The following is a 230686-nucleotide window of genomic DNA, read 5'->3' on the forward strand; positions in this document are numbered from 1 at the left end:
GTTGGGTAATGAAATAATCAATCCATTGGCACAAATTGCCAATACGTTTCAGGAGTACAAACTGCGTAGGTTCTTTGGCAACATTGGCCTTGACTGGGATATTGTAGACAACCTTACCTTTACTTCAAGGTTTGGTTATAACACCCAGGATGCTGATGAAAGGATTTTCAACAAACAAATATCTTACGGCGGAAAAGTCTTTGATAATGTAAGGAGTACAGTAAACCAGAATGCATTTAACAATAACGACTTTACTTTTGATGCTTATTTCAACTACAAAAAGTCTTTTGCTGAAACACATAATTTTGCTGTAACTCTTGGTACAACTATATTCAAGACATGGGGCACCGGATTATATGCTACAGGATTTGACGTGCCTAATAACTCATGGGATTTTGCCTATGTAGAGCTTACTACAGGCACTGCACCTAATAAAAATGTGGGTTCTTATATATATGACGACAGGAGGACATCATACTTTGCAAGGCTTCAATACGACTTTAAGGGGCGCTATCTCCTTTCCGGCATGATACGCCGCGATAACTCAAACAGGTTTGGTTCAAATTACCGTTCAGCATGGTTCCCGTCAGTTACCGGCGGATGGATTATTACGGACGAATCATTCTTCCCTGAAAATAAAGTGCTTACGTTTGCTAAACTTCGTGCAAGCTACGGTTTGATGGGTAATGACCTTATCGGTTCTTATCTGTATCAATCAAGGCTAAGCGGCGAAGGAACATATGTTTTTGACGGCCAACTGGTAAATGGTGTAGCACCTGGCATATTGCCAACATATGATGTACGCTGGGAAGCAGCAAGAAAATTTGATGCCGGCCTTGATTTGAGAATGTTTAATGATAAACTGGAAATAACCGCAGACTACTTTTATGATAAAAGGGCTGACTTGCTGATTCCAGGAATTCCGGTAACAGCTTTAACCGGCATTGCTGGCCCTGGTGCAGGCTATCCTACACTTAATGCCGGAGATGTTGTAAATAAAGGGTTTGATCTGGGACTAAATTATAAGGGTAAGGCGGGTGACTTTGGTTACACGGTAAATTACAATGTGTCTTTCATTAATAATGAGGTTACTTATATTAAAGATAATAACATACTACAGGGGGGTGCATTCGGCGTAGGGCAGCCAGCTATTACACGTATGGAAGTAGGCCAGCCACTGGGCTATTTCTACGGATACCAAATGGATGGTATATTCCAGACACCAGAAGAAGTTGCTGCACATCCGTCTCAATTTGCTGTTGGCGGTGTTGAAGCACAACCGGGTGATATACGTTATAAAGACACTAATGGAGACGGTGTTATCAACGCGAATGACAAGACAAACATTGGTGACCCTATTCCTGACGCTACGATGGGTATCAATATTGCGCTGAACTATAAAGGCTTTGATTTTGTAGCCTATGGGTTTGCTTCAATAGGAAATGACATGGTACGCAATTATGAAAGGACATCGACTGACGTACAGCGCATGAACTATACACTAGACCGTTGGACAGGCCCGGGCACAAGTAATAGTGTTCCGCGTGTAACAACAGGTGCAACCGGTAACAATGTTTTCTCAAGCTATTTTGTTGAAGACGCTTCGTACTTCAGGATTCAGAATGTGCAGCTTGGCTATACAATTAATCCTGAATTTACAAAAAAGGCGTGGCTTGATAAAGTAAGGATTTATGTAGGTGCAAATAACCTGTACACTTTTACAAAATATATGGGTTATGATCCCGGCGCTTCAAGTGGCGATCCTCTTTCATCAGGTATTGATTACGGATTTTACCCTGTACCAAGAACATATCTTGTTGGCTTAAACTTAAATTTCTAAGAAAATGAAAAGAAAAATTATTACAGCCATTATGGCTTTAAGTATACTTACCACTGTAAGCATTTCATGTACAGACGAGTACCTTCCTACAACTCCTGATGGGTTTATAGGTTCAGAAAATTTTTTCAATAGTGAAGAAGATTATTATAAAGCGCTTGTAGGGGCATACGATATACTGCAATCAACGTATGCAAACGTTATTTTAGGCGAAATTGCTTCAGATAATACATATGCGGGCGGAGAAAGCGCTACAGACGTTATAGGATGGCAGCAGGTTGATAACATGACCCATACCCCTATTAACAGCAATCTTCGTGATATATGGAACTGGATGTTTGCCGGTGTGTACAGAACCAGCTACATAATGGAATTTAAAGACAAAACAGATTTTGACGGAAAAGACCAGATTATTGCTGAGACAAGATTTTTAAGGGCTTATTACCATTTTGAACTTGTAAAATGGTTTGGCGGTATTCCTTTAAAAGGTGATGCACGTTTTAAATTAGGTGATGAAAGAACTATACCACGTTCAAGCAAGGTAGAGGTATATCAGGCTATTGAGCAGGATTTGCTGCTTGCTATTGAAGACCTTAACCCTACCCCGCCGCAGGTTGGGCGTGTAAGCAAAGCTGCTGCACAGGCGTTACTGGGTAAACTTTACCTTTACTGGGGCGCAACAGATGCTGCCAAATACGAATTAGCTGCAAATATGCTTCAAACCGTTATAAACACAAGCGGTAAAACGCTGACACAAGGCGCGGCATATGCCTCAATGTTTGAAGAGTCTGGTGAAAATGGTGTTGAATCTTTATTCGAAGTACAATATACAGATGTTGAAGGAGCAGGATTCGGCTGCCTTCAGTGTTCTGAAGGTAACGTGGCTGTAGGATTTAGCGGCCCGCGTAATTATGCAGGCCCGCAGTTTACTTCCGGCTTTAGCTTTAACGTACCTACACCGGCCGCAAGGATGCTTTTTGCAAGTGATGCACCAGCCCGCCGTAACCTTACTTTACTTGATTTTGAAACTTTCGGCCCTGCAAATGGCGCAACATACAGCCCGGGCTATAATGACACCGGTATTTTTAACCGTAAATATGTGCCTCGTACAAGAAGTGGTAATGCAGCAGGCGACCTTAACCTTACAAACCCTAACAACTATCGCGCTATACGTTATGCAGATGTATTGCTTATGGCAGCCGAAGCATTAAACAGGACGGGCTCTGATGCTGCAGCACGCAGCTATTTAAACCAGGTGCGTGAAAGAGCATGGGGTAATGCAAGCCAAAATGAATTGCTGGCTACAGGCACAGATTTATTAGACATCATCCTTGAAGAGCGAAGGAAAGAACTGTTTGGTGAAGGCCACAGATTCTTTGACCTTGTACGCACAAACAGGGCGCAGGGTACTATTCCCGGTTTTGTGGCAGGCAAACATGATGTATTCCCGATACCGAATGAAGAAATACAATTCTCGGCCGGAAACTGGGGGCAAAATCCTTTATATAATTAATAAAATTGAATTATGAAGAATATAAAATTTTTAATTGCTTTTGTTCTGGCAGCCACCTTCTTTGGCTGTTCAGATGATGATAACAGCCTGAGCGATCTTGAGAATGCATCAGCGCCTTCAAATATTACAGCGCTGTTTACAATAACGCAGGATAACACTGGGCTTGTAAGGATTCTGCCTGGTGGTGAAAGCGTTACAAAGTTTGATGTGTATTTTGGTGACGGTACCGCAGAACCTGCAATGGTTTTACCGGGTAATGCTGTAACCCATACATATGCTGAAGGGGTTTATAATGTAAAAATCATCGGTACAAACGTAAATGGCAAGACGGCTGAATATAACCATGAGCTTACAGTATCTTTTGTACAGCCTGAAAATGTTCAGGTTGCAGTTACAGGCGTTACAGGTAATTCACTTGGCATTAATGTTTCTGCAACAGCAGACTATGAAGCTTATTTTACAGTTTTGTATGGTGATGACCCTGCAGCTGTGCCTGTAGAGTTTAATGAAGGGCAAACGGTAACACATAATTATGCCGCTCCCGGTACATACACTATTACCGTAACAGCATATAGCGGTGGCGCAGCATCAACAACTGTGACCGAAACCGTAACCGTGACAAACCCGCTGTTACTGCCAATTGATTTTGAAAGCACAACGCTAAACTACGCTTTCTTCGACTTTGGGGGCTCAGTAGCAAGTGTAGTTGATAATCCTGCTGTTGGTGGTATTAACACAAGCACTAAGGTTGGACGTGTAATAAAAACAGCCGGTGCAGAAACATGGGCAGGTTCAGGACTTACACTAGATGCACCGATAGATTTCGCCACACTTAAATACTTCAGGGTAAAAGTATGGGCCCCGGCAGCAGGAATACCTGTATTGCTTAAAGTTGAAAACCTCACTGACGGTAACATAAATCATGAAGTTACACAAACTACTACAACCGCCGGCTGGCAATACCTTACTTATAACTTTACAGGCGTTAACACCGGCAATAGCTACCACAAAATCATCCTGTTTTTCAACTTTGGTAACTGGGGCGGCGGCGAATCATATTACTTTGACGACATTACGCTTTTTGCTGGTGATGCAGGCGTAGGCTTTCCGCTTACTTTTGAGAACAACTCCCTAAACTATATTTTCAATAATTTTGGTGGTGCGGTTGGCAGTAAAGTAGCCAACCCACATCAGGGGACAGGCAACCCTAGTGCAACTGTAGGGCAATTGGTGAAAAATAATGGTGCAGAAATGTGGGCTGGTATTGCAATGCCTATGGCAGGACCAATAGATTTTTCTGCCCAACAGAAAGTGAAGATGAAAATCTGGTCTCCGGCAGCTGGTAAAACAATACTGCTAAAATTCGAAAATATTGGAAATTCTGCAATTAATATTGAACGCCAGACAACTACAACGGTAGCTAATGCATGGGAAGAGATAACATTTGACTTTGCCGGTATTGTAAATTCAAACAATTATGGTATGGTTGTATTGTTCTGTGATTTTGGCGCTACAGGTAATGGTGCAACTTATTATTTTGACGACATTCAATTAACAAATTAAACGCTATGAAAAACAGTTTAAAAAATTTAGCAAAATTCCTGTTGCTGCTTGTATTGGTGAGCAGCTGCCAGGATGATGACAAAACCTTCGGCAGCCTTGCCGCGCCATCAAATATGACGCTTACTGCCGAAATTGTAGGTGAAGATAGCGCAAATCCTTATGGTGATGGTTCGGGGCAGGTAAACCTGGTTGCAAAAGCCGACAATGCTATCAGCTACAAATTTACCTTTAGTGATATGTCAAGCATTGCCTCACCTACCGGTACTGCACAAAAACAGTTTACAACAAATGGTGTAAACACATATACGATTACTGCTATTGCTTACGGCCGTGGCGGGGTTTCAACAACCAAAACTATCGAAGTGACTGTGCTGAGCAACTTCTCTGATGATGAAGCCGTACAGATGCTGACCGGCGGTGGTTCAAAAGTATGGTATTGGGCTGCTGCCCTGCCGGGTCACCTTGGCGTTGGCCCGAATAATTCAGACGCAACCCAAAATTATCTTCCGGTATGGTATGCTGCAGCACCATTTGAAAAAGCAGGCTCACCAGATAGTAACTGCCTGTATGAAAATGTTTTAACGTTTACAAAAGACGGCAATACACTAAAATATACTCTTGATAATGGTGGCAGGACATTCTTTAACGCAGCATATAACAGTGTTGGCGGTAGCTCTTCATCATCAGACCAGTGTTCGCCATTTAATGTGTCTGGCCAAAAAATAGTGCAGCTTGCACCTTCAAACTCTGTGGTGGCGCCTGAGCGTACTCGTGGTACATCAATGATATTCTCTGATGGTGGATTTATGGGATATTATATCGGCCAAAACACTTATGAAATACTTGAGCTTACTAACACCAAGATGGTTGTAAGGGCTGTAATGGGTAATGATCCGGGACTTGCCTGGTACCACATCTTCACAACTACCCCTCCAAACGGCGGTGGTAATGACCCAGACTTTACCAACCTTGTATGGGAAGATAATTTTGATACAGACGGTGCTCCGGACGCTTCTAAATGGGTTTATGACCTTGGCAACGGTACAAACGGCTGGGGCAATAACGAGGTACAAACTTATACTAACTCCGCAAGCAATGTAGTGGTTCAGGGAGGTATGCTAAAAATCACAGCTAAAAAAGAAGCTAATGGTACGTATACTTCTGCCCGTATTAAAACTGAAGGTAAAAAGCAATTTACTTATGGCAAAATAGAGTTTAAGGCAAAACTGCCTTCTGGTGGCGGTACATGGCCTGCACTTTGGGCGCTGGGAGCAAATTATCAAACAAATCCGTGGCCTGCATGTGGTGAAATTGATGTAATGGAACACGTAGGCAACCAGCAGAATGTAATTCACGGTTCTCTGCATTACCCTGGTAATTCAGGAGGCAATGCCAATACAGGTTCAACAACTGTACCGGGTGTAAGCGATGGTTTCCACGTTTATACAGTTATCTGGCACCAAAACAGCATTAAGTTTTATGTTGACGGCACACAGTACCATTCATACAACAACAACCCGGCATCACCATTCAATGCGGATTTCTTCCTTATCATGAATGTGGCTATGGGCGGAAACTTTGGCGGAGCCATTGACCCTGCATTCACACAATCAACTATGGAAGTTGATTATGTAAGGGTTTACCAATAAAACGTAATAATTAATTTCAGTTAGGCAAGGGCCGGCTTCTGCCGGCCTGCTTTTTAATTTGCCATTTGTATAAAATAATGAAATTTAAATTAATAACATATATTGCCGCTATATCTGGCATGATTCTGCTTGGCTGTTCGGGTACAAAATCCCGGAGCACTTCAGGCACTGCAGCAATATCACTTTATGAGCGTAAAGCCGATTCTGTACTCAAACTCATGACCCTTGAGGAAAAAGTGGGCCAGATGAACCAGTACAATGGTTTTTGGGAAGTTACAGGGCCTGCACCAAAAGATGGTGACGCTGCAAAAAAATATGAGCACCTGCGTAAAGGCTGGGTAGGCTCTATGCTGAATGTGAAAGGTGTAAAAGACGTTCGGGCGCTGCAAAAAATAGCTGTTGAACAAACAAGGCTCGGCATACCGATAATCTTTGGGTATGACGTTATACACGGCTATAAAACGGTAAGCCCCATCCCTCTGGCAGAAGCCGCAAGCTGGGATATGGATGCCATAAAAAAATCGGCAGAGATTGCAGCCGCTGAAGCTGCAGCATCAGGACTTAACTGGACGTTTGCACCTATGGTTGATGTGTCTCGCGATGCACGCTGGGGCCGCGTAATGGAAGGCGCCGGTGAAGACCCATATCTCAACAGCGTAATTGCCGTAGCCCGCGTTAAAGGCTTTCAGGGTGAGAAATATGATGAATTTCACCTGGCTGCCTGTGCCAAGCATTTTGCAGGTTATTCGTTTGCAGAAGCAGGGCGTGATTATAACACGGTTGATATTAGTGACAATACGCTTCACAACATCATCCTCCCTCCTTTCAAGGCAGCAGCTGAGGCGGGTGTTGCTACATTCATGAATTCATTCAACGAACTGGAAGGCATCCCTGCAACCGGAAACCATTACCTACAGCGCGACATACTTAAAAACAGGTGGAATTACCAGGGTTTTGTAGTGTCTGACTGGGGATCGCTTGGTGAGATGGTAGCGCACGGTTATGCTAAAGACTTAAAACATGCGTCTGAGCTTGCGGCAAACGCAGGCAGTGATATGGATATGGAATCAAGCGGTTATGTAGAGCATCTTTGCGCCCTTGTACGTGAAGGTAAAGTAGCCGAATCAAAAATTGATGAAGCAGTTCGCCGTATACTCAAACTAAAATTTGAGCTTGGCCTGTTTGATGACCCCTACAAGTATTGCAATGAAGAGCGCGAAAAGCAAACCATTGGCAAAAAAGAGTTTTTGGATGGTGTGCTTGATGTGGCAAAAAAATCAATTGTACTGTTGAAAAACGACAAGCAATTGCTTCCGTTGAAAAAGCAGGGACAAAAGATTGCACTTATCGGGGCGCTTGCAAATGACAAAACCAGTCCGCTTGGCAACTGGCGTATTGGCGCCGATGATAACACAGCTGTAAGTGTTCTTGAGGGAATGCAGCAATACAAAGGCAATACGCTCACTTATGCAAAAGGCGCTGACGTTGCCACAGGCAAAACAGTTATGGGGTTTAAAACGCATGTAAATGTAACTGATAAAAGCGGATTTGCCGAAGCTATCAACGCTGCAAAACAGGCAGATGTTGTGGTAATGGTATTAGGTGAACACGGCCTGCATACCGGCGAAGGCCGCAGCAGGAGTGAGCTTACCATACCCGGTGTACAGCAGGAGTTATTAGAAGCTGTACATAAGGTTAACCCAAATATTGTATTAGTGCTTACCAACGGAAGGCCATTGGCAATATCATGGGCAGCAGAGAATGTACCGTCAATTGTTGAAGCGTGGCATTTGGGTACGCAAAGCGGACACGCAATTGCACAGGTTTTGTATGGTGACTATAACCCAAGTGGCAAGCTGCCTATGACTTTCCCGAGAAATGTAGGACAGGTGCCTATTTACTATAACCATAAAAACACAGGTCGCCCTGGTGACGGGCAACCAACTGAAAGCGTGTTTTGGTCGCAATATAATGATGTGGACAATAGCCCCCTCTACCCTTTTGGACATGGCTTAAGCTATACCACTTTTGAGTACAGCAACCTTAAACTAAGCGGTAACTCATTTGCTGAAGGAGGTAATATTATTGTTTCGGTTGATGTAAAAAACACCGGCAAACTTGATGGCAAAGAGGTGGTGCAGTTTTATATACGCGACCTGGTGGCATCGGTAACACGGCCTGTTAAAGAACTGAAAGGATTTGAAATGGTTTCTCTAAAACCGGGAGAAACTAAGACAGTATCATTCAGCATCAACAAGAAAACAATAGAGTTCTATTCGGCTAATAAAATATGGGAAGCCGAGCCGGGAGAGTTCAAAGTGTTTGCAGGCGGAAGCTCTGCCACAAAACTTGAAGGCAATTTTAAATATACAGTGCAACAACCGCAAAGGCCATGAGAAAAATAACAACAATACTTTTGCTTAGTGGCCTCACCATGACGGCACAGGTTAAAAAAGGCAAATTGCTGTGGGAAGAAAACTTCAACGGTAAAGCCCTTAATGAAAAAGTGTGGAACTACGAGCTGGGTGACGGCTGCCCTAACATATGCGGGTGGGGCAATAATGAGCGACAGCTTTATACAACTACCAATCATACCCTTAAAGATGGGAAGCTCATCATTACGGCAAAAAAGAAGGCGACAAGTATACTTCTACCCGTATTACCACAGCCGGTAAAAAGAGTTTAAGTATGGCTATATTGAGGCACGCGCAAAATTGCCTGTAGGTCAGGGAATATGGCCTGCATTCTGGATGCTGGGCTCCAACATTAAGCAGGTTGGATGGCCAATGGCCGGTGAAATAGACATACTGGAATATGTGGGTAAAGAGCCGCACATGGTATTCACATCACTGCATACCAAAGACAGCCATGGCGAGACCATTAATACAAAGAAAACGGCTTTCCCAACTATTGAGGAAGGGTGGCATACGTATGCCATAAACTGGACAAAAGATAAAATTGAATTTTTTGTAGATGACAAAAGCGTGTACACTTTCGCTCCGGAAAACAAGACTACAGAAGTTTGGCCTTTTAACCAGCCGTTTTACTTTATTGTAAACGTAGCTATCGGCGGAAATTTTGGCGGGCCGACAGTAGATGACAGCATATTTCCTCAGGAATTTATGGTTGACTACATACGTGTATATGCCAACTAATAATAGTTTTTATATCAAAATTTGTTTAAGTTAGTTTCCAAAAAAGGCGCCCTATTAGGCGCCTTTTTTATTGAGTAAGCTTTATCAATGCGGAAGTTTATTCTTAAATAATCCGTAGATGAAGGTTCCGAGCAATGCACCTATAAGCACTATACCTATTCCCCAAAAACCTGCACCAATAAGAATATATATCGGGCCAGGGCAGGTACCAACAAGCCCCCAGCCTAAACCGAATATCGCTCCGCCTACAAGATAAGATGTGAAAGCTTTTTCCTTATCAGGAATAACAATAGGCTGGCCTGTAATGTCTTTTACATTATTTCGTTTTATCAACTGTATACCAATCACACCGGTAATAACCGCCACACCTATTATACCATACATATGGAACGACTGGAAATGGAACATCTCGTAAATGCGATACCAAGAAACAGCCTCACTTTTTGTAAGTACAATACCGAATACAATACCTACCAGCAAAAATTTTATAAACTTCATATTAATTCAGTATTAGAGGCAATAGCAGCCATGACATTAATAATCCCCCCGCAAAAAAACCTATCACAGCAATAAGAGATGGCAGCTGAAGATTGCTCAGCCCAGTAATAGCGTGGCCTGATGTACATCCGCCGGCATAGCGTGTACCAAAACCAACTAACAGCCCGCCTATGAGCAATATCGCTAATACTTTTGGCGACTCCAATGCTTCAGCGCTTGTAAGCGCATCTGGTAAAAGCTTACCGTTGGGTTCATCAACATTCATCTGGCGAAGTTCGGCAACAGTCTGCGGGTTTATCTGTACGCCGTTCCCATCGCTTAGATATGTAACTGCAATCCATCCTCCAATGGCAGCGCCCAGTATCACCACAAGGTTCCAGCGCTGAGCTTTCCAGTCAAATTTAAAAAAGTCGGCGGCTTTGTCTGCACCAAGCATCGTACACATTGTACGAAGGTTTGAAGACATACCGAATGTCTTGCCGAAATAAATCAGCGCCAGCATCACAGCGCCTATTAAAAAGCCCGATATATACCATGGCCAAGTTCCGTAAAAGCTATACATAGAAATAAATTTCAACAAAAATAGTTATTTTGGAAGGTACGGCACATTTATTACCTTTGAAATACAAATCACTGTCATGAAAAAATTTCTTTCTCTTCTTACCATACTTGTAATTGCCACCTCATGCATCAGCACAAAATCTACCCTTAAAAATGTAGATGACAAGGCGCCTATGCCTGCACTGTCAAAAGAAAAAACATTTGTTATTACTGAGATGAGCAGCGATAAAAACTATGGCTATGACCAGGATTATCCCGTAAATCTCGGCTTTATGCCTGCTCAGGCCGCAGAGATAAACGTAAAGCGTTATTTTGGGGCGCTATCCGGCCCAAATGGCGAAAAACTCACCTACACTAAAGTTGATACCTGCTGCCCCTTCCCTTCCCCAAAAAATGAGATGGGTGCGGGCCTGCTTGATATATATGAAGTAACCTGGCCGGGCCTTAACAAGCCGCACCGCATTTACATCAACCTGTATGAGCGCGGCAAAATAATGGCTCCGAAGGGTTTCGGTATACGTGAAATCAAGTAACAACAAAGGCCTCTGTTTAAGAGGCTTTTATTTTTATCTTTGCACAACAATTATAACACACAACATGAACTTAAAAGACATTCCACAAATAAAACATACAGGCAGCGGTAATTTCTTCCTCCTTGCAGGACCATGCGCTATTGAAGGCGAAGAAATGGCACTGCGAATAGCAGAAACAACCGTAGCAGTGACTGACAGGCTGAAAATACCATATATATTTAAAGGCTCATTCAAAAAAGCAAACCGTTCGCGTATAGACAGTTTTACCGGGATTGGCGACGAAAAGGCATTGCGCATACTCGAAAAAGTAAGTAAAGAATTCGGTGTACCCACAGTTACTGACATACATACCAATGAAGATGCGGCCATGGCGGCAGAGTTTGTTGATGTATTACAGATTCCGGCTTTTCTCGTTCGACAGACCGACCTCGTTGTGGCTGCCGCAGAAACCGGGAAAACCGTAAACCTGAAAAAGGCCAGTTCATGAGCCCTGAAAGCATGAAGCACGCTGTGCAGAAAGTACTTGACTGCAATAACGATAAGGTAATGATTACTGACCGTGGTACAATGTTCGGCTATCAGGATATGATTGTTGATTTTCGTGGAATCCCGACAATGAAGCAATTTGGCTCTACTGTGCTTGATGTAACACATTCACTGCAACAGCCCAACCAAACTGCAGGCGTTACAGGCGGAAGGCCGGACATGATTGAAACCATAGCCAAAGCGGGTATTGCCGTAGGTGTTGACGGTATTTTTATTGAAACGCATTTTGACCCGGCTAATGCAAAGAGCGACGGTGCCAACATGCTCCACCTTAACTACTTTGAAGGCCTGATGGAAAAGCTTACAGCTATACGCGAGACGATAAATAAGTTTTAGTTGATTTGTTGCTTCGTTAATTTGTCAATTTGTCGACATTTATCTGAAACCGTTAATTTGGTTTTAAAACTGGCAATTGCGATATAAAATCTTTCTACCTTCATACTATAAAACTTACAAGTATGAGATGGTCAGGCAGAAGGCAGAGCGGCAACGTTGAAGACAGGCGCGGCATGAGCGGCGGTAAAATAGTAGCCGGCGGCGGTATAATTGGTGTGATTGTACTACTGATAAACATGTTTATGGGTGGGGATAATTCGGCCATCATAAACGATATCCAGAACCAGATACAGCAGCAGGCCCCGGCAGGTGAAACGCGGGAACTTACCTCTGAAGAACAAAAGATGGGTGAGTTTGTAGCGACTGTACTAGCCGACACTGAAGATGTATGGGATAAGATTTTCCGTGAAAACGGAATGACTTATGAAAAGCCAAAGCTTGTATTGTTTACTGATGGTGTACAAACAGCATGTGGCAACGCGTCTTCAGCATCAGGACCTTTCTACTGCCCTCTTGATAAAAAGGTTTATATGGATTTGGCTTTTTTTAATGAACTTCAAACCCGGTTTGGCGCCAAAGGCGGAGACTTTGCTATAGCTTATGTTATAGCCCATGAAGTAGGCCATCACGTACAAACACTTTTAGGCACATCAACCAAAGTAAGGGAAATGCAGCAACAGACCAGTGAGGCCGGAGCCAACCGCCTAAGCGTTGCGCAAGAGCTTCAGGCAGATTTTTATGCTGGCCTTTGGGCACATTACAATGAAGAAATGAACAATGTACTTGAAGAAGGTGACATTGAAGAAGCCCTGAGCGCTGCCAATGCTGTTGGTGATGATGCCATACAAAACCGGACACAGGGCCATGTAGTGCCGGATTCTTTCACACACGGAACATCTGAGCAGCGGATGTACTGGTTTAAGAAAGGATTTACCACAGGAGATATTAAACAGGGTGACACATTTGCCGAATTGAGATAAAAATTAGCCTAATATTTCAGGCTTTTTTATTGTGATAATCAGCGTGTTAAATTTTTAACTAAAAAATATTAGGAGAAAGCAAAAATAAGCAAAACGGTTAAGACCGTTCATATACAGTGGTTTATAAAACGTGAGGCAAAATTTGGAAGTAGGTGTCCGACAAGTTTTGAGCTTAAAATGCCAAGGTTAGGTTACTAAATCGTTACTGAATACAACCAACCGAATGAAGATATAAAAACCTATATTTCAGTCATTTGCATCGCTTTTCATATTCCCTTGTAACTCAATGAAAGTTAATTTTAAACATTAAACAATTGAGTTATGGAACAAGAAAAAAGATCCACGTTCAAGCTGCTTTTCTACCTGAAAAAGAATGAACCTAAGAAGAATGGGAACGTCCCTGTTATGGGGCGTATCACTATTGACGGACACCAAAATCCTTTAGTACCAAACTGGACATAAACCCCAATAATTGGGATTTAAAGCACGGAAGGGTTTTGGGCAAAAGTGCCCAGGCGCTGAGCACCAATCTTAAATTGGATAATATACGGGTGCGTATCAATAATATTTACGATGATATGCTCAAAGATGAAGGCTTTGCAACTGCACAAAAAGTAAAGCTATCATTTTTGGGAGTTGGTGTTATGGATGATGCCATCCTTAAAGTATTCAAGGACCAGAATGAGAATTTTGAAAGAATGGTCAGCAAGGGCAAGCGTTCTCAAAACACCTTTAATAAATATAAGACTGTCTATAATCACCTTTCCGAATTTATCAAAGAACGCTATCACAGGGAGGATATGGCGTTTCGGGAACTTACCTCAGACTTTATCCGGAGTTCGATTTCTTTCTGCGCATAGATAAGGAATGTACGCATAACACAGTTTGGGTTTATACCATGCCGGTTATTGCATTGGCGGAACTGGCGATAAAAAAGGCTTGATTCGACAAAACCCTTTTGAGGATTATGAAATCAGCATGGAAGAAACTGATCGCAGCTATCTTTTAAAAGAGGATGTAGAAAAGTTAATGCTTCTAAAACCGTCCAAGTCCAAATACGAACTTTTAAAAGACCTCTTTATTTTCAGTTGCTTTACAGGGCTTTCTTATATTGATATTCAAAAGCTGAAATGGAGCAACATACAGTCTTTCTTTGACGGACACCAATGGATCATTAGCAGAAGGAAAAAATCAGACGTTGCTTCAAACGTTCGCTTATTGGAAATTCCGAAACGTCTTATTGACAAATACAGGGGTGTTACCCGTAATGAGTATGTTTTTCCCGTTCCTTCCAATGCTACCTGCAATAGCCACGTAAAGAAACCTAATAGAGGAAGCGGAAATTATTACAGAACAGAAAGTAACTTTCCATACTGCACGTCACACATTTGCTACCATGTTCCTGACCGAAGGTGTGCCACTTGAAAGCCTTAGCAAAATGATGGGCCATAAAAATATTTCTACCACACAGATCTATGCCAAGATCACAAGTCAGAAAATCAGTAAGGATATGGATTTAGTATCACATAAATTCGCGGGTATGGAAGCCGCATTTATTGACATGGAAGGAGATGTTCTTGTTTAAAAGCCATTATTTCGTGGTATAAATTTGAAGCAGGACTTATCCTGCTTTTTTATTGGCGATATCAAGACCTAAGCCACATTAAATTCGACCGTTATTTTTTAAATTTACGTAGAGAAAGTAAATATAAGCCACCTTCTAAAAGAATTTAAAAAATAACGAGATAATGGAAGAAATTGACCTTACAAAAATTAAATATTACCCAGACAGGTTTTACATCTGCTTGGATGGATTTGATGTTAACAACCTGACTACGTTCATAACGGATCTGCAAATTGGTCAGCAGCAGTCTATATTCATTCATGAATATTACCATTACCTTACCAACATTGCCACGCTACCTGGTATCCGCCAGTTTAACCTCAACTTTTGCGACAGGTTTCGTGCATCAACCATCTTAACAGCCAGAGAAGGGATCAATGCCTATCCAATCAATGCCAATACTTTTGAAAGCTGTGAGGATATGATAAAATACTGGAATGATGTTACAGCCATACTTGATGAAGACGATATTGACTATAAGGTTGTTGAGGACACAAACAATACCACGACTAAAAAATTCGGGATTGCATCCATAGAAAGAACAAATAGACCAATGGAAGTAGTTGTGGATGGGGTAATACATAATGGGGAAAGACATTTTATTACCATCCATACTACTGGTCTTGTCAACGTGCATAGCTTTAACCTGACATTTGGAGCAATGGACGAATTTTTGAGTTCCGCAATTGATGAATACCTTTTTGAAAATGACCTTTCGGACATTAACCCCAGTATGCTTAGTCAAAGGCCCTTTTATCCTTACTGTTTTTTTGAAGAACTGCTTTCATACTATGGCATAAGAAGACCCTCAGCATTTGAAAAAATCCTTATTGCTTACTTTGCCCTGAACTCATCGAATCCTCCGGTAATACTGATTGACATACTGGAAAAACTAAAGGACGGTGGCTATGAGCAATTTCAGACAGATCCGGAAGCATATTTACTTTCCAACTTTTTGGAAGCCCCCCAGTACAATGCAGTCCTTGACAATATAAAATCCTTTGCAGATGAAACGTCCCGCCAAGGTCGTATTCATATCTCCCAGGCATTGAAATATTACTACGACAAATTCTATCTTGCACAGAAACTAAAGGAAAAAGACTTTTTTTATTTTGTCAGACCATTTTTTGCTACCGGTGAGGATACCATCAGGTACAAACAGAAATTTCTCCTGGAGCTTTCCAGATTAATAAACCTTTTTACACCTCCTGTCATACTTAAAGACAAACAGTTTAGGTACGTTGATAAATTAACCACATTCGGTGAAGCTACGGTTTTGATATTGGCTACCTACGAAATTTTTGAAAGCATCAGGACAAATAGGATTGCATCAAGGCCAGCACACCAAAAAGCGAAGTACGCATTCCCTGATGGCGATCCCGATTGCGACAATTTTGAAAAATTCACCCCGCCACCCATCTACGGTATAGTATTCAGGCTTGCCCTCAACGAGCTGAACCTGTATGGCCCATATCTAAGGGAATTGGAACGCCTAAAACAGAATATCAGCTAAATATGGGTATTTCAAAACGACACCATTATATCCCACAGTTCCTTATCAAGAGATTTGCCGATGAGGACAATATGCTGTACCTGTATGATAAGGAAAAGGGAACCTTTGTAAAGGAGAAGAGAAGCCCAAAATCGGTTTTCTTTGAAATGAACAGGAATACCCTTGATTTTGGAGATACATTAAATGATAATCTTGAAAAGTTGTACGCTGAGCTTGATGAAAAATTTTCGCGTGATCTTAATGAAATTATTAAGTCCGAAAACATAAGCGAGGAAGGGCTGATGTCTTTACTGATAATGGTATCTTCATTAAAATGGCGGTTGCCCGTCAATGATAAATTGTTTGATGAAAAGGATAATCATTATACATACGATAAGCTGCCAATCTCGATAAAGGTCATAAATGACGATGGTTCTCAAAACAAAGAGGCAATTGAACATCTGCTCAATTCCGAAATTTTCAGCCGGACAAAACGCCTTATTTTCCCGTTCCTGCCATTCTATGAGAACGCTGAAATAACACCTGATAAATTATTGAAGCTGCATCAGAATAGTTATATTAATACAAATGACAAAATCACATCTATCCTGGGTGATTCGCCACTGATTGAAAGTAATAGTTCTGATATAGAGGATTTCGGAAATTTCATTTTACCTCTTGGGAATAAGGAAACTTTTATTTGCAACGATTCGGGCGATAAAAAAGTTAACAGTATCGCTTTCTATCTCAATAAGGATCTGGCGATATATCACCAGGCAAAAAAGTACGTGGTCTGTCGTGATAAGAATCACCTAGTTTCTATAATTAACACCTACCATACTGTACAGGGTGCCGGACAGGTAAATCTTATTCACGAACACATTTTTAAGTTCACTTAAATTCTTCTCAACATAACTGAGCCGGGGCTAAAAGCCCCGGCTTTTTTTATTACTGCACATTTTTCTTCATGGCTTTCACAGCCACTATTTCTGAAGCAATATTTCAAATATTCAATCTAGAAAATTTCTGTATTCCGATTACACGGGACCGTTTCCTAATGCCTTTTCCACCTGCTTCCACATAGTTTTTATTCAAGAGCCAGTATGCCGCTTTTGTTCCATTTTAAGAGCAAAGGTATGATCGTGTTCTTAACCCAGAAACAAGGTCATGCCCCTTGGGTTTGCCAAAAAATCTCCACCCATGCGGGTCGTATTTGTTTGGCAAAACCTTGTTCCTGCTAAACACTAACCTTTTATGCTCGTGAAACGAAACAAAGCATACTCCGGCTCTTTAGACGAATAAAAAAATGTCAGCAATGGAAAAATATAGCATTGAAAACGGTAACAGAGTGAAACGAAACTTCAGCACCTCCTCTCATTACCGAATAAATATAAAAAAATCAAATAAGAACAAATTTCATAACGCAAAAAAGTAGAAAACATGAACATCACAGGAAGACTGACAAGAGATGCGGAAGTACGCACAACGTCACAGGACAAACAAGTAGTAAACTTTTCGATAGCGACCAACGACAGCTACCGTAACAAACAGGGCGAACGCATAGAGCAAACAACCTACTTCGACTGCTCATACTGGATAAGCCCCAACGTAGCGAAGATACTCACCAAAGGCACATTGGTAGAGCTGACAGGCAGGGTAAGTGCTAGGGCGTGGACAGGTAATGACTGAGAAGCACACGCAGGATTAAATTTCCATACCTCAAACATCAGACTGCACGGAGGGGGCAAGAAATCAGAAACCGCACAAACTACCACAGGAACAAGCAACAACAAGTCAGAGGGCGACCTCCCATTTTAACAACGAATATTTCAAACATTTAAAATCATTTTATCATGGCACATAATATCAATTTCAACGAGAGAACAGGGCGTTATTCATTCTTTAGCGTACAACAAAAAGCGTGGCACGGTTTAGGACAAATCGTGGAGCAATACCCTACAAGCGAGGAAGCTATCAAATATGCAGGGTTAGATTATGAAGTCGTAAAATCTCCATTGTTTACAAAAGGTTCGGACATTATGGAAACCACCAATGGCATAGAGATAGGCAGTACTGAATTAGAAGTGCCTAATTATTACGCTAACATTCGCACCGATAACAATAAAGTATTGGGAGTAGTCGGCAAGGATTACCACATTGTATAAAACCGTGAAGCCTTTAATTTCTTTGATGCTATTGTAGGCGGTGACGAGGGCATTCTGTACGAAACCGCAGGAGCATTAGGCAACGGAGAACGCATTTTCATCACAGCCAAACTGCCCGACTATATTCGTGTGGGTAATGGCGATGATGTTACGGAAAAGTACATTTTCTTAACCACTTCGCACGATGGTAGCGGAAGTATCACAGCCGCATTTACACCAATCCGTATTGTTTGCCAAAACACTTTAAACGCTTCATTACGCAATATGACCAATGTAGTCCGTATCAAGCACACTTCGGGAGCAAAACAACGTATCGAGAACGCTCACAAGATTATGGGACTTGCCAACACATTGAGCGACCAATTAGAGGGGATTTTCAACAAATGGGCAAAAGTAAAGGTAACAGACCGTGAAGTTCAAAAGCTAATCCAATTGGCACTTTGCCCGAATAAGGAAACGCTTGACCTACTCAAAAAAGGTGCAGAAGATGAAATTTCCACCGTGTTCAAAAACACCGTAGAGGATGCCTTTGCATACGCAATGATAAGCGACACCCAACAAATGGACACTACCAAAGGCACATTGTTCGGAGCGTATAATGCGGTTACTGGTTACTATCAGAACGTAAGAAAGTACAAAGACGATGAAGCCAAGTTACAGAGTATTGTACTGGGTGGAACTGCTCAACTCAAGTCACAGAAAGCATTTGAATTGTGTAATGGCTTTGCATTAGACGGAGCAGAAATCTTTAATCTCAATTAACTAACAACAGGCTACCGCCTTAATGGTGGTAGCCTTACAAATTTCAGAACTATGAACGCAAATTTTTTCAATCAGATAGCACAGTTGGACTTTACAGGAGTTTTACAACTAAACATAGCCAAAGGAGCAGAAAGCAACCTAATTGTATCAGTAATACTCAACAACGAGCAATGCGGAGATAACGCCAAAAACCTCATTCCCCCATTAACATTTAACGCCACACCACAGGAGTTTGACGAGGGATTTTTTCAGCAGATAACCACACCTATACAAAAGGCTTCGGGCTTAATGGTGGATATGGAAGTATTTATGAAGCAATTGGAAGAAGCTAAAAAACAATCAGCAATGGAGAAAGAAAAAGCAGAGAAAGAGAAAAAGGAAAAGGAAACTAAAGACAAGAAGTATAAAGAAGGTCTTGCAAAGGCTGACGAACTGGAGAAAGAAGGCAAATTCCGTGATGCGTGGATGAAAGTACCCGATATAACGGAGTTCCCCGAAAAAGCGGACGAAATCCGTAAACGCAAAACGGAATTATCGGAGAAGTTTTCAACACCGAGCCTTTTCGGAGCAGAGTAAACCAATTGTTTAACACTTAAAACGAACATTATGTTATTAGCAACGCAATTAGAAAGGGTATTTATACTCAACGATAAAGGACAGCAAATTAAACTGACCGACCCAGAACCCAAATGGAGCGTGGAAGCCGTGATGAATTTCTATGCAAATTCTTATCCGATACTGACCACTGCCAAAGTATCCGCCCCTGTTATCCGTGACGATACAGTACAGTACCGATTTGAGAGCGTAATGGGAACGAAAGGTTAAACCAAAAATCAAAAAAATAAATTATGCAACGCAATATCATATCGGGCATCATCAAAACCCCACAGCAACCCAAACAGCGGACTTTGCACAAACAATTGGGCGAGTTCGCAGACTGGATGCAAAGACCAAAGGACGCAAACGAGATACGGAAAGACAAATTGAAAGCCGTACCGATAGCCATGTTATCAATGGTTTTCTAAGATGTTCATTCCTTCCGAAACTGCAAGAAGCGGAAACGGCACAAGCTTGTAAGAAATCTGAAAAAACGGAGAGGGATTTTTACCAGTCCCTTTCCAAACTTGCAGGACATTACGGCATACAACCCATGCAGTCCAGGCAATACGGCTATCCCTACAATATCGCTTTGGCATTAGATGATACAGAAGAACAGTTAAGGAAAAAGTTTCGTGATTGGGAAGAAATACGTTTGATACAGGATAGTAAGAAAACTTATTTCGTTAGCGAGGAACGGTACAATACAGGTGCAACCCTGTATTATATTCCTGTAGTGCCGTTGTACCGGCTATCCAAGAACCCTAACCGTAAGCAAGCCGTACAGCTATTGCAGTCCGTGTGCGCCTACCTGTACCACATTGCAGATGTTCCTTATTATCGGCAGAAAAGCAGTTACCTGTATTGGATGTATGAAATGGTAACGGAGTGGATTGTATGCGATGATGAGAACGAGGACACGCCAACCTATTTAAACGAGATTAGGCAAGCAGAACAAATAGGCCAACGTATGGAGCAGAAGATTTACAACGGGCAGAATTTGAGCCGATTTAAAGAGCGTTTAAGTGCCTTTGAAATCAAAGACAGCTTTGACCAAGATTGTTACAAACTGGCAAGCCAAGCCTTTGCCCTGTATGGACAATTCCCGACTGCCACCATAAACCGCAATGCCCTACCAAACGGAGAAGCTAACGAAGAAGATATGGAAAATAGTATAGGGATGGAAAAGTATGTTTCCTTTTGTGCCGATGCGAAAGGTATTTTGTTTCAAACACTTTTCGACAGCGTGAACACCGAGTTGCAGGAATACGGACAGATGGAAGAACCCACCATTGTAAAACAGTTTGATGGTAGTGACATTACGACCAATACCCTTGAATTTGAAAACCGTGTTTTTGCCTTAATTGAGGAATTGATATACATACTGAATAACTTTTAGATACACAAACATGAAAGATATAACACAAGACTTCGGAACGCTTTACCACCCTTTATCGGCTTTGGTTTTTTACCAAACCAAAGGGAATAATAAATACACCTATGTAGAACATTTTGATATGGACAAGAACGGTAATCCTGTCAACGCCCATCCTTTGACCGAAAGAGAAGCCAAAGTATTGGCAAAAGCACTCAATACCAAAAAGGAAAAGAGCAAGGCATTTTTAAAATCTAATACTGTGCGACGAGCGAAGCCGGTGCGTATTGGGAAATAAAACCAAAAAATGGTGACGTAATTACACTATCACATTATGAGTTAAAACCAAACGCAAAAGTGAATAGCCTTATTATAATGAAGGATAAGACTGTCAATCCAAAAATTCAGCATCAACTGCAAGAAGTTTATTATTTACTCGAGGATTTCTTTGTTGACGCATACAGCTTAGAAGTAGATAGAAGCAGACCCAGAGATTATTTTCAGTGCATTATTGTCTTCTGAGCAATTATTTTATCCTGTAGTATCAGACCAAAACTTTGAAGCTATAATTTATCCAAGTGTTCAGAAAAAGAAATTCGGTGAAAACTTTGCAATCAGAAATGAACTGCTACTTGATCGGTATAATCTAATTGGCGTTGAAACTCGTTTTATTCTTGATGAATATGAAAATCTGGATCCGTCTTCAGAAGAAGTTACGACGGATCAAGTTATTGGTTCATTCGGAACAACTGAATTTGTTTTAAATCAGGAAAGATACTTTATAATGAGAAGGCAAATGAAATATTTAACCTTTTCAGAATGATACAAACAGGGCCTAATAAACAGGTTCGGTATGAACACGAAGGTATTCCAAAAAATATTGCATTCAACTTATCACCTAAGAAAGAGGAAAAACCCAAAATGGGTTCCATGAGCTTAAAAATTGGAAGAAACGAACGGATAAGTGTTGTATATCAAAATGGGACACGGAAAGATGATGTTAAATACAAGACTGTAAAAGATGATATTGAAAATGGAAATTGTAAGATCACAAAATATTAGACTGACAGTTAATTTTACACTTAAAAGGTAAGGTAATGAGATTGTAAGAAGCTGTTTGTTGAAGCATTGAAAGTATTGTAGCTAAAATAAGAATAATCATGTTTGAAGTTAGTCATAGAACAGAAGTGGTAAAATGCCCGAATCCTTTGTGTAAAGAAAATATCCAATTGTCAATTGGGAAAGTACCGGGCGGTGTTAACGATAGTGGAGGGTGGATATTGCAGTGTGATAATTGCAGTACAAAGTTTCCTTATAAGGTAAAGGAATCCGGACGATTATTCTTCTGTGAAATCAGGAGCAACGATTTTAGATTCATGGGACAATGATGTTCCGGAGTCAAAAATGATGGCGTTAAAAAAACATGACTTAGATAGTTTCCCTGAAGATTTTAGTTTCGACAACTTACTATTTGTTCAAACGGGAGAACCTGAAAAATCTACTTTTAGCGATATTGAAGAAAATATCTTTTTCTGTCCAGGATGCAAAACACATCTTGAACCAATCTTGTATGCTCAACTTTCTGATAAGCTACCCTCGATAAACAAGTCTATAAATTCATACTTAAACTATTACCTCAAAGGAAGAGCTGGAAACCCGGACAGTATCATTGTTGTAGTAGATTATAAATGCGCTTGCGGATTTAACACGAAAGGAGTTTTATATAAGGACTTTAAAGAAAGGGAATTGCCTATAGAGGAAGAGCATGAACTAATACTGATAGATGTGATAGGTGCAGATTTGGAGTTCACAATAGATGGCGTTTACGATAGGGATGATTGCCTGTCAATTCTTCAGAAGCTATTAATAAGATGGCAGGTTTACTACAATAAAGTTTTCTTAGCAGTTCCATTTATTGGTTTTGACTTTAAGAATAGCGAAGCACAACGTGTTGAGCTTTGGAATTGGATACTAAAAAACACAATTCCGCATAAAACAACTTTGCTAACGAGAAAAGCGACCCTTACATCTTTCCTTGAAGGTTCGGCTAATACAGGTGTGAACATTAATGTTCTTAAAGATTACGGGCTTTTAAATCCAACTGTAGATGAACTCACTGATAAGAAGGCTTTGTTCAAACGTGATTTTCATGCAAAATTCTATGCGGGTTTTGATAGAAAAAACGCTGAGGTCTTAGTAGGTTCCTTTAATATACATGAGGGCACTTATGTGGAGAACATTCACTTTAAGTCGTATGATTTTGGCGACTTTTTCAGAAAGTATATTCTCAAAATGAATATTATTTTCGATCCGAGAGTTATTGATGACAAAGGTGAATTTCTATTGATTAGTGAACATGGGGAGGACGGAAAAGAATTTATTGCGAAAGTCGAACACTATACAACTTCGAGGCGTGAAAAGATTTATGAATTGATTACTCCAAAGTGAATTAAGAAAACAATACGAAGAACTAACAAATAAATTGAGAAAATATGTACGGAATAAACCATAAAATAAATGATCCCGGACTTTATCTACTTAGTGATATTGTCGAGGAACAGTTGAATGTTTATGTAAAGGCATTGGCCGATACACCGGCTGAGGATAAAGAAAGAATTGCTCAACTGGAACATGCCATTTCGATATACCAGGCCGAACTGGACAAATTCAAACAGGAAATTGAGGATCAGAGAAAGAAACGGTTTCAATTCTCTGTTGAAGAGATTTATGCTATGTATGGTCAATATGAACGGAAGTTCATCAGTATTGAGTTCCATAAATACAGTGAATCTGCTCAAAAATATGGCCGTAACATTTCGGGTATTATATTGTATGGAAAGGCAGAACGTGAAGCATTGGAGCAAGTCATTAAATCCGGAAATGTACCCCGAACAAATAGCCTTGTAAAATTTGACTCTACAGATGAGCATTTATCAAAGGATCAGCAAGAACTACTAAAAAACGAGGGATTTATTAGCGGTGATATTTATGAAGTTTTAGCCACGAATCTTCCTGCCCCAAAAGCCTTTGGACAAGTCGGCAAGAAAGAAATACCAAACACAATTGAAATAAAAATGGACCCCACAGGATTTGATGTTAACCGATCAAATCATTGGCTGTTGGGACAAAAGATTAAAAGTGGATATCCGCTAACTGATGATGAATGGGCTAAGTTTTGCGGCCTATCATTTTACTTAGAACCTGAATCAGCGAACTTGGATATTATAAAGAGCAAAGGATTTTCAGAAGACGGAAAGAAAACCTATTTATCTCGTTTTTTTGAATTGGAGGCTAAACTATACGCCAAAGATATTTCCGCTGAAGAAATACTGGAGTTTAATGAGTTTTTGAAGGAGCGTAAAGCAGTACGAATTGAAGCTATCGTTAAAGAAATCAAGCGTTCTACCAATAAGACTTTAGAAAAGTTCAAGGAAGAATACCCGGAAATTTACAAGGCTCTTGAAATTTCCAGGATTGAATTTGACAATGAAACTTTAGCCTATCATAATGTTGCAAAACCTATTTATTGGGATTACGAAGGTTTTCTTCATATCTATCTACGCCATTGTGATGAATTATCAATAGAAGGACACTTTGAAAACAAAACCAAGTTTCAGTATTCCTATAAGGACATAAGGCGTATTCTGAAAATCGCCATTGAAAACCTTCTACCGCAAATAAATGATAAGTTATCGCAAGGAAAGGATTTCAGAATTTACGGCGACAAATCGCTGTACTTTAACGGCAATCACTATTCCTTGCATGTTTTGGAAAATGGCAGGATTGCAGCTTTTCATCCATTGGAGAATCCCCACGAGGAGGCTAAGTAAACTAATTTATAAACCATTCAAAAATTGTAACATCTTAGCGACCTCAATATCCATTCTTGAAAAGGCAAACCACTTTTTACCCAAATCTTTGAGTGATGCCCCGATATGGTACAGCTCGGTTCCATCAATGATAAGAAAGCGGTCGTGTGCCTGGGCGAATGTGTGTATATCAATAGATGGGTACTGGCTATTGTAGCGTTGCAGATCAAGTTGTAATTGGTTACTGATATTTTTGGTATAAATCGTGGCAGTCACCGACTGCCCACGTTTCCCAAGCAATGTGAGTACCGTATCATCAACGTAATTGTCAATGAGTATAATTGAACGTCCGGCATTTCTTATGATGTCGGCAACGAACGTATAAGCATCAAAAATCTGCCCATCGTAAAAAACACCTTTTTCGCTGTGAATTTTGTCGCTTTCCAGCGCCTTAAATATTTCTTCAAATTTCTGGTCGGCTTCCAGTTGTTTAAGCTCTATTTTGTCCAGAAGGTTAAACAGGGAGGCATTGCTGGTAAGGATTCTTCGCATCTCTACAAAGGCTTCCATATTTCTACGCTAACCTTAATGGCAATTTCAGACCGGAGAACGGCTGAGGCCATTGCCACCCCTGATTCTGAAAAAACCATTGGCAAATAACGCCTACCGCCGTGGTTTAAACTTGAGGTGCCAAATTGGAACCTCAAGTTTTCTACCTCCTCTTCGGTCAATTGAAAGCAGAATGATTCAGGAAACCTTTCAATATTCCTTTTTACAGCACGGTTAAGGTTCTTTGTTTCCACCTGATACAAAGAGGCCAGGTCGCTATCCAACATCACCTGTTTGCTACGTATGCTGTATATAAGTTTCCTAATTTCATCGTGGCTAATGATAGATTTATTATCCATTATTTTTTGTAGCTTTTATTTTTCTCAAATTCAAATGAGCTTTCTGCTTTTTCATTCAGTACGATATAGGCATCGAATTTTTTACCGGCTTTGCTCTTCATCCCTTTAATCAGGGTAGTTTTCCGCTTGGTAACAAGACTTTCTATATCAGTTATGCTGAGTTGCACCTCACAAACATTGCGGAACTGTACCCAATTGCAAGCCTCATCAGGGCATTTTACAATCTTATCCCTGATAATTAGTTGATGGCTTTTACATTTCGGGCAACTGAGCTTGGGCAGGTTAGTTTGGGCAATGGATGTTTGTAGCAGTTCCTGGGTAATGGTCGCAGCATAAGTTTCCATGTTCATCTGAAAAGTCCCGGCATTGCTTTCACCCGTTTCAATCTTTTGCAACGCAAGTTCCCACTCGGCAGTCATTGCAACATCTGCGATTTTCTTCTCCTTTACCAGCTTATATACCCGTAATCCTTTTTCCGTAGGAACCAAAGATTTCTTTTCTCTTTGGATATAGTTACGGGTAAACAAAGTTTCAATTGTTGCAGCTCTTGTAGCAGGAGTGCCTATACCAATGTTTTGTAATGCCTTTCGTTCATCTTCATTCTCGATTTCCTTTCCGGCGGTTTCCATAGCCGATAAAAGACCGGCTTCAGTATAGAGTACAGGCGGCTTTGTCTTTTTTCCAGAACAGCCGCTTCTTTTATTTTGAGTTCATCGCCTTTTTTAAGTTCGGGAAGATCCTGCACGGGTTCTGTATCATCATCGGAGAAGCTGCCTTTAATAGAACGCCAGCCTGGTTCCAATATCTTAACCCCTTTCGCAGTAAAATCGTAATGAAGTGCCAGTAAATTTATATCCGTTACTTCTTTAATGCAGGATTGGGATAGCGCTTCCAGTAACCTAAAGACAATCATGTCATAAATGGAATTTTCCTTTGCGGATAATGCGGATGGTATTTTATCTGTAATGAGCAAGCCATGATGATCGGTAACCCGCAGGTCATTGACAATACGTTTATTGAACCGTCCCCATTTCATTTTGGTTACGGCTTGCTTGCAGCTTTCCCTATCTTGTAAGGCTCTCACAAGATTGGGGATCTCTGCCCACATATCTTCGGGTATGTACTTGCTCCCGGTTCGGGGATACGTGATAAACTTTTTCTCATACAGGCTTTGAGCAATATTCAGGGTTTCTTCGGCTGAAAGGTTTAGCTTCTTGTTCGCTTCTTTCTGCAATCCTGTGAGGTCAAACAATAAAGGGGGCTGCTCCGTAATGCTTTTACTTTCCACGGAAGTAACGCTAACGCTTGTCGCTCTTTCGATAGATTTCAAGGTATCTTCTGCCAGCTTTTGGTCGTCCCATTTGTTTTTAGACAGGCTGTTAAAATCAATAAACTCTTTGTTGTGCAGCAATTGTATCTGCCAATACTTCTTTACTTTGAAGTCTTTATTTTCAAAATAACGCCTGCATATCAAAGCCAGCGTAGGTGTTTGTACTCTTCCGAGTGAATATATCCCGTTACTGGCGGCTATGCTTAGTGCCTGGGTAGCATTGATGCCCACAATCCAGTCGGCACGGCTTCTTCCTTGCGCCGCCTGATACAACCCGTTAAACTCATTTCCGGGTTTAAGATTATCAAAGCCCTGCTTGATTGCTTTTTCTGTAAGAGAGCTGATCCAAAGCCGTTCAAAAGGCTTATTGCATTTCAGGTATTCGTAAATGTAGCGGAATATTAATTCGCCCTCACGTCCCGCATCGGTAGCCACAATAATGCTATCAGAACGGTTAAATAACTGTTCAATTACTTTCAGTTGTTTTATTGCTCCCGGATCTGCGGTGTAGCCCTTGTCCTTTTTTACTTTACGAACAGTAAGCAAAAAGGGATTTGGAAGTATCGGTAGAGATGCTTTGTCAAATCCCGTAATACCATAGTCTTCAGGCATACCTAATCCTATTAGGTGTCCGAATGCCCAGGTGACAAAATAGCGATTGCCTGTCAGGTAGCCATCCTTTTTTCGGAAGCACCTAACAAGCTGGCTATTTCCCTTGCCACGCTTGGCTTTTCTGCAATCACTACTTTCATATCATGCTGTTTTTGGTGATTACCTTTTTACGCCTTTTGACTTAGCAGGGGCTTTTGGTTTTTCCTGTTGTTCCTGCTGCTTTTTACTGTCGGGACTTTTCTGTCCTGATTTCAAAGGCTCCTTAATATTTTTTGTCGCTTCATTGGTTTTACCTTCCGAATTAACCGCAGTTTGCGTTTTGTGGGCTTCGGTAGGTTTTACCTGCTGTTTTAGCTTATTCGGGTTTTGGAAAGAGAAATCCGTTTTGCCTGTTTCCTTATTGAGCGTGATATAACCGTTGTATTCCTTTCCTTTCTTGTCAACCAATCCGGTTAAATAAACAGTATGACCATCTTTGAACTTATTGTATTGCTCATTATCCAGATCTTTGCCCCTGAATGTTCTCGGTGCTTCCTGCGATTGGCTTTGCTGATTACTCTGGTCGTTGCTTTGAGCTTGTTGATTGGTGTTGCTTCTGTCGAAAAGAAACTCGACATAACGCTTATCGGCATTGAACTGTACAGTGGCGTTGAACTCGGCACCTTTTTTAGAAATCATGCCTTCAATGTAAAGAGGTTTGCCTTCCGCTAAAGTTTGTTTTTGTACATCATCAAGTTTCACGCCCTTAATTTCATCAGGGACTTTAATTCTATCCGTTCGCAATGCTACCAATTCATTAGTAAGCCTGTCCACACTAATTATAGACGGGATTGTTTCACCCGTTTTAGGATTAGTCAGATTAACCACACGTCCATATTTCCGGTTTGAAGCAGGTTGTTTTTATCTTCTTCGCTGAACTTGTGTCCAAAAAACTCAAAGTTCAGGTTCGGCTCTTTTCGGATACCATGAATGGCAACCACTACCTGCCCGTCCTCATTGGCTTGCAAGGATAACCGGGCATCCATCGGGTAACAGCAGTTCCAAGATTGAGGCTTACGGGTACAAGCTCATTGGTTTTGTAGCCTTTCAATAAAGGATCAAGGAGGTTCATTTTTTCGAGCTTCTCTTTGTTTAATCCGAGATTGTTCATTGTTTCCCAATCAATCTGTTCCGGCTTATAGCGGTATTCGGCGGTTTCCGGTGTTGTTTGTGTTGTTTCCATATTATTTTGATTTACTTGTTTTTGATCCTGCTGTGGTTCGGCTTTGACTTCGTGTTTTTTCATCAGTTGCTCACCTTCAGGAGTTGGATTGTTTACCTGTTTCTGCATTTCATTTGCAGTGTCAACAGCCAACGGTGCAGGCACTCTGAAAGAAAAATTTGTAGGGTTCTTTAGCTGGCTAAAAAAATTGGAGAAAAAATTTGGAAAAGAAATCACCGCTTTTATCCACACGCATAAACTGGTTCTGGTTTTTCCTCGTAGGATCAACCGTTTCCATTTTCCCGTTTTCGTTAATACTTTTTACTGCCTGAATTTTCTTTTTGTCTTTATCAAGCACCAATAATATTTCCGATAATTGGTCGGGAGTTTCCTGTTTATTTGTAGTTTCTTCACTCATTATATGAAAAATTTAAAGTTTTAGCGCCGAAAGTAAACGAAGCCTTTACTACATAACCCAAAGTGGCATTCAAAGGCAGTGTTTGTCTTTTATTGGCGGTCTATTTTGGGTGGCGGTGGATTAAAACTTTCCCGTATAAACTGATGCACATCAGACAACTTGTAATACAGTTTTCCGCTTATGGTATAATAAGGCAGCTTTCCGATGGAACGATACCGCTGCAAGGACCGATTGCTTATTTTTAGCATTTGGAGTAGGTCCTGATTATCCAATAATTCTTCCCCATCAATACTGTTACGCTTCTTTTGCAAATCATTTATATCGTCACTAAGGATATTGAAACGCTCCATGATACGTTCCATCCACGCCACAAATTCCATTTTGTCGATATTCATACTGGTACGCTTTTAATTATTGTCTGATTTCAGCTTTCTACCTTTCTTGATATAGCTTTTGCCTTTTTCCATCAGCTCCTGTACAAATTCGTCACAGCTTTGAATAGCATTGGCGTTCAACATATTTTTGATTGTTCCTATGGTGTAGAAGTACTGTCCGTAGATTTTCGAATATGCTATCTCACCTTTGGTACGCATACGTCATAAGGTTTTCTGGCTAATGTGCAGGTATTGACATACCTCGTGGTTATTAAGCCATAGATCGTCATAGTTTTTGTCTTCTTGTTTTTTGAGATAGTCGGCAATGGCATTTATACGGCTGTTGAGCTGTTGCCAGGCCTCTTCTTCGATAGTTATTATTTTCATTGCACAGCTTTTAAATGTTCACTATGCAAAATTGTAAAAGTTGGTAGAGTTTGTCTGCCAAGCCTTGCCAATTGGTTTGGCAGTTTTTTGAAATTTTTAATATACACATAAAACGGTTAGTTAATAAAGTTTTGCAGAGATTAGGGACGTTTGGATTGGAATTTTGCCAATTGGCAGATATGGGCAAAAAAAATAGCAGTACCGTTCAGGTACTGCTTTTAATTATTCTTTAGAGATAATCTAAAGGTCTTTGTCCATATATTCTTCGAGCGATACTTTAAGCTGATCTAAAAATACAGTACGGGAACCTGCCCTTGTTTTCATACGATGAAATGAATGGTGGAGGTCGTTTAATGATAAATTAAAAACTACCTGAGCAATCATGCTTAGTTTCCTTATTCCTATTTTTCCATGCGAAACTGCCCTTGATGCATACACCGCATATATAAGTTCTATAAGTGCATTTTTACTACTTGTCCAAAAGATGTCTTTCGTTGTTTTTTCATCTTTAAAAATAGCATCCTCAATCGATTCGATTTTAAGATGCAAATAATTTAGGAGTAGATCGTTGGCTATTATACGTGCAACTTTATAATCGTAATAAGTTGAAAAGTGGAGGTCAATTTCAAAAACAAAACTGTTCAGCCCATTGCCCAATCTAAAAAAGTTTGATCACGGTCGTCTCTTCCAGATCTGTAGTACCGGTAGAAGTCGGAATTAAAAATATGTTCTGTAAATTCCTGCTTGAGTTCTTTTATTTGGCTGGAAAAATAGTTTCTGTATATTTTTCCGTTACCGGGAGGACTGGCACATTCAATTCGGTAAACCTTATTGTAATAGATTAGCTTGCCGAGAATACTCGGTTTGACGTTCCTGAAAAAATTGATTTCTTCCCATTCGCTTTGAAAACCATCTTTGATAACAGATACTTTTAATGAAGCAAGGACTTCTTGCAGATAGCTAATCATTTTGAATGCTTCGTCCACAATCCCAGACGCTTCATTCATAATTTTGTTTTCGTACCGACTTACTTCGTCAGTAATTTTATGTAAAGAGTGCTTCATGGCAATATAGTTTTTGTTAGAATACTAATTGCAATTGATGAATTGCTCTTTACAAAGGTTAGGATTATCAATGGCTCTTTTTCCCAAGTTACCCCTAAGTTGGGAAAGATTTTTTTTGCTTATCAGAGTTACTTTTCTTTAGGTAATACTCAATGTTATTTGTTTTATGGCGTTTTTAAAATCAAGAAACTTCCGTATTAGCACATAAGATGTTATTCGTATTTCGTAAATTTGCTTTGAGTTACAAGGAGAAAACCATTGAAAGTGAGTGAAGTTAGCACCATTACCAAATCGTTACCTACAGTGATGCGCTCTAACTTAATCTACTCTATATGAACTTGCTTAGAGTTTTCTGATGTTTTTCTTAAAAAAAGTTCAGTTTTCTTTGCAACCTTTTGATGTTTTTGCGTCTATAGTACAATTGGGTGCTTCATCAACACCTGTAGTATTAATTTAAAATTTTATCAATCATTCAATGAAAAAACTTTTACTATCAGCAGCTGCCCTGCTGACGCTTTTCTGTGGGCAGGCACAATCGTATCAACAAAATTTCGAAGGCAGCCATAATGACATTTTCAACCAGGGCTGGAGATTTGTAAATCTCGAAGGTTCGCCGCAAAATAATGGCATTTACAGCCCAACTGCATCAATTCAGGCTATTGGTATACAAGGAAGTGCAGCAGGTATGGCAACATTTAATCTAGTGAACCAGATACCTACCCATATCACTAACCTTGACTGTGTTATAATATCTCCTGCTATACAAATTAATAATGCAGATGGTTTTGTAAATTATACAACCGGCAGCGTAAGTATCGGCAGCAATGCAAGTTCGCATTATTCGGTATATATCATAACCAAAGCTCAAATGGATGCTGCAAACACGCCCGCTGCGTTAAAAACATTGCTGACAGCACGGCCTGCAGATGATGAGGCCATAATTAACAATGAAACTGTAGGCACAGGGTTTGACCTTGCTGATTACGCAGGTGAAGCCATCCATTTCATTTTCAGGCTTCACAATTCTCCTACCAACAGTATTTTCCTGGTAGATGATTTTAAGGTTACCGGAGCAGTATTAGGGACTGATGATGTTAAGCAACCGAAAGTTTCTATTTACCCTAATCCTGCTGCCGACTTTATAACAATAAATTCGCAAGATATTGAAGAGGTTAGCTTTACAGACATGAACGGACGTACAGTTCTTTCTAAAAAAAATATATATACCGATAATTACAATATTGAAATTTCGGGGCTATCGCAGGGTATCTACCTGATGACGGTTACTACAGTAAATGGCATTACCACACAAAAAGTTGTAAAGTCATAATTTGTTGATTTAGATTTGGAAAAAGCCCTGAGAAATCAGGGCTTTTTAATTAAATATGGGTTTGTCTCCATTTGTATAACATAGCCCTTTTGCGATTGTCCATATCATTAGGCTGGAAACTAGTAACGTCTTCGATCTTAAGAATAGTATAGCCATCATCTTCGCCCATTTTACCAATTTTCTGAAACTTCTAAAACATAGCCTGTATAATATGTGGATCCATTTATTTCAATACTGCATATTTCATTCTTGCTACCCTCTAGTTGTTTTAGAATAGTGAAATCCCAATGGTCATCATCAGACAAGTCCAACTCAGAGTTATTCTCTTTTTCCAATTCCAATGAATAATCAATAACAACTTGCATCGCTTTAGTATAATCATCATTAAAATCAACTCTTTCAATATCGGATAATTTCGCCACTATTATTCCGTCCTTCTTGCCATATTTTGTAAAGTGTTGTAACTTTATAATAAGATCATTATAATCTAAAATATAACCACACCAAAATGTATTATCATCACGATATCTGACAATTGATATTAACTCTTGATTATTTTTTGACCGCTCAAATATTTGTTGAAATATCATATTTTTAATTATTCTTCTTAGCATTCATTATCTGCCACTGCTCATTGATATATTTAATTTTACGTACTTCTTTAAGTATATCTTCGCGCTCAACAGCATAATCTTCAGCATTCTTATCGGGATGACTATCAAGGTCATCTGCCCTTTCCAATAAGTTATCCATTACCGGCTGCAGCTTATCCTTTACAATTCTTGGCATCTCATTAAAAAGTTCTTCCAGTTCTTTCTTTAGCATATTTTTTATTTAAAGTTACGAAATCCGAAATTTATACTCGTAATTTTTATCCAAGCCATCCTTCCCTGTCAAGGCTCCGGTATTGTATAGCTTCACTAATATGCTGTGGGCCAATATTCTCGGCGCCTTCAAGGTCGGCAATAGTGCGAGATACTTTTAAAATCCTGTCATAAGCACGGGCTGAGAGATTAAGCCTTTCCATAGCAGTCTTAAGTAATTGCAATGAAGATTCGTCTAATGAACAGTATTCTCGTATTTGCCTTGTACCCATTTGGGCATTGTAATGCACACCCGGCAGATGTTCAAACCGCTGTGTCTGCACCTCACGGGCTTTAATTACACGTTCGCGTATCTCTACACTGCTCTCGGCTTTCCTGTTATCAGAAAGTTTATCAAACGGTACGGGTGTTACCTCAATATGGATATCAATCCTGTCAAGCAGCGGGCCTGAAATCTTGCTCATATACCGCTGCATTTCGTGCGGGGAAGAACTTACAGGGGCATCTGGGTCATTAAAATAGCCGCCGGGACTGGGGTTCATACTCGCCACCAGCATAAAAGATGATGGGTATGTTATGGTAAATTTAGCACGTGATATAGTGACCTCACGATCTTCAAGCGGCTGGCGCATCACTTCAAGCACTTCACGCTTAAATTCAGGGAGTTCATCAAGAAACAAAACGCCGTTATGTGCCATTGAAATTTCGCCCGGTTGGGGGTAGCTCCCACCGCCAACAAGTGCCACATTTGAAATTGTATGGTGCGGGCTCCGGAAAGGGCGCTGGTTCATCAATCCCGCCTCTTTCAGCTTGCCTGCTACGCTATGTATCTTAGTAGTTTCAAGGGCTTCACGCAGCGTCATGGGCGGCAGGATGCTCGGCAAACGCTTTGCAAGCATGGTTTTACCAGCACCCGGCGGACCGATAAGTATTATGTTATGCCCACCCGCTGCAGCAATCTCCATACATCGCTTGATTGACTCCTGCCCTTTTACATCGCTAAAATCAAATTCGGGGAAGTCGAGCGTCTTATAAAATTCTTCCCGCGTGTTAAAGACAGTTGGCTCGAGTGTGCCGCGACCTTCAAGAAAGTCAATTACTTCCATTACATTTTCAACACCATATACCTCAAGGCCGTCAACAATGGCAGCCTCCTTTACATTCTGTTTTGGTAGGAAAAAGCCCTTAAAGCCTTCTTCACGGGCTTTAATCGCAATGGGCAAAGCACCTTTTATAGGCTGCAGGCCACCGTCAAGCGAAAGTTCACCCATTATAATGTATTTGTCAACTTCTTCACTATTTATTTGTCCTGATGCAGCAAGGATACCTATGGCAAGTGTAAGGTCATAAGCTGAACCTTCCTTTCGCAAATCAGCCGGAGCCATGTTTATGGTTATTTTCTTCCCCGGAAGGCTGTAGCCATTGTTTTTGAGCGCAGCGGCTATACGGTAACTGCTTTCCTTTATAGCATTATCAGGCAGCCCTACCAAATGATAGCCTACCCCTTTATCAATATTTACTTCAACGGTAATTGTTGTTGCTTCAACCCCGAAAACAGCACTCCCGAAAACTTTTATCAGCATATAGAAAAATTATAGGCCGAAAATAAGAATTTTTTCTTACAAAGAAACTGTTAAGTATTAAATTTATATTAGCTTTGAACTTCAATCATATCACAATGAAATATCTGTTTTTCTTGCTAATTTTTGGCTCGGTTGAAATGATAAGTCAGACATCTACACCTGAAACCCCAGGAGTAAATCTTACCAATTGGAATTTAGTTTTTCAAGAAAACTTTAATTACCAAAATACAGCCGATATTGACACCAAATGGAAAAGGCAGCATGGTGAAAAGCGCTATCTTACTGAGCAAGTTTTTCAAAAAGATAGAGTTATATTAGGAATTGAGGATACAATAAGGGTTATAAAACTTCAGGCGAAATATCATAATGAAGGAATACAAAATCCTGATTATTGGAATAACCTGTATAAAAATGCTAATGGCAAGATTGCTAAATATTCAACAGGGGAAATTATTACTAATAAAAAGTTTTTGTACGGATGTATTGAAGCCAGGATAAAATTACCTGTTGGGAGAGGACTATTTCCGGGATTTTGGTTAATGCCTACATACCGCGAGAGACAATTTAAAGATTCAGTACCTACTAATTGGAATTTTGACGGCTATATGCTTGTTGGCAAAAGATATCCAGAGGAAATTGATATAATTGAACAGCGTTCATATTTTGATCCAGGTACAAATACGTTTAATAATCATATCTATGATTTTTGCATGTTTTTCAATGACAGTACTAGCGGCTATAAACAAGCAGTTGATAAGGTACATTACTTTGAAGACACCTCACTAGCAGGAGAGTGGCATACATATTCAGTTAAATGGGATATGTTCGGGCAGCACTATTATATTGATGGTGTCCACAAGTTCTCAAATGACTTATGGAGTCGAAGTCTTCCGTCTCATGCTGAGTCAATGAATGTCATTATTGGTGCAACTATCATAACGAATACCTCCGATTCTTCACAAAATCCTACCTCTAATTCAGGATCGGCATTTATAGATAATACAGTAATTGGTTCACCAACACGTCTAGTATCTTTTGCTGATGATTTTGGAATCGATGATGAAGAAATACTTATAGATTGGGTAAGAGTTTATCAGGAAAAAAAGTTTAATAATCCCGTCGTGTGGACATCAGGACAATCAGATAAATTAGGCGAGTTTGATTTTAAAAATGTTGATAAATTACCTATACAGATAACGGGTAATTTTATAACCGATGACCTTACAGTAGCCGATGGTGATGAAATATTTATCTTTTCAAGAGATGGATTAAGGTCTTCACTACAGAGACTAACAAACAAAACTACTACACAAACTCTTGACCTGAACACAGGTCAAAATATATCTAAAACACACCACGATGTATGGGAAGTGAAAACTATAGGAAGCGAAATTAGAGAAAGTATAGGTAATGAATATATGCTTAATAATTGGTTTATCCCTTCAGTAGTAGCACGTACAAATTATGCAGTTGGTGATTTTGACGGTGTGGTAGGTGACGAGCTTTTTATTACAAATGATTTAAATCAATATGCCGTCTTGATGAAATTTGCAAATACTCAGAATACTACCACCCTTAATTATTATCTCTATAATGAATTGTATAATAATCAAACAGGTTTTGGAACAAATAAAACTATAAGGTCCAGCAATGGAACTACTAACATTACAAGAGATTTTAATATTGCTGATAAGTTCATAGCAGGGAATTTTGACATAAATGACACTAAAGATGAACTGTTATGGATAAATCCACTTCAAAAAAAATTATCTATTTTAAAGTATAATGGTACAGGCTGGCAAAATTTACTTGAGACCTATGCTGCGAACGGTGTCGTTATAGGAACATGGACAGTATCTGTTGACGATTATTATCTTGCAGGAAATTTTGATAATATACCTGGCTCTAATGATGAATTATTATGTTTCAATAAAGCTACAGGGCTTATACACTTATACCGATTAAACATCAGTAGCGGCACATGGACAAAAATTTGGGATAACGCAAACACAGGAACATCAACTACACCATTAAAAATTAATGATTGGTGGACAAATCCGTCAGATGAATACCTTGCCGGAGATTATTTAGGGAACGGCAATACACAGTTATTATGTATAAGTAGAAATGGCGGATACGGATTTATTTATGAATTTTCATTTAACCAGGTTTCGCAAAATTGTGTTTTAAATACAAAAATGCAAAATATCAATAATGAAAGACCAGAATTATCAAAATACATTTCTGGAAATTATAGCTATGTTAATAAAGATGAACAAATTACCAACACGCTGTTTACAATGGATCTTTATAAAAAATGTCATGAGTTGGGTTGTTATGATTACAGGTATAGCACAACTTTAACCTCTTTTGCTGACGCACTTAGCCCAACACCTTGGACGTCAACTAATCGTAAAAATAATGTGGGTAAACTTGAGAATTCTGATATTGAAGAACAGATTTATGTATTTCCAAATCCAAGCAATGGCAAGACCTCAATTTTATTTAATAAGAAATTGTCTGGACAACTTTTAATTTGCAGCAATGACGGAAAGATAATACAAGATAAAAAAATTAGTGAGCAGAAGAGTCTGGAACTTAATTTAGGAATATGTTGTAGATGGAATATATTTTGTAAGAGTAATTACTGAGGATAGAATATTCAATTCTAAAATTATACTAAAGCGATAATCATAAATTCCACTTAAAAATTAGTAGTAATTTCGCTACTCACCTAAAACATTTTTACTTTTAATAACTTAAAACAAATAAGCATGGGATTATTTAATGCAATAATGGGGCACGCCAGTGAAGTGTCAATTGAAAAAATTACTGAAGAATATAAAGACATACTTGTTAGCGGCGAGCATATCGAGAAAGCCTTTAAGCTGATACGCGATATGTTTGTGTTTACCAACAAACGCCTGATACTTGTTGATAAGCAAGGGTTAACGGGCAGTAAAGTTGATTACGTAACAATACCATACGCCAGTATCATTAAATTCTCTAAAGAGAGCGCCGGCCTTCTTGACCTTGATGCGGAATTAAAAATATGGGTGCGCGGTGAAGCAATGCCGATTAAGAAACATTTCGGTAAAGACAATAACATCAATGAAGTATATCAAATATTGGGTCAGCACATACTGAAGTAAAACCTGTAACAGTATTTGCAAACACCCGCAGCCTAACATAAAATAATATGCAGGACTATTTTGTAGCAGAAAGCTATATGTTGATGTTGCTGGCTGCGGGTATTGTAGCCCTGCTGGCAGCAACTGTGCCGGTTCTGATGCAGAGACAGCATGTATCTGCGCCTATAATTTATGTTGCTATAGGGATAATTGTTTACTTTTTTGCAAGACAGTATGAATTTGAACCGTTAGATCATCTTGAACTGATAGAACGTGTAACAGAATTTGTTGTACTGGTGGCCCTTACCAATGCCGGTTTAAAGATTAGTGAGCCATTTAAATGGAAAACCTGGCGGCACTCTTTCAGGCTGCTGGCATTTGCAATGCTTATTACTATTATTGCTGCTGCTTTTTTAGGGTGGTGGATTATAGGCCTTACCCCTGCTACTGCATGGCTCTTTGGCGCTGTGATTTCACCTACAGACCCTGTACTTGCATCAGAACTGCAAACCTCTGAACCAAGCAAAAAAGATGTTTCTGATATAAAGCTGGGACTTACCAGTGAAGCAGGGATTAATGATGGCCTTGCCTTCCCGTTTGTTTATTTTGCTATCTATGCAGCTACAAAAGGCCTGGATTATGAAAACTGGATAGGCGAATGGTTTCTGCACAAATTCCTCATTAAAATAGCTATTGCCGTAGTAATTGGCTTATGTTGCGGCGAAGTGCTTTACCGTATCATATTTTCTATAAAAGACAAGGGCCAGCTTACCAAAATAAGCCGGGGCATCATATCATTGGGGCTGGTATTGCTGCCCTATGCAATATCTGAAATTGTGGGCGGCTATGGTTTCCTTGCAGTTTTCGCGGCAGCATGCACGTTCAGCAACAGGGAAGTGTATAATGAGCATATGGATGCACTGCATGATTTTAATGAAGAGCTTGAAGGGATTGTCGTGGCAATTATTTTTTTAATGACAGGGGTTTTTATTGCCTACCATTACCACATACTATATGATTTAGAGGTGATTACCGTAGCATTACTTATGGTATTTGTTGTAAGGCCGGCGGCAGGCTATATTTCCTTTATCAGGTCTGACCTTACAGCATTCCAGAAATTTGTCTTATCTTTTTACGGAATTCGTGGTGTGGGTTCATTGTATTACATGGCATATGCCCTTACAAGTGCGTCATTTGCCGGTGCTGAGAAACTTTTAGAAGTTACCATAGTAACCATTTTTATATCAATGTTGGTTCACGGACTTTCTGCACGCACCATCCAGTTAAAAATTAAAAAATTGCATGAAGCAGAACAGTGAAGGTAAAGTAGTGATCATTGGTGGCGATGCTGCGGGTATGTCGGCTGCATCAAAAATTAGGCGTGAACAGCCTAATCGTGAAATTATCGTCTTTGAAAAATCGCAGTACACCTCCTACTCTGCCTGCGGCGTACCTTATTATATTTCGGGGACTGTTGAAACTTTTGATGAACTTATAGTGCGAAGCCCTGCAACATTCAGGCAGAAATACAATATTGATGTCCGTACTGAACATTTGGTCCTAAGCGTTGACCCTGAAAACAACAGGATTAATATACTTGATAAGAAAGCAGATAAAACATTTTGGGAAAACTATGACCAGCTATTGATTGCTACCGGGGCCAAAGCGTTTTGCCCCGACCTGCCAGGTACAAATGCCGAAGGTGTTTTTGGTATATCTACATTAAAGAGTGGAATCAACCTTGAGCGCTACCTTGAGGAAAAGAAGCCGCGTAAGGCTGTAATTGTTGGTGGCGGGTATATTGGGCTGGAAATGGCAGAAGCATTGCTTATACGCGGCCTGAATGTCTCGCTTGTGAACCGGCAGCCACAGGTTATGAATACACTGGACCCTGATATGGGCGCTATGGTATCTGATGCAATGCGCAATCTTGGCGTTAGCCTCTATCTTGGTGAAGAACTAAAAGCTTTTTCGGTCATTGACGGGAAAGTGAGCGGTGTTATAACTGACAAACGTACTATAGAAACAGATATAGTGGTGCTGGGCATGGGAAGTTCGCCCAATACTGATTTCCTGAAAGGTTCAGGTATAGCTTTAGGAATGAGAGGCGCAATCAAGGTAAATGGACAAATGCAAACCAATTTACCAAATATTTGGGCAGCAGGCGATTGTGCCGAAACACTTCACCTTGTAAGTAAAATGCATGTGCATATAGCTTTGGGCACTATAGCCAATAAAACAGGTGTGGTTGCGGGAAGCAGCATCGCAGGAGAAAAGGCTATATTCCCCGGGGTTGTTGGCACGGCTGTTTGTAAAGTGTGCAAGTATGAAGTGGCGCGTACCGGCTTGCTTGAAAGAGACCTGCAAAAACTTGGTATTGACTATGCCACCGCAACAATAACAGCGCTTACAAGGGCACATTACTATCCGGGAGCAAAAAATATTACGGTAAAGCTTTTAGCTGAAAAAAATAGCGGAAGGCTGCTTGGCGGACAGATTATTGGTGAGGAAGATGCTGCAAAGCGTATTGACGTTCTGGCTACTGCGCTTACACACAACCTTACTTTGCAGAATATTATGGATCTCGATTTATCTTATGCGCCCCCCTTCTCGCCGGTTTGGGATCCGGTGCAGACTGCCGCACGAAAACTTATAAACGATATTTAGTTGAGAATGATGCGAAAAGTTTTTGATTTACCGGCATCATCTGTAAGCGTTACAAAATAAAGACCTTTCGCATTATTGGCCATATCTATCACACTGCCGGATTTTTGAACCTGCACCTGCTGCCCCAGATTATTATAGGCAGAATATGTAAAATTCCTACCGCCGGTATTTTCAACATTAATTATACCTGTTGTTATGGTAGGATAAAGCACTACATTATCTTCAGCAATTTCAGCGTCTGTCGCCAGTACTCCCCAACTGTCCGGCGCCTGCGGGCCGCCCCATATCATGGTAGCCAGGTAGGGATTGTCAATAAAAGGGTTACGGTTGCCCTGCATGCTTTGCAATACGACATTGCGGTTAAGCTCATACTGGCTTACGGGATCCTGTTGATTCCATTCCAGAAAAATATTAGGCATATCACCCAGAGGGCTGTATGATGTGCTGCCCAGGCCAATATTTGTTGGCGGGCATTGAGACTGGTAGCGCAAGTACATATACATCATCATGCGTGCTACGTCACCCTTCCATTCATCTCCAGGATACCATGAAGCTGTACTTACAGAAAATGCATTACCGCTTCCGGCAGTAAATTTTTTATTGCTTCGGGTATTATTCATCTGTGCATCAATAGCCCTTAAGTGGTGTGCATCACTTCCCGGCCCTTCCTGCCCCAAGGGAGGTGTGCCAACAGACTGCGCAAATACATGCTCACGCACCCACAGCCCTGCACAGCTTGAAGTATGGCAACTGGCATCTTTACTGCGTGTACGGTCATTGCTAGTAATTGCATCAGCATCATTATAGCCGTAAATAAGTAATACTTTTGTATTGTCATTAGGGTCAAGATCACTCTGTTTCAAAGCATTCCAAACATCAGGTGTATATATAAGCTGGTAAGTGTGTGTTGTTGTAACAAGAGCTGAAAGCTGAGATTTAATATCTTCTGCATTTTGCGTAAAGTCAACTGAGCTGTAATAAGCAGGAATTTGCGCTAAACAATAAAATGGCAGTAAAAGTAATAATGTAATCTTCTCCATGAATCGTTCATTTTTTTTCAAAAGTATGATAATTAATAGGATGCAAAAAAATTGTGTTGTTAAAATCACATGTGGTATCGATTTGAATAGCTAATCATGTTAATCTGTAGTGGCTTAATTTCATTTTAATAAAGATTAGTTTAAAAATCTTAAAATTAATTTATGACTATTGTATTTAACTGTTAAATAATTGATTAGCTTTGAGGCCTGTTTAAATTTAAGATTTTTTTAACAAAAAACCATATTAAGTCATATGAGCAAAACTACCTTACAAAAAATTTTATTTTCACTATTGTTTATTTTTTCGCTTCAGGATATTTATGCTCAAGTCGCGGTAAATGAAATTATGTCGTCAAATACTTCAACTTTGGCTGATGAAGATGGAAGTTATGAGGACTGGGTTGAGCTATACAACTACGGAACTACTCCCATAGATTTAACAGGATATGGTTTAACAGATACTCCGGCAGCACCTTTTAAATGGGTTTTCCCGGCGGTAACAATGCAGCCAGGAAGTTACTTAGTTGTATGGGCATCAGACAAAAACAAGGTTGTACCGGGACAGCCGCTACACACTAACTGGAAGATAAGTACCGGCGGTGAAACAATTGTTCTAACACAGCCTGATGGCACAGTTGCAGACCAGGCACCTGCAACAGCCCTTGAAGAAAATGTTTCTATAGGCCGCCAGCCGAACGGTACAGGGTCATGGCTTTTCTTTTATACCTCGACACCCGGAACGCCAAATACCGGCTCAGGACTTACCGAATTGCTTACACCGCCTGTATTTAGTCATAATTCAGGCTACTACAATACAGGCTTTAATCTTGTCCTTACGCATTCAAACCCTAGTGCAATAATTGTTTATACAACTGATGGTTCTCAACCTGTGCTTAACAATACAATGGGCACATTATATACTTATAAAAACGCCTATAAGCTAGAGCCAACAGATTCGGAAGGGCCGCTTTTGTCTGACAGCTATAATTCAAATACATATTTTCAGCCTATCGGCATTGCAGATAGGAGTGCCGAGCCTGACCAGCTTGCAAATAAAAATACGAGACAGCACCCATTGTACACACCGCCAACACCTGTAAGAAAAGCTACTGTTGTAAGGGCACGGGTTTATGTTGATGGAGTACCTTCGAAAATAATATCTAAAACGTATTTCGTCTGGCCGACAAATCCTTACCAGCTTCCTGTAATATCATTACAAATACAGGAAAACTACATGTTTGATTACAATGATGGTATTTATACTTCGGGTATAGATTTTGATAATTGGAGAGCCGCTAACCCTAACAATAACCAATGGTACCGTCCTGACTGGAATAATTACTGGCGCAGTGGCGACACATGGGAATACCCTGTACATTTTGAATATTTTGAACCAAACTCCGGTAGTCTCAATTCTGCAATAAACATGAATGCAGGATGGCGCATACATGGCAATAACTCGCGTGCACTTGGTATAAAAAGCCTGAGACTATATGCTCGCGGAGAGTACGACTCACAAGACCAGTTTGAACATGATTTTTTTGACGAACAAATTCCTGATGCACCTGTGCCGGACAACGATGAGTTTAAGCGCCTCATGCTTCGTGGCGACGGTACGGGCGGCCCAGTGGCTTATGATGTGGTATTTACGCGCGCTATGCAGCCAGTATTTAATGGCGTAACACGTATAAAACCTGCAATCCATTTTATAAATGGCGAGTTTTGGGGCTTAACTGCTGTACGCGATAGGCTTGACAAACACCATTATGTAAAGAATTTTAATCTTCAGGAAGATAATATCGTTCAGATAGATTGCGGCGGTACTAATTGCGACCTTAGCGAAGGCACAAATGCTGACTATACAGATTATATTGCCATGCGCGACTTTATAAGAAACAACAGCATGGCCACAGATGCTAATTTTGACCAGGCTGCCGCTAAGCTCGACATGATATCGTTTACTGACCACATGGTGATGGAAATATATGCCGCCAACGATAGCTACGAAAGAACATTCTGGAAAGTGCGCACACCTGAAAATGCAGGCTACGGTGATGGAAAATATCGTCTTACGGTTCAGGATTTTGAAGCATCGCTAAAGGATAACATAAACTGGCTTGAGCGTTGGGCTAACCTTACAAATCCTGCAAATGAATCTTATCTTGGGCACCTGCTTGCCAATAATGGTTATAAAACCTACTTCATTAACCGTTTTGCCGATATTCTTAATACGGCATTTACTACGGCACGTTTCAACAGTATTGTAAACCAAACATTTGACGAAGTTGCACCGTACCTGCCTGAGGATATACATCGCTTCCCGAGGCTTACTTTCTACCAAAACTCGCAAAAAACAAACTTGCTTAATTGGGGTACAAACAGGCCGGCAATACAGCGTGACCAAATCCGCAACCAGTTTGGCATCAGCAGCAATGTTAACCTCACGATAAATGTATCAGACACCGAAACAGGTATCGTAAAAATAAACACGATAAAAATTGAAGACACTACACCCGGCGTACCTGCAAACCCTTACCCCTGGACAGGTATCTACTTTAACGGAATACCTGTTACGCTTGAAGCTATTGCAAAACCCGGCTTTGTATTCAGCCACTGGAGCGGTGATGTTAGCGGAAACAATCCTGAACTTACGGTAACCCCTGTTGGCAACATGCAGATAACCGCCAACTTCGCACCACTTGGCAATGAACCCGGTGTGGTATATTTTTGGTGGATGAGCAATGCCATTACTAATGACATTCCGCTTACAAGCGTTGATGCTACTTTTGAAGACAACGGACTTAACGCTGTATTGCACTATACATCTTGCATAGCAGGATATCCACTATCAAGTAATGACCCTCTGTATCATAAAGGCTCTATGGAGCGTAGAAATGCACCAACAGCAGTTAACTACCGTCCTGAAGCTAATAATGATGCTCCATATGTAGCCAGCCAGATGAAAGGTATACAAATACGCCAGCCGTTTAAGGTTGGTACACTTGAAAATACAGTTGTATTGCAGGCGCCTACCACCGATCTTCAGGACATCAAGCTAACATTGGCTGTTGAAAGCGATGGCGCAGCGCAAACACTTATTGCCGACTACTGGAATGGCACAGAGTGGGTTAATACAGGCCTTGCAAATGCATCGCAAAGTATACCCACTACCTATGAGGTTAAGACATTTGACTTTACGGGTATTGCTGCTGCAAATAATAATCCTGATTTTAAAATAAGGCTGCGTTTTGACGGAACCGATATGTTTGCTGATGCAGGAAAGCGGGTACACTTCAATAATATAGCTATCGAAGCCAAAGCAGTACTTTCGGCACCACGGTTTGAAAGGGAAATTTCTGTAAAAGTTTATCCTAATCCTACAGATAGCAATGTTACTATTGATGCAAGCGTACCTATGGATAAAATTGTAATTTACAACATATTTGGCCAGTTGGTTCAGCAGTACACGCCTGTTACCGCACAGCAAAAGATAAATCTTGAGCAGTTGCCGGCAGGTATTTATTTTGCTAAAGTAACATCAGGCAAAAGTGAAATTACAAGCAAGATAATAAAGAAGTAATTTCACTTAACTAAATTAGACACGTCTCATTTGGGACGTGTTTTTTAGTTTATATTTGACCTCAATTGTTTACAACAATGACATATGAAAAAAGCAAATAAACTATCAGCCATGAGCATGGATCAGCTCATTCTGTATAAAAAGAAAATGAAGGGCGTACTTGTAGGCCTTGGCATTGTGATGCTTATTGCAGAAGCGGCATTGCTCTATGTAATATTTACTACAGACGGAATGGGATCTCTTGCAATAGTTGCATTAAGCACATTTATTTGCTTTATGCCTGCAGTTATAAGCTACTCACAGATAGACAAAGAAATAAAGTCGCGCGAAAACAACACAAAAATTAATTAATAGTACAGTCTGAAGTCAAGAATTTTGCACAGCGCATAGTGTTTGCGGTGCAACTCTTCCACAACTTCAGTAACATCATCCTCGTCCTGACAAAGCGTAAAAAATGCCTTATCAAGTGCGGCACTGGCTATACTATTTAACTCGCCGTATCCCGAAATTGCCTTGGCTCCTGTAATATCAAGAAAATATTGCGATTCATCCGGTGTTAAGTCAAGTATTTTAGCATTGGCAAAATGCAGTATTTTGCCTTTAAGCTTTCCCTCAAAAACTTCGGCAATTTCTTCAAGGCTATAATAGTAGTCATTAATGCAAATGCTATTTTCTTCGCCGGGCATCACAAGGTAAATAATTTCGTAGCCTTTAAAATTATCGTCCGCATAAATCAAGGCATTAAGACTGTCCTCAAGGCCTTCAATTGTATCACAAGTTTGGTAAATACTGTCAATACCCGTATCCCAGGCCAGCTGCTCAAGGTTGTTTATCGTGTTTTCATTGCCCTGTATTTCAACATCATCAACAGCCTCAAGGCAAAAAATAAATTTATTATTCATATAATTTTCAAAAGCAAAAGGTGTGCCTTAAAGATAACACCCTTTTGCCTGTTTTAATTTCACTTTTATCAACAAACAAATTCGCTTATTTTCGCATCCTGAAAATTTTACTTTTGTCTCCAGCTATCACACATATAACATACTTTACAAAAACCGAAATTTCGGGCATTCCCCTGCCTGAACGTTTTACCTACCCTTTTTATTACGAGCCACATCCTCTTGCAAAGATGGCCGCAGAAAAACTTCAGGCATATCTTGAGGCTAACAATAATCTGGGGCATAACTTTAATGCCATTGGTAAAATGTTTGGTGTGCTTGTAGTTCAGGATAGTGAGGGCAAATTAGGCTATTTGTGGGCGTTTTCGGGTAAGCTGGCCGATAGCAACCACCACAAGCGCTTTGTTCCGCCGGTGTTTGACATGCTGGACGATGACAGCTTTTTCCTCAAAGAGCAGCTGGTGCTGAACGATATCAACCAGGCTATTGAAGAACTGGAGGTAAATGCTGATTATCTCAACCTAAAACAGCAATCTGATATTTTGACATCACAGTCTGAAGCCGAGATTAATGCTTTCAGGCAATGGACTAAGCGTAATAAAAACATCCGTAAACTGTTGCGGGAAAAGCGAAAAAAGGATTTAAGCGAAGCAGACTACCAGGCCTACGAGGCGCACATGATTAAACACAGCCTTTATGAAAAACATAAGTTTAGGCTGCTTGCAGAAAAGTGGCAGAAAGCAATAGATGAGAATGGTGCCGCCCTAATGGATTTTGATGCAAAAATTGAAGCATTAAAAACAGAACGCAAAGAAAAATCGGCAACACTGCAGCAACAGCTTTTTGAACAGTATGTTTTCCTTAACAAGGATAAAAAACCGAAGAGCCTTCACGATATTTTTAGTGCTACTGTATTTGGTAAGCCACCTGCCGCAGCGGGTGAATGTGCCACACCAAAATTGCTGCAGTATGCTTTCTTAAATGACTTAAAGCCTCTTGCCATGGCGGAATTTTGGTGGGGAGCAGGGCCAAAGTCTGAGGTGCGCAAACATGGACACTTTTATCCTGCTTGCAGCGGAAAGTGCAAGCCCATACTTGGCCATATGCTGGCCGACATAGCTTTGGAAGATAATCCGCTGCTTGTAAATAACGGTGAAGATAAAAAAATTGACATCATTTTTGAAGATGACAGCTTTGTTGTGGTAAACAAGCCTGAAGGGCTGCTTTCTGTACCGGGCATTGCAATACAAGATTCTGTTTATACAAGGCTGCAGGCATTGTGGACAGATGCCGAACCGCTCATTATCCATAGGCTTGACATGGCAACATCTGGCCTGTTGGTTGTAGCGAAAACCAAAGAAGCGCACAAGCATATTCAAAAGCAGTTCCTTAATCGAACCGTAACTAAGCGTTACACAGCGATGCTGTCAAAAGTTATATCAGAAAATGGCGGTGAAATAAACCTTCCATTGCGCGGCGACCTTGACAACAGGCCCATGCAGCTGGTATGCTTTGAGTTCGGCAAAAAAGCCATTACAAAATGGCAGGCAGTTGAACGTACTGAAACCACTACTAAAGTACATTTCTGGCCACTTACAGGCCGAACTCATCAATTGCGTATGCACGCTGCGCATGAACTGGGCTTAAATGCACCTATTGTTGGTGATGACCTATATGGGACTTCAGCAGATAGACTTTACCTGCACGCTGCAGTTCTCGAGTTCACCCACCCAACCAATGGAGAACGTATGAGGTTTGAGGTGACAGAGGGTTTTTAGATATGAAATTGCATTCTATAGTCAGCAATTTATAATTTCTCAACTCGGCCATTTCATTCACAATCGTATCGACAAAGTTTAAAATTTGTTTAATATCCTGTACTTTATTTCTTTTGATTTAAGAATGCTTGGGCGCCCTTCAATCCTAAGGTCCAAAACCTGGCTTTTAGTGGTTCACGCTAGGCAAACAAATAATCCTCAATCAGCCTTTCAGTTTATTAACTGAGAGGTTTCCTGTTCTATCAGTGTTTTTAATGCTCTGTCCTGCTCTTCATTCCAGAGTTTCTCGAATTCTTCAAATAAAAAACCCTGTAATCTTTTTGATTACAGGGTTATCAGCGGAGAAAGAGGGATTCGAACCCCCGACCTGTTACAGTCAACGGTTTTCAAGACCGCCGCATTCGACCGCTCTGCCATTTCTCCAGTATGTGCGCCATCATGTGCCTGATTGCGGATGCAAATATAGCAACCTTTTCCGTTTCTGCAAATACAATCAAGGCTTATTTAATATTTTTTTTCGCATTAATTTATAACAGTTTCAAAACGTTTGCTTTAGCAAATATTAATATTCAACATATTCGGTAATTTCAAGGCCGTAGCCAATCATCCCTACCCTTTTTGTCTGCCATGAATTAGTAAGCAGCCTTATCTTTGAGATGTCGATATCATGTAAAATCTGTGCGCCAATACCAAAATCTTTTACGTCCATTTTTATTTGAGGCGCCTTCATCACTCCTTCAGCCTGTAATGATTTTAGCTCTTTAATGCGTGCCATCAATTGTGTAGGCGGTATTTCCTGGTTTATAAACAACACCGCGCCCTTGCCCTCAGTATTTATCCTGCGGAAGATATCATCAAGCTTTTTATCTGCATCAGTAGTAAGTGTTCCTAAAATATCATTGTTTACCTGCGATGAGTTAATACGTGTCAGTACAGGCTGCCCATTATTCCAGCTGCCTTTAGTCAGCGCTATGTGCACCTGTTTGTTGGTGGTCTGCACGTATGCCCTCAGCCTGAAAACGCCAAACCTTGTCTCTATCTCAAAATCTTCTTTCTTCTGGATAAGGCTGTCATGCTGCATGCGGTAAGCCACTAAATCTTCAATAGAAACAAGTTTCAGGTCAAACTTCCTGGCTACTTCATACAATTCAGGAAGCCTTGCCATAGTGCCGTTCTCGTTCATTATCTCACAAATCACTCCCGCAGGTTGGAAACCCGCAAGCCTTGCAAAATCAATGGCTGCTTCTGTATGGCCGGTACGCCTCAATACACCGCCTTCCTTTGCAATTAGCGGAAAAATATGCCCCGGCCTCCCCAGATCATACGGCTTTGTATCAGGGTTAATTAGCGCCTGTACTGTTTTTGCCCTGTCTTGAGCCGATATGCCTGTAGTTACGCCGTTGCCTCTAAGGTCGACCGATACTGTAAAGGCTGTTTCCATGCTGTCGGTATTATTGGTAACCATTACATGCAGGTTCAGCTCTTTACAGCGTTTCTCTGTAAGCGGTGTACATATAAGCCCCTTACCATGTGTTGCCATAAAATTGATCATCTCCGGTGTAACCTTATCGGCAGCAGCCAGAAAATCGCCTTCATTTTCACGGTCTTCGTCATCCACCACAATTATTATTTTGCCCTGGCGGATGTCTTCAATGGCTTCTTCTATTGTGTTGAGTTGTATGCGTTGTTCGGTAAGCATTGTTATTTGAATTGCGGGATGGCCTTTTTCAGCGCTGCCCTGTCAGTAAAAAATAATATAAGATAAAACGGAAAACCTAAAACCAATGTCGGTATCAATCCTAATCCAATATTACGGTTTAGTATCCGGCCAACATCACGAAGGATTTCTTTAGATTTAAATAAAAACAGATAGAATAATATCGTATTCAAAATGCCTAATATCATAAGCCACAGATTGGTCTTTTCAGCTTGTGCAGCCGTTAAAGCAAAAACAATCGATACAATTAAGGTTACCAATGCACCTCCTGAAAGATATTTGTAGTCATTTGCCAGCTGCTCCATTTTAAGGAACTGTGTATTATGCAGTTCTCCACGCTCCAACAATGCAGCCTGTGTAATACCTCTCAATTCCAATACCTTAAGTGCCCTGTTGCGGTAATCGCGCGAATAACCAAACCGCCGTGCATTCTTTACTATATCAACAAGTTGTTCTTCATCCCGGGCCATCATTTCATCCCAGTCTTCACCCTGGCCAACGGCTACCGTTTCCATCTTAACCATTTCTGGAGCATCAATGCCCCGCTTGCCAAAAAGCTTTTTAAAAGGCAGTATTAGCCAGTCAAAGTTAACAGTTACGTTCATGTCGTTTGTGGCTCTATACGTAAGGAAAACGGCCAATGGCGAAAGTATGAATGACGACATCCAGGCTCCCATAAATGGCGGAATCCCGTTTTCTGATGCAGCCTTACGCCCAAAGGTGTTTACAAAGTGGAATACAATAAATATTACCACAGCAAAACTATCGGTAGGCCTATACCACCTTTACGGATGATTGCACCCAGCGGCGCGCCTATAAAAAACATTAGTATACAGGCAAATGCTATTACAAACTTATCGTAAAGCGCGAGCCAGTGCCCGTTGATGTTCTTTACTTTTGCGAGCAATGTATTCTTACCTGCCTCGACAGAAAAATCTGCACTGCTCAGGTTGCTTGAAGCTATTTCCAAAACACGCTTCTTATCTGCATCCATTGAAAAATATTTCAAAACATCTTTAGGAAATTTTATAACTTCCTTTTTAGGAATTGGCGCTCCTTTCGGCGCTGTCGGCTTAATTAAGATATTATTCAGCCTGCCTGATGTATTATCGGCAATTGTTTGTGCATCCTTTACATAATTGGTTTCAAGAGAGTCAATTGTATAGTTAAGCTCACTAACATTAAGCATTGTATTTGTATTTACAATCCTCGTATCTCCTTCGCTTTCAGGATTGTTTAGCACTGAAAGGTCAATATTCATAATCTGTTTTGAGAATGTGCTTTTTGCAAATGGCTGGCGTTCGCGCTGGGCAGGGTCGCTTTTAACATCTTCGTAATAGTAGCCATCAAAAAGCTCCAGCTGCAAAAGGTTAGATGATTCATTGCTTGTAAGCAAACCTGACTTTGAGCGTATCACAGTGCTGTTTTGTTGGCCAGGCGCTCTCTTATGAATGGTAATGCCTTCCAGCTTTTCGCCATTTTCACCGGATTTCTTATCAACTTTAATATTGAAATTATCGCCTATTGCATTAAACTGGCCTTCAGCTATTGCCATAGCCGGTTTGCGCTGAAGAATGCTTTTGCGGAGATTCAGGAATTTATATTCTGCTTTGGGGATAACATTATTGGCGAAAAGGAATGCCACAATACTCAATCCAAATATGAACACAATAAGGCTTCGCATGGCCCTGCTGAGCGATATGCCTGACGATTTCATTGCAGCAAACTCATAGTTTTCCGCGAAGCTGCCAAACGTCATGATAGATGCCAACAATATTGACAGCGGCAATACAAGCGGAATCATCTTTGGCGAATAAAAGAGCAAGAACTTGGTTATCAGCCAGATGTCAAGGTCTTTACCTGCAAGCTCGGCGATAAAAAGCCATATGCCCTGAAGTATAAAGATGAAAAACAGTATGATAAATACTGTAGCAAATGTCTGTATGAACGATTTGAGGATGTAGCGATCGAGTATTTTCACCGGAAAATCAATCTAATCTATTGATGTAATAATTAGGATATTTACTTTCGGTAAAGGTAAAGTGATTTTTTGACAAAGGCTGGTTTGTTTTAAAAGAATTTATAGTGTACGTTGTCTTAGTACCATCCTTATCGGTTTGTATAAGGTTATAGATATGCCTGGTTTGCACATCTATACCAATTAACACTTCTTTAACATCGTCTTTTGGGCTGAGCGGATGTAGCTTAACGTACTGAATTTTTCTTCCCCGAACGTTCTGTAATATATCCCAGGAATATTTGTAGCCTGAATTGAAAAATGAAAACATTTTTGAAGGCGTTAATCCATCTTTTTGGCTATCATAGGTTGAGATTGAGATTTCTTCGTCTTCGGGTACAATGTTATATACCTTCTTACCGTCAAATATGCGGGTAAAGCCCATGAAGTTAAGCACATATTTGTTTCCGCTGAGTGAAACATTGCCTTTGCTCTCTCTGTTCAAATTCTCTGATGGATTGCTCATAGAGTATCTAAAGTCCATAACAATATTGTTATAGCTTTTTATGCGGGATGATACATCATCAAGCAGCGCTTTGGCCTTTTGCGAATTTTGTGCGTGAAGGGAAATGCTCACGAATAAAATCGCTAAAACCCTGATAATCCTTTGCATGCTAAAAATTGTTTTCTTCGTTCCTGAAAAATTGCTCAAGAGAAGTCAGGTCCTGAATCAGCACGTTACGGGCTTTGCTGCCTTCAAACGGGCCAACAATACCGGCGGCTTCCAACTGGTCGATAAGGCGGCCTGCGCGGTTATAGCCAAGCTTAAGCTTACGCTGCAGCAATGATGCCGAGCCCTGTTGGGCGCTTACGATAACTTCGGCTGCTTCGCGGAACATTGAATCTCTTTCGGAGATATCCATATCAAGATTAATGCCACTTTCCTCTCCGAAGAATTCCGGAAGCAGATAGGCATCAGGGTAGCCTTTCTGCGAACCGATGAATTCAGTTATCTTTTCAACTTCAGGTGTATCAACAAAAGCGCATTGCACACGGGTAAGGTCATTGCCCTGGGTGTATAACATATCCCCGCGGCCTATAAGCTGGTCGGCACCCTGGCTGTCTAAGATAGTGCGGGAGTCAATTTTTGATGTTACGCGGAACGCAATCCTTGCCGGGAAGTTAGCTTTGATAATACCGGTAATCACGTTTACCGATGGCCTTTGGGTTGCAATAATCAAATGGATGCCAATAGCCCGCGCAAGCTGTGCAAGCCTTGCAATTGGTGTTTCAACTTCTTTACCTGCGGTCATGATTAAGTCAGCAAACTCATCGACAACAAGCACAATATACGGCAGGAAACGGTGCCCGTTTTCCGGGTTTAGCCTGCGCTGTTTGAATTTTTCGTTATACTCCTTAATATTACGCACCATGGCATCTTTAAGGAGGTTGTAACGGTTATCCATCTCTACGCAAAGCGAGTTAAGCGTATTGATAACCTTGGTATTATCGGTAATAATAGCATCTCCCCCATCAGGAAGTTTTGCAAGGTAATGGCGCTCAATCTTATTGAAAAGCGTAAGTTCCACCTTCTTCGGGTCAACCAACACAAACTTAACCTCAGCGGGGTGCTTTTTATACAATAATGATGTAAGTACAGCATTAAGCCCTACCGATTTACCCTGGCCTGTGGCGCCTGCCATAAGCATGTGCGGCATTTTGGCAAGGTCGACAACGAAAGTTTCGTTTGATATGGTCTTGCCTAAAGCAATAGGCAGTTCCATCTCGGCGGTCTGGAATTTCGGTGAGGCAATTACAGTCTTCATCGAAACCATCGTAGGGTTCTTATTCGGCACCTCAATACCTATTGTACCTTTGCCGGGGATTGGCGCTATAATACGTATACCCAGCGCCGAAAGTGACAGCGCAATATCATCTTCAAGGCTCTTTATTTTCGAAATTCGGATGCCGGCTTCCGGAACGATTTCGTACAAAGTAACCGTTGGCCCAACCGTTGCCTTTATCTGCGCAATGTCTATTTTGTAGTTACGAAGCGTCTCAACAATACGGTTCTTGTTCTCTTCAAGCTCTTCCTGGTTGATGGTGATGCCGCCGCTTGAGTAGTCTTTAAGCAGGTCGATAGTTGGCATTTGGTAATTAGAAAGTTCAAGCGTTGGGTCAAACTCCCCGAAGTCTTTTACAAGCTTTGCTGCAAGGTTCTCTTCAACCACATCTTCTTCCGGAGATTTTTCAATTACAAAACTTTCATCATCAGTGGTAATTATTTCCGGTTCATGGTGTACCGCAACCGGCTGCTGCACAACAGGTTTCGGTTGTGTGTCAAGCTGTATTTCAGAATGGTTACTTATCGTAGGCTTCAGCGCTTCACGGTTTATTTCAAATTGTGAAGGTGTGTGTATCGGTTCAGGTTGTGGCATTGGCTTCAGTACAGGCTCGTCAAATTCCTCGTCGTCCTCTTCAGTAAGCGCCGGATCTTCAGCAAAATATTCAGGGTCGGCAGCCATTGCCTGTGCCACCGGTGAAGGAACTGCATCAGCCATCGCCTCGCGTTCTTCCCTTTCTCTTTCACGTTCTTCCTGCCTGCGCTCAAAAAATGCTTTAAGGGCATCAGGTGAAATCTTTACTTTAAATATGAGGTAAATGAACAACGCGAATACAAGCACAAGCGCCGTACCTGTCTTGCCCAGGTAATCCTGCATAAAGAGGTTCATCTCATAACCTATAACACCGCCCAATTCAGGCAGGTACTGGTTGAAGAAGCCGAAGGCTATTGATACGATGATGATAAGGAATAAATCCCAGAAAAGTACACGTTTCATTTTCCTGAGCGGAAGGTCGAGCACCAAATGGGCGCCTGTCAAAAAGAAAAAGCGGATAAGTATGAACGATGCCACCCCAAAGCCCTTATAGAGAAATACATCGGCAAGCGATGCCCCGAACTTACCCAGCCAGTTGCCTACTTTTTCATCGCGGGAGCTGAAAGAATCCAGCCCGCTCTGGTCAAAATCACCGTGAAGGAAATACGATATGAAAGACAGCAGCATAGCCACTGCAAATAAGAAAAACAATACGCCAAGCAACACCTTATGCTGGCGTGTAAACGCAAATTTCTTTTTAGGCTTTTGGCCCTCAGCAGGTTTCGCCTCTTTTTTGGTTTTAGCCATTTATAAAAGATTATCTCTCTGTAAAAATATCAATTTCTCAGGGAAACATTGCTAAAATTTTTGGGGAATATATGATGATGCCCGTAATAAGGGCAGCCAGGGCGGCAAATGTAACCGCCCCCGCCGATATGTCTTTTATAAAGCCGATGCGCTCATGATATTCCGGGTGGATGAAATCGCAAATTTTCTCAAGAGCGGTATTAACGCCCTCGACACCCAGCACGAGGCCAATGGCAAGCGTTTGCAGCATCCATTCAGTAGCGGTGATATCAAAGTAAAAGCCGGCAAGTGTAACAGCTATCGCAAGGCAAAACTGTACCATAACGCTGTGCTCTGTAGTTACAAGCTTATACGCCCCGCGAAAAGCATATACCACGCTTTTCATGCGCCCGGCAACAAACCTCTGGTCTTTCATATTATGAATTCAGTGCCGCAAGGGCAGCTTCATAATCAGGTTCATCGGCAATTTCTGCCACCTGTTGTGTATATTTTACTTTACCATCTGCATCAATAACCACTACAGCACGAGAGTGTAACCCGGCTAATGGGCCATTTTCAATAGTTAAACCGTATTGTTGGCCGAAAGAGCCATCTTTAAAGTCTGATAGTGATATAACATTATCAAGGCCTTCTGCGCCGCAAAAACGCTTTTGTGCAAAAGGAAGGTCGCGTGAAATGCACAGTACCTTTGTATTTTCCAGACCTGATGCCTTTTCGTTAAACTTACGTACAGAAGCCGCGCACGTACCGGTATCTACACTCGGGAAAATATTAAGCACCAGGTTTGACCCTTTAAAATCTGACAAAGATGCCGTTGAAAGGTCGGTAGCTGTAAGTTTAAAATCAGGTGCAGCAGCACCATTTGCAGGCAATGTGCCGGATGTTTTTATTGCGTTTCCGCCAAGCGTTATATCAGCCATTTCTTCAGTGTTTGTATTTCTTACAAAACTATAAAAGAAATCATGCCAAACAATAGCCGATACCTAATTTTACAGGTACATGGCAATCATGGCCAGGCTCATTACAATCATAAGCGCATCTTCTATAATAGTTACAGTGCTCATAGGCAGGTTGAAGACTGCACCAAGGCAGGCACATTGTATCTTCTTTTTGTTGAGTACGCTCTGCAAAACACCAATAAGGCTTACCGACATTACTACTGCCGTTACAATATTGGTTGACAATATTTCAAAATCTGCTGCATAGGCAAGCCCCAGGCCTAGCTCAATAAAAGCATAGATATAGCCCCAGGCAGGCAGTTTTTTCGCTACAACATCATACATGGCATAACTGTTGGCGAAGGCCTTCAGGTCCAGCATTTTGAATAATGAAAACGTAAGGAAGAAACCACTCATAAATATACGCATCGCAGCCATAGCATCTATTATTCCATTTGTATATGACCCAATAAGTGATACCACTGTGATGTAACCGAATATTAGCAGGATAGGCTTATAAGTCTGCATCCAGCTACGCTCAGGCTCCGGCGCTTCGGCAAATACATTTCTTTTCTCTTGATGGTCGTTTGCTTCTGTAAGTTGATATTTAGGATAATCTTTAAGGGCAGCGTGCAGTGTGGACGTGCTGATATGCTTCTCCATGGTGATATCAGCCTCTCCTTTGTCAAGATGTACATCAACAGCGGTTACGCCCGGCACCTGGTTAAGAAGGTGCGAAACTTTAGCCACGCAACCGTCACATGTCATCCCTGAAATTTTATAGGTATGTGTCATGATTATAAAGTTTAAATGGCAAAGTTACTGTACAAAACCACAGCAGGGCTTACACAATTTTTGTGCAAAGCAGTAACATTTACAGGTTGGCGCGTTTTGCCGTTAGCGAAGTTTTGTATTCGCCGGGAGTGATCCCTGTAAGCTTTTTGAACTGTGCCGAAAGATAAGCGCCGCTGCTGTAACCAAGCCTGGCGGCAACATTAGATACGGAAGAATCTCTATGCCTAAGCAACTCTTTAGCTTTCTCTATGCGTTGGGCTATGTAGTATTTCTCGATGGTAGCGCCTGTCTCTGCGCTGAATAGGTTGCTTAGATATGTATAGTCATAGCCAAGTTTTTCTGATAGAAATAGCGACAGATTTACTTTCTTCTCATTCTCATCGTCAACATATTCGCGCACCAGTATCCTAACCTGTTCCAGTAATTGAGCTTTAGGGTCAGTAATGACTTCAAAACCTATTTTATGAAGTTCAGATTCAAACAGAGGCATAATGTCCGGGGAAATTTCCTCATGCAGAACTACCTCTCCCATTTTTACGTCTTTAAAAGGCATTGCAAGCTTCTGCATTATGTTTTCAACAGCCATAATACATCGCGGGCAAACCATATGTTTTATATGAAGTACCATAATGCAAAGGTACAGCAAACTTTAAAACCTATAATCAAATGCTCCTTTGCGCAAATTGATTTTATACTCCAGCCAGGCTTTAAGACATGCCAGGAAGTTGGCCCATCCTTCGGTATTGCCTGCCAGCCATTTTATACCTTCTTCATCATTAGGCATAGTGCCTTCTGTCACAATAACTACGGTGCTGTTTCCTTTGGCCTCAAGATTCATTTCTACATGCATTTCCCGGCCGGCAATATCCCAATAATAAGACACAAGTTCATCTTTTATAACTTTTCCGACACGTACAGGTGCATCGCCGTCAAACTCAGGAAAGTGCCATATCAGGTTTGCCCCTTCTTCCATCCTGCCGCTGCCGTGCGATATGAAATAGTTAGACATCTGCTCAGGGTTTACTATAGCTTCAAAAACCTCGCTTGCAGGTTTAGCTATCTGTATGCTTGTTTTGATTTTAAGTGAATCCATGTTTGGTGTTTTCGTAAATATATGACATTTGGCTTACATTTGGCTTATGCACCACCACTACAAAATATATAAGCCTTATGGCTACCTGAGCCAGTTTACCTATAACCTGAAACGCAACAAAAAGCTGCTGGGTGAACTCTATAACTTTCCTGAAGGCACCATGGCTATAGGCCGGCTTGATGAAGACAGCGAAGGGCTGTTGCTCCTGACAACCGACGGGATGATGAGTGAGATTGTACGCAGCAAAAAGGTTGAAAAAGAATATTACGTACTGGTTGACGGCATTATCACCCATGAAGAGGCAGTACAGCTTGAACGCGGCGTGGAAATCGGTTTTAAAGGCACACGCTATGTTACAAAGCCATGCACGGCAAAATTGATTGACAATCCTGAACTGCCTTACCGAAAGGTGCGTGATGAGCGGCATGGCCCTACTTCATGGATTAGTATTACCGTCACCGAAGGCAAATTCAGGCAGGTGCGAAAAATGACTGCAGCGGTCGGCTTCCCTACGCTTAGGCTGGTAAGGGTAAGAATCGGGAACATTCATCTGGGAGGAATGCAGCCAGGTAATGTTATTGAACTTGAAACTGTTTCGGTTTGACAAAATTTGTAATTTAGCACAAACACGATACAATGCACAAATACTTTACTATCATTCTATGCTTGGTTACCGCGGCTGTAATGGCACAGGGCAAAGTTGTTGCCGGCGATTTTAAAAACCTTGCGTCGGTTAAAGAATATAATGTTGTATTTGATTATACTAATATAAAAGTAGCCCATTTCGAAACCGAAGAAGATTTCCTTAAAGACAAGATGAGTAAGCGTGAGGGCGAAAAGGCTGAAAACTTTCGGACAAAGTGGTTTGCCGACCGTGAAGCGAACTACGAGCCGAAATTTATAGCCTACTTTAACAAACGTATGGAAGGCAAAGGCGTGACTGTAGCGAAAAATCCGGCCGCACCCTACACCATGGCTATAAAAACGCTATGGCTTTATCCGGGCTACAATGTGGGCGTAGGCCTTGAAGAAGCGAAGATTACAGCTGTAGTGACCGTGTTTGAATCAGCAAATCCTTCAAATGTTTTACTCAAAGTTGAATATGATAAATCTCCCGGAATTGAGCCGGAAGAGTATGCCTTTGACCCCGGAAACCGCATTGCCGGCGCTTATGAAAAGCTGGCAAAAAACTTTACCATGCAGCTAAGGAGATTTGTAAAGTAATTTTAGCAAAAATTTAAAATTATCTCTGCATTCATTATAGTAGCTTTAAATGATTTTTAAAGCATGAAAAACTATTTCCTTTATACCATCTTCTTTTTTTATACAGCAGTTTCTGCGCAGGAAGATGTAATTACAACTGACAGGCCTGACCAGACAGAAACTGCTGATATTGTTCCTAAAGGACATTTTCAGGCTGAAATCGGTTTTGTACATCAACGCGAATCAGAGGATAGCGAAGAATTTAGCCTGCCTTCTACCTTATGGAAATATGGTGTGAACAATATATTTGAAATAAGGGTCATAACTGAGTATGCATATAATAAGGAGACCGACAGCATTGCCCGTGGTTTTAAGCCTGTCATTGCGGGAGTAAAAATGAACTTATGGCATGAAAACGGGATTCTGCCTGAGACTTCAATAATCATGCAGGTAGAAATCCCTAAACTGGCCTCAAAAGATTTCAAAGCACAATACCTCGCTCCTGATATACGGTTGCTGTTTCAAAACACTGTAAACGACAAAATTGACATTGGTTATAACGCAGGCGCAATCTGGGATAGTGAAACAGGCAGGCCAACCTATGAATATACCATATCACCAAATATAAAGGTCAGTGACAAAATGAAAGTGTTCTTTGAGAGTTTCGCCTACCTCTTGCCGCATGAACGGCCAGATCACTGGATTGATGCAGGATTAATGTTTCTACTGACTAAGAATATCCAGCTTGATGTAGCTGGCGGCTATGAGCTGTCGGCACACAATCATTATCACGGATACTACGAGACAATAGGCTTATCATTGCGTATATAAATTTATTCTCAATTAAACCTAAAGAAATCTTGGCACTATCTGTCTTTTAGGAAAACTTTAAAACTTAAATGTTCTATTTATCCTACTTTTAGCGGATAGAATGAACGCAAAAATCAAAAAATACTTACGTAAAACAGGCAAGGTGCTGTTATGGATAATCGGGTCGGTCATAGGGCTGTTCCTGTTAATAGTGTTGCTTCTCCAGATACCCTATTTCCAGAACATTGCAAAAAATAAAGCTGTAACCTACCTTGAAGGTAAAATTGGCACAGAAGTTAAGATAGATAAGATTGAGATTGGCCTGCCAAAAAAAGTAATACTTGAAGGCGTTTATTTTGAAGGCCAGGCAGGAGACACATTGCTTGCAGGCGAAAAGCTGGCAGTTGACATCAGCCTTTTTAAACTACTGGACAATGAAGTTGAAATAAACTCTATTGACCTTAAAGGTATTGTAGCAAACGTAAGGCGCAACAAAGATTCTGTTTTTAATTTCGACTATATTATTGATGCCTTTGCCAGCGACAAGCCGAAAGATACCACTTCGGCGCCGATGAAATTTTCCATCAACAAAGTTAACCTTGATAATATCAGGGTAAAGTTTGATGATGCTATTTCAAAAAACAACCTGAGTGCAACTATCACGCATTTTGATACCAAAATCACGAAATTCGACCTTGACAACCTTAATTTTGAAGTCCCCAAAGTAAATCTTGACGGCCTGAAGCTTACTTTAAAACAGGGTATGATTGCAGAGATTGCCCAAAACACGCAGGAAGTTGCCGAAGAAGCCAGTAAAAAACCTGACTTTAAAATTAAACTCGATGACATAAACCTGGCAAATATTGATATTGGTTATGATAACGAGGGTTCTCGCCTTGATACCGGACTAAAACTAAAGAAACTGGCAGTAAAGGTTAATGAAGTTGACCTTAAGTCGCAATTGATAGACCTTAAAAACATTGAACTAAACGGGCTCAAGGGCCAGCTGGCTTTAGGGAAATTTGAAAAGCAGGTACAACAGGCATTGCCGGAAGAAACGGCAGCGGTACAGCAGGCACAATGGAAAATAAGGCTTGATAATGCGGATATTACAGACGTAGCCTTTAAGTTTGATGATGAGAACTCTCCTCCTGCAAAAAAAGGAATTGATTACAAACACCTTGACATCAGCAATCTTACTCTAAAGGCAAAAGATTTCTCGTACTCTCCGGATACTATTTCAGGTGATATAACACAGTTCACGGTTCGTGATAAAAGCGGGCTAGATGTTAAGGCATTAAGGACTGATTTTGCTTACGGGCCTAGAGGTGCACAATTGAAAGATCTGTATCTTGAAACGCCTTCTACCCTGCTGCGAGATGAGATTGTGGTTAGCTACCCATCGCTAGAATCGCTTAGTGAAGATATTGGAGAAATGGCTGTAGATGCCAACCTTGATGGCAGCCGTGTCGGGTTTAGAGATGTACTTATTTTTGTGCCTGCATTGGCAAACACAAATCCGTTCAAAAGCAATCCTAATGCAGTGATGAATATCAACAGCCGCGTAGAAGGTAAAGTTAAAGACCTGCGCATAGCCAATCTTGAAATAAGCGGCATTGGCAACACAATTATTGCAGCGAGCGGTCGCATAAAAGGCCTCCCTGACGCGCAGACAGCTTATTTTGATATGGATGTTCGGCAGTTTAAGACTACATCAAAAGATATTAAAACATTTGTTCCGAAAGGGACTATTCCTGCAAACATCAACCTGCCTGCTAATATTGCCGCGACAGCTAAGTTTAAAGGTACACTCAATAACTTTAATGCTGATGTAAACCTCGCCAGTAGCCATGGCAGCGCCAAAGTGAAGGCCTTGTTTGACCAGCGCCGAAAAGGCCGTGAGCGTTACGATGCTGATATAACCGTAAATAACTTTGACGTTGGCAGGCTAATCAGCAATGATTCAATTGGCCGTGTTAGCCTTCGGGCGAAAGTAAAAGGCACAGGGCTTGACCCACAATCAGCCAATGCACAAATTGCAGGTAAAGTGATTGCTGCCGAATTTAATGGGTATAATTACAAAGACCTTAACCTTAAAGGCAAGATAAATAATGGCAGCTTTGAAGCCGTTGCCGACATGAACGACCCGAACCTTGACTTTGACCTTGTGGCAAGCGGTGGTTTCAGGGGCAAATACCCTAACGGGAAAATCAGGCTAAACGTTGATATTGCTGACCTTGATAAACTGAATTTGCATGCAGGGCCTATGAAACTGCGTGGCAATGTAGATGCCGATATAGCCGATGGCAATCCGGATAACCTGAATGGTAAAGTAGCCCTGCACACTTTCTATTTTAATAATGGTGAGGAAGAGTTTGCGCTTGATACTATAAATATTACTGCTGTTACAAAGCCCGACACCACAGCTATAGAAATCAAGTCACAGATTGTAGATGCCTCTGTTATTGGTAAATATAAGCTTACGCAGGTGGGCGATGCACTGATGAACACTATCTCGAAGTACTACAATACAAACCCTAACAAGCCTAAAAAACAGATTCCTCCCCAGCATTTTGTTTTTGCGATACGTGTTGATAATGACCCTGTGTTGTTCAAACTGCTTCCGCAGATTGAAAGGCTGGAGCCTATTGACATTAATGGCCGATACAACAGCGAAGGTGATTCTATAGTCCTGAATGGCAGTATTCCGCGGGTGGTATATGGCGCATATACAATTTCAGGAGGAAATATTACTGTGGACACAAAAGATGAAGCCCTTACCTACAACATCACAATAGACGAAGTCCAGAGTGAACAATTCCTCTTGCCGCACACAATAATTACCGGTGCGCTTAAAGAAGACATTTTGAGCTACCGCCTGCAGATACTGGATAAAAAAGATGAAGAGCAATACCTGGTTGCGGGTGAAATGCGCGCGGCTGACGGGAATACTGAAATTTCTCTTGACCCTGAAGGGCTAAAATTAAATTACGAGCAATGGAATGTAGCAGCTGAAAACCTGTTGCGCTTCGGTAAAAACGGCATCTATGCCAATAACTTTGACCTGACTAATGAAGGCGGTTCCATCAGGATGCAATCACAGAGTGAAGCTCCTAACGCACCTCTTGATGTCACGCTTGAAAACTTTAAAATCGAGACGCTGACCAACATGATTCAGAAGGATGAGATGAAGTTTGCAGGTACAATTAACGGTACTGCCGAACTTCGTAACCTCTCGCAAAATCCTGTATTTGTATCACAGCTTGACATTACTGATTTTAAAGTGGCAAACGATACTGTTGGCAACATCAAAATAAATGTAGATAACCAGACGGCTAACACTTATACTGCCGATGTTGCAATAACCGGAAATGGTAACGAGGTAAACCTTGACGGTACGTACCAGGCAGCATCGCAAACCTTTGACCTGAACCTGGATATCCGGAAGATGAACATGACCAGTGTGCAGGCCTTTACTTTCGGGGAACTGAAAGACAGCGACGGCTACCTTTCAGGAAGATTTAAAATTACAGGCACGCCCGCAGCGCCAAATGTTCGCGGTAACCTTGATTTTAATGATGTAGCATTCCGTGTCACGCAGTTAAACTCTTACTTTAAAAACATCAATGAAACCATAACAGTAAATGAGCGCGGCATTGTGCTGGACAAGTTTACGGTTACTGACGAAAACAGTAATGTGCTGCAGATTGACGGCACAGTGGCAACTACAGATTTTAAAGACTATAGCTTTAACCTTACGGTAGATGCAGAAAATTTCAGGGCGATAAATAGTACGGCTAAAGATAACGATCTTTATTACGGCAACCTCTTTCTTGATGCCAACCTTCGTATAAAAGGAAATGTAAACAACCCTGTTATCGATGGCAAGCTTAAGATTAATGAAGACACCAAGTTTACGGTAGTGTTGCCACAGCAAGACCCAAGGATTGCCGACCGTGAAGGTATTGTGGAGTTTATTGACCAGGACAATATGGAGATAAAACAGCGCCTGGCCATGGAAAAAGAATTTAATAATTCTGCATTTAAAGGCATGGATGTGTCTGTTGCCATAGAGATTGATAAAGAGGCCGAAATGAACCTCATTATTGACAAAGGTAACGGCGACTTCCTGCAGCTTAAAGGAGAGGCACAGCTTACGGGCGGCATAGACCCATCAGGTAAAACAAGCCTCACCGGACGATATGAATTTACTGAAGGCGCCTACCAAATGACCTTTAACCTGATAAAACGTAAATTTGAAATTGAAAAAGGCAGCTACATTTTATGGACCGGCGAACCTACCGATGCTTCGCTAAATATAACTGCTGTATATAAAACCGAAACAGCCCCGATTGACCTGCTTGACCAGCAGCTGGCGGGAGTATCGGCATCTGAAAGAAATACATACAAGCAGCGTATACCTATCCACACATTGCTTAAAATAAACGGCGAACTGCTGAAACCGGAACTGACTTTTGATATTATTGTGCCGGAAGGAAACTATGCTGTATCATCAAAAATTATTGATGCTACCAACAGCAAGCTTGCTGAATTGCGCCAACAGCCCAACGAACTGAATAAGCAGGTGTTTGCACTACTATTGCTCAACAGGTTCATCGGTGAAAACCCATTTGCCAGTGAAGCCGGCGGTGACAGTGCCGAGTCTATCGCACGCCAGAGTGTAAGTAAAATATTATCTCAGCAGCTAAATAACCTGGCAGGTGACCTTGTAAAAGGATTTGAGCTAAACTTTGACCTGGAGTCAACCGACGATTATACCACGGGTGAGCAACAAAACAGGACTGACCTTAACGTAGGCGTATCAAAACAATTACTGAATGACAGGCTTAAGGTCACGGTAGGCAGCAGTTTTGGGCTTGAAGGTCCGCAGCAGGCCAATGAAGAAAGCACCAATATTGCAGGCGATGTATCGCTTGACTACCAATTGACAAGAGATGGGCGTTATATGGTTAGGGCTTACCGTAAAAATGATTATCAGGTAGCGCTTCAGGGTCAGGTGGTTGAGACGGGCGTAGCGTTCATCATCACTATGGACTATAATAAGTTCCGTGAGCTTTTCCATCGCTCGGAAGAAGAAAAAGAAATGATACGCCGCGAAAAAGAAAACAAAAAACGCAGAAGCGAAGAGGAAAAAGCAAAAGAGAATAAAGAGCATAATCCGGGCGATAATGATGACCTGCCGCCAAACACAACACCGGGAGAAAAGAGCACAACAGATGAGAAGTAGATACCTGTACATATTATTTGCAATAGTAACTATTTACGGCTGCAGCAACACCAAATACCTGCCCGAAGGTGATATGCTGTATGTTGGCGGTGAAGTAAAAGTAGAAGATACAGCTATATCGCGCAGTGACAGGAAAGAGCTTGAAAAGCAGATGGAAGACCTGTTGCGCCCGCGCCCGAACAAAGGCTTTTTAGGATTGAGGCCCAAGCTGTATATCTACAACCTTGCCGGCGAGCCCAAAAAAGAAAAAGGTTTAAGGTACTGGCTGCGTAACAAAGTTGGCGAGCCGCCCGTACTATTCAGCCAAGTAGATTTAGATTATAATGCCGATATATTACAGAACTATGCCGAGAATAAAGGTTATTTTAAAGCGCGTACATCTGCGGATTCAACTTCACGAAACAGGCGTGCAAAAGCGCAATATACGGTAAGGCCGGGCAGGCAATATACCATCCGTAATGTGATTTTCCCGTCAGACTCTACCTCAACCCCTCTCGACAGTATGATAAGCGCATTAAAGCGCCGCAGCAGGCTAAGGCCCGGAAGGCCGTATGACCTTGAGGTTATAAAACAGGAACGCGAGCGTATAGATGAACGCCTGAAAAACCGGGGGTACTATTACTTCAAACCTGACTATTTACTGATTCAGGTTGACAGTACCGTAGGCGACAGGCAGGTTGACCTTATCGTAAAGGTAAAAGATGAAACCCCAGAACGCGCAAAGCAAATCTGGCGTATAAATGATATTGTTATTTATCCTAACTATTCGCTTACCACAAAAGATACGCTGCAGTACATGCGTGATTCGGCTGAAGTGTACAAAGATTACACAATTTACGACCCTCAGCATACCTTCCGCCCTATTATTTATGACCGTACAATGTTCTTTCACAAAGGTGACATTTACAGCCGCAGGGACCATAACCTTTCACTGAACAGGCTGGTTAATTTAGGCACATTTAAATTTGTGAAGAATGAGTTTCGCCCTTCAGACACATTAGGCAATTTCCTTGATGCGTATTACTATATGACACCGTTGCCTAAGAAATCTATAAGGGTTGAAGTATTGGGTAAAACAAATTCGGCCAACTATAATGGCTCTGAACTAAACGTAAACTGGAGCAACCGTAATGCCTTTCGTGCGGCAGAGCTGCTTACACTTACCGGCTTTGGAGGTGTAGAAGTACAGGTATCAGGCCAGAACAAAGGCTATAATGTGTACCGCTTTGGTGGCGAGGCAAGCCTTGTATGGCCGCGTTTCATTACACCATTCAGGATTATCGACTCCAGCGCATTTGTGCCGAGAACGCGCGCCATGGTAAGCTATGAGTACCAGAACAGGGCAAAACTGTACTCGCTCAACTCATTTAGGGCACAATTTGGCTATCTGTGGAAGCCCAATATACGTGTTGAGCACCAGTTAAATGTAACTGATATAAACTACGTAAGCCCTGCCACCGTTACCGACGAATACCGTGCAGAAATAGAGGCTAACCCACCGTTGCAAAGAGTCATAGAGAAGCAGTTCATTTTTGGGCCTACCTATTCTTACACCTTTACCAACACCATGCGTAAGTTTAAGAAGCATACTTTCTTTTATAAAGGCGCTTTTGATGCAGCCGGAACACTTGCCGGGCTTGCTTCAGGCGCTGATGCTAAGGGTGGTGACCCTAAGGAAGTTCTCGGTGTACAGTTCAGCCAGTTCCTGAAAATGGAGCATGATTTCAGGTATTATTTAAGGCTGGGGCGCAATTCGCAGCTGGCAAACCGTATCATTGCAGGTGTCGGGCTGCCATATGGCAATTCAACCGAACTGCCTTTTATGCGCCAGTTCTTTATAGGCGGCACAAACAGTATCAGGGCTTTCCGGGCTAGGTCAATCGGGCCGGGCAGCTATTACCCTACTGATGTTAATCCTAATTCTTTCCTGCCTGACCAAAGCGGTGACATTAAGTTGGAATTAAATTCGGAGTACCGTGCACAGCTCTTTAGTGTTGTACATGGTGCACTGTTTGTAGATGCCGGAAATATATGGCTATGGAATGCCGATGAAGAACACCGCCCCGGTGCGCAGTTCAGCAGTAAATTTTTAGATGAGCTTGCTGTGGGTACAGGCGCAGGCCTCCGTATAGATGTAACTTTCCTGGTGCTGCGGCTTGACCTGGCTTTTCCACTGCGTAAACCATGGCTGCCTGAATCGGAACGATGGGTGTTCGACCAGATTGACTTCGGCAGCAAATCATGGCGCAGGGAAAACCTAGTGTTTAATATAGCTATAGGGTATCCGTTCTAAGCCAATAAATTCCATCAATAATACTAAGCAACCCCGCTACCATGCCCGCCATCATGTGCCTTTCTTTTCTCAGGCCTGATGATCATGCGCAAAGACTGGTCTGAGCTGAAGTAAGCGGTTGTCCAGTTATATAATGTCGTGATACGGTTACGATAGCTTATAAGCGACATAACGTGTACAAACAGCCACATAAGCCATGCTATAAACCCTTTAAAATGCAGCTTAGGTTTTGGGAGGTCTACCACTGCCTTATTCTTGCCTATGATTGCCATTGAGCCTTTATCATGGTATTTAAACGGCTTCAGGGCTGTTTTCTCTGCCATCCTTTTGAAGTTTTTCGCCAGCATTTCGCCCTGCTGTATCGCCACCTGTGCCACCTGTGGATGCCCTTGCGGGAAAGCTTCATCAGTAAGCTGTAAACAAGTATCTCCAATGGCGTATACATTGTTGCTGCCAATTATTTTATTGTGCTCATCAACAGCCATACGCTTGCCGCGGCCATAAAACTCGGCGGGGATACCCTCAAATGTTTTGGCGCTAACACCGGCAGCCCATATCAGGTTTTTTGATTGTATCGTCTCACCCGTATGAAAATGCACGGTATCATCTATATAATCTACCACACGGGTATTAAGCTTCACTATCACACCCATTTTGGTAAGGGCATCAAGCGTATCCTGCTGAGATTTTTTACTCATTGGCCCCAGCAGCTCACCGCCACCGTCAACAAGGTAAATGTTACTTACGGTTGTAGACAGTTCGGGATATTCTTTTTTCAGGATACCATTCTTCATTTCAGCAAACATACCTGATATCTCTACGCCTGTAGGCCCACCGCCGGCTACCACAATGTTAAGGTATTTTCGGCGCTCGCGGCTGTTTTTGCAAATGGCAGCCTTCTCCATGCGCTGCAGTAGCTTATTCCTCATTTCAATTGCGTCATTCAGCGTTTTCATCGGGATAGCGTTCTTCCGTACATTTTCCATACCGAAGTAGCTGGTTTCGGCTCCTGTAGCAAATACAAGCGCATCATATTCAAGCTCACCGTTGTTAAGTATGGCTTTATTTTCTGCAAGGTTAACCGACTGCAGTTCACCCAGGCGGAACTGTATATTGTCTTTACCCCTGAAAAGCTTACGGAAAGGATAGCTGATACTCGACGGCTCAAGGTAGGCTGTAGCTACCTGGTAAATTAGCGGCGGAAAGAAATTGTAGTTGTTCTTATCTACCAGCGTTACCTGAAAACGCTTATCGCCACCCAGTTCTTCGGCCAGGTTTATACCTGCAAAGCCGCCACCAATTATTACTATCCTCATAATATCTGCTATTTATTCCGCAATGGATTTTTCATAATAAAATTACTGCTTTTAAGCGTGCATTGCAATTGCTGTAAGGGTTTTCAGCAAGATTTATGAAAAATTTGGGTTTTTAATTTGTAAGGTAAAATTTACGTTGGCTGGTAGTCTAAACTATTCAAAAACATTTATAGTAATGTTAATATTATAGCATTGTACACGCATGGTTTCTAACTTTATGCAACAACAAAACCATTATGAGGAATTACTTCACCAAAAAATATTTTAAGCGCTCTGTAAATATCCTGAAAGATACTGTTACGGGCTTTATGGAAGATAAAGGACTTAAACTAAGCGCATCGCTTTCATATTATACCGTATTTTCTATGGCTCCCCTGTTATTACTTCTCATTTCTTTGGCAGGGGCATTTTTTGGGAGAGAGGCTATTGAAGGCAAAGTTTTTGACGAAATAAATGGTCTTATAGGAGATAAGGCAGCCGCTCAGGTACAGGAGATAATTACCAATCTTGAGCTTTCAGGCAAAACCACAATGTCTTTAGTAATTGGTGCAATAACACTTGTTATAGGTGCAACAACTGTATTCGGGGAAATACAGGATTCTATCAACATGATATGGCGGGTGAAAGCGAAACCGAAGCGTGGCTGGGTAAAGCTGCTTAAAGACAGGCTGCTTTCAGGCTCAATTATTGTCGGCCTGGGTTTCCTGCTTGTTGTCTCACTGCTTGTAAATGGCGCTGTACTGGCATTGAGTGATATACTGCACCGCTATTTTCCTGATATGACTATTATAATATTAAGCATTATAAATGTTGCTATCAGCTTTATTGTGATAACAATATTGTTCGGTGTAATTTTCAAAGTACTGCCTGATGCCAAAATTGCATGGAAAGATGTACGCGCGGGAGCATTTTTTACTGCTATCCTGTTTATGCTGGGGCGTTACCTTATAGGCCTATACATTGAAACCACTGCGGCAGGCAGCCCTTATGGCGCGGCTGGGTCAATCATCATAATATTGCTATGGGTATATTATACTGCAGCCATACTTTACATTGGCGCTGAATTTACCCGCGTATATGCAGACTACACAGGGGTATTGATTGAGCCTGCAGAATATGCCGTTTATGTAGAGCAAAAGGAAATTGAAAAAAATGTAAAGGCTATACCAACAGACGATAAGACAAGCAATAAGAAAGAAAATCCGTAATCAAAAAATAACATTGCCCTGAATATTGCGTTTGCCTTAGTTTATTACCTTTGGCGAAACGCATATCTACATGAACAGGAGGAAATTCTTCAGGAACGGGTCATTATTTACCCTTGGCACCGCTTTATTTAATCCGTTTGAAAGCACTGCAAAAGTGCTTAGCCCGGATATCATTAATACAAACAAAAAAGCAAAAAACATTATATTCCTTGTAAGCGACGGTATGAGCTCCGGAACGCTTAACATGGCTGACCTGTATCTTAACCGAAAAATGGGCCGCAGCAGCAACTGGATGCAGCTTTACAAAGACCAGAAGGTGAGCCGTGCGCTTATGGATACAGCTTCGGCCAGCAGCATCGTGACCGACTCATCTGCCGGGAGCTCTTCGTGGGGAGGCGGTGTGCGCGTGAAGAACGGCGTACTGAACATTGGCCCGAACGGCGAAAAACACATGCCCATCTGGCAGAAGTTCAAGAAGGCAGGAAAACTGGCAGGATGCGTAACTACAGTGCCTATAACCCACGCTACGCCTGCAGGCTTTTGTGTAAATAATGACAGCCGCAACGCTATGGAAGACATCGCCAAAGATTACCTGCAACTCGGGTTTGATGTGATGATGGGCGGCGGGCACAAGTATTTTAACGCTGATACACGCAAAGACAAAAGCGATATGTATGCCGCATATCGCAAAAAAGGCTATCAGGTGGCTCGTACACGCGGCGAAATGATGGCAGCCGTAAATGATAAACCTTTACTGGGCGTATTTGCTGATGATGCGTTGCCATACAGCATAGACAGGGCAAATGATAAGGCGCTTACCAACACAACCCCTACCCTGGCCGAAATGGCGCAGAAAGCCATAAACCATATGAAAGGCCACAAGAACGGCTTTGTGCTCCAGATTGAAGCCGGAAAGGTAGACTGGGGTGCGCACGCCAATGACATCGCGGCTGTGCTATATGATCAGGTAGCTTTTGACGATGCTGTAAAAGTGGCTATTGATTTTGCAGAACAGGATAAGGAAACGCTGGTGATAATTACTACCGACCACGGCAATGCCAACCCGGGTGTGATTTATGGAAAGGATGCTGACAAAAATTTTGACAGCATACAGAAGTACACGCATACCAACGAATGGATACTTAATGAGATAAAGCCGACATCAACTGTGGCGCAGGTTCGCGAAATCGTTGAGGCAGGCAACGGGGCAGCAATTTCTGAAGTGAATGCAAAGTCGATACTCGGGTTTTATACCGGGCTGCAAAAAGATGAAGGGCTATATAACTACAAGAAGCTGCCGTTTAAATTGTTTGCCGATATGCAGAAGAATACAAACTCCGTAGGGTGGATAAGCATGGACCATTCGGCAGATTATGTAGAGCTGGCCATGTATGGCCCCGGCAGTGAATTATTAAAGCCTTTCGTAAAGAATACTGACCTGCACTACCTGATGCTGCAGGCGGCAGAGGTTGAAAATAAGTTTTAATATGCGATATATTTTCTTGTTTTTAGCTCTAACTGTACTTTCATGCAAAAAGAAAGTTTAACAGATGTTGCTGTTTTAAAAGATGGTGACATCATTTTTCAGACTTCAAAGTCAGCCCAAAGCAAAGCAATACAGCTTGCGACTAAATCAAAATATTCACACTGCGGCATCATATACCGTCAGGGCGATGACTATTATGTTTTTGAAGCAGTACAACCTGTAACCCGAACACCATTGCAAAAATGGATTAACAGAGGTGAAGGAAGCCATTATGTAGTAAAACGCCTTAAAGACAGTACGGCACTTACTCCGGAAAAGCTCGTGTACATGAAACAGACAGGTAAGAAAATGACCGGTAAAGATTATGACTTGTATTTTGAGTGGAGCAATGACCGCATTTATTGTTCAGAACTTGTTTGGAAAATATATAAAGAAGGTGCAGGTGTAGAAGTCGGCAAGCTTCAACAGTTGAAAGATTTTGACCTCTCACATCCTGAAGTGCAGAAAATAATGAAAAAGCGGTATGGTAATGAAATCCCTTTGAATGAACGGGTGATTTCGCCGGCATCAATTTTTCGAAGTGATAAACTCTATACTGTTACCCAAAATTAACCACATAGAAAGATAGAATAAGCTATGTTCCTATGTGGTTAATTTATGAGGCTTGAACAAGTTTAGCCTGACTGGGCGTAATTTAAAAATGTAAACCAGACACTTCCCTCTTCGCCTCTTCAAACTCGGCTATCATTTCTTCAACAATAGCTGCGGCTGGAATAATGTCATTGATTAGGCCCGCTATCTGCCCAATTTCAAGCTCACCTTCTTCAAGGTCGCCTTCAAACATTCCTTTTTTGGCACGCGCACGGCCTAAAAGTGTTTTAAGGTCGTCTATAGAGGGCGACTTCGTATAAAGCTCCATCACATCGTGGAAGAACTTATTCTTGATTAGCCTTACCGGTGCAAGTTCTTTCAACGTAACAAGTGTATCACCATCCTGAGCATTTACAATGGCCTGCTTGAAGTTTTCATGTGATGATGACTCAACCGAGGCTGCAAACCGCGAGCCTACCTGTACACCGTCAGCTCCCAGTACCATTGCCGCCAGCATTCCGCGGCCTGTGGCTATACCTCCTGCAGCAATAAGCGGGATGTTCAGCTTTTGCCTTACCATAGGTATTAATGTAAAAGTGGTAGTCTCGTCACGGCCATTATGCCCGCCTGCCTCAAAACCTTCGGCTACAACGGCATCAACTCCGGCTTCCTGTGCTTTAAGGGCAAATTTTACACCTGCAACCACATGTACTACGGTAATACCCTTTTCCTTCAGGAAAGATGTCCAGGTTTTGGGATTACCTGCGGAAGTGAAGACGATCTTTACGCCCTCCTCAACAATAATATCCATTATTTCCTGGATGTTCGGGTACAGCATCGGCACATTCACTCCAAAAGGCTTATTGGTCGCCGCTTTACACTTTTGTATATGTTCGCGAAGCACTTCAGGGTACATTGAGCCTGCACCTAAAAGCCCGAGTCCGCCTGCGTTGCTCACAGCACTTGCAAGGCGCCATCCGCTGGCCCATATCATGCCGGCTTGTATTATTGGGTATTTGATGTTGAAAAGTTGGGTGATGGAGTTGTTGGTCATGATTATATTATAAGCTATTCTTTTACTGGTGGCGGCAAAAGTTTAAAATTATCTGATGCTACCCGAGTAGTATCTTTATACATCTTTAATTGTGATATCAGGTGTTCAACTTTTATATATGCCCATTGAAATTCATCCGGAGAAGAGGATGCATAATCTGAAACCGATTTGATGATTTTATTATTTTGATAGAAAGTGACAATAATTCTCCTCATGTCAGATACAGATTCAAAATAATCATCATAAAGAACATTATATTTTGCCTCTTTAAATCTTCTAGCAATATTACTGAACTGCTGTCTTTTAACTGTTGATTTAAAGCTTCCAATATTATCTACATATTCAAATCCATCATACAATACATTTCCACTCTTAAATATCACAATTTGCTGTACAGGGCATGTGCCATAACATCCTCCAAAGTAAACCTTTATAGCGTCGAAATCAGGAATGCTATCGATATCATATCTTTTTTTGATAAATGTGGTCCATAATGTATCTTGCCCAATAACTAAGGTGTCAGCAGTAATTTTTTTAATCTTTAAGCCTTGCCATTTTTTTTTCAAAAAGATTATATATTTTTAAGCTGTCATCTTTGATTGCAAATTTTGTTTCAGTCCCAAGATAGTATTTATTGCTTTTTCTTGATATATCATTATGAAATCCTTCGTAATCAAAATATCCCGGTTTATAATCAACAATACCACCTTCAAGGAATTCAAAGGCTCTATTATCAACTATCGTGATATCTCCATCCTGTTTTAGCTTATCTTCTTCAATAACAGACCAATGACCTAAAAGTAGCTCTTCAGTAGATGATCCATTATTCTTACATGAAGAGATACAAATGATCAATATTATAATAACAATATTTTTCATCTATTTCTTTACAATCCTCCCCGTTCGGGTTACACTTCCTGATTCTGCCCTGTAACTATAAATGCCGTTAGCAAGATTTTGCACGGAAATAGAGTTGCCTTGTGTTGCAGTTTGCTGAAGAACCAGCTGCCCAAGGTTATTGAAGATTGAAATATTTACGCTGTTTGCTGTTGCCGGCAGTATAAAATTTAGCCTGTCGGTTACAGGGTTAGGATATAATAGCAATTGCTGCGTGTTGCCCGTTTCGGTAAGCCCGAGGCCGTTCTGCAGGGCAAGTGAAAAATCAGGCACACCATAGCCGTACTTTGGATCGGGAATCGTGAACCTGTCGGCCGAAGCGCGTACAAGGCTGATCATCTCTAAATTGGTCATATCAGGCAGTGCCTGCCATAAGCATGCTATGAGTCCTGCTGTTATTGGTGATGAAAATGAAGTTCCGCCAACAGTGACGATTTCACCTGCCGGATTGGCGACTACTGCATTGACGCCCTGTGCCACAACATCAGGCTTTACACGGCCGTCAAAAGTTGGCCCATATGAACTAAAGGGCGATATTACTTCCTGGCTGTCAACAGCTCCGACAGTAACGGTATGAGGTGCATCGCCGGGCACATTAATATACGGATTGGCTGTACTGCCACTATTTCCGGCAGAAGTTACCAGTATTATTCCCCGTGAAAAGGCTGCTTCGCTGCCACGGGTTATAAATGCCGTGTTGCCGTTAAGGTCATCATATGTATAGCTGTACGCAGGATTATCATATGTGAAATAGCCAAGCGAAGTATTGATAATATCAACCCCAAGGCTGTCGGACATCTCAGCCGCTTCTACCCAAAGCGATTCTTCAACAGGATTTTCGCTTGCGGCATTTTCAGTTATGAAAAGGTAATAAGAGGCATCCGGCGCCGTACCTACAAGCTGCCCTTCCGTATAGCCGCCCATAGTTGAAAGTACCATGGTACCATGAAAATGGCCCGTAAAAAAGTTGGGATTGCGGTTTACAAAATCATAGCCGCCCAAAATCTGGTTGTTATTAATAAGCCTCTGGAAAGGCTGTGTAGTGTTCACTCCCGGAAACCCCGAATCAAGCACGGCGATAATCTTGCCCGTTCCCGTAAAATCCTGCTGGTGCAGTAAATGCCCGTTTAGCATGGTTACCTGGCTTGATGAATTACCATAGCTATATGTAGCCTGTGCCTGAAGAAATTTGTTTACGGAAGCCATTTGCTGTACCTCTGCCGGGCGGTTTGTGTTGCCGATGCCGTTGCTGGCGAAGTCTATATACGATATAAAAGGCAGCGTAGCCAGAGCATTAATATCAGCAACACTACCGCGTATGTGGAGGGCGTTAAGCCATTTTGATTTGGCCATAACAGTGATGCCCGGTGCTGCTGTTACCTGGGTAATGTAGGTGTTGGAAACCGGCACGTCTTTATTGTCAAGGGTAATTCCCTGTGCCATTCGCCTGTCAAGCGCGCGTTGTGATAGCATTTCCAGCGGGTTGGCAAGGTAGTAAGCCGCATCGGGCTTATCTGTAAAATACACCCACGCATCTTCCTGCGCGTAAAGCGAGGTAATCACAAAAAATAAAAGATACATCAGGCGGAGTTTCATACTCCCAAATGTACGGAATTTAGATTTATGATTTCAGATTTATGGAATTGAGGTGTTAGGTTTTAGGTGTTGGGTCTTGAGTTACGAGTGACTGAAAACTGTGACTGCGACTGAACACCCACTCTTTTAACCCAGCCATTCGCGAAAATCGTTCACCCGCTCGCGGCTTACAATGACCTCATCATCTTTATAAGTAGGCAAAATTACTTTAAGCCGCGAATTGGTATATACCACAATATCTTTTATCGCTTTCATAGGGATGATGAATTTGCGGCTTACACGGTAAAATTCTGACGGGTCGAGCTCGTTTTCCAATTGTTCCAGCGTACAATCAAGCAGGTAATCGCGATTATCATAAGTATGCAGGTAGGTACCTTTATTCTCGCTGAAGAAGCACTCCACATCTTCAATATTTATCATTTTGAGGTGCTGCCCCATCTTAATCGTGAAGCGCTTTTTGTATGCCTTTTCTGCCGGGTTAACCAGCATACGCTTTATCTGTTCAAAATCAAGTGAAAGGTTTTGCGGTTGGGGCGCACGTTCCCGATATTTCCTGACAGCTGCCTCAAGCTCGTCTTCATCTATGGGCTTAAGCAAATAGTCAATACTATTGAGCTTAAAAGCGCGAAGGGCATACTCGTCATACGCTGTAGTAAAAATTACCGCACTGTTTATAGGCACAGCATCAAATATTTCAAATGAAAGCCCGTCGCTTAGCTGTATGTCGAGGAATATCAGGTCAGGATGTGCATTGCTGCTAAACCACTGTATTGCCTCTTCAACCGAGTGGAGCATAGTAGCGGTTGCTATCCCCAGCTTATCAAGCTTACGCTGAAGCAGCCTTGCGGCCGGTTTTTCGTCTTCTACGATAATTACGTTCACGGAAAACAGTTTAATGTTTAAAGTTTAATGTTGCGGGTTATGGGTGTGTGAGTTTAAGTGTCAATAACTTGTGGCTTGTGGCTTTTGCCTTGTGGGTTAATCTACTCCCACTTACTCTTACGCTCCTCTTGTTCCATGTACTGCTGTATCTTGCGCTCTTCCCAGTTTCTGCCAAGAAAAATATTGGTGCCGAACACACCCACGCCATGAAACACCAGGCCAATTCCCCAGAAAAATGCAGTGCTAAAGGTGCCAAATGTAAAGAATTCCTCTCCCGGGTCAAGGTTAAACCATTTCATTGCTATTAAAAAGAGGTTAACTATAACATATGCAGCCAGGTGCTTGTAAAAACCCATAATCGCCTGTACTTTTTTACGGGCCCTCTCAAGCCTTTGGGCTTCTTCAAATGATCTTTCCATCTTTGTATTTGTTTTGGTTGGTTTTATCTTTTGTAATCAATTGTTTTAGCTTTTCTTCTTCCCAGTTTTTCTTCATCAGCAGTTTTGGCCCGAACACCCATGCGGCATGGCCAAGCACTATCAAACCACAAACTCCGGTAAGTATAGTGAAGCATCTTGGCCAGAAAACCGGAGCTATGAAATCATCAAACAGATAATATGTAAATGTTGCCAGGTTAACACCAACGTAGCACATGGCATGTACATAAACACTCTTAATTGCTTCGGCATGTTTTTGTGCCTTCTTAAGCTTTTCATGCATTTCAGATGAATTTCCCATTGCTATTCATATTTAGTGACATTGGTTTTACGCTGCCTTTCCTGTTCAATATATTCCCGTATCTTCTTGTCTTCCCAATCTTTGCTAAGGAAAGGTATGTACCCGAAAGCCCCAAGGCCGTGACAGATAAGACCTATACCCCAGCCGCCTGCTGAAAACCAGAACCAATGAAAGTGTGACGAATAGGTAAGGTTTACATAGATGAGTATTGGAATCACTATGCAGTAACACATAAGATTGTAATAGAATGACCGTATTTCGCCCACACGTTTCTTGGCGCGTTCATACTGTGTCTGCCTGAAAAATTCATCTGCTGGTTCCATAACTTTCATTTTAAGCGGTTAACGCCATTTATCACTATTCTCTTTTTCAATTATCTCACGAATCTTTTTCTCTTCCCAGTCGGCACCGAAGAACGGCATCCAGCTAAAAGTGTACATTGCATGAATAATTACCCCTATTCCCCATCCGGCAACCGGGTACAAAAACCAAAGGTACTGCGGGTACGTTACCAGGTTGAGTATCATTAATCCGAGGTTTATCAGTATAAAAGAGAACAAGTTGCCGTAAAAGCCTTTTATCTCTTCAACCCTTTTCTGGGCTTTGTAATAACTGTTCTCTGTTTGATAGCCTGTTGTTTCCATAATTGAAAGCTGTTTTGTAAGCACCGGGATTTTCACTATGAAATGATCTTTTGTCTCTTCGGCCAATACTTTGCGGTCGGTTATAATCGCATACCGGCTCACAATGTTCTGCAAACCCACTCCCCGCCTGTCCTGCAGCACTTCCTTTTTTTGCAAGATGTTCTGCACCACGAGGTAACCGTCTTCAAGATAAATCTTTATATGCAATGGCCGTTGCTGGCTCACCACATTGTGCTTAATGGTATTTTCAAGCAGCAGCTGCAAACTCAGCGGTACTACCTTGGCATCATCACCCGGGATTTTCTCAGGCAGCTCAAACGTAATGCTGTTTTCAAACCGCATCCGCAGCAGGTTCATATAGGTTTTGGCAAAGGCAAGCTCTTCTTCCACACTTACCAGTTCTTTGTCTTTCTGCTCCAGTACGTAGCGGTATACTTTTGAAAGTGATGTGGTAAACCTTTGTGCCGCATCAGGGTTTTCTTCAATAAGCGAACTAAGAACGTTAAGGCTGTTGAACAGGAAATGCGGGTCTATCTGGTTTTTGAGCGTTTCAAACTTTGCCGAGGCTGTGCCTGCTATTATCTTTTGCTGCTTAACCCTGTTTTCCTGATATTTCTTGTAGAAATAAAACGCATGTATGAGCAGCGTCACTACCATCGTAATTACAATGGCAACATAGTAATTGCTGATATCTTCTTCCGCAAAAAAGCGTTGCAACGATTCGCCTTCAATTAGTACATCTTCAACTATGCGAAGCAGGAAAATCACAAATACAGATACAAAGAACGAAGCCATAAACCCGACAGCAAGCCGTTTTGGCGACATCCTGTCATTATTAAAAAGCTTATCCATCGCAACAAAAACCAGTGTGTTGGCCAGATGCAAAGCTGTAGTGTACATAAGTATATAACCAATGTTTACAGCCAGGTCACCATCAAACGACAAGCGTTTACCTTTTGCCAGCGTAATAAGAATAAGCACTATTGCAATGGCGCTGCCAATCCAGATGCTGCGTGCCAGCTCTTTTAAGAGTCTCCTGAACATGAATTACTTTTTATTGCATTCAGCCTGCGCTTCCTTAGCCCTGTCCAATCCCCATTTCGGGTGGAACTGTGACGGCGCCTGGTAGCTTGCAAAAAGTTCGACAGCACGGCTTATCTCAGCGCAAATCGGCTTAGTATCTGTACCGAAGAAACGTGCACTCCCCATATTGAATTCAGCCTGGCCGAAAACCACACGCGGGTTGTTTGGCGCTATAGCCCTTGCTTTTGCATACAGCTCATTTACTTTACCTGACAGCTTCATGCCGTTGGTCATAGGGTCGCTGGCTATATAGGCCGTATAAATCATGGCCTGCATCACCATAAGCTCCGGTTCGTTTGGCGCTATGGCTATGGCAGCATCCTGCGCGGTTTGTGCTTTTGTAAGCATGGCATTTATCTTTTCTTTATCCTGCAGCATTGAGAAAGCCTGGGTAGTATTTACAAGCGCTACATAATAGTTGGGCAGCCAGTTGTTTTTCTCGGCAGATGCTATCCTTTCAAACATAGCCGCGGCCTGGTCGTTCTGGCCTTGGCCCCAAAGCTCAAAAGCTTTTTTCATCCCGGCCTCATACTTATCCTGCGCAAAGATTGAACTGCACACTAAAAGAAAAACTGCTGTAATAACTCGTATCATAATTTAAATTTGTTTTGGTTGTTGTTATTTGATGGAACAAATATCTAAAGATAACTAAAGCCATGAAAAAGCAACTGACCGAACTGTGGATTTTTAAGGATGAACTGTTTTTTTGAGTAAATTTGTTAGAAAATACTATGCCATGGAAAGGATAATTTTAAGGAGCGAATCAAAAGAAAATATAAAGCTGCTTGCTGATCTTGCACGTAAAATAGGCGTTGAAGTGGAATATACCGATGGCAATGATGATTTACAGAGTGTTGCTGAACCTGAAGAACTAGCGGAATGGAATAGGCTGACACCTGCACAACAGCAGGGTTTAATTGATGCTTATGAAGATGGAAAAGTAAGCGATGGTGAAGATGTTGAAAATGTAATTAGAGAATTGCGAAAAAGATATGAGTAAGAAAGTTGTATTACTTTCTGAAGCGGAGTAAGACCTTAAATCTGTTATGCTCTACTTAAACTTTAGATGGAGTCAAGAAGTTGCCAACAATTTTCTAAGTATTTTTCATAAAGCAACACACTCAATTTCAAATGATCCTAAAAGGTTTCCAATATTTATAAGAAAAATGAATATTAGGAAATGTGTTGTCACAAAGCATAATATTATTTATTTTGTTGAATACGAAAACGTAATACAGATTCTTCGTATCTACGATACACGCCAAAACCCGCACAAACTTAAATTCTAAAATAACCAATGACACCACAACCATCAAAAACTAAAAACCTTTTCGGCCTGGGAATATCCATTCTTTTCATACTGCTGGGCTACTACCTTATTAATAAAAGCAGTGAAACCATATACCAGCTTTCCGGCTGGGCGTGTATCATTTTCTTTACCATCATTGCGTTGTTCTCAATAGTTTCACTGGTAAAAAAATCCAGATAAAAACAAACTCCCGAATCGACTTTACAATCCGGGAGTTTATCACAAAACAAAACTTATGCTTTCACCAGGCTTTTGTGCAGGTAAGCACGCCTGTTGTCTGATGTTTTTATATGCAGCCAGTCTTTATGCTGGCCTAAAATCTTAATTGTTTCATTTGCTGTAACCGAACCTATAACATTTGTTGTAGTAGCCGGCCCCTGTCTTAAATTGGCGTTGCCTTTAACTTTCAGCTCGGGTGATTTAAATGATACAGGATAATTCTTCGCCGATATCTTCTCGGTTGTAAACACATATGGCAGTGGGTCAACCGCACCGCCAAAACGGTATATGCCAAAGTGCAGGTGAGCCGGGGTAAACCGTGCGTTGCCGGTGTTCCCGACAAACCCAAGCGTGTCGCCAACCTTCACGCTCTGGCCCTGCTCAACCGCAATGGCATCAAGGTGGGCATAGTACAGTGATTTGCCAAACAGCCCGTCACGCAGCCATACCTGTTTGCCACCAAGCCCCCGCTCACCTGTAAAACTTACCGAACCATTGGTTATGGCAACTACGGGTGTACCTTTCTTCGCGAATATATCTATCCCTTCGTGCTTTCGGGCGCCGCCGTCACGTTCCATTCCCCAAAAACTGCCCACGGCCGCATTGCCTTTACCAGCAACAGGAAATTTATACAACGGCTTTTTATTAAGGCTGATAAAGAACGGACCGCTTGCCGCAATCTCCGGCTGTATCACAATTTTATATGTCCCTGATGCATTTGGTACAAACTCTGCCGAGGCTTCGTCCATACCAGTACTCTCGAGGTGCCGGTAGTCGCTCCCATCCTGCTCAAATACATCCATAAACACCCGGGCGGTACTGTCTTTAGTCACCTCTGCAGTAAGCACTTCGCCTTCTTTCAGGTCAAAAACGTAGCTGTACACTCCATTCGCATTCAGCAAAAAACTTCCCTTTTCACCATACGGAAGGCTCACCTGCAGGCTGTCTTTTACCGCAGCATCATAGTCGGCTTCCCAAGCTGTAAATATTTCTTTGTTGTCTTTAAACTCACGGGCATACTGCTGCCGCGCTGTTGGCTGGGTTATTACATCGGCTACTTTGTTAAAGCCATTTGTAATCCCCGTTGCAATGCTGGTACACGCCGGGCATGATATCGCCAGGATAAGCAATGCCGTTGCTCCCAGCAGGTAAGTCAGGTTTCTCCTCTTCATAATCTCTTTCACAACAATATGTTATGCAGAGATTGTGCCAAAAGATGTTAATTTTTGTTTATGGTTGAGAGTTGCGGGTTTGGGGTTATTTTGTATGTTAGTGGCAAAAATCTAAATATGATTAAAAGGAAATATTACTCTGTAAGAACTGGTAAGGTTACTGATGAAAAGGTAGATCTGGATACATTCAAACGGATTTTTTTGATGGTATATAGACAATTATCGCATGATGGCTATTTCCAGAATTATTTTGGGATTGATTGTACCGACGGCTATTTGCCAGGCAGATTAGGTGAAGATATAGAATCTATTATGTTTATTAATCTAAAGAAAGAAAGATTGTATCCAATAGAAAGGTATATTAACAATTACTCTGAAGATGATCTTTTTGATGTGATTGAATTTTTACATGATCATTGTTCTGCTGGATTAGATGGAGGTCATCACAGCTGGAATAATTGTGGTTACCATTATTATACTTTTAATGATGAAATGGGAAAAGACCATTTTAGAGAAGTTGTAAATCCAATTTTAAAAGAATATAAAGATGGTTATGAAATATCAGTTGATGGTGAAATTCTAATCAATTCTGAGAATGGTTTGTCAAATTTGTTCAATGCTGAGATTCCCACTCAAGATTTTGAAAACATTCAAAATAAGATGGATAATGCCATTTTGAAATTTCGACGTCATAGGTCAACATTAGATGATCGTAAGGAGGCGATTAGAGAACTTGCTGATGTTATGGAATTTTTACGGCCGGAAATAAAAGAACATTTAGATAGAAAAGATGAAAGTGACTTATTTAATATTGTAAATAATTTTGGAATCAGACATCACAATAAAGCACAAAAAGTCGATTATAATAAAGCCGTTTGGTATAGCTGGATGTTCTATTACTATTTAGCTACAATTCATACAATCCTTAGAATAACTAAAAAGAATTAAATGCTATTGTATATTGGCTTACAATTTTAGTTATACAAAAATAATAAGCCCCTGCCAAAGCAGGAGCCCAATTATTAGGTTCTATTTTACAACTTTTAAACCTTAAATAATTTTTATGCCACAATCCTTGGATAGTACACCGTACACATCATACCTTCGCTGGCTTTGTTTGGGTGCGGACAGTGCTCTGTCTGGAATTTAGTGCATTTTAAACAATCGGTTTCTCTGCTAAGCGCCGCACGGAACTCATAAGCCTGGCAGGCCTGGGTATCAGCCGTGATAATTTCGTGTACGTTGCACAACTGGCCTTTTATATGATGGTCGCAGTTACCGCAACACTTTGCTAATTGAATGTCCATAACAATTTATTTTTTGGGTTACTATGATATAAAGTTACGCACAAACAATGTTAGAGAAATTCTAAATAACTGTTTCTAAGGAATTTGTAAATAGATTGGTTAAAAATAAGGTAGCTAAGTTGCTGTATACTTGATGGGTAAAACATTATGTGGAGCCGTTCTAAGCAAAAGCATTGCAACTCCAAAGGAAAATCCGCGGTCATCCGTCAAATCCGCGTCGTCCGCGTTACAAAAATATAATTATGGAATGAAAAAATCAGTTTCAGTATTTCAAAGAACAGCTTCTTCAAAACTTAGCCCCAAAACTTGAATTTAGATTTTTGCAAAGTTACGGCGACACTTTCGGATCGTTATTACAAAACCCGTTCAAAAACGTGCAGTTCATCGATTATTATTTTAGGCCATCTAATACAGTTTTAAGAAGTCCGCAAAATCTGGCGCAAAGCACAAAAATTAAATCGAATAAACCGCAAGGATTAACCTATTAATTAAACGTTAAAATACTCACTCTTACTTTCCAGGAGTGCAAGTCGATTTTTGGAGAAATTTCTTTAACACAACCTTACCCCCTCTACCCTAACTGAAAATCTTTCGAAAAACAGTACCTTTGCGTTTTTGCAAAAATGCTATGCTAAATCACGAAGAATCGATTGAAGTACTTGGGGCCCGCGCCCACAATCTTAAAAATATAGACGTCACCATTCCTCGCGAAAAACTGGTGGTTATCACGGGTTTATCAGGCTCAGGTAAGTCGTCACTCGCCTTTGATACCATCTACGCCGAGGGTCAGCGCCGTTACATTGAAACGTTCTCAGCTTATGCCCGCCAGTTTTTGGGCGGATTGGAACGCCCCGATGTTGATAAAATAGACGGACTTTCACCAGTTATCGCTATCGAGCAGAAGACGACAAGTAAGTCGCCACGCTCTACAGTTGGCACAATTACAGAGATTTACGACTTCCTGCGTCTGCTTTACGCCCGTGGCGCTGATGCTTATAGTTATGAAACCGGCGAGAAGATGGTAAGCTACACCGACAGCCAGATCCAAGACTTGATCATTGAAAAGTTTACCGGCAAGCGCATTACCATACTTGCGCCTATAATCCGTTCACGCAAAGGCCATTACCGGGAATTATTTGAACAAATATCGAAGCAGGGATTCCTGAAAGTACGTGTTGACGGCGAAATCCGCGACATTGAAAGCGGCATGAAGCTGGACCGCTACAAAGTTCACGACATTGAAACCGTGATAGACCGAATGGCTGTTGACGCCTCTGCAGATGTTGAGAAACGCCTGAGCGACAGCATTAAAATTGCAATGCACCACGGCGATGACGTCATGATGGTTATTGAGCAGGAAAGCGGCGAGGTCCGTTATTACAGCCGTAACCTCATGTGCCCGTCTAGCGGTATCTCTTACCCGAATCCGGAGCCTAACAACTTCTCTTTCAACTCTCCAAAAGGCGCGTGTGACAATTGCAACGGCCTTGGCGTGGTGAACGAGATCAACATGAAAAAGATTGTCCCGAACCCTAAGCTTAGCATTAAAAAGGGCGGTTTTGCACCGCTGGGTGAATACAAGAGTTCTTGGATTTTCAAGCAGTTAGAGGTTATTGGCGAGAAATTCGACTTTAAGCTGACTGACCCTGTTGAAAAAATTTCCGCGGAAGCGATGGAGATGATTATGAACGGCGGTAAAGAAAAATTCACGGTAAACAGCAAAACACTGGGCGTAAACCGTGAGTACAAAATTGATTTTGAAGGAATTTCGAGTTTCATCAAAAACCAGTATGACGAGAGCGGGTCGGCTTCCATTAAGCGTTGGGCAAAAGATTTCATGGATGAAGTGAAATGTCCTGTTTGCCACGGCACCCGCCTTAAAAAAGAGTCGCTATACTTTAAAGTCAATGGCAAAAACATCGCCGAACTTGCCAATATGGACATATCAGACCTCGCGCAATGGTTTGAAGACCTGACAGATAACCTTACCGAAAAGCAAAAAGCAATTGCCGCTGAAGTTATAAAAGAAATCAAAGCCCGTCTTGGATTTTTGGTTGATGTAGGCCTGAATTACCTGGCGCTTGACCGCAGTTCGCGCACACTTTCAGGTGGTGAGGCACAGCGGATACGGCTTGCCACACAGATAGGTTCTCAACTCGTCGGGGTGCTCTATATACTCGATGAGCCAAGCATAGGCCTGCACCAGCGTGATAATGAGAAACTCATAAAATCGCTGGAACAATTGCGTGACATAGGCAACTCAGTTTTGGTTGTTGAACATGACAAAGACATGATTGAGCGAGCCGACTATGTTATTGATATAGGCCCCGCTGCTGGGCGTTTTGGCGGACAAATTGTGAGCAAAGGCACGCCGCAGGAACTGCTTCAGGAGCACACGCTTACAGCCGCTTACCTCAATGGCGAAAAAGAAATTGCCGTGCCTAAAAAACGCCGCGAAGGCAATGGTAAGTTGCTGAAGCTGACAGGCGCGACAGGCAATAACCTGAAGAACGTGAGCATTGAGCTACCACTCGGTAAGATGATTTGCGTTACAGGGGTATCGGGCAGCGGTAAATCAACGCTGATAAACGAGACGCTCTACCCTATCCTTAACGAACATTTCTTCAACGCTGTTAAAAAACCGGCGCCATATAAAAAGATTGAAGGCCTTGAGCATATTGATAAAGTTATAGATATTGACCAGTCGCCGATTGGGCGTACACCGCGTAGTAACCCTGCCACGTACACTGATGTTTTCAGCGAAATACGCACATTGTTTACGCAGACACCGGAAGCCATGATACGCGGTTACAAGCCGGGGCGTTTCAGCTTTAACGTGAGTGGCGGCCGTTGCGAAACCTGCGAGGGCTCAGGATTGCGAGTTATTGAAATGAGTTTCCTCCCTGATGTTTATGTAGAATGCGAGACCTGCCAGGGCAAGCGCTTCAACCGTGAAACGCTGGAAATCCGTTACAAAGGAAAATCTATCAGTGATGTGCTTGACATGACGGTTGACGAGGCTGTACCGTTCTTTGAGAACATCCCGAAAATTTACCGCAAGATCAAGACGATACAGGATGTTGGGCTGGGCTATATCACGCTCGGGCAGCAAAGTACAACGCTTTCCGGTGGTGAGGCACAAAGGATAAAACTGGCATCAGAGCTTTCAAAGAAAGATACCGGCAACACCTTCTACATTCTTGATGAGCCAACCACAGGCCTTCATTTTGAAGACATACGTGTACTCATGGAAGTCATCAACAAACTGGTAGATAAAGGTAATACCGTGCTTATCATTGAACATAACCTGGATGTGATAAAGCTGGCCGACTATATTATTGATATTGGTTACGAAGGGGGTAAAGGCGGCGGACAGCTTGTAGCCAAGGGTACTCCGGAAGAGGTAGCAAAAAACAAGAAAAGTTATACAGCGCACTTCCTGAAAAAAGAACTATCTTAGCGCGTTTGTTTAAAAATTTAGAAAAAGATGTCAAAAGAGATATACAATGACGATGATGAGCGCATCCACGACCGCTTAAAACAAAAGACGTGGCAGGAGATACGCAGTAATGATTCGTGGGCTATCTTCAAGGTAATGAGCGAGTTTGTGAACGGATTTGAAACTATGGCGCGTATCGGGCCGAGTGTTTCCATATTCGGTTCTGCACGTACTAAGCCGGGGGACAAATACTACCTGCTTGCAGAAAAGATTGCAGAAAAGATTGCAAAAGCGGGCTACGGTGTTATTACAGGCGGCGGCCCCGGAATTATGGAAGCCGGTAATAAAGGCGCACATGCAGGCGGCGGATCTAGCTGCGGGCTTAATATAGAATTACCTTTCGAACAGCACTTTAATCCATATATAGACCGTGACAAGAACCTTAATTTTGATTATTTCTTCGTTCGTAAAGTAATGTTCGTGAAGTATTCGCAGGGGTTTGTGGTAATGCCCGGTGGTTTCGGTACGCTTGATGAAATGTTTGAGGCGATAACCCTTATCCAGACTAAGAAGATTGCGAAGTTTCCTATCATACTTGTAGGCCGTGAATTTTGGAGCGGGCTGATGGACTGGATTGAATCTGTAATGATACAGCGTTATGCCAATGCCAGCCCTGATGATCTGAAGCTAATAAGGCTTGTAGATACAGAGGATGAAGTGGTTGAAGTAATTGACAACTTCTACAAAAAATACCAGCTTAGCCCTAACTTTTAATAAAAATGCCACCTTCGGGTGGCTTTTAACATTTAAAGAAGCAACCGCATCCCAATTTTTGTATCTTGCGTATATAGTTGCATGAAGATGATGTTGGCAACAACGCTATGAAATTGACGAATAATATTTACGCGAATTGAAATTAAAGGGGCTTCTCTCAATTATTATATTTTTTACATGCGCCTGCCTTTACTCCCAAAACCTTAACAGGATTGTTGCGGATGTAGATACTAATGCACATACTATAAGCATTCAGCAGGAAATCACATTTACCAACAGTTCTAATGTGGCGCTGAATACCATTGTGCTTAACGACTGGATAAATGCGTACTCTAACAAAGAAACGCCCCTGGCCCGCAGGTTTGCCGACGAATTTGTGCGGGCTTTCCATATGGCGCCCGATGCTGACCGTGGATTTACAGCTATAAAATCCGTAACTTCCGAAAACACGGAACTGGAATACGCCCGCCCAGAAAAGCATCCCGATATTGTTGAAGTGAAGCTTGTGCAACCATTACAACCCGGAGAAAGTATTACATTAAAACTCGACTATGGTGTAAAAATCCCTAACGACCGATTTACCCGATACGGCTTCGATAACAAAGGTACTATGGTACTGAAAAACTGGTACCTCACCCCTGCCCGGCTCGAAAATGGAGCGTTTGTTTACCACAGCAATGAAAATCTTGATGACATAGCAAATTCGGTTACCGATTTTGAACTGCAGCTTACAGCGCCTGAAGGTTATACCATAACATCTGATCTCAATAGTTTTAATGTCATAAAGCCTTCAGGAAAAAACACAGTTGGCTTTTCAGGTAAAGGCCGGACAGATTTCAGCCTATATCTTGAAAATGGTGCAACAGCTTTTGAACGCTATAATTTTGATGGCTTTGAAGTTGTAACCAGCCTTAAGACAACTAAGACCACTGACATGCAGCGGACGCTCGTAATTGAGAATGTGGTAAGCTTTGTAAAAGAGAATCTTGGTGACTATCCTTTTGAAAAAATTACAGTCTCGCAGACCGATTATGACCGCAACCCAGTATATGGCCTTAATCAGCTTCCGGCATTTCTTAGTCCGTTTCCTGACTCATTTCTGTACGAAGTGCGTTTCCTTAAAACGTACCTGAATAATTATCTTAAGAATACTCTGAAGCTTGATCCACGCAAAGATAACTGGCTGTATGACGGTATACAGATGCACCTGATGATGAAATATATTGATGAGTACCACCCTGATAAGCACATGACCGGGACACTTGCTAACTGGGGAATACTTCGCGGGCATAACCTTTTCCGGGTGCCGTTCAACGGGCAATACAATTACCTTTACCTGCTCATGGCGCGCAAAAACCTTGACCAGCCTATTGGTGACCCAAAGAATACTTTCATTAAGTTCAACGAGCAGATTTCGGGCAAGTACCGCGCAGGGCTTAGCATTAATTACCTTGATGATTATTTGGGGAATGATGCTGTACAAAAAAGCTTTTCCGAATTCTGTGCGCTGAACAAAACACAACAAACAACCCGTGAAGACTTCAGGGCGATACTCAATAAAAACACCGCTAAGAACACCGACTGGTTTTTTGATACGGTTGTTGAAACACGTGAGCTGATTGACTTCAGGTTTGAAGATGTAAAGGAAAATAAAGATTCAGTAGCTGTTACAGTAAAGAATCGTACAGGGGCTGATGTACCTGTGTCATTATTCGGTATTAATAAAGGCGAAGTGGTTTTTAAGCAGTGGATTAATAATGTGAAGGCTGACAGTACGCTTGTAATTCCGCGAAATGGTGCCGAAAAGCTAGTGCTGAACTACAATAACGCCATGCCCGAATATAATACCCGCAACAACTGGCATCGCCTTGGTAAGTTTTTCCCTAACAACAGGCCTTTTAAGTTTACCTTTTTCCAGGATTTGGAAGACCCTCGTTATAACCAGGTATTTTATGTACCGAGCTTTGTTTATAATCTCTATGATGGTGTTTCCGTGGGTATGCGCTTCCACAACAAATCGCTTTTGGAAAAGCCGTTTATATTTGATATAGAGCCGACATATTCATCCAAAACACAAAGCCTTATTGGTTCGGTTGGATTCCTTTATAACCACTACATCCGCGAAGGCAGCCTGTATAACATTCGCTACGGATTGTCAGGCTCAACCTATCATTATGCACCTGATGCTGCCTATGTAAAGTTCACGCCGAGCATCCAATTCCGTATAAGGGATAATGACTATCGCGAGAATAAAAAACAATTCATATTAGTACGCCATGTTATGGTTGACCGTGAAGCATCGGTATTCGCGAACACAACTGAACAAAATGAAAACTATTCGGTTTTCAACCTGCGCTACAGCAAGTTTGAAAACACCATTACAAGGCTTTACAGCTATTTTACTGATGCACAATTCTCTGACAACTTCGGTAAGCTATCAGGTGAAATCCAGTTCCGCCGACTGTTTAATAATAACCGGCAGATAAACCTGCGCTTGTATGCCGGTATGTTCCTGTACCGCAATACAACCAGCGAGTTCTTTAGCTTTGGATTGGACAGGCCGACCGATTATCTTTTTGACTACAACTTCTACGGAAGATCTGAGGAAACGGGGCTATTTAGCCAACAATTCATTTTAGCCGAGGGCGGTTTCAAATCAAAGCTTGACACGCGATATGCCAACCAATGGATGACTACTGTAAACGGCAGCTTCAATATCTGGAACTGGGTAGAAGTATATGGCGATGCAGGCTTTTTCCGTAACAAGTACAGAGATGCAGAATTTGTTTGGGACAGTGGCATCCGCCTGAATTTGGTGCCTGATTATTTTGAGCTTTATTTCCCTGTATATTCAAGCAATGGCTTTGAAATTGACAATAATTATGGTGAAAAGATTCGTTTTACGGTAACTATTAGCCCAAGTACGTTGATAAATCTCTTTACAAGGAAATGGCTGTAAACAACAACATTCTTCCATAAAAATACATTTCCTTTAAATTTATTCCTGATTTGATGAATATCTTTTATCAAAAAATCATTTAGCAATAGTTTTGTTATAAATACCCTAATCAAAATTTTTAGCGGTTTCTATGATATGTCATTCTTTTATTTAAATTTGTAAATCCACAACTACGGTTTTTATGACAGAAACAGAGACAAAAAAGGAGCTTTCCTTTGAAGACTTCCGCGCAGAAGTAATAAATGACTATAAAATAGCGGTTGTAAGCCGTGAATGCAGCCTTCTGGGCCGCCGGGAAGTGCTTACAGGCAAAGCGAAGTTCGGCATCTTCGGCGATGGTAAAGAAGTGCCGCAGCTGGCAATGGCCAAGGCCTTCAGGAATGGAGATTTCCGTTCAGGCTACTATAGGGACCAGACCTTTATGATGGCGATAGGTGCACTTAATATACAGCAGTTTTTTGCAGGGCTTTACGGCCACAGCGACCTGGAGCACGACCCTATGTCGGCCGGGCGCCAGATGGGCGGGCATTTTGCCACACACAGCCTTGACGAGAACGGCAACTGGAAAAACCTGACACAACAAAAGAACTCAAGTTCAGACATATCGCCTACTGCAGGGCAAATGCCGAGGCTTTTAGGGCTTGCACAGGCATCAAAGATATACCGTAATGTAACAGGTATTGAAAATAAGACCAATTTCTCAATTAATGGAAATGAGGTTGCATGGGGTACTATTGGCAACGCCAGTACCAGTGAGGGCCTGTTTTTTGAAACTATAAATGCGGCAGGTGTACTCCAGGTACCAATGGTGATAAGCGTGTGGGATGACGACTACGGAATTTCGGTACATGCCCGCCACCAGACAACGAAAGAGAATATCTCAGAAATATTAAAAGGCTTCCAGCGTGATGATAATGCCAAAGGCTATGAAATCATCACCGTAAAAGGCTGGGATTACCCTGAGCTTGTGGCGGCTTATGAAAAAGCATCGGCCGTGGCACGTGAAGAGCATGTGCCCGTTCTGGTACACGTTTACCAGCTTACACAGCCACAGGGCCACTCTACTTCAGGATCGCACGAGCGTTACAAAAATGCGGAACGCCTTGCATGGGAGGGCGAGTTTGACTGCATACTGCAAATGCGCAACTGGATGATTGAGAACAGCATTGCCACAGCAGAAGAACTTGAGACAATTGACAACCAGGCTAAGAAAGATGTGCTTGAAGGCAAGAAGGCGGCATGGTCGGCTTTCGTTGAGCCTATGAAGCAGGAACAGAAAGAGCTTGTTTCTATTCTGAATAAAGTAGCTGCACAAAGCGATAATAAAGTATTTATTGAGAAGAATGCAAATGATGTTGCCGCAATAAAAGAACCTATCCGTAAAGACCTGCTTGTAGCTGCACGCAAATCGCTGCGCATGATTGGCGACAATGCCGGCCGTGCAGAACTTGCAGCCTGGATAACTTCTTATACGGAGAAAATTCAGCCGAAGTTCAGTTCACACCTCTTCTCGCAATCTGATAAAAATGTATTTGCAGTAAAAGAGGTATTGCCCGAATATAACGCTTCGACCGAAGAAGTTGACGGCAGGGTAATAATGCGTGATAATTTTGCAGCCATTTTTGACAAGCATAAAAATGCTCTTGTTTTTGGTGAAGACTGCGGCGGCATCGGCGATGTAAACCAGGGGCTTGAAGGCCTTCAGGAAAGGTTTGGAGATTTCCGTGTGTGTGATGCCGGTATACGCGAAGCTACAATCCTGGGGCAGGGTATTGGTATGGCAATGCGCGGCCTGCGCCCTATTGCTGAAATACAATACCTTGACTACTTATTGTATGCTATCCAGATAATGAGCGACGACCTTGCCACATTACAATACCGTACATCAGGCAGGCAGAAAGCTCCGCTTATTATAAGGACACGCGGGCACAGGCTTGAAGGTATCTGGCATTCAGGTTCACCAATGGGCATGATCATCAATGCTATACGTGGTATTCATGTGCTTGTACCACGAAATATGACCAAAGCGGCAGGTTTCTATAACACATTACTTGAAACAGATGAACCTGCACTGGTTGTGGAATGCCTTAACGGCTATAGGCTTAAGGAAAAGATGCCGGCGAACCTGGGCGAGTTCCGTACGCCTATAGGTGTTACAGAAACCATTAAAGAAGGTAAAGACATAACGCTTGTATCATACGGCTCTACCCTGCGCCTTGTGGAGCAGGCCGCAAAAGAACTGCTTGAGGCAGGTATTGATGCTGAAATTATAGATGTGCAGTCTTTGCTTCCGTTTGACGTTAACCACGATATTGCAAAAAGCGTTTCAAAAACCAACAGGCTTTTAGTGATTGATGAGGATGTACCCGGGGGTGCATCGGCTTATATATTGCAGCAGGTAGTTGACGTACAAAATGCTTATAATTACCTTGACAGTAAACCTGAAGCGCTGGCTGCAAAAGCCCACAGGCCATCATACGGAACAGACGGGGATTATTTCTCTAAGCCATCGGTTGAAGATATTTACGAAAAAGTATATGCAATTATGCATGAGGCAAATCCGGAGAAATATCCGGCGCTTTACTAAAAATAAAAACCCCGGGACTTCCGGGGTTTTTATTTTAATTCGATATCATCAATTTCATGGCCATGAAATTTAAAAATTAAACTATGTCCATTTTGAAAATCGATCAAAACATTATCCGGTACTAACTTTGCGCACTTTATTTTGCCGCTGATTATTTGAGCCAATAACTCTTCAGGTTCCTGGGAATGGAGTATTAAGTCACTTTCTAAACCATCCACCGTCCCATCGTTTTGGGGGTAGGCCTTTAAGTGCTTATCTATTGCTACAAAGGCTGAAATTAAATTTCTAATATAACGGTCTGTAAAATATCGGGGCAACTTCGCGTTTTCAATATAATTATCTACAACTTTGAAATCCAGACTGTAAGGGGCTCCATAAGTTACAAATTCCTCCTCATAAATCCTTTCATAGTTTGTTGCGTAGTGCTTTAAAAAATCTGTTGCTATTTTACAGTGATCTGAATTTGCTGTATCCTCGGCTTTGTCCGTGTCTGGGTTTTGCACTGCCGTAATAGAGTCCCCAGCTTTTGCTTCTGAATTGTCTAAGGTGCTATCGCGCTTACACGCAAATAGCAGCATTGTTGCCATACTAATAATTAGGATTTTTTTCATAGTTTAACTTTGCTGGATAAAAACAGTCTTTACATTCACAAATTCTTTTAGTCCGTTTTCAGCAAGTTCACGGCCGTAGCCTGATTTCTTTACTCCGCCGAAAGGCAGCGCAGGGTCTGATTTTACCATAGCATTTATGAAAACTGCACCTTCTTCAAAAAGATAAAGTTTATCTTGTATGCCAGAAACATCGTTAGTAAAAATGGTGACGCCCAGGCCAAATTCGGTTCCATTGCTCAATTCAACAGCTTCATCAAAAGTCTTGAAAGGCATAACCGTAGCTACGGGCCCGAAAACTTCTTCTTTAAAGACAGGCATATCAGTCGTGATTTCAGTGATGACAGTAGGCTCATAAAAAGCATCATTACGGTTACCTCCCACTATAACCCTTGCTCCCATTGCAACAGAGTCGTTTACCTGCTTTTCAATATCCTCTGCAAGGTCAATCCGCGCTAACGGGCCAATATCCGTTTCTTTATCTAATGGATTGCCCGATTTTAGCTGCTTAACTTTAGCTGTAAACTTTTCGAGGAATGCGTCATAAACACTTTCATGCACCAGAAAACGCTTTGCCGCTATGCAGCTTTGCCCCGTATTCTGGAAACGCGCTTTAACAGCGGTAGCCACAGCCTTATTGATATCGGCATCTTCCAAAACAAGAAAAGCGTTGCTGCCGCCAAGTTCCAGTACAGACTTTTTGATGAGCGCTGCTGCAGTTGCTGCTACATCAGCCCCAGCCTTTTCACTGCCGGTGAGTGATACAGCTGCAATGTCAGGATTTTCAATTACTTTTTTAACCTGCTTGCCTGAAATTAGCAAGTTAGTATAAATACCATCATCAAAACCTGCTTCGCGGAACATATCCTCAATAAGGATGGCACAACCGGCTACATTGCTGGCATGCTTTACAACAACCGTATTTCCTGCTATGATTGCCGGTATTGCAAACCTGAAAACCTGCCAATACGGGAAATTCCACGGCATTACACCAAGTATTACACCCAACGGATCATACCTAATATAGGCCTGTGCCCCATCAACAGCTTTATATTCATTTTTTAAATAACTTTCAGCATGCTCCATGTAATATTCACACAGCAAAATGCATTTTTTAACCTCGGCAAGGGCTTCTTTTATTGGCTTCCCCATTTCAAGAGCGCACTTTTTAGCAAGTAAATCCTGATTTTTACCAAACGCAAATATTAAATTTTTGATAAGTTTTAAACGCTCATCTATGCTTTTTAACCGCCATTTTAGAAAAGATTTCTTACTTTCGTTTACTATATGTGAAGCAGCAGCATCACTAATATATTGATGTTCAGATAAAAAAGTCTGATTATACGGATTGTTAATTGAAAACATTGATTACTTTTGCTGAAAATTTATACGTAAAATTAGTACATAATATGTTAAATGTAATTATTACATTTACAAAATAAAAAGCATCTAAATAAACCCCTAACCAAACATGAAGAAATTAGTACTTCCATTTCTATTGCTCCTCCTGAGCTCCACCACAGCATTCGCACAGGAAGATGATCAGGATGACAAAATGACTCTTTCAACAGATTTCAATAAGTGGTCAATCGATGTTAATGGCGGCCTGAACAAGACGGGAAACCCGATGGCAAAAGGCTACTATATTAAAGCCACTAATTTTTTCCATGCAAACTTAGGTTTCCGTTACATGTTTAATCCCAAATTCGGTTTGAAATTCCAGGGAGGGTATGATGTTTTTAACAGTGCTGACGGTTCACTGCCTTTTGAAACGAAACTTATAACCATCAATATTCAAGGTTATGCCAACCTTGGCAGGATAATGGAATTTGAAACCTGGACGCAACGCATCAACCTTTTAGGACATACAGGTTTTGGAGTTGGCGAAATGACGGGGACAAACTTCATTGGGAAAGACCACATAGGTAATTTCCTGATGGGCCTTACTGCACAGTACAGAATATCTGACAGGATTTCACTTAATGGTGATATTACAATGATAAACAGCTTCCACCACCATAAAACGTGGGACGGCAGCATGTATGATAAAGATGCCAGTTCAGGCTTTGACAGCTCTTACTATACTGCCACACTGGGGCTTTCAATTTACCTGGGTAAACATCAGCAGCATGCAGACTGGTTTGTTGACGAAGAAAATGATGAGCTGGAAGACCTGCAGTCAAGGCTTGAAGAGCTTGAGACTATGATGAATGACTCTGATAAAGACGGTGTGCCGGATTATCTTGACGCTGAGCCAAACACAATTACCGGCGTTGCAGTTGACAGTAAGGGACGTACTATTGACAAGAATGAAAATGGCGTGCCGGATGAGCTTGAATCTTATATAGAGAACAAGAATAATGAGGTGAAACAAAGCGTAAACGCTGATATTGCTGAACTTATTAACAGTGGCTATGTAAATGTTTACTTTGACTTTAATAAAGACCAGCCGAATGCACAATCTGTAAACGGTATTAACTTCCTTGTTAAGCACCTGAAAGAAAATCCGTCTGTTAAGGCTGATGTAATTGGATATGCTGACGAAATTGGCGACAGTAATTACAACAAAGACCTGTCACGCAGGAGGTCTGAAAACGTAAGGAAGATACTTATGGATGCCGGAATTGACGGTTCTAGATTGAACATTGTAGGTAACGGTGAAGATACATCGGTTAACAAATCATCGCCTTATGCAAGGCAGATTGTAAGAAGGGTAACTTTCATACTGAAATAAGATTGTCAATAACTATATGAAAAGCCCCTGCGTTTTGCAGGGGCTTTTTTATTATCTTTAAAGAAAAAGCCCACAAAATGAATAACAGAGACGAAGCCCTGCTGCAGCTGCGCGGCGAGGCAATTGGCGAGATATTTCCGCAATCATCTAAAGACGAAATATTCCAGAACAGAACATTAAGGCCTATTTTAAAACTACAGAATGACCTTTTCATTGAGTCATTTATAAACTATGTCAACAAGTCTAAAAGTGACTTTTATAACATGGGTACAGAAAAGAAAATGGCTTTTATAGATAACGCCGTTCACAAGGATATTAAGTTCAGGAATGCGTTGAAAGGAATGGTTATGGCTATGTTTACCGTTGAAGAATTCAGGGAATACATCTTAAACTCTTCTGACCTGAACAAACGAATGATGAATATGCTTATTGAGAGGCTTAAAGACCAGGTACAGCTTCTTGTAAATCCCAAATAGCAAACTTTAAAATAACAAATTGAAATAAAAAGAAAAGCATTCGCTGGTAGCGAATGCTTTTTCTTTTTAATAGCTTATGAATGTTTATTCGGCTTTTGGTACAAATACCAGTATTTCTTCTACACCATCCATAAGTATAAGTTTGTCAGGGTCAATTTTCACCATATTCGCTTTATTTAGCGCATCAAAATAAGCAGTTTCAGTCGCCATGGCATCACACGCCATTTTAGTTGATATCACCTGGCTTACATTCAGCCCCATTTCATCATTAAGGTTGTATGAACCGCTGTAGGTGTTGCAGCCGCCATTTCCCATAATCTTATTGTCTGCAGAAAATGTGGCGTTGGGCAGCCCTTTACCGAATTGCGATGATTCCACAGCAGTTCCGTTGATAGATTGCAGCTGCCAGTTCTTTGAGGTAAGTAGTGCCATGGGGTCAGCTTCTTTGGTGCTTCCGCATGATGCAAGTACTACTGCAAATAATGTTATTCCGAGTAAATTTCTTAGATGTTTCATTGTGCTTAATTTAGTTGTTCACCCAAATTTAAGCACGGCAAGCGTAAGAATTTTAGTAATTATAATAACTTTAATATTTGCTAAAGCAAGCCATTATACTTTCGTGTAAACCATTCTGCAGCAAGTGACACGGCAAGAATTACCAACAGCCATATCCAGTCGATTAGCGGAGAACGTCGCACAATTTCCTTCTGCACAGGTTTATACACTTCATTATCTGCAAGCGCTTTTACCAATTCATCTGCCTGTGACGGAAAATACAGCTTACCGGTTGTATTATCAGCCGTTTGCTGCAGCCTGCCAAGATCAGGGTTTACAAACTGCTTCTCAATATCAAAATCAAGAATTTCGAAGCTGCCACTGTAGGTTGTGTTAGAGGTATTCTCTTTTACAGTAATGCCATATTGGCCCGCTGCAAGCCCGGTAAGGTTAACCCGGTATTCATTACCTCCCTTAAGGAAATCATAGCTCTTAACGGCTTTGGTGGCTTTATTGCGAACCTGAATAGTAAGGCGGGCATTCTCATCAAACTCATAGTTTTTGTTGAAATATTGTGCCGTAACAGTGATTGCATCGCCTGAATTATAAAAACTCTCATGTGCCACTACCAGTGATTTCTTCCTGCTGTTTGATGCCAAGTATTGAATGGTCTTGTCGATAAAAATGTCAAACTGATCAAATGATTTGGTGTTCAGGTGTGATTCCACCCGCCATTTCCAGATATTTTCGCCAAGCAGGAATGCGTTGCGCGACTGCCCCTCTTCCGTAAAAGCCATAAGCGGCCCGTCAAGCGATACGTTGCGTATGCGCGGTTTCAGCAGGGTATTAACCCCCGCCTTCACTGTAATATTACCAAACGGATGCTGGAGCGGCGGCATTCCGGAGAAGCCGATATCATCTAACGAGAACAGGTTGAACTGCGAATTGAAATCAGCCAGGTAATCTTCACGCTGTGATGTCATCCTGAAGCTTAATGCATCCTGGTACTGGTTGAGCAAATTAAAATCTGTATTGTTACCGGTTATCGTAAAAATGTTGACCTTAGCATTCTTGTTCAGTTCAAACAATTGCCTGAAAGTAACATCCGGCTGGTACAAAATCAGTACGTTATAATCCTGCAGCGATTTTACTTCTGAAGGTTTCAGGATGGTAACCTTCCGCTGCTGGTTAGTTTCTATAGAACGCTTAAGGGCACCAAGGTCAGGATGATTGATTGCAGATATAATAGCAACCTCTGTACGCTGGTCTATCACTTCAACTGCAAAATTCTTTACGTTGTTGTATTTATTCTTTTCCGCCTCTGCAGAAGATATAACCGCACGGTACGACTGTACACCTACCCTGTCAGCAGAAAGCAGCACAGAGACAGCCTGTGCACGTTTTGAAGGTGAAAATGTAATGTTTTGCTTATGCAACACAGTAGCGCCCTGCATAATGCTGTATACGGCATTAACTGTCTTTTTACCGCTGTACTGCAGAAAGGCTTCAACAGGAAACTTATTCTTCAGGAAAGCGTATTTATTTACATTGAGCTGGTCAACCTTCAGGTCAAGGAATGTTGTTGTGTCGCCTAAAACAACAGGGTAAACAGAAGTATTCTGCGGAAAGCTGTAAATGTAATCGTTGCCCATTGTCTGGTTTCCATCGGTCAGCAAAACTACAGGATAAGCCGTATTGCGGTACAGCTGCTTGAGGTTTTGCACAGCATTGTCAATCTGCGTCTGCCTGCCTTTAAAGTCAGCTCCATTGCCGCCTTTAAAATCTTCTGCGAAGAGAAACGGCTGTACATCATAATTTTCTTTCAATGAAGAATTACCTAGGATAGCCCCTGCTACATCATTAGAAGCCTTCTCCTGCCCAAGCAATGCTATTGATGAGGAATTGTCAATTAATACCGGTAGCGGTGTTTTAACGGTCTCAAATGTCTTGCGGGATATCACCGGGTTGATGAGCAGCACAAAAATGGCAAACAGTGTGATGAAACGCAAAGAAGCCAGGAAGAAAAGCAGCCTGCTCTTTTTCCCGGCCCTGAAAAGATATTGGTAAAACGATAAACCGAAAGCTGCGAGCGCAGAAGCTATAAGCAATAATACTGTGGTTGCAGTCATTTAAGTTTAACGTATATATAATCTATAAATTATGTCAGCATACCGCCGTCAACATTAAGCGTCTGGCCGGTAACATAGGCCGACATATCGCTTGCAAGGAAAACACATGCATTGGCAACATCTTCAGGCGTACCCCCCCTCTTCAACGGAATACCTTCTCTCCAGCCCTTTACAACATCTTCACCAAGCTTGGCTGTCATTTCTGTTTCAATAAAACCGGGAGCAATAGCATTGCAGCGTATGTTACGTGAACCCAGCTCAAGCGCTACCGATTTGGTAAAGCCAATAACCCCGGCCTTAGATGCCGCGTAGTTGGTTTGCCCTGCATTACCTTTAACGCCAACAACAGAGCTCATGTTGATGATAGAGCCGTGGCGCTGTTTAAGCATTGTTTTCTGAACGGCTTTTGTCATGTTGAAAACCGACTTCAGGTTTACTTCAATCACCTTGTCGAAGTCCTCTTCAGATATGCGCATAAGCAGGTTGTCTTTGGTTATGCCTGCATTGTTTATAAGGATGTCAACACCGCCAAATTCTTCAATAACATCATCAACAAGCTTTTGTGCCTGCTCAAAATTTGCAGCGTCACTCTGGTAGCCTTTAGCTTTTATGCCTGATGCTGAAAGCTCATCTTCAAGCGCTTTTGCAGCCTCGGCTGATGCGCTGTAAGTAAAAGCTACGTTAGCGCCGTGTTGGGCAAACACCTGTGCTATGCCACGGCCTATGCCACGGCTTGCACCGGTTATAATAGCTGTTTTTCCTTCTAATAATTTCATAGGTCAGTTTAGTTTGTTTTATAGTCGAAAGGCAAATATATAAAATGTTCGGGTTATCAATACCATATAAATTCTTTGTTTTACCTGATTTTACCAGTCAAAATTTCAATAAATTTGTTACTTAATCTTTTACACATGGCAACAACAATCTTAGGGCTGCGTACGGTAATTTACAGAGTAGGCGACATTAATAAAGCAAAGCAGTGGTATGCCGAAGCTTTTAAAACAGAGCCTTATTTTGATGAACCATTTTATGTAGGCTATAATATTGCAGGCTATGAGCTTGGACTACAGCCGGATGAAGCAGTAAAAGGCGACAACGTGGTAACATATTGGGGAGTTGAAAATATTGAGGCAGAATTTGAACGATTTATTTCACTTGGGGCAACTGAACATGAAGCGCCGCAAAATGTGGGAGGCGAAATAATGGTGACTTCTGTAAAAGATGAGTGGGGCAACGTGATCGGCCTGATTTATAACCCGTATTTTAAGCTGCCTTAAAATGCTAAAATCAATATTATTTATTGCAATTGGCGGTGCTGCAGGTAGTGTAATGCGTTACTTTACATCACTAGTGGTAAAGCACTATTTTTCAGGAAGTTTTCCTTTAGCAACATTTATCGCAAATATAGCAGGCTGTTTTCTTATAGGGATGTTTACAGGTCTTGCGCTAAAATATAACTGGACAGTAAATTCTAATATATCATTGCTCTTAATCACAGGATTTTGTGGAGGCTATACCACATTTTCAGCATTCGCAATTGAAAACGTGAGGCTGCTGGAAAACGGCAACTTTATCACATTTATAACCTATACAGCGCTAAGCATTTTTTTAGGAATTGTATGTGTATGGCTGGGGATTTTACTTACAAAGTAACCCGCCTCCGGATTTCATTACAAGGAATTTCGGCTTTACTACAAATCTCATTATCAAGTATTAAAGTTTTACTAAAGCATGACATTGGTTTGTGCATAATCTGTAATTTTGGTACAGATTCTTACAGGAAAAATAAAAATCCTTCAAGACAAATACAAACTGATTAAAGCTGATATTATGAAACTGGTTAAATTTTTTCTCGCACTCATCGCCGGACTCGGACTTGTTAAATTTCTAAGCTTTGTAGCTGATATTGACGGCTATGAAGAAGAGGAATATGAAGTTTATGACGAGGAGCATGACCATCCGCTATTTGTGTAGTCCGTCTTACTAATCCATATACAAGTGTAGTTTATTACTGCACTAAAATTTTATTGCCGTGTTTAACACGGCTTTTTTTATAAACATAATTTATCTGAAAGCCAATACTTAAGGCTTTGTTAATTCACGTATTGTTTTAAAACATTTAAGACAACGTTAGTATCGCCCCGTTTATCATATATGTAATTTAGTGATATCAAAAATTTAAAGATAATTGCCATGATAAACGAAGATCAAAATACCAATCCGGTTGAAGATAATAATGAAAGCCTCATTGATAAAAATTCAGCCAAAAATGATACCCAAAACTGGGATGAAAGAGAAATCATGAACCGGAACCCTCAAGGTACACGACCCGAGCATGAAAGGAGCAATCTTCTTGCAGATACTGAAAAAAGACAAGGTATGCCGGGCGGTCAAAATGATCCCGGAAAGCGTGACAATAAAGGAGATACCATTTAACATTTTCTTAACTAATATAATCCACATTAAAAATCGACAACGATGAGTAACAAAAAATTGATCTTAGGGATAGCGGCAGGAGTTGCAGCCCTGGCAGTAGTAGGTGTAGTATGCAAGCGTAAAGGTTATTTTGACGGCTTTTCAGGTAAGGCTGATGAGTTCGGTACCAACCTTAAAGACAAATTTGCCGGAATAAAAGAATCTGCAAAACAAAAATTTGATGAAGTTGTGCAAAAAGGCGGCGAGATTGCTGATAAAATCACGCATCATAGTGATTCACAAACAAGCAACACACAAACTGCCGGCAAAAGCACAGCCGGAAGAAATACTTCAACAGGAAATATAAACCCTGCAACTGCATAACAGCATAAACAGGTTTTTGTGAATGAAACAGGTCAACATTATGTTGGCCTGTTTTTTTATTTTAAAAAAATATCAGGGTCGCCCTTACCCTCGCGCACTACTTCAGGTTCAGGGCCCGAAAGGTCAATTATTGTTGAAGGCGTGTTATCACCATACCCTCCGTCAATCACGGCATCTACCAAGTTCTGCCACTTTTCAAAAATTAGTTCCGGGTCAGTTGAGTATTCCAAAACCTCATCTTCATCGTGAATAGATGTTGAAATGATTGGGTTGCCCAGCTGGCGCACAATCTCCAATGCGATGTTATTGTCCGGCACACGGATACCCACGGTAGTTTTCTTTTTAAACTCTTTCGGGAGGTTATTATTACCCGGCAAAATAAACGTATATGGCCCCGGCAGCGAACGCTTCAGTATTTTGAAGGTAGAAGTGTCGATTTGCTTCACATAATCGCTCAGGTTGCTCAAATCGCTGCACACAAATGAGAAGTTGGCCTTCTCCAGTTTAATGCCTTTTATGCGCGCCACGCGCTCCAAAGCTTTTGTGTTAGTAATATCACACCCAAGCCCGTAAACGGTATCTGTCGGGTAAATGATAATACCGCCATCGCGAAGTATCTTCACCACCTTGGCAATTTCTTTCTCATTCGGGTTTTCGGGATATATTTTGATAAACTGAGCCATTTTACTTTTGTTGCAGGTTTAAAATTTTAAAGTTACAAAGTTGTGGGGAGAGGATTGTTAAAGTGAAGTCAAAAATTTCAAGTAAGCAACGAATAAGAAGTAAGATAAAAAATTTGAATCAAAATGTTGACTGTAAGATATTTATATTTAACTTTAACAAACACTTAACAATCTAATCCTTACCGTTATGAAAACACTTACTTATTGCTTTCTGATTTTGATCACTTCAATTTGTTATGGACAGGAATTTGGTGTAACAAAAGATACTCTCATTTGCTCGAATGATTTTTTGATTGTGGAAATAGAACTGAAAACAGACAATTTGCAAACACGGGAAAATAAAATAACGGCAGAAATTGTATATGCTGAGTCTACCCTTGTTGCAGGTTCCGCAAGTATATTTATCGATCCTGTCGATTTAGCAGAAAAAAAGGGAAAGCAGCCATTAATTATTAAAATGAACAATGATGAATACAAAAATAAGGTTAGTAAAATTGTAATTCTTTTGAAAGTTAAAACCATAGCAGGTGATACAATTGTTTCAGGGACTATTGAAAGGAAAATTGTTATAAATGTAAAACATTCACAAGTTCAACAATATAGATACCTTGCATATGTAGGTACAAATTTTGATTTAGTTGATGGAATAAAGGCAAAAAATTTATTCTTTGCAACAAATGTTTATCTGCCACCATCTGAAAAATGGGATCTTGGCATTTACACAAGTGTTTATGGAAACAGGACAATGACTTTTAAGGACTCTGTTGCTGATCAAAGAAGGATATATCAAATTGGAACCGATCCTGCAACAGGAGAAAGATTTAAAATTGAAGAATCCTCAACAAGGGTCTCTAATGTAATTTCTGATAATATTGGTGCATACTTTTCACCACTTTTCAGTATTGGGCTTCCAAAATTCTTTGATAAGCAACTAAAAGTTTTCTTTTCACCATCTCTTGAATTTTTATGGAGAAGAAGAACTTTCACTATAACCCACTCGAATAGCCAGCGACTGGCTCCTCAACCATTAGGAGAAACACCCGATCGTGGCGACATTATCTATTCATTACCACAGTCACAAACCATTTCTTCTAATATATATGATTTCAATATGAGTTATTTTGGCCTTTTTTTTGCTCATGAAAATGAATCTATCAGCATCAGACTTCATTTTAGCCTTGGTCGCGTCAGGCGATTTATGTCTCCTAATAAAAACTATAGCCCTGCAGAAAATCAAGAGGCCTGGGAAAATTACGATGCGGAAAATGATGACTTTTTTGGAGGCAAATTATGGATTACAGAGCGTAATTCGGGCATAACACTTCAGGCTGAAATAATAAATTATTCCGATAAACCTAATCCGTTTTTTGGCGTCACATTATCCAAAGCACTTGATTTCGGTAAAATAGGGACTATTTTTAGTCCTTTGTCAAGAACGAAGAGCTAAAGGCTCCTACCCCACCACATCCAGCTTCGCGAACCGCAGCAATAACTTCTTAATCCCGCCCACATCAAAGCGAATTTCGGCTTTTTTGTCGGCGCCCACGCCTTCAAGGTTAAGGACCTCGCCTTTGCCGAAACGCTCGTGCATTACAATATTGCCAATGGCAAGCTTGCTGTCAGTTATTGGTGCAGTCCCCACGCGTCCGGGCGTAGCAACAGGCTTTAGGCGTCGTATGTTGGTATCCGGCTTTGGCTCGTTATCGGTAATCCATTTTGGCGGTGTGCCGCTAACCGGTTTGTTCAGGCGCAGTTTCGACTTATCTACATCGCCGAAAATATCGGTATTGATCATCGGCTTATATCGATAGCCGCTGTCTTCCGGCGTCAGGTATTCAAGAAAGGTATCTGTAATCTCTTCAATAAAGCGCGATGGTTCACTGTCAACCAGCTTGCCCCAACGGTAACGCGACTGCGCATAGGTAAGATATGCCTGGTGCTCGGCACGTGTAAGGGCTACGTAAAACAGCCTCCGCTCCTCTTCCAGTTCGCTGCGGGTGTTCATGCTCATCGCACTCGGGAAAAGGTCTTCCTCCATCCCTACTATGAAAACATACGGGAACTCAAGGCCTTTCGCCAGGTGAATAGTCATCAGCGCTACGCGGTCATCATCACCTGTATCTTTATCAAGGTCGGTTGCAAGCGCCACATCTTCCAGAAATTCTGATAATGCGCCACGGGCACCGTCAATTTCCTTTTGTCCTTCTATAAAATCACGGATACCGTTCAGCAATTCCTCAATATTCTCAATACGGGCAATACCTTCAGGCGTTGCGTCTTTCTTTAGTTCCTGTATAAGCCCGGTCTTTTTGGTAACATGTTCGGCAAGGTAAAAAGCATCATAGGTTTCATTAAGCACCTGGAAACTCTTTATCATCGTCACAAAATCCTGAAGCTTGTTCTTGGTACCGCTATTCAGGCGGAGATCAATCTTATCGATGTTCTCCATCACCTCAAAAATCGAGCGTTTGTAGTGATTGGCAGCAACAGTGAGCTTCTCAATGGTGCTGTCGCCAATACCACGTGCAGGGTAATTTATTACCCGAATAAGCGCCTCCTCGTCTTTCGGGTTGATGACAAGCCTTAAATATGAAAGGACGTCTTTAATCTCTTTACGCTGGTAGAAAGACAAGCCTCCGTAAATGCGGTACGGAATGTCGCGTTTACGCAACGCATCTTCCATAGCGCGCGACTGGGCATTGGTACGGTATAGTATGGCAAACTGGCCGTTGTTCAGCTGGTTGCGCATCTTCTGCTCAAAAATCTCTCCGGCTACAAAACGCCCTTCTTCAGCATCGGTAAGGCTGCGGTGCACTTTTATCTTATGGCCTTCATCATTGGCCGTCCAAACCACTTTATCAAGCTTGGTTTTGTTCTTGTCGATGATAGAGTTGGCAGCCTCCACAATATTTTTGGTAGACCGGTAATTCTGCTCCAGGCGGTACATCTGCACATCCATATAATCCTGCTGGAAGTTCAGGATGTTGCTGATATTGGCTCCCCTGAAAGCATAGATGCTCTGCGCATCATCACCCACCACGCAAATGTTCTGGTAACGGTCGCTCAGCGCACGCACTATAAGGTACTGCGAGTGATTGGTATCCTGGTACTCATCAACCAGTATGTACTTAAAACGTTCCTGGTACTTGGCAAGCACTTCCGGGAAACGGTTAAGCAATTCGTTGGTGCGCAGCAACAGGTCGTCAAAATCCATTGCTCCGGCTTTAAAGCAACGATCTACATAGTTCTGGTATATTTCCCCCAGCCGCGGCTTTTTAGCCATAGCATCGGCTTCCTGCAGCTCAGGGTTGTTGAAGTAAGCTTTTACGGTAATAAGGCTGTTTTTGTATGATGATATCCTGCCCAGTACCTGTTTCGGCTTATAGATGTCCTTATCTAGCTGCATCTCTTTAATTATGGCAGATATAAGGCGAACGCTGTCCTGCGTATCATAAATGGTAAAGTTAGAGGGAAAGCCCAGCTTATCAGCCTCAAAGCGTAGTATTTTCGCGAAAATAGAGTGGAATGTCCCCATCCACAGGTTTTTTGCCTCGCTGTTGCCTACAATATCGGCAATACGCTTTTTCATTTCGCGTGCAGCCTTGTTGGTAAAGGTAAGCGCAAGGATGTTAAAGGCATCAACACCCTGGCTCATAAGGTAGGCAATACGCATGGTAAGCACCCTTGTTTTACCTGAGCCTGCTCCTGCTATCACTATCATCGGGCCGTCTTTTTGCAGCACGGGCGCCTGCTGCGCATCATTAAGCTGGCTTATATATTTGTGGATATCCATAACTGTAATTGTACCCGCAAAATTAGCGATTTAAACTGAATTTTTATGTCAGTAACATCCGCTCAAAATATCATTTGCACGTATTTTCAGGAACTGATTTTGCCGTAACGGTTAATTGCTTATTTTCGCTATACTTTTTGCAGCTGTGGCTGCGTTATTAAACCAACTAAACTTTTTTATATGAACGCCGACAAAATCCTTGAACTTATATTTTACGTACTCCCTGCCCTGATTACAGGTGCGGTGGCTTATTATTTCTTTAAAATGCATACTGATAATGAGGAAGGCCGCCGCCGATACCTCATCCATAAAGAAGCGCAGAAGAATGCCCTGCCGCTAAGGCTACAGGCTTATGAAAGGCTTACGCTTTTCCTGGAAAGGATTAACCCGGCCAAGCTGCTGATTCGCATTACGCCGCAGTCAACCAATAAGTTTGACTATGAAGAATACCTGGTATCGCAGATTGAGGTGGAATACGAGCACAACCTGTCACAGCAGATTTATATCTCGTCAGAATCGTGGGATATCATCACTACTGCCAAGAATGCTACGATACAGATGATCCGCAAGACCAATATGAGTGAGCGTATAGATTCTGCACAAAAACTGCGCGAAACGATATTGCAAGACCTATTCGACAAGCAAAGCCCGAGCAGCGTTGCCATTGCTCACCTTAAGAATGAAGTTTCAGGATTGTGGGTTGAATAGATTTTTCGATTGCTCGACTAGTCGATTCTTCGATTGAGTGTAGCGGTTCCCCTTTTGATAGTGGTTGGGTATATTAATATCAAGAGTCAGACTTCACAGACAGCTTATGGCTTTTGCCTTGTGGCTATTGGCTTAATAACCTCTCGTTTATCCTCTTCACCAATCCCGGCCCTTCATAAATAAACCCGGTATAAAGCTGAATTAAGCTTGCACCTGCTTCGAGTTTCTCAAAGGCATCTTCGGGTGAATGTATGCCCCCTACTCCAATTATCGGAAAAGCTTTACCGCTTTTCTCCGAAAGGAAACGTATCACTTCCGTCGATCGTTTTGCCAGCGGCTTACCGCTGAGCCCGCCGTTCTGGTGGCGGTTCTCCGACTGCAGGCCATCACGGCTTATTGTGGTATTAGTCGCAATAACTCCTGCGATAGCTGTTTCTTTTACAATATCAATGATATCCAGCAACTGCCCGTCTGTTAAATCCGGTGCTATTTTCAGCAGTATCGGTTTGGCTTTCGGTTTGCCATTATTTTTTTCCTGAAGTGTTGACAGCAGCTTCGTCAGCGGCTCTTTATCCTGAAGCTCGCGAAGGTTGGGTGTGTTAGGCGAACTCACATTCACAACAAAATAATCTACATAATCATAGAGCGCATCAAAGCATATTTCATAGTCTGAAATCGCATCTTCATTTGGGGTGTCCTTATTCTTGCCGATATTCCCGCCGATTAAAACATGTCCTTTGCCTTTAGGATTAGCTTTGAGCCTTTCAACAGCAGCTTGTACACCCCCGTTATTAAAACCCATACGGTTGATAATGGCGCTGTCTTCCCTCAGGCGGAAAAGCCTTGTCTTTGGGTTGCCTTCCTGCGGTTTTGGCGTAAGCGTACCAATCTCGATAAACCCGAATCCGCAGTTGGCCAGTTCTTTATACAGCTTCGCATCTTTATCAAGCCCTGCCGCCAGCCCCACCGGGTTTTTAAATTTCAGCCCGAAAACCTCACGCTCCAGCTGTTTGTCCTCAACATTATAAGCTGACCTGAACATCGCCGGAACTCCGGGAACAGACTGTAAAAAACGTATGGACGAAAAGGTAAAGTGGTGCACTTTTTCAGGGTCAAACCTGAAAAGCAGCGGGCGGATTAGTGATTTGTACATGGTTGTTGTGTTGTTCACCGCAAAAATAAGAACTTTAGACTATAATATCAGTTTTAGCATTTTCAAATACAGTTCAAATTATTACCTTTGAAGAACATCCCCTATTTGATTACTATTTATGTCCGACCAAAAGGTTAATGATACCACATTGCCTGATTTCCTGTCATCTGAAGGTGAACTGGGGCAGCTTATACGCGAATTTAACTGGGCGGAAACACCCTTAGGCCCAATCAGCAGCTGGTCGCAAAGTCTCCGGACAACCATAAACCTCATGCTGAATTCCACCAACCCTATCTGGATTGGCTGGGGACCTGAAAATACTTTTCTGTATAATGATGCTTATATCGATGTATTGGGCATAAACAAGCACCCCTGGGCATTGGGCAGGCCTGCATCTGTGGTTTGGGAAGAGATATGGGACGTGTGCGGCCCAATGTCAGACAAGGTTTATAATGAAGCAAAATCAACCGTTGGTGAAGATGTGCAGCTTTTCATGAACCGCGGCGACTTTATGGAAGAGGTTTACTACTCGTTTAATTACAGCCCTGTATTTGATGAAAACGGCAAAGTAAGCGGCCTTTTCTGTCCCAATTTTGAAACCACACCCAAGATACTAAGCGTACGCCGTACAAGGACGTTATCAGAGCTTGCAGGCAAAGCCCTGGCTGAAAAAACTATTAATGCGGCATGTTCTACGGCTGCTGCAACTCTTGCAAAAAATAAGGAAGATATACCGTTTGCGGTTATCTATCTGCTTGATAGTTCCGGAAAGTGCGCCATAAGGAAACAAATTACAGGTCTTGAGCAGGATCACTTATATTTTCCTGAAAAGATAGATTTCTCTAAACCTGAAAAATGTGCCACACAAACAGCAATTGAGCGGGTTTGTGAAGGTTCAGCCTTTACCGTGGCCGACTATGGCAACACTGATATGTTACCGCTTGGCATGGCCGGCGAAAGGATTACCTCTGCTGCAGCCTACCCACTGGTAGTTTCAGGCAGGCCCATAGGCGCTGTGATATTTGGTATGAGCCCGAATTTACGGTTTGACAATGAATATTCCACCTTTTTTGAAATGGCATCGGCACAGGTGTCAAAAGCGCTGCAGAATGCCACTGCAATAGAAGATGAGCGCCGCAGACTTGAAGAAATGGCCGAACTTGATAAAGCGAAAACAGCATTCTTCAGCAATATAAGCCATGAATTCCGTACGCCGCTTACGCTTATGCTTGGCACGTTGGAAGACCTCATGCAGAACTATTCGCTAGACGTTAAAGAACAGCAAATTGTTGAAACTACGCACCGCAATGCTCTCCGATTGCTGAAGCTTGTAAACACGCTGCTTGACTTCAGCCTTGTAGAAAGCGGCAGGCTAAAAGCAAGGTTTGCCCCCGTTAAACTTTCAAAGCTTACAGAAAACCTTGCAGGCAATTTCCGCTCTGTAATTGAAAAAGCCGGGATGAACTTTAGCGTTGAGGTTTCAGATTTAGGCGAACCCGTATTTGTTGACCGCCAAATGTGGGAGAAAATTGTTTTCAACCTTTTGTCCAACGCTTTTAAATATACCCTGAAGGGCAGTGTTACCCTGAGCCTGCAGAAAGATAGCGGCAATGTAGTGCTGAAGGTAACAGATACCGGGCTTGGCATCCCTAAAAAAGAACTGCCGAATATGTTCAGCCGCTTCCACAGGATACACAGCGTTACAGGTCGCAGTTATGAGGGTTCGGGCATAGGGCTTTCCATGATAAGAGAGCTTGTATTGCAGCACGGCGGGGATATAAGAGTAGAAAGTATTGAAGGCAAAGGCAGTACCTTTACGGTTACAATTCCGCTGGGCAGCGGCCACCTGCCGCAGGAACAGGTTTACGATGCGGAAAATATTGCAGAAGAAACAGTCTCAGGCCACTATGTAACTGAAGCAGGCACTTTGCTTGATATTGACAATGAAACGAAACAAAATAAAAACAGATTATTTAAAGATACTATCCTTATAGCTGATGATAATGCCGACATGCGCAGGCACCTTTCTTCCATCCTTGAAGACGAGTACAACATCATCACTGTCGCAAACGGCAAAGAGGCGCTTGATACGGCTGGTCACATGAACCCGGCGCTTATACTCAGCGATATCATGATGCCTGTAATGGATGGCATTGAAATGCTGAAGGAGATAAAAAAGAACCCGATTACAGCGATGATACCTGTTGTGCTGCTTACTGCGCGTGCAGGAGAAGAGTCGCGCATTGAAGGTTATGAAACAGGCGCTGATGATTACCTTGTTAAGCCGTTTTCTGCCAAAGAGCTTACGGCGCGCATACGTTCACAAATAAAAATTACCAAGACCAGAGACCATATACGTAAACAGCTGCACAACGTCTTTATGCAGTCGCCAATGGCGGTAAGCATTTTACGCGGAAGCGATTTTGTTATAGAAATGGCAAACCCATACATGCTTGAACTGTGGGGTAAAGACTTAAATAAAGTTTTAAATAAGCCAATAGCTGAAGCCTTGCCGGAAGCCGTTGACCAGGGTTTTGACAAACTTCTGACACAGGTGTTTGAAACCGGTGAAAGCTACATTGACGAAGAATGCCCTTTTTATCACCAGAAAGACGGCAGTAGAAAGGAGTTGTATGTAAAGTTCATCTATAAGGCCATGTATGATGAAGATAATAACCCGGCAGGTATAATAGTTGTGGCACATGATGTTACGCAACAGGTAATCTCGCGAAAAGCCGTAGAAGAAAGCGAGGCTAAATTCAGGCATCTCATAAGGAAGGCGCCTATGGGCATCATTATCGTGAAAGGCCCTGACCTTGTTTTTGAAGAAGCTAATGACCGCTACCTGCAATACCGCGGCAAAACAGCCAAACAGATTATTGGCAAACCTATGACTATAGCCATACCGCAATTAAAGGGCACTGCTATAGAGAAAAACGCTCTAACATTGTTAAATACCGGTAAAGAGCAAATTCACAAAGAAGTAGCGGCTGAAGTTGAGAAAGACGGAAAGATTGAAACGAGATATTTTAATTCCATTTTCCAACCGCTTATAGAAGGTGATAAAGTTACCGGCGTAATAATGATAATTGACGATGTTACTGAAGAGGTGATTGCACGCAAACTGAAAGAGCAGAATGAAAAAGACCTGCAGCTTGTGCTTGAAACCATGCCGCATATGGCTTTCAGGGGTGATGCTAACGGTAAAATCAATTATTACAACCAAAAATACTATGAGTATACCGGGCTTACCTTTGAGGAGGCGAAGAATGACGGCTGGCGTAAAGCTATTCACCCCGATATGCTAGATAAAATGGCTCGTGACTGGCAACAGGCAATAAAAGATGGGGTTGAGTATGGTGAAACGTTCCTGATAAGGCGAAAGGATGGCATGTACCGCTGGCACTTATCGCGCGTGGTGGCACTGCATGACGAGCAGGGAAATGTTACCCAATGGGTGGGTACAATGACAGATATACATGACCAGAAAATATTCAGTGAAAAGCTTGAAGCGATGGTAAACCACCGTACTGAAGAGCTGCACAGGTCTAACACGCTGCTGGCCAGAAAAAATACTGAGCTGGAGCAGTCTAACCGCGAACTGGAGTCTTTCAACTACATTGCAAGCCATGACTTGCAGGAGCCTTTGCGAAAAATACGTACATTTATAAACATGCTTGGCGATGGCGCCCGAAATGAAAACTTTGAAACCTATCTTTCAAAAATTGACTCTTCAGCCGAGCGTATGTCGCAGCTTATAAATGCCGTACTGTCTTACAGCCGCCTTTCAGGATCCAGCGACAATTTTGTACAGACAAACCTCAACGAGATACTGCGCCATGTAATTACAGACTTTGAACTTGTAATTGAAGAGAAAGGGGCTATCATAGAAAGTACAGACCTGCCAGCAATTGATGCAGTGCCATTTCAGGTGAATCAATTGTTTTGCAACCTGATAAGCAATTCTTTAAAGTATAGTACCAGGAAACCTGTTATCAAAATCTCCTCAACGGTTGTCCATGGGTATGATATACCTGAATTTATAGGTAAAGAGATTGGGCAAAAATTTGCCGAAATACGGTTTACCGATAACGGAATTGGGTTTGAAGAGCAGTACAGCCGCCAGATATTCAAGCTTTTCCAGCGCCTGCATGGCCGTACAGAGTATAGCGGCACAGGAATAGGCCTAAGCATCTGCAAAAGGATTGTTGATAAGCACAACGGCTACATTCGTGCAGAATCGGTATTGGGAGAAGGATCAACTTTCATAATTTTGCTTCCGCTGAAACAAAATAACCGCTAATACTACATATACATAAATTTAAAAATTAATGCAGCATATTATAGACCGCTTTATAAGCTACGTAACTGTTGATACAGAAAGTGACCCTAACTCAAACACAACACCAAGCACTGCCAAGCAATGGGACCTGGCCAACCAACTGGTTGAAGAGCTTAAAGCCATTGGCATGCAGGATGTAACCATTGACGAGCATGCTTATATTATGGCGACACTGCCATCAAATGTAGAGCATGACGTGCCTGTGATAGGTTTTATTTCACATTTTGATACCACGCCTGATTTTACTGGAGCCAATGTAAAGCCACAGATTATAAAAGATTATGACGGTGGCGATATCATCCTCAATAAAGAGCAGGATATTGTACTATCTCCTTCATATTTCAGTGATTTGCTTCAATACAAAGGGCAGACCATTATCACTACTGACGGCACTACCCTGCTTGGCGCTGATGATAAAGCCGGCATTACAGAGATTGTTACCGCAATGGAATATCTTATTCAGCACCCTGAAATAAAGCATGGAAAGATACGTGTTGGCTTTACACCTGATGAAGAAATCGGCCGCGGAGCACACAAGTTCGACGTGGCAAAATTCGGCGCTGAATGGGCATATACAATGGATGGCAGCCAGATTGGCGAACTCGAATATGAGAACTTCAACGCTGCCGGAGCAAAAATTACTTTTAAGGGAAAAAGCGTCCACCCGGGTTATGCCAAAGGGAAAATGATCAACTCTATGCTTTTGGCAAACAAGTTTATCTCAAAACTGCCGAAAGAAGAAGTGCCCGAGCGTACCAGTGGTTATGAAGGTTTCTTTCACGTTACAGGAATCAGCGGAAGCATTGAAGAAACTACGGTGCAGCTTATCATCCGCGACCATGACAAACGCCGGTTTGAAAAGCGCAAGGCATTAGTAAAACAAATTTCAGATAAGATTAACCGTAAATACAAAAAGCAGTTTGGCGGTGACATTGCAGTTTGTGAAATTAACGACCAGTATTTCAACATGAAGGAAAAGGTCGAGCCTGTAATGCATATTGTTGAAATTGCCGAGCGTGCCATGAATGAGCTGGGCATAAAGCCAATCATCAAGCCAATACGCGGTGGGACGGATGGTTCTCAGCTTTCATACATGGGCCTGCCCTGCCCGAATATTTTTGCCGGAGGGCATAATTTTCACGGAAAGTATGAGTATGTGCCGGTTGAGAGTATGCAGCGTGCTGTAGAGGTAATAGTAAAGATTGCCGAAATCACCGCTGAAAAGAAATAGCATGGAAAAGGAAGTAAAAGTCTGGGATAAGCAGCATGAATGGGCTGTAGAGATTGAAAGCCTTAAAACCATACTCGCGAAAACCCAGCTGGTTGAAACCGTGAAATGGGGTGCGCCGGTTTACACTTACAATGGTAAAAATGTGGTAGGCATCGCAGGCTTTAAAAACTATTTTACGCTTTGGTTTTACAAAGGTGTTCTCCTGAAAGATGAAGCAGGGAAATTGGTGAGCGCCGATGATAAAACCAAATCGCTGCGGCAATGGAGGTTTGCATCAGTAAATGAGCTTGATGAAAAACTAATTCTTCACTATGTGAATGAAGCCATTGAAATTGAGAAAGCCGGGCTGGCCATTAAACCGGAGAAGAAAAGTAATGCAGTACCTGAACTGTTGCAGCAGGCATTAGGCGAAAATGATGAACTAAAGGCTGCCTTCTCAAAACTCACTCCAGGAAAGCAGCGTGAATATTCAGAGTATATCGCTGAAGCCAAACAGGAGAAAACTAAATTATCCCGACTTGAGAAGATAAAACCTATGATATTGGAAGGCAAAGGCCTTAACGATAAATACAAATAAAAAAATCCCGGTATCGACCGGGATTTTTTTATTTTTTCTCTTCTTTCGGAGCGTTAAGCTTTTGGCTTAGCTCAGGTGATATAGCCGAGCGTTCCATCTTCAGCTTACCGGCCATGGTTTCAATCACCACTGTAGCGTTACCTTCAGTAATTTCGGCAATCTTACCGTGAATACCGCTTTTCGTGATTATTTTGTCGCCAACTTTCAGTTCGCTTTCAAATTGCTTTTCAAGCTTCATTTTTTTCTGCTGCGGCCTTATCATTAAAAAGTAAACCACTGCAAACATTAATATGATTGGCAGAAATTGTTGTAATTGTTCCATTATAAAATTATTAGTGTGCAGGTGCAGCAATTGCAGTTGCACCACCGGTTATGTTAGCTTTAAAAGTTAGGGTCTCAGTACCTTTAACTGTATTCATGGTAACGGTAATGGTTTTATTCTGGCTGCCGCTTTTTCCTGTAGAGTCAAACACAGCCTTGATTTCACCCGATTCTCCCGGTTTTACAGGAGTTTGGGTATAGCTTGGTACGGTACAGCCACAGCTTGGCTTTGCGCTGCTTATAACAAGGTCCGCCGTACCCGTATTTGTAAACTTGTAAACATGCTCAACCTTCTCGCCCGATTTGATATCACCAAAATCGTGCTCAAGGCTTTCAAATTTAGCTTCAGCCAGCTTACCTGAATTTGCATGAGCCATTTCGGCCTGGCGGGCTGCAGTGTCATCAATGCGCAGTGCAGCATTTTCTTTATTGCAGGCTGTCAGCGCAAGCGATGCAACAGCAGCCACAGTAAAAAGTTTTTTAATCATATCTCTATTCATTTTATGGTTCTGAATTATAGTAGTCCCCTGCCTGTTTTTATCATCTTGTTGCCACCCTGGTATTCTTTTACCAGGTTATCAAGTATACCATTGATAAATATGCTGCTCTTGGGGGTTGAATATTCCTTAGCAATCTCCAGGTACTCATTTATGGTAACTTTCACAGGGATTGACGGGAATTTCAAAAATTCGCATATCGCCATCTTCAGGATAATTGCATCTACCTCGGCAATACGCTCTGTATCCCAATTAGGGGTTTTATCAATAAACTCCTTTGTAAGCTCAACCTCATTTAATACCGTCTTACGGAAAAGGTCTTTTACAAAATCCTTATCATCAGCGTCTTTGTACAGCCTCGGCACTGAGAATGCATCTTTACCTTCGGTCGACAAAACTTTCAATTGCTTGCTTATCATCGTATTTACTACAGGAATATCATCAACCCAGGTAAGCTTGTAATCTTCAAGGTATTCATACAGCTTTTCATTAGGCGCAATGACTTCAGTAAAAAGGTCAAATACAAATTTGCGGTCTTCCTCAAAGTCATTGTCACGGTTGTGCATGTACTTTCGGTAAACATCGCTCTCCTTAACTGCATCAAGCAAAATCAGGATGTAGTCATCATTATTTTTCCAGTTGTTTATCTTGCGGTCTTCCAGTGCAATGCTCAGTGAATTATTCTCATCAAGAAGCAGTAGTACCTTATTGTTGACAAACTTTCGGTTAGGGTTACGGTCGGCTGCGGTAGCAAGGTGCTTTTTTGCAGATTTATCAATGAAATCTTCCTCGCTTTTCCTAAGTTCTGTCAGGGCTGAAACCATAATAAGGTAAAGGTCACGGATGTTTTCAATGCTTTGGAAAAGAAATTTTTCCTCTTTTTCAAGATTGTCTGAATTATTCTGATGCATTGCGTAGATTGACTGCATCACCTTAACACGTATATGTCTCCTGTTTACCATCCTGCCCGTAAGAACTTTTTAAAATTAACGAAGCGAAAGATTGCTCTTTCGCTCCGCAAAAATACTAATTATATTGTAAGCCGAAATTATTTCGCCATATCTTTTTACGCTCGTCAATGCGGTTTTGGGCAATAGCCATAGCCGCCTGCTGCGTAGTGATGTTGTTAGCCTCGGCAAAGTTGAATATCTCAAGCGTAGTGTTGTAGATGTTCTCTGTCCTTCTTAGCGCTTCTTCTTTACCGTAACCTACAATCTCACCATACACGTTGATGATACCACCGGCGTTGATAAGGAAGTCAGGTGCATAAAGAATACCTCTCTCCTGAAGTTTTTTACCGTGTATCTGCTCATTGGCAAGCTGGTTGTTTGCAGCGCCTGCGATTACCTTAGCTTTAAGCCTCTCGATGGTGTCATCATTTACTGTAGCGCCAAGAGCACATGGAGCGTAAATGTCAACGTCAGCGCCATATAGGTCATCGCCACGGTATATCTGTGCACCATATTTAGAACCAACTTCCTGAAGGCGTGCTTCATTAATATCGCTGATGATTACCACAGCGCCTTCTTTTGTAAGATAGTCAATAAGTGTTTCACCAACGTGGCCTGTACCCTGAACTAGAACTTTTTTCCTGCCAGGCTGTCTGAGCCAAACTGGTGCCTTGCAGCAGCTTTCATACCCATGTAAACGCCATAAGCTGTTACTGGAGAAGGGTTGCCTGAACCTCCCCTGGCCTCGCTGATACCTGTAACGTGAGGTGTTACGTCACGGATAAGGTCCATATCCGGTGTAGTTGTACCTACATCTTCAGCTGTAATATATTTTCCGCTAAGCGAGTGGATGAACTGCCCGAACTTCACCATCATTTCCGGTGTCTTTTCTGTTTTGGCATCGCCTATGATCACCGCTTTACCGCCACCAAGGTTTAGCCCTGAAATGGCCGACTTATAGGTCATACCGCGCGAAAGCCTTAATACATCGTTAAGCGCTTCCCATTCATTAGCATATTTCCACATCCTTGTGCCGCCAAGCGCAGGGCCTAAAACAGTATTATGTATACCGATAATTGCTTTTAATCCGGTATCTTTGTCATGGCAAAAAACAATTTGTTCATGCTCGTTGAAAGATGCCTGGCCAAAAACAGGATCAGCCTTAGTTATTTCATTTGCGTTGATCACTTCTGTTATCATGCTAATACTTTTTAAATTGAAATTTATTCAAAAACAGGATACAAAAATACACTTATAATTAAGATACGACAAAATTGTTCATTATTTTTAAATTTTCAACAATGTTTTAAGATGGTAATTTCAATTTAAATTTTTAAATCAAGATTATTTTTTTAACATATACACTGACTTTTATAAGCCTTATAATAAAATACAATGAAAGAACTTCAGTACTTAAATAAATACTTTGCCAAATATAAATTTCAATTTCTTTTAGGTATATTCATTACCATTATTGCACAGATTTTTTCACTTTTCACACCTGAATTTATAGGTGACTCTATTAAAGCGATTGAGGATTTTTATAAAAATGGCAATATTCCTGCTGAAACGGTAAAAAGTGAATTGCTCACAAATATTTTACTTATAGTTGCCACTACGCTGGTTGCAGGGGTATTGACATTTGCCATGCGCCAAACACTTATAGTAATGTCGCGCCATATTGAGTTTGACCTGAAGAACGAGATATTCAGGCATTATGAGGCCTTATCACAAAATTTCTACAAAAAGAACCGCACCGGTGACCTTATGAACCGCATAAGCGAAGATGTGAACAAAGTACGCCAATACGTAGGCCCGGCTATCATGTATGCACTCAACACTATTGTGCGTTTTGGTGTTGTGATAGCTCACATGATAGTTATTTCACCAAAACTTACACTATATACATTATTGCCATTGCCGGTACTCGCCTATAGTATATTTAAGATAAGTAACGAGATAAACAAACGCAGTACATTGTACCAGCAAAACCTCTCTAAGCTTTCAACATTTACGCAGGAAATGTTTTCGGGCATACGTGTCATTAAAGCCTATGCACTTGAAAACAAAAGAAATGAAGAATTTACAGGGCTTTCGCGTGACAGCGTAGACAAAAACCTTAGCCTTGCCAAAGTAAATGCATTATTCGGGCCACTGATGATATTGCTTATCGGCATAAGCAACCTCGTGGTGGTTTGGGTTGGCGGTAATATGTATATTGACGGTAACATTCCTGATATTGGTGTTATTGCACAGTTTATAATTTATATAAACATGCTTACCTGGCCTGTGGCATCGCTTGGCTGGATTACCAGCATGGTACAAGAGGCCGAGGCATCGCAAAAGCGTATTAATGAATTCCTGAAAACGGAGCCCGATATCAAAAATGAAAATCCTGCGCACACGGAGGTTACCGGAGAGATTGCGTTCGATAAAGTATGGTTTACCTATGAAGACACCAACATCACTGCACTCAAGAACATCAGCTTTACGGTGAAAAAAGGAGAAACGTTGGCGATACTCGGGCGCACCGGCAGCGGTAAGTCGACCATACTGTCACTTATCAGCAGGCTGTATGATGCCGACCAGGGAACGGTTTGCATTGACAATAAAGATGTAAAAGGCCTAAACCTTTTTGACCTGCGCGACAACATTGGCTTTGTACCGCAAGATGCTTTTCTTTTCAGTGATACGATTGCGACAAACATCAGGTTTGGTAAGGAAGATGCTAGTGAAGATGAACTGGTAAGTGTAGCTAAGAAAGCCGCGGTTCATGATAACATTGTAAACTTCACTAAACAATATGAAACAATACTCGGAGAACGAGGCATTACGCTTTCGGGCGGGCAAAAACAGCGTGTATCTATTGCACGTGCGTTGATAAAAGATGCACCTATATTATTATTAGATGATTGCCTTTCAGCAGTTGATACTGAAACGGAAGAGGAAATCCTGGGCAACCTGATGGATTATTGCAGAGATAAAACCACAATAATTGTAAGCCACAGGGTATCATCTGCCAAGAATGCCGACAGGATAATTATTCTTGAAGACGGCGAAGTTATACAGCAGGGCACGCACAACCAATTGTTGGCAGAAACAGGATATTACAAGGAATTATACCTGAAACAGCTATCTGAAAAAGAAATAGAGTAAATTTGTTGTGTAGTTTAGATTTTTTTTAGATTTTTGGTTGCGACATAAAACCAATTAAAAGAACCTACTGAACCATGAGAGAAAATGACATGCTGGAAAAGGAAGAAATCTTTTCTAAAGTTTTAAGGGCAGGAAGAAGAACGTACTTCTTTGATGTGAGGGCTACTAAAGCTGATGATTACTATATCACGATAACTGAAAGCAAAAAGTTTACCGAAGAAGACGGTTCATTCCACTTCAAAAAGCATAAAATTTATCTTTATAAGGAAGATTTCGTAGCTTTTAAAGATATACTTGATGAGATGACAAGCTATGTACTGAACAACAAAGGCGAAGAAGTTATTTCTGAAAGGCACCAGAAAGATTTCAAGAAGCTTTTTGCAGACAAGCCTGAAGAAACTGAAACAGTAATGGCATCTGAAAGTTTCACAGATATCAATTTTGACGATATCTAATTGTCAATCATAATAAAACGAATCCCGCTGCAATGCGGGATTTTTTCTTTTAGCCAATTCTCAAACCATTCTCCACTTTAAAATCGGGCGATAACAAAACTACATCTCCCTCCTCGCCTACTGCGCCCAGCACAAGGCATTCGCTCATAAATTTACCAATTTGCTTTTTTTGGAAGTTTACCACTGCAACAATCTGCCTGTGCTTAAGGTCATCTTTGGTATAGCGCTTTGTAATTTGAGCTGACGATTTGCGAATGCCAATGGCGTCGCCAAAATCAATAGTAAGCTGATAGGCAGCTTTGCGCGCTTCAGGGAAATCATTTACCTCAATGATGGTTCCAACGCGCATTTCAACTTTTTCAAAATCTTCCCAGGAGAGTTCTTGTTTCAAGTTTCAATTATAAGGTTTAAAATCAGTACGACTAGTGGCTTGTGGCTGATGCCTTGTGGCTACTCTTTCTCCAACACAATATCAATCGGTTTGTTCATTTTCCGCCCAAATTTCACTGCTGCCTGCTGGCTTTCATTTGAGCAAAGTACATACATATTATAGCTATGCAGCGGTACAATCAGGGTTTTAAACTTGCCGCCATTCTCTTTACCGTCAACATCTTCAATCTTTATACTGAAGCTATCTGCCGGGAAAGTGTTTGATACGCTCAGCAAATAACTCTGTTTCGCGAATGGAAAAAACCAACGCTCTTTTGCAGCGGTTGCACCTTCAGCCAGCTTTCTGTTATCGTCGCCAATACGGTAGTTTTCCATAAATCGCATAGGCTTGTTGCCATCCCGGAAACTATATAGATTATTGAAGTTGATAAGCTCGGTACCGGTACTGTCAACCACAGTAATCTTAAGGCCTTTTATCATTTCTTTACTACCCGCTTCATGCACATCAAGTACAAAGTATGATGTAAAGTCATACCCGCAATGCATAACCTGGGCTTTCATTGAAGCCGCAACCAAAAATAAGAATATCAGTATATATCTCATACCACAAATATAGCTAATCGCTGAGTTCAAAAAGCATTCCAAATAAAAAGAGCCACCCATAGGCAGCTCTCATATCTCAATTCTCAATACTACTATCTGAATACTATTTAACGTCCATCAGCTCAACGTCAAATACCAGCGTAGCATCCGGCGGGATAACACCACCTGCACCGCGCGAGCCGTAACCAAGGTGTGACGGAATCACAAAACGGGCCTTGTCACCTACCTGAAGCAGGGCAATACCTTCGTCCCAGCCTTCAATAACCTGGCCACGGCCCAGCATAAACTCAATTGGCTGCTTGCGCTTGTATGACGAGTCGAATACCTGCCCATTGTCAAGTGCTCCCTGGTAGTGTACCGATACCATTTTGCCTTTCTCAGCTTTTTTGCCGCTGCCTTTTTGTATCATTTTATAACGAAGTCCGCTTTCGGTCTTATCAAAACCTGCAGCAATCTTTTCCATAGCCTCTTCCGCCTGGCGCTTTTGCTCCGCAATCCTTTTCTCGCGTGATCCTTCAAAAGTACGGAACGCCTCAATGGCATTCCACTTTTTAGCCTCATCACCTTCGCGCACTATCTCAAGGCTTTCAATCTTATCGCCCTGAGCAATAGCGTCTACAACATCCTGCCCTTTCACCACGTGCCCGAAAACAGTGTGCTTATTGTCAAGCCATGGAGTTTCAACATGGGTAATGAAGAACTGCGATCCGTTGCTGCCTGGCCCTGCATTGGCCATTGAAAGTACACCGGGGCCATCGTGCTTAAGCTCCGGATGGAACTCATCGTCAAACTGGTAACCCGGCCCGCCTGTGCCTGTGCCCTGGGGGCAGCCACCCTGTATCATAAAGTCAGGTATAACACGGTGAAACTTAAGTCCGTCATAATACGGCTTGCCCTGCGGCTTCTCATTATTTTCAAGATTCCCTTCGGCAAGGCCAACAAAGTTGCCAACTGTACCGGGAGTTTTATCATGCGTAAGCTTCACGAGGATTTCACCTTTTGAAGTATTGAATTTTGCGTAAATTCCGTTTTCCATTTGATGTTTTGTTTGAATGAGCCGCTAATTTACGAATAAAAATAAAGCCTGAATGAACGCCTGATACAACAAAAAGCTAAATTTGCTGAAAACCAGTGCCATGAGCAAAGACAAAAATTATCTTGAGATTAATAAAGCAGCGTGGAATAAGCAGACGCCATACAATGTGAATTCTGAGTTTTACAACAATGGTTCATTTAAAATCGGGAAAAATTCACTTAATGATATTGAGCTTAATTTGCTTGGCAATATTGCAGGCAAAACCATACTTCACCTGCAATGTCATTTCGGGCAGGATACACTATCAATGGTAAAACTTGGCGCAACAGCTACAGGTATCGACTTTAGTGATCTGGCCATTGCAGAAGCACAGAAACTAAGTGCCGAAACAGGATTGCCGGCAAAGTTTATATGCAGTGATGTTTACAAACTACCTGAAGTGCTTGATGAAAAGTTTGACATTGTATTTACCAGCTACGGCACCATAGGCTGGCTGCCCGACCTTGACAAATGGGCGGCGGTAATAGCAAAATTCCTGAAGCCGGGCGGCAGGTTTGTGTTTGCTGAATTTCACCCTGTGGTGTGGATGTTTGACACTAATTTTGAGAAAGTAGAATACCGGTATTTTAAAGATGAGGCAATTGTTGAAACCAGTAGCGGAACTTATGCTGATAATGACGCGCCTATTGAGTTTGAAACTGTAAGCTGGAATCATAGCATTGGTGAAGTAATAACCAGCCTTGTAACTGCGGGGCTTACGATTGAAAGCTTTAATGAGTATGATTACTCACCCTACAATTGCTTTAAAGACATGTATGAATATGAAACCGGAAAGTTCAGGACGAAGGTTCACGGAAATAAATTACCAATGGTTTATTCATTGAGTGCTCATCTCTAAGGTTCAAATATTTCTTACATTTGCACATCAGTCAAAAATTAAAAATCAATCAAAACCATGCAAAGCTTATTTCACCCCGAAGGCAACAGGCAAATTATAGAACGAATTGAAAAACTTACCCCTATCACACTCTCTGAGTGGGGCGTGATGACCGTAAGCCAGATGCTTGAGCACTGCCAGCAGCCGATAAAGGTATCTTTCGGAACCCTTCAGCTGAAACCAAACCTGCTGAGTGTACTTTTCGGCAAAATGGCTAAAAAGAGAATGGCGCAGCAAAAGCAGTTTGGCCGCAGCCTGCCTACAGTAAAAGAATTCAGGATAAAACATGAGCCTGACTTCAACCAGGCGAAAAGTACGCTGATAGGTATGATACAGCGCTTTTCAAATGAAGGGCATGGCGCAATAGCTGTAACTAAACACCCTTTCTTTGGTGAAATGACCATGGAAGAATGGGATATCCTGCAATGGAAACACCTTGACCACCACTTAAGGCAGTTTGGCGTATAAAAAAAATCCTCCCGAAGTTTCGGGAGGATTTTTTTAGTGAATAACCAAATACTATTTTTTCAGTTTGGCTTTCATGGCTTTAGCTTCCGCTTCCATGTCAAGACCCTGGTACATGCTTACCATTGATGAAATCACGTATTGATTGTCAGGTTCTGCCTTATGTGCTTTATCAAAGTATGACAGCGCCTTTTTGTACAAGTCATCACGCTGCTTTTTAAGCTCGTTGTAACGCTTATCGCTTGTTTTAGGGTTGTTCATTTCATCAACAATCTTCTGCTCACCGTCAAGCATCATAATACCAAGATTGATATTGGCATTAGTGTAATTCGGGTTTATTGACAATGCCTTTTCATACAAAGCTTTCGCTTCAGCTTTATCAGTCTCAGAAGTAACAACACCAAGGTTGTAATACAAATCAGCATTGTTAGGGTTTTTCTGTGTAGCCTCAGTTATCAGCTTTTTGTATGTAGCCATATCCTTTGTTTTCAGGTATAGGTCGGCCTCAGCGATAAGGAGGCTTACGTCATCAGGATTATTTTTCCTGGCAGAAGTCATGGCTTGTTTCGCTTTTTCAGTATCGCCTTTCTGCACATAGATAAGCGCGATGTTCTTAACGATGTCACCTTTAAGTGAAGGCAGTTTTTCATCTTTAGGCAGCACATATATTTTTTGTGCAAGCCCTAAATCCCTGGTTTTTTTATCAGGGAAAGTTTCATACTTGCCACTGGCTACATTCTTAGCAGTATATGAAATACCCTCGCCCGTGTAGCCTGATTTGTCAAGCTCCTCATAATGTTTAAGCGCGGTGTCATAATCTTGTGCGTTTACAGACATTACTGCCGCATTATAGAGATAGTTAGGGTCTTTAGTTATCTTATAAACTGTAAGGAAAAGGTCTGATGCCGGCTTATACATCTTTTGCCCGTTCAGCTGGTTTGCCGCCGTTATAAGCTGGTTTTTAAGAACCGGGTAAATTTCAGTCTGTATTTCTTTGGTGTATTTAGACTTACCTGCCGCCTTTTCAAGCTCCATAACCTTGTCCAGACTTTCAATAGCTTTTGGCAGAATAGCCTGTGCACCCATAGGGTTTGCCATCATCTCAAGCATACCTGCTTCTGCCTTGAAATAGTGAAATTCAATTTGCTGCTCGGCAGTTGCTGCTCCCATTTTGGGTTCAACTGCAGCTACAAGCCTTTTAAATTCAGTTATTTCTGCAGCAGTAGGTGGTGTTTCTTTATCAGAAATTCTTTTTAAAGCCCTAAGCTCTTCTTTCTGCGCAAACGCGCTTATCGAAAGAAGCAGTGACGCCGCAATTGCATATTTAATTTTCATTGTATGTCAATTTAAAATTATTCTTCTGTATTATCTTCAGGCTCATCATGTGAAACCTGGTCAAGCATGTCACCCGGCAGGTTTTCTGCGCCTACGTCCTCAATAGCTTCCTCGATCGCCTCTTCAATAGCTTCTTCTTCACGAAGTACTTTTGTTACCGCGGCGATAGAATCATTGCCTTTAATGTTGATTAGCCTTACACCTTGTGTAGCGCGGCCCATAACTCGTAAATCGCTCACCTCCATACGGATAGTTAAACCCGACTTATTAATGATCATAAGGTCATCAGCATCCGTTACGTTGTTGATTGATACAAGACTTCCGGTTTTTTCAGTAATATTAAGGGTTTTCACACCTTTACCGCCACGGTTGGTAATCCTGTAATCTTCAAGCGCCGAACGTTTGCCATATCCGTTTTCTGAGACTACCAGTATCTCGCTGTTCATATCATTTACAGATACCATGCCAATTACCTCATCATTATCATCAGCCAGCGTAATACCACGCACACCCGATGCGCTACGCCCCATCGGCCTGGTCTTGCCTTCTTCAAAGCGCACCAGCTTGCCCGATTTTACAGCTATAAGCACCTGGCTTTCGCCTGTGGTAAGTTTCGCCTCTAATAGCTCATCGTCTTCACGTATGGTGATAGCCGCAATACCGTTAAGCCTTGGGCGGGAGTATTGCTCAAGCAGGGTTTTCTTTACGACACCCTTTTTGGTTGCCATGATAACGTAGTGACTGTTGATGTATTCAGTATTCTTAAGGTCCTGCGTGCAAATGAATGCTTTCACCTTATCATCATTCTCAATGTTGATAAGGTTTTGTATAGCACGGCCTTTGCTTGTTTTGCTTCCTTCCGGAATTTCGTATACGCGCATCCAGAAACATTTACCTTTCTGTGTGAAGAACAACATGTACTGGTGGTTTGTAGCTACATACAGGTGCTCAAGGAAATCCTGGTCGCGGGTGGCAACACCTTTTTGGCCTACGCCTCCCCTGTTCTGCGTTTTGTATTCGCTTAGCGGCGTACGCTTGATATAGCCTGCGTGAGAAATTGTCACTACAACACTTTCGTCTGCAATTAGGTCTTCAATGCTTACATCGCCGCCTGCATATTCAATCTGGCTGCGGCGTGCATCGCCATATTTGTCGCGTATCTCAACAAGCTCTTCTTTGATAAGCTGCATCCTAAGCTCTTTGCTTGCCAATAGCGCTTTCAATTCAGCAATCAATTTCATGATTTCTTCATATTCAGCACGCAGTTTGTCCTGCTCAAGGCCGGTAAGCTGGCGAAGCCTCATCTCTACAATAGCCCTGGCCTGTATTTCAGAAAGGTTGAAACGCTCAATCAATTTGGCCCTTGCCTCTTCACCGTCTTTTGATGAACGGATAAGCGCAATAACCTCATCAATATTATCTGATGCGATAATCAAACCTTCTAAAATGTGTGCACGCTCCTCAGCTTTGCGAAGTTCAAACTGCGCACGCCTTACCACAACATCATGCCTGTGCTCTACAAAGTAGTGAATCAGGTCTTTCAGGTTGAGCATTTGCGGCCTGCCGTTTACAAGCGCAATATTATTTACGCTGAATGATGACTGTAGCTGTGTAAACTTAAATAAGGTATTAAGCACCACATTCGGTACGGCCTCACGCTTCAGTATGTAGACAATGCGCATACCGTTACGGTCAGACTCGTCACGTATGTTGGCAATGCCCTCAATTTTCTTTTCGTTTACAAGGTCGGCAGTTTTCTTGATCATCTCCGCCTTATTTACCTGGTAAGGTATTTCGGTAACGATTATGGCTTCACGCCCGTCAACTTCTTCAAATGAAGTTTTGGCCCGCATTACTATCCTGCCACGGCCGGTCTTGAACGCTTCACGAACACCTTCATATCCGTATATTGTACCTCCTGTAGGGAAATCGGGAGCCTTAACATGAGTCATCAGCTCGTCAATCTCAATCTCGTTATTATCAATATATGCCAAAGTTCCGTTCACTACCTCGGTAAGGTTGTGCGGCGGCATATTTGTAGCCATACCTACTGCGATACCTGAAGCTCCGTTTATAAGCAGGTTTGGTACGCGCGTTGGCATAACGGTAGGCTCATGCAGCGTATCGTCAAAGTTAAGCTGGAAGTCAACCGTTTCCTTATCAAGGTCGGCCATGATTTCTTCCGATATCTTCTGCATCCTGGCTTCTGTGTATCGCATTGCAGCAGGGCTGTCGCCATCAATAGACCCGAAGTTACCCTGCCCGTCTACAAGCAGGTAGCGCAGGCTCCAGTCTTGCGCCATACGTACCATGGCATCATATACTGATGTATCTCCGTGCGGGTGGTATTTACCCAGCACTTCTCCTACAATCCTTGCTGATTTTTTGTGGGCGCGGTTGCTCAGTACGCCCAGTTCATACATTCCGTATAGTACTCTTCTATGCACGGGTTTAAGGCCATCCCTCACATCGGGCAGCGCCCTCGACACGATAACCGACATCGAATAGTCGATGTAGGCAGATTTCATCTGGTCTTCGATGTTAATAGGAATTAACTTTTCTCCTTCAGCCATAAGCAGTTATATTAAGTCTTTATAATTATTACAAAACGTGCCAATATACGCAATTTTATCAGGTTTGAAAACGGCTGAAGCCTAAAAAATTCACGTTTTATTAACAGGTTTTACAGGCTCATCTTGATAAACTATTCCTAAAACTTTTCATGATGTCAGTATTTTTTTGTCACTTAGCTGTCAGTACTCCTGTAAGGTATGGTTTTTGTAAAAATCTACTTAGGAAATACTTAAATTTACAGTACCAATTATAGAGTTATGGATGATAATTTTTCACCAAGGGTAAAAGACGTGATAACCTACAGCAAGGAAGAAGCCTTGCGCCTGGGCCACGACTTCATTGGGACGGAGCATTTGATGTTGGGGATACTACGGGACGGTAACGGTAAGGCGATTTCTATTTTGAACAATATACATATTGACCTTGACCATTTAAGGAAAAAAGTAGAAATACTGAGCCCCGCCAACCCAAACGCAGAGCGCAATAACGAGAAGAAGAACCTGCACCTGACCCGCCAGGCAGAGCGTGCCCTGCGCACAACCTTCCTGGAAGCTAAGGTGTTTCAAAGCACTTCAATCAGTACCGCACACCTTTTGCTGTGCATTTTGCGCAACGAGAATGACCCAACGACTAAGCTGCTGAACAAGCTAAAAATAGATTACGAAACAGTTAAAGAACAATTTATCAGTATGACATCAAACGAAGAAGAATACTTAGAAAACCTGCCACGGGCGGAGTCATATAATGATGATGCAGGACAAGATGACAGCCTGCGCGAAAGCAGCTTCAACAACCCTGCACCGGGCAAAGCAAACAAAAAATCGAAAACGCCTGTGCTTGACAACTTCGGGCGCGACCTTACCGAACTTGCCGAAGAAGGCAAGCTTGATGCGGTTGTAGGCCGTGAGAAAGAAATTGAGCGCGTATCGCAGATATTGAGCCGCCGCAAAAAGAACAACCCGCTGCTTATTGGTGAGCCGGGTGTGGGTAAATCGGCTATTGCTGAAGGGCTTGCACTACGCATCATCCAAAAGAAAGTATCGCGCATACTTTTCAATAAACGCGTGGTAACGCTTGACCTTGCCAGCCTTGTTGCCGGTACAAAGTACCGCGGCCAGTTTGAAGAGCGTATGAAAGCCGTGATGAACGAGCTGGAGAAGAACACCGACATCATCCTTTTCATTGACGAGATACACACAATTGTAGGCGCGGGCGGCGCGACAGGCTCGCTTGACGCAAGCAATATGTTCAAGCCGGCACTTGCGCGTGGCGAGATACAATGCATTGGCGCAACCACGCTTGATGAGTACCGCCAGTATATTGAGAAAGATGGAGCGCTTGAAAGGCGTTTCCAGAAAGTTATTGTAGAGCCGACTTCGGTTGAGGAAACAATTACCATCCTTAACAATATCAAAGGCAAGTATGAAGACCACCACAATGTGAACTATACTGATGAAGCGATTGAGGCCTGCGTAAAGCTCACCAACCGCTATATGAGCGAGCGTTTTCTTCCGGACAAGGCTATTGATGCATTGGACGAGGCAGGTTCACGCGTACACATAACAAATATTGATGTTCCGAAACAGATTTTGGATTTGGAGCGCCAGCTTGAGGAAGTGCGTGAACTGAAGAACACTGTGGTTAAAAAGCAGAAGTATGAAGAGGCGGCTAAGCTTCGCGATGACGAGAAACGCATTGAGAAAGACCTTGCCATTGCCCAGGAGCAGTGGGAAGAGGATTCTAAAAACAACCGCGTTACCGTTACCGAAGATAACGTTGCTGATGTAGTGAGTATGATGACCGGCATCCCTGTAAACCGTATTGCACAAACAGAGAGCAACAAGCTGGCTAAACTGCCGGAGCTTATCAAGAATAAAGTTATTGGGCAAGATGATGCCGTTGCCAAGATTGCAAAATCTATACAGCGTAACCGTGCGGGGCTTAAAGACCCGAACAAACCAATTGGTTCGTTCATTTTCCTTGGGCAGACAGGCGTTGGTAAAACACAGCTTGCTAAGGTAATTGCCCGTGAGCTCTTTGACAGCGAAGATGCCCTTGTGCGTATTGATATGAGCGAGTATATGGAGAAATTCGCTATATCACGCCTTGTGGGTGCGCCTCCGGGATACGTTGGTTATGAAGAAGGTGGCCAGCTTACTGAAAAGGTAAGGCGCAAACCTTATTGCGTGGTACTTCTTGACGAGATTGAGAAAGCCCACCCTGACGTATTCAACATGATGCTGCAGGTGCTTGATGACGGCTATTTAACAGACAGCCTTGGCCGTAAGATCGACTTTAGGAACACGATTATCATAATGACATCAAACGTTGGTGCACGCCAGCTGAAAGATTTCGGTCAGGGTGTTGGTTTCGGTACTACCGCCAAAAAAGCACAGGCTGATGAATATTCTAAAGGTGTAATTGAAAACGCCCTGAAGAAAACTTTCGCGCCGGAATTCATTAACAGGATTGACGACATCATCGTATTCAACCCGCTGGAGAAAGAGCATATTGACTCTATCATCACTATTGAACTTGAGAAGCTGTATGCAAGGATAAAAGACCTTGGCTACAACATTCAGCTTAGTGATAAGGCAAAAGACTTTATTGCCGAAAAAGGCTTCGACAAGCAGTATGGTGCGCGTCCGCTTAAGAGGGCTATCCAGAAATACGTTGAAGATGCACTGGCTGAAGAGATTATCACCTCAAAAATTGCAAGCGGTGATGAAATTTTCATGGACCTTGAAGACGGTGCCAGCGAATTGCAGGTAACTATCCGTAAAGCCGATACCGCAAGCAGCGACAACTAAAATTTTAAATTGTAAATTTTGAATTATAAATTAATCCCCGGGCAGAAATGTCTCGGGGATTTTTGTATTATTTTTTCTTTAAAAATAACCGGCCCTTTAATTCATCATTTAAAAAAAGTAGTACTTTAGAATCTTAAATCATCAATTACAAAATGCAGGAGAAAGTTATAGTAGGGAGCGAAGAATGGTGCGCCTTCCCCGACTTAGGAATACCAACCATCAAGGCACGTGTAGATTCGGGCGCAAAAACATCGGCGCTGCATGCCGTTAATATTCAGTCGTTTGATAAAGACGGCGAAAGCTGGGTGAAATTTGACATCAACCCAATACAGAAAAATACTAAAGCGGTAATACATTGCCAGGCTCCTCTTATAGATAAGCGTGTGGTTAAGAGCTCAAGCGGTTTCAGGGAACAGCGGTACGTGATTAAGACCGAAATTCAGTTTGGCGGCGCCAGCTGGGAGGTTGAGCTTACACTTACCAATCGCGACTCTATGGGTTTCCGTATGCTGTTGGGGCGCGAGGCTATGAGCGGACGCGTACTGGTTGACCCGGAACAGAAATACCTATTGGGACAGCCTACCAAAGAAAAATTAAGGGAGTATTACGACCGAAGTGAAGAATCAGGACGCGGGCTGCGGATAGGGCTTTTGGCAAGCAACCCATCGCTGTACAGCAACAAACGCATCATGGAAGCCGGCGAAATGCGCGGGCATGAAATGCATTTCCTGAACCTGAAGGACTGTTACATGAAACTGGATGCCGATACTCCGGAAATTCACTACCGCGGCGGAAGGATATTGAATGATTTTGATGCGGTGATTCCGCGGATACGCCCCAGCATGACCTTTTACGGATGCGCGCTCACAAGGCATTTTGAAGCATTAAAGGTATTCTGCCTCAATTCAGCTATGGCCATCAGCCAGTCGAGGGACAAGCTGTATTCACTTCAGTTACTGCTGAACAACGGCGTGGATATCCCGACTACCGGCTTTGCCAACTCACCTCTGGATACAAACGAACTTATAAAAATGGTAGGCGGTTCGCCGCTTATTGTAAAACTGCTTGAAGGTACACAGGGCAAAGGCGTAGTACTGGCTGAAACCAAGAAGGCAGCAGAGAGTGTTATCAATGCATTTAAGAGCCTTAACGCCAATATACTGGTACAGGAATTCATAAAAGAAGCAAATGGTAAAGACCTGCGCCTGTTTGTGATAGATGGCAAAGTTGTGGCTGCCATTCAGCGTGAGGCACTGCCGGGCGAGTTCAGGGCCAATATACATTTGGGTGGCACGGCATCGGTAATAAAAGCTACGGCCGAAGAGAAACGTATCGCGATAAAAGCTGCAAAAGCCATGAACCTGAAAGTAGCGGGTGTAGATATCATCCGTTCCACAAAAGGGCCGCTATTGTTGGAAGTTAACTCATCACCGGGTCTTGAAGGAATTGAAGGCGCTACCAACAAAGATATTGCAGGAGAGATGATTAAGGCCATTGAGAAAAACTTTAAATGGAAAATATAACATGGGCATAGCAGCCAAAGCGCTTATCGGTGTCGTCATACTCATCCACCTGTACATAATGTGGCTGGAGATGTTTGGCTGGATGACACGTGCGCGCAAAGTTTTCAGGAAGTTCCCGCCCGAGCTTTTTGAAAAAACAAAACCCATGGCTGCCAACCAGGGACTGTACAACGGCTTCCTGGCCGCAGGGCTTATATGGTCGCTGTTTATTCCGGATATAGGCTGGAGCATAAACGTGGCGACCTTCTTTTTAGGCTGTGTGCTGGTAGCAGGATTGTTCGGTGCTTATTCCGTACAGAAAACTATTCTGTATGTACAGGCCCTACCGGCAACATTGGCATTGCTGGCTATTTATTTTAATTTGTAATTATGAAGATAAGACTACTTATAGCATTACTATTTATTACCATAACTTCGGCGTTTGCTCAGGAAGGCTGCGCCAAATTCAGAACCGGTACTTTTAAGGTTACCGACCCTAAGAGCAAGCAGGTCTGCATCATAACCCGTTCAGGCGACACGCAAACCGAGAAGATGGAGGAAAGCGATGAAACCTATGACTTCGACGTGAAATGGCTTGACGATTGTACATACACCGTAACGCCGACTCCGGGATCTGTTGCTAAAAATAAAGACCTTTCCAAGGCCGGTACTATGACGGTAACCATGAGCAAAGTGAAAGACAGCAGCTATGTACAGACAGTGAAAGTTGCCAACTACCCTACTTTTAAACGGACGGATACGGTGTATTTCGTGAAAGAAAAAGAGGAGTAGTGACATGGAAACAGTATTAACAGGTGCTGCGGTAATACTGGCGGCACTAATTATTGTAGCATTCTCAACTACTAAATCAAAAAGCGAAAAAGTCGAAGAAAAGCGTTTACAAGAAAGCCTTGAAGACGTATTGATTTATGATCCTGAAACAGGTGCGAAGATAACATTAGAGCAAGCAGAATCAGGAAATTGGTTGTTACCTGACCAAGAGTTGAAAGACAAATACGACAATGACTTTAGAAAATTTCTTGATGAAGATAATTTAAAAGTACATGATATAGAGATTAAGTTGCGAGCCAATGGCTTCAGGCGGCAAAAACTTTCGGAACATCAAATATCACAACTTGAAAATACATCTGTTTTAAAGAAGTACGACAGTTGGTCTTATCAAATATCATATATAAATCAAAGTAATACAGTTGTATTTTTTCCTTTTGTTGAACTGGGAGCAAAAGTACGCGGAGAAGATGATTACCGAGAAACACAATTGATGTTTTGGACTAGTATCGAGGATTGTGGAGGGCATTTTTATTTTAGAGAAAAAACATCAATAGAACGGATTACCGAAATCTTCCGTAATGATGATGAAATTAAACTTAATAATTATGAATCATTCGTATTAAAGAAAGGCTATTCAGTAATTCCGCTAATTAGACTAATGCAAAAAATAGACAAAGAAAAATCTCTTGAAATTGAAGTTAATAATAACAACCTGTTTATTAAAACTGTTATGAAGCCGACTATTGTTGATTATGATCGAATAAATAAAGCGGTGAATAATTAGCTATGGATTTTAACCACATAGAAACCCCGCGCTTCCTCCTCCGCATTGTAACTCCGGAAGTACATAGTCACGCTATGGAAACCTTGAGCGACAGCGAGCTGATGGAGTTTTTCGGGCTGGATGAAGCGGGCCTTGAAAAAACAGAAATCGCGGCAGGCATGCGGGCTCATCACTTTCAATAAAAGTTTTGTAAACTTCTACCCTGTTGACAAATCAAGCGGCAAAGTCATTGGCTGGTGCGGCTACCATACCTGGTATACCGAGCATAACCGTGCTGAGATTGGTTATTACCTAAATGCTGAAGAACACAAACGCAAGGGTTATATGAGCGAAATTTTACAGGCTGTGCTCACATACGGGTTTAACCAAATGAACCTGCACCGTGTGGAAGCGCTTACTGCCACATACAACACTGCATCTATAAAAACGCTTGAGAAGTTTGGGTTCAAGTACGAAGGGCTGCTTCGTGAACATTACCTTGTTGATGGCATACATGAAGATTCGCCGATATACTCGCTGTTACGGCATGAGTTCCCGCGTACGATACAAGTACGTGAAGCTACATTGCAGGATATTGATGCTATGTCGGTTATACGTCTGTCAGTTAAAGAAAATCCTCTTAATAACCCTGACCTTGTTACCCGCCGGGATTATGAAGATTACCTTACCAGCTACGGCAAAGGATGGGTTGCTGAAGTAGATGGTAAGATTGCAGGCTTTGCCATAGTGGGCCTTCAGCAGAAAAACATCTGGGCGCTGTTTGTTGACCCTTCCCATGAAAAAGCAGGCGTTGGCAGGAAGCTACACGATACCTTGATGGACTGGTATTTTACCCAAACGGATGAAGATGTATGGCTTAGTACCGACCCGCAAACGCGCGCAGCAAAATTTTACAGGCGGAAAGGCTGGAGAGAGTCCGGCATGCATGGTAACGAACTCAAATTCATTATGTCGGCTTTAGATTGGAGAACCAGATAATACTGTTATACATGACTATAGAACAACTACAACAAATATGTGAAACCTTTCCTGGTGTCACTACCGATATAAAGTGGGAAAATCACCTGTGCTTTAATGTGGGCGGCAAGATGTTTATGATCACTGCGCCTGATGAAGTGCCGGTAAATGCATCATTCAAAGCATCAGATGAAGATTTTGAACAGCTTACTGAGCGTGAGGGCTTTATACCCGCCCCTTACCTTGCCCGATACAAATGGGTTAAGGTTGATAATATTAGCCGTTTCACCACTGCCGAATGGAATCAATATGCACGGCAGGCATACCAAATGGTGTATGACAAGCTACCGGCGAAGGTAAGGAAGGATATTGAAAATTTATGATTTAGCTTTAGGCGGGTAACACTTCGACAAGCTCAGTGTGACAGCGACTGAAAATACAGTATGTCAAAGAACGATGCAAGATTTACTTAATGAAGATGATTTTAAACTAAGGCCCCAATATAATCCGTGGCCGAGGTTCTTATTATTTTATGCTATTGAAGTTGCGGCTATTATTGTAAATATTTTATTGATGCTGCTGGCAGATGCTGATGTTGGTATAATTGCAATGTTGACGATTGTACTCCTGCCGCTTATACTTGCCCCGATAATGATACTGGCTAAAAACCGAAATAAAATAGTTACTGACAGGCAGGCTGTTAGAGGTATGCTAATACTATTCCTGATTTACCTGGCACCGGTACTGCTGGCGATGCTGGGCGATGCACTCACTACAGGAATTGATAGTGGCGGTGTTATTATTACGGTAGTACTTATAACGCTTTACACAATATGCTTTATAACTATATTTACAATATTGAGAAAAAGAAGACGAAGAGTTTAAGTTTTAGATTATGTACAACTTTGCACTTAAAATATATATTCAATCGTAGAGTGTAATTTTATTTCTTTTGTCTTGAAACAAAAGAAACAAAAGTTCAAGCCTGACTGGTTTTTTACTTAAAATCAACGTCAGGCTTTTGCCAACGCGACCCGAGCCGTTCGCTTGCTGCGCCGCTCACTCGCGGATCGCTTTCCTCCTTCCACTCTGAAGCCTTCCTTGATTTTTTACGTAAAACCCAGTAGGGCAGCAAAGCTTCACTCAAACAGATAACGGTGCTTGCAAAAATAATTTAAAAGCTATCCGTATTATAATACTTCGATGTTTAGGTTTTAAAAACTAATCTTTAAACCAGCGGTAGTACCAGGTACTGCAATATTCGTAGATAGCAATCTCTGTATACATTGCTTTTATTGAGGACGGATACCAATTGTATGGGTTTACGCCGGGTTCATTGCGGTTAATGAAGTTAGCCGGGGCAGCGATAGGCTGTAGCCCCGTTTTCTGAAAAATCTCCATGGCACGCGGCATATGTACGGCGCTTGTAACCAATATGAATTTCTTGTTGGCGCCAAAACGTGCTTTAAAAGCCGCGGCTTCCTGCCAAGTGTTTGAAGGCTTGTCAAGCATGAGCGTGTCAGACGGATTGACACCAAGGCTTACGGCAGCCTGGCTCATTGCCATCGCATGGGGTGATTTATTAAATCTTGAGAATCCTGAGAAAATAATTTTGCCTTTTGTGACCTGATGAAGACGGACACCCTCGGCAACACGGTCAAGCAGCGGTATTGACAGGCGCTGCAACGGCGGCAGCTGCGGGTCGTTAACATGGCCTGCACCTAAAACAAGAACCGGCACAGAATCCTGCGTTGGGTTATAGACCTGATATTGCTGCTCAAGGCTACGCACCATAACAACCGGCAATGGCGTAACTGTAAAAAGAAATAACTGGAAAAATCCGGCAAGCAGAAATACCTTTGCTGTTTTCCTGCGTTTTAGTTTATAAAAAACAAGGGCAAAGATTAAAAAAATCCAAAGGTAAGTGATGGGGCTTATGAGGCTGCTCATGAAAGTTGAATCACGCTGCAAAGATACGCCGACGGATTTTAAATGATGTTACAAAACCCTTTCAAAAACGTGCAGTTCATCGATTATTTTTTGAATCAATATTTAAATTTATGAAAATCAAATAATTGCAAAAGCTTAAAATTCGAAAAATATTCAAATTTTACTCCCCTTACATTTACGGATAAATCTGACTACTAAAAAATTGTTAAATACTTCCTCCCTCCTGCATCAGAAGTGGAGTTAAAATTTACTGTGCTTCGTAACGCTCCATTTCGCGGTCGTAAAAATTATTAGCCGCTTCAATCAAACCTTCCATTTCCGCATTGAGCTCATTTTCGTCAAGGTCTTCCGGCTCCTCAAGAAACTCTACCTCATCGTCTTTAAGATTAATGATAAACCTCGGATAATCAAGGTGTATAATGAAGATATCGTCAGGATAATCAGTATTATCGGCAAGTACAAATTTTGGTAATTCCATTTAATTTGAAAGTTAAAAAGTTGAAAGTCTTAAAGTTAGCTTCTCTTAGCTCTTAGCGAGTCTATTTGTCATATAATTAAAGCGAAGATACAAAAATAACGCGGCGGCTGAAAGCCCTGCCAGCAGTCCAATCCAAATGCCAATTGCTTTTAAATCAGTATATAAGCCTAAGTAAAACGAAATCGGGAAGCCTATAAGCCAGTACGAAACAAATGTTATGACCGTTGGAATCTTCACATCCTGGATGCCCCTTAGCGCACCGAGCACCACTACCTGTACGCCATCACTAATCTGGAATACGGCAGCCACGAGCAAAAGCGATGATGCAATAGCAATAACCTGCTGGTTATCAGCCAGTATAGTTGCAGGATCATTGTTTAAGAATAAGTGCGGAAGTACCTGGTGCAGCGCTACAAAAAGTATGGCAAAGACAATTTCAACAAGCACCACCAGCAAAAATATCGACCTTGCCACGATTCGGAGCTTGTTGTAATCCTGAAGCCCTTTCTGGTTGCCAACCCGCACCATTGCTGCAACGCTCAGTCCCATGGCAAACATAAACGTTAGTGATGCAAGGCTCAGTGCTATCTGGTTTGCGGCCTGGCTTTCTTTACCCAAAGAGCCTGACAGCCAGATTGCTGTAGTAAAGAGCGCCACCTCAAAAAGCATCTGCATGCTTGATGGTATACCCATTGCCACAATCTTCTTCAGCATTGCTTTTTTAATGGAAGCCCAGCTGAAGCCATGGAAGTATTGCCTAAGTTTCTCATTATGAGATAGTAGGTAGTGCATGTAAGCTACCATAAGCACCCGTGAAATAACAGTGCCGAGGGCAGCCCCAACTATTCCCATTTTAGGAAAAATCCAGACACCGTAAATCAATAAATAATTGATAATCACATGAACTATATTGCTCATTACAGCGGCATACATGTCATATTTCGTTAATGACATACCATCGGCAAATTGCTTATATCCCTGAAATACAACTACCGGAATCAATGAAAATGCCACCAGATTTACATATGGCCCTGCAAGCTTTACAACCTCTTCCGGCTGGCCCATGTGGTACATTATTGGCTTTGCAAGCATAACCACCCCAAACAACGCAATGCCCAAAATTGTGCATAAAAGCAACCCGTGATGAAAAACGCTGCGTACCATACCATCATCTTTTGAGCTGTCTCCCTGCGCTACCATTGGCGTTATAGCAGTTGAGAAGCCTATACCTACCGACATAGCTATAAATACCATGCTGTTGCCGAGTGATACCGCTGCGAGTTCTGTGGCGCCTATACGCCCCACCATGATATGGTCTACCAGGCCGATGAGCGTATGCCCCACCATGCCGAGTATTACAGGCCACGCGAGTGTGAGGTTTTGGCGAAATTCTTTTGTATAAACTGATAGTACCACAGTATTTTTTTTGCGCAAAGGTAAAATTTACACCGGCGAAATTCACATTTCGAGCCAATCTTTTAATAATCACCATTTTATAGGATTACTCATCTTAATTTTGTGAATTATTATCAAATGATTAACAAATTCTTAAAATTATTAGTAAAAGTATTACAGTAATTTTGACTCAATAAATCAATCTAACAAAAGAGAAAATCATGAAAAAGCTGAATTTAAAAAAGATAATGCTGGGTGCATTACTATTTGTGGGAGCGGGTAGCTTTGCACAAGACATTACAGGTTCACCGAGCCAGGAAGTGAACGAGTTTCAACAAGCATTCCGTTTAGGGTTTGGTATTAATGCCGGACTGCCGGTAAATGATGATTTTGACGCTTATACCTTTGCACTGGGCGGGGACATCAGGCTGCAATATGACCTTACACGAAAAGGATCTATCACGCTTACAACAGGTTACCAGCATTTCTTCGGTGATGACTATACAGTTGCAACTCCGGGCGGTACGGTAACTTATGAGGCTGATGACCTTGGATTTATTCCGATTAAGGCAGGTTTTAAATATTTCGTTTGGGAAGACCGTTTCTATATTTTAGGTGAGGCAGGTATCGGTATTGCCGTAACACATGATGAAACATCATTCCTTTGGTCTCCGGGATTTGGCTATGCTAATGATAAAATCGACATAAGCCTGCGTTATGAAGGCGCCGATGATTTCCATACAGATCAAATAGCGCTTCGTTTCGCTTACGGATTTAAACTGTAAAAAGTCAAAATACCTAAGTACAAAAACTAACTTGACTGAAAAGCCTGTGGGTTACTCCCGCAGGTTTTTTTATATTTGTATAAACCATCATCACCATGCAACTATTTATCATCGACTGGAGCAAAGAGCCTACCACACCCCTGCTTGATTACTGTAAAAAGTCAGGGCACAAAGTTGTTGGCAGTGAGCTTGTTGATGGTGGTGAAGCTTACCGGAAAACCGGTAAGTGCAAAGCCGATGCCATTGTGGTGAACTATGCTGTAAAACCTTCGCATGGACGTATTACAGCACAGGAGATACGCAGGCGGAAGGCTACAGCCGAAACGCCCATATACTTCATCGGCGGCAGTGAAGATGATAACGAGATGGTAAGCCACCTGGGCATATGCTTGTCTGAAGAAGAATTCAGGGATATGTTTGAGGAATAGCTTTATTTCTCACTACGCAACTGCTGCCTGTATTTATTTATATTTTCAAGCACTTCATCAGCTACTTCGGGGGCTGCAATATCATACTTCTGCAATACATCAAATATTGTGTTTGCTACAAGAAACCGTGCTGTTGGCTTATCATCAGCAGGGATTATATACCAAGGTGCGTGTGGTTTTGATGTATTTTTTATCGCTTCTTCATAATATTTTATATAGGCGTCCCAATGCTCGCGCTCTTCCAGGTCGCTCGGTGCAAATTTCCAGTTGTGTTTTTCATTATCAAGCCTTCGCAGGAGCCGGCGCTTTTGTTCGCTTTTACTGATGTAGAGGAAAAACTTAAATACGATAACACCATTTTGAGCTATGTGTTTCTCAAAATTATTTATCTGTTCAAAACGCTGCTGCCAAAGGCCATCTTTAATGTCTTCCACTTCATGTATGCCCGGCAGGTTTTCACTCAAAACATATTCCGGATGTACCCGGCTTACCAGCACATTTTCGTAATGCGACCGGTTATAAACGCTGAATTTACCGCGCTCGGGCAACGCAATGTAATGCCGCCAAAGGTAGTCGTGTTCCAACTCTGTGCTTGTAGGCGTCTTATAGCTGTAAACGTGCAGGCCGCGGGCATTGAACCGCTTAAATACTTCGCGGATAAGGCTGTCTTTACCTGATGTATCCATCCCTTGAAGGCAAATGAGTACGCTGTAACGGTTGTTGGCAAACATCTTTTCCTGTAGTCGGCTAAGCTTTTTGCTGGTCTTCTTTAAAGCTTCGCAAATTTCATCTTTAGTTTTGCCCAAATCTATCGATGTTTGCATTGCTGCTAAAGTAGTCTCCGGCTTTGCTATAAAGTTAGTTGTGTTTAGGTTTTCCATCAGGGAAATAGTATCTTTATCTATAAATGTAAGAATTTATTTTACGGCACGTTTTTAACAAAAACATAAATTATGCGCAAATTCAGCTTAGAGCTTTTCTGCAGGATTATTGGCATTGGCTCGGCTTCAGGCCTTTTCTTCCAGAACAATTCACTTTATCTTATTTCTGATAACAGCAATGTGTTGTACAACTATGATATTCCCTCAAAAAACCTCACTAAAACAGAACTCTCACAAGCAAGGCCATTAGAGAACATCCCAAAAGCTTATAAGCCCGATTTTGAAGCGATGACATTATATGGAAACGATCTATACCTGTTTGGGTCGGGCTCTACAGATAAAAGAAATACAGCGCAGAAAGTTAACACTGCAACAACAAGCACATCAAAGATTGACATGGCCGAATTGTATGATGCAATGCAGAGTTTCGGCCAGATTGATAAAGCCAACTTTAATATCGAAGCTGTTGTTAATGATGGTGCCGACTGGTATTTCTTTAACCGTGGCAATGGCCCCAAAGGCCAGAATGCCATCTTTACATTGAGTGGGGATATTTTCGGGCAGGAATTCCAGATGCTTCACAACGAATTTAAATTACCAAAAATAAACGGTGCATCCGCAAGCTTTACTGATGCCGTGAAGGTTAAAGGTAAGCTCTATTTCCTCGCAGCCGCAGAAAAGTCAAATTCTACCTATCATGACGGCGAGGTTGCAGGCACGCTAATAGGCTGTATTGATATTGACAGTATGGAAATTGACTGGACGCAGGTTATCTCATCCAAAAATAAATTTGAAGGTATTACCCTTTATGCCGAAGATGCAAAAAACCTGACCTTCCTGCTTTGCGAAGATACTGATAGCCAGGTGGAAGCGTCTGATATTTATAAGCTGACGATAGATAAATAGGCCTCTCCCCCAGCCCCTCTCCAAAAGAGAGGGGAACCTGACTTAGACGTTAATTCAAAATTTATCATTCAAAATTTAAAATAATTTTGAACTCGTCCCAACCTTTCCCTTCGTTTTGTGCTCTATATAAGCAAAGAGACTAATTGTGATAGACGAAAAACTACTTTTAGCGTGCAGGAAAGCCCAACGCGATGCGCAGCGGAAGGTGTATGAGCTTATGGCGCCAAAGCTGTACCACACCTGCAAACGCTACCTGAAGCATGAGGAAGATATTGACGAGGCCATGGCCGATGCTTTCTATACCATCTTCACTAAGCTGGAGCAGCTAATTGAAAGCAAGGCTTTTGAAGCCTGGGCACGAAAAATTACGGTGAACCAGTGCCTGCTCACCCTGAAGAAAAAGGTAAACTTCAATATTTATATTGAAGACCTGGGAGCCGGTGCAGAACCATCTCAAACACCGCCGGCTGCGCTTGATGAGGAAGACCTGCTGCACCTGCTTACGTACCTGCCTGAAGGATGCCGCACAGTATTCAACTTATTTGCCATTGAAGGTTATAGACACAAAGAGATAGCCGCCATGCTGAATATAAGCGAAGGAACCTCTAAATCACAATTAAATGTCTCGCGTACCAAGCTGAAAGAACTGGTTAACAATGTTTATTACCAAAACGAAAAGAGTCATGGAAAATCAAGATAAATTATACCAGCAGTTTAAAGATGCCGCCGACAAAGCCGAAAGCAAAGGCTTTGACTGTATGGAAGCGATATGGAACCGCGTTGAAGAAAAGCTGGACGAAAAGAAGCGCAGGGTGATCCCGATATGGCAGTATGTGAGTATTGTGGCAATATTGCTGATATGCCTTACCGTTGGCGGGTATATCATCACTAATAACACTAGCGTAACTGCGCCAAAAGCATTGCCTGAAAATGAGGTAAGCACGGTTATTGACACGCAAAAAGTGAATGATGTGCTTGACCCTGAGAAGGTGAAGGACGAAGAAGAAGTTGTGGTGAATGAGCCGGCAAGGACATTGTATAGTTCGAAATCAGCTGAAAGAAATGATTCAAAAACATCGCCCGATACTAAATTGCAAGAAGGTCACACAGAATTGGATGAAGTTGTAGTTGATGTACAAATGCCACCTGTGAAAGAACGATATGTTGGTTCTGCAATTGCACCTGAAAAAAGCAATGATTCTTTAAACGCTGGTACAGGTATGGCAATGCTGCACAACAAGAACATGAAAGCCATAGGCCAGGGCACTATTGAGCAGAGTCCACGTGCAACGTTTGTACAAAACATGGAAGGCCAATTCCCGGGAGTAAAAGTTGAAACCGGCAAACCATTCGGGACAACTATACGGATTGGAAGTAACGCAAAGGGCTTTCCTGAACCTATGTACGTGATTGACGGCATGATAGCTAATTACTCGATTTTTAAACAGCTCGACCCAAAGAAAATAGAATCGGTTTCTATACTAAAAGATGAAGGCGCGAGAGCGATTTACAGCGACAGAGGAAAGGATGGCGTAATAATAATAACTACTAAAGACCTTTCACGCAAAGAAAAACGCCAGCTGAAAAAACTCATAAAAGAGCATGCTGAGAAATCAGTAACATTATCTCCTGAATCAAATAACGAAAAACCTAAATAGCTATTCCTAAGCCATGAAATATATTATATTGATAATAATGCTGTTTAGTTTAAGCATCAATGCTCAGGAGCCTTGCACTAAAGGAAGAACTTTACCCGCAGTCCCTACCGTTGCCCAGAAGTTTGCAGCCGATGCTGCTAATAACAACGTTAGGCTGTATATCCTTGGCGGTTTTGTGCCGGCTGTGACGGAGGCCGACAGAAAATTTGAGGAGAAATACAAAGTGCGCTTTCACGACTTTGGCTGTACGCCCCCGCCGTTAGACTACTATAAAGAATACAATATACTGGCCTTCGCTTACCTCAACGAAACGTATGGTGATGCCTGGCAAAAAGAAATCAGGACAAATATTTTAGGCTGGGATTTATGGAAGGGTATTAGCCAAAAGTAAAAAGCCACAAGCCACAAGCCCTGTTCGCCACCAGAATAAAGCCAAAAGCCACTAGCTTGCTACACGCGAACTAGTGGCTTTTTTATATGTAAGAGTGCTTTTGCCTTGTGGCTATTTGCTAATCACTAAGCCTTCTTCTCTATTTCGCGAAGGTTCTCCATCTTCTTATGTTCAAGGAAGCCTTTAATGTCTTCAAAGTGTTCTTTCACGCGCTTATGCCCGAATTCAAACACCTTCTCTACGAGTCCGTCAAGGAAATCCCTGTCGTGTGATACCAGTATCAATGTACCGTCAAAAGCCTTTAGCGCATCTTTAATGATGTCTTTGGTTTTCATGTCAAGGTGGTTGGTAGGTTCATCCAGTATCAGCAGGTTTACAGGCTCCAGCAGCAGTTTTATCATGGCAAGGCGCGTACGCTCACCACCTGAAAGTACTTTTACTTTCTTTGTTGTGTCATCTCCGCTAAACATGAAAGCCCCTAATAGGTTCTTTATCTGAGTACGGATGTCACCCACCGCAATCTGGTCAATCGTTTCAAAAACGGTAAGGTTTTCATCAAGCATAGCTGCCTGGTTCTGTGCGAAATAACCAATTTGCACATTGTGGCCTATTTCCATCTTTCCTTCAAAATCAATCTCGCCCATAATGGCTTTCACCATTGTAGATTTACCCTCACCGTTACGGCCTACGAAAGCAACTTTTTGTCCGCGCTCGATAACCATCGACGCATCTTTGAACACAACGTGGTCGCCGTAACTCTTTGAAAGTTCATTTACCACGACAGGATATTGACCGGAGCGTGGCGCCGGAGGGAATTTCAGGCGAAGTGCCGATGTATCAACCTCATCAACCTCAACAAGCTCCAGCTTCTCTAACATTCGCACACGGGATTGCACTTGTTCGGTTTTTGAAAAAGTCCCCCTGAAACGCTCAATAAACGCCTGGTTTTCAGCAATGAATTTCTGTTGCTCGTCATAGGCCTTCTGCTGGTGCGCGCGGCGATCTTTACGCAGCTCGAGGTAGTGTGAATATTTGGCTTTGTAGTCATAGATGCGACCCATAGTAACCTCGATAGTACGGGTTGTAATGTTGTCTACAAAGGCCCTGTCGTGTGATATTACCATTACGGCTTTCGCGCTGTTGATAAGGAAGTCTTCAAGCCACTGGATACTGTCGATATCCATGTGGTTGGTAGGCTCATCCAGAAGTATCAGGTCTGGCTTCTGCAAAAGTATCTTTGCAAGCTCTATGCGCATACGCCACCCACCGCTAAACTCTGATGTTGGCCTTGTGAAGTCGGTACGCTCAAAGCCCATACCTGTAAGTACTTTTTCAACTTCAGCTTCATAGTTTACTTCCTCGATAGAATAGAACTTCTCGCTCAGCTCGCTTACCTTTTCAATGATCTTATAATAATCTTCGCTTTCATAATCGGTACGCACGGTAAGCTCTTCATTCAGCGCATCAATTTCGGCCTTCATTTTAAAGATTTTCTCAAACGCTTTTGATGTCTCTTCAAAAACAGTGGCGTTATCTTCAGTAAGCAAGTGCTGCGGAAGATAGGCAATCACAGTACCCTTTGGTGCAGAGATACCGCCTGAAGACGGCTTGTTAACTCCGGCAATAATCTTCAGCAGGGTTGATTTTCCCGCCCCATTTTTACCCATCAGGGCTATCTTGTCATTCTCATTGATTGAAAAAGAAACATCGCTGAAAAGCGTGGTACCGCCAAACTGTACCGAAAGCGCATCTATAGAAATCATCGTGATAATTTTGAAGGCGCAAAGATAGGATAATTAGGCAGGTACGCAATTGGCAGAAACACGTTAAACTTCTACATTTGCGAAAAAAAATTACATGAAAAGCTGGATGAAATTCGGGTTGATATGGGGTGTCGTGATGTTCATAATCCTCAACATCATTTTCCCGTTAGTAGATGGAGAAAAAATAATCGTGAAGAAGCTATTACTTTTTCTTCCTTTGTGGCTGGTGTTCGGACTGATTTTCGGATACATTTCCCAAAGCAGGAAAAAGAAGATGGATAAGATGTAACTAAAGCCCGGGGTTCACAATCTCATACCAAACCGCACGTTCGTCATTTTCTTTTTTAAATAATCAGAGTCAAAAGTATTGATGTATTTCAGGCCTGCTTTTTCCAATGCGCGGCGTGATGCTTTATTAGATTCATCAGCATAGGCACAAATTTTATCGGCTTTTAATATGTTGAAACCATAGTCTACAAATGCCCTCGCCGACTCAGTTGCATACCCTTTACCCCAAAACTCAGGGCGCAGCCTGTAGCCAATATCATAAAAAGTTTCGTGTCCGTTTACATTTCGCTCCAGCTTAAGGCCTACCCAGCCTATCCATTCGCCGGTTTCCTTTAAAATGGCTGCAAAACGCCCGATACCGTTGTCGATATATTGTTTACGGATCATCTCGATTATTCTGCGCGTCTCCTCAATGGTTTGTGTAGGATTGCCACCAAGATAGCGGTGTACTTCCGGATTGCTGTCCATTTCAAACATGGCTTCAGCATCACTTGGAAGCAATTCGCGGTACAAAAGTCGTTCAGATTCAAAGGGTTTGAGCATGGAACTTAGTTTAGCTATTCATTTTAAAATCCTCAATTACTTTACTTACTTTCAGATAGTCGCGGTCATTGATGAAAACCTCGACGGCCTGGCCAAGCGTGCCAAAACCGGCAATATTGCCTGCCTGCACGTTATTCTTAACCATTGTTTTTACATCGTTTGCCTCAATCTTGTCTTTTAAAGCCAAAGCCATGATTTCACTACCAGAGAATATTTTTATTAGTGCCATATTTTATTGGTTAAGTTCATTTTTGAGTTCGGTCAGAAGATGGTCATAGTCTATTGCCAACAGTTTTACCAAATCGTCAAATTCAAGTTTACCTGCGCGGCAATAACTAATTAATTGCGGACGTAAATGTAATCTGTCATACTGCCCGAATTGTCTTACATACGTTGTGACGATATTACCATCAGGATAATAAAATATAGCCGCATTATTTACCCCGTTTGACAACAAACCGTTACATGTTTTTTCATATCGTCGGTAATCCTGCCCCTGATAGTCGTACATGAACAGTTCCAATTTGGACATTTCTTCAATCACATATACTTTTTCATTTACTACAATTGAATCATTTTTGAACTGGATCTTGCCATCAATTACTCCCTTTAAAGGCTTATATCGAATAAGATTATTAAACCTCAAAATTAAAAATGGTATCCACAGGATACACATGCAAACTAGAAAGAACTTACTTATAATCGATAATTCCTCAGTAGGAGATAATTTAATAAATAACGATTCTACCACTCCGGGCAATAGAAAAATTACAAATAAACTGTTTATAACAAGATCAGGTGTAAAATATAATTTTTTAACCGGAGTATATATATCGAAACTATCAGTATGAAAATAATCAGGTCTCCTCATCGTCAAAATCTTCTTCCTCTCCCCCTTCATCAAACTCAAAGAACAACGGCTCAATCATAATCCTGTCAGCCAGTATCTCAACCCTGTCGGTTATCACATCGGTAAAGAACAGGCGCTGAGTTTTAGTGATGCTGTCGCTGATGCGGACAATTTTTGTCTCCATACGGTTTTTGAGGAGGGTTTCAGCCTCGTCAACAATGAACATCTTCAACCTGTTCACGTCAAAACCGGCCGTTGAGAACATCTCGTTAAGCCTGCCGGGAGTACCTATAAGCACATCTATGCCCAACGATATCTGGTTTTTGTCATAATCTATATCGCCCTGCTCATACACACCGTAAACCCGTAGTCCATTATGGTTATTATATTGCCTGAACATATCCACTACAGCCAGCACTTCAGCCTTATTTTCCACTATTATAAGTGCACGTGGAGACTCCTCAAATGGCTTCTCAAGGCGCTGAATAACGGTAATAACTAAAGTCGTCGTCTTGCCTTCGCCTTTCGGGGCGCAAATAACTGCATCGGCACCGCTTTTTATGGTGCTCCAGGTTTCAAGCTGAATTTCATTAGCTTCGGTAAGGCCTGCCTCTTCGATGGCTTTGGCAAGGTTGGGGTTTATTTTTTTTAAAAACACAGTATTCAATTATGAATTACGAATTATGAATTACGAAGCTCCCAAACAGAGCTCATAAGGTTTATTTACTTGCAAAAAGCCTCACGTCGTTTTCTGAAATCTCGCTGCCACCGAGGATTATAAGCCTCTCCACTACATTGCGAAGTTCCCTGATATTACCAGTCCAGTCATACTCCTGCAATAGTTTTACTGCATCTGCTGAGAATTTTTTGGTGGCTGAGCCTTGCTCCCCTGCAATCTTTTCGGCGAAATGGTTAATCAGTGTAGGGATGTCATCGCGCCTGTCATTCAGCGCCGGAACTTTTATAAGGATTACCGCCAGGCGGTGATACAAGTCCTCACGAAAGCGCCCTTCGGCTATTTCTTTTTAAGGTCTTTGTTAGTTGCGGCAATCACGCGCACATCAACACGGATATCCTTCTCTGCCCCTACCCTTGTTATCATGTTTTCCTGAAGCGCACGCAGCACTTTAGCCTGCGCCGGCATGCTCATATCGCCAATCTCATCAAGGAAGATGGTCCCCTTATCTGCAGTCTCAAACTTACCGGCACGGTCTTTCACGGCGCTTGTAAACGCCCCTTTCACATGCCCGAAGAGTTCGCTCTCTATAAGCTCTGAAGGTATTGCCGCACAGTTAACCTCAACAAACGGGGCATTGGCACGTTCGCTTTTCTCATGCAGCCAGTGTGCCACAAGCTCTTTACCGGTACCATTAGGGCCTGTAATAAGCACCCGCGCATCAGTAGGGGCTACTTTTTCTATAATGTCTTTGATAAGGTTAATAGGCTCACTGTCGCCTACCATTTCGTAGTTTTTGCTGACTTTCTTTTTCAGCATCTTATTCTCAACCACAAGCGTCTTACGGTCGAGGGCATTGCGAACGGTGTTCAATAGCCTGTTTAAATCCGGTGGTTTTGAAATATAATCGAAAGCCCCAAGACGCATGGTGTTAATTGCTGTTTCAAGGTCACCGTGGCCTGAAATCATCACCATTGGTATTTCGGGCTTTATTTTTTTCACGGCCTCAAGCACCTCTACGCCATCCATTTTAGGCATTTTGATGTCGCACAGCACTAAGTCATAATCGTCATTCTTTATCTTTTCCAGGCCTGCTGCGCCATCTTCGGCTTCCTCAACTTTATAAGTATCGTTCTCTTCGGAAAGTATCTTCCCGAGCACCCGGCGTATAGCAGCTTCGTCTTCTATTATCAATATCTTAGGCATTCTTTGATTGTTAGATTATTCGACTATTCGATTTTTCGATTAGTAATTTAATATCAAATAACTAGTGCACCAAAACCATTGTGCATCTTTTAACTTGTGTCTCACTTTTAACTGTGACTGTGACTGAAAGCTAGTAGCGAAGCCACCTGAAAATCTCTTTGTATGTTGGTTTTTTACCGTACATCAGGATTCCGATGCGATAGATTTTTGAAGCAAACCATACCACGCCAAGGAATGTCCCGAACAATATTGCTATTGATAATAGTAACTGCCACAGCGGCACGCCAAACGGTATACGCATAAGCATCACAATTGGCGATGTAAGCGGAATCATCGAGAAAACTGTCGCTACAGTGCCGTGCGGGTCATCTATCACCGTGAAGAAACCTACATATACTCCAAGCATCAGCGGCATTATTATCGGGAAAAGGAACTGCTGTGAGTCGGTCTCGCTGTCAACAGCCGCGCCAATTGAAGCATAGAATGAGCTGTAAAGAAAGTACCCACCAATAAAATAAATGATGAAGCCAATGAACATGGTAAACAAAGGCAGTTTCAGGAACTCATTTACATATAGCTGCACCCCGCTCATTGCCGCCTGTGAAACCTCCTGCTGTGGCGGAGTGCCCATCTGTACATTGAATACTGATGTCAAGACTGTAAAGAGCGTTAATCCCAAAACAGCCCAGATAATAAACTGTAGTATCCCCGCAAGTGATGTACCGATAATCTTGCCCATCATTAGCTGGAAAGGCTTTACCGATGATATGATAATTTCAATGATACGGCTGGTTTTTTCTTCTATCACGCTGCGCATCACCATGTTCCCATAAATAATGATGAACATCATGATAAAATAGCCACAGCCACCGCCGATGATTATCTTGATAAGGTTGGCTTCTTTAAACGTTTCTTCACCGGAGAACTTGCTTAGGTGGATGTCTGACTTTGTTTTTGCCTGTTCAATTTTGTCATAATCAAATCCAAGTTCTTTAAAATTGCTTTTGGTGAGCTTGTCGTCTATGACTTCTTCAACGCCGTTTACAATGTCAAGGTCAGGGCTATCGTTAGTGATGAACTGAACTTTTGTTGCAAGGTCTTTAGCACTGATATTTTCGGGCACGTACAGCATACCTTCATAACCTTCAGATGCATGTTTCTTGGCTACTTCATAAGGCATGGCCGATACATCTTCATATTTTATCTTTTCTGTTGATTTAAGGTCGCTCTTCAGCAGTCCGTTTTTATCATGTATCGCAACTTTTGAAACCTCATCGGCATTTACATTGGCAAGATACCCAATAAGCACTGCCATGGCTACCATTAATAGCGGACTAAGGAATGTCATTACTATGAACGATTTATTACGCACCTTGGCGTTGAATTCCCTTTTTATGATTAAAGACAGGCTCATTATTTCTTGCTTACAGTTTGGATGAATATATCGTTCACACTCGGTATCTTCTCAACGAAATAGGTCACGTCGCCTTGTGCCATTAGATATTGCAGCAGCTCGCGCGATGTTTTTCCTTCCGGTAAAGCTATTTCAAGTTTCACCTCATCATCAAGTGTCTTAAAATTAGCCTGCTGAGATGTGTATTGTGTAGTGGCCATGTGTGCAAAGAAACGTTCTATGCCATCGGGCACAATGCCAACCTCATATGTGCGGCTGCGGTACTGGCGCTTCACTTCGCCCAACGCACCTTCAATCAATTTGTTGGAACGATGAATCAAAGCAATATGGTCACACATATCCTCTACACTTTCCATTCGGTGGGTTGAAAAGATTACGGATGTGCCTTTGTCGCGCAATTCCATAATTTCATCTTTAATGATGTTGGCGTTAACAGGATCAAACCCGCTGAAAGGTTCGTCAAGTATTAGTAATTTAGGCTTGTGCAGTACAGTAACCACAAACTGGATCTTCTGTGCCATACCTTTAGACAATTCCTGTATCTTTTTGTTCCACCAGCCTTGTATCTCCAGCTTTTCAAACCAGTATTCCAGCTGTTCCTTCGCTTCCTTTTTGGTGAGGCCTTTCAGCTGGGCCAGGTAAAGCGCCTGCTCGCCCACCTTCATGGTCTTGTAAAGTCCGCGCTCTTCGGGCATATAGCCAATGTGGCTTATATGCTTTGGCTCAAGCTTTTCCCCGTCAAGGAAAACCTCGCCTGAGTCGGGCATTGTAATCTGGTTGATGATGCGTATAAGTGATGTCTTTCCGGCACCGTTTGGCCCAAGCAGGCCATATATACTGCCGCGCGGCACCTGTAAAGAAACGTTGTTGAGCGCGGTGTAATCGCCGTACTGCTTCACAACATTCTTTACCTCGAGTATTGGTGTTGTCATTTTGTTTTATTGTGATTGTAAAAATAAGATAATATGGCGTAATAACAGCCGTGATGTTACATTCTCTTGAGCAGAATCGCGCGGAATAGCTGACATAATAAAAAAACCCACCCTTAACTTGCGAAAAGGATGGGAAAAATTGCTATGAAAAAGAAAAATTCACTAGTATGCTAGTGAATTTCAAATGTATAATTTTTTTCTTAAACTATGAAAACATATCCTTAACTTTTTCAAAAAAGATTTATCACTTTTTTCAGGGTTTGGGATAAAGTTTTCGTCTGTAAGAGATTTCTCAAAAAACTGACGCTGTTCTTTAGTCAGTGTCTTTGGTGTCCAGACATTTACATGTACCAGCAAATCACCATTGCCATAGCCATTGAGGCTAGGTATGCCCTTGCCTTTCAGCCTTAATATTTTACCTGACTGGATGCCTTCTTCAAGCTTGATGCGGACTTTGCCGTTTACAGCCTCAATATCTTTAGAAACACCAAGTGCAGCTTCAGCGAAGCTTATGTACAGGTCAAGGTGAAGGTTCTCGCCTTCGCGTTTAAGGGTTGCGTGTTCGATTTCCTGAATCACTACAATAAGGTCACCCGGTATACTGTTGCTGCCCGGTGCATCATTGCCCTTGCCTGAAACTTTTAGCTGCATGCCATCGGCTACGCCGCCAGGTATCTTGATTGATACTGTTTCATCTTCCATCACCATACCCTGTGCGTCGGCATGGTTGGGTTTGCTCTCAATTATCTGGCCTGTACCGCCACAAACATGGCAGGTTGAGGCGCTCTGCATACGGCCCAGAATAGTATTGGTTACCTTCATCACCTGGCCCGTACCGTTACAGGTAGAGCATGTTTTGAATGAAACCCCTTTAGCCTGAACTTTGCGCTTTACCTTCACTTTCTTTTCAACGCCGTTGGCAATTTCATCAAGCGTCATTTTTACCTTAATGCGAAGGTTGCTGCCTTTCATGCGGCGCTGGCCTGCACCGCCGCCAAAACCGCCAAAGCCGCCGCTGAAACCGCCACCGCCAAACGCACTGCCGAAAATGTCACCAAACTGGCTGAAAATATCATCCATGTTCATGTGGTGGCCGCCGCCAAAACCGCCCGCACCGTCAAATGCTGCATGGCCATACTGGTCATAACGTGCTTTTTTGTCAGGGTCGCTAAGTACCTCATAGGCTTCTGCCGCAAGCTTAAAGTTTTCTTCAGCCGCTTTGTCGCCCGGGTTTTTGTCAGGGTGGTACTCAATAGCCTTTTTACGGTAAGCCTTTTTAATCTGCTCAGCCGTAGCGCTCTTATCTATACCCAGTATTTCGTAAAAATCTTTTTTCATTTTGCAATGGATTATACCAATATTAGTTACCGATAACCACTTTCGGGAAACGGATTATCTTATCGCCAAGCTTGTAGCCTTTTTCTACAACATCTACCACCTTGCCTTTCAGGTCATCACCGGCAGGAATCTGGGTAATGGCTTCGGCAAAATCAGCATCAAAAGCATCGCCCGCTTTTATATCAACAAGCTCAAGCCCTTTTGAAGCCAGCGTGTCACGAAGCTTGTTGTGAATAAGTTCAACACCCTTAAGCAACGCTTCATCTTCCGATTTTGCAATTTGCGCCAGTGCCCTGTCAAAATCATCCATTACAGGCAGCAGCGCCTGAAGCACTTCCTGGTTTGCTGTTTTAAAAAGCTCAAGCCTTTCTTTTGATGTACGTTTTTTGTAATTCTCAAACTCGGCAAACAAACGAAGGAATTTGTCTTTTTCTTTTGCCAGATCTTCCTCAAGCTTAGCCTCCCTGCTTAGTTCTTCAGCAGCAGGCATTTCCGGCGCAGCAGCATCGGCTGATTCAGTTTGTGTATCTTCAGTTGTGTTAATTACCTCATCCTGTGTCAGGTCTTTGTCTTTTGTTTCAGCATTTTCCTGGCTCATATTCTTAAATATTTTCTTGAACATTATTTGTTTCGCGTGTATTCGCAAACGTGGGTGCAAAAGTATTGCCAAAACATGGAAAATGCCACTTTGTCACCGTGTTTTTTATAACAGGTGAAAATTTTACAGACTATAAGTTTATGCAATTAAACTTTAAGCGCGCTTTTTACGGCTTTTTCAAGTGAAAGATAACGGAACTGGAAACCGCTGTCGAGTATTTTTCGTGCGCTAACATTCTGGCTTGACAGTAAAAGGATATGCATTTCGCCAAGTGCCAGCTGTAAAACAAATGAGGGAATATTCGGCATGAAATAAGGCTTATCCAGCACATCCGCAATAGTTTTCATTAAAGTATTTTGTGATACGGGGTATGGCGCCACGGCGTTATATACACCTTCCAGCTCTTCTGTAAGTATATAGTAATAAATATGTACCAGGTCGCGAATGTGAATCCATGACTGGTATTGCTCGCCATCTCCAAATGCGGCGCCAAGTCCGAATTTTACCGGCTTAGCCATTTCAGGAAGCGCACCGCCCTTGCCTGATAGCACAAGGCCTGTACGTACTTTAGCTACTGAAATACCAAGACGTTCAATTTGCGACACAGCCTCTTCCCATTTTTGGGTTACTTTTCCTAAAAATGATGTATCAACAGCTGTGTTATCTTCAGAATATACTTCTGTGCGGCTGTCAGGGTAGATGCCAATAGCCGATGCACTGATAAATTGTTTAACCTCGTGCTTTGTGTTTTTTAGCACATTATAAAGCATGTTGGTTGAAATAATGCGGCTTTCCAATATCTCCTGCTTGTATTTTTCAGTCCAGCGTTTAGAGATTGTAGCTCCGGCAAGGTGTATTACAGCGTCAACACCCTCAAGTGCAGATTCGTCTATTTCACCTTTGTCAGGATTCCAGAGATAGCCGTTGTATCGTTCTTCGTTTTGTATCTTATCTTCTGCAGTAGTGAGATAATTTATATGTATGCCTTTTTTCAGCAGGAGCGAAACCAATTCTGTCCCGATCAAACCTGTAGCCCCCGTGATAAGAACTTTCATAACTTTTTTTCCCAAATTTAGCGAGGCAAACGGCAAACAAAAGTTAATATTCAGGCGTTTAACAGCATTTTATGAACAATGCTACTGTTTTACCTTCAATGTCCATTCAAAACTGAACTGAGATACAATATCGCCCTGTTCATCTATTCCCTGGCTTTCCAGCCAGACTGTCTGCCCATCACCTGTAGCTACAGCCTTTTCAATTACGTCGCTAATCACATTTCCTTGCGTACATGTAAAGGTAATCCTGCCACGTGCCTTCTTGCTAAAAGAGCTTTTATTGGTAGCTACCAGCATTGAGATGTTTTTACGGCTCAACTTTATGTGATACATCACCAGTGCACCTGTAGTGAGCTCTGCCGCCATAGCCTGCACTGCAAAATACATTGAATTAAAAGGGTTTTGGTTAAACCAGCTGTGCTTTACAGCGGCAATACACTTTTCGGTTGTAATATTTTTAACCCTGACCCCGCTCCAAAAAGCAGACGGAAGTTTGAAGAACAAAAACACATTAAGTTTGGCAGAAGTAAATTGCATAATACACTGTATTTATACGAAGATACGTAAAATATAATAGTATGCACGCATATTTTATATTGTTAAAATTATGTTAAATATAGGTACTTTGTATTGCATAGTATCTGACAAAAGAAATATATTTGCATAGAATATTAATAGCTAATAGCATCTACTATGGAAACTACAGCAAACAAAAACACAGCAACACTAATACATCTAAGCGCCTTAAGCCAGTATTTTATTCCGCTAGGCAGTATAATCTTTCCTGTGCTGATATGGAGCATGCGCAAAAACGATTCAGCTTTTGTTGACCACAACGGCAAACAAGCCATCAACTTTCACCTGAGCCTGTTTGTATATACAGTGATATTCCTAATGCTCGCAGTTCCCTTTGCTGTGATAGGCATCATCAATAATATTAATTTTTCTGTGAGTCAGGGCTTTGAAGAAACCATTGAACATTTTGCCATTGGCAATATTGGCACCATCACATTTATAGGTGTTATTGCTACTGCATTATTTGCAGTGTTTAAAATAGCTGAGTTTATACTCATTATATATGCCGCTGTAAAAAACAGTAACGGCCAGGACTACACCTACCCTTTTGCAATCAAATTTTTAAAATAAGAGTTTCAATCATCAATCAAATCATCATCAATCATCAATCATCAATCATCAATCATCAATCATCAATCATCAATCATCAATCATCAATCATCAATCATCAATCATCAATCATCAATCATCAATCATCAATCAAAAAACGGACATTATGAACAGACAGACATCACACCCTCCCCCAAAGCGGGGCACAGCACAAGGGACTAAGGAACAAGTGTTTAATGCATTAAGAAAAAGAAGACCATGAATATCGAAAATACAAAAGCCCAAATGCGCAAAGGTATTTTGGAGTTCTGCATACTATCGGTGCTGAAAGAAAAAGACGCCTATACATCAGAAATCCTGGATACGCTTAAAAACGCAAAGATGCTTGTGGTAGAGGGCACAGTTTACCCACTGCTCACAAGGCTAAAGAACGACGGACTGCTAAACTACCGTTGGGAAGAATCAACATCGGGGCCGCCCCGCAAATATTACGGGCTCACCGAGCAAGGACAAGAATTTTTAAATGAATTAAATGTTACCTGGACAGAACTATCTGATGCGGTACATACCATAACCAGCCAAAACGCATAAGCCATGAACAAGACAGTAAGTATAAATTTAGGAGGCCTTTTCTTCCATATAGATGAAGATGCCTACCAGAAACTGAACCGCTACTTTGACGCGATCAGGAAATCGCTTTCGCCCGACGGCAAAGACGAGATAATGAACGACATTGAGGGCAGGATTGCAGAACTTCTTTCTGAAATGCTTAAAAATGACAAGCAGGTAGCCGGCATAAAAGAGGTTGACGAGGTGATTGCCGTAATGGGCGAGCCCGAAGACTACTGTATAGACGATGAGCCTGCACAGGAAAAAAGCTATAACTATACATACCCGACCCCTCCGGTTAAGAAATTTTACCTTGACGGAGACCGCGCCATAGTTGCAGGTGTGTGTGCCGGTATAGGCCACTACTTTAGGATAGATCCGCTGTGGGTGCGCATAATTTTCATTGCATCACTTATTTTTACAGGAGGAATGTCTGCAATTGTATATGTGCTTCTGTGGATATTAATACCAAAGGCCGTTACAACTACCGAAAAACTGGAAATGGTGGGTGAACCCATCAATATCTCAAACATTGAGAAAAAGGTAAAGGAAGATATTGACCAGCTTGCTTCAAGAATAAACAACTATGACTATGACAAGTTTGGCAATACGGTAGGCAAAGGCGCTGAGCGTGTTGGTAATGCCATAGGCGACGTATTTTCTGCTATCTTCAGGGTTATTGCTAAAGTAATAGGCGCCATACTGGTAGTAGTTACTGCCGTTTGGCTGGGTACCATGCTGGCGATGCTGATATTTGTATGTTTCTCTAATACTATGCCCGACCAGGCCTGGTATCCGTTCATGAACGTGCTGAATTATACCGATACCCCGCTGTGGATAATTGCAACGCTCGGTTTCTTCGCCATAGGCATACCTGTATTCTTCTTGTTCCTGCTTGGCCTTAAGATATTGGTGAGCAACCTTAAACCGATTGGGCAAGTTACACGATATACCTTCCTTGCCGTATGGATTCTCTCTTTAGCCGGACTGGTTTATTTTGGGCTTAAGCAGGCAACCGAAGTGAGCACCGAAAGCAGGACATCAAAACGTGAAGGCTTATACGTAGAACAAAATGATACCCTTTATGTAAAATTCCGCAATAATGATGATTATTCCGAATATGGTGACTTCAGTTTCACACAGGACTCAACCGGCCGCGGCATAATCTATTCACGCGACGTAAACTTTTATGTGGAGCGTACCAATGAAGACATGCCATACGTTAAAATTGAAAAATCGGCCTGGGGCAACTCATTAAAAGATGCGCGCAAAAGGGCCGAAAGCATAAAATATGGCTATGAAGCAATTGGTAATGAGTTGATACTTGACGATTATCTGCTGCTTGGGAATGAAAATAAATTCCGCGACCAAAAGGTAAATGTGTATCTTTACTTACCTGAAGGAACCAAGTTTAAGCCGGACAACAAAATGCAGTACCATGACATGACTGACAACTCATTCTTCGACCTGTGGTTTGATAATGACCAGTATATTTATGAGATGGGCAAGCAAAATGTAAAATGCCTCAATTGCCCCGAAGAGCGGAATGATGATGAAGATAATGAGCATGACAGCTATGAGCATATACATTCACAAGGCGGGAATATAAATTATGAAGATGAAAATGTAAACCTGAAGGTTGACATAAAGAACGACAGCATCAACATAAAAACGAGTTCTAAAACCAGGAGGAGATAAAATTTAAACCAATAAAAACAACCAATATGATACGTGTAATTTTACATCTTGCGAAAGCTGTTGCAGTGATTATCACAGCTATGATGTTCTTTTCCTGCGGACTTGACATGAAAAGGGTTGACGGCAGCGGGAATATTATAACCCAGCAGCGCAATGCCGGTTCAGAGTTCAATTCCATTTCAGCCTCAGGAGATATAGATGTGATAATTGTGCAGGGTGCACAGAGAGCCATAACTGTTGAAGCTGATGATAATATACAGCAGCATATTAAAACTGAAGTAAAAGGCGGCCAGCTTGTAATTGACGCTGATGCAAACTTTGACTCAGCATCTAAGAAAACAATTACTGTAGTTGTGCCTGCGGTTAAAGAAATTGAATCATCTGCCAGCGCCAGGGTAAAAAATAAGGGCACACTTAAAGCGGAAGGCCTGGTGATCCATTCTTCCAGCGGAAGTAATATTGAGCTATCAATTGATGCTGAAGAAGCTACTTATGAGGCCAGCAGCGGAAGCAGCATAAAAATAACCGGGAAGGCCGGGAAGGCCGAAGCCAAAACTTCAAGCGGCGCTACCGTTGACGCAGGAAGGGCGATATCACCAAAAGTAAAAGCTGAAGCATCAAGCGGCGGAACTACTATTGTAAATGCCGTTGATAACCTTGATGCTAACGCTTCAAGCGGTGGCAGCATACTATATGTAAATACGCCGGCAAACCTTAGTAAAGATGTTTCATCAGGCGGAAGCGTGTCGCAACAATAAACTTAAAGCCCGCAGCAACAGCGGGCTTTTTTAATCTTTAATTTTTATGAAAAAGATAATAGCGTTGCTGCTCATTTTAGCGGCAGGGGAATCTTATGCCCAGGAACCGGTAACAAGCCAGTTGTATAAGGATGTTGTAGCGCTTGATAAAGCCATATTTGATGCTTATAATAAATGCGACACAGAATCGGTTAAGATATATTTTTCTGAAGATGTGGAGTTTTACCATGACAAAGGCGGTGTAACTTTAGGTGCGAAAGCCCTTGCCGAAGCAACAAAAAATAACCTATGCAGCAGGCCGGGCTGGAAAATAAGGCGGGAATTATTACCATCATCTGTAAAAGTGTACCTGATGGATAACTATGGCGCGATAATGACAGGTGAGCATCTTTTCTACATCACAGAAAATGGTAAAGAAACACTCAATGGCCACGCTTTGTTTACACATCTTTGCCGCTTTAAAGACGGTAAATGGCAGGTGACGCGGGTGCTGAGCTACAGCCACGGCCCGGCGAAATAGCGCACTAAAAAATTATGCTGTACGTTTGTGTTTTATATATTTGCGCTAACCAATGTTTTACAAGCACAAAATGAAGAATTTTTATATTGCCTGCCTTTGCCTGTTTGTGGCTGCGGGCGCGTTTGCACAAAAAAAGGAAAAAATAAAAGGCTCTAAAGTTGTTACCGTAACTCAAAAAGAATCACAGCCGTTTGATGCCCTTGAAGTAGAAGACAACATTGAAGTCTTTTTGGTAAAAGGCGCTACACAGGCTATAGAGATTGAGGCCGATGACAACCTTCACGAGAGCATTACAACTGAAATGTATGGCACCACGCTGCGCCTGGCGACATCTAAACAGGTTACCGGTTACAAAAAACTAAGCGTACGTATAACATACACTGACAACTTAAAAACCATAACAGGTAAGCATGAAAGCGTAATCAATGCCCTGGCAGATCTTGACATGCCGGCGGTAACTGTAAAAAATGTTGACTACTCGAAGTCTTTCCTTAATGTGAAGGCACCAAATTTTACACTCTCGCTAAATGATAAGGCCAAGGCCGAAATCAACGTAAAGAGCGATACCACAAGCATTGACATCAGCAAAAATGCAGAGCTTAAGGCGCTAATAGCCTCAACCGAAGTGAAAATAGATCTTTACCAGAAAACTACAGCCGCTGTTGAGGGTGATGCAGCCAATGCTAAAATACGTGTTGACAATAACGCGACATTTACCGGCAAGCGCTTTACGGTAAAAAATATGGAACTGGTTGCCGAAAGTTATTCAACGGCAAGCGTTATGGCTACTGAAAATATAGCAATATCTGCCACTGGTAAAGCTGAAGTACAGCTTCTCGGAAAGCCGAAAGTTACTATCCCTAATTTTGCTGACAGTGCGGTGATTTATAAGAAAGAACAATAGTTTAGAGTCGCAGTCACAGTAGTCAGTTGGTATAACCAAAAAAGCAGTATTAAATCTAATATGAATACTGCTTTTTTGGTTATGTCATTGTATCAATCACAATAAACTGCGACTGAAAACCGGGACTGCGACTGAAAACTACTATTACTGCCACTGTATACTGTGACTGCTACTGTAAACTTCTTAGTGGTTCTCTAAAGTTGCCAGGTAGCGCTCGGCATCAAGGGCGGCCATACAGCCGGAGCCTGCTGCGGTAATAGCCTGGCGGTACTCTTTATCCTGAACATCACCGGAAGCAAACACACCCGGTAGGTTGGTTTTAGTTGTCTTGCCTTGTGTTATTAGGTAACCAGTCTCGTCCATATCAAGCTGGCCTTTAAAGATATCTGTATTAGGCTTATGGCCTATTGCTATAAATAAGCCTGTAATGGCAATCTCACTCTTCTCACCTGTCTGGTTATTTACCATACGCAGGCCTTCAACCACCTGCCCGCCAAGCACCTCATCAACTTCAGTATTATAAAGTACTTTCAGGTTAGGGGTATTTTCAACCCTGTGCTGCATAGCTTTTGAGGCACGCATAAAATCTTTACGTACCAGCATTGTCACACTTTTACAGATGTTGGCCAGATAAGTAGCTTCTTCGGCAGCGGTATCACCGGCTCCGACTATCGCTACGTCCTGCCCGCGGTAAAAGAAACCGTCACACACAGCACAGGCAGATACTCCCCCACCGCGCAGCCTTTGCTCGCTTGGCAGGCCAAGGTATTTTGCCGTAGCTCCGGTAGAAATAATAACTGTTTGTGCGTGAACTTCCTTATTGCCATCAATAATCACTTTGTGCCAGCCGCCTGCTTCAGTAGCAAATTCTACTGCCGTAGCCATGCCTATGCGCACCTGCGTACCAAAACGCTCAGCTTGTTGCTGTAACTGTATCATCATGGTAGGCCCGTCAATACCCTGCGGATATCCGGGGAAGTTGTCAACCTCTGTAGTAGTGGTAAGCTGTCCGCCCGGTTCCATACCCGTGTAAACAACAGGTTTCATATCGGCGCGTGCGGCATATATTGCGGCTGTATAGCCGGCAGGGCCTGACCCAATGATCAGGCATTTTATTTTTTCGATTGTATCAGACATAGTATTTTAAAACTTGTTTTGTAAAGCGATACAAAGGTAAGTTTTATTGAAAGATTTTCAGAAGGTTGTTGATTAGTTTTACTTATATGGTGATAAGTAACTTTGCATGGGTATAATTCACTGAAATAATTTGCTGCATATTTTCAAAAGTCAAAATAAGTTGTATATTTGCACCCTCTTTACAGAGAATCGGGGTGTAGCGTAGCCCGGTCATCGCGCCTGGTTTGGGACCAGGAGGTCGCAGGTTCGAATCCTGCCACCCCGACAAAAATCCTTCCTGTTTCAGGAAGGATTTTTTTATAAATCTTTGCTAAATAATTTTTTTAGATATATTTACTGCCATTCAAACTGTTATGGCAAGAATCATTACCTTTTTATTACTTAGCTTAATCTCTGTGTATGCTCAGCCTACAAAACGCATACAAGTAGATACTGCAGATATTGCATACCGTACCAGCTTAAAAAACCTGTATAGAGAGCGCACAGCAGCAACACTTTCATCTTTCAAAAACATGCCTGATAAAAAACTAGGCAAAGCAATGGCAGGCCAGTATGAGAAGGTTAATTCTGAATTTATTGCGAAAATTGATGAGGGTACATTTGTAAAGGCCGCATATTATGAAGAAAAAATAAACAGCCTTTTTAGTAAGATTGTTGAAACAAACCCGCAGTTTACAGCCCTGGCATCAACCAAAATCCTGCTTTCATTTGATGAAGCTCCAAATGCATATGCCATTGGTGATGGCTTTGTAATTATACACCTCCCCCTTTTTTCACACCTTACCAAAGAACACGAGATAGCCTTTGTATTGTGCCATGAACTAGCGCACAACCTGCTTAACCATCCGCAAAATGGCCTTAAAGAATATTCGCAAATGATGGGCAGTAGTGAAATTGCTAAGCAAACACGTGAAATTGAAAAAAGAAAATACAATAAAGGAGAAGGCGCATCGGGGTTGTACAAACAAATTATATATGGTAACAGAAAGAAGAGGCGCGAAGTAGAATTTCAGGCCGATTCGCTGGGGTTTGTATTGTACCGAAACGCCTTTGCCGGGAAAGAAGCTATTGCCGTTAAAAGTTTCGGCACGCTTGAGCATATTGATAAGGAAAAAGATTCACTGCAGCCTAAAGATTTTGAAAGGCTGTTTTCATCAGCAAGTCAACCTTTTAAACCTGAATGGCTTGCTAATGACGAAATAAATGGATATAAATATGACAAAAACCCAAAGTTCTGGCAGGTAGATTCGCTTAAAACACACCCAGACTGCAACCACAGGTCACAACGCCTTGCAGCCCTCTTCGGCATTAAGACTGACGGAAGCCAATTGACCGACAATGCTTACAAAGAGGTAGCGCTGCAGGCAAAATATGACCAATTACTGGGGCTGTATGTGCTTAAAGAATATGGTAAATCACTATATGAGACTTTACTGCTGCTAAAAGATAATGAGGGCGATGTATACCTGAAGCAAATGGTGCAAAAAAATTTACTGCGCATACAGGAAGCGCAGAAAAATTACACAATGAACAAGTATGTTGATACTGTAAATCCGCGTTACTCTAACAGCTACAACACATTTCTCTCATTTTTAAGGCAGCTGCGCAAAAGTGAGATGACACAAATCATAAACCAATATTCAAACTAATAAAAATGAAACAATTTATTATTGCAATTTTACTTACCTGCATGAGCGCGGGTGCACAGGTACAAAAACTCAGCCAGTTATCTTCAGGTAAATTCATTGACTCGGCAGTGATAATGGAAGAAGAGGGCGATGATGTTTTTGGCTATTGCCTTTTGTATGAAAAAGACCGCCAGAGCCGCGAAGTGTTCCAGCTTGAATATGTGGTGCTAGACAAAAACCTAAATAAGCTTACATCTATAAGCCTGGTGCAGGCTGCTTTTAAAACCTGGATGGCCAGGACATATACCGAGCTGAGTTTTGTAAAGAAAATTGGCAATCGCCTTATTATTTCGGTAAATGACCAACTGCAGAACGTAAATGCGTATGATCTGATTTCAGATTTCAACTATAGATATATTAACCTTAACCTTGACGATTTTACCTTCTCAAAAGAATACAAATTTGAAAGCTTTACCAAAAAAGAATTTGAATATAAGGCAGGCTACAAAATGAATTTTGAAGATTTCTGGGACCTGCAAAAGCTTACCAAAACAAACAGCCAGTACCTGCTAGCATTTGCAACGCCGGAATATAACCCAAAAGCGGCTGCAATAAGCAACCCGTTGAATTTTGACTTTAGGAGGCAGAAGTCGGTAAAGCGTTTTGCGATACTGAACCGTGACCTGAAAGAAGTTTGGGCAAAAGATATAAATACTGACGGAAAAACAGCGTGCAAATATGAATATCTAGACTCTGACCCCAATATATTGTTGCTGAAAAAAGTTACGATGATTAAAAAAGAGGGGCTTGAAACAAAAAGTGTTGTTGCTTATGACATTAAAACAGGCGAACTGCTTGGCGAAGCAAAATTTAATGACAAGATATATGATATAAACCTGAGCAGGGCTACAGTAACAAAAGATAAAATATATTTTTTTATGAATGCCTATGACCAAAAGGAAAAGAGTAAAGGTTATATGCAGCTAACATACAGCAGGCAGCCTTTTACTGAGGTTAACCGCGTACAGATGCTTTGGAAAAACCTTACACCTGCAATACCAGGAACCACAGAATTTGGAAAGCTGGATGACGGCACTACACTTCTGGCGCAGGATTTTATTGTTACTCCAAAGGGCAATGTACTTTTGGTGCTTGAGGCTTATTCCATAAAAACGCCGGTTACCTTTGGGAACAATCCTAAAGTTTTTGCCGAGCTTAAAAATATGTACCTTGTTGAGTTTGACCAGCAGGGCAATATTGCCTATAATAAAACTATTGAAAAAGATAATACAGTACAGGTGCCCAATGGACTGTCAATAATAGGTATGAGGAATTACGGCTATTTTGATTATAAATATGACCAAAAGCTAAATAAAAATGGCGACTTTGCATTGTATTACCGTATAAATGACCGCGAGGGCAGCCGCAGGGCTGTAACTAAGAAGCCGCTTTGGACACTGGGTATAATTTCAAATGTTGACGGGCAGTATGGCGAAGAAAAGTTGCCATTATATGGAGAAAATTTAAAGATATACCCAAGCCTGGCAAAAAATGGCTATGTAAGATTGCTCGAGGTTAATGAGAAAACTGACGAGGCAGAAATGAGGCTTGAAAAAATAAATTACTAATCACCCAACGATATTTATGAAAGGGCCGGGCACTTGCCCGGCCTTTTTTATTTTATTTGTACTATACTTTTTACGTTAACAAAATCCTTATTTTTCAGGGTTTTACAACACTTTCTTAACCAACATTTAAGCCTATGTATTAAACTAATGGTAAATACCTAAAATTTCTTCTTCAGGTAGCAAAGCGGTCGTAATTTTATAATACGGAAACGAATAAAACACTACAGCCATGAAAAAGTTACTCTTTACCCTGCTATTTGCCGGCGCTGCTTTTGCGCAGGACGGCTTTAAATCAAACAACGGAAATTTGGTATGGGAGCGCACGTTCCCTGCTAATAATGCGAATATTGTTGCCCTGCTTGAAAAAGAGCCAAACCTGAAAGTGGGCACCTTTATGGATAACGTTTTTAAAGGGAGTGGCAATGAAATTAAAAACTCATGCGACGGCGGAAGCGGACTGATGAAAAACAATACTAAGTTTGATTTTCTTATTATTGTTAACCCCGACTCGTACACCGTAAAAGTAAGTAACCTGAAATTTATTGAGAAATATGGCCCAATGCAAACCCGCATTGTAGCCAACCCCTGCGAAAAATATTACGTATATAATGGGGCGGTAAAAAGTGACGACAAAACCAAAGGTGATTTTGACTGCCTGAACAATTACCTGAGCAGCGTATTTTCTGCAGACCCTATAACTTCAACAGGCAATGCACTGACATCAAATTAAGATTTTCATTGTAAATACCCCTGGGCTTCCGGAACAATCCGGAGGCCTTTTTATTAGCCCTTACTACCATTGAAGCGACTTAGCTCACTACAACAGATTAGGCAATAGTTAGCCTGATAATTCTTGATGATATAAAAAAACTACCCCAATTGAGGTAGCTTTCAGTTTAGTCAGATGTGTGGAAAGCTTTTTAAGATGCGGCTAGCGGCATCACAAAAATACTATGTCTCTTTACTTCTCCGCTGGTATCTTCGAGTATCCTGGTACCCAGAATTTCTACCGGGCGATACATCATCAGGTTATTTTCGATTATAAATTCTGTTGCAACAGTGTCATAATCCTGCGGATGAAGCATTATCGCATCATTTTCGGTAAGGCTGTTTTCAAGCACAAACTCGTGCATAGCTTCATAGTTAATCACCGTTTTCATAGCCTTAGTTGAATTTGATTTCAAGCACATCAATCTCACCCTCGCTAACTTCACCATTATTATCGGCAATAATATTGATACCGTTTACACAAAGTGATTTTATAGTTTTTGTACCTGTTTTAGCAAGCTTGGCGAAATTTGACGGGTGAAGCATCAGCATCACATTTTCGTTAAGGGCATTGGTAAGGATAAAATTTTTGATAGTAGCTAGGTCAATGTTTTTTTTCATGGCAGTAATTTTAATTGGTTGGTTAGTGTTACAAATTTGAACATTAAACCCTTAAAATTTTTGTAAGGAAATGCCAATAAATCGTTAGATTATTCAACCGCTTTGATTCTCCGACCGTTTCGATTCTTCGACTTTCAGACTATCCGGTCATTGACTAACCGATTACTCGATTATTCGACTATTCGACTTTATGACTTATAACTTTACAACTTTGCCAGCCACCGGTACAGCCTTTCCACATCTTCCTTTTTAAACAATCCGGTACCTGTGCTCATCGTTGCCGCAGTACCGCAGGCTACACCCATACGCGCCATTGCAAGTTCGCCTTCACCTTTAGCCATCATCGCGACAATACCCGCCACCATACTATCACCCGCCCCTACCGTGGTGCGTTTTTTAACTGATGGCGCCGGTATATGTATAGTTTTATCTTTAGTTACCAGATAGGCACCCTGCGGCCCCATAGAAACCACAATCATTTCAGCCATACCTTTATTGATTAGTTCTTTTGCTGCGTCATCGGCATCATCGTTATGCAGTTCGTCAACACCCACCAGCTTTGCCAGCTCACCCAGATTCGGCTTAGCCAGGTATACGCCCTCACTCAGCGATTCTTGCAGAGCCTCGCCCGAAGTGTCGATTATGACTTTTGCGCCCTTGCTTTTAAGGTTTTTAATGATTGTGCGCATTTGTTTCGGTTCAAAGCCGGGCGGCAGGCTACCGCTTATCACTGCTATTTCCGGGTTGCAGCTGTCAATAGCTTTAATTATACCCTCAGCTTCATCAGCATTCAATTCGCTGCCGGGCATGCCAAAGCGGTATTGGTCATTACCGTTTGTTGCCACTACCATAAAGTTTTCGCGTGTTTCGCTTTTTACCGGGAAAGGCATCGCTTTTACACCTTCCTCATCAAGAAGTTGTTGAAGCCTGTTGCCTGCCGGCCCTCCGCTTGTAAAAAACGCTGTAGAAGATATCCCAAGTCTTACCAACCCGCGCGACACATTTATACCGCCGCCGCCCGCCTCATAAACAGGTTTTTCACACCTGAGCTTTTTATCGGGCTTGAGGCTGTCTATGGTTGTGCTTTTATCTACTGCAGGATTTAATGTGAGGGTAAGAATTGTTTGACTCATATCGATATTTTAGATTGATAGCTAATTTACCGATATGAAACCGCGAAGCGAAAAAATAAATGTTAACGATTTCTTAAATCCTGCACTTATGCCTACCTGTAAGAGAAGCGTTCGAGTATGCTATATTCATTGTTAAGTTCAATGTAATAACATCCCTTCGGAATTTCCACATCAAAATGAGATATTTCCCTATCGGAAAATCCACGCTGTTTAAGTTCTTTTTTCGTATGAAGCATTACAGGGTCGTCGCCTACAAAGTATAGATTCTCATCACTGCGCCTAATTTCGCCAACATTCCCCGTCAGTCCGTAATCAAGTGCGTTATACATAAGGTCTTTTTCAAGCTCTTCCGCAGGTAAACTGTTCAGCCATTCTTTAAGATCTGATAACTTCATAAACATCAGTAAATTAAATTCAACAATATATTTGGAGGGCACCAAATTTGGAGGGTTAAAAATATGTATATTCTGTTGCAGTAACCAAATATTTGTAACAAAAATTTCATAAAATGTTTATATTCAATTAATAAATAAAAAGTTTATAGAGTGTTTTACAGTTCCAAAGTAATTTTTGCATGCTTTTTGACGTTCTGAATTACATGAATAAAATTGATACGAAACATATAGCCTTTCATGTGCTTGCAGCGCTTTACTTTATCTGGCTGCCATTGTTTACCATACTGCTTTCATTATTGTTTTACTACATTTATGAAGATTACAATACCATAATTATTACCACTGTTTTACCTACATTATTCATCAATTTAATAATGGGTGCATTGCTTATGTTTGTACTCAGGCTCTTTAAAAGTCACCTTAAGCTTATATTTTTTGTAAGAATTTCCTACTACATAGCTTTATGTTTTTCAATAATTTCTGTTGTTGTGTGGTATTTTATTTAAATTTTTAAAGATTTATCTACGGCCATTTATCTGCATTCACTCTGCAACGCATAAAACCGTATATTTGCGTTTATTTTTAATGATAGATGGATAAGAAAACAGAGGAATTTTACGCACGGCTTAAAGAAGAGCTTACCAACTCAACCCTTTGGCCGGCAGAATATTTATTTAAATTTATAGTGCCCTCAGACAATCAGAAGGTTTTACAGATAGAAGATTCATTTGACCGCATGGGTGCCGTAATTGAGACAACGCAGTCAAAAACAGGCAAGTACACCAGCGTTTCAATAAATGTGAAAATGGAAAGCGCACAAAGCGTTATTGATAAATATCTGGAGCTTTCGGAGATTGAAGGCATAATATCATTATAACAACAACTATGCAATTTACCCCGGAAGAAGCGGTTACACACCTGGAATACAATGCCGAAAGGCCGCACCTTATCATTCCTGAATATGGCCGCCACCTGCAAAAACTAATTGAGCAGGCGGTAGCGCTTGAAGACCGTGAAGAACGCAACAAGGCGGCAAAATATATAATTACAGTAATGGGCAGCCTAAACCCGCACCTGCGTGATGTCCCTGATTTTCAGCATAAACTATGGGATCAGCTGTTTATTATGAGTGATTTTAAGCTTGAAGTCGATTCACCCTACCCTATCCCCTCACGTGAATTGCTGGCACAAAAGCCTGAAAGGCTGGCTTATCCGCAAAATTTCCCGAAATACAGGTTTTACGGCAATAATATTAAATATATGATTGATGTTGCCCTGAAATGGGAGGACGGTGACATGAAAAACGCCCTTATCATGGTGATTGCCAACCATATGAAGAAATCATATCTCAGCTGGAATAAGGACACTGTGAAAGACGAAGTTATATTTGAACACCTGTATGAGCTTTCGGGCGGGAAGATAAACCTGCAGCTAACCGATGAAGAGCTTTCAAACTCAACCGACCTGATGAAGGTGAACAAGAAAGTTTCTAACAAAATGCAGTTCAATAATCCTGGGAACAACAACCCGCGCCAAAAAATGCAACGCCAGAATACCGGCATGAGAAACCAGAACCAGAACAATAAAAATAACCGAAAAAACCCTAACCAGTAACGTTTTCATGGGAACATTCAGAATTGAAGGAGGAACACAATTAAAAGGAGAGATAACCCCGCAGGGCGCTAAAAATGAAGCATTGCAGGTACTTTGTACACCACTGCTTACAGCTGAAAAAGTAACGATTACCAATATACCTGACATTATTGATGTCAATAAGCTTATCACCCTGCTTAAAAACCTGGGTGTGAAGGTTGAAAAACTGGGCCATGGCGCTTACAGTTTCCAGGCGGACGAAGTGAATATGGATTACCTGCAGAGCGATGCCTTTAAAGAAGAGGGTAAAGCGCTGCGTGGCTCTATAATGATTGTAGGGCCCCTGCTGGCACGTTTTGGCAAGGGTTATATACCTAAGCCGGGCGGTGATAAAATAGGCCGCAGAAGGCTAGATACACACTTTGAAGGTTTTATAAACCTGGGTGCAAAGTTCCGCTATAATAAAGAAGAATATTTTTACGGTGTTGAAGCCGACAAACTGAAGGGCGCATACATGCTGCTTGATGAGGCATCTGTCACCGGTACTGCCAACATTGTAATGGCTGCCGTGCTCGCCGAAGGTAAAACTACCATATATAACGCAGCGTGTGAACCTTACCTGCAGCAGCTGTGCAACATGCTGAACAGCATGGGCGCAAAAATTACAGGCGTTGGCTCAAACATGCTTCATATTGAAGGTGTTGAAAAGCTTGGCGGTTGCGAACACAGGATATTGCCCGACATGATTGAGATAGGAAGCTGGATTGGCCTTGCAGCCATGACACGCAGCGAAATCACCATCAAGAATGTTAGCTGGGACAACCTGGGCATTATACCTAATACCTTCCGCAAGCTGGGTATAACCCTAGAGCGGAAAGGCGATGATATTTACATTCCTGCACATACAGATGGTTACGAGATACAAAATTACATTGACGGTTCTGTACTTACCATTGCAGATGCACCATGGCCGGGCTTCACCCCTGACCTGCTAAGCATTGTACTGGTAGTAGCTACACAGGCACGCGGTAGTGTACTCATCCACCAGAAGATGTTTGAGAGCCGACTATTCTTTGTTGACAGGCTTATAGATATGGGCGCTAAAATAATGCTATGTGACCCGCACAGGGCTGTGGTAATAGGCCACGACTTTAAGTCGCAGCTCAAAGGCATTACAATGTCGTCTCCTGATATAAGGGCGGGTGTGTCAATGCTTATTGCTGCACTTTCAGCTAAGGGTACAAGCACCATCCAAAACGGCGACCAGATAGACCGCGGTTATGAAAGGATTGACGAGAGGCTTAGGGTACTTGGAGCTAAAATAGAAAGGCTGGATTAAGAGAATGAAAAATCCATATAATTTTCCACAAGAAATTCTTGAAGCAAACCGCAAAATTCGTAAAAGAAATTATAAGCTCATTGCATTAGTAATTATTGGTCTGGCAATTGCTGTTACTGCCTTCGTATTTTTGGTTTCATTCGGGCTTAAATCTACCGATGCATTCAAGACTGCTGAACAAGAAATTCATAAAAGCCATGAAATTCAAACAATTACAGGTGGAATTGAAGCAATTTCTCTATCAACCGGATCAGTATCCACGCACAATAATGATGGTGAGGCAAATTTTGACATCAGCGTTGACGGCACACGAAAAGATATTGACGTTTCAGTATATCTCACAAAACATAATGGTCAATGGAGAGTTGACGAATTGGTTTGGGAGTAATATTATATCTTTAATAAAAAAGCGCTTCAGTCCGGAGCGCTTTTTTTATAACATTATTAAGAATAGTTTATCATATAATTAGTAGTACTACAGGGGTTTATAAAGTAATTTTAAACATATTAAACTTCAAAACCTAACTTATATGGAACCGATTAAACAACAGGCTTTAGGCAGGGAGGCCTATAGTACAGACAAATTAAGTTTCTCAAAATATGACCCGTCAGGTACCGACCCTAACCGTTATGCAACGGTGTCAAATTCTACCGAAGCTGATCAATACCTTCACAAAGGCAAAAAAAGCGTCATCCCGGGGCTTAGGGTAAACGTAGGCACTACCGAAAGGATTTTGATGGTGGCAGCCGGCTCTTACCTTTTGTACCGCGCATTCAAGAAAAACCATGGCAATGGCAAAAAAGCCCTTGAAGGCCTTACAGCCGGCACAATGCTTTTCCGCGGGATAAGCGGCTACTGCCCTGCATACGATGCGCTGTCACACAGCAAAAAGCTTTCAGGAGGTAATGTAGCTATTACTCAAAACCAGACAATTGACAGGCCTGTAAACGAAGTGTATAACGCCTGGCGCAAGCTTGAAAACCTTCCACTCTTTATGGAGCACCTGCACAGTGTTTCGGTAATTGACAATTATAAATCGGAATGGAAAGCAAGGATACCGGGTGGCCTTGGTACAATTGGCTGGACGGCTGAAATACTGATGGATGAACCCAACAAGCTTCTTAGCTGGCACTCAATGCCGGGTTCTACAATAAACAATTCAGGTAAAGTACGATTTACAGACAACGGTACTTCTACAGATATTGAAGTGACAATTTCTTACCACGCACCACTGGGAGCTGCCGGTGAAGTTGCAGCCAAAATGTTAACCCCTGTGTTTGAAAGCATGCTGCAGAAAGATATTGACGGATTTAAAGCCTATATTGAGGGAGGCAGCAGTGCAGGGAACTAAGCGTTCCTAAAAACAATAAAAGCCGCATTATAGCGGCTTTTATTGTTTTATATGGCAGATAAATTACAGAACCTGGTAGATGCCCATACCGGCCATAAACGCAATTACGCAGGCAACAATTATTTCAATGTTCCTTACGGCTGCATCTTTCTTCTTGAATGCTGAATAGTGTGCATATTTATTTTCACTTCCTGTTACGGCCTCAAGCCTCATGTTTCTGTATTTCTTCATGGCAAATAATTTTTGTTTCCTTTCAAAAATACCATGACTTTACCTTGAAATGAAGAGGTTTAACAAAGGATTATCATTTAACACCGTACATATGGGAAAATGCTTTTAAAATAAGTGACTATTGCCTAAATTTGCCGCTTATTTTACAAAAGTGGGTAAAGAAATAGTTGTGATAATTGGTGGCCCCGGCTCAGGGAAAACTACAATAATTGACGGGCTTACCGAAAAGGGATACACATGCTATCCTGAAATTTCGCGTGAAGTGACACTGGAAGCGCGTAAGCAGGGTATTGAGCAGCTGTTTCTTGAAAAACCGCTTTTATTTAGTGAGCTGCTTCTTGAAGGCCGGAAAAAGCAGTACAAAAATGCCCTTGCAGAAGAGTGTGACATAGTATTTCTTGACCGTGGCATACCCGATGTGCTTGCCTATATGCACTACATAGGCGACAGTTACCCGCCTTTTTTGACGAAGCTTGCCACGAACACAAATACACCAAGATATTCTTTTTGCCGCCATGGGAAGAGATATATACTGCCGATGAGGCACGCTACGAAAATTACGAGCAGGCAAAACTTATCAGCGAACATTTGCTTGAAACCTACCGCAGCTACGGCTACGAAATGATTGAAGTGCCAAAAGACACCCTTGATAACCGAATTCTTTTTATATTAGGGCATCTTTCGTAAAATCCGTTAATGCAGGCAAAAGACATCCTGGAAAAATATTGGGGTTATGATACCTTCCGTGAACCGCAGGAAGCGATAATCAATGCTGTATTACAAAGGCGCGACACTTTTGCATTGATGCCGACCGGAGGCGGTAAGTCTGTCTGCTTCCAGGTGCCTACGATCATGCGCGATGGGTTGTGTGTGGTAATTTCACCATTGATTGCCCTGATGAAAGACCAGGTAGAAAACCTGAAGCAGCGTGGTATAAAAGCCGTATCATTGGCCGGGAGCCTCTCTTCAGATGAAATAAGCAACCTTCTTGACAACTGTAAGTTCGGTGATTATAAATTCCTGTACATTTCTCCGGAACGTTTAAAATCTGACTGGATTGCAGAGCGTATCGGCCAGCTGCCGGTAAACCTTATTGCTGTAGACGAAGCGCATTGTGTATCGCAATGGGGGCATGATTTCCGGCCCGCTTATCTCCAAATATACAAAATACGCGATTACCTGCCTAAAGTACCATTAATTGCACTTACAGCTTCAGCAACTGAAAGGGTTCAGCAGGATATTGTCGCGCAGCTGAAGATGCACGATGTGGCATTTTTTAAAAAATCGTTTCTTCGGGAAAATATCGCCTATATGGTTCTGGAAGCAGAAGATAAGCTTGGCCAGATGCAGCGTATTTTTACAAAGTATAGCGGTTCATCGATAGTTTATGTACGCAACCGTAAAGCGTGCCATGAAGTATCGCGCCAGCTCATTTCATTAGGCATCAGCGCGACATTTTATCACGGCGGACTTACTTCTCGTGAGAAAGAAGCAAATATGTCGGCATGGCTGGCAAATAAGGCGAAGGTAATGGTTGCAACAAATGCATTTGGGATGGGCATAGACAAACCCGATGTACAATGCGTTGCACACATTCAGCTGCCTGAAAACCTTGAAAGCTATTACCAGGAAGCAGGACGTGCCGGGCGCAACGGTGAAAAATCATTTGCTGTAGCGCTGGTAAATGCTTCCGACATAAGGACGGCCAGGAGCCAGTTTATTGATGTGCTGCCTGATAAATCTATTGTCCACACAGTATATGCCAAACTCAACAGCCATCTTCAAATTGCATATGGCGAAGGGCTTGGTGAAACTTTTCCGTTCAATTTCAATGATTTTTGCAGGCATTATAACCTTAACCCCATTAAAGCTTTTAACGCAATACAATTTCTCGACAGGCAGGGCATACTTACTTTGTCACAACAATTTAATGAAAGTGTGAGCCTGCAATTTTTGATTGAGGGTAAAGAAGTGCTGCGGTACATAAGCCTTAACCCGGCTGATGAAGAAATGGTGCTGGCGCTGGTACGGAATTATCCCGGTATTTTTGACATGCAGACAGCTATTAATACAGAATTTATCTGCAAGAAAGCGAAATGTACAGAAAATGAATTCAGAGTATTGCTTGAGAAGCTTTCGCAGAAAGAAATAATTGCTTATAAAAGCTCAGGTAATGACAGTACCATCACATTTAATGAGGTACGCGAAGATGAGTTTACGATAAACAAAACCATAAAATTCCTGGAACAGCAGAACGCATTAAAGACCGTTCAGTTTGATGCCGTGGTGGAATATATTACCAATACTGCGCGATGCAAAAGCAGGCTGATACTGGACTATTTTGGGGAAACCGACAGCACAGATTGCGGAAACTGTTCAAATTGTATAGCTTCCGCTAAAGAGACCGTTAAACCGGCAGCTATAAGATCATCCGTAGTAGAAGTACTTAAAACAGGGCCTCACAGTTCAGCTGAACTTGAGCGCACCCTCGGGCTAACAACACAAGAAACAGTGACTGCACTGCGCACATTACTTGAAGAACGAAAAATAAAAATTGATAACCGAAACTTTTACAGCATAGCATAATGGAAAAACTACGCATAGTATTTATGGGGACGCCCGAATTTGCAACCGGCATACTTGACACGATATATAAAGAGGGATATAAAATTGCCGGAGTAATTACAGCACCTGATAAACCTGCAGGCCGCGGACAGAAACTAAAATATTCGGCTGTGAAAGAATATGCCCAGGAGAAAGACCTGAAGCTATTGCAGCCTACCAATCTTAAAGACCCTGCTTTTTTGGAAGAATTAAAAAGCCTGAATGCAAATTTACAGGTGGTGGTAGCCTTCCGTATGCTGCCAGAAGCTGTTTGGCGAATGCCTAAGCTGGGTACGTTTAACCTGCATGCCTCCCTCCTGCCCGATTATCGCGGTGCAGCGCCTATCAACTGGGCTGTAATAAACGGAGAGACAAAAACGGGTGTCACCACTTTTTTTATAGATGACAAAATAGATACCGGGGCCATGATACTGAAAGCTGAAACTGAAATAGGTGAAAATGAGACTGCAGGTGCGTTGCATGACAGGCTGATGGTATTGGGGCAGGAAACGATAATAAAAACATTGCAGCTAATTGAAAGCGGCAATGTAACCACAACTATACAGCCACAGGAAGGCGATTTAAAAACTGCTTACAAACTAAACAGGGATAATTGTAAAATTGACTGGAATGCTCCCGGAAAAGCCATACACAACCTTATACGGGGGCTGAGCCCTTATCCTGCTGCCTGGAGTTTAATTAAAGATAACGAACAGGAATGGAATGTGAAATTTTATGAAGCAAGGTTTATTCCTGATGCCCACAATTATAGCAACGGAGCAATATTAACAGGAAAAAAAGAAATAAAGGTTGCAGTAAATGGCGGTTATCTGGAAGTGCTGTCATTACAATTTCCCGGCAAGAAAAAAATGACAGCTGCGGAATTGCTGAACGGTTTACAGCTAAGTGATAATGCTATGGCCTATTAAACCGCATAAACACTAAGGTTAACAGATTTTTGAATAATACAACAGTCCTTATCAACATTCGGGCTAAAGTTATCAACAATGAATACGAAAAAATACGAAAACACTTGTGTACGTTGATTTTCCTATTAAATTTGTAGGACAGGAGTGAAAAATAAAAATTTTTAACCAAACAATTAATACCAATCATTATGAACAAATCAGAATTAATCGACGCAATGGCTGCTGATGCAGGAATTTCTAAAGGTGCTGCAAAAAAAGCGCTTGAATCTTTCATCTCAAACGTAGGCGGCGCGCTTAACGCAGGAAACAGGGTATCTCTTGTAGGTTTTGGTTCTTGGTCAGTTTCAAACAGGGCTGCAAGAGAAGGCAGAAATCCTCAGACAGGAAAAAGCATAAGCATTGCTGCTAAAAATGTAGTTAAATTCAAGCCGGGAGCTGAGCTGGACGGTTCAGTTAACGCTAAAAAATAATCCTGTTTATAGAATTAAAATTAAGCCTTCTGTTAAAGAAGGCTTTTTTTTTAAAAGTTTCTAAATTTTTTTGAACGTATATATTTTTTAGTTAAATTTATTTCAAATTGCACCAAAGATGATTTCAATAAAACCTAAGAAAGGCCACCTGCTGATAGCAGAACCTTCAACAATTGGGGATATATCATTCAACAGGTCTGTAGTGCTCCTTGCCGACCATACCAGTGAAGGATCTATCGGCTTCATCCTAAACAAACCGCTCGGCTACACTATTCATGACCTTATACCCGAGATACATGGGAGCTTTAAAATATACAATGGTGGGCCCGTTGAGCAGGATAACCTGTACTTTATTCATAACGTGCCAGACCTGATACCTGACAGTATAGAGATATCTAACGGCATTTACTGGGGTGGCGATTTTGAATCAACTAAAGAACTGATAAACCAGGGACTGATAAAGAAAAATAACATCCGCTTTTTCCTGGGCTACACAGGGTGGGATGCGCACCAACTTGAAGATGAGCTTGAAGATAACTCATGGATAGTAAGTGAAAACAGCTACCAAAACCGTATCATTGGCAAGTCAAGCACTTCATTCTGGAAAGAAAAAATTATGGAACTGGGCGGCGACTACCTGATATGGAGCAATGCGCCTGAAAACCCTACATTTAACTAACCCAGCCTAACTGCAGCATTCAATCTCTGCAATAGTTTTATCGAGAAAGTATTACTATATTCTTTTTTGCGGTATTTTGTTACCGGCTGTATACCCTGTATCACATTAGTAATAAAGATTTCATCAGCTTTCTGAAGGTCAAATGGTGATATAGAGCTTTCAACAACTTCAACCTCATCAATCTTTTTCGCTAAAGCGATTATCTGCTTTCTCATTACACCATTCAGGCATCCGTCACTTACAGGAGGAGTAATCAGTTTACTGCCCATCAGCATAAAAACATTACCCTGCAGGGCTTCTACAACATTTTTCTCATCATTTACCAACAGGCAGTTTTGCAGCCCGTTTTCATGGGCATATATGCTGCCTGTAATGTGAACCATTTTATTTGTGGTCTTCAGCGTTGAAATAAGCTGTTTTGAGACATAAAAATCTTTGTAAAGGTCAACTTCATAATCTGCATCAGTAAATGAATATAAAGCGCTATTCAGCGCCTCTGCGGTGATAATAAATTCAGTATTATTATCCGTTGGCAGATACTTACCTCCCGGCTTTCTGAAAATCGATAATCTTATCCTGTACGAAGAGGTGCTTTCGAATGATGAGAGCAACAGCTTTACCTGCTCTTCCATATACTCCATAGTGAAATGCATAGGTATTTCCATACGTACAATGCGCATGGAAGCCATAAGCCTGAAATAATGGTCTTCAAGAAACAGCACCTTGCCATCAACCACTTTCATGGTTTCAAAAATGCTGTCACCGTAAAGAAATGCGCGGTTTGTGTGTAATGGTATGGCAGCTTCAGCCATTAATGTGCCGTTGTAATTTATCATAAAAAATGCCCTGAAATATCAGGGCAAATATAGCGTAAAGCTGTAGCTTTTCCTAAACTGAGCCAAGCACATGTTTCAGGTCGCTCACCTGGTTTTCCCAAAGCTGCTTAGATTCCTGTATATCATTTTCTTCAGCGAAGTCAACTACCATTAGTGATACATCTTTTGTTATCTCATCAACTAAAATACGCAGTTCAAAATAATAATCGCTATCCTTATCATTTTCGTCAACCCACCTGAATTTTACCTTCTCACCTGTTTTTTTTGACGACATACGGGCCTTCTCTTCACTGTCATCCCATATAAATGTGAAGTATTCACCCCTGCTGTTTACATTATCGGCAAACCATTCAGATAGTCCTGAAGGCGTGGAAATATACTGGTAAAGAAGTTGTGGTGAAGAAGTTATGGGAAACTCAAGCTCGTATTTTATTTTTTCGTCCATTTCAGTATTAAATTTCGGGAAATATAGAATATTTAACATTCATAAAAAAGCATTTTTACAAATTATTTTTTTCAGCAAAATATATTTGCATCGTTTAAATTTAGTGCTATATTTGCACCCGCATTCAAGGATGTACAAACCGAATAAAATGGCGAGGTAGCTCAGTCGGTTAGAGCGCAGGATTCATAACCCTGAGGTCACGGGTTCAACTCCCGTCTTCGCTACAAAAAATGGAAGCTTAATGCTTCCATTTTTTTTATTTTCAGTGCATTATAACTTTAAGTTATCGTTACATATTCAAAAATTATGTTATTTTTTTTTGTATGTTAAAAATATGCTCTATTTTTGACCTCGTAATAAACCCCCTAATGTTATGAAAAACAGTTTCTTGAAATTATATATGCTTGCTTTCTTTTTGGTTAGCAACATTGCTCTTTATGCTCAGCCGGGCCAGGATAACCCTGATGGTGACCTTGAGGGAGGAGACCCGCCGCCGGCACCAATCAATTCAAAGCTTATTTATCTTGCATTGGTGGGAATTGCATTTGGGTTTTATTATTTCATGAAAAAACGTGAAGAAAAGCTGAACTAACACATACACAGATAAATAAAAAGCCTCACAATCGTGAGGCTTTTTATTTATTAGAATTAAGCTAATATATTCTCTGCCAGGATCTCATCACTTTCGTTCCTGTACGACACCGATTTATATATAGATTTTATAATTAGAAATGAAAATACAGAGCAGCTTATAAATACCGTTGCATGTAAAACCTTATACGTTAAGTAATCGGGGTTTTGGGTATTAAATTCACTCCAGAGATTGTATCCGGATATGATTATAAATATAATGTTCGGCAGTAAAAGAAGGAGTCTCATAGCATATTGTTTTGAGTGCAAGGTCGGTATTGAAATGTAAAATGATAGCTAACCTTATGCTAATAAAAAGATAAATTAAAGCCTGAATAAGCAACTCTATAATTTTATCATTAATCTTAGCGTTAACATACTATATAGGCTGTAATAGCAGGGAAATCATTAAATTTACTTTATGAAGCTTTCAGAATACAAACAACTTGATGATACCGAACAATACCGGCTATTATGGTCCGACGGTGTATTGATTGATGCCTGTATTGAGGGAGAGGTGCGGAAGCTTTTATATTCTCTGCATGATTTTTATATTGAGCTATGGTGCCACTGCCATACCAATAAAATTATTTGGAAGCTTAGTTTTAAGCAGGGTAAACTTCTGGAGAAATACCTTAATAAATACAACACCAATATAGATATTGGCGCTGACGAATAGCTTATACAAGTTTCTGAACTTCAATTAAAAATGATTGCTGCCTCTCATTTATTAGTATTAAAGCTTCTTCTACTGTAAACCAGCCCGCTTTATCTATCTCAGGAAATGACTGCTTCTTGCCCGAACGTGGCGGCCATTCTATTTCAAATTCATTACATTGTACGTTGCCGGCGTCTACATCTCCCTCACATGCCCAGCCCATAACAGTTTTACCACCTTTTTGTACCACAGGCTGCAATTCAGTATAAAGACCTTCAGGCTTATGTCCTGTTTCTTCCTCAAATTCGCGTATGGCACAGTCAAGGGGTTCTTCGCCCGGCATTATCTCGCCCTTGGGAATTGTCCACCACCCGGCATCTTTATTTTTAAAATAGGGCCCGCCGGGATGTACCAGGAAAAAGAGCAACCGCCCTCCTTCAAATTTGTAAAGCAGTATTCCGGCGCTTTTCTTCATTATGAAAAGCCTTCTAAGATTTTGTATAGGTATATGTTACAGTACCTGTAGCGTATACCGGGTTGTCTTCTGCGTCACGTGTAGGGTAAGTACCATTATTGCGTACAATAATAATTTCTGTTCCATTAAAATCATGCTCAGTAGTCAGAGGCACATCAACACTGGTGGCGGTCATCAGGATGTCGCTTCCTTCAATTTCCCATGTGCCTTCAATTGTTTCAAAAGAGCAGCCCGTTTCAGACTCAAAGAATACATTATTGTTCGAATATTCGTAAGTACCGTCTTCATTCAATACTATTCTTGAGCCGCCATAACATGGCGATTCAAGCATTAAATCATTATTTGCTACTTCATCCAAATTAAAATCAACAGGATCAAACACCATTACTTTTGTTAGGTTGTATACTCCTGCATTTTCAGGCCCTACACCATTGTCGCGTGTTATATCAAGGTCATCATCATTACATGCTGCAGCCATACAAAGCATTGCTGTAAGCGCTAAAAGTTTAATTGTTTTCATAGTGTTTTGGTTTTTGTTATAAAGATACTATTGGTATTTGAGCATGCCTGTTTGATTAACAGTAAATTAACCCATAAAAAAACCCGCATGTGCGGGCTCAGTCAATTTAGTATCAGTAATTATAGTGTTCCCTCAGGTTCTGCATAGCGGCTTATAGGGCTGCTTTCTGCATCATTACCCTCTACTTTTACGATTTTGTTATAGATACCAAGCAGCAGGAACGGGGCGGCCCATTGGCCCACAAACAGAGCCGTGTGGTTTTTACCGAAAGCTTTTAAGGTTGCCGACACAGCCATAGACCCAAGTGCAGCCCAAAGAAATGTATCAGATGGAAGTTTTGCTGTTTGGTTTTCAATGGCTTTTGCTACTTTACCTTCAGAATGATCGTTTTTCATGATAGACATAATGTTGAAATTTTAGTTAGTAATATTTTTGTTGTGAACGATGTAATGTAAAGGTAGAACCCTTAATTGTAAACAAGTTACATCATAATGTTAATTACTTGTAAGGTAACGTTAAAGCTTACCTTCAACTAAAATTTCTGCTAACTTTACATAAATTTCAAAGTCATGAAACATCTGCTAACCCTTATATCATTAATTATTATTGCCAGTTGCAGCACTGCAAAAAATGATGTTCCGCCCCAGTCTTTTTCATCAGCTTCAGGTACAGGGCTTGTTATAGGTACAATAACTTTTACAGGAAATGAAAAGCCTGCCAATGACATTTACCGCTTTTTTTTATGAGCCTGTAACAACTGATAAGAAAATCCGGAAGAAAAATTCAGGAAGGATTATTATAAAGGCACGGGAAGGCAATACACGCAGTTATACGGGAGACTTTAATGAAAAGAAAACATACCTGTTTATGATTGAGGCCCAGCCGGGTAACTACGCTTTTACCCAATACAATTACCTTGACCATATAGGCTACTCGGGAATGGTAACATCAAGCCAGAAATTTTCAATTCCGTTTACCGTTTCGGCAGGAACAATAAATTATATAGGAGAACTTTCTTACAATGATATGGCCCAACCCGGCTCTCCAAGGATTATTGTGGGCACAAATGTGGAACGCGATCTTCCCGAGTTCAGGAAAAAATATACCAACATAAATTTTGATGCAGTAACAAACAATCCAGTAAAATCAGGCAATACAGGTAACGGAATAATATTATTTACCGAGTGATATCTATATTGTAAATAGCGTAGAATGTTAAAATTCAAACATTTAACACTTGTAAAGTTACACGGTTAAACCTTATTATTACATTTAACCCAACTTTAAATAACAGCAATATGGAGAAAATTACTTATGACGGAATGAGAAATTTCATTATTGAAAATGAGCTGACTGACAGTGTTGCCATCACCTTGCACCCTGACAGTTTTGATGAGCTTGTAATGGACTACCTTGACATTAACGACTGCCAGATTGAGCGCCCGTTCGAGATTCTTGGCATTGAAATTATGCAGGACAACACCGGAAACGTGCCTAAGAGCAAAATTCATTTTATGGAAACTGCTTAAACAGTTCATAAACTCAAACCATCTTACACAAAAAACAGAATCCCATCTTTAAAAGATGGGATTTTTTTATAACAACCTGTTTGACAGGGTTTCAATTTCAATCTTTTCCTGATTTCCTGTCTCCAAATTTTTGAGAGTATAAACATTAGCAGCCATTTCTTCACCGCCTGCTATAACCGCATACGTAATTCCGCGTTTATCTGCATGCTGAAACTGTTTACCCATCTTCGCGGCATCAGGATAAAGTTCGGCTTTAATCCCTGCCTCACGAAGAGATTTAATAGCCCTAAGTGCATACAGAGCTTCTGCATTGCCTAGGTTAAGGAAAAGTACTTTAGTACTTTCTGTAACAGTTTCAGGGAACAGCCCAAGCTCATCAACCACGAGGTAAATACGGTCAAGTCCGAAAGATATGCCTACCCCGCTCATATTTTTCAATCCGAAAATGCCAGTAAGGTCATCATACCTGCCGCCACCGCCAATAGAGCCCATGGCAACACCTTCAGGCGCAGTCACTTCAAATATAGCGCCGGTGTAATAGTTGAGCCCTCGTGCAAGGGTAACATCAAGGTCCAGCTTAGATTGGCCAAGGCCGAGCGCGGCAACATTATCACAAATGAAACGCAGCTCTTCAACACCTTTCATACCTTCTTCAGATGATGCCAGCAATTGTGACAGCTTCTCCAGTTTTTCATTGATATCTCCCGTAAAATTGAAGAGGGGCTGTACCTTCTCAATCGCTTCAGCAGCAATACCTTTCTCAAGCATTTCCTTTTTTACGCCTTCCTCACCTATTTTGTCGAGCTTATCAAGCGCAACGGTAAAATCTATCAATTTATCTTTAGCGCCAATAACTTCGGCTATACCGCTAAGCACCTTTCTGTTATTTATTTTAATAGTGGCACCAACAAAACCTAGTTCAGTAAAAACAGCATCATACAACTGCACAAGTTCAACCTCCTGCCATAGCGAGTTAGACCCTACAACATCGGCATCACACTGGTAAAACTCGCGGAAACGGCCTTTCTGTGGGCGGTCAGCCCTCCAAACCGGCTGTATCTGGTAACGCTTAAACGGGAATTCTATATCATTCTGATATTGCACAACATAACGAGCAAAGGGCACCGTTAAGTCATAGCGCAGGGCTTTTTCAGAAATCTGAGATGTAAGTTTCAGGCTGTTTCTTTCTGATAAATACTCTTCATTTGCTTTGGCCAGGTAATCACCACTATTTAAAATCTTAAAAATCAGCCTGTCGCCTTCCTCGCCATATTTGCCCATCAGGGTTTCGCTGTTTTCAAAAGAAGGTGTTTCAATCGGCATAAACCCAAACAACTCAAAATGCTTTTTTATAATGCCGGTAATGTATTGTCTTTTAGCTACTTCGGTAGGTGAAAAATCCCTCGTCCCTTTTGGTATCCCCGGTTTTTGTGCCATGTTTTAAAATTTTACACAAATATAGCGCATACCCGACCGAAAAGCAAAGGCCTGAACAGTCGTCGGCATTTTATATCTTTACAATAAATCTACCTGAAATGACTTTAAACATCGAAACCCCTGCCCTGCTTTTTTCGGCAACATCACTTATACTCCTGGCTTATACCAACCGCTTTCTCACCGTTGCAACCATCGTCAGGAGCCTGAAAACCAGCTATAAACAAAACAAAAACAAGAACATTTTGGTTGAGATCAAGAACCTGAGCCTGCGCCTCACACTCATCCGGCACATGCAGATGTACGGTGTGCTAAGCCTTTTCTTTTCAGTATTTTCAATGACATTACTTTTCAGCGGGATACAGCTTGCAGGGACTTATCTGTTCGGGCTCAGCCTTTTACTACTATTGATTTCACTCGGAGTCTCATTTTGGGAAATCAGCATTTCGGTGAAAGCGCTCCGGGTTCATCTCAGCGATCTTGAGGAAGACGTTTCAGCAGAGTAATTTGCCTGCACCCTTCGGTCAACAGCAGTGCAACCATTAACGTTTCTTTAACAATAGCAGTTTTTGGAAATCAAACTTCAATCGCCATTTCAAAAAACAATGGTATCTTTGCCCGCTTTTTAAATTCAGGAAATGTCACAAAACAACGTATTGAAAGGTGTGGTACTCGTAGGGCTCGGCGCAACCAGCTACGGTATGCTCGCCACCTTCGTAAAACTCGCCTATAAAGAAGGCTTCACCACTGCCGAAGTCACATCATCACAATTTATCCTGGGCATCCTCGGGATACTCATAATAAACGCCATAACCCGCGGACGCAAAAAGGCGCCGTACTCAAAGCCACCCCAAAAAACATCGCGGGGCTTATGACGGCCGGAACATCAATGGGTATGACCAGCGTGTTCTATTATCTCGCGGTACACTACGGCGTGCCCGTGTCAATCTGCATCGTGCTTTTGATGCAAACCGTGTGGATGGGCGTACTCCTTGAGGCCATCCTTAACAAAACTATGCCTTCCGGTAGAAAAATCTTTGCTGTGATCATTGTTTTGGTCGGGACAGCGCTTGCCGCAAAAGTCTTCGCAAACGAGGCGCCCCTCAACATCATCGGTGTAGGCTGTGGGCTCCTCGCTGCGGCATCGTTCACCACAACCATGTTCACGGCCAACCGGGTAGCGCCACACCTGTCGTCGGCACAGCGAAGCCTGTATATGCTTTTGGGCGGCGCGGTAATCGTGGCTATTTTCGTAGCGGTAACCTGGACGGGTACCTATAATGCAGAAATCTTCCTGAAATGGGGAATCGTACTGTCACTTTTCGGAACCATCATACCGCCAATGCTGCTGAATGCCGGCTTTCCGCACACAGGCATCGGGCTGGGAAGCATCGTCTCATCGCTTGAGCTTCCGGTATCGGTTATGATGGCGCTGGTATTGCTCCACGAACCTGTAAACGCCCTGCAATGGTTGGGCATCGCGCTTATAATTGCGGCTATTGTAGTGATGAACGTCAAGACAAAAGGCGGCGGCGCGGCGCATTAATTCCGTATATTAGCTGTAAAATCAACCCATGCAGCTACCGTGGCACCTTTACCTCATGGCATCGCTATACATCCTGGCGGGGCTCAACCATTTCCGTGTGCCGCGCATTTACACCCGGATGATTCCGCATTACCTCCCTGCACCAAAAGCCCTCAACATAATCAGTGGCCTGGCCGAAATCGTACTGGGAATACTCCTCTGCATTCCCGAAACCTCGGCTTATGCAGCATGGGGAATCATAGCATTGCTCATCGCCATCTTCCCGGCAAACGTGTATATGCTCCAAGATAAAAAAGCCGGCATGGGCGTCCCGAAATGGATACTCCTCCTCCGCCTTCCGCTGCAACTCGTCCTCATCTGGTGGGCGTGGCTTTATACTTGATTTATGATTGGATTTATGATTTTAGATTGAGCATCACTCAAGTTTTAAAAATCCGTGGTCATCCGCCTAATCCGCGTCATCCCCGCCTGTACCATTCGGGCAGGCGCGTTCCATAAAACCTTCATACAGCAATTTTCACATACCTATTGCCAAAAAACATTTTTTTTAGTAATATTGGTTCATTAATCTTAAACATCAAAAACAATTACCTGATTTAATTTTTTCACCAGATGAAAAAAAGCCGTATAGAATTAGACCGGGAAACCATTGGGAGGATAGTGACCCTGGCGCAGGAAGAGCGAAAACCTTTTGAAGAGATAAAAAAGGCGTATGCCCTCGGGGAAAAGGAAGTGACGGACATCATGAAGAAGGAACTATCTGCCGATAATTTTGAGCTGTGGAAGAAAAAGGTGGCCGGCAAAAAACCCAAACCGAAACCTATTGTACAGGATGACTTTGACGAGCTGGACAGTAAATATTACTTCAGGCATAAATTTGACTAATCCCCCGCCGCGGGGATTTTTTATTGCGCTTGAGTGAAGCTGTCACACTGAGAGCAGTTGAAGTGCCGGCATGAGTGAAGCAATTCCCCTCTTTCAGAGGGGTGCCCATAGGGTGGGGTGTCAAATGAAGCGGCTAAAAACACCCCGGCTTTCAGCCACCCCTCTGAAAGAGGGGAATACTGTGCCCAATAAAAATAATCGATGAACTGCACGTTTTTGAACGGGTTTTGTAACAATGCTCCTAAAAAGCCGCCGTACCTTTGCAGAAAGTTTTTACATCATGTCAAGTTTTGCTTTACGGGCTCTTTGACATATTGAAAATTTTTAACCACATAGGCACATTAGCTAACTCATCTGCCGAGTGAAGCTAGTTCCCTGTCATTGACTATGTCGAACCACTGCGTTAGGTTTGCGAGGAGGCACGACGTGGCAATCTCGGGTTAGGGGGCTTCTATCTGCTTCGTGCCTCAGCAGGATACCGGCTCTATCGGGGCTATTGTTCTACTTTCGATTTTTCAATCAATATATGTAGATATTTAACATAATTATTATATTTTTGAAAAAAATCACCTTACATGAAATGGATTGAAAATTCAATTGATAAGTTAGTAATCAAATCAAATGGCGAAATTAAATCTCGTATCCATGAACTATGCTTTGATTTAGAAATTTCCGATTCGAAAGCAAAAGGTCATTGTTACTGTGTAAAATTAGACGGGCAAGGAAATCCTCGGACTAACGACCTGATTGAATTTGTTACAAATAAAATAGTTGACTACGCCTTACCTAAACAGGAAATTGATCAAGCACGAGAACTTTTCATTAATACAGGTTCAACCTCAAAAATTATTGAGTTGAAAAAGAAAGCCGTTGAATTATTTACTGACTTAGAGAAAACTGGTGAAGGTGGTGAAATATTATTATATGCACTAACACAAGAGTTTTTAGGCTATCCACAGATTATAAGTAAAATGTCTTTGAAAACATCTGGTAAATTACATTATCAGGGCGCTGATGGAATCCATGTCGGATATGATAAACATAATGATAGTTTATCACTTTACTGGGGGAATCAAAAATGTACAAGGATTTGAAAGATGGCCTTTCAGCTTGTCTAAAAAGTATAAATGGTTTTTTAATAGATTCCTATGGCCATAGTTCGACCCAAGAAAGAGATTTACAGTTAATCACATCAAATATTAAAAATAATATTAATGATGATGATTTGGAAAGGATGTTGGTTCGATATTTTGACAAAGATGACGATTTATCAAATAAATTAATCTATAAAGGAATTTGCTTTATCGGCTTTGATAGTGAAAATTATCCTCTTGGTCCAAAGCAAAAAACGCTAGAAGATTTAATTTCTGCATTTAATACTGAACATACTGATTGGCTCGCCGAAGTTAGTAAAACAATTAAAAAGCATACTAGTCTGGATCTTTTTGAAATACATTTCTTCTTAATACCTTTTCCCTCTGTTGAAAAATTTAGAGAACATTTTCTCGCGACTTTAAAAAAATGATAGAAGATAAAATTTACAGCCTCCAGAGTTTTCAGAGACAGTTTGAAGCTCTCGTAACTTTGTCTGTTTGTGATACTATTCAAAATCTTACTTGGCATATAGAAAAGAATGAACTTTTAAGTAAAATAGATTGGAATAACATGCTTTCTATTGCTAGTATCCTCAGCTACTCGAAAAAAAGTGAACATCTTGATGCAGCGTTGAGAATTGCACAGACATGTCTTACTCAGAAAACTAACGAAATTCAAAAAACGGCATCAGTCGTTATATTAGAGAATTTAACTAATAAACAGGCCTTAGGAACTAGCAGTTAGCAGGAATTTGATTAATGCAGATTATACTAAAAATCTACCTTTAAGTCTCAAGTTACAATCTACTAAAAATAGAATTGAAAATTCTGTATATATCAATGCTAAAGTACACCCATTAAATAGGTTTCAAAAAGAAGTATATCTTGCTTCTGAAAATAATGATACATTAAGCATTTCTGCTCCTACATCGGCTGGTAAATCTTTCATTCTATCATATATTCTATTAGAGCAATTATTAAATCATAAAGGTTCGACAATAGTCTATATAGTCCCCACCCGAGCACTTATAAGTCAGGTTGAATATGATTTGCGAAAATTATTAAAAGAAGAAAATCTTCCGAATGTAAATATCTCTACCGTACCACAGCACGAAGAAGGTTTCAACCAATCTAATATATTCGTTTTTACCCAAGAAAGGCTTCACTGGTTCCTTACAGAAAATCCTCTACGGATTGACTTGTTACTAGTCGATGAAGCGCAAAAAATTGATGATAGTAACCGCGGTATTCTCCTTCAGCAAAAAATTGAAGAGGTAGTTAAGCTTAACTCAAGTGTTAGAGTTTTCTTTTCTAGCCCTTTTACATCAAACCCGGAACTATTATTTGAAAATGTTAAAAATGACTCCTCTAAAGATGTTATTAATACTCAATTTGTCGCTGTAAATCAAAATCTAATTTACACAAGTCAAATACCCAGAAAACCTCAAAAGTGGAATCTCACTCTAGCTTTACTCGGACGAACAATTCAATTAGGCACTTTGGATTTAAAACATCGGCCTTCTTCTGAAGCTAAAAAAATAGCTCTGATTGCTGAATCTCATAACAGCAAAATGAACTTAATCTATTCAAATGGCGCGGCAGATGCAGAAAAGTATTCGTTGGTGCTATTTGATCTTTTACCAAAAATCGAAATTAGTCAACGGGTTAAAGACTTAATTAATTTGGTTAGAAAAACTGTACATCCCGATTATGCATTGGTAAAAGTTTTATCTAAAGGTATTGCTTTTCATTACGGTAATATGCCATTGTTAATACGACAAGAAATAGAAGCATTATTTAAAGAGGGTGATTTGAATTACCTAATTTGTACTTCTACATTGCTTGAAGGAGTCAACCTTCCTGCAAAGTCGATTTTCATAAGGAAACCAAAAAGAGGAAAAAATACTGATTTAAACGAGAACGACTTTTGGAATCTTGCAGGGAGAGCAGGTAGATGGGGTAAAGAGTTTAGTGGCAATATCATTTGTATTGAACCTACAAGCTGGAAGATAAAACCTAACCCAAATAAATCAAAACAAAAAATCAGTAGAGCAATTGACCTAATTGAGACAGACAAAGCCGATGAATTAGTGCAGTTTATCATTGATGGTAGTCCAAGAGAAATGGCAGAAACTCGACAAGATTTGGAATTTGCCTTTGGCTATTACTATAATAAATTTATAAATAATGAACTTGATTCAAATAATGACTTTCATAAAAAACTGGATAAGCTATTTAAAGTATTAAAAAATGAAATAACTATTCCAAATTATATACTTGTCAAAAATCCTGGAATATCACCGATAGCTCAACAACAGCTATTAAATTACTTTATAAAAAGGAAAGTTCAAATTGAGAATATGATTCCTGTTTATCCAGAAGATAGCAATAATTTAGATGAATATACAAAATTAGTAGAAAGAATTGGTGAAACGATATCCTTCTATCACCCTCAGCTTAGCAAATCCCGTGCAATCCTATTAATAAATTGGATGTCAGGTAAACCTTTATCTTATTTAATTAGGAAAAGCTTTGAATCCTATCAAAGAAATGAAAAATATAAAAATATAAAAAAAATTACCTGTAGTAATTCGTGAAACTATGGAGGATGTTGAAAACTTTGTGCGATTTAAGTTCGCCAAAGATTCAACCTGTTATATTGATATTCTAAGATTTTTTCTACAGTCTGAAGGAAAGTTTGATTTAGTGGAACAAATTCCACAACTAAATTTATGGCTTGAATTTGGTGTTTCACAAAAAACACAAGTATCACTCTTATCTTTAGGCTTAACAAGAAACACTGTTATTGAGTTGTCTGAATTCATAACAAATCCTGACATGACTAAGGATGAGGCTTTACAATGGATAAAAGAGAGCGATCTGAATAAACTAGGGCTATCATCAATTATCCTTAACGACATTTTTAAAATACTAATAACAACGTAACACAAAAAAAGCTCCCAGTTTCCGGAGAGCTTTTCTAATTATATAACTAAGGGGCTGCTTATGCAAGAGCCGCTACGTGCCTTGTAAGTTTTGACTTAAGGTTAGAAGCCTTGTTAGCGTGGATGATGTTTTTCTTCGCTAGCTTGTCGATCATAGAGATAACAGCAGAAAGTTTTTCAGTAGCTTCACCTTTCTCAGTAGCCATACGTATAGCCTTGATAGCATTACGTGTAGTCTTGTGCTGATACCTGTTCAATACCCTCTTCTTCTCGCTTGTCCTAATCCTTTTTAAAGCTGACTTATGATTTGCCATTTTCTTTTACTTAATCTTTTAATTTCTTTGTTGTAGTCCGTAGGGGAATCGAACCCCTGTTGCCAGAATGAAAATCTGAAGTCCTAACCCCTAGACGAACGGACCCGATTTCTTTTTTGAGTTCCCCCAGTTACCTGAAGTTTTGTTTTGTAGCCCGTAGGGGAATCGAACCCCTCTTGCCAGAATGAAAATCTGAAGTCCTAACCGATAGACGAACGGGCCATTTTGTTTCTCTAATGCGGATGCAAAAATACAACTATTTTTTATTCGCGCAATAGTTGAAACAAAAATTTTCAAATATTTTTAATACGCCTTTGCAAACAGCACGCGGCCTTTGCTCGGTGCGCCGGTAAGCACACAGTTTCCGGCCTCCTCTGCCCTGTCAAGCGCTATACAGCGGATGGTAGCCTTGGTAAGGCCCTTGATCTTTTCTTCGGTCTCAGTGGTGCCATCCCAATGTGCTGACACAAAGCCGGTTTTGTTCTCAAGCACATCCTTAAACTCATCCCAGCTGTTTACCTCGGTAATATGGCTGTCACGGAAGTTAAGCGCCTTCGTAAACATATTCTCCTGTATCTCCTCAAGCAATGCCTGCACATACTTCACTATTTCGCCCTTAAGCACCGTTTCTTTGGTAAGGGTATCGCGGCGGGCCACTTCAAAGGTACCGTTGGCAAGATCATTCGGCCCGATGGCAATACGCACCGGTACGCCCTTAAGCTCATATTCGTTGAATTTCCAGCCCGGTTTGTGGGTGGTACGGTCGTCATACTTCACAGAGATGCGGAGCTTACGCAGCTGCGTTACCAGCGTGTGCACCTCGGCGCTTATCTCGGCCAGCTGGTCATCACCCTTGTGTATCGGCACGATAACCACCTGTATCGGCGCCAGGTTCGGCGGAAGCACCAGGCCGTTGTCATCACTGTGTGTCATCACCAGCGCGCCCATAAGCCTTGTAGAAACACCCCACGAGGTAGCCCATACATAATCCTGCTTGCCTTCTTGGTTGGCAAATTTCACGTCGAATGCCTTCGCGAAGTTCTGCCCAAGGAAATGCGACGTACCCGCCTGCAGTGCCTTGCCATCCTGCATAAGAGCTTCGATGCAATACGTTTCCTCTGCCCCTGCAAAACGCTCGTTGGCCGTTTTCACGCCTTTCACAACAGGTATTGCCATAAAGTTCTCGGCGAAGTCGGCATATACGTTCATCATTTGTTCAGCCTCGGCAATCGCTTCCTGTTTGGTAGCGTGGGCGGTATGCCCCTCCTGCCACAGGAATTCTGCCGTACGAAGGAAAAGGCGCGTACGCATCTCCCAACGCACCACGTTTGCCCATTGGTTCACCAAAATAGGCAGGTCGCGGTACGACTGTATCCATTTACGGTAGGTATCCCATATAATAGTTTCAGACGTTGGCCTTACGATAAGTTCTTCCTCAAGCTTGGCATCAGGGTCAACCTCGATAGATTTTCCGTCTTCTGAAGTCTTTAAGCGATAGTGTGTAACAACGGCGCACTCTTTAGCAAAGCCATCAACATGGCTCGCCTCTTTACTGAAGTAGCTCTTGGGTATGAACAGCGGGAAGTAAGCATTCTGGTGTCCGGTCTCCTTAAACATACGGTCAAGCTCGGCCTGCATCTTTTCCCATATCGCATACCCGTAGGGCTTGATAACCATGCAACCGCGCACGCCGCTGTTTTCGGCAAGGTCGGCTTTTACCACCAGCTCATTATACCATTTTGAATAATCTTCACTCCGCTTGGTCAAATTCTTGCTCATACTTATATTTTTGGCACAAATATTGTTTTATCTTTATTGTATAAATCGTCAGGCAAAACTAACTATTTTATACGCTACATCAATAAAAAAATTTGCACTTTAGCCATGAAAACTTACTACTCCATCTTTAAACGGATATCCCTTTACAGCTTGTTGGGGCTTTTCGGCGTTGCTGCCACATCGTGCGGCTCGTACCAGAATACATCAGGTTATGATAATGACAGCATATACAACGGTACACAGCGCGATGCCAATGGCCAGCCTGTATACCAGTATAATGACGGAAACGTAGGCCGATACCGTGACGGCAATGTCGACGGCCAGAACATGAACTACCAGGCCTACTTTAAATCGCTGCAGACGCAATATCCTGCTACGGTTGATGTGCAGAATACCCCGAACGATACAGTGGTAGTAGTTGAAAACTATAACGCCAATGCCGGTTGGGGCGATGACCCTGATAATGTTACCATAAATGTTTACGACAACAACTGGGGCTGGGGCGGCGGCTGGTACGGTTGGGGCGGATATCCCGGATGGGGATGGAACTCCTGGTACGGCGGCGGCTGGGGCTGGGGCCTTGGCTATGGCTGGGGCGGCTGGTACGGCGGCTGGGGCTGGAACAACTGGGGTTGGGGCGGATGGAATAACTGGGGCTGGGGCCACGGCTACTACCCATACTACTATAACGGTGGCTACTATAACGGAGGATATCGCTATAACGGACGTAACGTAGCAGCCTACAACGGCACACGTTCCCAATACTACAATAATGCAGGTAGGCGTGCAAACTCTTACAGCACAGGTAGGGGGACAACTGTTAGCAACAACCGCAGGTTTAACAACAACGGGAATGCAGTGCGTACCCGTGGCGATGTGCAGTACAATAACTCACGCAATAATACTAATGGTGTGAGAGGTTACCAAAATTCGACTCGCAGCAATAGCAATATTAATTCACCTTCAAGGAGCAATAACACCTACTCTCCTACCAGGAGCACACCAATACGCAGCACGCCTACTATGAGCTCACCATCGCGTAGTTCAGGTGGCTTTGGCGGAGGCCGTTCCGGCGGCGGAGGCGGTGGTTCCCGCGGCGGCGGTGGCGGCGGCCGCAGAGGTTAAAACAGCTTTTCCATTTCGACGATAGGAGAAATCTCGCTAACAAATTATTAAATCTTGAAGTCGGGAAATCTCAGGTTATCACAAATAATTTGAGATTTTTCGACTTCACTTCGTTTCGCTCAAAATGGAAGCTTCTTTCTTTTACACAAATCACAATAAAACAACTATGAAAAGATATTTATTTTTTGCTTCGGCTTTGTTAGGAACTGCCGTTATGCAGGCGCAGGAAATGGTAACCCCGCTTGATGCTGTGCGCTATGGTGTTGACAATGTTACAGGCACGGCCCGCTTCAGGGCTATGAGCGGTGCATTTGGCGCTCTGGGCGGAGACATATCTGCAATGGGCGTGAATCCTGCCGGTATGGCAATCTTCAACTACAATACCGGTACAGCTTCGGTTACAAGCTATAATATGAGCAATAGTGCATCATATCTTGGTAACACCCGTAAAAAGAACGATAATGCTTTTGAAATCAACCAAATTGGTGGCGTATTTGTTTTCAACAGCATGAATCCTGAAGCCGTAATGAAGAAATTCACGCTTGGCTTCAACTATGAGAATACCGGTAATCTTGACAATAGCTTTTATGTACAGGGCACAAGCCCTAATAATAGCATAAGTGATTACTTTTTAAGCTATGCCAACGGAATAAGGCTCAGTACACTTCAAAACGCCTGGTTTGAAGACCTTAACTTTGCAGGGCAGCAGGCCTACCTGGGCTATAATGCTTACTTATTTGACCCTGCCGTTAATGCCCCTAACAATACAAGCTATATTGCTGCCGAAAATATCACTAACAGCAACAGGTATTACCAGGAGGCTGGCGTTTCATCAACAGGGTTTAACGGCAAGGTGAATTTAAACTTTGCAGCACAGCTTCAAAACTGGCTGTATCTTGGGCTTAACCTCAACGTGCACTTTACCGATTTCATAAAAAACACCAGTGTTTATGAGCGCTATAACGCCCCAACAAACTTAGGCCTGCAATCGGTTCGCTTTGATACCCAGCGGTATACTTACGGTGGCGGCTTTTCTATGAATGTTGGCGCCATTGCCAAAGTTACTGAAGAGTTCCGTGTAGGTTTGGCATACGAGTCGCCAACATGGTACAGCCTTCAGGATGAAGTAAGGCAGAGCATATCATCATTCTGCCCTGAATGTGACGGAACATCAACGAGCTATTTTACAACAGACCCGGCGTTTACTTTTATATTGCCGGATTATAGCCTGCGCACTCCCGGCAGATGGACGGGCAGTTTAGCGTATATCTTTGGAAAAAGCGGACTCATAAGCATTGACGGCTCAATAAGAGATTATGGCAATACCCGATACTCAACCGATAATTTCAGCGCTATAAATGCTGCGCTAAGTGATAACCTGGGTTATGCCGCAGAGATACGCATAGGCGGAGAATACCGCATTAAAGCATTCAGCCTGCGTGGCGGTTTCCGTTATGAACAGAGTCCGTATGAGGAGAATGTAGCTATGGGCGACCTTCGCGGTTATTCAGGAGGTTTGGGTTATACATTCGGAAATTCAAGAATTGATCTCGCCTACTCTTACTATAGCCGCTGGGTTACCAACAGCCTGCTTGACGGTAATGGTTTTGCCAACACCGCCCGCGTAAACACCGATAATAACAACGTAACGTTATCATACACTATAGACCTGTAATTTTCATCTTACTAGTACAGGTCATAAAAGCCATCTCACTTTTGAGGTGGCTTTTTTGGTATATTTGGTGGAAACAATCCTTACAATGAAAATACCCTATCTTCTAATAGTTACCGTAGTTCTCCTCACCGGATGCAAATCTGAAAAAAAAGATGCTTTTGAACTAGAAATTATTACAAAGGAACTTAATTCAGCAGATGTAAAGCGGGATAAGTATTTTGACTATGTGACATCAGACGAGCCCGCAGTTGAAGAATCACAATCTATCATACAATATAAGCTTACCAATAACACTGATAAAACATACTATTTTAATGTCGATAATTTTCGGCGCCTCAACTATGAACTTATCAGTATCAAACATGGATATTTAAAAATATATTCTGAAAACAATATTTATCAGGAACCTAAGCTAAGTATTCCTTCAATGGGTTTGACTAATAAAGATAGGGAAATGGAATATTTAAAATATAATACATATTATAATATGACGGACAGAAATTTTACAATTCATGCGGGTGAAACATTATATTTTGAGTGGTACCTTATCTTACCATTTGGTACACTCGACCATGGAATAGTTTATTCTGTCGATCTAGAGCCAAATAAAAAATATGAGGCTGAGATTTTGGTTAACAGCGATTCTGTTGGATATAAAAATTCCATTTCACGCAGCGATATAAAAACTATCAAACAAAATGGGTATGAAGTTTTCCACGGAACGATAAAGTCAAAAAATAAAATTCCACTAAGATTTAATAAGGTTAAAAATCCTCCTCTGAAAATAAATACATATACAGCGGGCTGAGCAGTATATCAAAGCCTTTCAATATTCTCCAGACAATAAGCAGCACGTTTAAGGATAGCTTCTTTTTGTCCTGCCTCCATCTTGTTCCATAGATTATATACCATTCGCAAACGTGGATGGTCCTGCAGCTTTTTGGCATTACGGTCGTGGAAATCCCAATACAGGCTGTTGAAAGGGCAGGCATTATCAGTTGTGCGTTCGGTGCGGTCGTAATAGCATCCCTCGCAGTAATTGCTCATTTTATGGATGTAGTTTGCGCTTGCCGTGTAGGGCTTAGAGCCTGTAATACCGCCATCAGCATATTGGCTCATGCCTCGTGTGTTGGTGATTTCGACCCATTCGATAGCGTCAATGTAAATTCCGAGATACCAAAAATCCACCTCTTCAGGCGCTATTCCCGCCAGCAGGGCAAAATTCCCGGTAACCATAAGGCGTTGTATATGGTGCGCATAAGCTGCTTCCAGTGACTGGCCAATGGCGTGCTTCAGGCAATTCATTTTTGTCTCGCCCGTCCAGTACCAATCCGGCAGCTTACGCTTGTGCCCAAAGAAATTCATTGATGCAAACGCCGGCATCTTCATCCAGTAGATACCACGCATATACTCGCGCCAGCCTAAAATCTGCCTCACGAAACCTTCCACCTGGTTAAGTTCGATGACCTTTTGTTTTTCTCCCAGGTTTCGGTAGCAGCTTCTATCACCTCTTTTGGAGAAATCATTTTACTATTCATAGCGAAGGATAGCCGTGAGTGATACAAATACCATTTATCGGTATGCATGGCATCCTGAAACGTACCGAAAAGCGGAAGGCAATTGTTTACAAAATAATCAAGTAACTCAAGTGACTGCTCCCTGCTTACCGGCCACGGAAAATCTTTTGGACTTATGCTTCCAATTGTCTTTACATTCGCTTTAGTGATTCTGTTGTATTGAGGAGTTACATCATTACTAAGCAATAGCGGTGGCAACGGCTTGTGGCTCTTTGGCAGCTTTTTACGATTCTCCTCGTCAAAATTCCATCGCCCTCCTTCCGGCTCTGCGCCTTTCATCAAAATACCGTGCTCTTTCCGCATGTGCCTGTAAAAGTTCTCCATAAGGATGAGTTTCTTGCCTTCGAAGAAATCTTTCACATCATCACGCTTGGTAAAAAAATGTTCGGTATCAAAAACTTTTGTGGCTATTGAAAGACTCTTTACATATTTTGCCAACGCTTCGTCAAGTCGATACTCATCCGGCAGCTGATATTCAAACTTTTCGATTCCGTACTCTTCAATCAGTGTGTTGCAGTTCTTTTCAAAACTTTGCAGGTTATCTTTATCATCAAGTTTAATGTATTTCACCTGATGCCCCACTGACTTCAAATGTTCAGCAAAGTCTTCCATAGCTGCAAAAAACGCACACGCCTTTTGTATATGGTGCCACACATAATCGGTCTCGCTACGAACTTCCATTAGCACATAGAGTACTGATTCGTCTTTCGACTGATACCATGAGTGGCTGCTGTTTAGCTGGTCGCCCAAAATAAGCCGTAACGTCTTGTATTTCTTTTTCATTCGTGCAATGCTGCTACTATATTGCAAGATAGGGCATATTACTTTTTGAGTATAGCTGCCTAACAAAGATTTAAACTTTGTGGAACGTGCGCGACTTTAACATGCTTCTACCTTACAATTTCGAGCGCTTATGTTTTTGATCCCGATAAAAACCGTAATTTTGCACTCCAATTTTAAGTGAATGAGAACCAAGTCTTTAAAGAAAAATAAGATCAATGTGGTTACCCTCGGGTGCAGCAAGAACGTGTATGACAGTGAAGTGCTTATGGGCCAGCTGCGTGCCAGCGGCAAAGATGTGACACACGAAGCCCCGGCACACGAAGAAGGTAACATCATCGTGATAAACACATGCGGTTTTATTGACAATGCAAAGGAAGAATCTGTGAACATGATACTGAATTATGTTGACAAGAAAGAACAGGGACTGGTTGACAAGGTTTTTGTAACAGGATGCCTGAGTGAGCGTTACAAACCGGACCTGATTAAAGAGATTCCGGATGTGGACCAGTATTTCGGCACTACTGAGTTGCCCCTTTTGCTTAAGGCTTTGGGCGCTGATTATCGCCACGAGCTGCTTGGCGAGCGCCTGACCACTACTCCTAAAAATTACGCATATTTAAAGATATCTGAAGGGTGTGACCGCCCGTGCAGCTTCTGTGCCATACCGCTTATGCGCGGGAATCACGTTTCTCAGCCTATTGAAAAACTGGTGAAAGAAGCTGAAGGCCTTGCTAAAAATGGCGTAAAAGAACTGATACTTATTGCGCAGGACCTTACCTATTACGGACTCGACCTATATAAAAAACGTAATCTTGCCGAACTGCTTGAAAACCTTGTAAAGGTGGAGGGCATTGAGTGGATACGACTTCACTATGCTTTTCCTTCAGGTTTTCCGATGGATGTGCTGGATCTTATGAACCGCGAACCTAAGATTTGCAATTACCTTGACATTCCGCTACAACACATAAGCGACAGCGTACTGAAGTCAATGCGCCGTGGTACTACCCAGGAGAAGACAACCCGACTGCTGAAAGAATTCAGGCAGGCGGTGCCGAACATGGCGATACGTACCACGCTTATCGTAGGCTATCCGGGTGAAACGGAAGAAGACTTCCAAATACTGAAAAACTGGGTGGAGGAAATGCGTTTTGAGCGTTTGGGATGTTTTGCCTATTCACACGAAGAAAACACACACGCTTACAGCCTTGTTGACGATGTGCCTGCCGAAGTGAAGCAACAACGCGCTAATGAAATCATGGAAATACAGTCGCAAATTTCATGGGAACAAAACCAGGAGAAAATTGGTAAGACATTTAAGTGTATTATCGACAGGAAAGAAGGTTCGCACTTTGTGGGCCGTACTGAGTTTGACAGTCCGGATGTTGATAATGAAGTACTGATTGACGCGACGAACATCTATCTGAAGACAGGCGAATTTGTAAACATAACAATCACCGATGCTACTGAGTTCGATTTATACGGACTCCCGGAAACAGTAGCAGCATTGCAGGAACAATATTTAGAAGGCCAGGAATAACCTGGCTTTTTTATTACAACACCAATAAACCGTAATCGCGTAATGTGTTTATTGGCTTACTATACCAGAATGGCTCAAAATCTTCACCGGTAGCATCTTCGAAGCTTTGCTTAGCTGTGGCGAAAGTCATAACTGTGGCTGATGCTTCCTGTAAAAATTGCACAAGCCATTCACCTTCCGGCTGGCTTACCTGAATCGAGAAGCTTTCTTTTTTGTCGTGGAAGGTGAGCACTGTATTTTCAAAGGTGCGCCCTTTTTTAGTTTTGGTGATGTGTGAAATTGACGGCTTCCCTCCCAGCCATACTATTTTTGCTGTAGGTTTTATGCTGAAGTTATTCTCATCCTGAAGGACATTGTAGATATAGTCTTCAGGAATTTTAGTGCGTGGCACTTTAAAATCAAACCACTCCTGTAAAGGATAGTCAAAACACAGCCCGTGCATAAAATTGAATAGTGACTTTTTCAGTCCGTAGCTAAACTTATCGTGATTTGCTCCGATGCTGTCAATATGCACGATATCGTTATTGGCAAAACTGCCTATGATATCACTTTCTTTAACAACGCTGAACTTTTCCGGCTCTAAACCAACAGGGCTGTGTGCCGTCATGGCAAACTGGTGCCAGAAACCGCTCTGCAATATACCGGCCTCAAACATCTGGCGAACCATCTCGAGTGAGTCAATAGTTTCCTGCGCGGTTTGTGTCGGAAACCCATACATCAGGTAGGCATGTACCATGATACCCGCTTCGGTAAAGTTGCGGGTCACACGGGCCACCTGTGCCACAGTAACGCCTTTTTGAATCAGGTCAAGCAAACGGTCACTTGCCACTTCAAGCCCTCCGCTCACAGCGATGCAGCCTGAAGCCTTCAGCAGTTTACATAAGTCGGCCGTAAAGCTTTTTTCAAAGCGGATGTTTGTCCACCAGGTTACGGCAATCTTCCGTCGGATAATTTCCAACGCCAATTCCCGCATCAATGCAGGCGGTGCGGCTTCATCCACAAAATGAAAACCATTCTGGCCTGTTTGCGCTATGAGCTCTTCCATTCTGTCGACCAGCAATTTTGCGGCAACGGGTTCGTACACCTTTATATAATCAAGCGAAATGTCGCAAAACGTGCATTTACCCCAATAGCAGCCGTGTGCCATTGTAAGCTTGTTCCAGCGGCCATCGCTCCACATGCGGTGCATCGGGTTTACAACTTCAATTACTGAAATATAGGTATCAAGGGGCAGGTCACTATAGTCAGGCGTGCCTACCTCTGCCTGCTTATAATCCCTGCAACCGGAATTATCAATATATGCTACTTTCTCATCAATGAGTGTGAAAGTCCGCTTCAGTTGTGAAATGTCACGCTTGCCGTCAAGGTGCTCAATCAGACATTCAATCGGGGCCTCACCATCGTCAAGCGTGATAAAATCAAAGAATTCCATTACCCGTGCATCGGTAAGCGAGCGCAGTTCCGTATTCGGAAAACCGCCGCCCATTGCGATTTTTATATTCGGGAAATGCTGTTTGATAAACTGCGCGCTTCGGAAAGCTGCATACAGATTCCCGGGGAATGGAACCGAAAAACAAACCAGTTGTGGTTCGACATCGAGCAGTCGCTCGTGCAATATCCCGACAAGCAGTCTGTCAATATAAGTGAACTGCTGTTGCAGGCTGTCATACAATTCATCAAACGAGTTAGCCGAACGCCCCAACCTCTCAGCATATCGTGAGAAGCCAAAATGCGGGTCGACACACTCTACAATCAGGTCGCTAATATCCTCAAGGTACAGCGTAGCCAAATGCTTGGCCTTATCCTGGTTACCCATGGTACCGAAAGCCCAATCGAGTTCTTCCAACTGTGCAAACCGAGATGCCTCGGGCAGAAAATCTTCACTGCAAATGAGGTGCGCCAGCGTAGGGTTCTTCCCTTGCAGGAACAGCATTACCTGATCAATGGTTTTGAGGTACTCTTCGCGGAGGGCTATGATGCGTTGGGCATTTTCTGAGAGTTGGGCAGCCTCTCCCCCGGCCCCTCTCCCAAGGAGAGGGGAGCCTGACTCAACTTCATTAAAAAGATCCGTCAGTCCTTTCTTTGAAAACAGCTTTGCTATCACCTCAATACCAAGATCGGCCTGGTAAGACGGTATGCTCTTGGTGTTGAGGAAGCCCTTCAGGTAGGCCGTGGCCGGGTATGGCGTATTGAGTTGTGTGAAGGGCGGCGTTATTAAGAAAGCTTTGGTTTTCAAACGGCAATGATTGTGGTGCAAATTTAGGGGATAATTTCGAATTTATGCTTAACGAATCTAGGGTGTGCAGTATTGTAATTTTCGCTAATTTTGTACAAAACAAACTACAATGCCATCAGACTAAAGCACATTAAAATTGAACTTACCAAAATATCAGCTTAAAGCAGAAAATTCATTAATTTTATTTGAGTTTACGAGTGAAGGAAACAAAGGTAGTATCCCTAAGATTATAAAGTTTAGCGAGACACATTTAAAAGATTTCTATAATCTGGGCTTTGGGGATAAAGATATTGAGACAGGTGACGTTGATGATTTGGCGATTTCAAATAATGGAGACAGCGAGAAAGTTTTAGCAACAGTTGTTTCGGCAGTTTATGCTTTTACAGACAGATATCGTGATGCATGGATATATGCGACAGGAAGTACAGCGTCAAGAACAAGGCTATATCGCATCGGAATTTCAAAGCATTACGATGAAGCTGCAAAACATTTTGAAATTTATGGATTATTGAATGATGAATGGGTTAAGTTTGAAAAAGGAATAGAATTTGATGCTTTTCTAATTAAAAGAAAATAACCATGAAAACAATTGACGACCTAAATAACAGAAAGACACCTATTGTTACTATCGACAATGGCTTAGAAGTTCTGAAAGACAAACCACTCTTTCAGAATAAGGTTGACAAAGCGAATGAAACTCTTAAGAAAGCCGGTTTACCAAAATTAAAAAAAGCAATATAATACAAGGCTTTTCCCTAATTTTGTACAAAACAAACTACAATGCCATCAGACTGTATCACGTACCAGAGTTCAGGATATTTTACCCCGCTAATTGTTGACTACCTGAACCAAAAAGATACGCTGAAGCCGCTGTACAACCGCATTCCTACCCTTGAGAATTTCAAGGCACAGCTTGAGGAAAAGCAGAAGAACTACGACCATACTTTCCGCAGCAAGCTGGCCGATGAACTGGAACTGCAATACAAAAGCCTGGATACATCTGCAAAAACAAAGCAAAACATTGCAGCGCTTTGGGAAGATAATACCTACACAATAACCACCGGCCACCAATTAAACCTTTTTACTGGTCCGCTATATTTTCTTTATAAGATTGTCTCAACCATAAACCTGACGAAACAACTGAAGGTTGCCTACCCTGCCTACAATTTTGTACCTGTATATTGGATGGCGACCGAGGACCATGACTTCGAAGAAATTAATTACTTCAACTTCAGGGATAAAAAGATAAAATGGACGCGCGAAAGTGCAGGCCCGGTTGGGCGATTATCAACTAGCGGACTCAATGCGGTACTTGAAGTCTTAAAAAAGAGCTCGGCGCAGGCGATAATGCCGCCTGGCTGGTACAGCTGTTTACAGACGCTTATCTGAAGCACGATAACCTCGCTGATGCAACGCGCTATATCGCGAATCACCTTTTTGCTGAGGAAGGGCTTGTGATCGTTGATGCTGATACTCCAGCGCTGAAGAAGCTGTTCATTCCACACATAAAGGAAGAGCTGTTACACCAGACATCGCACCACAAAGTTGCAGAAACGGCAGAGCACCTTAAAGGTTACAACATACAGGTCAACCCGCGTGACATCAACCTGTTTTATATAGAAGATAACCTTCGAGAACGTATTATATTACAGGATGGCAGGTATTATGTAAACAATACGGAGATGTCATTCAGCGAAAGTGAAATACTGGAATTGGTGGAATCAAATCCCGAGCGCTTCAGCCCGAATGTAATTATGCGCCCGCTGTACCAGGAAGTGATATTGCCCAACTTATGCTATATTGGCGGCGGTGGCGAGATTGCCTACTGGCTGGAACTAAAAAGCTACTTTGATTCGGCACGCATAACATTCCCTATGTTGCTGATACGTAACTCCGTACTGTTGGCAACCGAAAAGCAGGCATCCAAAGCTGATAAGCTTAACCTTACATGGACCGACATGTTCTCAAAACAACATGAGCTAATCAATAAAAAAATTGCGGTTTATTCTGAATTAAATCTTGATTTTTCAGAGCAAAAACAACACTTAACTGAGCAATTCGACAAACTGGAAAAGATTGCTGAACAGACAGATAAATCTTTTAAAGGCGCTGTACAGGCACAAAAAGAAAAGCAGTTGAAAGGACTTGAGAATCTGGAAAAACGTCTGCTTAAAGCTGAAAAACGCCGCCATGCTGACGAACTGGAGCGAATAACTACACTACAGAACGAACTCTTCCCAAACCAAAGCCTGCAGGAGCGCAAAGCTAATTTCTCTGAATTCTATTTAGATTATGATGGTAAGCTTTTACACGAATTGTTTGCTAAGTTAAAACCTCTTGAGCAGGAATTTAGCGTGATTGTGCTTTAGCTTAAAAATCCTTATTGATTTATTAATATTCATTAAGATAAAAGCCTTACTTTTGCGCAAAATTTAAAAAAGACAATGGCAACAAACAGGACTTTTACAATGATCAAGCCGGACGCTGTTGAGGCGGGTAACATCGGCGGTATTCTATCAATGATAACTGAAGCTGGTTTCAGGATTGTTTCACTTAAGCTTACACAGCTTACAAAAGCTGATGCTGAGAAATTTTATGCAGTGCACAGCGCAAGGCCTTTCTACGGTGAACTTGTTGAGTTTATGTCTCGTGGCCCTATCGTAGCTGCTATCCTTGAAAAAGAAAATGCAGTTGAGGAGTTCCGTACACTTATCGGCGCGACAAACCCTGCTGATGCTGCTGAAGGTACCATCCGTAAGAAATATGCAAAATCTGTTGGTGAGAACGCCGTACACGGTTCAGACAGCGATGAGAACGCTGCAATCGAAAGCGCTTTCCACTTCGCAGGAAGAGAGCAGTTCTAATTACTGCCTTATATAAAAACAAGAAGCCGCTCTGATGAGTGGCTTTTTTGTTACCATCGACATTTCGACGGCTCGATCTTTCGACTTTAAGACTTTTGACTTTACAACTTTCAACTTTTTGCTATCTCAGCACCACATCCCTTACCACTTCCCTGCCGAGTTCCTCATTTATCATTGTCACGATTTTTGCCCTGCCATAACTCAGTTCTTCACGTAAAACTGCCGATGTAAGCTGCACATAAAGCGTCCCGTTCTTCAGCATGATTTCGTTCGTGTAATTGTTCACGCCGGGACCCATAAGGTTTTTCCACGCATCGCGTACGTTTACAGCATCCATGCCTTTTTGGAGGTTGTTTGCCTCAATAAAGCCCTTCAGCACGTCGCTTATTGGTTCGCTGTCATTGGTACGTTTAGCCATTATTCTTTTATGCTAAAAGGTTTAAAACGCTTATAGTGGTACACCATGCCGTGGTCATTCTTCAATACAAGTTCATCTTCATCAAGTTCAACTATCCGTTCTTTCCATGTGGCATAGTCGGTTTTGTAATTGATATATGTCCCGGTATCTTCATCAGAAACGTTTATCTTCTCGTCAGAACTCCCCGTACGGTAAGACCCATCAAGCTGTGGCATCACTTTTTTCCGGAAGCCTTTATTATCTTTTATTTCAAAATAATCAACTGTGGAATTGACCGCATATTCTTTAGTTTCACCATCAGGCATTTCAGCTTTCTCAATTTCCCAGTAGCCGTTAAGGTGAGTCAATTCAGCTTCATCAATTTTGCCGGAACATGCGCTTACAACTATAGCAATTGCCAGAAATAAAAATCGTTTCATGTCACAAATTTAATGAATATTGACAAACGAATATTTTAGGAGCAGGATTAAACTTTTTGATACATTTACAGTCATAGGTTAAACCGCTAAAACCATGAAATCTACACTTTTGCTTTTATTGACAATATCTCTTTTCTCATGTTCATCTGACAGCGATACGGCAAATGATAACACAAATCTTCCTGCTGAGGCCATGTACTTTCCTCCCAATGGGTCTGATTCCTGGGAAACCAAGACTGCAGCTTCATTAGGTTGGGATGAATCACAAATTCAGCCGCTGTTAACCTACCTTGAACAAAAACACACAAAATCGTTTATCATACTTGTAAACGGACGTATTGTAATGGAAAATTACTTTAACGGTCACTCTGCCACAACACCGTGGTACTGGGCAAGTGCGGGCAAAACGCTTACGGCAACTGTCACCGGAATCGCTGAGCAGGAAGGGATACTTGATATAAATGATAAAGTTTCGGATTACTTGGGTACAGGCTGGACAAGCGCTCCGTTAGCAAAAGAAAATCTCATTACAAACCGGCACCTGCTTACCATGACTTCAGGCCTGAATGATGCTTTGGGTGATGATGTATCGCCTGCAAACCTACAGTATGTAGCTGATGCCGGCACGCGCTGGGCTTACCATAATGTATATGTAAAGCTACAGGATATTGTTGCAGAAGCGTCAAACCAGACATGGACAAATTATTTCAACTCCCGCCTGCGCGATAAGCTGGGGATGACAGGAACCTGGTTTAACAGCGGTGAAGATTTGAGCGTGTATGCCAGCAACACCCGAAGCATGGCACGTTTCGGACTGATGATACTTAATAAGGGAAAGTGGCACAATGACCAGATTATTAATGAGGCGTATGTTAACCAAATGACAAACACAAGCCAGGATACGAACAAAGCCTACGGCTATTTGTGGTGGCTTAATGGCAAGGCCAGCTTCCGTCTGCCGCAAAGCCAGCTGCAATTTAATGGCAGTATTATCCCGACGGGGCCAAATGATATGTTTATGGCTTTAGGCAAGAATGACCAGAAGATTTATGTAATCCCTTCTAAAAAGATGGTTGTAATCAGGATGGGTGATGCTGCTGACGGCAGTAATGTTGCATTGTCTGATTTTGATGAAGTGCTTTGGGAAAAGATAAGTGCAGTGATTGACTTATAAAGGCAGGTAATACCTGCCTTTATATACTATTTAAAGAACGAGTCCACAAACTCAAACTTGTTGAAAACCTGAAGGTCTTCTATGCCTTCGCCTACTCCGATGTATTTCACAGGAATCTGGAACTGGTCTGATATCCCAATCACAACGCCACCTTTTGCTGTACCGTCAAGTTTGGTAACAGCCAGGCAAGAAACTTCTGTCGCGGCTGTAAACTGCTTAGCCTGCTCAAAAGCATTTTGCCCGGTAGAACCATCAAGCACCAGCAATACATCATGAGGAGCATCATCAATAACCTTTTGCATCACACGCTTTACTTTGGTAAGCTCGTTCATAAGGTTCACTTTATTGTGAAGGCGTCCTGCTGTGTCAATGATAACAACATCTGCATTTTGGCTTACAGCGCTTTGCAAGGTATCAAAAGCTACTGAAGCAGGGTCACTACCCATCTGTTGGCGAACTATCGGCACATCTACCCTATCAGCCCAGATCTGCAACTGGTCAATAGCAGCAGCCCGAAACGTATCTGCAGCGCCCAGGACAACTTTAAGGCCTTTCTTTTTAAACTGATAAGCCAGCTTTCCTATAGTAGTAGTCTTGCCCACACCATTAACACCAACCACCATTATTACATACGGCTTTTTGTTTGCCGGAATTTCAAAGTCGGTTGCCTCACCTGTATTGGTTTCAGAAAGAAGGCCTGCAATTTCATCACGCAGAATCTGGTTCAGCTCATCTGTGCCGAGGTATTTGTCACGCGAAACACGCTCTTCAATACGCTCTATAACTTTAAGGGTAGTGTTTACACCAACATCACTTGAGACAAGTATTTCCTCAAGGTTGTCAAGCACCTCATCATCTACTTTTGATTTGCCTGCAACAGCTTTGGATAGTTTTGAGAAAAACGAAGTCTTAGATTTTTCAAGGCCTTTATCAAGCGTTTCTTTCTTTTCAGAAGAGAATATTTTTTTAAAGAAATTCATGGTGGTGTATCGGTCTGTTTTGCGCGGTAAATATAAAATAAAAAAGCCGCTTCCGAAAGAAAGCAGCTTTTATATATAATGTACGGATAAATTATTTCTTCTTAAGAAAGTTATCCACTTCTTCAGGAGTCATTACGCTTTCAACAAAAGTGTAAGCGCCTGTTTTTGGCGACTTAACCATTTTGATAGCCTTTGTTAACCTCTTTGAAGCTGTCTGTAACGATGCTACGGTTTTCTTTGCCATGACTAATAATTATTTAATTTCTTTGTGAACAGTTACACGCTTCAAAACAGGGTTGAATTTTTTTATCTCTAACCTGTCAGGAGTATTCTTTTTATTTTTTGTAGTGATGTACCTTGAAGTACCCGGAACACCTGATGCTTTATGCTCAGTACATTCTAAAATTACCTGGATTCTGTTGCCTTTCTTTGCCATCTCTCTGTATATTATTTATGCGGTAAGAGGATTATTTTATAAACCCGTTTGCCTTTGCCTCTTTAAGAACAGCAGCAATACCATTTTTGTTAATAGTCTTGATGGTAGACGCTGCTACCCTAAGCGTAATCCACCTGTCTTCTTCAGGAAGGTAAAAACGCTTCTTCACTAAGTTTACACTAAATTTTCTTTTAGTCTTGTTCATAGCGTGGGAAACATTATTTCCAACCATCGCTTTCTTACCTGTAAGGGCACAAACTCTTGACATTATCTTATCGCTTTATTTCGTTATTCAAAATCAGGGTGCAAAGAAAGTAAAAAAAAACGTATCACACAAATACTATCAATCACTTTTTTAAAATTTCTTTATAAATCATTTCCAGCGCTTTATTTATTGCCCTGTCAATTACTTTTTCGCGGGGCTGACCAAAGTCAAAATGCTCAATATTAACTCCCGCAGGGGTAGCTATAGCAATGTACACCGTACCTGCTTCGGCATTGCTGCCAATATCTTTAGAAGGCCCTGCATTACCGGTTGTTGCTATTGCATAGTCTGTGCCGAATATACGCTTGGCATTCACTGCCATACTTTCAGCAACTTCCGCACTAACCACAGTGTGTTTATCAATCAAATCCTGAGGGACACCCAACAGGTTTGTTTTTGATTCTGCTTTATAAGTAACCACCCCGCCTTTAAAATATGCTGATGCGCCAGGGACTGAAGTAATCGCTTTGGCAACACCACCCCCCGTACAGCTTTCGGCAGCTGAAACCGTCAGCCCTTTTTCCGCTAAAAAACGCCCCACAACTACTTCCAGCATCTCGCCTTCGTCATAACCAACAATAATATCACCTATAATTTCTGCAAGCTTTACAGTCTCTTCCTGCAGCGCATTTTTCAATATTTCTTCATCAGTGCCGCGTGCACTCATACGCAGCCTTACCCTTCCCGGAGCCGGAAGATAGGCAAGCTTAATAAAGCCTGGCAGGTTATTTTCCCAGTCTTCAATCAGTTCAGCTATATGGCTTTCACCCTGCCCATAGGTTAAAATAGTTTTGTGAAGGATGAACGGACGCTTAAATTTCTCAGCAAGCCTCGGGATAACTTCATCCTGCATGATGCCTTTCATTTCGTAAGGTACTCCCGGAAGTGAAATGTAAACTGTATTACCTTTCTCCACCCACATGCCCGGTGCAGTGCCGGCATTATTAAACAGCACTGTACATTTTGAAGGTACAAGCGCCTGGTCCTTATTCATTTGGGAAGCAGGGCGTTTCATAACCTTTTCAATCAAGTGTACAACGTGCTCCAGCACATGCTCATTCACAACAAGGCTGTCATCAAAATATTCGCAGAAGGTCTTTTTAGTGATATCATCTTTTGTTGGGCCAAGGCCACCTGTTACAATCACAACGTCAACCTTATTCTGCAATGAAGCAAACGTTGAAAGGATATGCTGCTTATCATCGCTTATTGAAAGCATCTCGTGTACGCCGATTCCAATTTTATCTAATGCTGATGCTATATATGCCGAATTGGTATCTACAATCTGCCCTATTAATATTTCATCGCCAATAGTTACAACTGCTGCTTTCATTACATATTATAGTCTTTCTTAAGCTCTTTCAGCGTATCTTCCACGCGCTGCTTCAGGGTTTTTACCACTTCTTTAATTTCTTTTTTCTTGCCCACCGCACGTGTCCACGCTTCTATGGTAAGTATATCTTCATAAGCAAGGTCCATACCCAGCAGGTCAAACGTGGGTTTCATTTTATGTGCCGCCTGGTATACTTCTTTGTGATCTTTCTCTTTCATGGCGCGTTTCAGGCGCTTCACTTCCACAGGCACTTCTTCAAGAAAAAGCGCAACAATCTGCTCTGCAAATTCAGGGTCATTGTCTGACATCGCATAGACTTTGCTTAAGTTATAGGTAAGTGCCATTATTTAACCTGTATCCTGAATAGTTTTTTTCCTTCAATGCTTCCTTCCAGCACATCGCCCTCTTTCACTGCGGCCACACCTTTAGGAGTACCTGTAAAGATGATGTCGCCCGTGCGCAATGTAAAATATTGCGAGGCATACGCCACTAGTTCATCAATCTTCCACAACATAAGCGATGTGTTGCCTTGCTGCACTACTTCACCATTGTTAGTTAGCTCAAAGTTAATATTTTGCAAATCAGCAAACTCAGTTTTCGGAAGAAAATCCCCTACCACAGCCGAACCGTCAAAAGCCTTCGCTTTTTCCCACGGCAGGCCTTTATCCTTAAGCTTTGCCTGAACGTCGCGTGCTGTAAAATCTATACCCAGCCCTATCTCATCATAGTATTTGTGTGCGAATTTAGCGTCGATATACTTGCCGACTTTATTTATCTTCACCAGTACTTCCACTTCATGATGAACGTCATTGCTGAATTCAGGTATAACAAATGGAAATTGCTTTTGTACCACCGCAGTATCAGGCTTCATAAAGATAACCGGCTCATCAGGGCGCTCGTTCTCGAGTTCTTTTATATGGTCTGCATAGTTGCGTCCAATGCAAATTATTTTCATAATGTGCTTAATTCAGTTTTGTATTCAGCTTACGTAATTTAATGGCTGTCAGCACTTTCTTAGTGTAAAGCGGGAAGTCGGCATTCTGGAACCAACCGTAATAGCCCGGCTCTTTTTCAAGCACCTCTTCTACTTTCACACCTTTAAACTTGCCGAAGGTAAAAATTTCATTTCCTTTATCATCTTTCACGATAAACCCTGCAAAATCAACTGCCACCTTGCGGGTTGTAAATTCTGAAAGCGATTTCATGTCATTTTCGAGGTCAGTATAGCGGTCCAGCTGTGCCTTTAAAATCTCATAGGTAGCATTGGTATCTGCTGCAGCGGTATGGGCATTTTCAAGCACCTGGCCACAATAAAATTTATAGGCAGCGCTAAGTGTACGCTCCTCCTTTTTGTGGAAAATAGTCTGCACATCAACCGAAACGCGGTTCTTCATATCAAAGTCAACACCTGCCCTCAGCATCTCTTCAGCCAGTAACGGTATATCAAACCTGTCGCTGTTGTAACCGGCCAGGTCACTATCTTTAATCATGTTATGTATAGTGTGCGCCAGCTCTTTAAATGTGGGCTCATTGGCAACTTTCTCATCAGTTATTCCGTGGAAAGCAATAGTTTGCGGCGGTATGCGCCTTTCAGGGTTTACCAGCCATGTACGGCTTTCTTTATTGCCGTTGGGGTAAACCTTGAGTATAGATATTTCAACAATGCGGTCTTTGCAAATGTCGGTTCCTGTGGTTTCAAGATCGAAAAAGCAAATAGGCCTGTGCAGTTTTAGTTCCATAATTATAAAATAGGGCTGTAAAGATACGGCAATCCCCGTTCAATTTATATTGAACCTATAGAAGTTTTCAAGAACTGAAAGACGTTAATTTTCGGTGCAATCCCATTTAAAACCAGACACAGGAAAACGTTTAGAGCGGTAGTCAAAATGCCACCACTCGCTCGAAAGCGGAGTAAAACCGGCCTTAACCATAATCTTTCTGAGAAGTTTGCGGTTTTTTCGCCCCGTTTCAGAAACTTTCTCATTATCATAATGCGATATGTCAGAGAAATCGTCAAAGGCGCCACCCATATCAAGAAGTTCACCGTTTTCATTGGCAAGAGCGATGTCGACAGCAGCACCGCGATTGTGGTAAGAACCTTTGCCGGGCGGTGCAACATAACGCGGGTCATTTACAATATCATACATCACTTTCTGGTATGAGTAAGGCCTGTAACAATCATAAATTACCAAACGCAGGCCTTTATCTTTTGCGGCCTCATTGGCCCTGTCAAGCGCTGCCGCTACTTCAGGGCGCAGAAAACACCGTGCACAAGGGTATATCTGCTGCTTCATGAAATTCTCTGCAGTAGCATAAGCCATTTTGTTGATTATCCCCGACGACTCAAAGTTAACTTCAGCCCATGTGGAGTCCTGAATTATATTATAATTGTTACGATATGGAAGGGCAGAACAAAGAAGCAATATTAGCGCTATAAAGCTAACGCCCCGGAATATTTTCATAAGTAATGGCTTTACACAAATATAGGATTTTACAAAAACAAAAAGCCTTCCGCTGAAGGGAAGGCTTTTATTAATATTATATTTAAACAGGTTAAAAATCCCGGTTCACATCAAATGCTTCAAGGTAATCGGCAACTCGCTTTACGAATGAGCCACCCAACGCACCATCTACAACCCTATGGTCATAACTATGCGAAAGGAACATCTTCTGGCGTATGCCGATGAAGTCACCTTCAGGTGTTTCAATAACTGCCGGCACTTTGCGTATCGCGCCAAGAGCCAGGATACCTACCTGCGGCTGGTTGATTATCGGCGTACCAAATACACTGCCAAAAGTACCCACGTTCGTTACTGTGTATGTACCGCCCTGAGTATCGTCCGGTTTAAGTTTGCCCGCTTTTGCGCGGTTGCCCAGGTCATTTACGGCCTTAGCCATGCCTACAAGGTTCAGCTGGTCAGCGTTCTTGATTACCGGAACTATAAGGTTACCGTTTGGCAGTGCCGCAGCCATACCAAGGTTTATATTTTTCTTTTTGATAATATACTCGCCATCAACTGATATATTCATCATCGGGAAGTCTTTCAACGCTTTGGCAACGGCTTCCATGAATATAGGGGTAAATGTAAGTTTCTCACCTTCACGCTTTTCAAAGGCATTTTTAACCTTATCCCTCCATTTCACGATGTTGGTTACGTCAACTTCAATAAACGACTGTACGTGTGCCGACGTTTGTACCGACTGCACCATGTACTGCGAAATAAGCTTGCGCATACGGGTCCATCTCAACAATCTCGTCACCACCGTTTACTGAAACCGGAGCGGCCTTGGAAGTTTCAGGTTTCAGGTTTAAAGTTTCAGGCTTAGAAACCGGTGCATCCTGGCTTGTGGCTTGTGGCTGAGCAGCTTGTGGCTTTTCGCCACGTACCTTTACAAACTCCAATATATCATTCTTTGTCACCCTGCCTTCTTTGCCTGTGCCCGTAATCGACTCAAGTTCAGCCAGTGACACGCCTTCTTCTTTGGCAATGTTCTTTACAAGTGGTGAATAGAATTTATCTGAATCTGAGAAATCAACAGCTGCAGGTGCTGCAGTTTCCTTTGCGGCCTCGACAGTTTTCTCAATAGCTTGTATGTTTGCAGAGGTTGTCTCCTCTTTCGGGGCATCTACAACAACTCCGCCTTCTGTCTCAATATAAGCAATGGTCTGGCCTACCTGAACCACATCATTCACCTGGAACAATATCTCGGTAAGCGTTCCTGAAACTTCTGAAGGCACTTCAGAATCCACCTTGTCGGTAGCGATCTCAAGCACTGCCTCGTCAGCACTTATATGGTCACCCACGTTTTTTAGCCAGTTGGTAATAGTTGCCTCTGCAACGCTTTCGCCCATTTTGGGCAACTTCAGTTCAAACTTTGCCATATTGATAACTTAAAGCTGGTATTACTATTTGCGTTTGCGAAATTACTAAAAAATATATCGCAACACTTGTTTTTCTCTTTTTAATCGAAGTGAATCACCTCACCCCTGCTGTCGCTGCTGTCGCTGCCAAGAATAAAATTGGCTGCCTCCGGCCTGATCCTGAAGATAAAACCTTTGCGGCTGTGGCTTTGCATCACCGCAATTATCTCGGCATAAGCCATGCTTTCAGCGTCAAAAATTACACATGTATGGAAACTTTCCGAAATAGTTTGTGAAAGTAGTATATTTTCATTGTACGCCTGAAAACGCTGAACCTTTTTTTCAAGTTTTATCTCAAGTTTCGACTTAAGAGTTTCATTGTCAGAGAATAATATGTAGCTGCTGATATTTATCAGAACCGGCTTAACCGATAGCTTTTTCTTCGTAAACAGCACAGCGCCAATCTTTAAGAACCAGCCAAATAAAGCCGACCCGTTGAAATGCTTTTGGTAAAAAAGCTGCATCGCATTGCTAAAACGGTCAAGGTAAGCCTTGTCTTTCACGGTGCTTTCACCTTTAAAATGTATTATGGATGTTTCAGGGAAATAATAATTTTGAAAGCCTTGCTTCAAAACACTGTAAGACAAGTCGATATCTTCACCATACATAAAATAACGTTCATCGAATCCGCCGGCTTCCAGATAGGCCTGCCTTTCCATAAACATAAATGAGCCCGGAAGTATTTCAACCTTACCAGTTTCATTTTCAGGCAGATGCTCCGCATAATACTTTGTAGCTGAAAGACCCAGCATCTTTCCGGCAGCAATTGCAGGAGTAGGCAATCCACGTTTACTTTCGGGAAGGAAACGGCCTGCGCCGTCAACCATTTTTACTCCCGTAATCCCCAGATCATCTTTTTTTTGAACGAAATCGATCAATTTTGAAAAAGTATCTTCAGCAACAACTGTGTCGGGGTTAAGGATACAGATGTATTTTCCGGAAGCGGCTGCAAACCCTATATTATTTCCTTTTGGGAAGCCGGAATTTTCAGCATTGGCAATTAGTTTCACTTCCGGAAACTTTGAACGTACCATCTCGCAGCTATTATCAGCCGAATTATTATCAACTACAATAACCTCAGCATCAATATCTTGAACAGCCCTGAAAACACTGCTAAGGCACAGCTCAAGGAAATAGCTTACATTATAGTTGAGGATGATTACCGATAAATGCATAAAACAAAGATAAAGCTTACAAAGATTACTGAATAAAAAAAGCGCCCAAATGAGCGCTTCTTTCTAACTAATTAAACCAAATCTATATGTAAACCAAAGTGTTACGCTATTTCAATAAAACGTTTTTCTTTTTGCTGCTCTTCTTTTTTAGGAAGTGTAATGCTTAATATTCCGGCTTCATAACCTGCGCGGATGCCTTCTTCATTTACTGTTTCAGGGAGCGTGAATGACCTTTTGAAGGATACAGACCTGAATTCCCTTCTGGTAAATTTACCCGTAATCTCTTCTTGTTCAGCAACATTAGCCGAAATAGTCAATACATCTTTTTCAATTTCAAGCTTAAAATCTTCTTTTTTAAACCCCGGAACCTGAAGCTGAATAGTATACTCTGCTTCGGTCTCATTAACGTTTACAGGCGGAATCATTTTACTAACATATTGTGTACCACCTAAAAAGTCCCTGAAAAGCTCATCCATCACAGGGAATGCATTTCTGTTTTGTTTTACTAAGTTCATATCGTTTTAATTTTTTAAGTTCAACATTTGACTGGGAAAAGACAAGTTTTATACCAACTGCGCAATCAAGACAAAATGTCATTATAATCAGACATTTTGTCTTGTATTTTATCTTGAACTTGAAAGCAAATAAAGTGTTGCGCTTAACATTTCATTAACAACTTATAGTAAGGCAAAAATGTATATCGCAATTCCTAATTCGTAATTCGTAATTTTGCACTAAATAAAATTACGCGTGAATTATCTTTCAGTAGAAAACATTTCAAAATCATACGGCGAACGGACTCTTTTTGAAAACCTTTCGTTCGGCATCAATAAAGACCAAAAAATTGCCTTCGTCGCCAAAAACGGAACCGGCAAAACCAGCATCCTTAAAATCATAACAGGAGAGGACACCCCTGACGCAGGACAGGTCACCATCCGTAAGGAAATCAAAATGGCATTTTTGTCTCAGGAACCTAACTTAAACCCTGAACTTACCATTGAGGAAAGCATTTTTGCCAGCGATAATGATGTGCTGAAAGTTATTGAGCAATATGAGAAAGCGCTTGAAAATCCGGAAGATGAAGAGGCTTACCAAAAGGCTTTTGAACGAATGGATGCAAACAACGCCTGGGATTTTGAAACGCAATACAAGCAGATACTCTTTAAGCTGAAGCTGGAAGACCTGAAGCTGAAAGTGGGTTCGCTGAGCGGCGGGCAAAAAAAACGCCTGGCGCTGGCCATTATCCTTATCAATAAGCCTGACCTGCTGATACTTGACGAACCCACCAACCACCTTGACCTTGAAATGATTGAGTGGCTGGAGAACTATTTTGCGAAGGAGAACATTACGTTGTTCATGGTAACACACGACCGTTTTTTCCTTGAGCGCGTGTGTAACGAAATCATTGAGCTTGAGAACGGAAAACTGTACCAGTACAAAGGAAACTATAGCTACTACCTCACCAAAAAGGAGGAGCGTATTGCCGCCGAAAACGCAAGCATAGACAAAGCCCAAAACCTCTACGTGAAAGAATTGGCATGGATGCGCCGCCAGCCAAAAGCGCGCACAACAAAGTCAAAATCACGGCAGGATGATTTTTACGTAATTGAAGAAAAAGCCCGCAGCCGCCGCAAAGACCACGCTGTAGAACTTGAGATAAACATGGAGCGTATGGGCAGCAAGGTGGTGGAGCTGCACAACCTGTCAAAAGAATTTAAGGATAAGGCCATCCTCAAGAATTTCAGTTACAACTTTAAGCGCGGGGAGCGCATAGGCATCATCGGGAAGAACGGTACGGGAAAATCTACATTCCTGAACATCCTCACGCAGACTATGGCACCCGACGGCGGAAAAGTAGTAATTGGCGATACCATAAAGCTGGGCTACTACACCCAAAGTGGCATCAACCCGAAAGAGGGCCAGAAGGTGATAGATGTTATTAAGGAGTATGGCGAGTATATTCCGCTCGCAAAAGGCAGGATGATATCAGCAGCGCAATTGCTGGAACGATTTCTTTTTGACAGGAAAAAGCAGTATGATTATGTAGAGAAACTGAGCGGCGGTGAGTTAAAACGTTTGTATCTCTGTACGGTTTTGATCCAGAACCCCAACTTCCTTATACTTGATGAGCCGACAAATGACCTCGACATTGTAACCCTCAACGTGCTCGAGGCATTCCTGCTTGACTATCCGGGATGCCTTGTAGTAGTAAGCCACGACAGGTATTTTATGGATAAGATTGTTGACCACCTTTTCGTTTTCCGTGGTGAAGGCGTTATTGAAGATTTCCCCGGCAACTACAGCGACTTCCGAATTTACGAAGACAGTGCCGAACCTGTAAAAGAGGATAAAGTACCCGCTGCCGACAAAAAAGCATGGAAGAAAGATAATGTAAAAGCAGGCCTGACGTTTAACGAGCAGAAGGAATTTCAAAAGATTGAAAAAGAGATAAAAGACCTGGAAGCTGAAAAAGTTGCCATTGAGAAACTTTTTAGCGAAGGTGGCATTGCCGATGCCGACATTGCCAAAAAAGCGAATGAGCTGCAAGTGGTTTTAAATAAAATAGATGAAAAAACAGAGCGCTGGTTTGAGCTGAGCGCGAAGATGGAAGAGTAACAGTTTGCAGTCGCAGTCTCAGACAGTTTTCAGTTTTGGCTATCGACTTAATGCAGAGTATAAGTGAAGCTGTCAGTAATATGAGTGAAGCTGTCAGTTCGAGCGCAGTCGAGAACCTCGAAATAAGAAATGCATCTCGACTGCGCTCGATGTGACGAACCTGCACTGTCACGCTGAGCCTGTCGAAGCGCAATCCCGTACAGTCACGCTGAGCTTGTCGAAGCGCAATCCCGTACAGTCATGCTGAGCTTGTCGAAGCGCATTTTGGTATTAATTTCGACAAACTCAGTCTGATAATTGATACACAAGAGTAAGCTTCGCTGAGCCCGTCGAAGCGCAACATTTTACTATATTTGAGCATGAAACTATTCTACGTTTACATTCTAAAATGTTCCGACGGCAGCTACTACACGGGATTTACGAAGGATATTGAACAAAGGGTGCTACAACACAATACGGGCTTATCATTATCAGCCTATACTTACGCGCGACGACCTGTTGAATTAGTTTGGGTCGAAACTTTTACTGACCCAAATATTGCGATTGATTTTGAAAAGAAACTGAAAGGCTGGAGCAGGCGTAAAAAAGAGGCTTTGATTAAAGAAGACTGGGATAAGCTGGTAGCCTTTTCAAAGAATTACACACAATTTGGAAAACCTAAAGAAGATAATGAGTAAGTCATGCTGAGCCTGTCGAAGCGCAATCCTGAACAGTCACACTAGTCCTGTTGAAGCGCATTACTAAATAGCGAACCTGTAAATAATATATATGTGAACAATACGGCGCTTCGACAAGCTCAGCGTGACAGCTTCACTCAGCCCCTTCAACTAAAACCTGAAACAAAGAATGCTATCAAAAACAGAATTTCTCCTAAAATCATCCAACGCCCACGGGGTGCACTCGCCGTTTGTGTTCAATATTGTTCAAAATGCGTTGTATGCAAAGCATTTCCGGCTAAGTAAAGGCGAATATAAGGCCCTACCACAGGGATGGAGCTACCAAAAAACAGACATTCTCTACAGGCTAATCCGTCATTTTAAGGCAACAAAGCTTTTAGCATTAGGAGAAAATGCAACTGCAGTAACGGATACTCTCCGCCAGCTTGGCGAAAACAGCAGGCTTCAATTGTGGTTTTTCTCTACCCTCGCCCCTATTCAGGGAGGCATCGAGATCGGGATTGTGAGCGATACAACAAAAACCGGCGCCTTGAAAGCTTTTGAAGAGATCATTAAAAACAGCAATAACAACACCATGTGTGTTATTGACAACATTCACACTTCACAACAAATGGAATGGGCCTGGGAAGCCATAAAAAAGACCCGCGTGTTACTGTCACGATCGACACGTACCACTTGGGCCTTGTTTTCTTCAGGCGAGAATCTGTAAAGCAGCATTTCACTATCCGGGCCAACACTAATTTTTTAATGGACGCGATTCTTGGCATCCGCAACCTGTGGGGACTGATTTAAGCCGTAGCAAAAATTTATACCTGCAAGGCCTTGAAGACCTTGCAGGAAATATCAAGTGTCCATCACATGTTTCGTTTACCTGAAAGGTTTTTGAAACCTTGTAGGTTTTTATACACCGGAATTAATTGTTGCGTAATGCTTTGGCAAGTTCAGCCTTCGTCATTTTAGAGCGGCCTTCAATACCCACTTTTTAGCTTCTGCATATAAGTCGGCTTTTGTGCGGTCTTCATATTTACCGGCTTTGCCACCGCGTTTTTCAGCGCCTTTACTGTTGGCTATGCGTGCAGATTTCTCTTTGCTGTAACCTTTGTCTCTAAGGGCTTCATACTGGTCTTTATCTTTAACCTGCGGGCCCGGGCTTTTTCCTCCTGGCATAATGTTACGTTTTAAGGATTAATAATATTAAAGTTACCAAACCATTTAAAGCCAACACGTTAACCATCGGTTAAAAAACAAGGAAGGCTGCCATAAACCGGCAGCCTTCCATTTGAGCAAACTTATAAAAAACCTTATTCTTTTGCAGCAGCGTTCTCGTTGCTTTTAGCAGTCATACGCTCCCATTTAAACATTGGGGCAAACTCAACTTTAAGCGCTGCGATTTTCCTGTTGTCTTCAGGCGAAAGGCCTTCTTTCTCTACAGTGTTTTTACGAGTGTCAAGCGCTTCATACCAAGCCTTGATTTTGTCGAAATCCTGGCGCGAGTAAGAATCTTTGTTAGCCTTGAAAGTGTCAACAAACTTCTGGTAAACGCTAAGGATGTTGTCTTTGTTAACCCACATGAACTTCATGTCGTTACCAACTACATTACCTGCACCAAAGTAAGAATCAGCAAGTGTATTGCCGCCTGTTGCAGGCGCAGCAGCAGCTTCAGCATCAGCTTTTGCTTTTGCATCAGCTTCAGCAGCAGTTTTCACACCGTCATACTTAGAGCGGGTCTCTTCAATTTTTTTCTGCCTGTCGGCATCATCTTTTAGCTCGGCAATTGCTGCTTCAGCTTCAGCCAGCCTCATCTGGTAGCCTTCTTCAATGGCAGCCCAGTTGGCAGACCTTTCAGCGGCATCAAGGTTGTTGATTGAGTCCACATACGTTACATAGCGGTCTACATTTTTCTCTGCTGTTTTTTCAGTTTCGCTTTTGCAAGATGTAAATCCGAATGCGATTACCGCAGCTCCTAAAACAATTTGTACTTTTTTCATGATTGGTTTTTTTGTTGTTACTTTTTGTTGGTGTAAAATTAATACTACAATATTTATATCTCAAAATTTTATCTATAATCTTAAGAATAATTTAGTATTTTGATTTATTCACGTAAAATTCATTAATAAAATTTTAACATTTAGATTTTATCAATTGTTCAGTTTGCTGAATGAAATAATTGTTATAAAATTGCGGCACAAAATTTGAATTTGTTAAACTATCACGAAAAACTTTAAACTTTAGTTATAACAAACATCATTTTTAACCAAATTAACACATATGAAAAAACTTGTACTTTCTATTGTTGCTGTATTATTTGCCACAATTGGCAATGCACAGCTGAATCCTGTAGGTAACCTTACTATCTTTTCTGAAGATGGGCAGAAGTTTTACCTTGAACTGAATGGGGAGCGCTATAATACCGAGCCGCAAACCAACGTGCGTATTGAAGAGCTGCCTAACCCGTATTACAGCTGTAAGGTGGTATTTGCGGACAGCAGCATACCTACCCTGAGCAAGAACACACTTGATATTGCTGATATGGATGGCATAATGCAGGATGTAACCTACCGCATTAAAAACAGTAACGGCAAGAGATCGCTTAAATATTACTCTTCGGTTCCTGTTGAAGGCAATATGCCACGCCCGAGGAATGTTGCCGTGTATCGTTACGGCACGCCGAATGACATGATTATGCGAGCTGATGGTGTGGTGGTTACTGAGACTACAACAGTACAGCAGTCTATGGGTATGGGTAACAGCGTAGGCGTAGGCATGAATGTAGGCGGTGTAAATATGGGTGTGAGCATCAATGTTCCCGGAGAAACCGTGATGACAACTTCTACCACAACTACTACAACCTCTTCCGGCACACGTTACAATGATAATGTGAGGCCTAACGATAACGCGCCGCGCGGATGCAGGTATGCCATGAGCGCACGTGATTATGATGATGCCAAAGCGACTATAAAATCAATAAGCTTTGATGATACAAGGGCCTCAACAGCAATGCAGATTATTTCGGCCAACTGCCTAAATACATCACAGATCATAGGCCTGCTTGACTTGTTCTCATTTGAAGATACCAAACTAAACCTGGCTAAAACCGCTTACGGCTACTGTGTGGACCAGAATAACTATTATAAGGTTGTAACCGCCTTTAAATTTGACAGCAGCAAAGAAGAACTGAACAGGTACATGCAGCAAAACAGGAGATAAACCTAATCACAACAATAATAATGTAAAAGAGTCCCTCGGGGCTCTTTTTTTCGTTATTACGGCATTAAACAAACAGTAATCAATATAAAATAAATCCTTACTTTTAAGCCTCAAAATATAAAGTATGTCGCAACCGATAATAGACATAAAAGGTATAACACGTGATTTCCCTTTGGGGAATGAAATTATACATGTGCTTAAAGGCATAGACCTGAAAATAAACAAAGGCGAATACGTAGCGCTCATGGGGCCTTCAGGCTCGGGCAAGAGTACGCTGATGAACCTGCTGGGCTGCCTTGACACCCCTACCGGCGGAAGTTACGTTCTTAACGGCAAAGACGTTAGCAAAATGCACGATGATGAGCTGGCCGAAATACGCAACAAAGAAATAGGCTTCGTGTTCCAGACATTCAACCTCCTGCCCCGCACCACCGCGCTAGACAATGTAGCGTTGCCAATGGTATATGCCGGCTATAAAAAGCCTGAGCGCAATGCCCGCGCCACTGAAGTGCTTACCCAGGTAGGCCTTCAGGACAGGATGGACCACAAACCCAACCAGCTATCCGGCGGGCAACGGCAAAGGGTAGCCGTAGCAAGGGCGCTGGTAAACCGGCCGTCAATAATCCTTGCTGATGAACCCACAGGTAACCTCGACAGTAAAACATCGGTAGAGATAATGAACCTGTTTAACGAGATACACGCCAATGGCAACACCGTAATACTTGTAACCCACGAAGAGGATATTGCAGCTTACGCGCATCGGGTAATCAGGCTAAGGGATGGGGTGATAGAGTCAGACAATAAGAATAAATAGGCTACTGAGCCGCTTAGTTACTGGGCCGCTTAGCAAACTCAGGAGCTCAGAAGCTCAGAAGCTCAGAAGCTTCAAAATGAAAGTATACACTAAAACAGGAGATAAAGGCACTACTGCCCTATTCGGCGGTGACCGGGTGCCGAAACACCATATCAGGATTGAGAGCTACGGCACGGTTGACGAGCTTAACTCGCACATAGGGCTGATACGCGACCAAGATATAAATCCTTTTTATAAAAGAACTTTAGAGCGCGTGCAGGACAGGCTTTTTACTTTGGGTGCCATATTGGCAACACCGCCCGAAAAAGAAATCCTGAAGAACGGCAAACAACGCCTCAACATACCAAAAATATCTGAAGCAGATATCGAACTTCTTGAAAATGAGATTGACGGCATGGAAGCAGCGCTTCCGCCGATGACGCATTTTATACTTCCCGGCGGGCACACAACGGTGTCATACTGTCATATTGCGCGGTGCGTTTGCCGTCGTGCAGAGCGGCTTTCGGTACATTTAGATGAGATTGAGCCGGTAGATCCGCTTGTTTTGGCATACCTCAACCGACTTTCTGACTACCTTTTTGTACTGGCACGGAAGTTGTCACATGACCTGAAGGCCGACGAAGTGAAGTGGATACCGGAGAAGTTGTGAGAAAGTTGGCAGTTTCCAGTCGCAGTCGCAGTTTGAGATGCCTTAATTCAGGCAGGAAACTGAAAACTGTGACTGCGACTAGAAACTAAAAACAAACGTTCTTAAATTTCGAGAATAAAATAAAAGTAATTTTACTTGACAATTTCAGTAGAAAATTTATTTTTGCATAAATCTTAAATCGTTACAAGATGTATTGGACATTAGAATTAGCATCCTATTTAAGTGATGCCCCGTGGCCGGCAACAAAAGATGAGCTTATAGACTATGCCATCCGTACGGGTGCCCCGCTTGAGGTGGTAGAGAACCTTCAGTCAATTGAAGATGAAGGCGAAATCTACGAATCAATGGAAGAAATATGGCCTGATTATCCTACCGACGAAGATTATCTTTGGAACGAGGATGAATACTAGGAAAAAATAAAATTTCAATTGAAAAGTCTCTTTCACGAGGCTTTTTTTTTGGTTAAATTTGTACCCTTAAAAGAAACATAAGTAATTATATAATAATGAGTTTAATAAACAGTATCCTTAAGGTTTTTGTGGGTGATAAATCCCAGAAAGACATAAAGGCAATCCAGCCGCTGATAACGAAGATAAAGTCGTTTGAAGGGCCTTTGTCGCAGCTGAGCAATGACCAGCTGAGGGCAAAAACCATTGAGTTTAAAGAAAAGATACAGCAGGCACGCGCAGATAAAGACGCTAAGATAGCATCATACAAGCTTGAGGTTGAGAAAATTGAAGACATTGATGCACGCGAAGACATCTACGCAAGTATCGATGCCCTCGAGAAAGAAGCTTATGATATTTCAGAGAAAGTATTGCTTGACATCCTTCCGGAAGCATTTGCCGTAGTGAAAGAAACTGCGCGCCGCTTTAAGGAGAATACACAGGTTGTAGTGACAGCCTCGGCTAAAGACAGGGAATTCTCTGCCACCAAGCCATATGTTACTATTGATGGTGACAATGCCATCTGGGCCAACTCATGGAATGCTGCGGGTAAAGAGATTACCTGGGACATGATTCATTACGATGTGCAGCTTATAGGCGGTATCGTACTGCACCAGGGTAAAATATCTGAAATGCAGACGGGTGAAGGTAAAACCCTTGTGGCTACCCTCCCGCTCTACCTTAACGCCCTTACCGGCAATGGTGTACACCTTGTAACGGTGAACGACTACCTTGCACGACGCGACAGCAGCTGGAAAGCACCGCTGTTTGAGTTCCACGGGCTTACGGTAGATTGTATTGATAACCACCAGCCGAACAGTGAAGGCCGCCGCAAAGCGTATGCTGCCGACATTACGTATGGTACAAACAATGAATTTGGCTTTGACTACCTTCGTGATAACATGGCTCACAGCCCGGAAGACCTTGTACAGCGCAAGCATAACTATGCGATTGTGGATGAGGTTGACTCGGTGCTTATTGACGATGCCCGTACCCCGCTTATCATATCGGGCCCGGTGCCGCAGGGCGACCGCCACGAGTTCAACGAACTGAAGCCAAAGGTAGACCACCTGGTGAACCTGCAGCGTACACTCATCAATGGTGTGCTTGCCGAGGCGAAAAAGCTTATCCGCGAAGGGAATACAAAAGAAGGCGGTGTACTGTTGCTACGTGCACACCGCGGGCTTCCGAAGAACAAGGCGCTTATCAAATTCCTTAGTGAGGAAGGCGTAAAGCAGCTGCTCCAGAAAACGGAAAACCAGTACATGGCCGACAATAACCGTGAAATGCACAAAATTGACGAGGCCCTGTATTTTGTAATTGAAGAAAAAAATAACCAGGTGGAACTTACTGATAACGGTATTAAATATCTGTCTCAGGATACTGACGAAGATTTCTTCGTACTGCCGGATATCGGTACTGAAATTGCTGCTATTGAAAAGCAAAAGCTTGACAAAGAGGCTGAAATGGAAGCGCGTACCAAACTGTACCAGGATTTCTCTGTGAAGAGCGAGCGTATCCATACACTTACACAGCTATTGAAAGCGTATACGCTTTTTGAAAAGGATGTGGAATATGTGATCATGGACAACAAAATTATGATTGTTGATGAGCAGACAGGCCGTATTATGGATGGGCGCCGTTACAGCGACGGGCTTCACCAGGCTATTGAAGCGAAAGAAAATGTGAAGATTGAGGCTGCCACCCAAACGTTTGCAACCATCACGCTTCAGAATTACTTCCGTATGTACAGCAAGCTTGCCGGTATGACGGGTACTGCGGTTACAGAAGCAGGCGAATTCTGGGAAATATACAAGCTTGACGTTGTTGAGATACCTACCAACCGGGGTATGGCACGTAAAGACAAAGAAGACCTTATTTACCGAAGCACACGCGAGAAATTCAACGCCGTGATTGAAGACGTTACCGAACTTTCTAAGTCAGGCCGTCCGGTGCTTATAGGTACTACTTCGGTAGAGATATCAGAGCTATTGAGCCGTATGCTTAAAATGCGCGGTGTTGAGCACAACGTATTGAACGCGAAGCTTCACAAAAAAGAAGCCGACATTGTGGCCGAAGCCGGTAAGCCGGGGGTTGTAACCATTGCTACCAACATGGCGGGCCGTGGTACCGACATTAAGCTTACACCTGAAGTGAAGGCTGCGGGCGGACTTGCTATTATTGGTACAGAGCGACACGATTCACGCCGTGTTGACCGCCAGCTGCGAGGCCGTGCAGGGCGCCAGGGTGACCCGGGAAGCTCACAGTTCTACGTATCGCTTGAAGACAACCTGATGCGCCTTTTTGGCTCTGAAAGGGTTGCAAAAGTGATGGACCGCATGGGCCTTAAAGAGGGTGAGGTTATCCAGCACTCTATGATGACAAAATCTATCGAGCGTGCGCAGAAGAAGGTGGAAGAGAATAACTTCGGCCAGCGTAAGCGTTTGCTTGAGTATGATGATGTTATGAACAAGCAGCGTGAAAATGTATACAAGAAACGTAAGCATGCACTTTTCGGAGACAGGCTGAAGGTGGATATTGCCGACATGATGTATGAGATTGCCGAGACCACGGTTGAAAGCTACAAGGCCAGCAATGACTTCAAGAGCTTTGAATTTGAACTGATACGCATTTTCTCAATAAGCTCTCCGGTAAGCGAAAGCGAGTTTGCAAAACTTAGCGACAGGGAACTTACAGGCAAAGTGTACAAAGTAGCGCTTGAAACCTACAACAGCAAGAACGCACACAACGCCGCGGAAGCCTTCCAGGTGATAAAGAATGTGTACGAGAACAACAACGGCCAGTATGAGCGCATCGTGGTTCCGTTTACTGACGGTGTCAAGACTATGAATGTGGTAACCGACCTTGAAAAGGCATACCAGACTGAAGGTACTTCGCTGATCAATGATTTTGAGAAGAACATCACGCTTGCCATTGTTGATGAAGCCTGGAAAAAGCACCTTCGCAAGATGGATGAACTGAAGCAGTCGGTACAGCTTGCAGTGCATGAGCAGAAAGACCCGCTACTTATCTATAAAGAAGAAGCATTCAAGCTGTTCACAAAAACGCTTAACGGCATTAACCGCGAGGTGATATCATTCTTGTTCAAGGCCAACCTGCCAACGCAAAACCCAAATAATATTCAGGAAGCACGTGAGCAGCAGGCGCCTAAAGAGCAATACCAGGAAAGCAAAGCTGAAGTACTGAATACTGATGAAATGGCTGCAGTAGCACGTGAGGTGGCTCAACAGTCGCAATCGCGCCCGCAGACAGTTGAGACCATCGTAAGGGATGCGCCGAAAATTAACCGTAATGATACAGTGACCATAAAGCACGTAATGAGCGGCAAAACCGAAACAATGAAATTTAAAAAAGCCGAAGCCCTGCTGGGTACAGGTGAATGGGTAATAGTTTAATCATTACTCAATATTACTGAAAGCCTCCGCATCAACGGAGGCTTTTCTTTTATGCCCTATTTGTAATTGTTATATTTGTAAAAATCACCTTTATACGCCTATGGAATTATACTATTCGCTTTCAGTACTCATCGTACTGGCCTCTTTTTTCGCTTACTGGAATGTGCGCTTTCTCAAACTGCCTTCAACCATCGGCATCATGGTCATTGCCATGTTCGTTTCCATCATATTGGTAATATTCGGTAATTATTTCCCAAACACCCCAACACGTATATCTGGCATCATTGCAAAATTCGATTTTACAGAACTGCTGATGGGCGCCATACTGAACTTCCTGCTATTTGCGGGTGCGGTGCATATCAATCTTAAAGACCTGCGCGAGCAGCGAACGCCCATCATGGTATTTTCATCGATTAGCGTTGTAATATCAACATTTGTGGTGGGTACGCTGGTATACCTCATCCCGATGCCCAGCCTTGAAATTCCGTACATCTATTGCCTGCTGTTCGGGGCGCTCATCTCCCCTACCGATCCTGTTGCCGTACTCAGCATCCTGAAGGGCGCTAACGTACGCAAATCGCTTGAAACAAAAATTGCGGGCGAGTCATTGTTTAATGATGGTGTGGCTGTTGTGGTATTTGCCGTTTTGCTCCAGCTGGCGCAGGGAACATCAAAGGATATTAATGTATTAAATATTGCGTGGTTATTCATAAAAGAAGCAGGCGGCGGATTTATAGTTGGCGTGGCACTGGGTATAGGCGCATCAAAAGCCATGAGTAAAATTGATGATTATAAAGTTTCGGTGCTTATAACGCTTTCGGTTGTTATGGGCGGATATCTCATCGCGCGGGAACTGCATATTTCAGGCCCGCTCACCATGGTTTTTGCGGGACTTATTATTGGCAACTTCAAGAGAAGGTGGAAAATGTCGGTTGAAACAAAAGACTATCTCGACAAATTCTGGGAGCTGAATGACGAGATACTTAATGCCATACTGTTCCTCTTTATTGGATTTAACCTATTGATGATAGATGACCTCAACGATTACTGGTTGGCGGGTTCTGCGAGCATTTTAATAGTGCTGTTTTCAAGATTCACATCAATATGGCTTCCTACAAAAGTTATCAGGTTCCGAGAGAAATTCACGCGCGGCACCATTAAGATATTAGTTTGGGGAGGCCTTCGTGGCGGGGTTTCTATTGCGCTGGCGCTCTCAATTGCCGATGGGCCTTATAAAAAAGTTATACTCGCGATAACTTATTTTGTAGTGGTGTTCTCTATTATTGTACAGGGACTAACGGTTGGGAAAGTGGCCAGTAAAATATTGGCCAAAGAACAGCGCCAACTACAATAAAAAAGGGCTGCACCGTAATTGATGCAGCCCTTTCCGGTTAAAGAAATAATTGTTATTTTTTATCTACAACAAGCTTTTTTGTAACTGATTTGCTTCCTGAATAAATCTTTACAAGGTACATTCCTTCTGCAAGATTTTCAACATTCAGTCGTGTTGATTTTGTTTCAAGCACTTTTGTACCCAATAGTGAGAACACTTCAACTTTGGTGATGTCAATACCTTCTGCATCAATGATTACAAAATCATTAGCCGGGTTAGGATACATTGCCACGGCATTCTTCAAATCATGCTCAGCAACACCCGCCGCGCAGCTTGTACCCACTTCATAAGTAATCCAGTCGGTTACTGCCAGTCCGCCTGCAAAAGCAAATTTCACTGCGTATGTAATGACAGTACCCGGAGTCTGTCCTGTAATTGTTGTTGAGAATGAAAGACCGGTTGTGTTTGCCATCGGCGTTTCCGCGAAAGGCGTTTGCCTCCACAGGTAAGCCACAACCCCAACTTTATCCGTGTCAAGCATAGTAAAGGTGACTTTTACATCTGTACCAATAGTTTCAAAAGTATAGTCATACCCTGTTGAGAATGCTCCCTGCTGTGCAACCGTACCATTACCTGAACATATTGCCGCCGCAGGAACAGCAAGCGTTGTAGCCGGAACTACAATGGCATTATTTGCTGCGTTATTACCTGCTGCATCACTGGCTGAAACACTGAAGCTATATGCCGTTTCAGGTGAAAGTCCGCTAATTACATAAGCCGTTTGCGTACCTGATGTGCCCTGCACTGTTACTGTTGTAGAACCGTAAGTTATGGTATAGGTAACATTGCCCGAATTGTCTTCTGCATTTAGCAATAGTTGTACTGAACCTGACGTTACCGTGCCCAGCGTGGCCGTAAAGTTTGTTGGTGCCTGTGTATCTGCCGGTGGTGCAGAGCAGCTGGTACCTACTTCATATGTAATCCAGTCCGTTACTGCCAAACCGCCTGCGTAAGCAAATTTAACTGCATAAGTGATGACAGCACCCGGAGTCTGCCCTGTAAGTGTAGTAGAGAATGAAAGGCCGCCAGCGTTAGCCATTGGCGTTTCCGCGAAAGGTGTCTGCCTCCACAGGTAAGCCACTACCCCAACTTTGTCGGTATCAAGCATAGTGAAAGTGACTTTCACATCAGTACCGATAGTTTCAAAAGTATAGCTGTAGCCTGTTGAGAATGCTCCCTGCTGTGCAACTGTTCCTGTGCCTGAGCATATCATTGCCTGTGGCACTGCCAGCGTTGTAGCCGGAATTACAGTGGCATTGTTAGCGGCGTTGTTGCCTGAAGCGTCACTTGCCGACACACTAAAGCTATAGGCAGTTTCCGGTGATAGCCCGCTTATTATGTAAGCCGTCTGTGTGCCTGATGCGCCCTGTACCGTTATAGTTGTTGTACCGTAAGTAATAGTATAGGTAACATTGCCTGAGTTATCGTCAGCATTGAGTAACAGCTGTACTGAGCCTGATGTCACCGTACCCAATGTAGCTGTAAAGTTTGTCGGCGCCTGGGTATCTGCCGGTGGTGCGGCGCAATCTGTACCTACCACATAATCAATATATTCAGTAACCGACATGCCGCCTGCATAAGCGAACTTAACTGCATAGTTGAGTGTTGTACCTGCTACCTGTCCTGACAGTGTTTTTGAGAATTTAAGCCCGCCTACATTATCCATCTGGCTTTCGGCAAACGGAGTTTGCTGCCACAGGAATGCCACAACCCCTACTTTATCGGTGTCAAGCAGTTCAAAAGTTACCGTTACGTTACTGCCAACTGTTGTATATGTAGCTTTATACCCTGTAGAGAATGAACCCTGTTGTGCTGCAGTAGATGTTTCAGAACAGCTCATCATTTGTGAAACGGTAACCGATATGGCTGATGATGTAGTCGTAGCACTATTATTATCGGTAGCTATGGCTGTAATGCTATGTGTGCCCACCGCAGCATTTGTCCATTCATAAGTAAATGGCGCTTCGTTATCTGTGCCTAATAGTGTTGCACCTGCGTAAAAAGCAACTGATACAATATTACCGTCAAGATCGCTTGCTGTAGCTGCAATGTTTATAGTATCGCCCTGAAGGTAAGACGCATTGTTTGACGGAGCAGTAATTGATACAGATGGCGCCGCATTGCCTGAAGCCGATACTATGATGAGTACCTCATCAGTTGCTGAATATGTACCATCGCTAACAGTAAGCTTCACTTTGTAAACCCCTGCAACAAGGTTACCGATGCCAGGTGATGCTACAGTAGTACTGCTAAAGTTAATGATTGACGGGCCGTAAACCTGCTCCCAAAGGTATGTGATAGGCAATGTTGGGTGGCTGCTTAATGAACCGTCAAGAGACGCTGTTGTAACCGGAAGTGACACTGTTACGTTTGCACCTGCGTTAGCTATTGGCGGCACAAATGTAAGCGGCCCTGCGAGTGCAAATGTCATCCTGCCAAGGTTAAATTCTCCATTAGCAACAGCTACTCTCAATACGTGTTGGCCCTGTGTAAGCTGAACATTATTGATAACCTTATCCTGCCAGTTACCCCAGTCGCCTGTATAGCCCATAGTGATATCCCCGCTTACCGGAGTGCCATCCAGTTCAAATTTGAAAGGGCCTCCGCCTGCTGTGTTGCCACAGGCGTAACGTGCAGTTACCGTGTAGTTACCTGCTGTTACTACATTTATAGTGTATTCAAGCCACTCGCCTGCTGTAATCCATCCCACTGTTGGGCCTTCGGCTACGTCTGTGGCAGCATCTACATATTCCGTCGGCCTGTAGTTGCCTTCATTATTTGGCGATGAGTCAAAGTATGATATCCCCTGGCCCATGCCGCCTTCAAATTTATCATAATTACCTGCTTCAATAACACCCGGTATCTGGAAAGGCGTTCCGCTATAAGGCACCTGCTCCCCTACAGTTACGGTAATGATATTTGTTGTATTGAAATTAGCGCCCACATATACTTTCGCATACATGCTGTGAATGCCTAGCGACAGTGCACCTGAAGGTATGTAATAAGGCGCTTCTGTATCTTCACCGATTAGCGCTGAACCATTGTAAAACTCAACTTTAGTAATCCCTGTACCAGTTACTGTTGCAGTAAGGTTCACGCTGCCGTTAGGGAAAGCCTGGTAAAAGTCAGCCGACAATACGCCTGTTGCACTAATATCCCTGCTTGTAGCCATTTGCCCCGCTGGTACATTTAGTATATATCCGTCAGAGAACGTTACCGAAATTGGTGCATCTCCATAATTGTGGGCTACATAAGTAGTTGAAGTACCTGCTGTAAATGCAGCAGCTATAGGGTAATTGGCCGTAATATTAGCATTAACCCTGCCCAAGGCATTCATGGCATGCAGCCAATGGTATGTCTGCGCATCTGATATTCCGAATTTCAGTGCCCTGCCCGGATATGAGTCATACAGGTTTATAGCCGCCTGTGCATCGGTAAATGCAAGATACTGCCAATACACATCGTGCCATAAGTTAGGATTAGCCTGGTTGCTTAAGATACCTGTTTTGGTAGTGATTTCGTTCCAAAGCGATTGCGCATAGGCAATATTGTGACCTAAGTATAGCGAGCCGCCATGTATAGGGTACATCTCGATACCGTAAGCTGCAGCGATATCGCCAGTCCAGAAGGTTTGGTTGTCATAACCGTTGCCCCAAATACGCGAAGCCAACTTAAAGCCATAACCAGGTTTAAACGTGCGCTGGTTCATATCAAACCAGTATTCTTCAGTAGCTGTCTGTTCTGTAGTGTAAATGTAGATGCCCAGATCACGTATGGCATTGTTTTCTGTAATCTGGCCCCAATGGATAAGTGACGATGCAAACTGCATACTTTCAGATGTCGACTCCTGGTCATTACCGAATGGGAAAGTCGCAAAGCCATTAGCCCAGCTGTGGCCTGCATACGGACTGAAATTCCGAAGGTACGGGAAAAAAGGGTCGTTCCTGTCCCAAGATGCCGCGTCACGTATAAGCATGTTAATCATTGGCCCCCACTGTGTTGCCCAGCCGGGTTCAAACTGCTCCATAAAGGCTGCAGCATGTATAAAGTAGCCCCAATGGAAATGGTGGTCATTAATATTATTATCCTGGCCATGCCCTGCAGGGTAACCCAGCAGCGTTGTCCAGGTATTGTTGTAATAGAAAAGGAAAGCCTTCTCGCCCGCTTCTGCCTTAAGCCAGTTCTCAAGCCTGTTTTTTATGGTAGCTACCATTTTATTGCGTGATACAGTATCACCCATTTCATCGGCTATACGCGCTGCTTGTATAAGGCGGTTCATCATCTGGCCTTCGTTGTAAGAGTCTGTCCAAGTGGCAAGGCCGTCATTTTCTATCGATGCTATTTTGCTATCGAGCAAGGCGGGGTTGAAGCCGTTGCTGTAATTGTCGAGATATGGCAGTGTGGGCAAAATGCCTTTGAAAGTATTCTCAACAATAAAAGTATTGCTTGCCAGCGTTTTTATCTCTCCGCGGATGGAGCTGTAATTATAAAGGTTTGGCTGCGCCGAGGCAGATGACAGGTGTGCCCACTGATGAGGAAGCAATCCCAGCAAAACCGATGTGCCGCTACCCTCTTTCACATCTGTGGCAACAGTAAAGGTTGTAGTAAGTTTTGAGTTGCTGTTGTTGTAGCTCCAAGATGTAGTGGTGTTTGTCGGGAATACATAGGCATAGGCCTTATATTCATTAGCGGCTGCGGCAACGCTTGATGCACTTGGCGGCAGGTAGGCCGTAGACCAGTAGTTTTTACCATTAAGCGTAGATGTATACACATTGCCCGTCTGTGTCCATGTACTGCCCAAAGGCGCATACACAGCATAATCAGCACCCTGATGCGAATCTGTTATCACGAGCATTTCGTTTGAAATAACAACAGTACCTGAAGATACCC

General features: G+C 42.0%; 210 protein-coding genes, 5 tRNA genes and 22 pseudogenes (2 of these 237 only partly in view). 131 read left to right on the plus strand and 106 right to left on the minus strand.

Translation table 11 applies throughout. The features are described 5' to 3' along the window. From LRS05_RS12040 to LRS05_RS12065, 6 genes and pseudogenes are all read left to right on the plus strand, one after another. Positions 1–1840: the 3' portion of a TonB-dependent receptor gene (locus tag LRS05_RS12040; RefSeq protein ID WP_257868550.1), read on the plus strand. Its footprint begins 1229 nt before the window's first position; the window shows 1840 of its 3069 coding nt (coding positions 1230–3069); its start codon lies off the left edge, out of view; its stop codon occupies positions 1838–1840. Between the two features lie 4 nt (positions 1841–1844). Continuing rightward, positions 1845–3350 (plus strand): RagB/SusD family nutrient uptake outer membrane protein, encoded by a 1506-nt coding sequence (locus LRS05_RS12045; protein WP_257868551.1) that lies wholly within the window; start codon positions 1845–1847, stop codon positions 3348–3350. A 12-nt stretch (positions 3351–3362) separates the two neighbouring features. After that, positions 3363–4913: a PKD domain-containing protein gene (locus LRS05_RS12050; protein WP_257868552.1), complete on the plus strand. Its 1551-nt coding sequence runs from the start codon at positions 3363–3365 to the stop codon at positions 4911–4913. Between the two features lie 5 nt (positions 4914–4918). After that, positions 4919–6562: a glycoside hydrolase family 16 protein gene (locus LRS05_RS12055; protein ID WP_257868553.1), complete on the plus strand. Its 1644-nt coding sequence runs from the start codon at positions 4919–4921 to the stop codon at positions 6560–6562. Positions 6563–6639: 77 nt separating this feature from the next. After that, positions 6640–8958 carry a beta-glucosidase BglX gene (bglX, locus tag LRS05_RS12060; protein ID WP_257868554.1) on the plus strand — a complete coding sequence of 773 codons (2319 nt, stop codon included), beginning with the start codon at positions 6640–6642 and terminating at the stop codon, positions 8956–8958. Between the two features lie 38 nt (positions 8959–8996). Then, positions 8997–9717, plus strand: a pseudogene (locus tag LRS05_RS12065) (family 16 glycosylhydrolase). A gap of 84 nt (positions 9718–9801) precedes the next feature. On the opposite strand, the gene LRS05_RS12070 reads toward LRS05_RS12065, so the two are convergent. Together LRS05_RS12070 and LRS05_RS12075 are read right to left on the minus strand one after the other, a co-directional pair. Beyond that, positions 9802–10215, minus strand: a complete 414-nt coding sequence (locus LRS05_RS12070) for a DUF6691 family protein (RefSeq protein ID WP_257868555.1) — start codon at positions 10213–10215, stop codon at positions 9802–9804. Position 10216: 1 nt separating this feature from the next. Then, positions 10217–10777, minus strand: a complete 561-nt coding sequence (locus LRS05_RS12075) for a YeeE/YedE family protein (protein WP_257868556.1) — start codon at positions 10775–10777, stop codon at positions 10217–10219. 76 nt (positions 10778–10853) lie between these two features. Between LRS05_RS12075 and LRS05_RS12080 the strand changes: the two genes are divergently transcribed. From LRS05_RS12080 to LRS05_RS12160, 17 genes and pseudogenes are all read left to right on the plus strand, one after another. Continuing rightward, positions 10854–11309, plus strand: a complete 456-nt coding sequence (locus LRS05_RS12080) for a 2-dehydro-3-deoxyphosphooctonate aldolase (protein WP_257868557.1) — start codon at positions 10854–10856, stop codon at positions 11307–11309. Positions 11310–11373: 64 nt separating this feature from the next. Then, positions 11374–12191: pseudogene (kdsA, locus tag LRS05_RS12085) on the plus strand (3-deoxy-8-phosphooctulonate synthase). A gap of 122 nt (positions 12192–12313) precedes the next feature. After that, complete coding sequence (locus tag LRS05_RS12090; protein ID WP_257868558.1) at positions 12314–13171, plus strand: neutral zinc metallopeptidase; 858 nt, start codon at positions 12314–12316, stop codon at positions 13169–13171. Between the two features lie 321 nt (positions 13172–13492). Further along, positions 13493–14756 (plus strand): annotated as a pseudogene (locus LRS05_RS12095) (site-specific integrase). Positions 14757–14919: 163 nt separating this feature from the next. After that, a complete protein-coding gene (locus LRS05_RS12100) occupies positions 14920–16308 on the plus strand; it encodes a hypothetical protein (protein WP_257868559.1) in 1389 nt (462 codons plus the stop codon). 2 nt (positions 16309–16310) lie between these two features. Beyond that, positions 16311–17186, plus strand: coding sequence for a DUF4238 domain-containing protein (locus LRS05_RS12105; protein ID WP_257868560.1), 876 nt, complete (start codon positions 16311–16313; stop codon positions 17184–17186). Between the two features lie 541 nt (positions 17187–17727). Continuing rightward, positions 17728–18105: pseudogene (locus tag LRS05_RS12110) on the plus strand (single-stranded DNA-binding protein). 35 nt (positions 18106–18140) lie between these two features. Continuing rightward, positions 18141–19214 (plus strand): annotated as a pseudogene (locus LRS05_RS12115) (DUF932 domain-containing protein). Between the two features lie 51 nt (positions 19215–19265). Continuing rightward, complete coding sequence (locus LRS05_RS12120; RefSeq protein WP_257868561.1) at positions 19266–19790, plus strand: PRTRC system protein E; 525 nt, start codon at positions 19266–19268, stop codon at positions 19788–19790. Positions 19791–19820: 30 nt separating this feature from the next. After that, a complete protein-coding gene (locus LRS05_RS12125) occupies positions 19821–20039 on the plus strand; it encodes a PRTRC system protein C (protein ID WP_013406998.1) in 219 nt (72 codons plus the stop codon). 23 nt (positions 20040–20062) lie between these two features. Then, on the plus strand, positions 20063–20239 hold the full coding sequence (locus LRS05_RS12130; protein WP_257868562.1) for a hypothetical protein: 177 nt from the start codon (positions 20063–20065) through the stop codon (positions 20237–20239). Between the two features lie 125 nt (positions 20240–20364). Continuing rightward, on the plus strand, positions 20365–21210 hold the full coding sequence (locus tag LRS05_RS12135; protein WP_257868563.1) for a hypothetical protein: 846 nt from the start codon (positions 20365–20367) through the stop codon (positions 21208–21210). 10 nt (positions 21211–21220) lie between these two features. Then, positions 21221–21439 (plus strand): annotated as a pseudogene (locus tag LRS05_RS12140) (PRTRC system protein B); the annotation flags it as partial. 258 nt (positions 21440–21697) lie between these two features. Next, entirely contained in the window at positions 21698–22009 is a 312-nt protein-coding gene (locus tag LRS05_RS12145) for a hypothetical protein (protein WP_257868564.1), read from the plus strand. Next, positions 22006–22248, plus strand: a complete 243-nt coding sequence (locus tag LRS05_RS12150) for a hypothetical protein (RefSeq protein ID WP_257868565.1) — start codon at positions 22006–22008, stop codon at positions 22246–22248. Before LRS05_RS12145 ends, LRS05_RS12150 begins: the two co-directional genes overlap by 4 nt. A gap of 285 nt (positions 22249–22533) precedes the next feature. Then, positions 22534–23634, plus strand: a complete 1101-nt coding sequence (locus LRS05_RS12155) for a hypothetical protein (protein WP_257868566.1) — start codon at positions 22534–22536, stop codon at positions 23632–23634. 44 nt (positions 23635–23678) lie between these two features. Beyond that, positions 23679–25016, plus strand: a complete 1338-nt coding sequence (locus tag LRS05_RS12160; protein ID WP_257868567.1) for a hypothetical protein — start codon at positions 23679–23681, stop codon at positions 25014–25016. A 6-nt stretch (positions 25017–25022) separates the two neighbouring features. Here LRS05_RS12160 and LRS05_RS12165 read toward each other — a convergent pair. The 6 genes and pseudogenes from LRS05_RS12165 to LRS05_RS12190 all read right to left on the minus strand — a co-directional run bounded on the left by LRS05_RS12165 (position 25023) and on the right by LRS05_RS12190 (position 31289). Continuing rightward, positions 25023–25903, minus strand: a pseudogene (locus tag LRS05_RS12165) (ORF6N domain-containing protein). Then, positions 25903–27985: pseudogene (locus LRS05_RS12170) on the minus strand (DNA topoisomerase 3). The pseudogenes LRS05_RS12165 and LRS05_RS12170 overlap by 1 nt, the downstream one beginning before the upstream one ends. Positions 27986–28004: 19 nt before the next feature. Beyond that, a pseudogene (locus LRS05_RS12175) lies at positions 28005–29464 on the minus strand (DUF4099 domain-containing protein). 89 nt (positions 29465–29553) lie between these two features. Further along, positions 29554–29859, minus strand: coding sequence for a helix-turn-helix domain-containing protein (locus LRS05_RS12180; protein ID WP_257868568.1), 306 nt, complete (start codon positions 29857–29859; stop codon positions 29554–29556). A gap of 12 nt (positions 29860–29871) precedes the next feature. Then, positions 29872–30225: pseudogene (locus LRS05_RS12185) on the minus strand (helix-turn-helix domain-containing protein). A 240-nt stretch (positions 30226–30465) separates the two neighbouring features. Further along, positions 30466–31289: pseudogene (locus LRS05_RS12190) on the minus strand (RteC domain-containing protein). 475 nt (positions 31290–31764) lie between these two features. On the opposite strand from LRS05_RS12190, the gene LRS05_RS12195 reads away from it, so the two are divergent. Next, complete coding sequence (locus LRS05_RS12195; protein ID WP_257868569.1) at positions 31765–32619, plus strand: T9SS type A sorting domain-containing protein; 855 nt, start codon at positions 31765–31767, stop codon at positions 32617–32619. Positions 32620–32789: 170 nt separating this feature from the next. On the opposite strand, the gene LRS05_RS12200 is transcribed toward LRS05_RS12195, so the two are convergent. The 3 genes from LRS05_RS12200 to LRS05_RS12210 are packed head-to-tail and all read right to left on the minus strand — an operon-like array spanning position 32790 to position 35026. Beyond that, on the minus strand, positions 32790–33209 hold the full coding sequence (locus LRS05_RS12200; protein ID WP_257868570.1) for a hypothetical protein: 420 nt from the start codon (positions 33207–33209) through the stop codon (positions 32790–32792). A 4-nt stretch (positions 33210–33213) separates the two neighbouring features. Continuing rightward, complete coding sequence (locus tag LRS05_RS12205; RefSeq protein WP_257868571.1) at positions 33214–33444, minus strand: hypothetical protein; 231 nt, start codon at positions 33442–33444, stop codon at positions 33214–33216. 46 nt (positions 33445–33490) lie between these two features. Beyond that, entirely contained in the window at positions 33491–35026 is a 1536-nt protein-coding gene (locus LRS05_RS12210; protein ID WP_257868572.1) for a YifB family Mg chelatase-like AAA ATPase, read from the minus strand. A gap of 95 nt (positions 35027–35121) precedes the next feature. Between LRS05_RS12210 and LRS05_RS12215 the strand changes: the two genes are divergently transcribed. The 4 genes from LRS05_RS12215 (at position 35122) to LRS05_RS12230 (ending at position 40824) form a co-directional block, all read left to right on the plus strand. Further along, complete coding sequence (locus LRS05_RS12215) at positions 35122–37677, plus strand: family 16 glycosylhydrolase (protein ID WP_257868573.1); 2556 nt, start codon at positions 35122–35124, stop codon at positions 37675–37677. Between the two features lie 123 nt (positions 37678–37800). Further along, positions 37801–38178, plus strand: coding sequence for a PH domain-containing protein (locus LRS05_RS12220; RefSeq protein WP_257868574.1), 378 nt, complete (start codon positions 37801–37803; stop codon positions 38176–38178). Positions 38179–38225: 47 nt separating this feature from the next. Then, positions 38226–39476 carry a sodium:proton antiporter gene (locus LRS05_RS12225; RefSeq protein WP_257868575.1) on the plus strand — a complete coding sequence of 417 codons (1251 nt, stop codon included), beginning with the start codon at positions 38226–38228 and terminating at the stop codon, positions 39474–39476. After that, positions 39460–40824, plus strand: coding sequence for an FAD-dependent oxidoreductase (locus LRS05_RS12230; RefSeq protein WP_257868576.1), 1365 nt, complete (start codon positions 39460–39462; stop codon positions 40822–40824). The genes LRS05_RS12225 and LRS05_RS12230 overlap by 17 nt, the downstream gene beginning before the upstream one ends. Here the strand turns inward: LRS05_RS12230 and LRS05_RS12235 are convergent. Continuing rightward, complete coding sequence (locus LRS05_RS12235; protein WP_257868577.1) at positions 40821–41864, minus strand: endonuclease; 1044 nt, start codon at positions 41862–41864, stop codon at positions 40821–40823. The two genes, LRS05_RS12230 and LRS05_RS12235, sit on opposite strands and share 4 nt — an antisense overlap. 253 nt (positions 41865–42117) lie before the next feature. Between LRS05_RS12235 and LRS05_RS12240 the strand changes: the two genes are divergently transcribed. Next, entirely contained in the window at positions 42118–45444 is a 3327-nt protein-coding gene (locus tag LRS05_RS12240) for a CotH kinase family protein (protein ID WP_257868578.1), read from the plus strand. Positions 45445–45528: 84 nt separating this feature from the next. After that, positions 45529–45795 (plus strand): hypothetical protein, encoded by a 267-nt coding sequence (locus LRS05_RS12245; RefSeq protein ID WP_257868579.1) that lies wholly within the window; start codon positions 45529–45531, stop codon positions 45793–45795. Here the strand turns inward: LRS05_RS12245 and LRS05_RS12250 are convergent. Next, on the minus strand, positions 45792–46346 hold the full coding sequence (locus tag LRS05_RS12250; RefSeq protein WP_257868580.1) for a DUF6642 family protein: 555 nt from the start codon (positions 46344–46346) through the stop codon (positions 45792–45794). The two genes, LRS05_RS12245 and LRS05_RS12250, sit on opposite strands and share 4 nt — an antisense overlap. Before the next feature lie 113 nt (positions 46347–46459). Here LRS05_RS12250 and LRS05_RS12255 point away from each other — a divergent pair, with 113 nt between their 5' ends. Next, a complete protein-coding gene (locus LRS05_RS12255) occupies positions 46460–48121 on the plus strand; it encodes an RluA family pseudouridine synthase (RefSeq protein WP_257868581.1) in 1662 nt (553 codons plus the stop codon). A gap of 339 nt (positions 48122–48460) precedes the next feature. Here LRS05_RS12255 and LRS05_RS12260 read toward each other — a convergent pair. The 10 genes and pseudogenes from LRS05_RS12260 to LRS05_RS12305 all read right to left on the minus strand — a co-directional run bounded on the left by LRS05_RS12260 (position 48461) and on the right by LRS05_RS12305 (position 57806). Beyond that, a tRNA-Ser gene (locus LRS05_RS12260) sits at positions 48461–48544 on the minus strand. A gap of 139 nt (positions 48545–48683) precedes the next feature. After that, positions 48684–49820 carry a 3,4-dihydroxy-2-butanone-4-phosphate synthase gene (gene ribB / locus LRS05_RS12265; RefSeq protein ID WP_257868582.1) on the minus strand — a complete coding sequence of 379 codons (1137 nt, stop codon included), beginning with the start codon at positions 49818–49820 and terminating at the stop codon, positions 48684–48686. Between the two features lie 563 nt (positions 49821–50383). Beyond that, positions 50384–51819: pseudogene (locus LRS05_RS12270) on the minus strand (LptF/LptG family permease); the annotation flags it as partial. A gap of 7 nt (positions 51820–51826) precedes the next feature. Next, complete coding sequence (locus tag LRS05_RS12275; protein WP_257868583.1) at positions 51827–52468, minus strand: outer membrane lipoprotein carrier protein LolA; 642 nt, start codon at positions 52466–52468, stop codon at positions 51827–51829. 1 nt (position 52469) lies between these two features. Further along, the gene (locus tag LRS05_RS12280; RefSeq protein WP_257868584.1) at positions 52470–54980 is read right to left on the minus strand and encodes a DNA translocase FtsK; all 2511 of its coding nucleotides are present in this window, start codon (positions 54978–54980) and stop codon (positions 52470–52472) included. Positions 54981–55017: 37 nt separating this feature from the next. Then, a complete protein-coding gene (locus LRS05_RS12285; RefSeq protein WP_374707775.1) occupies positions 55018–55395 on the minus strand; it encodes a diacylglycerol kinase family protein in 378 nt (125 codons plus the stop codon). A gap of 1 nt (position 55396) precedes the next feature. Continuing rightward, positions 55397–55900, minus strand: coding sequence for a thiol peroxidase (gene tpx / locus LRS05_RS12290; RefSeq protein ID WP_257868585.1), 504 nt, complete (start codon positions 55898–55900; stop codon positions 55397–55399). A 69-nt stretch (positions 55901–55969) separates the two neighbouring features. Beyond that, entirely contained in the window at positions 55970–56713 is a 744-nt protein-coding gene (locus tag LRS05_RS12295) for a heavy-metal-associated domain-containing protein (protein WP_257868586.1), read from the minus strand. 79 nt (positions 56714–56792) lie between these two features. Continuing rightward, a complete protein-coding gene (locus LRS05_RS12300; RefSeq protein ID WP_257868587.1) occupies positions 56793–57281 on the minus strand; it encodes an AraC family transcriptional regulator in 489 nt (162 codons plus the stop codon). A gap of 81 nt (positions 57282–57362) precedes the next feature. Beyond that, positions 57363–57806, minus strand: coding sequence for an SRPBCC domain-containing protein (locus LRS05_RS12305; RefSeq protein WP_257868588.1), 444 nt, complete (start codon positions 57804–57806; stop codon positions 57363–57365). A gap of 46 nt (positions 57807–57852) precedes the next feature. Between LRS05_RS12305 and LRS05_RS12310 the strand changes: the two genes are divergently transcribed. The 5 genes from LRS05_RS12310 to LRS05_RS12330 all read left to right on the plus strand — a co-directional run bounded on the left by LRS05_RS12310 (position 57853) and on the right by LRS05_RS12330 (position 67360). Further along, positions 57853–58410, plus strand: coding sequence for a pseudouridine synthase (locus LRS05_RS12310; protein WP_257869272.1), 558 nt, complete (start codon positions 57853–57855; stop codon positions 58408–58410). Positions 58411–58442: 32 nt separating this feature from the next. After that, the gene (locus tag LRS05_RS12315; RefSeq protein WP_257868589.1) at positions 58443–59030 is read left to right on the plus strand and encodes a hypothetical protein; all 588 of its coding nucleotides are present in this window, start codon (positions 58443–58445) and stop codon (positions 59028–59030) included. Positions 59031–59093: 63 nt separating this feature from the next. Then, complete coding sequence (locus LRS05_RS12320) at positions 59094–59840, plus strand: transporter (protein WP_257868590.1); 747 nt, start codon at positions 59094–59096, stop codon at positions 59838–59840. A 142-nt stretch (positions 59841–59982) separates the two neighbouring features. Continuing rightward, positions 59983–65067: a translocation/assembly module TamB domain-containing protein gene (locus tag LRS05_RS12325; protein WP_308224924.1), complete on the plus strand. Its 5085-nt coding sequence runs from the start codon at positions 59983–59985 to the stop codon at positions 65065–65067. Then, a complete protein-coding gene (locus LRS05_RS12330; RefSeq protein WP_257868592.1) occupies positions 65057–67360 on the plus strand; it encodes a BamA/TamA family outer membrane protein in 2304 nt (767 codons plus the stop codon). Before LRS05_RS12325 ends, LRS05_RS12330 begins: the two co-directional genes overlap by 11 nt. Before the next feature lie 23 nt (positions 67361–67383). Here the strand turns inward: LRS05_RS12330 and LRS05_RS12335 are convergent, their stop codons facing one another. Beyond that, a complete protein-coding gene (locus LRS05_RS12335) occupies positions 67384–68676 on the minus strand; it encodes an NAD(P)/FAD-dependent oxidoreductase (RefSeq protein WP_257868593.1) in 1293 nt (430 codons plus the stop codon). Positions 68677–68912: 236 nt separating this feature from the next. On the opposite strand from LRS05_RS12335, the gene LRS05_RS12340 reads away from it, so the two are divergent. From LRS05_RS12340 to LRS05_RS12350, 3 genes are all read left to right on the plus strand, one after another. Next, positions 68913–69884 carry a YihY/virulence factor BrkB family protein gene (locus LRS05_RS12340; RefSeq protein WP_257868594.1) on the plus strand — a complete coding sequence of 324 codons (972 nt, stop codon included), beginning with the start codon at positions 68913–68915 and terminating at the stop codon, positions 69882–69884. 70 nt (positions 69885–69954) lie between these two features. Continuing rightward, positions 69955–71370, plus strand: a complete 1416-nt coding sequence (locus LRS05_RS12345) for an alkaline phosphatase (protein WP_257868595.1) — start codon at positions 69955–69957, stop codon at positions 71368–71370. A gap of 42 nt (positions 71371–71412) precedes the next feature. Next, entirely contained in the window at positions 71413–71982 is a 570-nt protein-coding gene (locus LRS05_RS12350; protein ID WP_257868596.1) for a YiiX family permuted papain-like enzyme, read from the plus strand. An 82-nt stretch (positions 71983–72064) separates the two neighbouring features. Here LRS05_RS12350 and LRS05_RS12355 read toward each other — a convergent pair whose 3' ends face one another. The 10 genes from LRS05_RS12355 to LRS05_RS12400 all read right to left on the minus strand — a co-directional run bounded on the left by LRS05_RS12355 (position 72065) and on the right by LRS05_RS12400 (position 79449). After that, entirely contained in the window at positions 72065–73015 is a 951-nt protein-coding gene (locus LRS05_RS12355; protein ID WP_257868597.1) for a nitronate monooxygenase family protein, read from the minus strand. 14 nt (positions 73016–73029) lie between these two features. Next, positions 73030–73581 carry a DUF6438 domain-containing protein gene (locus tag LRS05_RS12360; protein ID WP_257868598.1) on the minus strand — a complete coding sequence of 184 codons (552 nt, stop codon included), beginning with the start codon at positions 73579–73581 and terminating at the stop codon, positions 73030–73032. After that, complete coding sequence (locus LRS05_RS12365; RefSeq protein ID WP_257868599.1) at positions 73550–73894, minus strand: hypothetical protein; 345 nt, start codon at positions 73892–73894, stop codon at positions 73550–73552. Before LRS05_RS12365 ends, LRS05_RS12360 begins: the two co-directional genes overlap by 32 nt. Next, positions 73895–75508 carry a S8 family serine peptidase gene (locus tag LRS05_RS12370; protein ID WP_257868600.1) on the minus strand — a complete coding sequence of 538 codons (1614 nt, stop codon included), beginning with the start codon at positions 75506–75508 and terminating at the stop codon, positions 73895–73897. A 126-nt stretch (positions 75509–75634) separates the two neighbouring features. After that, positions 75635–76390 carry a LytTR family DNA-binding domain-containing protein gene (locus LRS05_RS12375; protein ID WP_257868601.1) on the minus strand — a complete coding sequence of 252 codons (756 nt, stop codon included), beginning with the start codon at positions 76388–76390 and terminating at the stop codon, positions 75635–75637. A 101-nt stretch (positions 76391–76491) separates the two neighbouring features. Then, entirely contained in the window at positions 76492–76809 is a 318-nt protein-coding gene (locus LRS05_RS12380) for a 2TM domain-containing protein (protein ID WP_257868602.1), read from the minus strand. Further along, positions 76793–77128 (minus strand): 2TM domain-containing protein, encoded by a 336-nt coding sequence (locus LRS05_RS12385; RefSeq protein ID WP_257868603.1) that lies wholly within the window; start codon positions 77126–77128, stop codon positions 76793–76795. The genes LRS05_RS12380 and LRS05_RS12385 overlap by 17 nt, the downstream gene beginning before the upstream one ends. A gap of 2 nt (positions 77129–77130) precedes the next feature. Continuing rightward, positions 77131–77451, minus strand: coding sequence for a 2TM domain-containing protein (locus LRS05_RS12390; RefSeq protein WP_257868604.1), 321 nt, complete (start codon positions 77449–77451; stop codon positions 77131–77133). A gap of 18 nt (positions 77452–77469) precedes the next feature. Next, entirely contained in the window at positions 77470–78816 is a 1347-nt protein-coding gene (locus LRS05_RS12395; protein WP_257868605.1) for a 2TM domain-containing protein, read from the minus strand. Positions 78817–78819: 3 nt separating this feature from the next. After that, complete coding sequence (locus LRS05_RS12400; protein ID WP_257868606.1) at positions 78820–79449, minus strand: hypothetical protein; 630 nt, start codon at positions 79447–79449, stop codon at positions 78820–78822. A gap of 142 nt (positions 79450–79591) precedes the next feature. Here LRS05_RS12400 and LRS05_RS12405 point away from each other — a divergent pair, with 142 nt between their 5' ends. The 3 genes and pseudogenes from LRS05_RS12405 (at position 79592) to LRS05_RS12410 (ending at position 80344) form a co-directional block, all read left to right on the plus strand. Next, on the plus strand, positions 79592–79855 hold the full coding sequence (locus LRS05_RS12405) for a hypothetical protein (protein ID WP_257868607.1): 264 nt from the start codon (positions 79592–79594) through the stop codon (positions 79853–79855). A 43-nt stretch (positions 79856–79898) separates the two neighbouring features. Then, positions 79899–80144: pseudogene (locus tag LRS05_RS17690) on the plus strand (type II toxin-antitoxin system RelE/ParE family toxin); the annotation flags it as partial. A gap of 8 nt (positions 80145–80152) precedes the next feature. After that, entirely contained in the window at positions 80153–80344 is a 192-nt protein-coding gene (locus tag LRS05_RS12410; RefSeq protein WP_257868608.1) for a hypothetical protein, read from the plus strand. A 53-nt stretch (positions 80345–80397) separates the two neighbouring features. Here the strand turns inward: LRS05_RS12410 and LRS05_RS12415 are convergent, their stop codons facing one another. Continuing rightward, positions 80398–81567, minus strand: coding sequence for a M23 family metallopeptidase (locus LRS05_RS12415; RefSeq protein WP_257868609.1), 1170 nt, complete (start codon positions 81565–81567; stop codon positions 80398–80400). A 105-nt stretch (positions 81568–81672) separates the two neighbouring features. Between LRS05_RS12415 and LRS05_RS12420 the strand changes: the two genes are divergently transcribed. Continuing rightward, the gene (locus LRS05_RS12420) at positions 81673–82503 is read left to right on the plus strand and encodes a hypothetical protein (protein ID WP_257868610.1); all 831 of its coding nucleotides are present in this window, start codon (positions 81673–81675) and stop codon (positions 82501–82503) included. A 113-nt stretch (positions 82504–82616) separates the two neighbouring features. Here LRS05_RS12420 and LRS05_RS12425 read toward each other — a convergent pair whose 3' ends face one another. Then, a complete protein-coding gene (locus tag LRS05_RS12425) occupies positions 82617–82862 on the minus strand; it encodes a hypothetical protein (RefSeq protein ID WP_257868611.1) in 246 nt (81 codons plus the stop codon). A gap of 628 nt (positions 82863–83490) precedes the next feature. On the opposite strand from LRS05_RS12425, the gene uvrA reads away from it, so the two are divergent. From uvrA to LRS05_RS12445, 4 genes are all read left to right on the plus strand, one after another. Then, on the plus strand, positions 83491–86322 hold the full coding sequence (gene uvrA, locus LRS05_RS12430) for an excinuclease ABC subunit UvrA (protein WP_257868612.1): 2832 nt from the start codon (positions 83491–83493) through the stop codon (positions 86320–86322). 27 nt (positions 86323–86349) lie between these two features. Continuing rightward, positions 86350–87075, plus strand: coding sequence for a TIGR00730 family Rossman fold protein (locus tag LRS05_RS12435; RefSeq protein WP_257868613.1), 726 nt, complete (start codon positions 86350–86352; stop codon positions 87073–87075). A gap of 136 nt (positions 87076–87211) precedes the next feature. Then, on the plus strand, positions 87212–90034 hold the full coding sequence (locus LRS05_RS12440) for an aminopeptidase (RefSeq protein WP_257868614.1): 2823 nt from the start codon (positions 87212–87214) through the stop codon (positions 90032–90034). A 181-nt stretch (positions 90035–90215) separates the two neighbouring features. After that, complete coding sequence (locus tag LRS05_RS12445; protein WP_257868615.1) at positions 90216–92621, plus strand: thiamine pyrophosphate-dependent enzyme; 2406 nt, start codon at positions 90216–90218, stop codon at positions 92619–92621. Between the two features lie 29 nt (positions 92622–92650). On the opposite strand, the gene LRS05_RS12450 is transcribed toward LRS05_RS12445, so the two are convergent. Together LRS05_RS12450 and LRS05_RS12455 are read right to left on the minus strand one after the other, a co-directional pair. Then, positions 92651–93232, minus strand: coding sequence for a hypothetical protein (locus LRS05_RS12450; RefSeq protein ID WP_257868616.1), 582 nt, complete (start codon positions 93230–93232; stop codon positions 92651–92653). Between the two features lie 3 nt (positions 93233–93235). Continuing rightward, positions 93236–94594 (minus strand): NAD-dependent succinate-semialdehyde dehydrogenase, encoded by a 1359-nt coding sequence (locus tag LRS05_RS12455; RefSeq protein ID WP_257868617.1) that lies wholly within the window; start codon positions 94592–94594, stop codon positions 93236–93238. Positions 94595–94700: 106 nt separating this feature from the next. Between LRS05_RS12455 and LRS05_RS12460 the strand changes: the two genes are divergently transcribed. Together LRS05_RS12460 and LRS05_RS12465 are read left to right on the plus strand one after the other, a co-directional pair. Beyond that, entirely contained in the window at positions 94701–95963 is a 1263-nt protein-coding gene (locus LRS05_RS12460; RefSeq protein ID WP_257868618.1) for an OmpA family protein, read from the plus strand. Positions 95964–96040: 77 nt separating this feature from the next. Beyond that, entirely contained in the window at positions 96041–96439 is a 399-nt protein-coding gene (locus LRS05_RS12465; protein ID WP_257868619.1) for a glyoxalase, read from the plus strand. A gap of 84 nt (positions 96440–96523) precedes the next feature. Here the strand turns inward: LRS05_RS12465 and LRS05_RS12470 are convergent, their stop codons facing one another. From LRS05_RS12470 to fabG, 3 genes are all read right to left on the minus strand, one after another. Then, complete coding sequence (locus LRS05_RS12470) at positions 96524–96955, minus strand: META domain-containing protein (RefSeq protein ID WP_257868620.1); 432 nt, start codon at positions 96953–96955, stop codon at positions 96524–96526. Positions 96956–97035: 80 nt separating this feature from the next. Further along, positions 97036–99063: a hypothetical protein gene (locus LRS05_RS12475; protein WP_257868621.1), complete on the minus strand. Its 2028-nt coding sequence runs from the start codon at positions 99061–99063 to the stop codon at positions 97036–97038. Between the two features lie 29 nt (positions 99064–99092). Then, complete coding sequence (gene fabG, locus LRS05_RS12480; protein WP_257868622.1) at positions 99093–99839, minus strand: 3-oxoacyl-[acyl-carrier-protein] reductase; 747 nt, start codon at positions 99837–99839, stop codon at positions 99093–99095. Between the two features lie 135 nt (positions 99840–99974). Between fabG and LRS05_RS12485 the strand changes: the two genes are divergently transcribed. The 5 genes from LRS05_RS12485 (at position 99975) to LRS05_RS12505 (ending at position 101862) form a co-directional block, all read left to right on the plus strand. After that, positions 99975–100340 (plus strand): VOC family protein, encoded by a 366-nt coding sequence (locus tag LRS05_RS12485; RefSeq protein ID WP_257868623.1) that lies wholly within the window; start codon positions 99975–99977, stop codon positions 100338–100340. 1 nt (position 100341) lies between these two features. Further along, a complete protein-coding gene (crcB, locus tag LRS05_RS12490) occupies positions 100342–100716 on the plus strand; it encodes a fluoride efflux transporter CrcB (RefSeq protein ID WP_257868624.1) in 375 nt (124 codons plus the stop codon). 177 nt (positions 100717–100893) lie between these two features. Further along, positions 100894–101037 carry a hypothetical protein gene (locus tag LRS05_RS12495; RefSeq protein WP_257868625.1) on the plus strand — a complete coding sequence of 48 codons (144 nt, stop codon included), beginning with the start codon at positions 100894–100896 and terminating at the stop codon, positions 101035–101037. A 219-nt stretch (positions 101038–101256) separates the two neighbouring features. After that, positions 101257–101499, plus strand: coding sequence for a hypothetical protein (locus LRS05_RS12500; RefSeq protein ID WP_257868626.1), 243 nt, complete (start codon positions 101257–101259; stop codon positions 101497–101499). Between the two features lie 42 nt (positions 101500–101541). Further along, positions 101542–101862, plus strand: a complete 321-nt coding sequence (locus LRS05_RS12505; protein ID WP_257868627.1) for a hypothetical protein — start codon at positions 101542–101544, stop codon at positions 101860–101862. Positions 101863–101918: 56 nt separating this feature from the next. On the opposite strand, the gene LRS05_RS12510 is transcribed toward LRS05_RS12505, so the two are convergent. Continuing rightward, the gene (locus LRS05_RS12510) at positions 101919–102545 is read right to left on the minus strand and encodes an L-threonylcarbamoyladenylate synthase (protein ID WP_257868628.1); all 627 of its coding nucleotides are present in this window, start codon (positions 102543–102545) and stop codon (positions 101919–101921) included. Positions 102546–102732: 187 nt separating this feature from the next. Here LRS05_RS12510 and LRS05_RS12515 point away from each other — a divergent pair, with 187 nt between their 5' ends. Continuing rightward, positions 102733–103992: a hypothetical protein gene (locus LRS05_RS12515; protein WP_257868629.1), complete on the plus strand. Its 1260-nt coding sequence runs from the start codon at positions 102733–102735 to the stop codon at positions 103990–103992. 6 nt (positions 103993–103998) lie between these two features. Here the strand turns inward: LRS05_RS12515 and LRS05_RS12520 are convergent, their stop codons facing one another. Further along, positions 103999–106338, minus strand: a complete 2340-nt coding sequence (locus LRS05_RS12520) for an ATP-dependent helicase (protein WP_257868630.1) — start codon at positions 106336–106338, stop codon at positions 103999–104001. A gap of 180 nt (positions 106339–106518) precedes the next feature. Here LRS05_RS12520 and LRS05_RS12525 point away from each other — a divergent pair, with 180 nt between their 5' ends. Then, positions 106519–107046 (plus strand): hypothetical protein, encoded by a 528-nt coding sequence (locus LRS05_RS12525; RefSeq protein ID WP_257868631.1) that lies wholly within the window; start codon positions 106519–106521, stop codon positions 107044–107046. A gap of 124 nt (positions 107047–107170) precedes the next feature. Here LRS05_RS12525 and LRS05_RS12530 read toward each other — a convergent pair whose 3' ends face one another. Beyond that, positions 107171–108199, minus strand: coding sequence for a quinone-dependent dihydroorotate dehydrogenase (locus LRS05_RS12530; protein ID WP_257868632.1), 1029 nt, complete (start codon positions 108197–108199; stop codon positions 107171–107173). Between the two features lie 118 nt (positions 108200–108317). On the opposite strand from LRS05_RS12530, the gene LRS05_RS12535 reads away from it, so the two are divergent. Genes LRS05_RS12535 through LRS05_RS12545 form a run of 3 tightly spaced genes read left to right on the plus strand, consistent with a single transcriptional unit; the run spans position 108318 to position 114349 of the window. Continuing rightward, complete coding sequence (locus LRS05_RS12535) at positions 108318–112502, plus strand: ATP-binding protein (protein ID WP_257868633.1); 4185 nt, start codon at positions 108318–108320, stop codon at positions 112500–112502. A gap of 28 nt (positions 112503–112530) precedes the next feature. Then, on the plus strand, positions 112531–113772 hold the full coding sequence (pepT, locus tag LRS05_RS12540; RefSeq protein WP_257868634.1) for a peptidase T: 1242 nt from the start codon (positions 112531–112533) through the stop codon (positions 113770–113772). 1 nt (position 113773) lies between these two features. Beyond that, positions 113774–114349 (plus strand): YdeI family protein, encoded by a 576-nt coding sequence (locus tag LRS05_RS12545; RefSeq protein ID WP_257868635.1) that lies wholly within the window; start codon positions 113774–113776, stop codon positions 114347–114349. 28 nt (positions 114350–114377) lie between these two features. Here LRS05_RS12545 and yajC read toward each other — a convergent pair whose 3' ends face one another. The 4 genes and pseudogenes from yajC to LRS05_RS12565 form a co-directional block, all read right to left on the minus strand. Further along, positions 114378–114671 (minus strand): preprotein translocase subunit YajC, encoded by a 294-nt coding sequence (yajC, locus tag LRS05_RS12550; protein ID WP_257868636.1) that lies wholly within the window; start codon positions 114669–114671, stop codon positions 114378–114380. 10 nt (positions 114672–114681) lie between these two features. Continuing rightward, positions 114682–115158 (minus strand): DUF1573 domain-containing protein, encoded by a 477-nt coding sequence (locus LRS05_RS12555; RefSeq protein WP_257868637.1) that lies wholly within the window; start codon positions 115156–115158, stop codon positions 114682–114684. 26 nt (positions 115159–115184) lie between these two features. Further along, complete coding sequence (nusB, locus tag LRS05_RS12560; RefSeq protein WP_257868638.1) at positions 115185–116129, minus strand: transcription antitermination factor NusB; 945 nt, start codon at positions 116127–116129, stop codon at positions 115185–115187. 64 nt (positions 116130–116193) lie between these two features. Beyond that, positions 116194–117317, minus strand: a pseudogene (locus LRS05_RS12565) (Glu/Leu/Phe/Val dehydrogenase dimerization domain-containing protein). A gap of 195 nt (positions 117318–117512) precedes the next feature. Between LRS05_RS12565 and LRS05_RS12570 the strand changes: the two are divergent. Together LRS05_RS12570 and LRS05_RS12575 are read left to right on the plus strand one after the other, a co-directional pair. After that, positions 117513–119273, plus strand: a complete 1761-nt coding sequence (locus LRS05_RS12570; protein WP_257868639.1) for an ABC transporter ATP-binding protein — start codon at positions 117513–117515, stop codon at positions 119271–119273. Positions 119274–119347: 74 nt separating this feature from the next. Then, positions 119348–119728, plus strand: coding sequence for a PUR family DNA/RNA-binding protein (locus tag LRS05_RS12575; RefSeq protein ID WP_257868640.1), 381 nt, complete (start codon positions 119348–119350; stop codon positions 119726–119728). Positions 119729–119777: 49 nt separating this feature from the next. Here the strand turns inward: LRS05_RS12575 and LRS05_RS12580 are convergent, their stop codons facing one another. From LRS05_RS12580 to LRS05_RS12590, 3 genes are all read right to left on the minus strand, one after another. Next, positions 119778–120119 (minus strand): tRNA-binding protein, encoded by a 342-nt coding sequence (locus LRS05_RS12580; protein WP_257868641.1) that lies wholly within the window; start codon positions 120117–120119, stop codon positions 119778–119780. 59 nt (positions 120120–120178) lie between these two features. Continuing rightward, entirely contained in the window at positions 120179–120721 is a 543-nt protein-coding gene (locus tag LRS05_RS12585) for a hypothetical protein (RefSeq protein WP_257868642.1), read from the minus strand. A 103-nt stretch (positions 120722–120824) separates the two neighbouring features. Further along, on the minus strand, positions 120825–121757 hold the full coding sequence (locus tag LRS05_RS12590) for a peptidylprolyl isomerase (protein WP_257868643.1): 933 nt from the start codon (positions 121755–121757) through the stop codon (positions 120825–120827). A gap of 100 nt (positions 121758–121857) precedes the next feature. On the opposite strand from LRS05_RS12590, the gene LRS05_RS12595 reads away from it, so the two are divergent. Together LRS05_RS12595 and LRS05_RS12600 are read left to right on the plus strand one after the other, a co-directional pair. Beyond that, complete coding sequence (locus LRS05_RS12595; RefSeq protein ID WP_257868644.1) at positions 121858–122655, plus strand: class I SAM-dependent methyltransferase; 798 nt, start codon at positions 121858–121860, stop codon at positions 122653–122655. Between the two features lie 57 nt (positions 122656–122712). Beyond that, complete coding sequence (locus tag LRS05_RS12600) at positions 122713–123162, plus strand: DUF1569 domain-containing protein (RefSeq protein WP_257868645.1); 450 nt, start codon at positions 122713–122715, stop codon at positions 123160–123162. A gap of 51 nt (positions 123163–123213) precedes the next feature. Here LRS05_RS12600 and LRS05_RS12605 read toward each other — a convergent pair whose 3' ends face one another. Together LRS05_RS12605 and gyrA are read right to left on the minus strand one after the other, a co-directional pair. Further along, positions 123214–124494 (minus strand): tetratricopeptide repeat protein, encoded by a 1281-nt coding sequence (locus LRS05_RS12605; protein ID WP_257868646.1) that lies wholly within the window; start codon positions 124492–124494, stop codon positions 123214–123216. A gap of 17 nt (positions 124495–124511) precedes the next feature. Beyond that, positions 124512–127067 carry a DNA gyrase subunit A gene (gyrA, locus tag LRS05_RS12610; protein ID WP_257868647.1) on the minus strand — a complete coding sequence of 852 codons (2556 nt, stop codon included), beginning with the start codon at positions 127065–127067 and terminating at the stop codon, positions 124512–124514. A gap of 258 nt (positions 127068–127325) precedes the next feature. Between gyrA and LRS05_RS12615 the strand changes: the two genes are divergently transcribed. From LRS05_RS12615 to LRS05_RS12655, 9 genes are all read left to right on the plus strand, one after another. Further along, on the plus strand, positions 127326–129878 hold the full coding sequence (locus LRS05_RS12615) for an ATP-dependent Clp protease ATP-binding subunit (protein WP_257868648.1): 2553 nt from the start codon (positions 127326–127328) through the stop codon (positions 129876–129878). Positions 129879–130030: 152 nt separating this feature from the next. After that, on the plus strand, positions 130031–131401 hold the full coding sequence (gene rimK / locus LRS05_RS12620) for a 30S ribosomal protein S6--L-glutamate ligase (protein ID WP_257868649.1): 1371 nt from the start codon (positions 130031–130033) through the stop codon (positions 131399–131401). Between the two features lies 1 nt (position 131402). Further along, on the plus strand, positions 131403–131768 hold the full coding sequence (locus LRS05_RS12625; RefSeq protein ID WP_257868650.1) for a DUF1304 domain-containing protein: 366 nt from the start codon (positions 131403–131405) through the stop codon (positions 131766–131768). Between the two features lie 2 nt (positions 131769–131770). After that, positions 131771–132172: a hypothetical protein gene (locus LRS05_RS12630; RefSeq protein ID WP_257868651.1), complete on the plus strand. Its 402-nt coding sequence runs from the start codon at positions 131771–131773 to the stop codon at positions 132170–132172. 4 nt (positions 132173–132176) lie between these two features. Beyond that, positions 132177–132956 carry a hypothetical protein gene (locus tag LRS05_RS12635; RefSeq protein ID WP_257868652.1) on the plus strand — a complete coding sequence of 260 codons (780 nt, stop codon included), beginning with the start codon at positions 132177–132179 and terminating at the stop codon, positions 132954–132956. Positions 132957–132958: 2 nt separating this feature from the next. Then, complete coding sequence (locus tag LRS05_RS12640; protein ID WP_257868653.1) at positions 132959–133138, plus strand: hypothetical protein; 180 nt, start codon at positions 132959–132961, stop codon at positions 133136–133138. After that, the gene (locus LRS05_RS12645) at positions 133089–133934 is read left to right on the plus strand and encodes a GNAT family N-acetyltransferase (protein ID WP_257868654.1); all 846 of its coding nucleotides are present in this window, start codon (positions 133089–133091) and stop codon (positions 133932–133934) included. Before LRS05_RS12640 ends, LRS05_RS12645 begins: the two co-directional genes overlap by 50 nt. Positions 133935–133945: 11 nt before the next feature. Next, positions 133946–134296, plus strand: coding sequence for an MmcQ/YjbR family DNA-binding protein (locus LRS05_RS12650; protein ID WP_257868655.1), 351 nt, complete (start codon positions 133946–133948; stop codon positions 134294–134296). Between the two features lie 73 nt (positions 134297–134369). Further along, positions 134370–134798 carry a hypothetical protein gene (locus tag LRS05_RS12655; protein WP_257868656.1) on the plus strand — a complete coding sequence of 143 codons (429 nt, stop codon included), beginning with the start codon at positions 134370–134372 and terminating at the stop codon, positions 134796–134798. Positions 134799–135134: 336 nt separating this feature from the next. Here LRS05_RS12655 and LRS05_RS12660 read toward each other — a convergent pair whose 3' ends face one another. The 3 genes from LRS05_RS12660 to LRS05_RS12670 form a co-directional block, all read right to left on the minus strand. Then, the gene (locus LRS05_RS12660; RefSeq protein ID WP_257868657.1) at positions 135135–135884 is read right to left on the minus strand and encodes an ElyC/SanA/YdcF family protein; all 750 of its coding nucleotides are present in this window, start codon (positions 135882–135884) and stop codon (positions 135135–135137) included. Positions 135885–136110: 226 nt separating this feature from the next. Beyond that, positions 136111–136341 carry a hypothetical protein gene (locus tag LRS05_RS12665; RefSeq protein ID WP_257868658.1) on the minus strand — a complete coding sequence of 77 codons (231 nt, stop codon included), beginning with the start codon at positions 136339–136341 and terminating at the stop codon, positions 136111–136113. 45 nt (positions 136342–136386) lie between these two features. Then, positions 136387–137757, minus strand: coding sequence for an MATE family efflux transporter (locus LRS05_RS12670; RefSeq protein WP_257868659.1), 1371 nt, complete (start codon positions 137755–137757; stop codon positions 136387–136389). 200 nt (positions 137758–137957) lie between these two features. On the opposite strand from LRS05_RS12670, the gene LRS05_RS12675 reads away from it, so the two are divergent. Next, positions 137958–138521, plus strand: a complete 564-nt coding sequence (locus LRS05_RS12675) for a hypothetical protein (protein WP_257868660.1) — start codon at positions 137958–137960, stop codon at positions 138519–138521. 95 nt (positions 138522–138616) lie between these two features. Then, positions 138617–138949 carry a hypothetical protein gene (locus tag LRS05_RS12680; protein WP_257868661.1) on the plus strand — a complete coding sequence of 111 codons (333 nt, stop codon included), beginning with the start codon at positions 138617–138619 and terminating at the stop codon, positions 138947–138949. Between the two features lie 2 nt (positions 138950–138951). On the opposite strand, the gene LRS05_RS12685 is transcribed toward LRS05_RS12680, so the two are convergent. Beyond that, positions 138952–139830, minus strand: a complete 879-nt coding sequence (locus tag LRS05_RS12685; RefSeq protein ID WP_257868662.1) for a PPK2 family polyphosphate kinase — start codon at positions 139828–139830, stop codon at positions 138952–138954. A gap of 72 nt (positions 139831–139902) precedes the next feature. Here LRS05_RS12685 and LRS05_RS12690 point away from each other — a divergent pair, with 72 nt between their 5' ends. From LRS05_RS12690 to LRS05_RS12705, 4 genes are all read left to right on the plus strand, one after another. Beyond that, on the plus strand, positions 139903–140736 hold the full coding sequence (locus LRS05_RS12690; protein WP_257868663.1) for a hypothetical protein: 834 nt from the start codon (positions 139903–139905) through the stop codon (positions 140734–140736). A gap of 148 nt (positions 140737–140884) precedes the next feature. Beyond that, the gene (locus tag LRS05_RS12695) at positions 140885–141436 is read left to right on the plus strand and encodes an RNA polymerase sigma factor (RefSeq protein ID WP_257869273.1); all 552 of its coding nucleotides are present in this window, start codon (positions 140885–140887) and stop codon (positions 141434–141436) included. Beyond that, positions 141420–142394 carry a TonB-dependent receptor plug domain-containing protein gene (locus LRS05_RS12700; protein WP_257868664.1) on the plus strand — a complete coding sequence of 325 codons (975 nt, stop codon included), beginning with the start codon at positions 141420–141422 and terminating at the stop codon, positions 142392–142394. Before LRS05_RS12695 ends, LRS05_RS12700 begins: the two co-directional genes overlap by 17 nt. 37 nt (positions 142395–142431) lie before the next feature. Then, positions 142432–142785, plus strand: a complete 354-nt coding sequence (locus LRS05_RS12705; protein ID WP_257868665.1) for a hypothetical protein — start codon at positions 142432–142434, stop codon at positions 142783–142785. Positions 142786–142910: 125 nt separating this feature from the next. On the opposite strand, the gene LRS05_RS12710 is transcribed toward LRS05_RS12705, so the two are convergent. Further along, positions 142911–144548 carry an ABC-F family ATP-binding cassette domain-containing protein gene (locus LRS05_RS12710; RefSeq protein ID WP_257868666.1) on the minus strand — a complete coding sequence of 546 codons (1638 nt, stop codon included), beginning with the start codon at positions 144546–144548 and terminating at the stop codon, positions 142911–142913. A 94-nt stretch (positions 144549–144642) separates the two neighbouring features. Between LRS05_RS12710 and LRS05_RS12715 the strand changes: the two genes are divergently transcribed. Further along, complete coding sequence (locus LRS05_RS12715; RefSeq protein WP_257868667.1) at positions 144643–144837, plus strand: hypothetical protein; 195 nt, start codon at positions 144643–144645, stop codon at positions 144835–144837. 14 nt (positions 144838–144851) lie between these two features. Here LRS05_RS12715 and LRS05_RS12720 read toward each other — a convergent pair whose 3' ends face one another. The 11 genes and pseudogenes from LRS05_RS12720 to LRS05_RS12770 form a co-directional block, all read right to left on the minus strand. Beyond that, the gene (locus LRS05_RS12720; protein WP_257868668.1) at positions 144852–145379 is read right to left on the minus strand and encodes a GNAT family N-acetyltransferase; all 528 of its coding nucleotides are present in this window, start codon (positions 145377–145379) and stop codon (positions 144852–144854) included. A 10-nt stretch (positions 145380–145389) separates the two neighbouring features. Further along, on the minus strand, positions 145390–145608 hold the full coding sequence (locus LRS05_RS12725) for a putative signal transducing protein (protein WP_257868669.1): 219 nt from the start codon (positions 145606–145608) through the stop codon (positions 145390–145392). A gap of 3 nt (positions 145609–145611) precedes the next feature. After that, positions 145612–145890, minus strand: coding sequence for a hypothetical protein (locus tag LRS05_RS12730; RefSeq protein ID WP_257868670.1), 279 nt, complete (start codon positions 145888–145890; stop codon positions 145612–145614). A gap of 346 nt (positions 145891–146236) precedes the next feature. Continuing rightward, the gene (locus LRS05_RS12735) at positions 146237–146887 is read right to left on the minus strand and encodes a DEAD/DEAH box helicase (protein ID WP_257868671.1); all 651 of its coding nucleotides are present in this window, start codon (positions 146885–146887) and stop codon (positions 146237–146239) included. Positions 146888–146948: 61 nt separating this feature from the next. After that, a pseudogene (locus LRS05_RS12740) lies at positions 146949–148111 on the minus strand (sigma-54-dependent transcriptional regulator). Positions 148112–148241: 130 nt separating this feature from the next. Continuing rightward, positions 148242–149528, minus strand: coding sequence for an ABC transporter permease (locus LRS05_RS12745; protein WP_257869274.1), 1287 nt, complete (start codon positions 149526–149528; stop codon positions 148242–148244). After that, the gene (locus tag LRS05_RS12750) at positions 149525–150457 is read right to left on the minus strand and encodes an ABC transporter ATP-binding protein (protein ID WP_257868672.1); all 933 of its coding nucleotides are present in this window, start codon (positions 150455–150457) and stop codon (positions 149525–149527) included. The genes LRS05_RS12745 and LRS05_RS12750 overlap by 4 nt, the downstream gene beginning before the upstream one ends. A 205-nt stretch (positions 150458–150662) precedes the next feature. Next, positions 150663–151795: pseudogene (dnaJ, locus tag LRS05_RS12755) on the minus strand (molecular chaperone DnaJ). Between the two features lie 22 nt (positions 151796–151817). Further along, on the minus strand, positions 151818–152285 hold the full coding sequence (locus tag LRS05_RS12760; RefSeq protein ID WP_374707792.1) for a nucleotide exchange factor GrpE: 468 nt from the start codon (positions 152283–152285) through the stop codon (positions 151818–151820). A 254-nt stretch (positions 152286–152539) separates the two neighbouring features. Then, positions 152540–153448, minus strand: coding sequence for a TIGR01777 family oxidoreductase (locus LRS05_RS12765; protein ID WP_257868675.1), 909 nt, complete (start codon positions 153446–153448; stop codon positions 152540–152542). Positions 153449–153529: 81 nt separating this feature from the next. Beyond that, the gene (locus tag LRS05_RS12770; protein ID WP_257868676.1) at positions 153530–153985 is read right to left on the minus strand and encodes a DUF4442 domain-containing protein; all 456 of its coding nucleotides are present in this window, start codon (positions 153983–153985) and stop codon (positions 153530–153532) included. A 156-nt stretch (positions 153986–154141) separates the two neighbouring features. On the opposite strand from LRS05_RS12770, the gene LRS05_RS12775 reads away from it, so the two are divergent. From LRS05_RS12775 to LRS05_RS12800, 6 genes are all read left to right on the plus strand, one after another. After that, positions 154142–154594, plus strand: a complete 453-nt coding sequence (locus tag LRS05_RS12775) for a DUF4870 domain-containing protein (RefSeq protein WP_257868677.1) — start codon at positions 154142–154144, stop codon at positions 154592–154594. Between the two features lie 237 nt (positions 154595–154831). Continuing rightward, positions 154832–155164 (plus strand): PadR family transcriptional regulator, encoded by a 333-nt coding sequence (locus tag LRS05_RS12780; protein ID WP_257868678.1) that lies wholly within the window; start codon positions 154832–154834, stop codon positions 155162–155164. Between the two features lie 3 nt (positions 155165–155167). Further along, positions 155168–156880, plus strand: coding sequence for a PspC domain-containing protein (locus tag LRS05_RS12785; RefSeq protein ID WP_257868679.1), 1713 nt, complete (start codon positions 155168–155170; stop codon positions 156878–156880). Between the two features lie 26 nt (positions 156881–156906). Next, a complete protein-coding gene (locus tag LRS05_RS12790) occupies positions 156907–157638 on the plus strand; it encodes a head GIN domain-containing protein (protein ID WP_257868680.1) in 732 nt (243 codons plus the stop codon). 46 nt (positions 157639–157684) lie between these two features. Then, a complete protein-coding gene (locus LRS05_RS12795; RefSeq protein ID WP_257868681.1) occupies positions 157685–158158 on the plus strand; it encodes a nuclear transport factor 2 family protein in 474 nt (157 codons plus the stop codon). A gap of 70 nt (positions 158159–158228) precedes the next feature. Further along, positions 158229–159062: a DUF2807 domain-containing protein gene (locus tag LRS05_RS12800; protein WP_257868682.1), complete on the plus strand. Its 834-nt coding sequence runs from the start codon at positions 158229–158231 to the stop codon at positions 159060–159062. 183 nt (positions 159063–159245) lie between these two features. On the opposite strand, the gene trxB is transcribed toward LRS05_RS12800, so the two are convergent. Further along, a complete protein-coding gene (trxB, locus tag LRS05_RS12805; protein WP_257868683.1) occupies positions 159246–160199 on the minus strand; it encodes a thioredoxin-disulfide reductase in 954 nt (317 codons plus the stop codon). Positions 160200–160389: 190 nt separating this feature from the next. Here trxB and LRS05_RS12810 point away from each other — a divergent pair. From LRS05_RS12810 to LRS05_RS12825, 4 genes are all read left to right on the plus strand, one after another. Further along, a tRNA-Pro gene (locus LRS05_RS12810) sits at positions 160390–160464 on the plus strand. Positions 160465–160552: 88 nt separating this feature from the next. Further along, positions 160553–161848 carry a M48 family metalloprotease gene (locus tag LRS05_RS12815; RefSeq protein ID WP_257868684.1) on the plus strand — a complete coding sequence of 432 codons (1296 nt, stop codon included), beginning with the start codon at positions 160553–160555 and terminating at the stop codon, positions 161846–161848. 5 nt (positions 161849–161853) lie between these two features. Then, positions 161854–163455 (plus strand): DUF6770 family protein, encoded by a 1602-nt coding sequence (locus LRS05_RS12820; protein WP_257868685.1) that lies wholly within the window; start codon positions 161854–161856, stop codon positions 163453–163455. Between the two features lie 229 nt (positions 163456–163684). Continuing rightward, complete coding sequence (locus LRS05_RS12825) at positions 163685–164185, plus strand: hypothetical protein (RefSeq protein WP_257868686.1); 501 nt, start codon at positions 163685–163687, stop codon at positions 164183–164185. A 190-nt stretch (positions 164186–164375) separates the two neighbouring features. On the opposite strand, the gene LRS05_RS12830 is transcribed toward LRS05_RS12825, so the two are convergent. The 4 genes from LRS05_RS12830 to LRS05_RS12845 form a co-directional block, all read right to left on the minus strand. Continuing rightward, positions 164376–164615 (minus strand): hypothetical protein, encoded by a 240-nt coding sequence (locus tag LRS05_RS12830; RefSeq protein ID WP_257868687.1) that lies wholly within the window; start codon positions 164613–164615, stop codon positions 164376–164378. A gap of 4 nt (positions 164616–164619) precedes the next feature. Next, positions 164620–164844: a hypothetical protein gene (locus LRS05_RS12835; RefSeq protein WP_257868688.1), complete on the minus strand. Its 225-nt coding sequence runs from the start codon at positions 164842–164844 to the stop codon at positions 164620–164622. Between the two features lie 203 nt (positions 164845–165047). Next, entirely contained in the window at positions 165048–165977 is a 930-nt protein-coding gene (locus LRS05_RS12840; RefSeq protein WP_257868689.1) for a 1-phosphofructokinase family hexose kinase, read from the minus strand. 92 nt (positions 165978–166069) lie between these two features. Next, positions 166070–166372 (minus strand): hypothetical protein, encoded by a 303-nt coding sequence (locus tag LRS05_RS12845; protein ID WP_257868690.1) that lies wholly within the window; start codon positions 166370–166372, stop codon positions 166070–166072. A 179-nt stretch (positions 166373–166551) separates the two neighbouring features. On the opposite strand from LRS05_RS12845, the gene LRS05_RS12850 reads away from it, so the two are divergent. The 6 genes from LRS05_RS12850 (at position 166552) to LRS05_RS12875 (ending at position 170656) form a co-directional block, all read left to right on the plus strand. Beyond that, a complete protein-coding gene (locus LRS05_RS12850) occupies positions 166552–166878 on the plus strand; it encodes a hypothetical protein (protein ID WP_257868691.1) in 327 nt (108 codons plus the stop codon). Between the two features lie 86 nt (positions 166879–166964). Continuing rightward, a complete protein-coding gene (locus LRS05_RS12855) occupies positions 166965–167249 on the plus strand; it encodes a DUF493 domain-containing protein (protein WP_257868692.1) in 285 nt (94 codons plus the stop codon). Between the two features lie 8 nt (positions 167250–167257). Then, on the plus strand, positions 167258–167986 hold the full coding sequence (locus tag LRS05_RS12860; RefSeq protein ID WP_257868693.1) for a DUF4290 domain-containing protein: 729 nt from the start codon (positions 167258–167260) through the stop codon (positions 167984–167986). A 7-nt stretch (positions 167987–167993) separates the two neighbouring features. Then, positions 167994–169304, plus strand: coding sequence for a UDP-N-acetylglucosamine 1-carboxyvinyltransferase (gene murA / locus LRS05_RS12865; protein WP_257868694.1), 1311 nt, complete (start codon positions 167994–167996; stop codon positions 169302–169304). Between the two features lie 4 nt (positions 169305–169308). Beyond that, positions 169309–169692: a hypothetical protein gene (locus LRS05_RS12870; RefSeq protein WP_257868695.1), complete on the plus strand. Its 384-nt coding sequence runs from the start codon at positions 169309–169311 to the stop codon at positions 169690–169692. A 142-nt stretch (positions 169693–169834) separates the two neighbouring features. Next, positions 169835–170656 (plus strand): SRPBCC family protein, encoded by an 822-nt coding sequence (locus LRS05_RS12875; RefSeq protein ID WP_257868696.1) that lies wholly within the window; start codon positions 169835–169837, stop codon positions 170654–170656. Between the two features lie 63 nt (positions 170657–170719). On the opposite strand, the gene LRS05_RS12880 is transcribed toward LRS05_RS12875, so the two are convergent. Next, positions 170720–170887, minus strand: a complete 168-nt coding sequence (locus LRS05_RS12880) for a hypothetical protein (protein WP_257868697.1) — start codon at positions 170885–170887, stop codon at positions 170720–170722. A gap of 151 nt (positions 170888–171038) precedes the next feature. On the opposite strand from LRS05_RS12880, the pseudogene LRS05_RS12885 reads away from it, so the two are divergent. The 5 genes and pseudogenes from LRS05_RS12885 to LRS05_RS12905 all read left to right on the plus strand — a co-directional run bounded on the left by LRS05_RS12885 (position 171039) and on the right by LRS05_RS12905 (position 175569). Next, positions 171039–171574: pseudogene (locus LRS05_RS12885) on the plus strand (AAA family ATPase). Between the two features lie 9 nt (positions 171575–171583). Then, the gene (locus tag LRS05_RS12890) at positions 171584–173473 is read left to right on the plus strand and encodes an ATP-dependent DNA helicase RecQ (RefSeq protein ID WP_257868698.1); all 1890 of its coding nucleotides are present in this window, start codon (positions 171584–171586) and stop codon (positions 173471–173473) included. Next, a complete protein-coding gene (gene fmt / locus LRS05_RS12895) occupies positions 173473–174420 on the plus strand; it encodes a methionyl-tRNA formyltransferase (protein ID WP_257868699.1) in 948 nt (315 codons plus the stop codon). Before LRS05_RS12890 ends, fmt begins: the two co-directional genes overlap by 1 nt. Positions 174421–174608: 188 nt before the next feature. Continuing rightward, entirely contained in the window at positions 174609–174890 is a 282-nt protein-coding gene (locus tag LRS05_RS12900) for an HU family DNA-binding protein (RefSeq protein WP_257868700.1), read from the plus strand. A 118-nt stretch (positions 174891–175008) separates the two neighbouring features. Further along, entirely contained in the window at positions 175009–175569 is a 561-nt protein-coding gene (locus LRS05_RS12905; protein ID WP_257868701.1) for a YqgE/AlgH family protein, read from the plus strand. Here LRS05_RS12905 and LRS05_RS12910 read toward each other — a convergent pair. Next, on the minus strand, positions 175566–176405 hold the full coding sequence (locus LRS05_RS12910; protein ID WP_257868702.1) for an aminotransferase class IV: 840 nt from the start codon (positions 176403–176405) through the stop codon (positions 175566–175568). The genes LRS05_RS12905 and LRS05_RS12910 overlap by 4 nt on opposite strands. Before the next feature lie 52 nt (positions 176406–176457). Beyond that, on the minus strand, positions 176458–176850 hold the full coding sequence (locus LRS05_RS12915) for an START-like domain-containing protein (RefSeq protein WP_257869275.1): 393 nt from the start codon (positions 176848–176850) through the stop codon (positions 176458–176460). A gap of 150 nt (positions 176851–177000) precedes the next feature. On the opposite strand from LRS05_RS12915, the gene LRS05_RS12920 reads away from it, so the two are divergent. The 3 genes from LRS05_RS12920 (at position 177001) to LRS05_RS12930 (ending at position 178159) form a co-directional block, all read left to right on the plus strand. Next, positions 177001–177074, plus strand: a tRNA-Met gene (locus LRS05_RS12920). Positions 177075–177223: 149 nt separating this feature from the next. Continuing rightward, entirely contained in the window at positions 177224–177442 is a 219-nt protein-coding gene (locus LRS05_RS12925) for a hypothetical protein (protein ID WP_257868703.1), read from the plus strand. 459 nt (positions 177443–177901) lie between these two features. After that, a complete protein-coding gene (locus tag LRS05_RS12930) occupies positions 177902–178159 on the plus strand; it encodes a hypothetical protein (RefSeq protein WP_257868704.1) in 258 nt (85 codons plus the stop codon). Between the two features lies 1 nt (position 178160). Here the strand turns inward: LRS05_RS12930 and LRS05_RS12935 are convergent, their stop codons facing one another. The 4 genes from LRS05_RS12935 to LRS05_RS12950 form a co-directional block, all read right to left on the minus strand. Beyond that, positions 178161–178613: an NUDIX domain-containing protein gene (locus LRS05_RS12935; protein WP_257868705.1), complete on the minus strand. Its 453-nt coding sequence runs from the start codon at positions 178611–178613 to the stop codon at positions 178161–178163. A 13-nt stretch (positions 178614–178626) separates the two neighbouring features. Beyond that, positions 178627–179133: a lipocalin family protein gene (locus LRS05_RS12940; protein WP_257868706.1), complete on the minus strand. Its 507-nt coding sequence runs from the start codon at positions 179131–179133 to the stop codon at positions 178627–178629. A gap of 119 nt (positions 179134–179252) precedes the next feature. Then, the gene (locus LRS05_RS12945) at positions 179253–179528 is read right to left on the minus strand and encodes a hypothetical protein (RefSeq protein WP_257868707.1); all 276 of its coding nucleotides are present in this window, start codon (positions 179526–179528) and stop codon (positions 179253–179255) included. A 155-nt stretch (positions 179529–179683) separates the two neighbouring features. Next, complete coding sequence (locus tag LRS05_RS12950) at positions 179684–179860, minus strand: hypothetical protein (RefSeq protein ID WP_257868708.1); 177 nt, start codon at positions 179858–179860, stop codon at positions 179684–179686. Here LRS05_RS12950 and LRS05_RS12955 point away from each other — a divergent pair. Together LRS05_RS12955 and LRS05_RS12960 are read left to right on the plus strand one after the other, a co-directional pair. After that, positions 179854–180321: a hypothetical protein gene (locus LRS05_RS12955; RefSeq protein ID WP_257868709.1), complete on the plus strand. Its 468-nt coding sequence runs from the start codon at positions 179854–179856 to the stop codon at positions 180319–180321. The genes LRS05_RS12950 and LRS05_RS12955 overlap by 7 nt on opposite strands. A gap of 110 nt (positions 180322–180431) precedes the next feature. Continuing rightward, complete coding sequence (locus tag LRS05_RS12960) at positions 180432–180662, plus strand: hypothetical protein (RefSeq protein WP_257868710.1); 231 nt, start codon at positions 180432–180434, stop codon at positions 180660–180662. Between the two features lie 66 nt (positions 180663–180728). Here LRS05_RS12960 and hisS read toward each other — a convergent pair whose 3' ends face one another. After that, a complete protein-coding gene (hisS, locus tag LRS05_RS12965; protein WP_257868711.1) occupies positions 180729–182099 on the minus strand; it encodes a histidine--tRNA ligase in 1371 nt (456 codons plus the stop codon). Positions 182100–182197: 98 nt separating this feature from the next. Between hisS and LRS05_RS12970 the strand changes: the two genes are divergently transcribed. From LRS05_RS12970 to LRS05_RS13005, 8 genes and pseudogenes are all read left to right on the plus strand, one after another. Then, entirely contained in the window at positions 182198–182602 is a 405-nt protein-coding gene (locus LRS05_RS12970; RefSeq protein ID WP_257868712.1) for a DUF2721 domain-containing protein, read from the plus strand. A gap of 132 nt (positions 182603–182734) precedes the next feature. Further along, a pseudogene (locus LRS05_RS12975) lies at positions 182735–183642 on the plus strand (DMT family transporter). A 28-nt stretch (positions 183643–183670) separates the two neighbouring features. Next, positions 183671–184024, plus strand: a complete 354-nt coding sequence (locus LRS05_RS12980) for a DoxX family protein (protein ID WP_257868713.1) — start codon at positions 183671–183673, stop codon at positions 184022–184024. A 230-nt stretch (positions 184025–184254) separates the two neighbouring features. Further along, the gene (locus LRS05_RS12985) at positions 184255–184527 is read left to right on the plus strand and encodes a TIGR03643 family protein (RefSeq protein WP_257868714.1); all 273 of its coding nucleotides are present in this window, start codon (positions 184255–184257) and stop codon (positions 184525–184527) included. Between the two features lie 575 nt (positions 184528–185102). Then, positions 185103–186052 (plus strand): annotated as a pseudogene (locus LRS05_RS12990) (DUF1837 domain-containing protein). Further along, a complete protein-coding gene (locus tag LRS05_RS12995) occupies positions 186049–186366 on the plus strand; it encodes a hypothetical protein (RefSeq protein WP_257868715.1) in 318 nt (105 codons plus the stop codon). Before LRS05_RS12990 ends, LRS05_RS12995 begins: the two are co-directional and overlap by 4 nt. Before the next feature lie 7 nt (positions 186367–186373). Next, complete coding sequence (locus LRS05_RS13000) at positions 186374–188218, plus strand: DEAD/DEAH box helicase (RefSeq protein WP_257868716.1); 1845 nt, start codon at positions 186374–186376, stop codon at positions 188216–188218. A gap of 4 nt (positions 188219–188222) precedes the next feature. Then, entirely contained in the window at positions 188223–188567 is a 345-nt protein-coding gene (locus LRS05_RS13005; protein ID WP_257868717.1) for a hypothetical protein, read from the plus strand. Between the two features lie 58 nt (positions 188568–188625). Here the strand turns inward: LRS05_RS13005 and rpsT are convergent, their stop codons facing one another. From rpsT to proS, 4 genes are all read right to left on the minus strand, one after another. Beyond that, a complete protein-coding gene (rpsT, locus tag LRS05_RS13010) occupies positions 188626–188880 on the minus strand; it encodes a 30S ribosomal protein S20 (RefSeq protein ID WP_257868718.1) in 255 nt (84 codons plus the stop codon). Positions 188881–188913: 33 nt separating this feature from the next. Beyond that, a tRNA-Glu gene (locus tag LRS05_RS13015) sits at positions 188914–188985 on the minus strand. Between the two features lie 45 nt (positions 188986–189030). Beyond that, positions 189031–189102: transfer RNA gene (locus LRS05_RS13020), tRNA-Glu, on the minus strand. Between the two features lie 81 nt (positions 189103–189183). Next, entirely contained in the window at positions 189184–190659 is a 1476-nt protein-coding gene (proS, locus tag LRS05_RS13025) for a proline--tRNA ligase (protein ID WP_257868719.1), read from the minus strand. Between the two features lie 105 nt (positions 190660–190764). On the opposite strand from proS, the gene LRS05_RS13030 reads away from it, so the two are divergent. From LRS05_RS13030 to LRS05_RS13040, 3 genes are all read left to right on the plus strand, one after another. Further along, the gene (locus LRS05_RS13030; RefSeq protein ID WP_257868720.1) at positions 190765–191784 is read left to right on the plus strand and encodes a hypothetical protein; all 1020 of its coding nucleotides are present in this window, start codon (positions 190765–190767) and stop codon (positions 191782–191784) included. 166 nt (positions 191785–191950) lie between these two features. Then, positions 191951–193459, plus strand: coding sequence for an OmpP1/FadL family transporter (locus LRS05_RS13035; RefSeq protein ID WP_257868721.1), 1509 nt, complete (start codon positions 191951–191953; stop codon positions 193457–193459). A gap of 85 nt (positions 193460–193544) precedes the next feature. Next, the gene (locus LRS05_RS13040; RefSeq protein ID WP_257868722.1) at positions 193545–194267 is read left to right on the plus strand and encodes a hypothetical protein; all 723 of its coding nucleotides are present in this window, start codon (positions 193545–193547) and stop codon (positions 194265–194267) included. 8 nt (positions 194268–194275) lie between these two features. Here the strand turns inward: LRS05_RS13040 and LRS05_RS17360 are convergent, their stop codons facing one another. Beyond that, positions 194276–194896 carry a hypothetical protein gene (locus tag LRS05_RS17360; protein ID WP_308224927.1) on the minus strand — a complete coding sequence of 207 codons (621 nt, stop codon included), beginning with the start codon at positions 194894–194896 and terminating at the stop codon, positions 194276–194278. Then, positions 194893–195819: a cryptochrome/photolyase family protein gene (locus tag LRS05_RS17365; protein WP_308224929.1), complete on the minus strand. Its 927-nt coding sequence runs from the start codon at positions 195817–195819 to the stop codon at positions 194893–194895. Before LRS05_RS17365 ends, LRS05_RS17360 begins: the two co-directional genes overlap by 4 nt. A gap of 181 nt (positions 195820–196000) precedes the next feature. Between LRS05_RS17365 and rimO the strand changes: the two genes are divergently transcribed. Then, positions 196001–197356: a 30S ribosomal protein S12 methylthiotransferase RimO gene (gene rimO, locus LRS05_RS13050; protein ID WP_257868723.1), complete on the plus strand. Its 1356-nt coding sequence runs from the start codon at positions 196001–196003 to the stop codon at positions 197354–197356. Between the two features lie 13 nt (positions 197357–197369). On the opposite strand, the gene LRS05_RS13055 is transcribed toward rimO, so the two are convergent. Next, on the minus strand, positions 197370–199592 hold the full coding sequence (locus LRS05_RS13055; RefSeq protein WP_257868724.1) for a radical SAM protein: 2223 nt from the start codon (positions 199590–199592) through the stop codon (positions 197370–197372). 136 nt (positions 199593–199728) lie between these two features. Between LRS05_RS13055 and LRS05_RS13060 the strand changes: the two genes are divergently transcribed. The 4 genes and pseudogenes from LRS05_RS13060 (at position 199729) to LRS05_RS13075 (ending at position 202456) form a co-directional block, all read left to right on the plus strand. Continuing rightward, positions 199729–200169 (plus strand): hypothetical protein, encoded by a 441-nt coding sequence (locus LRS05_RS13060; protein ID WP_257868725.1) that lies wholly within the window; start codon positions 199729–199731, stop codon positions 200167–200169. A gap of 2 nt (positions 200170–200171) precedes the next feature. Then, positions 200172–200333 (plus strand): hypothetical protein, encoded by a 162-nt coding sequence (locus tag LRS05_RS13065; protein ID WP_257868726.1) that lies wholly within the window; start codon positions 200172–200174, stop codon positions 200331–200333. A gap of 39 nt (positions 200334–200372) precedes the next feature. Next, positions 200373–201961, plus strand: a pseudogene (gene bshC / locus LRS05_RS13070) (bacillithiol biosynthesis cysteine-adding enzyme BshC). A 75-nt stretch (positions 201962–202036) separates the two neighbouring features. After that, positions 202037–202456: a nucleoside-diphosphate kinase gene (locus LRS05_RS13075; RefSeq protein ID WP_257868727.1), complete on the plus strand. Its 420-nt coding sequence runs from the start codon at positions 202037–202039 to the stop codon at positions 202454–202456. 121 nt (positions 202457–202577) lie between these two features. Here the strand turns inward: LRS05_RS13075 and LRS05_RS13080 are convergent, their stop codons facing one another. Both LRS05_RS13080 and LRS05_RS13085 read right to left on the minus strand, forming a co-directional pair. After that, entirely contained in the window at positions 202578–202874 is a 297-nt protein-coding gene (locus tag LRS05_RS13080; RefSeq protein ID WP_257868728.1) for a DUF721 domain-containing protein, read from the minus strand. Beyond that, on the minus strand, positions 202874–203293 hold the full coding sequence (locus tag LRS05_RS13085) for a lipocalin family protein (protein ID WP_257868729.1): 420 nt from the start codon (positions 203291–203293) through the stop codon (positions 202874–202876). Before LRS05_RS13085 ends, LRS05_RS13080 begins: the two co-directional genes overlap by 1 nt. A gap of 94 nt (positions 203294–203387) precedes the next feature. Between LRS05_RS13085 and LRS05_RS13090 the strand changes: the two genes are divergently transcribed. Continuing rightward, complete coding sequence (locus tag LRS05_RS13090) at positions 203388–204467, plus strand: serine hydrolase (protein WP_257868730.1); 1080 nt, start codon at positions 203388–203390, stop codon at positions 204465–204467. 26 nt (positions 204468–204493) lie between these two features. Here the strand turns inward: LRS05_RS13090 and ftsY are convergent, their stop codons facing one another. From ftsY to LRS05_RS13150, 12 genes and pseudogenes are all read right to left on the minus strand, one after another. Further along, a complete protein-coding gene (gene ftsY / locus LRS05_RS13095) occupies positions 204494–205447 on the minus strand; it encodes a signal recognition particle-docking protein FtsY (protein ID WP_257868731.1) in 954 nt (317 codons plus the stop codon). Between the two features lie 91 nt (positions 205448–205538). Beyond that, complete coding sequence (locus LRS05_RS13100) at positions 205539–205691, minus strand: DUF4295 domain-containing protein (RefSeq protein WP_257868732.1); 153 nt, start codon at positions 205689–205691, stop codon at positions 205539–205541. Positions 205692–205700: 9 nt separating this feature from the next. Then, positions 205701–205883, minus strand: coding sequence for a 50S ribosomal protein L33 (gene rpmG / locus LRS05_RS13105; protein WP_035132451.1), 183 nt, complete (start codon positions 205881–205883; stop codon positions 205701–205703). Positions 205884–205914: 31 nt separating this feature from the next. Beyond that, the gene (rpmB, locus tag LRS05_RS13110; protein ID WP_054409746.1) at positions 205915–206151 is read right to left on the minus strand and encodes a 50S ribosomal protein L28; all 237 of its coding nucleotides are present in this window, start codon (positions 206149–206151) and stop codon (positions 205915–205917) included. Positions 206152–206230: 79 nt separating this feature from the next. Further along, on the minus strand, positions 206231–207481 hold the full coding sequence (locus LRS05_RS13115; protein WP_257868733.1) for a CinA family nicotinamide mononucleotide deamidase-related protein: 1251 nt from the start codon (positions 207479–207481) through the stop codon (positions 206231–206233). Further along, on the minus strand, positions 207481–207789 hold the full coding sequence (locus tag LRS05_RS13120) for an Hpt domain-containing protein (RefSeq protein ID WP_308224931.1): 309 nt from the start codon (positions 207787–207789) through the stop codon (positions 207481–207483). Before LRS05_RS13120 ends, LRS05_RS13115 begins: the two co-directional genes overlap by 1 nt. 35 nt (positions 207790–207824) lie before the next feature. Continuing rightward, a complete protein-coding gene (locus tag LRS05_RS13125) occupies positions 207825–208436 on the minus strand; it encodes a fumarylacetoacetate hydrolase family protein (RefSeq protein ID WP_257868735.1) in 612 nt (203 codons plus the stop codon). Between the two features lie 7 nt (positions 208437–208443). Further along, on the minus strand, positions 208444–209220 hold the full coding sequence (locus tag LRS05_RS13130; RefSeq protein WP_257868736.1) for a 3'-5' exonuclease: 777 nt from the start codon (positions 209218–209220) through the stop codon (positions 208444–208446). Between the two features lie 84 nt (positions 209221–209304). Next, positions 209305–209943 carry a M15 family metallopeptidase gene (locus LRS05_RS13135; protein WP_257868737.1) on the minus strand — a complete coding sequence of 213 codons (639 nt, stop codon included), beginning with the start codon at positions 209941–209943 and terminating at the stop codon, positions 209305–209307. A gap of 91 nt (positions 209944–210034) precedes the next feature. After that, positions 210035–211364, minus strand: a pseudogene (locus LRS05_RS13140) (dihydrolipoamide acetyltransferase family protein). 80 nt (positions 211365–211444) lie between these two features. After that, on the minus strand, positions 211445–212578 hold the full coding sequence (locus tag LRS05_RS13145; RefSeq protein ID WP_257868738.1) for a glycosyltransferase family 2 protein: 1134 nt from the start codon (positions 212576–212578) through the stop codon (positions 211445–211447). Positions 212579–212679: 101 nt separating this feature from the next. Then, the gene (locus LRS05_RS13150) at positions 212680–213093 is read right to left on the minus strand and encodes an Hsp20/alpha crystallin family protein (RefSeq protein ID WP_257868739.1); all 414 of its coding nucleotides are present in this window, start codon (positions 213091–213093) and stop codon (positions 212680–212682) included. A 235-nt stretch (positions 213094–213328) separates the two neighbouring features. Between LRS05_RS13150 and LRS05_RS13155 the strand changes: the two genes are divergently transcribed. The 3 genes from LRS05_RS13155 to LRS05_RS13165 all read left to right on the plus strand — a co-directional run bounded on the left by LRS05_RS13155 (position 213329) and on the right by LRS05_RS13165 (position 216580). After that, entirely contained in the window at positions 213329–215194 is a 1866-nt protein-coding gene (locus LRS05_RS13155) for an ABC-F family ATP-binding cassette domain-containing protein (RefSeq protein ID WP_257868740.1), read from the plus strand. A gap of 359 nt (positions 215195–215553) precedes the next feature. Then, the gene (locus LRS05_RS13160) at positions 215554–215871 is read left to right on the plus strand and encodes a GIY-YIG nuclease family protein (RefSeq protein ID WP_257868741.1); all 318 of its coding nucleotides are present in this window, start codon (positions 215554–215556) and stop codon (positions 215869–215871) included. 169 nt (positions 215872–216040) lie between these two features. Continuing rightward, a complete protein-coding gene (locus LRS05_RS13165; RefSeq protein ID WP_257868742.1) occupies positions 216041–216580 on the plus strand; it encodes a hypothetical protein in 540 nt (179 codons plus the stop codon). A 204-nt stretch (positions 216581–216784) separates the two neighbouring features. Here LRS05_RS13165 and LRS05_RS13170 read toward each other — a convergent pair. Together LRS05_RS13170 and LRS05_RS13175 are read right to left on the minus strand one after the other, a co-directional pair. Continuing rightward, positions 216785–217038, minus strand: a pseudogene (locus LRS05_RS13170) (Rho termination factor). A 134-nt stretch (positions 217039–217172) separates the two neighbouring features. Further along, positions 217173–217859, minus strand: coding sequence for a hypothetical protein (locus LRS05_RS13175; RefSeq protein WP_257868743.1), 687 nt, complete (start codon positions 217857–217859; stop codon positions 217173–217175). 280 nt (positions 217860–218139) lie between these two features. Between LRS05_RS13175 and LRS05_RS13180 the strand changes: the two genes are divergently transcribed. The 6 genes from LRS05_RS13180 to LRS05_RS13205 all read left to right on the plus strand — a co-directional run bounded on the left by LRS05_RS13180 (position 218140) and on the right by LRS05_RS13205 (position 225757). After that, on the plus strand, positions 218140–219078 hold the full coding sequence (locus LRS05_RS13180) for a DUF4476 domain-containing protein (protein WP_257868744.1): 939 nt from the start codon (positions 218140–218142) through the stop codon (positions 219076–219078). Positions 219079–219202: 124 nt separating this feature from the next. Next, positions 219203–219892, plus strand: coding sequence for an ABC transporter ATP-binding protein (locus LRS05_RS13185; RefSeq protein WP_257868745.1), 690 nt, complete (start codon positions 219203–219205; stop codon positions 219890–219892). 76 nt (positions 219893–219968) lie between these two features. Next, entirely contained in the window at positions 219969–220541 is a 573-nt protein-coding gene (locus LRS05_RS13190; RefSeq protein ID WP_257868746.1) for a cob(I)yrinic acid a,c-diamide adenosyltransferase, read from the plus strand. Between the two features lie 188 nt (positions 220542–220729). Continuing rightward, complete coding sequence (locus tag LRS05_RS13195; protein WP_002986941.1) at positions 220730–220951, plus strand: DUF2795 domain-containing protein; 222 nt, start codon at positions 220730–220732, stop codon at positions 220949–220951. Positions 220952–221046: 95 nt separating this feature from the next. Next, a complete protein-coding gene (secA, locus tag LRS05_RS13200) occupies positions 221047–224403 on the plus strand; it encodes a preprotein translocase subunit SecA (protein ID WP_257868747.1) in 3357 nt (1118 codons plus the stop codon). A 100-nt stretch (positions 224404–224503) separates the two neighbouring features. Beyond that, positions 224504–225757 (plus strand): sodium:proton antiporter, encoded by a 1254-nt coding sequence (locus LRS05_RS13205; protein ID WP_257868748.1) that lies wholly within the window; start codon positions 224504–224506, stop codon positions 225755–225757. A 52-nt stretch (positions 225758–225809) separates the two neighbouring features. Here the strand turns inward: LRS05_RS13205 and LRS05_RS13210 are convergent, their stop codons facing one another. Then, positions 225810–230686, minus strand: the 3' portion of a protein-coding gene (locus tag LRS05_RS13210; RefSeq protein ID WP_257868749.1) for a glycosyl hydrolase. 484 nt of this gene lie beyond the right edge of the window; 4877 of the gene's 5361 nt are visible here — the last part of the coding sequence; its start codon lies beyond the right edge, outside the window; the stop codon is at positions 225810–225812.

Origin of the sequence: Flavobacterium sp. J372 (assembly GCF_024699965.1) — a bacterium.
In the GTDB taxonomy this organism is placed as follows: Bacteria; Bacteroidota; Bacteroidia; order Flavobacteriales; family Flavobacteriaceae; genus Flavobacterium.

Coding starts and splice junctions, on each gene's coding strand:
- LRS05_RS12045 (WP_257868551.1), top strand. CDS start 1,845: ATGAAAAGAAAAATTATTACAGCCATTATGGCTTTAAGTATACTTACC.
- LRS05_RS12050 (WP_257868552.1), top strand. CDS start 3,363: ATGAAGAATATAAAATTTTTAATTGCTTTTGTTCTGGCAGCCACCTTC.
- LRS05_RS12055 (WP_257868553.1), top strand. CDS start 4,919: ATGAAAAACAGTTTAAAAAATTTAGCAAAATTCCTGTTGCTGCTTGTA.
- bglX (WP_257868554.1), top strand. CDS start 6,640: ATGAAATTTAAATTAATAACATATATTGCCGCTATATCTGGCATGATT.
- LRS05_RS12070 (WP_257868555.1), bottom strand. CDS start 10,215: ATGAAGTTTATAAAATTTTTGCTGGTAGGTATTGTATTCGGTATTGTA.
- LRS05_RS12075 (WP_257868556.1), bottom strand. CDS start 10,777: ATGTATAGCTTTTACGGAACTTGGCCATGGTATATATCGGGCTTTTTA.
- LRS05_RS12080 (WP_257868557.1), top strand. CDS start 10,854: ATGAAAAAATTTCTTTCTCTTCTTACCATACTTGTAATTGCCACCTCA.
- LRS05_RS12090 (WP_257868558.1), top strand. CDS start 12,314: ATGAGATGGTCAGGCAGAAGGCAGAGCGGCAACGTTGAAGACAGGCGC.
- LRS05_RS12100 (WP_257868559.1), top strand. CDS start 14,920: ATGGAAGAAATTGACCTTACAAAAATTAAATATTACCCAGACAGGTTT.
- LRS05_RS12105 (WP_257868560.1), top strand. CDS start 16,311: ATGGGTATTTCAAAACGACACCATTATATCCCACAGTTCCTTATCAAG.
- LRS05_RS12120 (WP_257868561.1), top strand. CDS start 19,266: ATGAACGCAAATTTTTTCAATCAGATAGCACAGTTGGACTTTACAGGA.
- LRS05_RS12125 (WP_013406998.1), top strand. CDS start 19,821: ATGTTATTAGCAACGCAATTAGAAAGGGTATTTATACTCAACGATAAA.
- LRS05_RS12130 (WP_257868562.1), top strand. CDS start 20,063: ATGCAACGCAATATCATATCGGGCATCATCAAAACCCCACAGCAACCC.
- LRS05_RS12135 (WP_257868563.1), top strand. CDS start 20,365: ATGCAGTCCAGGCAATACGGCTATCCCTACAATATCGCTTTGGCATTA.
- LRS05_RS12150 (WP_257868565.1), top strand. CDS start 22,006: ATGATACAAACAGGGCCTAATAAACAGGTTCGGTATGAACACGAAGGT.
- LRS05_RS12160 (WP_257868567.1), top strand. CDS start 23,679: ATGTACGGAATAAACCATAAAATAAATGATCCCGGACTTTATCTACTT.
- LRS05_RS12180 (WP_257868568.1), bottom strand. CDS start 29,859: ATGAATATCGACAAAATGGAATTTGTGGCGTGGATGGAACGTATCATG.
- LRS05_RS12195 (WP_257868569.1), top strand. CDS start 31,765: ATGAAAAAACTTTTACTATCAGCAGCTGCCCTGCTGACGCTTTTCTGT.
- LRS05_RS12200 (WP_257868570.1), bottom strand. CDS start 33,209: ATGATATTTCAACAAATATTTGAGCGGTCAAAAAATAATCAAGAGTTA.
- LRS05_RS12205 (WP_257868571.1), bottom strand. CDS start 33,444: ATGCTAAAGAAAGAACTGGAAGAACTTTTTAATGAGATGCCAAGAATT.
- LRS05_RS12210 (WP_257868572.1), bottom strand. CDS start 35,026: ATGCTGATAAAAGTTTTCGGGAGTGCTGTTTTCGGGGTTGAAGCAACA.
- LRS05_RS12215 (WP_257868573.1), top strand. CDS start 35,122: ATGAAATATCTGTTTTTCTTGCTAATTTTTGGCTCGGTTGAAATGATA.
- LRS05_RS12220 (WP_257868574.1), top strand. CDS start 37,801: ATGGGATTATTTAATGCAATAATGGGGCACGCCAGTGAAGTGTCAATT.
- LRS05_RS12225 (WP_257868575.1), top strand. CDS start 38,226: ATGCAGGACTATTTTGTAGCAGAAAGCTATATGTTGATGTTGCTGGCT.
- LRS05_RS12230 (WP_257868576.1), top strand. CDS start 39,460: ATGAAGCAGAACAGTGAAGGTAAAGTAGTGATCATTGGTGGCGATGCT.
- LRS05_RS12235 (WP_257868577.1), bottom strand. CDS start 41,864: ATGGAGAAGATTACATTATTACTTTTACTGCCATTTTATTGTTTAGCG.
- LRS05_RS12240 (WP_257868578.1), top strand. CDS start 42,118: ATGAGCAAAACTACCTTACAAAAAATTTTATTTTCACTATTGTTTATT.
- LRS05_RS12245 (WP_257868579.1), top strand. CDS start 45,529: ATGAAAAAAGCAAATAAACTATCAGCCATGAGCATGGATCAGCTCATT.
- LRS05_RS12250 (WP_257868580.1), bottom strand. CDS start 46,346: ATGAATAATAAATTTATTTTTTGCCTTGAGGCTGTTGATGATGTTGAA.
- ribB (WP_257868582.1), bottom strand. CDS start 49,820: ATGCTTACCGAACAACGCATACAACTCAACACAATAGAAGAAGCCATT.
- LRS05_RS12275 (WP_257868583.1), bottom strand. CDS start 52,468: ATGCAAAGGATTATCAGGGTTTTAGCGATTTTATTCGTGAGCATTTCC.
- LRS05_RS12280 (WP_257868584.1), bottom strand. CDS start 54,980: ATGGCTAAAACCAAAAAAGAGGCGAAACCTGCTGAGGGCCAAAAGCCT.
- LRS05_RS12285 (WP_374707775.1), bottom strand. CDS start 55,395: ATGAAAGACCAGAGGTTTGTTGCCGGGCGCATGAAAAGCGTGGTATAT.
- tpx (WP_257868585.1), bottom strand. CDS start 55,900: ATGGCTGATATAACGCTTGGCGGAAACGCAATAAAAACATCCGGCACA.
- LRS05_RS12295 (WP_257868586.1), bottom strand. CDS start 56,713: ATGACACATACCTATAAAATTTCAGGGATGACATGTGACGGTTGCGTG.
- LRS05_RS12300 (WP_257868587.1), bottom strand. CDS start 57,281: ATGCAGAAGCTTGCAATGCCTTTTAAAGACGTAAAAATGGGAGAGGTA.
- LRS05_RS12305 (WP_257868588.1), bottom strand. CDS start 57,806: ATGGATTCACTTAAAATCAAAACAAGCATACAGATAGCTAAACCTGCA.
- LRS05_RS12310 (WP_257869272.1), top strand. CDS start 57,853: ATGCACCACCACTACAAAATATATAAGCCTTATGGCTACCTGAGCCAG.
- LRS05_RS12315 (WP_257868589.1), top strand. CDS start 58,443: ATGCACAAATACTTTACTATCATTCTATGCTTGGTTACCGCGGCTGTA.
- LRS05_RS12320 (WP_257868590.1), top strand. CDS start 59,094: ATGAAAAACTATTTCCTTTATACCATCTTCTTTTTTTATACAGCAGTT.
- LRS05_RS12330 (WP_257868592.1), top strand. CDS start 65,057: ATGAGAAGTAGATACCTGTACATATTATTTGCAATAGTAACTATTTAC.
- LRS05_RS12335 (WP_257868593.1), bottom strand. CDS start 68,676: ATGAGGATAGTAATAATTGGTGGCGGCTTTGCAGGTATAAACCTGGCC.
- LRS05_RS12340 (WP_257868594.1), top strand. CDS start 68,913: ATGAGGAATTACTTCACCAAAAAATATTTTAAGCGCTCTGTAAATATC.
- LRS05_RS12345 (WP_257868595.1), top strand. CDS start 69,955: ATGAACAGGAGGAAATTCTTCAGGAACGGGTCATTATTTACCCTTGGC.
- LRS05_RS12350 (WP_257868596.1), top strand. CDS start 71,413: ATGCAAAAAGAAAGTTTAACAGATGTTGCTGTTTTAAAAGATGGTGAC.
- LRS05_RS12355 (WP_257868597.1), bottom strand. CDS start 73,015: ATGACCAACAACTCCATCACCCAACTTTTCAACATCAAATACCCAATA.
- LRS05_RS12365 (WP_257868599.1), bottom strand. CDS start 73,894: ATGAAAAATATTGTTATTATAATATTGATCATTTGTATCTCTTCATGT.
- LRS05_RS12370 (WP_257868600.1), bottom strand. CDS start 75,508: ATGAAACTCCGCCTGATGTATCTTTTATTTTTTGTGATTACCTCGCTT.
- LRS05_RS12380 (WP_257868602.1), bottom strand. CDS start 76,809: ATGGAAAGATCATTTGAAGAAGCCCAAAGGCTTGAGAGGGCCCGTAAA.
- LRS05_RS12385 (WP_257868603.1), bottom strand. CDS start 77,128: ATGGGAAATTCATCTGAAATGCATGAAAAGCTTAAGAAGGCACAAAAA.
- LRS05_RS12390 (WP_257868604.1), bottom strand. CDS start 77,451: ATGGAACCAGCAGATGAATTTTTCAGGCAGACACAGTATGAACGCGCC.
- LRS05_RS12395 (WP_257868605.1), bottom strand. CDS start 78,816: ATGTTCAGGAGACTCTTAAAAGAGCTGGCACGCAGCATCTGGATTGGC.
- LRS05_RS12400 (WP_257868606.1), bottom strand. CDS start 79,449: ATGATACGAGTTATTACAGCAGTTTTTCTTTTAGTGTGCAGTTCAATC.
- LRS05_RS12405 (WP_257868607.1), top strand. CDS start 79,592: ATGGAAAGGATAATTTTAAGGAGCGAATCAAAAGAAAATATAAAGCTG.
- LRS05_RS12410 (WP_257868608.1), top strand. CDS start 80,153: ATGACACCACAACCATCAAAAACTAAAAACCTTTTCGGCCTGGGAATA.
- LRS05_RS12420 (WP_257868610.1), top strand. CDS start 81,673: ATGATTAAAAGGAAATATTACTCTGTAAGAACTGGTAAGGTTACTGAT.
- LRS05_RS12425 (WP_257868611.1), bottom strand. CDS start 82,862: ATGGACATTCAATTAGCAAAGTGTTGCGGTAACTGCGACCATCATATA.
- uvrA (WP_257868612.1), top strand. CDS start 83,491: ATGCTAAATCACGAAGAATCGATTGAAGTACTTGGGGCCCGCGCCCAC.
- LRS05_RS12435 (WP_257868613.1), top strand. CDS start 86,350: ATGTCAAAAGAGATATACAATGACGATGATGAGCGCATCCACGACCGC.
- LRS05_RS12445 (WP_257868615.1), top strand. CDS start 90,216: ATGACAGAAACAGAGACAAAAAAGGAGCTTTCCTTTGAAGACTTCCGC.
- LRS05_RS12450 (WP_257868616.1), bottom strand. CDS start 93,232: ATGAAAAAAATCCTAATTATTAGTATGGCAACAATGCTGCTATTTGCG.
- LRS05_RS12455 (WP_257868617.1), bottom strand. CDS start 94,594: ATGTTTTCAATTAACAATCCGTATAATCAGACTTTTTTATCTGAACAT.
- LRS05_RS12460 (WP_257868618.1), top strand. CDS start 94,701: ATGAAGAAATTAGTACTTCCATTTCTATTGCTCCTCCTGAGCTCCACC.
- LRS05_RS12465 (WP_257868619.1), top strand. CDS start 96,041: ATGAATAACAGAGACGAAGCCCTGCTGCAGCTGCGCGGCGAGGCAATT.
- LRS05_RS12470 (WP_257868620.1), bottom strand. CDS start 96,955: ATGAAACATCTAAGAAATTTACTCGGAATAACATTATTTGCAGTAGTA.
- LRS05_RS12475 (WP_257868621.1), bottom strand. CDS start 99,063: ATGACTGCAACCACAGTATTATTGCTTATAGCTTCTGCGCTCGCAGCT.
- fabG (WP_257868622.1), bottom strand. CDS start 99,839: ATGAAATTATTAGAAGGAAAAACAGCTATTATAACCGGTGCAAGCCGT.
- LRS05_RS12485 (WP_257868623.1), top strand. CDS start 99,975: ATGGCAACAACAATCTTAGGGCTGCGTACGGTAATTTACAGAGTAGGC.
- crcB (WP_257868624.1), top strand. CDS start 100,342: ATGCTAAAATCAATATTATTTATTGCAATTGGCGGTGCTGCAGGTAGT.
- LRS05_RS12495 (WP_257868625.1), top strand. CDS start 100,894: ATGAAACTGGTTAAATTTTTTCTCGCACTCATCGCCGGACTCGGACTT.
- LRS05_RS12500 (WP_257868626.1), top strand. CDS start 101,257: ATGATAAACGAAGATCAAAATACCAATCCGGTTGAAGATAATAATGAA.
- LRS05_RS12505 (WP_257868627.1), top strand. CDS start 101,542: ATGAGTAACAAAAAATTGATCTTAGGGATAGCGGCAGGAGTTGCAGCC.
- LRS05_RS12510 (WP_257868628.1), bottom strand. CDS start 102,545: ATGGCTCAGTTTATCAAAATATATCCCGAAAACCCGAATGAGAAAGAA.
- LRS05_RS12515 (WP_257868629.1), top strand. CDS start 102,733: ATGAAAACACTTACTTATTGCTTTCTGATTTTGATCACTTCAATTTGT.
- LRS05_RS12520 (WP_257868630.1), bottom strand. CDS start 106,338: ATGGATATCCACAAATATATAAGCCAGCTTAATGATGCGCAGCAGGCG.
- LRS05_RS12525 (WP_257868631.1), top strand. CDS start 106,519: ATGAACGCCGACAAAATCCTTGAACTTATATTTTACGTACTCCCTGCC.
- LRS05_RS12530 (WP_257868632.1), bottom strand. CDS start 108,199: ATGTACAAATCACTAATCCGCCCGCTGCTTTTCAGGTTTGACCCTGAA.
- LRS05_RS12535 (WP_257868633.1), top strand. CDS start 108,318: ATGTCCGACCAAAAGGTTAATGATACCACATTGCCTGATTTCCTGTCA.
- pepT (WP_257868634.1), top strand. CDS start 112,531: ATGCAGCATATTATAGACCGCTTTATAAGCTACGTAACTGTTGATACA.
- LRS05_RS12545 (WP_257868635.1), top strand. CDS start 113,774: ATGGAAAAGGAAGTAAAAGTCTGGGATAAGCAGCATGAATGGGCTGTA.
- yajC (WP_257868636.1), bottom strand. CDS start 114,671: ATGGAACAATTACAACAATTTCTGCCAATCATATTAATGTTTGCAGTG.
- LRS05_RS12555 (WP_257868637.1), bottom strand. CDS start 115,158: ATGATTAAAAAACTTTTTACTGTGGCTGCTGTTGCATCGCTTGCGCTG.
- nusB (WP_257868638.1), bottom strand. CDS start 116,129: ATGGTAAACAGGAGACATATACGTGTTAAGGTGATGCAGTCAATCTAC.
- LRS05_RS12570 (WP_257868639.1), top strand. CDS start 117,513: ATGAAAGAACTTCAGTACTTAAATAAATACTTTGCCAAATATAAATTT.
- LRS05_RS12575 (WP_257868640.1), top strand. CDS start 119,348: ATGAGAGAAAATGACATGCTGGAAAAGGAAGAAATCTTTTCTAAAGTT.
- LRS05_RS12585 (WP_257868642.1), bottom strand. CDS start 120,721: ATGAGATATATACTGATATTCTTATTTTTGGTTGCGGCTTCAATGAAA.
- LRS05_RS12590 (WP_257868643.1), bottom strand. CDS start 121,757: ATGGAAAACGGAATTTACGCAAAATTCAATACTTCAAAAGGTGAAATC.
- LRS05_RS12595 (WP_257868644.1), top strand. CDS start 121,858: ATGAGCAAAGACAAAAATTATCTTGAGATTAATAAAGCAGCGTGGAAT.
- LRS05_RS12600 (WP_257868645.1), top strand. CDS start 122,713: ATGCAAAGCTTATTTCACCCCGAAGGCAACAGGCAAATTATAGAACGA.
- LRS05_RS12605 (WP_257868646.1), bottom strand. CDS start 124,494: ATGAAAATTAAATATGCAATTGCGGCGTCACTGCTTCTTTCGATAAGC.
- gyrA (WP_257868647.1), bottom strand. CDS start 127,067: ATGGCTGAAGGAGAAAAGTTAATTCCTATTAACATCGAAGACCAGATG.
- LRS05_RS12615 (WP_257868648.1), top strand. CDS start 127,326: ATGGATGATAATTTTTCACCAAGGGTAAAAGACGTGATAACCTACAGC.
- rimK (WP_257868649.1), top strand. CDS start 130,031: ATGCAGGAGAAAGTTATAGTAGGGAGCGAAGAATGGTGCGCCTTCCCC.
- LRS05_RS12625 (WP_257868650.1), top strand. CDS start 131,403: ATGGGCATAGCAGCCAAAGCGCTTATCGGTGTCGTCATACTCATCCAC.
- LRS05_RS12630 (WP_257868651.1), top strand. CDS start 131,771: ATGAAGATAAGACTACTTATAGCATTACTATTTATTACCATAACTTCG.
- LRS05_RS12635 (WP_257868652.1), top strand. CDS start 132,177: ATGGAAACAGTATTAACAGGTGCTGCGGTAATACTGGCGGCACTAATT.
- LRS05_RS12640 (WP_257868653.1), top strand. CDS start 132,959: ATGGATTTTAACCACATAGAAACCCCGCGCTTCCTCCTCCGCATTGTA.
- LRS05_RS12650 (WP_257868655.1), top strand. CDS start 133,946: ATGACTATAGAACAACTACAACAAATATGTGAAACCTTTCCTGGTGTC.
- LRS05_RS12655 (WP_257868656.1), top strand. CDS start 134,370: ATGCAAGATTTACTTAATGAAGATGATTTTAAACTAAGGCCCCAATAT.
- LRS05_RS12665 (WP_257868658.1), bottom strand. CDS start 136,341: ATGGAATTACCAAAATTTGTACTTGCCGATAATACTGATTATCCTGAC.
- LRS05_RS12675 (WP_257868660.1), top strand. CDS start 137,958: ATGAAAAAGCTGAATTTAAAAAAGATAATGCTGGGTGCATTACTATTT.
- LRS05_RS12680 (WP_257868661.1), top strand. CDS start 138,617: ATGCAACTATTTATCATCGACTGGAGCAAAGAGCCTACCACACCCCTG.
- LRS05_RS12685 (WP_257868662.1), bottom strand. CDS start 139,830: ATGGAAAACCTAAACACAACTAACTTTATAGCAAAGCCGGAGACTACT.
- LRS05_RS12690 (WP_257868663.1), top strand. CDS start 139,903: ATGCGCAAATTCAGCTTAGAGCTTTTCTGCAGGATTATTGGCATTGGC.
- LRS05_RS12700 (WP_257868664.1), top strand. CDS start 141,420: ATGGAAAATCAAGATAAATTATACCAGCAGTTTAAAGATGCCGCCGAC.
- LRS05_RS12705 (WP_257868665.1), top strand. CDS start 142,432: ATGCTGTTTAGTTTAAGCATCAATGCTCAGGAGCCTTGCACTAAAGGA.
- LRS05_RS12710 (WP_257868666.1), bottom strand. CDS start 144,548: ATGATTTCTATAGATGCGCTTTCGGTACAGTTTGGCGGTACCACGCTT.
- LRS05_RS12715 (WP_257868667.1), top strand. CDS start 144,643: ATGAAAAGCTGGATGAAATTCGGGTTGATATGGGGTGTCGTGATGTTC.
- LRS05_RS12720 (WP_257868668.1), bottom strand. CDS start 145,379: ATGCTCAAACCCTTTGAATCTGAACGACTTTTGTACCGCGAATTGCTT.
- LRS05_RS12725 (WP_257868669.1), bottom strand. CDS start 145,608: ATGGCACTAATAAAAATATTCTCTGGTAGTGAAATCATGGCTTTGGCT.
- LRS05_RS12730 (WP_257868670.1), bottom strand. CDS start 145,890: ATGTACGACTATCAGGGGCAGGATTACCGACGATATGAAAAAACATGT.
- LRS05_RS12750 (WP_257868672.1), bottom strand. CDS start 150,457: ATGACAACACCAATACTCGAGGTAAAGAATGTTGTGAAGCAGTACGGC.
- LRS05_RS12760 (WP_374707792.1), bottom strand. CDS start 152,285: ATGCCTGCTGCTGAAGAACTAAGCAGGGAGGCTAAGCTTGAGGAAGAT.
- LRS05_RS12765 (WP_257868675.1), bottom strand. CDS start 153,448: ATGAAAGTTCTTATCACGGGGGCTACAGGTTTGATCGGGACAGAATTG.
- LRS05_RS12770 (WP_257868676.1), bottom strand. CDS start 153,985: ATGCAATTTACTTCTGCCAAACTTAATGTGTTTTTGTTCTTCAAACTT.
- LRS05_RS12775 (WP_257868677.1), top strand. CDS start 154,142: ATGGAAACTACAGCAAACAAAAACACAGCAACACTAATACATCTAAGC.
- LRS05_RS12780 (WP_257868678.1), top strand. CDS start 154,832: ATGAATATCGAAAATACAAAAGCCCAAATGCGCAAAGGTATTTTGGAG.
- LRS05_RS12785 (WP_257868679.1), top strand. CDS start 155,168: ATGAACAAGACAGTAAGTATAAATTTAGGAGGCCTTTTCTTCCATATA.
- LRS05_RS12790 (WP_257868680.1), top strand. CDS start 156,907: ATGATACGTGTAATTTTACATCTTGCGAAAGCTGTTGCAGTGATTATC.
- LRS05_RS12795 (WP_257868681.1), top strand. CDS start 157,685: ATGAAAAAGATAATAGCGTTGCTGCTCATTTTAGCGGCAGGGGAATCT.
- LRS05_RS12800 (WP_257868682.1), top strand. CDS start 158,229: ATGAAGAATTTTTATATTGCCTGCCTTTGCCTGTTTGTGGCTGCGGGC.
- trxB (WP_257868683.1), bottom strand. CDS start 160,199: ATGTCTGATACAATCGAAAAAATAAAATGCCTGATCATTGGGTCAGGC.
- LRS05_RS12815 (WP_257868684.1), top strand. CDS start 160,553: ATGGCAAGAATCATTACCTTTTTATTACTTAGCTTAATCTCTGTGTAT.
- LRS05_RS12820 (WP_257868685.1), top strand. CDS start 161,854: ATGAAACAATTTATTATTGCAATTTTACTTACCTGCATGAGCGCGGGT.
- LRS05_RS12825 (WP_257868686.1), top strand. CDS start 163,685: ATGAAAAAGTTACTCTTTACCCTGCTATTTGCCGGCGCTGCTTTTGCG.
- LRS05_RS12830 (WP_257868687.1), bottom strand. CDS start 164,615: ATGAAAACGGTGATTAACTATGAAGCTATGCACGAGTTTGTGCTTGAA.
- LRS05_RS12835 (WP_257868688.1), bottom strand. CDS start 164,844: ATGAAAAAAAACATTGACCTAGCTACTATCAAAAATTTTATCCTTACC.
- LRS05_RS12840 (WP_257868689.1), bottom strand. CDS start 165,977: ATGAGTCAAACAATTCTTACCCTCACATTAAATCCTGCAGTAGATAAA.
- LRS05_RS12845 (WP_257868690.1), bottom strand. CDS start 166,372: ATGAAGTTATCAGATCTTAAAGAATGGCTGAACAGTTTACCTGCGGAA.
- LRS05_RS12850 (WP_257868691.1), top strand. CDS start 166,552: ATGCTTTTTGACGTTCTGAATTACATGAATAAAATTGATACGAAACAT.
- LRS05_RS12855 (WP_257868692.1), top strand. CDS start 166,965: ATGGATAAGAAAACAGAGGAATTTTACGCACGGCTTAAAGAAGAGCTT.
- LRS05_RS12860 (WP_257868693.1), top strand. CDS start 167,258: ATGCAATTTACCCCGGAAGAAGCGGTTACACACCTGGAATACAATGCC.
- murA (WP_257868694.1), top strand. CDS start 167,994: ATGGGAACATTCAGAATTGAAGGAGGAACACAATTAAAAGGAGAGATA.
- LRS05_RS12870 (WP_257868695.1), top strand. CDS start 169,309: ATGAAAAATCCATATAATTTTCCACAAGAAATTCTTGAAGCAAACCGC.
- LRS05_RS12875 (WP_257868696.1), top strand. CDS start 169,835: ATGGAACCGATTAAACAACAGGCTTTAGGCAGGGAGGCCTATAGTACA.
- LRS05_RS12880 (WP_257868697.1), bottom strand. CDS start 170,887: ATGAAGAAATACAGAAACATGAGGCTTGAGGCCGTAACAGGAAGTGAA.
- LRS05_RS12890 (WP_257868698.1), top strand. CDS start 171,584: ATGCAGGCAAAAGACATCCTGGAAAAATATTGGGGTTATGATACCTTC.
- fmt (WP_257868699.1), top strand. CDS start 173,473: ATGGAAAAACTACGCATAGTATTTATGGGGACGCCCGAATTTGCAACC.
- LRS05_RS12900 (WP_257868700.1), top strand. CDS start 174,609: ATGAACAAATCAGAATTAATCGACGCAATGGCTGCTGATGCAGGAATT.
- LRS05_RS12905 (WP_257868701.1), top strand. CDS start 175,009: ATGATTTCAATAAAACCTAAGAAAGGCCACCTGCTGATAGCAGAACCT.
- LRS05_RS12910 (WP_257868702.1), bottom strand. CDS start 176,405: ATGATAAATTACAACGGCACATTAATGGCTGAAGCTGCCATACCATTA.
- LRS05_RS12915 (WP_257869275.1), bottom strand. CDS start 176,850: ATGGACGAAAAAATAAAATACGAGCTTGAGTTTCCCATAACTTCTTCA.
- LRS05_RS12925 (WP_257868703.1), top strand. CDS start 177,224: ATGAAAAACAGTTTCTTGAAATTATATATGCTTGCTTTCTTTTTGGTT.
- LRS05_RS12930 (WP_257868704.1), top strand. CDS start 177,902: ATGAAGCTTTCAGAATACAAACAACTTGATGATACCGAACAATACCGG.
- LRS05_RS12935 (WP_257868705.1), bottom strand. CDS start 178,613: ATGAAGAAAAGCGCCGGAATACTGCTTTACAAATTTGAAGGAGGGCGG.
- LRS05_RS12940 (WP_257868706.1), bottom strand. CDS start 179,133: ATGAAAACAATTAAACTTTTAGCGCTTACAGCAATGCTTTGTATGGCT.
- LRS05_RS12945 (WP_257868707.1), bottom strand. CDS start 179,528: ATGAAAAACGATCATTCTGAAGGTAAAGTAGCAAAAGCCATTGAAAAC.
- LRS05_RS12955 (WP_257868709.1), top strand. CDS start 179,854: ATGACATTTACCGCTTTTTTTTATGAGCCTGTAACAACTGATAAGAAA.
- LRS05_RS12950 (WP_257868708.1), bottom strand. CDS start 179,860: ATGTCATTGGCAGGCTTTTCATTTCCTGTAAAAGTTATTGTACCTATA.
- LRS05_RS12960 (WP_257868710.1), top strand. CDS start 180,432: ATGGAGAAAATTACTTATGACGGAATGAGAAATTTCATTATTGAAAAT.
- hisS (WP_257868711.1), bottom strand. CDS start 182,099: ATGGCACAAAAACCGGGGATACCAAAAGGGACGAGGGATTTTTCACCT.
- LRS05_RS12970 (WP_257868712.1), top strand. CDS start 182,198: ATGACTTTAAACATCGAAACCCCTGCCCTGCTTTTTTCGGCAACATCA.
- LRS05_RS12980 (WP_257868713.1), top strand. CDS start 183,671: ATGCAGCTACCGTGGCACCTTTACCTCATGGCATCGCTATACATCCTG.
- LRS05_RS12985 (WP_257868714.1), top strand. CDS start 184,255: ATGAAAAAAAGCCGTATAGAATTAGACCGGGAAACCATTGGGAGGATA.
- LRS05_RS12995 (WP_257868715.1), top strand. CDS start 186,049: ATGATAGAAGATAAAATTTACAGCCTCCAGAGTTTTCAGAGACAGTTT.
- LRS05_RS13005 (WP_257868717.1), top strand. CDS start 188,223: ATGGAGGATGTTGAAAACTTTGTGCGATTTAAGTTCGCCAAAGATTCA.
- rpsT (WP_257868718.1), bottom strand. CDS start 188,880: ATGGCAAATCATAAGTCAGCTTTAAAAAGGATTAGGACAAGCGAGAAG.
- proS (WP_257868719.1), bottom strand. CDS start 190,659: ATGAGCAAGAATTTGACCAAGCGGAGTGAAGATTATTCAAAATGGTAT.
- LRS05_RS13030 (WP_257868720.1), top strand. CDS start 190,765: ATGAAAACTTACTACTCCATCTTTAAACGGATATCCCTTTACAGCTTG.
- LRS05_RS13035 (WP_257868721.1), top strand. CDS start 191,951: ATGAAAAGATATTTATTTTTTGCTTCGGCTTTGTTAGGAACTGCCGTT.
- LRS05_RS13040 (WP_257868722.1), top strand. CDS start 193,545: ATGAAAATACCCTATCTTCTAATAGTTACCGTAGTTCTCCTCACCGGA.
- LRS05_RS17365 (WP_308224929.1), bottom strand. CDS start 195,819: ATGAAAAAGAAATACAAGACGTTACGGCTTATTTTGGGCGACCAGCTA.
- rimO (WP_257868723.1), top strand. CDS start 196,001: ATGAGAACCAAGTCTTTAAAGAAAAATAAGATCAATGTGGTTACCCTC.
- LRS05_RS13065 (WP_257868726.1), top strand. CDS start 200,172: ATGAAAACAATTGACGACCTAAATAACAGAAAGACACCTATTGTTACT.
- LRS05_RS13075 (WP_257868727.1), top strand. CDS start 202,037: ATGGCAACAAACAGGACTTTTACAATGATCAAGCCGGACGCTGTTGAG.
- LRS05_RS13080 (WP_257868728.1), bottom strand. CDS start 202,874: ATGGCTAAACGTACCAATGACAGCGAACCAATAAGCGACGTGCTGAAG.
- LRS05_RS13085 (WP_257868729.1), bottom strand. CDS start 203,293: ATGAAACGATTTTTATTTCTGGCAATTGCTATAGTTGTAAGCGCATGT.
- LRS05_RS13090 (WP_257868730.1), top strand. CDS start 203,388: ATGAAATCTACACTTTTGCTTTTATTGACAATATCTCTTTTCTCATGT.
- ftsY (WP_257868731.1), bottom strand. CDS start 205,447: ATGAATTTCTTTAAAAAAATATTCTCTTCTGAAAAGAAAGAAACGCTT.
- LRS05_RS13100 (WP_257868732.1), bottom strand. CDS start 205,691: ATGGCAAAGAAAACCGTAGCATCGTTACAGACAGCTTCAAAGAGGTTA.
- rpmG (WP_035132451.1), bottom strand. CDS start 205,883: ATGGCAAAGAAAGGCAACAGAATCCAGGTAATTTTAGAATGTACTGAG.
- rpmB (WP_054409746.1), bottom strand. CDS start 206,151: ATGTCAAGAGTTTGTGCCCTTACAGGTAAGAAAGCGATGGTTGGAAAT.
- LRS05_RS13115 (WP_257868733.1), bottom strand. CDS start 207,481: ATGAAAGCAGCAGTTGTAACTATTGGCGATGAAATATTAATAGGGCAG.
- LRS05_RS13120 (WP_308224931.1), bottom strand. CDS start 207,789: ATGTCAGACAATGACCCTGAATTTGCAGAGCAGATTGTTGCGCTTTTT.
- LRS05_RS13125 (WP_257868735.1), bottom strand. CDS start 208,436: ATGAAAATAATTTGCATTGGACGCAACTATGCAGACCATATAAAAGAA.
- LRS05_RS13130 (WP_257868736.1), bottom strand. CDS start 209,220: ATGGAACTAAAACTGCACAGGCCTATTTGCTTTTTCGATCTTGAAACC.
- LRS05_RS13135 (WP_257868737.1), bottom strand. CDS start 209,943: ATGAAAATATTCCGGGGCGTTAGCTTTATAGCGCTAATATTGCTTCTT.
- LRS05_RS13145 (WP_257868738.1), bottom strand. CDS start 212,578: ATGCATTTATCGGTAATCATCCTCAACTATAATGTAAGCTATTTCCTT.
- LRS05_RS13150 (WP_257868739.1), bottom strand. CDS start 213,093: ATGAACTTAGTAAAACAAAACAGAAATGCATTCCCTGTGATGGATGAG.
- LRS05_RS13160 (WP_257868741.1), top strand. CDS start 215,554: ATGAAACTATTCTACGTTTACATTCTAAAATGTTCCGACGGCAGCTAC.
- LRS05_RS13165 (WP_257868742.1), top strand. CDS start 216,041: ATGCTATCAAAAACAGAATTTCTCCTAAAATCATCCAACGCCCACGGG.
- LRS05_RS13175 (WP_257868743.1), bottom strand. CDS start 217,859: ATGAAAAAAGTACAAATTGTTTTAGGAGCTGCGGTAATCGCATTCGGA.
- LRS05_RS13180 (WP_257868744.1), top strand. CDS start 218,140: ATGAAAAAACTTGTACTTTCTATTGTTGCTGTATTATTTGCCACAATT.
- LRS05_RS13185 (WP_257868745.1), top strand. CDS start 219,203: ATGTCGCAACCGATAATAGACATAAAAGGTATAACACGTGATTTCCCT.
- LRS05_RS13190 (WP_257868746.1), top strand. CDS start 219,969: ATGAAAGTATACACTAAAACAGGAGATAAAGGCACTACTGCCCTATTC.
- LRS05_RS13195 (WP_002986941.1), top strand. CDS start 220,730: ATGTATTGGACATTAGAATTAGCATCCTATTTAAGTGATGCCCCGTGG.
- secA (WP_257868747.1), top strand. CDS start 221,047: ATGAGTTTAATAAACAGTATCCTTAAGGTTTTTGTGGGTGATAAATCC.
- LRS05_RS13205 (WP_257868748.1), top strand. CDS start 224,504: ATGGAATTATACTATTCGCTTTCAGTACTCATCGTACTGGCCTCTTTT.